Source organism: Yersinia kristensenii (genome assembly GCF_900460525.1).
GTDB lineage: Bacteria > Pseudomonadota > Gammaproteobacteria > Enterobacterales > Enterobacteriaceae > Yersinia > Yersinia kristensenii.
The window spans coordinates 3,916,370-4,147,055 of the sequence record NZ_UHIY01000001.1 but is presented as its reverse complement, the minus strand read 5'-3'; the positions used below and the strand labels follow the sequence as shown (position 1 = coordinate 4,147,055).

The window sequence follows — 230,686 nt, the reverse complement described above, 5'->3', positions numbered from 1 at the left end:
TTGCCCGCAATCGTCAAATCCACAACTGTTGGCTGGTTACCCACAGCCACGAGGAAAAGTAGAAACTATGTCGTTAATTAGCATGTCCGGTGCTTGGCTGTCGTTCAGCGATGCCCCTTTATTAGATAATACTGAATTGCATATTGAGCCAAACGAGCGTGTTTGTCTGGTGGGCCGTAATGGCGCGGGCAAATCTACCTTGTTGAAAATTCTGAGCAAAGAAATTGCATTGGATGATGGCCGGATCATTTATGAGCAGGATTTGATTGTCGCACGTTTGCAACAAGATCCCCCGCGCAATGTAGCCGGAACCGTGTTTGATTTTGTTGCAGAAGGCGTACAAGAACAAGCCGAGCATCTGAAAGCTTATCATGCCACCCTGCATCAGGTTGAACTTGACCCGAGCGAAAAAAACCTTAATCGCCTGGCAGCATTGCAGGAAATTCTGGACCATCAGGGGTTATGGCAATTAGACAGCCGTATTCAGGAAGTCTTGGTTCAGTTGGGTTTATCAGCCGATGCGGAGCTTTCATCTCTGTCGGGTGGTTGGTTGCGTAAAGCGGCATTAGGTCGCGCATTGGTGAGCTCACCAAAAGTGCTGCTGCTGGATGAACCGACCAACCATTTGGATATCGAAACCATTAACTGGCTGGAAGGCTTCCTGAAAGATTTCCAGGGCAGCATTGTATTTATTTCCCATGACCGTTCCTTTATTCGTGCGATGGCAACACGTATTGTCGATCTGGATCGCGGCAAATTGGTGTCATGGCCGGGTAATTACGAACTGTACCTTGCCAGCAAAGAAGAAGCACTGCGGGTTGAAGAGCTGCAAAATGCTGAATTTGACCGCAAATTAGCGCAAGAGGAAGTGTGGATTCGCCAAGGAATCAAAGCACGACGTACTCGTAATGAGGGGCGTGTTCGCGCCTTGAAAGCGCTGCGGATGGAGCGTTCAGAGCGTCGCGAAGTGATGGGCACCGCCAAGATGCAAGTGGAAGAAACGGTGCGTTCGGGCAAAATTGTCTTTGATCTGGAAAATGTTAACTATCAGGTTGATGGCAAAGTGCTGGTGAAAGATTTCACCGCGCAAGTACAGCGTGGCGACAAAATTGCGCTGGTGGGGCCGAATGGTTGTGGTAAAACCACCTTACTGAAACTGATGCTCGGTCAGCTTAAAGCCGACAGCGGTAAAGTACATTGCGGGACCAAATTGGAAGTGGCCTATTTTGACCAGCACCGCGCAGAGCTTGATCCCGAGCGCACGGTGATGGATAACCTGGCCGAAGGTAAGCAGGAAGTGATGGTCAATGGCCGTTCACGCCATGTTCTGGGCTATCTGCAAGACTTCTTGTTCCACCCGAAACGCGCCATGACCCCCGTGAAAGCTTTGTCTGGTGGTGAGCGTAATCGCCTGTTATTGGCTAAATTATTCCTGAAGCCAAGCAACTTGCTGATCCTCGATGAACCGACCAACGATCTGGATGTGGAAACACTGGAGTTGTTGGAAGAAATGGTCGATAGCTATCAAGGCACCGTATTGCTGGTCAGCCATGACCGTCAATTCGTGGATAACTCGGTAACAGAGTGCTGGATTTTTGAAGGCAATGGCCAAATCAGCAGCTTTGTGGGCGGTTATTATGATGCTCACCAGCAGCGCGCTGAGGCAAAACCTATTCGTCAAGTAGCGGCTAAAGTTGAAGAAACTAAAGCGGCTGCACCGGTGAAAAACAACGCCCCTGCGGCAAAACGTCCCGGTAAACTGAGCTACAACTTGCAGCGCGAGTTGGATCAGTTACCGCAGCAGCTAGAAAAACTGGAATGTGAAATCAGTGGGTTACAAGCCGAAGTCAGCCATGCAGATTTCTTCTCCCGTCCACATGCAGAGACACAACAGGTTTTGCAAGCATTAGCTGATGCCGAACAGGCACTAGAAGTGGCATTTAGTCGCTGGGAAGAGCTGGAAGCTCAGAAAAACGGCTAAAATGGTTTTTCGCCGTTCTGTCAGGTGATAAGTTATACGATAATATATCTATTGTTATATTAGTATCGTGACAATATAGCACTTGGCTATCCCCAATAGATTTCAAGGTGCAGGAAGGCGGCAAGCGAGAGAACCCCGATGAGCTTACTCAGGTAAGTGATTCGGGTGACGAGAACAGCCAACACACCTGCGCTTTGAAAGATGAAGGGGATACAGTTCAGCCGTGAGGGATTCGATATTGTGTTCTGTAATTCAGCCTGAGCACGGCGAGCACTCCGGGCAGACAGGGAATGTGATCCTGTGCCGGCAGTGCGACATGTCAGTGGCCTTACCTCCTCTGCCATACGGCACCAAAGCGGTATGTCCGCGCTGTAAAACCACACTGACTGCGCGGTGGGATGAGCCACGTAAGCGCCCGGTAGGTTATGCTATCAGCGCATTGTTTATGTTATTGCTGGCTAATATGTTTCCCTTCGTCAACATGCGTGTGGCGGGGATCACCAGCGAAATAACCTTGATCCAAATACCCAAAGTGATGGTGGCAGATAACTATGCCAGCATGGCAACGTTATTTATGGTTTTGGTTCAGTTAATACCGGCTTTCTGTATGGTGGCTATCATCCTGCTTTGCCTGCGAGTGCGTATGCCGCATCGTTGGAAGGCGCTGATGGCAAAAGCATTATTCCAATTTAAAACCTGGTGCATGGTGGAAATTTTCCTCGCCGGTGTACTGGTCAGTTTTGTCAAACTGATGGCCTATGGTGAAATTGGCATCGGCAGCAGCTTTGTCCCATATTGTTTATTCTGCTTGTTACAAGTGCGTGCTTTCCAATGTGTCGATCGCCATTGGATGTGGCAAGATATCGCCCCTGCACCGGTGTTACCTCACCCTCTTATTGCGGGCCGAACGGGTTTGCGCCAAGGCCTGCGCTCTTGTGCGTGCTGCACTGCCATTTTGCCGCAAGCTCAGGTGGAATGCCCGCGTTGCCATACTCATGGTTATATCCGCCGCCGCAATAGCTTACAGTGGACAATGGCATTATTAGTCACGTCTATCTTGTTGTATATTCCAGCTAACTTAATGCCCATTATGATCACCGAAAGTTTGGGGAACCAAATGAACTCCACCATCATGGCGGGGGTGATTTTCTTGTGGAGTGAAGGTTCTTATCCGGTGGCGATGGTGATTTTTATTGCCAGTATTATGGTGCCGTCATTGAAAATGCTGGCGATCGGCTGGTTATGTTGGGATGCAAAAGGCAAGGGTAATACCGACACTGAACGGATGCATTTTATTTATGAGATAGTGGAGTTTGTTGGCCGCTGGTCAATGATTGATGTCTTTGTTATCGCGGTGCTGTCGTCATTGGTGCGTATCGGGCAACTGATGAGTATTTATCCGGCGATTGGTGCGCTGCTATTTGCCATGGTGGTTATCCTGACCATGTTTGCTGCATTAACCTTCGATCCGCGTTTAACGTGGGATCGGATAAGTGAAACAACCCAAAAGGAGCCGCAAGGTGACGGACAATAATCCCAGCCAGGGTGTGGCAGAAATTGAAAAAATCAAACGGTGGTCCCCAGTGTGGATCATCCCCATTGTCACTGCGCTGATTGGTGCATGGATACTGTTTTATCATTTCAGCCATCAGGGGCCACAGGTGGTTATGACCACTTTGAATGCCGAGGGCATTGAAGCCGGTAAAACAAAAATAAAGAGCCGCAGTGTGGATGTTGGCATCGTTGAGCAGGTCACTCTGAGTGAAGATCTTAACCATGTTATCGTGCAGGCGCGGTTGAATTCCGGGATGAATACCTTGTTGCACAGTGACACGGTTTTCTGGGTGGTCAAACCGCAGATTGGGCGTGAAGGAGTTTCCGGTCTGGGAACTTTGCTTTCAGGGGCCTACATTGAGCTACAACCTGGTAGCAAAGGTAAGGCACTCAATGAGTTTACCTTGCTTGATTCCCCACCGCTGGCCTCACCGGATGCTAAAGGGATTCGTATCACACTCGATAGCGAACAAGCCGGGCAGTTGAATGCCGGTGATCCGGTCTTATTCCGTGGCTATCGTGTCGGGTCAGTGGAAACCAGCACCTTTGATGCCAAATCACGCCTGATGCGTTATCAGTTATTTATTGGCGCTCCTTATGACGGTCTGGTCACGACGAATGTCCGGTTCTGGAAAGACAGTGGTGTAGCGGTTGACCTCTCCTCACAGGGGATGCGGGTTGAAATGGCATCACTGGCGACTTTGTTCAGTGGCGGTGTTAGCTTCGATGTGCCAGATGGTGTGGATTTGGGTAAACCAATCACACAAGATAAGGCTGAGTTCAAACTGTTTGATAACCGCAGTAGCATCCAGAACTCGTTGTACACCGAACATGAAGATTTCTTGCTGTTCTTCTCTGACTCGGTGCGTGGTTTGCAGGCGGGAGCACCGGTTGAATTCCGCGGTATCCGTATCGGTACTGTCGGGGATGTTCCTTTCTTCGCCGAAGGGATGAGACAGCGCGTTGATAATGACTTCCGTATTCCGGTGCTCATCCGCATTGAGCCAGGCCGTTTCCGCGAGGATTTAGGCCCAGATGCCAATTTTGAGCAAGTATTGAAAACCGCCAAAGAACGTGGTCTGCGTGCCTCCTTGAAATCAGGCAACTTGTTGACCGGCGCACTGTTTGTCGATCTGGATTTCTATCCAGATGCCAAACCGTGGAAAGGGCCGCTGGAAGTGGCGGGCTATCCATTGTTGCCAACTGTCAGTGGTGGCTTGGCGCAAATTCAGCAAAAAGTGATGCAGACGTTAGATAAAATTAATAGCTTGCCGCTGGACCCAATGGTTAATGAAGTCACCAAAACATTGGCTGAAAGTCAGAAAACCATGCGTGAAACACAGAAAACTCTGGAAGCATTGACCGCGATCACCTCCAGTCCGGCGATGCAAGATCTGCCAAAAGATCTGCAAAAAACCTTGAATGAGTTGAATCGCAGTATGAAAGGTTTCCAGCCAGGCTCACCCGCCTACAATAAAATGGTGGGTGATATGCAGCGGTTAGATCAGGTCTTGCGTGAATTACAACCGGTATTGCGGACGCTGAATGAAAAGAGCAACGCACTGGTATTTGAAGCGGCAGGAAGTCAGGATCCTCAGCCTAAGAAGGCCAAAAAATGATGAAATGGATGGCAGTTATCGCAGCATTATTACTCAGTGCATGCAGCAGCACACCGAGCAAAACCTATTATCAGCTACCGGCTCTCAGCGCGCCCGCAACCGCCACTAGCAGTGTTGCATCACGGCAACTGTGGGTTGAACATGTGGGCGTCGCGGATTATCTGGCGGCGGCGGGTGTGGTGTATCAAACCAACGATGTACAGTATGTGATTGCCAGCAACAATCTTTGGGCCAGCCCATTGGACCAGCAATTGCAGCAAACTTTGGTCTCTAATCTGAGCAATGCGTTGCCGGGATGGTTGGTTTCTTCACAACCACTTGATAGCTCACAGGATGTCCTCAATGTCACCGTTACCGGGTTCCACGGCCGTTATGATGGCCGCGCTATCATCCGTGGCGTGTGGATACTCAAACATCAGGGACAACTGATTAAGCAGCCGTTCGATTTAGAGCTTAAACAGAGTGACGATGGTTATGATGCGCTGATCCGTACTTTGGCCGAGGGTTGGCAGCAAGAAGCTAAGACAATCGCGGCACAGTTACAAAATACTCAGTAATATTTTATCTTAAATTAATCTAACCCTCTTTCGGCAGTCATACTAATATGACTCTGAAAGAGGGTTTTTTATTTAAAATCAACAAGATAACATTCACCATTCCAAATCAATCACTTAGCTGATTCAACGTGTATAGTTCACAAATATGACATTGGCGTGAATTTTGCGCATTGCTTTTCTGTTTCCTAAGGTCTATCACTTAATTGTGGCTGAACATAAAGTAGCCACTGTTTTCTTTCCACCAGACCGAAATATGAGGGAAACGAGGCATGAAGAGACAGAAAAGAGATCGCTTGGAAAGGGCATTGTCACGAGGCTATCAAGCAGGTATTTCAGGGCGTTCAAGGGAAATTTGCCCTATCAAGCTTTAGACGCCAGATCGCATTGGTTAGGAGGTTGGCGACAAGCCATGGAGGACAGGGCTGTGACCGCTTAAGCGGCTCTCTGTCAGACTAAGGGATAACCCCCGTTATACGGGGGTTTTCATTTTAGCCTGCATACTTGGCGTTACAGCGCTGTAAGCGGCTCTTACTTAACTGATTATTCAGCCCAGCGTTTTAGCAGGATACTGGCATTCACACCACCAAAACCAAAGCCATTTGAAAGTGCATAGGTCATTTCATGAGGCTGTGCTTGACCCGCAACCACATTCAGCCCTTTAGCCGCTGGATCCAGATTGTCCAAATTCAATGTCGCAGGTACGATTTGATCTCGTAATGCCAATACGGTGAAGATAGTTTCCAACCCGCCAGCAGCGCCCAATAAGTGGCCAGTAGCTGATTTTGTTGAGGTTATCGCTAACGTATTACCCTCGCCAAACAAGTGCTTAATAGCATTGATTTCACCCAAATCACCCACCGGCGTTGAGGTCGCATGAGCATTGAGATGCTGAACTTGCGCAGGGGTTATTCCAGCCTGGCGTAATGCAATTTTCATTGCACGATATGCGCCGTCACCATCTTCCGCACCCGAGGTCATATGGTAGGCATCGGCACTGGTGCCGTAGCCGACAATCTCTGCTAATGGTTTTGCGCCCCGCGCCAGAGCATGTTCCAGCTCTTCAATCACCAGCAAACCGGCACCTTCACCCATCACAAAACCATCCCGGGCGCTGTCAAATGGCCGAGACGCTTTTTCGGGCGCATCATTAGAACCGGTTGATAATGCGCGCGCGGCCGCAAAACCCGCCAGGCTAACTTTATCAATCGCCGCCTCAGCACCCCCGCACAGAGCAATATCAGCTTCATCATTGCGGATCAACCGCACCGCATCGCCGATCGCCTGAACTCCCGCTGCACAGGCAGTGACTGGCGCACCAATCGGCCCTTTGAAATGATGTTTGATAGAGACATGACCGGCGGCCAGATTCACCAAGAATGAGGGCACGGTGAAAGGGGAGAGGCGCTTTGGCCCACGGTTATCCGTGGTGCGCACCGCATTGGCAATGGAGGGAAAACCGCCAATACCTGAACCAATGATGGTCGCGGTGCGCTCTTGTTTGTCTTCACTATCGGCTTGCCAGCCAGCATGGGCAATGGCTTCATCTGCCGCGGCCATAGCAAACTCAATAAAGCGATCCATTTTCTTTTGATCTTTTGGCGCAACTGCTTTATCAGGATCAAAGCCAGCTTCGGGATCGTCTGCAATTGTGGGGACTTGGCCACCAATCTTTGCCGATAAATCACCCACAATGTCATCAGGTAGAACACGGATACCTGATTGCCCTGCCAACAAACGCTGCCACACAGCATCGATACCACAGCCCAATGGGGAAACCACACCCATTCCTGTAATCACTACACGGCGCATATTCATTATTTTTCCTTTGGAGACTCAATTGAATGGGGGGAGTGCCTGGCATTGGCTGAATTTTTCTCACGCATTAATGCCAACCGTTTATTAATTATATCGCTCCTGACCGAACCTGCCGCGAGGGTGACATCCTCCGCACGGATAGGTCGACGAGTAGCATTGTCTAGCAATATGGGTTCGACAGGGGCACCGCTACGGCGATCGGCGAGTATGGCTGCGGGGCCATCCGGCGCAAAATGTTGATTACCCCAATGAAACAGAGCAGCTATCACCGGGAAAAAATCATTACCACGTTCAGTCAATATGTATTCATAGCGGGTGGGGCGAGAATGATAAAGCCGTTTCTCCAGGATGCCACTTTCCACCAAATACTTAAGACGGCGGGTGAGGATAGTGGGAGAAAGCTGCAAACTTTGCTGAAATTCATCAAACCGTGTTAACCCCTGAAAAGCATCACGGATGATCAGTATGCTCCACCATTCGCCCACCCGCTCGAGAGAACGTGCCACCGGGCAGGGCATATCTTGAAAGTGAGTTCTTTGCATATCACTCCACGGATGATTTTTGTGGGCATAGAGAGCTGTTGCCAAAGCGAAACGTTAGTCACTACATTTATTGTAGTAACTAATGTTAAAAAAAATGCCATTGGCATCATAATAATGGTGCAGGGGATTTATAGCCCCTGCACAGAAATATTAGAAAGCGGCAGTGTCTTTAAACAGGCCTACTTTCAAGTCGGTGGCGGTATAAATGACTTTGCCATCAACTAATACTTCACCATCAGCCACACCCATAATCAATTTACGCATAATAATGCGTTTAAAATTAATACGGTATGTCACTTTCTTAGCATCTGGCAGAACTTGCCCGGTGAATTTCACTTCACCGACACCGAGTGCGCGGCCTTTGCCTTCGCCACCCAACCAGCCAAGATAGAAACCAACCAATTGCCACATAGCATCAAGGCCCAGGCAACCAGGCATTACCGGGTCACCAATAAAGTGGCAACCGAAGAACCATAGGTCCGGATTAATATCCAGTTCCGCTTCCACATAACCTTTGTCATAGGTGCCGCCGTCTTCTGTCATTTTGACGACACGGTCCATCATTAACATATTGCCAGCTGGCAATGGTGGGCCGCCAGCGCCAAACAGCTCGCCACGGCCTGATGCTTCAAGGTCTTCTTTTGTATAGGATTCGCGTTTATCTACCATGTTCTCAGTAAGCCTTATTTTAATGAAGTGCGTACAATAGCGTACACCTGTACGCTGAACAAGTCCGATCAGCCCTGGTTAAACCAGTTCAGCCAGCGTAATGGCCATGGCCACCGGTGTCTGTCTTGCGGATTGACTTGTGAGATTCGCTCTTGAATTATACCCAATAAGCTAGGTTGTTGCTCATCGGCATAAACCACGCCGGTTAATAACGGCAATGCTTCTGCGGCGGTATCAACAGCCCATAAATGGAACTGACCTTTCTGTACAGCATCAATCACCGCTTGATTCAAGCATAAATGGCGGACATTAGTGGCAGGTAAAATAACACCTTGATTACCCGTTAGCCCGCGGCGTTGACAAGCTTCGAAGAAACCTTCGATTTTTTCATTCACACCACCAATAGGCTGCACATTACCAAATTGGTCAACAGAACCTGTGACGGCGATTTGCTGATTGATCGGTTGCTGTGAAAGGGCGCTGATCAGCGCGCAAAGCTCTGCCAGTGATGCACTGTCACCATCAACCTCGCCATAAGATTGCTCAAAAACAATCGAGGCAGAGAAAGGCAGTGGCTGATCAAGTTCCAGTTCTGAAATCAAAAACGCCTGCATAATCATCATGCCTTTAGCATGAATATTACCGCCTAACTCAGCTTTACGTTCCACATCAACAAATTCGCCATCACCTAAATGGACCACACAACTGATACGCGCTGGTTCGCCAAAGGCGTAAGGATGGCCTGGATATTCTAATACTGACAGGCCATTTATCTGGCCGACAACCTGGCCTTCGGTTTCAATCAGAATTTGCCCCAGCTCTATTTCATCTTGCATCCGTTCAGCGAGGTAACTATTACGCCAATCACGGGCATTCAGCGCAACTTCTAGCGCATTAGCTGTGATGGTGTCCTCTTCGGCATAGAGCGCGGCCTCTGCCAGTTGGCTCATGAGCCATTGCGGGCATAATGGCAAGCTTCCTTGGTCACCGCTGTAACGTACCGCCTGACGGAATAGCACCGGCCAGGCATCAGCAGATAACAAAGGCAACTGTTTTTGTTGCAAAAGCGAATTAATATAGCCGCACCATAACGTCATGCCATCAATATCGACCAGCGGGAGTTCGACTTCAAACTCGCCGTAAATAGCCAATTCGCCCAGTTCAGGTTCCATATCGTGGAAATCAGCCAAACCAAGACGATCGCCGACCAGAATCAAGCGTAGATCCAGTGGCATAGAGGGGATATGTACCGGCAGAGGACGGGTTTCATCAGGCGACAGCCAATCGAAGCGCTGCTGAACTATCATCTGTTTCAAGCGCAGCCACATCAAAGGTTGAGCTTGTAGTGCCCGTACCGACAAGATCAATACACCGCCATTAGCTTGATGCACTAAGCCGGGTTGTAGATTGATTTGATCTTTATGCCATCTGGCACAGCCAAATAGTTGTTCGGGTTCGACCCATTCTTGGTAGAGACAGCGCGAAACTGCCGCAAACGGCTCGTCACCGCGTTGAGCGGGTTGCCAGCTGACCTGGTGACCATGCACGAGATAGTCTCCGCCAAACAGGGCTGAAGCATCAGGCTGGAGCTCTTTAACAGCTTGAGCGATCAATGCCAGATACTCAGTACTTTCCTGTGCTTTGATCAGCATAAAACGCGGGCGTGACTGAGGATGACAGAATAACGTCATTCCATTTTCAAGCCGCGGTTGAATCGCCGAGAAAGAAACAGGCTCCAACTGGGAGGCTGTAGCAAATAACGCTTCATACGGCGTTGTGTTCGGCAGCAGCGACTGCCATTCAAGTCTGTTATTGGTCAAAGTGATAGATGCAATCGTCAAAAAGGGAAAGGGCGATTATACAAGAATAAAGCAGGCTGCATATACGTAGAGTAGCAGTTGATGGCAAGGAGTAAGATATCGGCAGCATTCCGTACAAAAAACAATCTAATCATGTGCTTTTAGTAGGGTGAAATTCTGCGTAAAACTGTTATGCTTGAGTTAAGTTACACGGTCACTGAAGAGCTCAGGATGAAATATCAGCAACTGGAAAATCTGGAAAGTGGTTGGAAATGGGCCTATTTAGTTAAAAAACACCGTGAAGGTGAGGCCATTACTCGCCACATAGAAAACAGTGCGGCTCAGGATGCTGTAGAGCAGTTGATGAAGCTGGAAAGTGAACCAGTGAAAGTATTGGAGTGGATTGATAGTCACATGAATGTGCAACTGGCTAACCGGATGAAGCAGACTATCCGTGCCCGACGTAAGCGACATTTTAATGCGGAGCATCAACATACCCGCAAAAAATCAATCGATCTGGAGTTTTTGGTGTGGCAACGTTTGGCTGCCTTGGCAAGACGTCGGGGCAATACTCTGTCAGAGACGGTTGTTCAGTTAATTGAAGATGCTGAGCGTAAAGAGAAGTATAAGAACCAGATGTCGTCTTTGAAACAGGACTTACAGGATATTCTCAGTAAAGACATGTGACCTGAGTGAATATAAATCAATCTTAGCGCCGCCCAAATTACAGCCATTAAGAAAACAGGATATGACTCGATTTTTCTTAATGCCATAATAAAAAAAACCCCGCAATGCGGGGTTTTTTACGAAAGCAGTAAACTTAAGCCTGTGGCTGAGTTACAACTTCTTTGTAGCCTTTAACTTCGATCTCTACGCGACGATCTGGTGCCAGGCACTCAATCAGAGCAGCACGTGGTTTCACGTTGTCACAGGTGTTACCTGTAACTGGGTTTGCTTGGCCTTCACCGCGAGCGGTGATTTTGTCAGCAGGGATACCTTTAGAAACCAGGTAATCACGCACGCTGTCAGCACGACGCTGAGACAGAGCTAAGTTAGGAGCTGGTTGACCGATACGGTCAGCGAAGCCCAGAACAACTACAGAACCGTCTTTAGGATCGATAGAGCTCAGCTGTGAATACAGTTGATCCAGTGCTTGCTGGCCTTCTGCTTTCAGCGTTGACTTGTTGAAAGCGAACAGCACGTCTGATTTCAGAGTGAAACGCTTGGTGTCAACAACTGGAGCTGGAGCTGGAGCTGGAGCAACTACTGGAGCTACTGCATCTTCCTGACCGAAACGGTAAGAAACACCTACGCTCAGCATGCCGTTGTCTGGACGAGCACCAACGGTAGCTTTATCACCGATGTTGCTAACCCATTGGTATTCCATACGGGTTGCCCAGTTCTTGGTCCATGCGTATTCAGCACCCAGAGCTACCAATGGAGAAACACCGGTGTCATGGTTGTTTAAACGTTCGCCAGAAGCTGCGTTAAACGCGCTGGAGTCTGCACGCCAAACCATACCACCCAGACGGGTGTACAGGTCCAGGTCCTGAGCAATTGGGTAGCTCAGTTTTGCAGCCAGTTGAACGCCTTGTGCTTTAAAGTCGCCGTTACGAACGTCGCCTTTGTAAGGCATACGGCCAAGCCAGTCGTATCCCATTTCAAAGCCCAGGTATTGGTTTGCTTGGTAACCCAAGAACGCACCAGCACCTAATTGGTCTTTATGAGTTGGACCGTCATTGCCTTGGTCGCCATAGATACCGCCAGTGCCAGTATTTTGATACTGAGACCAGCCCAGTTTACCACCGGTGTACCAGGTGTTATCTTTCGGTGCGGCTTGCGCTACTGTAGCGAAACCAGCCAGTGCCACTGCTAATGCGATAGCTGTCTTTTTCATTTTACGCCTCGTTATCATCCAAATAGGCAATGAGCTTTAAAAGCTAAGCCCTTGGTTAAAATTCTTCGTCAAGGTTTTAACGCTCCCGTTAATTACGCTGCCAGTATAATTTGGCGTTTTAGAGCAACCTTGGCGATGTAAAGTCTACAACGTGGCGAGAAAGTTACAAGTGTGATGTGATATTCTGACTGAAAAAAAACCGAAATTGTGCATAATCTTTAACGATTTAGCTGTAAAAAGGCTCTTTTTGTAGACGTTATTTTCTGCTGCAAGCCGCATTCTGACTCGCTTTATGTCGATTTCTCAGGAGTAAGCCCTAAATATTGTAATAATTCATGGGATAAATCCTAAATTTACTTAATGATACAAAGAAGAATGAATTTTTAACGTTGCGCACTGTCCTTGAGCGAGTTTTGTGTCATCTAAAGGACGCATAACAAACCCATAAGCATTCCCTAACTTTGCGGCCAAACGCAATCTAATGCGGTCATTTTCTGACAACTCGGGTAGCCAACCCAGAACGACACTGTAGTTTCCTGTTAACAACGCTTTTTCCATCGCATCAACAGTTGATAATGGATTGATTTGCCTCGCCTGAACGACCTTAGTTATTGGTAAACCCGATTGCTGTAACCATAAACGACTCAATTTCTGTTGTGGGGTTAGCCATAGGAGCCATCGAGATTGTTTACCAAGCTGTTGTAATAAAGGAAGCAATAATTGCGCTACCGCAGGCTGGTTTTCACTGTACACAAGTTCACTGATAAGGCCACTATCCGTTGGAGTATCAACCCGTTGCGGTATATCACGGGTAACAAGAGAATGATGATTAGCATTATAAGGTTTTAGTGATTGAGTACGCATAATGAACCTCGCCTGTAGTGTGCTGTATGTATATACAGTAGTCACTGTTTGTTCGAAGATCAACTAAATTTTTATTAGTTACTCCTAAAAAAAATACTTTTTAATTAAATGGTTAACGTAAGGTGTTCATTATTATTCAAAATAAAATCAAAATCATATAGACACATGCACCCATTCGCTACTACGGCTGTCCTGATATTTAGCTGTCATTATGGATGATTTATGCCCCAGTAAACGCTGCACAAACTCACTCCCTTTTTCTTCTGTATATAGTCTTGCTGAGAGGCTCCTTAGTTCATGGAAGCTAGGTGGGGCTTTATCCCATGATAATCCTGATAAATCCCTTGCACGAGCGAAACCTCTGGAAATTGCGGTGGTGGATAGTTGTAATTTGTTATGGGACGCGATGAGATTGTCACATCCTCCAAATTGTGATTTACATCGTATCAAGGTTTCATTAAATGAAATTCCCAGAGCATTAAGTGAGAGGTTTACATCAAGAGCTAATTTAGCCCCAGATTTTTGCTGTTCTACCCATAACATTCCATCACGAATATCGCTCCACTTCATTTTGCTGATATCACTAACCCGCTGGCCGGTTAAGAGTGCAATTTCCATGCTTAAGGGGATCCACGGTTGCAACTTTAATGAGCTTTTAAATATTTCTTTATAATCATCAAGCGAAAGCCGAGAGCGTTTAATTTCAGAACGAGGGTTTTTGGTGGCATCCACTGGATTTGATGATATATACCCTTCAGCAATAGCCTCCCTGAATATGTCTAATAGCAACATTCGTGTTTGTTTAGCCATTGCAGCTTTTCCTGCAACTATATATGGCGTTAACACCCCGGCTATGTCTTTTGTTGTAATACTATCGATAGGAACATTACGGATAGTTGAATGAAGAGTTCGTAGTTTGCATCGGTACTCTTTTAGTGTTTTTGGCTTTAGTCCTCGCGCATCAATAATTTTAGCGTAGTGATCAAGCCAATCGTGGAACAGCATAGCGGAGTCGCTAGATATTCTTTCTATCAGTCTTGCAGATACATTATCCATAAGCTGTAAATTTGCTTCGATAGCCTGGTTCACCGCATCACGCTTTATCCTGCCGAGTCCATACTCCTTACCCGTCCTTGGGTCTCGATAACTATAATATCCGTTATTCCTTACATATAGATTTGGTGGTAGATCACGCCGTTCGTGATTTCTATTACGTGCCATTCTGAATTCTTGTTATTAAATTATTGACTGGTTTATATTGCTGTTTGGGTAGTAGCTTTATGGCATTTTCTTGTACAAAATATTGGTGTCCATCAAAAATCGGAGGCGGCCATATCTGCCCGTTTCTAGCCCAGCGGCGTATTGTGTCCAAATTTCTGGGTTTAGGGAGTGTTCTGTTCCACTGTTCGAGTGTGAGCATTGTTTCTCCTTATCTGTAATCATCACGTGGTAGCAGGACAGCATCGTCTACGAATTAAACATATCGTATGAGATGTCATAGGCTACTTATTGAGTGTTTGATGTAGAAGTTTGGGAGGGATTTAAACGGGAATTCTTTCTTTATATTAATGTACCTACATATAGGCAATCGCCCAAACCACGCCAACACATGCAAATGCATCAGGCCAACTCATTACACATCCTCCTCCCGATAAACTTCCGAACATATCAGCACAGCATTTGGCCTGCGCACGTGAATAGCATTTATCACTTGTTGGCATTCAAATCGAGTAGGGTAGATATCATCAGTAACGGGGAGGGCATCACAGGCGTCAAATCCGCAAGCGCTAACAAATAGAGCGAATCCTATTAGCATTCATGAGTCTCCGGTTCAGGGACTGCGGCCAATATATCGGCCCATGACTGCTCAATGTTATTAGTTACATCGACAGCAAACTCTTTGCCACATTCAGGGCAATCAGCATTACAAAGGGTGTGCATTTGAAGTTTCATTTCTGGAGTTAAGCATGATGGCACTAGCTTCCAGTTTTTAGGTGTTATGACCATGTCCTCTGTTGGCCAGTCTTTCGGTATCTCCGGAGAGTTCAATTGTGGTCTGGTGTTGTAAGCGCTGAGTGAGACAACAAGCGGAAGATAATGACTACCTGTTTCGTGGTCATGGAAGCTTTCAGTCTCACCAGTTAGGGTTGGTTCTGGCCCAGTCCACCACGTCACAGGTTCAGCCTTCTTTACATCTAATGCGATTCGGGCTAGTGCTCGGATATCGGCGATATCATGACCGGAAATCATTTTTGCTCTGGCCAACTCTTCCAGTCTCTCTACAGTAAAACTATCTAACTCTTTCATGCCCTTTCTCCTCGACCTATAAACCACTCCAGTGCTTTGCAAATAAGTGAATTTTCGTGCCAGTCATCAATTAACCGACACCCATGTTTGTCGCGGAAAAATGTCGGGCCACAATATGGGTGCCAGTCCATGAAGACACAACTCCCATCATCAAGCCGCAGGCGGTAAAGTGGCGTGATTGTTATGATTCCGTTTGGGATTCGAATACATGCCATTCACTCTCTCCCTTGATTCGAATAGCTATTAATCGCTTTCTGTAGTCGCTCAAGGTTGACGTATTCAATAACCTTGTTGCTTTCGCAAGTATTAAGCCATTGAACCGCTTTGGCTGAGTCTGTGTGATAGGCGCACGTTTGGCCGTTCTCGAACTGCAATTCGTAGAGGTCGGCTACTGGTTTGAACTGCGTGCTTGCAGGTTGTGCTTCGGCCCATTCATATTTGGTATTTTCGGCTTCACGAGTTAATTCAGCGATCCGTTTCTCTGCGGCTTCCAGTGTCTCGCGCAGGTTATCAACATACGCAACCAGCGAACTACCAGGTGGGATCTGGCATTCCTCTACCAACTGAAAATAGATATCGGCAGCAGCACGAGTGTTACTATGCGTCGCGTTTCCCATTTCGCCTTCACGAAGCGCGTCGCGCTCCGCCCGTAAACGAGCGTTCTCATCCAGCAGCGTCTGATAGTTAATTTTGCTCATTGCTTTGACTCCTTTACAAAAATAATCCAGTGAGTTTTGTCATTCTTTCCGGTTCGTTGCCGGATAATGGGTTTTTCGTCTGTGAGAGTTAAAATCTGGTTAATTGGTATTTGGGTTTCGTTCCATTTAAAAATAAGCACACCGTGTGGCCGCAGTACACGAAATGCTTCTGTGAATCCGGCGCGAAGGTCGTCACGCCACGTTTCTTTATTTAAACTGCCGTACTTCTTTCTCATCCAGGCATTTTCACCAACACGTTCAAGATGTGGCGGGTCAAATACCACAACGGGAAATGATGCGTTGGCAAACGGTAATGTACGAAAATCAGCAATGACATCGGGGTTTATTACTAAGCTGCGTCCATCACACAGTTGATGTTTTTCAGCACGTATATCACTGAAAATTGCACGCGGATCATTCTTATTGAACCAAAACATGCGGCTGCCACAGCACATGTCCAAAACACTTTTATTCACTATTAACTCACCATTTACATAATCGCTCTTTACTCTGGCTATTAGCTCGTTGAGGTTATTCATCAGTGGTTACTCTTGAATCCTCTGTTTTGTGATTCCTGTCACATATAATAATCTTGATTTCATTGTTATTTCGATCGATTATTCTGCTTGTCATATCTCCCTCTTGTTTGTATGGGATATTCCTCTGTTTTTCGCTTGAGTTCCGCCACTAATGCATATTTCCCGGTTGTTGTTAGTGGCGGCTTTTAGATTCAGACTCAGGACAAATAACAGCGACTTCAAGCAATGATGCTCAATGTGGGGTATTTAAATCCTGCACCACGATTGCCAGCTATGGCTTTATCGCGATATATCCACGGCGGATCAGCGTAGATAAGTTGGTATTTCATTGTGAGATTGAAATGCCCCAGCTAACTGAGACAAATAGAGTAATGTAGCTATTTATTTAACAAGTTCAGGCACGAACTCTTTAACGAATTGAACAAATTCAGTTGCTGCATCGGTGACGTCTTTATGCAACTGCGGGTAAGCATAAAATGTGATTGGCATGAATTGCTTGATGATATAGGTACCCGGCTGTTGTACGGGTTGATACTTCTGGAAAAGGTTGTAGGTAAATCTATTCATTCCAAACCAATCCAGATAGCAGCGCCATTGAAGACTGTCAGTATAATTTTCGGGGTCGATAGAGGCTGTTAACTTGTGGTCATAAATGGTCATGTTATCTATGGCATCGACGACACCGACAAAAGTCACCTTTTCCCCACCGACTTCTGACTCCAGAGTTAGCTTATGTTCCCTTTGCTCTGGTAGTGCCAGCTCACCTTCCATTTGAGTGAAGTCAAATGTGAAATCATCAAGTTGTACTGTAGTTAATACACCTTCTGAAGCGTTCTCCAACACTTTATGAAAAGCGGAGCCTGCGATCATTGCTTCGGTTTGAGGCGTTATTCGGAGCAGGTAGTTGATGATTTCGTCTATTTCAGCATCGGGGTTAGCCTTCCAGCGACGGAAGGCTTCAAGGTTTGTGGCGGATATGCGTATCATGCGGCGGCCTTAACATACATATTGGCGGACTTGTCGAACTGGAAACCTTTACTTTTTGCCACTTCGTTTAGTATCCGCTTGTGTTCTACTGGTGCATCTTTGAACAGATTGACGGCATCATTAAAGTCTTGCGCGGTTTCCAATAACTCTAAGTCAGCGCGTATGCGGGCAATTTCTTCTTGTGCCTTTCTGATTTCCTCTTGTGCTTTTCTGACCTCTTCAGATTGTTTATTTAGCTCCTGTTTGATTTGGGAAAGTACTCCGGCGAAGAAATTGGGTTCATTGTCATAATGTGGCACTGTGATAACGTCCAACTGGGCAGGGTTTTTACCAAATCCTGACGAGCTGGGGTTAAAGTCCAGTACTCGTTTAGAGGTGTTACCGGCTCCTTCAATACGAATGCGCCCCATTACATCGGCAATTTTATAAATTTCACCCTTGGAACCACCCTGTATATCAAGGCGTTCGACAAGTTCGTCACCGACTTGCTTTTCCTCCATATGAGCAATGAGGATGATGTCTTTACCAAAGGAACGAAGGAGGTTCATCCAGTCAGAGAACCCCGCTTTCAGCGCACCAAAACCCTGTAGGGACAGTTGACCGCCATAGTTTTTAAATTTGGGATTCTGTTTAACAAGGTTTATTGCCATGCAATCAAGAGCGCGGCCAGCGGTATCAACAACGATAGTGCTATAAGGTGTCAGGTCTGTTTCGGATATTTGCTCTATCTCATTCCATGATGTTATCTGAACGCTGTCTTTACGGAATTGTGAGCGGTAAGCGCCTTTATCAAAGTCGAGTAATAAAGGCTTATCGGCGGTAAAAGACATTGATGTTTTACCTAATCCGGGCGGTGCGTAGATACAGGTGATAAGGTTTTTTACTTCGATGGGTTGAGATGCTTTTACTATTTTCAGTGCCATGATAACTCCTGACGAATTAATTTATGCTGCTGAGTCCTCGACTCTGTTAATGATGTTCATTGCAACTTGGAATTTAGCTGCCTGAAATAACACTGCGTGAATAGCCGTGTTCAGTAGTTCCGGAATATCAATTTTATTGTCAAAATAATCGAGTGACTCATCGAGAATGTCGTCACTAACAGGAATACGTTTGTTTTTAAATAGCGCTCTGATATCCGATAGTTTTATTAGGGAATCCCATTCATTACTGAGTTGAGCGGCTTCTTCTAAATCATCATCACTTAAATGATATTCAGTGAATTCTTTGAGTATTAACCATTGCGTAGTGTTCATGGTTTCCCCTCCTGACATAAGACACCTATTAGTTTCCCAATCCAGCTTTTCTGATGAAAACTGTCAGATGTTACACAATTAGAAGGGTGATGTTGGATATAAAGCAGATAGTTTTTTGAGGTAGCACCCATAGAGGTGCCACCCCTGATTGAAATAATCATGGGTGACTCCTGTTGCTATGAATTATTTATCAGTGAATGACAACTTCGACAGCGCTAATTGGGTTATTTTGTTTTTTATTCAGACATTCAGTGCAGTTACATTCCTCTTCATCAGCTAATACTTCCAGTATCGCAGCGGCAGCAGAGGCTTTCTCAGCATTCTTAAGTTGCTTTTCCAAGAATTCTTTATTGGCTATGGCTTGTTTGAAGAGAAAAAAGAATGCTTTTGTTCGAAGGGACGCATTACCCATATTTTCACCAATTGTTTTGGCGGTCATTTCTGATTCGTGACCAGAACAAGTCAAAGTGATTTCGATTTTCATTGTTGGATTTTGTTTTTTCATATGTAGAGTTCCTATATTTACAAATGAACTTAATAAAGCGCCTGTACAGACGCTTGATAAATTCACTTTAAAGAACTCCTTAGCCAGTCGATCCCTCTTCGGGGCTGGGAAGTGATTACGTCGCTCACTCCGTGGCGTAATACTTGTTGGTTTTTAGGTGTAGTAATCCCCTGTGCGAATTAATAAGAATTCACACATATTTAATTGGATAACTCACAGAGAAAGGCTCAGGGGGAAGTACTGTACAAATTTATTCCACTGTTAATTAATGGAATCCTGAACCTTTCTTTTTGAGTGCTCGTCTTTCTGAGCTGTCCGTATGTGCATTAGTAAAATAAGTAACGCATATAAAAACCCAATCACATACTGCTAGTGTTATTACCGCCACCGCTAGCTGGGCGGTGTTTGTGCTACGACAATTCGTCTCTAACCTCTCCGGCTGCCATCATTAGGTTCCATCCGTTAATGGATAATTTTTTATAAGCTGTCTCGAAGGAAAGCGCGTAGCGCTCCATGAGATATTTGATTTGTTGTTGCTTGCTCATCGGCTTGTGACCTCATTCATTACCAGCAAATCATCCAGCTATTCATACGCCGCTGGCGGCTACTTCGTGGGCGTCCTGCCTGTTTGCTGTTGATGAAAATGTAATATACCCACAAGTAATTTTCATGTAAATACCCCTAGATATATTTTGAGTGATTTTTTGTCAATTTATTGTTTTATAGAGTATTTCTTTTTAATGGTGCTTATGACAAATGCTGAAGACTATTGATCGGGAGAAGAGGGGTTAGTATTTGGAGCAAAGGCGGCTTAACGTGATTGGGGAAGGGAGAGGAGAATGTTGCGGGAATTGGGGCTGGAAAGATGAATAAATAACCCGGCGCATTTGGCCGGGAATTATCTTAGAGTCGATTGTATTTTATTGATTCGTGAATCAGTGCCTTACCCATCACATAAAATTGGTCTTGGGTATCTTCTGTTATATACCATTTCTCATAAGCGGGATTATCCGATAACACGGCCAGTTTGTTGCCCTGCATTTGTAGACGCTTAACGTGAAATGTTTTGCCGAATACAAAGGAGTAAACTCCATCAGTCAAAAAATGTCTTACTGATATGTCGACAAACAAACGATCACCTGCGACTAGAGTTGGAGCCATACTATCACCACTTACAGTCATTACTTTCACGTCTTCAGGTTTTCTGTTACCAAACAGGGATCTGGCATGTTCCGTAGTAAACTCAATGGCATAAAGCACATCAATGTAGTCGGAAAGCAGGTAGCTTCCTGGGCCTGCGCTGACTGTCAAATCTAGAACTTCCACACGGTAAACGTCATGGTTGATAGCAGGAATTTCGGCACAGTTCATTGATGCTGAACCTAGCCCATCCATCCAACCTCTTTCAATTTTTAGGGCATTTTCAATCTGACGGGCAGCTTGTTCCCCAATATTCCTTTTGTGCGTTTTGCCAACAGGATAAAGCATTCGTGAAACCACGGTCGGATCAAGGCCTGCTTTGTCAGCAAACTCTCTTTGTGTTTTGAAGCTGCTTACTAGCTCCTGAAGTTTCAGACGCCGCAGCTCGAATATATCAGGTATCTCAGTTTTCATTTCTTAATCTTACTGTGAATTACTAGGAGGTAAATAACTTTCATGTATTGAAATTGATATACTTTAGGGTATACTAATTTCCGAATGTAGGAGGCTGTATGGAAACACTAAGAGTGTACCTAAATGCCTTACCGACGGGTAAACAAAGAGAATTTGCAACCCAATGTGGAACCTCTCTTGAATACCTGCGTAAGGCGATAAGTAAAAAACAAAAGTTAGGAGCTGCACTGTCTGTTTTGATTGAAGTTTATTCTGGTGGCGCAGTTAACAGGAAAGCTCTTCATCCAGATGACTGGGAAAAAATCTGGCCTGAGTTGATAAGTGTCGAATCGCATAGTGACGAAGCTGCTTGAGTTCTGGGTAATGTTATGTACCCAGATTTCAGACATATCGATATGCCAACCGCGTTCTGTAAAGACGATGAGGCATGGATTAGAGAGCAACTGCTACAACTGCCCCCCTCGCTGAGGCGAAGAGTCGCAGTTAAGTATGCGGCTGTTTATCAAGAAACGTTTGATTCTGAGCCTGTTTCATTCAGACGTGAAAACAGGGCAAGACGAGAGGCGAACACAAGGCTTCGTCTGTTTGTGAAGAATCAGGGCAGAGCATTACAGGGGTATACCGTTCCACCGCCCCTGGCAGGAACACCACGTTCCTGAGGAACACGCTGATTGAAAGATATCAGGTGTCGGTGGAACACCTCCCAATGATACAGGGTTGTTATGTTTGTTAATTTTTATTTAACAATGCCTGAGAGGGGGGTTGGGGGGACGTGCCTGCGGGGTAGTGGGGTGCAACCCCGCTGGTAAAGCTCTACCAGACAACACAGATGGTTAAGTAGATCACTGTATAGGGGTATACCCAAAACACGCAGACATATAGACGTCTAAATATCCAGAATGCTAATTGTTTAACTGCTAATGGGAGAAATTATCATGTCACTCAAAGAGAACCTGATAGCTCTGGTACAAGGGGCATTCCTGCCAGACGAAATCGAAAACAAGATCACTTTCCTGTATCTCTTTGAATCAAAGATCCGAAATGCGGGCTATAGCCTGACACCGAATTATCCTGCACCGATGCCTGGGAGTCGCAGTGGTTTTGGTCGGGTCGATTATCTCATTACCTGTCAGGAGGGTGAGAAATGCGTGGTGGAGATTGATGGTAATGCTCCTCGTAAGCGTTCGATTCGGAAAGTGTGTGCTCTGGAGACTCGAGGAGTAAAGGGATTCATTCTGCTCCGTTCTGGCAGAGCTGTCAGGTTCAGCGCCTCCGGTGTTGATGTGGTATCGGCGACTAACGGCAAGTGAGAGAGGGAGTATGTTGAATATTACTCCAAATTTTGCGCAGGAACGGGCACTGAATATGCTCAGAAGCGGTTGGAAGGATAACCGCACGTTCATGGTGTACTCACCTACTGGAAGCGGTAAAACGGGATTATCTGCGTTTATCACCAAGGGTTTTATTGATCGCGGTATGCGGGTTTTATTTATTGCCCCGTTTACCATCCTGATTAACCAGACGTCACAGCGTTTCATTGAGTACGGGTTGCCGGAAGATGAGATCAGCTTCATCTGGCGTGATCACCCAAACCATGACCTGAGTCGCCTGATCCAGATTGCCAGTGCGGACACCCTTATTCGCAGGGATTTTCCCGATAACATCGACCTTATCATCATCGATGAGGCGCATATGAAGCGCAGAGCTATTCTGGAAGTGATTAGAGACTCAGAAATAAAAACCATTGGGTTGTCAGGAACGCCGTTTTCTGCGTGGCTGGGGCGCTATTACGAACGCTTAATCAAGCCAACCACCATTGGTGAATTAATCAAACGTGGTGACTTGAGTCACTACGAATTTTACGCGCCGACCAAACCAGATTTAACCGGGGTAAAAACGCAGGAGACAGTGGCTTACGGACGTGATTACAACGAGGCGCAGTTGGCTGAAATCATGAATGGTTCAGCGCTGGTCGGAGATATCGTTGATAACTGGTTACAGCACGGTAAAGACCTGCCAACGGTAGCTTTTTGTGTGAATGTGGCCCATGCCAATCATGTGACATTGCAGTTTCGTCAGGCGGGGATTAATGCCGAGGTGATGGTAGCCGAAACACCACATGATGAGCGTCAGTTGATGATCCGCCGTTTCGAGTCAGGGGCGACAAAAATCATTGTCAGTGTTGGTGTTCTGGTTGCTGGTTTTGATAGTGATGTTCGCTGCCTGATTTATGCCCGACCAACGAAAAGCGAGATCCGCTGGTTACAGGCAATTGGCCGTGGATTGAGGAAGGCGGAAGGCAAAGAGTCCTGCCTGATATTCGATCACAGTGGCACTGTTCATCGTCTCGGTTTTCCTGATGCAATTGAGTATGACGAACTCCCAGGCAAGAACGATGGCATGAAACCTTCGGCCAGTGCTCAGGCGAAAGAAAAGGCCGAAAAACTCCCGAAGGAGTGTCCTTCCTGCCATTTCATGAAACCTGCTGCTGTCTATGTTTGCCCCAAATGTGGGTTTAAGCCGCTGGCCGGTGAAGATGTTGATACGGATACAAACCGTGGACTGAACAAACTCAACAAGAAAGAGCGTGTATACACTCAGTCTCAAAAGCAGGCGTGGTGGTCACAGATTAAGTTTTATCAGCGTCAGCGTGAGGCGATGGGGAAACCTGTTTCGGATGGCTGGTGTGCTCATACCTACAAAGACAAGTTTGGTGTCTGGCCTCGTGGACTCAGTGATTTTCCAATGGAATTAACGCCAGAAGTGAGCAACTACATCAAACACAAACAGATAGCTTATGCCAAGTGGCGACAGAAACACGGCAAGATGAGTAACGCAGCATGAAGACACTGGAAGCCGCAAAAGGCCACTGGCCTAAAATTTTTGAATACTTCGGGTTGCCTCCTGTCACAGGGAAAAGACATTACAAGGGGGAGTGTCCGGTCTGTGGATGTCAGGGAAAATTCCGCATAGATGACCGAAACGGTGAAGGAACATGGATTTGCTGTTGTGGCAGTGGCAATGGGATGAAACTGTTAATCCGAACACAGAACAAGCCATTTAGTGAACTGTGTGCGGAAATAGACAAACTGATTGGCAATGATTACCGACATGTTTGTGTTCCCAATAATGATGAGAGACAAAATCAACGCCAGAAAGTGATTAACCGATATGTAAATCTTCCCCGTTTAAGAGGAACAACCGGAGAAGGGTACTTAAGAAATCGCGGAATTAATGTTTTACCGGCTGATGCCATTAAGTTTGACGATAATCAACTTCACGCCGGACGTGTTTATCAGACACTTTATTCATTGGCGACAGATTGCTACGGTGAATTATGTTATTTACACAGAACATTGTTGGACGGAGATAAAAAAGCACAACTGGGAAATATCAGTACTAAACGAATGAAGGCGTTACAACAGGAAAATTATTTGGAATATACGCGCTCGGTTGCAATACGGATGTTTCCGGTATCGTCCACGCTGGGAATAGCAGAAGGTATTGAAACTGCATTATCTGCTTATCAGATTTATGGTGTAAATACATGGGCGACAATTAACAGTGGTTTTATGAGTAAGTTTATTGTTCCCGCAGGCGTTAGACATTTAATTATTTTTGCAGATAAGGATAAGAGTTCAGCAACAGGGCAATATGCGGCCTTTTCCTGTGCTCATGCTAACCTGCTGGCAAAGAATGATTTGATTGATGTCACTATACGTTATCCCGACGAAGGGGATTTTAATGACGTCTTAATGAAAGGTGAGCTGGTACGAGAAGAGAATTTTATAAAAAAACGGCAGGCAGCTTAAATTTATTATTCCTTGCGATATAATATATCGGATTGATATATGGAAAAGATAGAGTTTTGTTTCCATGAAACCACACGGCTATCATTTTGGCAATTATTGAAAGAACTCGTCTCCACGAAGAAAAGATATCGGGTCGTCATTACCGAGTGGCGGGATAAAAGAAGTATAAGTCAAAATAGTCTTAGTCATTTGTGGTATTCAGAAATAAGCCATTACCTGAAAAAGAACGGGAATTCATTTGCCACGCCAGAATGGGTCAAGGACAGTATGAAGCATATGTTTCTCGGTTATGAAGAAAAGGAAATTATAGACCTTCGAACGGGGGAGGTGACGGTTATTTCTGTTTTGAAGAAAACCTCGAATTTAAATACGGGGGATATGCATTTCTATTTAAATCAGATTGAAGCCTGGGCATTTGGAATAGGTTGTCATTTGACTATTCCAGAGCGCTGTGAATATCAGAAACTCAAACAACAGCAGGTTGCGTAATGAAGCCCCGCAAACCCAAAAACTGCAAAATGTGCGGAAAGGAATTTACTCCGTTACGCCCGTTTCAACATGTTTGCGGAGGAAAGTGTGCCATTGCTTTTGTTCGTAAAAATGAGGCTGAGAAAAAGGCCAAAGAAAGAGCGGATAAGTTGAAAATCCGTCGCAGGAATGCCCGTCCCTTATCACATTGGATTGCGTTAACTCAGCGAGTGGTGAACGACTTGCGACGGGAAACCTGTTTAGCCAATGGTGATGGCTGTATTTCATGCGGGACTCACAACGCCAGTTCATGGCATGCGGGGCATTTCAGAACAACAGCATCAGCCAGTCATTTACGGTTCACCCACGACAATATCTGGCTTCAATGTTCCTCCTGTAACGTCTACAAATCAGGAAATATCGGACGTTATCGGCGCAATCTCGTTAGAAAAATTGGTGAGGAACGGGTTTTAGCATTAGAGAACGATAATCGAACCCACAGATGGACAGTTGAAGAGCTGGAACAGATAAGAAAACAGGCCAGAGCAGATTTGAGAGTTTTAAAAAAGAGCCAGATGGGTAAGGTGGCATAATGCGTGACATTCAAATGGTGTTGGAACGTTGGGGGGCATGGGCTGCGAGTGAAGGAGGGAATGTTTACTATTCGCCTATTGCTGCTGGATTTAAAGGGTTATTACCTTATACACGTAAATCACGCGCTTCATGTAGTGACGATGATGGATTGATCATCAGTTCTGCGATGAATGTTTTGAAAAAGAAAGACCCATACCTTTGTACTTTGCTTGAATGGCATTACATCAAGTGCATGCCGTTACGTGCGATGGCTGGGAAATTAGGAGTTTCGTTGAATCAGGTAGTGATCCGATTACAAAGGGCGGAAGGGTTTATTGCTGGTTGCTTGGCAGCGTTAGGTGTACCGTTGGAGATGGAACACTATATGTAGCGTGAGTCTGTAGCGATGAAATTGAGGTCTCCGGAAGGCTATTTGATGACATTATCGCATGGCTGGAACCAAAGGCCGCCTGATACCCTGAAGTAACACCGTTCTCACTTCATTCACCCACTGGATAGAACAGTTATATGTATTGTGAACAAAGCAAAAGTGGCTGTTGGAAGCAACGAAATTAAATAGGCGGGAAAAGCCAAGAGAAACAGGGATGGTGATATGGCCAACTCAAGTGATAAAGGATTTGAGGCAGCACCAGAGTCAAAACGTCAGTTCGGGCTATGGGCCGCCGAATTAATTATCAGGATGTAGAAATTTCGGGGATTTCAATGGATTCATCCCATAACCGTGTAAACTCTTGCTGATATTGTGTAATAACATCATCAACGCATCTGATTATAAGAATATTTTCCGCATTTCTCTTATGTGCCGCCGCACTGTAATTAAACGATCCGGTTTTAAGTGACTTATTATCCACAAGAAAGAATTTATTATGCATAATACTGTATTTTGCATTCATTTTTATGGGAATGTTATTTTCTTGTAAATAACGGGCCTTGGCACCATTCCCGTTAATTGAACCTTTATTCACCACCACTGAAACCGTCACGCCCCGTTCATGGGCTGCGATTAAAGCATCGACAACTGGTTGAGAGGTGAAACTGTAAGCGGCAAGATAAATAGATTCCTTAGCGGAAGCTAATTCTGCCAATATTAAATCCAGGGCATTTCCCCTTGGCGAGAAACCCACATCATAAGATACCGGACATTCTATAATATTGGTATCGCCCTCATCGGATGCCAGAGTCGGAGTGGTTATGAATAAGGCGCAAAAAAAGTAAGTATTGATTGATTTCATTGATATTCCTTATCAAATTAATATTAAGAATAAAAGTTACAGGTTTTTATAAATACTGATGATTCCCTCCCGTAATATATATTCTGAGAATTTATAACGCTCACTCGGTGTTAACTGTTTAAACGCATTAATCCAGATATCAAAGTGTTCCTGAATACTAATCCTCTCGAACAACTCACTGTGATGATAAATATAAGTGCTGACATTGTCAGGAAGACTGTCTATAAAATACTCGATGCCTTTTCCCTGAATACCCATTCTTTTTCTGGATATCCAGCCCTCTCGTTTTGCCTTTTTATGAATACCTTGTGTTGTTGTCGGAAGTAAAGGGTGAAATAACAATTCACTTGCTGAGAACCATTCTTTTTTCATCTTAATTACTGTTCAATTATTGATGTGGTCGGTCAGTGTGATAACTGATAGATTTTCTTATCGATATAATAAGAAACCAAAAGGGAGCAACCAGACAATGAAATATAGAGTCCTGCATAAATGACACTGTATGATATTAGAAAGTTGATAATGAGCGGTGTTAAACCACCAAATAGTGAAAGTGAAAGATTATATCCCATCCCAAGCGTTGTTGTATGACCTCGCGAAACGTCAAATAATACCGCCGCCAGATTACATAATATCATTGAAGCATTGAGTGTAATAATAAACTGTGCTGCCATCATAAACTCAATAGTCTTACTGTTTAATATAAAATAAAGCGGAACGGAAAAAATGACCAAAAATATAACGCCGAGTCTGAACACTTTCGATGGGGTTGCATATTTATCTGTTAACCAACCACAAACAACCAGTAAAAACAATAATAAGCCGGATGAGATAATAGGATAAATTCCCTTAATAAAATCCAGATGTAGCACCTCTCTCAATAGTGTTGTTGACATATTATGGACATAAAATATCACCGCCCCAGGAACAGTAAAGAGAAAAACATGCAGCATATTCATTTTGTGGACTTTTAACGCCCGAACGGGTTGCACTAACTGGACGGGTAATCTGGCCCTGAACCAAAAACTGATGGCTATATTGAAGACGCCAACGAGCAAAGGAACGCGCCAGCCAATGGACTGCATCATTTCAGGACTGAGATGGCTTTCAAGGAAATAAACAATCAGGAGAGAAGCCAGCACGCCGACAATGGAGCTGCAAACAATAAGTGCGCTGATCCTTGCACGCTGGTTATCCTGGGCATCACTAAAAAGATAGGTTATCAGTGTGGGGTATTCCCCTCCGTAGCTGAGTGCCAGTGTCATTTGTAATAACAACAGCGCAAGCGGTGTGTAGTGTCCCAAAAGCGACACGGGTAGAAGTGCCATCCCGAGTGTAGCAAGACCGGTGATAAAACTTGTAAGGATCAACGCCGGTTTTCGGCCCACCATATCAGCATAGCGCCCTATTACATAGCCGCCCAAAGGCCTGACGATGAAGCGTAAAGCAAATATTCCCCACACCATGATAATGCCTTGCGTATAGCCTTGTCGTTCAAGCTCTGCTGCAAGGTAAACTGATATTGCCCCAAATACAGCAATATCATAAAACTCCAGTGCATTACCTGCAACGGCCCCCACTCTGAATTTCCATTTCATTTTATTTCCTCAATAATTTCGATAGCATTGCCATCGGGATCATAGGTAAAAAAATACCGGTATGAACCTATTCTGGAGGTGATGATATTGCCACACTCAATCTCCTGATTTTTCAGGGTATGTAAAACCTCATCGATATTACTGACAATAAAAGCAACGTGTGTTATTCCCAGTATCTCAGTTGAGAATACTCTTTTTTTATTTAAATGATGGTTCTGTATATAATGAAAGACTTCAATAATGAAACCGGCCCTGTCATATAGATGATAAATCATGCATTCGTCATCACGATAGGATTTTCTTTTACGAAACCCCAAAATTTTATAAAATGTAAGTGTGTTATTTATATTCCCACAAGTTATGGATATGTGATGAATATATCTAGGCATGATAAAGTCACTCCATGAAGTTTAAGAGCATTGAAAAGTGCAGATAATGGCTGATTCTGGCAGTTCACTTTCTCTTTTATACGATGAATGCGTTGTTGCTCAACACTCAAAGAACACCCCTGAATGGCTGCGATCTCTTTTATTCTGCGATGTGATAATAAATGACGAATAGTTATCATCTCTTTCCGTGTAAAAACAATCTCACCAAAACGCATGTAAGGATGACTATTAAGTGCGTCTTCATGTTCATCTTCCATTTTGGGGTTCGGATAACTGATTTGCTCTCTGATAGGTAAAATTACGCTTTGCTGTTTTGGCGGTTTCCATAATTTTCTGGCAAAGTCAGAAATGACGGGCTTGTATTTTAAGATTGCCAGTGTTTCAGCAGTCGATAACTTACGATCTGCGTTAACTGACATTATTTCAAAAACAGAACCACTCTGTGTACATATATCAACTTTTGTTTCTTTCTTGCCACTTTTACTGAGTGTTTCACCATGGCATGATGAGTAATTACACCAATGTTGTATGCCGGGAATTATGCGTTCACTGATATGTAGGTCTAAATTATCATGCCAGTAAATCAAATGCCACTCGTAGTTGCTGGGTAAAGTTAGTATTATTTTTCTGTCTATATCTATAATAGAGTAATTAATATCCATGAAACTAAAATCAAAGCAGCTATTAAATACTCTTCGCATGGTTTTTATATTGCATTCCATTAATTCATTATTAACATCCATATTAAAACCTTAATAATTATATAAATATGATAAGAAGATGCGATATAACAAAGCAAGTATCATACATCTTTTTTAATACACAGACTCATTTTTGAATGCTTATTTGTGATAGCGATCTGTTTTACGCTATTTAATTATTAGATTCATAATATTAAATATTCTTATCATAAATAACATAGGGATTTGTATGATTCAGTATTCAAATGACTGGCATAAAGCCGATATCATTGCCGCAATACACAAGAAAGGTTCCTCTCTGGCAGAATTATCGAGATTAGCGGGGTTAAGTTCATCCACTCTGGCAAATGCTCTTACGCGCCCTTGGCCTAAAGGTGAGCGGATTATTGCTGAGTTTTTGGGTGTGGCCCCAATGGTTATATGGCCGTCACGATACCAAACAAGATCGAGCAAGAGGAATAAGACGGGTGGCTAGCGCACGAAAGAATTAGTATGCATTCATCAGTGACGGAAAAGAAAACGCTATAGTGGTTTTTTCCGCTGGTCGATGTCACCGTTATTCCTGACGATGATATCGTCAACCATCATAGTATGGCCGCACTGACGCTTACTGCAATGTCGAGGTTAATGACCGCCTGTTGCAAGGCTATATAATCATCCTTGGTTTCTGACAAAAACTGAATGTAAAAATGGTTGTGTTATAACAAAAGGGTAATTAATCTATTAAAAGTGCTTACAAAGTAATACCACTTATATCAACGAACCCGCCACTGTGCGGGTTTTTGCTTTTTAAGCACCGAACAATAACCTCTGAAGTAAAAAGAAACAAAATCTAACTTTTTGTTATTAATTGGATTGTTGAATATTTTTTACGGTTGAGTAATATTCCTGCCGCTGTAGTAATAGCTGTAAGGGGGTAGGACACTTACAGTATTGGTCATCGTTATTACTGCGGCCTCGGCTCTTTCTGTACTAACCAGCGTATGTGACTTACTTCTACCCGATCACAAACTTGGGCTTGTCGGTAAGAGCCACCAAGCGGTCATCGTATAATGGCTATTACCTCAGCCTTCCAAGCTGAAGATGCGGGTTCGAGCGAGTGATTTAAAGATTGAGTTATTTTTCAGGAGAGATGTTTGATTAAACAATTATTGACTGTGATGGTTTTGTCTATGGGAATGCTGTCGAACTACGCTAGTAGCGCTAAAACGATGATAGGTGTTCTACAATCGCCTGCTTCAGGTGTCGTTTGTGATGTATATGTTTGTGCTGATGCAAAAGGAATTTCTGTCGAATTAACAAGTCAGTATTTAGGTAAAATCAGGGGCGAACAGTTAACTTCTCTAGGCGATTTCGATTATTCTGCGTTTACTTTTGCTAATGGGATTTTTTGCGATACTAGAGAGAGGTTATGTCGTAAAGATCGGTATTTTGGACCGGATGGTAAACGTAGCGGTGCAGTAGACGAACAATATACTCAGTTATTGTTCGAACATAATACATTGCAGCGCAACTGATTTGAGATGTAGCTTATTAATTAGCGATGAAGGGATAGCCCGGAGCGTTTGGCGTGCTGAACAATTGCCATAGGTGCTGGGTTGTCCCATATCTTCTACCCAGTTGTTTTAAAAGGGGGAATCCGGCACCTATGTGAATTGTGATACAACAATCGCATGGGTCATTGCTAAGGGAAATCAGTACCTCAGGCAACGATAGTGATGGCCCAGCCGATTGTGGTGTCAGCGTAACTGCGCGGGTAATGCTGGAGATTTTCATCATGTCACCTGAGATTGGCCCGATGTCAGGTTAACCAGCGCCTGAACATCTTCGGGATAAGTATCGAGCACCACATCATATTTTTTCCGCTAGTTGGCGGTTTATACTCTGTAATGTATCGCCCCACTTTGGTGGGGCTTTTTTTTGCCACTCTTCTGTCTATTTTCATTTCGGATAAATCATGTACGAACCATTAACGCTGTCAGCGGGTGTGACTGCTGCTTCGGCGGGGGTGACTTTTGCGGCGATGTTCCCGGAGGCAACCCCTGCCGTGGTGGTTTGCTCCCTTGCTGGCGCGGCACTCTATGTGCTTTCCAGTCACCCACATCGTTTATGGAGGCAGGTGTTATTTGCACTGATTTCATTTATTGGCGGAATTTACTGTGCTGACACGGCATCAGAGATTATTGCCGCCTTGATTAATGCCGGACTGAATCAACTTAGTCCACCTGTCACCATTCGTGTAACGCCAGCCATTGGTGCTTTGGTGGCGTCCACTATCTGTGTCAGCGTCTTACTTCGGGTGATGTCTAAGTATCACATCAATTCCGACTCAAATGGGAAGGAGGAGGATTGATGGAATGGCAAACATGGATATTGGCCGCTAATGCTCTGGTCTGTCTGCTCATCGTTGTTCGTTTGATGTTCTATCAGAAAACAGGACGTTATCGCTTTTTCTATTCTGTGTTGGCTTATCTGGTGATATTGGCTGCGGGGTGGATAGTTATCCGTATCTGTTACGGCCAATATTCCGGTGCTGACCCGGCAGAGTTGCTCTTGAATTTGTCATTTTGTCTGGCGATATGGGGCGCAGGTGGAAATATTGCAAAGGTGACATATTGGCGGGAGGACGCATCTCATGACAAAAAATGACATCTTTGAAGCTATTCTCGGCAAAGAAGGGGAATACGTAAACCACCCCGACGATAAAGGCGGCCCGACTCGCTGGGGTATTACTCAAAAGGTGGCTCGTGCGCACGGTTATACGGGCGATATGCGTAATCTGCCAAGAGAAACAGCGCTGGCTATTCTTGAGGCTGATTACTGGACAGGGCCACGCTTTGACCAGATAGCAGAGTTATCATCAGACATTGCCACCGAGCTGTGTGATACCGGAGTGAACATGGGGCCATCAGTCCCCACACGAATGCTTCAGCGTTGGCTGAATGTGTTCAACCAGCGCGGAAAACTTTACCCTGATATGGATGTTGATGGCCGTATTGGTCCACGGACCTTAATCGCCCTGAAAGCATTTTTGCGTCACCGGGGCAAAGAAGGCGAGTCTGTTTTACTAAAAGGTTTGAACTGTACGCAGGGTGAGCGTTATCTGGAACTGGCCGAGAGTCGAGAGGCTAACGAATCGTTTGTTTATGGCTGGATGAAAGAGCGCGTAACGATTTAACTCATAGTGATAGATGAAAAGCAAAAACCCCAGCTGCGCGAACAGTCTGGGGTTTTCTATTTCTACACCTTGATGTAGCAAGAGAGAGCGAGAATTTTAGTGGTTCCGGAGAAAATCCTCGAGGGAAAGTATAAAAGATTCTTTTTGAGGTTGTCTATGAAAAATGGTCTGGAAATTGACGCTCCAGTAAGTGTCGAACTCATGCGGGCCGTCATTTTTGCAATCAAAGTCATGGCCGTTGGAGCTGTATCTGTGCCTGCAATGTATGGCATTGCCAGATTAATTCTGGCTGTACGCTGGTGGTGATATGAGCCGTCTCACTTTAGGTTTTGTCGTGATGTCAATGATGGGATTAATAGCCTTGGGTTGGACTACCGACCACTACCGCAGCAAATATCTACAGGCTGAAAGGCTTGCCAGTGAACGCCAGTCCACCATTGAGGATATGACAAAGCGCCAGCAAATAAATGCTGCTTTAGATGCCAAATATACGCAGGAACTCGCCGATGCAAAATCTCAGATTGAAGCTTTACGCGCTGATGTTGCCGCTGGTCGTCGGCGGTTGCGGCTCAACGCGCAATGTGTGTCCACCGCCAGTGCCCAAACCGACACCGCCAGCATGGATGATGCTGCCGCCCCCCGACTTACTGACGCCGCTCAGCGGGATTATCTCCGTCTCAGAGAGCGCATCGACATTGCCACAAAGCAAATAACGGGCTTGCAGGAGTACATCAATAAAGTGTGTCTCGGTAATTGAATTGCAACGTTGGGGCGTCTTTATGTACAGGATTGAGTCCCTAAAGTAACCAAGGCATAATTCTGTCGCTAACGTTTTGTGATTATTCATATTTGAGCATATACAGAATTTATGTTTGAAATGACTGATTTACCGCGTCCCGGCAAGCGATACCAAGATGAGCATGGCGCGCTTGTAACCATAACTGGTATTGAAGAAAATCGGGTTGTTTTCATGCGAGATGGGTATCCATATCCATGTATGCGACCGTTGAACAATTTTTTGAATAGATTCCAGAAAGTGTCGAATAGACAGAGCGAATAGTTCCCCCATTAGCCTCGCAATCGCGGGGCTTTTTTATGTCTGATTTTCCTGCACCATGCCCGGTGCTTATTAACCACAGAGCCTTACAGAAATGAGCTTCGGAGGAACACCGTATAAGCGGCGGCTTCTCTGTGGGCGGTGTTTCTGGGCGACGAGGCTCATTTTGATAAGGAGAACGTGATGATCTCAGCATTAACGTTTAGAAACCATGAGGTTATTCCCTTCAATAATGGCGATGGAAAAATCTGGTTTACCAGTGAGCAGTTGGCAAATCTGCTTGAGTATACCGATAGCAAGAAGGTGGCTAATTTATATAACCGTCACAAAGATGAATTTACTGAATGTATGTCTACAGTAGCCAAACTGAGGACCAGTAAAGAAAACAATGAGTTACAGTGTATTCAAATGAGGATTTTTTCAGTTCGTGGGGCGCATCTCATCGGCATGTTATCGAGAACTAAAGTAGCAAAAGCTTTACGTCGTTGGTTGCTTGATTTAGCAGATAAGGAACAGGAGCCAAATCTGGCCTATCTGGATTTACCCCAAATGAAGGATATGACAATTGAAGAGATGCAGAATCGGGTGACTGCGGCAAACAAATGGTCTCTTGAAAATTTTGGTCGAGCGGGTAGTCAGATGATGAATCTACGTCGTCGTCATTTGAAGAAAATACGAAAGGCAGAAAAAGCTCTGATGGAAATGTCGCAAATTCAAATACCAGACTTGGGTGAGTTTGCTGTGGGAGAGTCAGCATGAATCCAACTCAGTTCATCCATACAAATGTCAAAAATGAGCTGGTAAAGCAGGGATATGACGCCACTGTAGCGCTGATGGGGGCTGATATGGCGGTAGAGCATTACCGCCGTTGCTCTCAAGCCAGCAGAAAGGGAGCGATATTCGATGACTGTCTAAATATGGGTAAGGCATGGGCAGATAAGTATAAAAAGAGTGCCAAGTGATGGGCATTACAGGTGGTATTCACTGAGTGCCACCGATAATGCGCAGGCAAAGTCATTAACTGCTCCCGCCGCTCACCCTGAGCATGGTCGTTGATGGCTTTTATTTTGGGAAAGATGGGCGACCGCCGACAGTTCGCACCTGTTGGCGGTCATCATACCCATGTCACAGGTCATGAGTACAACCAAGGCCCACCCGCTCTCGAGAGCGGTGGCATCATATAAAACCTTGAATGCCATGACTAGTAGAAAAATAGAGATCACTTATCGGGATAAAAAGGCACTAAAAGCCTATGCGCAAAACGTCATCAAACACCCGGAAAAGCAAGTTGAGCAGATCGCTGACAGCATAAAAACGTTCGGTTGGACAAATCCGGTACTCATTGATGAGAACGACGAAATTATCGCCGGACATGGCCGTTTACTGGCGGCTGATAAGCTGGGGATTGAGCAGATCCCCTGTGTCATTCTGGAAGGATTATCCGAGGCAGAAAAACGCGTTTATCGTATTGCTGATAATAAAATTCCGCTGAATGGTTCCTGGGATCAGGACATGCTGGCGCTTGAGTTATCAGAGCTGCAAGATCTGGACATCGATCTGTCAGTTACCGGATTTAGCGATACTGAGCTGGAGGATTTACTAAGCGACGGTGTGGCAGAAATTCATGACGATGATGATCGCTACACGTCTAAAGTCGAAACACCGATTTATGAGCCATCTGAGACTCAGCCGCAAATATCCGAGCTGTATGACGAAGAAAAAACGCAGGCGTTGAAGCAAAACATCAAGGCTGCCCAGCTTCCAGATGATATTGAAAAATTTCTGATGAGTGCGGCAGAGCGTCACACGATCTTTAATTTTTCCAAAATTGCAGATTATTACGCTCACGCACCGGCAGATATTCAGGCGCTGTTTGAGCAATCGGCGTTGGTGATCATTGATTACCAGCAGGCCATTGAGCAGGGGCTTGTTCACATGACAAAGAGCATCGTTGATGCCGTATTTGAATGTGAGGAGGGCGATGATGCGTAATGATTTTTGCGTGTTTATTCTGACTCACGGACGCCCTGAAAAAGTCTATACGTGGAATCTGCTTGTCCGTTCTGGCTATACAGGTAAAACCTACATCGTGATTGATGATGAGGATAAAACCCGTCAGCAGTATATCGAGCGTTTTGGTGACAAGGTACTGGTGTTCTCAAAAGCAGAGATAGCGAGTCGATTTGATGAGGCGGATAACTTTGGTGACAGACGGTCAATTTTTTACGCCCGTAATGCCTGTTTTGAGCTGGCCGGGCAAGTTGGGTGCAAATACTTCATCCAGTTTGATGATGATTATGTTGCTTTCCAGCTTCGCGTTGATCGGGAGTTTAACCCCAGCTACAGGCTAATAAAGAATTTCGATGCAGTGCTTGAGGCTATGCTCGCGTTCTACGAAACCATCCCAGCCAAATCTATTGCAATGGCACAAGGTGGTGATTTTCTCGGTGATAGCCGAAAAAGTGGAAAACCTGCATGGATTAAGCGTAAAGCAATGAACAGCTTTATTTGCTCAACCGAGCGGCCATTCCGTTTTATGGGGCGCATTAATGAGGACGTAAACACGTACACCACGCTTGGACGGCGCGGTGAACTGTTTATGACCATTGGTGCAGTGCAATTGCTACAGAAACGGACGCAAAGCAACGCCGGTGGCATGACGGAGTTATATCTGGACTCTGGCACTTACGTTAAGAGTTTTTACTCGGTGATGTTTTCCCCCTCATGCGTGAAGATTTCCCTGATGGGTAGCACCCACAAACGTATCCACCATAAGGTGATTTGGGAGAACGCCGCCGTCAAAATAATTAGCGAAGTACATAAAAAGCGTGGGGGTGAAACATGTTCCCCACTCTGAAAGTTGAAGCGCTGGCGGCCCGTCGAATGACTGAACAACAAATTGCTGATGTGTTGGATATCGACCTGCAACAGATAGATCGTGAACAACTTCGATTATTTCGAGAGTCGATAAGAAAGGGGCGAGCCAAGGGGGAGGCAGAGTTACGCGATGCGTTGTACAAGCAAGCGAAAGCGGGTGATCGCTCGGCATACATTGAACTGATGAAGCGAGAAAAAAACACAAGGTAGCGACTAATGAGCAAACCGGAAGAAAGCGGCCTAGAACGCGATTACTGTTCCGGTCAGCTTTCTCTCCGAAAGTTGGCTGATAAGTATGGAATATCCGAAGGGGCGATAAGAAAGCGCGCCATAAAAAATGGCTGGGTACGCGCTCCCAAAAGCGGTACGCAGGTACGCAAAAATGGTACGCAAAAAAAATCGGTGCGTACCAACTCAAAGCAATCTCTGTTGCCTCAAGTTAATCAGGTACGCGGCAAGGCATTACCGTTGCCTCCGATTCAAAGTGAAGATCAGATATTAGATCCCGATGAGTTTGGATTAAACGACCAACAAGCTCTGTTTGTTCTTGAGTATGTGAGGACGAGAAGCCGTGTCGATGCTTATAGAAAAGCCGGCTACAAATGCGAAGGGAATACAGCTTATGCATCGGCAAGCCGACTGTATAGGAATGCTAAGGTTTCCCGTGCAATTCGCGCCATTAATGACCGGATGCGTAAACGCTTTACGGCTTGTCTCGAAGACCTTGTGGATCAGCTGGTGGCTATAGCTAATGCCGATCCTAACGAGTTGGTGCAGTACAGGCGCGTTAACTGTCGTTATTGTTGGGGAGAGAATCACCTGTATCAGTGGCGTGATATTGGTGAGTACGATAAAGCCGCAGCTAAGGCATCAGAAGAAGGGAAACAAGCCCCTGAATATGGCGGCATTGGATTTATGGATAATGCCGACCTCAATCCTGAATGTCCCAAATGCCAAGGCGAAGGGCGAGGGCAGATTTTTATTGCTGATACTCGCGATCTGGATGGCCCCGCAAGGTGGTTATATGCGGGCATTAAAGAGTCCAAGTTTGGCACAGAGGTTGTGACTGCTAATCAAGAAGCCGCTCGTCGTGATTTGATAAAACTGCTTGAGATTATGAAGAACACACCGCCTCCTGTTTCCGAGAAAGCCCCTGAAGTGAAGGATGTCAGTGCAGAACAGGCCGCGGAAACCTACAAAAATCTGATGGGGTAAAAGTCATAAAAATAGAGCTTTCGAGTCGATTTCTCTCTATGCATTTTTTACCCCGTTTTATGCATGTTTTATTCAGGCATTTTTAGCCACTTTTCATTGATAAATAACCGTTTAATGCCGATTCATTGATGAACGTTGTTTCGGTTGGGCGGGTAATCTCCCTTATGTTAAATAACGGCTATTTTTAGCTATTTTTCGTATGCCTTTACCATTCCCTTTTGACTTCAAAAAACCGGACTACACAGCCGTTTTTGAATGGCGAATAGAACGGTTACAGCGTATTCGCAAGGATCCAGAATGCCTCCCCGCGTTGCGGACGTTTTATCGCAGTAATCCGGCTCAGTTCATCATTGATTGGGGTATGACGACTGACCCGCGAAATATTGACTATGGCTTGCCAGTCACTATCCCGTTTTTGCTATTCCCGAAACAGGAAGAGTGGATCCACTGGATTATGGAGCGGCGAGAGAAGCTGGAAAACGGTCTAACAGAAAAAAGCCGTGAAATGGGACTGAGTTGGACATCTATAGGTTTGGCTTGTTCGCTTTGCCTATTCAACAAAGAAATGGTTATCGGTTTTGGTTCACGTAAAGAGGAATACGTGGACAGTACTGGCGATCCAAAGGCGCTTTTCTGGAAGGCGCGAAAATTTGTTGAAACGCTCCCCTCTGAGTTTCGTGGCTCTTGGAGTGAAAAAAAACACGCGCCTTATATGCGTGTGGAGTTCCCAGATACAGGTGCCGTCATTAAAGGGGAGGCTGGCGACAATATCGGGCGCGGTGACCGTACCACACTATATTTTGTCGATGAGTCCGCTTTCTTACAGCGTCCATTACTCATTGATGCTGCGTTATCTCAAACAACCCGTTGCCGTATCGATCTCTCATCCGTTAATGGTATGAACAACCCATTCGCGCAGAAACGACACGGTGGGAAAATTCCCGTATTTACTTTTCATTGGCGCAGCGATCCGCGTAAGGATGACGAGTGGTACCGCAAAGAGTGTGAAAAAATTGATAACCCTGTGGTGGTAGCTCAGGAGTTAGACCTGAATTATCAAGCATCTGCCGAAGGTATTCTGATCCCTTCCGAGTGGGTTCAAGCTGCCATTGATGCACATATTCACCTGGATATTCAGCCTAGCGGCGCAAGGTTGGGGGCGATGGATGTGGCGGACGAAGGGCGAGATAAAAACGGCTTTGCCATCCGGTATGGTTTTCTACTGCAAGACGTCAAAGAGTGGTCAGGAGAGGGAAGCGATATATATGCCTCTGTTGTAAAAGTTTTCGGCTATTGCGATGAGTACGGGCTCGATGAGTTTCGATTTGATGAGGACGGCTTAGGCGCTGGCGTGCGTGGCGATGCTCGCGTTATTAACGAGCTGCGGCAGTCTGAAAGACTTGGCCCCATTACGGCGACACCTTTTCGTGGTAGTGGCGCGGTATTCGACCCTGACGATGAGGCGGTGATAGGTGATAACGGTAAGCCTGCTCGATTGAATAAGGATTTTTTTGCTAATGCAAAAGCACAAGGCTGGTGGCATTTGAGGAAGCTATTTCGCAATACCTTCCGAGCCATGAAGGGGATGGATTATAACCCTGATGAAATAATTTCGATTAACAGCACTATGGAAAATAAAGACCGGTTAATTATGGAGCTATCACAACCGACATGGTCAAAAAACGCCGTTGGAAAAATCGTTATTGATAAACAGCCGGAAGGAACGAAATCACCAAACCTGGCTGATGCTGTAATGATCAACTATGCGCCTATGGATTCGTCTCTCGATATTTGGGCCAAACTGAGCGGAGCATAATATGTCCCGAAGAAAACGCCAGAATGGTGCAAAAAAGCCCGTAAGAACTGCTGATGGGTACAATAATTTCACGGCCAAGATTGGCTCTAATACCTCCAATATACAATCGGGGGGAACTTACATACCCGGCTACATCACTCGCAATAGAACGCTACTCGAGTTTGCTTATCGTTCATCATTTTTAGTCGGCGCTGCGGTAGATACTATTGCAGATGATATGACCCGCAAAGGGATCAATATTAGCTCGAAACTGGAACCCGGCCAGAAAGGCAAGGTAGATACGTTCTGGGATGATGCGGCTATCTGGGATGGATTAAACGACACTATCAAGTGGTCACGTCTTTATGGTGGTGCGGTACTGGCTGTGTTGATAGACGGACAGGACATGTCTACTCCGCTTAATGTCGAACGAATCAAGGTTGGACAGTTTAAGGGCGTGATTTGCTTTGACCGTTGGCAGCTCGAACCGAGTTATAGCAATCCCATCACGGAATATGGTCCTAATTTTGGTAAACCCCAATTTTATAGGGTTATCACTAATCAGAAGGGGATCCCAGCATGGAATATCCATCATTCCCGCCTGATCCGTATGGAAGGGGATTCGTTACCTTTTCAGCAATCCATAGCGGAAAATGGCTGGGGAATGTCGGTTGTAGAACGGATTTTTGAACGTATTCAAGCGTTCGATACCGCCACATCAGGAACAACACAGCTTATCCATAAGGCACATCTGCGTACCTATAGTATTGAAAAGCTGAGGAGTATTTTGGCTGCTGGGGGGGATTTAGAGAAAAGCTTAATGAAGCACCTGGACATGATTCGAGCGTTTCAGACCATCGAAGGCATGACCATCATGGACAAGAACGATGAGTTTCAGACGCATAGCTACTCATTTGCAGGTATAGCAGACGTTATTCTTCGTTTTGCTGAGCAAGTCTCCGGCGCGACAGGTATCCCGCTTGTTCGCCTATTTGGACAGTCCCCCGCAGGGTTCAATACGGGAGATGGTGACTTAGAAAATTACTATAGCCGCGTAAATACCTTACAAGAGCGCCGTCTACGTCGCCATATTCGCTGGCTGATGGATATTAGCTGGCGTTCGTTATTTGGTGAGACATTGCCGGAAGATTTTACTTTTGAGTTTAACAAGCTGTGGGAGGTGTCGGACGCCGATCGTTCGACGATGGCAAATAATGTGGCTACAGCGTTAAGTGCGCTGACCGATCGTCAGATAATGCCGTTACATGCAGCCATGAATGACTTACGTAATATCTCTGATGTGATCGGTATCGGTGGCTCTATTACTGATAAGGATATTGAGAATGCGAAGACTCAGTGGGCGGAGGTTGAATCTGAAACCGAGCCTCCGCCGCAAATCGGAGCGTCAGTATCAGAAAAGCCTACTGGCGATAGCAAACCAAATCGGGGAGATCGTCAATGGTACTTACGATGGTTCACAAAGTAGTGCCAATGCTACAGTAGAGATATTGATTGATTATTCGGCTTTGCTCAATAATTGGGCTGAAATGGTCGGCAAAAAAATGTTCGCACAGGTTGAACAGGAAGAGTGGCGACAGTGGTGTTCTGTTTCTAAGGAAATCTCTGAGGGCTTGCGGGATGTCGTCGGTAATACGCCAGTCGGTTATGTGGCGCAGGATATTGTTTATCGACAAGTCCAGCTCATGAAATCTCTTCCATTGGAAGCTGCTGAACGAGTTCATGATATTCAATCACGGGCAATTGAGGCCGTTATTAATGGCGAGCGTCCCGAACATCTCTACAGCATGATAATGCAATCCGGTGATGTGGTTGCCAGTCGTGCTCGCATGATTGCGCGTACCGAGATTGGGAGAGCAACAAGCGCACTGACTCAGGTACGTGCATTATCGGTAGGCTCTGAGGGATATTGGTGGCGTATTGAAGGCGCAGGAACACGACTATCACATCGTCGGATGAAAGATAAATTTGTGCGCTGGGATAACCCGCCAACACTGGACGGCATGACCGGACATGCTGGTTGTCTGCCTAATTGCAATTGTTGGTCAGAGGTACATATTCCTGAACCACGAAAATAACGGGTCGCTTCGGCGGCCTTTTTATTGCCCGCTATTCAGTGATAACCCATGAAATATTTCTATACAGCTCGTTTGGGGGAGACAAGATTTCAAACCGCAGATGGTGCGCTGCTATGCAAAGACGTACCGATAGCCCGAACGGGTATGCAAACTTATCTGCCTGAAGAGGTAAACCTTGAGGCGGGGCCTGATGGCCTCGTTCATGTTTATCGTTCAGAAGATGAGGTTTTTTCCCCTGAAACGATAGCCAGCTTCGAAGGCATGGCTGTCACGCTAAACCATCCAGAAGATGAAGACGGCAACATTGTTTTCGTCAATCCAGAAAATTTCTCAGAACTGGCTCACGGACATATTCAGAATGTCAGGCGTGGAACTGGCACGCAATCGGACTTGTTAATAGCAGACATGCTGATTAAGCGGCAGGAGGCTATTGACGCTGTAAATGCGGGGATGACGGAGGTCAGTTGTGGCTATGACGCTAAATACAAACAGATTTCTATTGGTAGGGGAAAACAGTATGCCATTACCGGCAATCACGTCGCTATTGTTGATAGAGGGCGTGCTGGTGGGCGTTGTGCAATCGGGGATTCAGCCCCAAAAAGTCAAAAGGAGAAGCCAGTCATGTCATGGCTTAAAAAGTTCGCTCAGGCGGTGAAAACTAAAGATGAGGATTCGTTAAACAAACTTATCGATGAAGCGCCGGATTTGCCTTCTGAGGGCATGGGGTCAATACCTGGTTCGACCATTAACATCAATATGCCCTCTCAGGCTACAGCACTACCCGCAGAAAACCGAACAACCGTTGATGATGATCCGAATGCGGGTAAGCCAGAGGGAACTGGTGATAGTGATATCCCAGAGTGGGCTCAAACGATTTTAGCCCGTCTGGATAAGCTGGAAGGTAAAACGGCGGATTCCAACCCTGAGGATGGAACACAAACAGGGGATGAGGATGCCGAAGAAGATAAGAAAGTGACGGGGGATGCTGCCTATAAGCGTGATTTGATTGCTGATGCCGAGATTATTTGTCCCGGTTTTCAACCAACGGGTGATAAGGGGCTAAAACGTCAGGTATTAAATCAAGCATTGCGTACTGACGATAGTTTAAAAGCGTTCGGTATTGTCGATTTTACGAAAGCACCTAAAGCCACTGTCGACGCGGTATTTACGGCTGCCGTGGCATTGAATAAGGCAAAAAACCACATCGCCCCTCGTACTTTTAGCGTTCGAACTACCGACAACGCCAGCACTAAACACATGTCTCCGGCAGAGCTGAATAAGCTGTACGCCGATCATTGGAAAAAACAGAAGTAAGGTAATTAATATGGCAGGTAATGCTTATTTAACCCGGATGCCGCTTGGTATTGCCGGAGCCATCACTCGTCCCCGTGATCTGACTGTTGAGCCAGTCACCTTAGACCATACCAAGCCGTTTAGGTCTTATGGATTGGTGGGTAAATACGATTCTGAAAAATTTGTTCCACTTGAGGATGGGGACACCCTCGACAAGGTGAAAGGGATTTTGGTTCGCCCATATCCGACGACTTCTCAGGCTGATTTGGTCTATCTCGGTGTTCAGGCTAATCAGATCGGTGACAACTTGAAACGAGGTTATCTCTGCGTGAAAGCCACCGCAGGTAATGCTGCAACTGTAAAAAAAGGTGATCCGGTTTATGTGCGTATTGCTGGTGGTACAGAAGCAAGTCCGGTCGGTTCTTTTGTGTTGGTTCAGGATGCCAATGCTGCCAATACGCCACAGTTGGTCAATGCCGAAGTTATGGGGGTTGGCGAAGCCGATGGACGTGTTGAGATCGCTTATAACATCTAAGGAATAACGAATGTTTACTGTAGATAAAGCAACCATTGACTCCACTGGCGTATTTCTTGTCGGTGAATTAGAGCGGATGGATCAGGAGTTAAACTTACCGTTAACCTCGGTTAAGTGGACTCGTGATATGCCATTGCGCAGTGATGTATCCATTGCTGATGAAATTTCATCATTCACTAACACCGATTTTGCCAGCGTGGGTGGGCCTAATCCGAACGGTAAAAACTGGTTGGGTAAGAAAGGTACTGCGGCACCAGGTATTGAACTGGATATTGTTCCAACTCGTAATAATCTCACTCCGTGGGCTCAGGAGGTGAGCTGGACGGTGTTGGAGCTGGCTTCGGCACAGCAGTTGGGGCGTCCTATTGATACTCAAAAATATGAGGGGATGAAGCTCAAGTGGAATATGGACACTGACGAACAGGTCTACATTGGGGATACCGAGTTGGGGGTCTCCGGGCTGCTTAATCTGCCGGATGTTGTGCCTGTAGCCGCAGCAGCGGCTTGGACGGCAACGACTGACCCCGACGTGATTGTTCAGGATATCAACCTGGTACTGACAGATGCATGGTTACGTTCCGGCTATGCGGTTTGTCCATCCAAAATTGGCCTTGCACCTGAATTATTCGGCCTGTTAGCAAGCAAGAAGGTGTCTTCTGCGGGGAATATTTCGGTACTTGAATATGTGAAGATTAACACTATCGCCTTTCAGGAGAACGGCGAACCGCTGGAAATCGTCTCCATGAAATGGGCGTCTAAGCGTGGTGCTGGTGGAGCCCATCGCATCATTGCGTATACACAGGACGAGAAATATGTTCGTTTCCCGATGGTTCCGCTGATGAATACACCGCTGGAGTATCGTGGATTGCAACAACTGACCGTGTATTACGGCAAATTGGGGCAGGTTGAAACGCCATACTCCAACACCATTGCCTATTTGGATATTCCGGCGAAGTAATGATTGTTATCGGGGGCAGATGTCCCCGTTCTTATTGGAGTAAATATGAAATATCTCGTTTCTCACGCTGCGATTTTACGTTTTCCCGATAACACCCAATTTGAATTATCTCCGGGTATTCATTCTTTCCCGCGGGAAGTTATCGAGCATTGGGCGTTCAGTGCTCATGCAAAGCCTGTTAGCGATGATGATATTAACGTCAGGACTCAGGCTGGGGATTTGGCTCAGCAGATTGAAACCTTGAAAGCGCAGATCGCGGAAAAAGACAAATACATAACGGAACTCAAAGCACAACTAAGCATTGTACCTTCAGCCTCTGTAGAGGCTGTTGTTTCGGGGCCTGAAAAGGTGAAATCTCATGGTAAAAAACAGCAAGCTACCAACAGTTGAGCAATTTCGTGCTGACTTTCCTGAGTTTGCTGATAATGCCCGATATCCCTCAGCTTCTATTCAGTTTTATTTAAATGCCGCTGATTCACTCTTAGACCAAGATAAAATGGGCGACAAATTCGTCTATCTGGCGGAGCTATTCACCGCCCATTACAGCGAGTTGAGAGGCAAAATTATGATTGGCGCCATCGCTGGGGGCGTCAATACCTCAACGGGAGGTGTTGTGTCGTCAAAGTCAGTTGATAAAGTCAGTGTTGGTTATGACAACAGCGGAATTATCAATCCTGATGCCGGTTTCTGGAACAAAACCGCCTATGGTCAGGAGTTTTACTGGTGGTGGTCAATGTTTGGTGCGGGTGGGCGTCAACTCTTATGAGTGGGGTGAAAATTCGAAGGGATAACGCCGAAAATATACTGGATGCCATTAGTCGGCTGAGCAAAACGGATGTGTTGGTTGGTATCCCCGCAGGTCCACAACGGGATGATGCACCTTTAACGAATGCTGAAATTGGTTATCTGCAATCAACGGGTGCCACGGTAAAAATAGGTACTCAGGTAGTGACTCTCCCCCCGCGCCCTTTTTTAGATATCGGAATTGAAGATTCGCAGGATACCACCACTGCTTATTTGAAAGCCGCTGCAGAGTTCACGATAGAAGGTAAAGCGGATAAGGCACTGCGTGAATTGGAGAAAGCGGGGCAGGTGGCGAGAGATGCCGCTAAGAGGGTAATCAGTGATGGGGATCGGCTCCAACCGCTGTCGGAGAAAACACTGGAACATCGTCGTACAAAAGGAATTGAAGGCGAAAAACCACTCTATGTTACCCATAAATTGATGGATTCCATTACTTATATCGTCAGGAGCAAGTAATGCCTTTTCTTGATGTGACTGATGTTCTGTCTGATCCGGATTTTTGCGATACATCGCTTATATGCTATCGCAACGTACAAATTCGGGATGAAGATAATTTTGTGACGAACAGGCCGCAAGAAATCTCTTTTTCTGGTGTTGTCACGGTTGATCGTGCTCTGGAAGCTAAACGGATGGCTGCCGGACAACACATCAGCGGCGCTATTCTGATTATTACCTCATTCAGGTTGACGCAGGGACAAAGTGGCCTGGATGCGGATGTGGTGATATATCAGGGGCGAAAATATCGCGTGACGTTTGTTGATCCTTACACTTCCTACGGTGTGGGATTTGTTCAAGCACATTGCGAGTTGATAGATTTCAATGGAGGCTCATTGTGTGAAGCATAACGCTTCGACTCACTCTGGTTTTCTTACACCGACAAGCACCTTCCTTGATTACGATCAGCAGTTAGAGCGCCAAATTAGCCGCTGGATACGCAGAGTTTCAGCTCTCCCTACCGAAATGGTATTTCCTCGCTGGACAGATCCGCAACCCAAGATCCCCTCGTTGGGGGCAACGTGGTGCGCCTTCGGTATTACGGAGATACAAGAGGACGCTTATCCCGCTTTTGTGGGGGCTGGTGACGATACTGAGGCGCAATGGCTACATGAAGTCATTACCGTCATTTGCTGCTTTTATGGCCCTGAGGGAGCAAGGACAGCCACTTTATTTAGAAGTGGGCTGTATGTTCCCCAAAATAACGCTGAACTTAATCATTTGGGGCTTACATTCAAAGAATGTGGTCGTCTTCTTTCGGCCCCTGAACTCATTAATAACCAATGGCAACGACGTTACGACCTGACGGTTTCTCTGTGTCGTAAAACCGTACGCGAATATGCCATTAAATCCCTTCTCGACGTGCCCACTAAATTCTTCGGAGATTGATTTATGTCACAGGGTTTACCTGTTTCAAACATCGTCAATGTTGCGGTGAGTATGGCTGTGCGTGCAGCTCAATCACGTAACTTTGGTTCACTTTTAATTGTTGGTTCAAGCACTGTTATTGATGTGTATGAGCGCTTACGTAGTTATTCCGATATTACGGGCGTTACGGCTGATTTTGGTGCGAATTCCCCCGAATATCAGGCGGCAGCGCTTTACTACTCTCAGTCACCTAAACCAACGGAGTTGTACATTGGCCGCTGGGTAAAAGAGAGTTCTGCGGGGTTATTACGTGGCGCTATCCTGACAAAAGAACAACAGGCATTGGAGCATTTTACGGTAGTGACAGATGGCTCCATGAAAATTGTGCTCGACGGTAAAGAAAAAACGCTATCGGGACTTAATTTCAGCCAAGAATCTAACCTGAATGGGGTTGCTGCTCGCGTGCAGGAAGGATTAAGTGGTTCGACGGTAACATGGGACAGCACCAACAGCCGTTTTATTGTGTCGTCAAAGACAACAGGAAGTACGTCAATGGTAGGTTATGCCTCTACTGCTAGCCGTGGTTCTGATATTTCAATGTTGCTGGGGCTGACAAAAGATGCAGGAGCGATCCCTGCATCCGGCATGGGTAGAGAATCGTTGGCTGAGTGTATTTCAACGTTGGCAAATTTTTCGACCAAATGGTATGGGCTGGTAGTGGCTGACGACAGTCTGGAAGATGCAGATATTTTATCTGTGGCCACATTTATTGAGGCAGACAGTACCTCACGTATATTTGGTGTGACAACGCAGAAAACCCATGTACTGGATGCGGGGAGTTCCGAAGATATTGCTTCAAAACTCAAGGCTGCAAAATATAGTCGCACATACATCCAATATTCTGGTGCCAACCCATATGCTGCGGCCTCTCTTATGGGACGTGCTTTCTCCGTTAACTTTAATGGTAATAACACTACTATCACATTGAAGTTTAAGCAGGAACCCAGTGTTACAGCTGAATACCTGACACAGGCACAAGCTAAAGCGCTACAAGCCAAAAACTGCAATGTGTTTGTCAATTACAACAATGATACCGCCATCATTCAGGAAGGCGTGATGTGTAACGGCGATTTCTTTGATGAACGCCATGGCCTTGACTGGTTACAAAATCACGTACAAACCAACCTCTATAACCTGTTGTATACCTCAAAAACCAAAATCCCACAGACCGATGGTGGTGTGACGCGTTTAATCAGCAATGTTGAGCAGTCTATGGAACAAGCTGTTACTAACGGTCTCATCGCACCCGGTGTGTGGAATGGCGGTGATATTGGTCAGTTGAGCACAGGTGACACACTCACCAAGGGGTATTACGTGTATGCGCCTCCAGTAGCGCAGCAGGCACAGTCAGACCGTGAAGCGCGTAAGGCACCGGTTATTCAGGTCGCCTGCAAACTTGCTGGTGCGGTTCATTATGCCGATGTGTTGATTGATGTCGTTCGTTAAGGAGGGGGGATAAATGGGCGCTTCTTATAGTTTTATGGATTTTACGGCTTCGATGTCGGGGCCGACTGGCATCATTGATTTAGGCTACGGATCTGGTAATGCGGAAGAAGGTGTTACGGTCACCATGATTGAGGCAAAAAACACCATGACTATTGGTGCCGATGGGGAAGTGATGCATAGCCTGCACGCCGGTAAACCTTGTACTGTGACGGTTAATTTATTGAAAACCTCACCAGTAAATAAAAAGTTATCGCTGGCCTATAACGCACAGAGTCAGTCATCGGCATTGTGGGGCAACAACGTTTTTGTGTTACGTAATACCGCCTCTGGCGACATGGTGACTATTCGCTCGGCAGCCTTTCAAAAACTCCCCGATTGGCAGAATGCGAAAGACGGTGGAACCGTCGCGTGGGTTTTTGATGGGGGTAAAGTAGATCAGATTTTAGGAGAGTTTTAAACGATGGAAATTGAAATTAAAGGCATCAAATATCGCATGGCGAAATTGAATGTATTTGATCAGCTAAAAGTTTCCCGAAAACTTCTGCCGATACTGGCAGGGGTGGTGTCAGATTTTCGTCAGTTGAAAGCCAGCATCGATGCAAAAGATACCGATGCCGCATTAGAGATGGCGCTACCTAAAATAGCTGATGCTGTTGCCAGCCTGAGTGATGAAGATACCAATGCGATTATATTTCCTTGTCTGAAAGTCGTCTCACGTGAACATGCCAATTCCTGGGTGCCTGTGATGACGCAGGATGTGATGGCGTTTGATGATATTGACCTGTTAACCATGTTGTCGCTGGTGGCGCGGGTGGTCGCCGATAGTTTGGGAAATTTTTTGCAAGAACTCCCTACCAGCGAGACGCCACCCCTATAACGGGGCCAGTACTTAATACGCTACCAACGGGCGAAGATTACCTTCTTCGTCCGGTTGAAGCTGGCCTGATTGCTTATCCCGCCTTGAACGATGGTTCTGTTGATTTAGCCGATATTGCACTCATGAATGATTACCTTGATATGAAAGCTGATAACCAATATCGGATCGAAAAATGGAGAGCAGACAATGACAGTTGATACAATTAAAGACTTTCTTGTCTCGCTTGGTTTTGAGATTGATGACGCCGGAAAAAACAAGTTTGATGCGGTATTGAAAGGCGTTACGGCTAATGTGATCCGCCTGGGGGCAAAAGTCGAAGGTGCAGCGCTTGCCGTGCTGGGGTTCACGACTCAAGCAGCGAGTGGTCTTGACCGCCTTTATTGGGCCTCCCAGCGTACTGGTGCCACGGCTACTGGCATCAAAGCACTAGGATATGCCGCAGCGCAAACGGGCATCAGTGCTGATGCTGCAATATCCTCACTTGAAAACCTTTCCCGGTTTATGCGCAATAACCCCGGCGCGGAAGGTTTTCTCAATAGATTAGGTATTCAGACGCGGGATGCCAAAGGTCAGATGCTGGATACCGCTGCTATCTTTACCGGCGTAGGTCAACGACTTAGCCAAATGCCGTATTACAGGGCGAACCTGTATGCGCAAATGCTCGGTATTGATGAAAATACGCTAATGGCAATGCGTCGAGGATTGAACGGCTTTGCGGCTGATTATCAGTCCATGATGCAGAAAACGGGTTTTAACGCAAACAGAGCTGCCGAGCAGTCCAGTAAATTTATGACGTCAATGAAGGGGTTGACGTCCTTAATGGGCATATTACGCGACAAAATAGGTTCAAATTTGGCGGGGGGGTTATCGGGATCAATCGACAGTTTAAAAAAGCGCATTCTGGATAATTTCCCCAAAATAGAAGATACGCTCACCAAAATCATAAAAGCGGTGCTGTGGTTGGCTAATGCGTTCACTCGCATGGCCTATCGCGCTATTCAGGCGGTGGGGCAGGTAATTGATTGGTGGAAAAATCTCAGTGATGGTGGTAAGCGGCTGATTGGTGTATTGGGTGGACTTTTAGTCGCCTGGAAAGTGCTAAATAGTGCCTTTATTAAGTCTCCAATTGGGTTAATTACGGCGCTCATCGTTTCTCTTGGTCTGTTGTACGACGACTACATGACGTGGAAAGAGGGCGGAAATAGTCTTATCGATTGGAGTAAGTGGGAACCCAACATCAAAAAGCTACAGGAGGCTATCCTGTGGATCAGGGATAAGTTCATTGTACTGAAGGATGCGGTAGGTGGATGGAAAAATGTGCTTATTGGTATAGGCATATTTATGGGCGGTACCTGGCTCAAGACGATGATGGGGCCACTGAATACCGTAGTTACAGCGCTTAAAGGGTTTCCCGCGATTTTTACTGGCGCAATGACGGCCTCTGGTCTCTATGTGGTTATTGCTTCAATTAATGAAGCGTATCAAAGAATGTTGGCGTTACGTGATGGACGTACTTATGGCGCTATAGCCAGCCATTCGGAAGAAATGACAGAACTGGAGAGGCTAAAACGCCGTAATTGGGCTGTTAATAATCCCGGCATTCCCTATCCAGAGGATGAGCAACAGCGTCAGTTAGAACCAGAGCAACATGCACAGGTTGCTAAAAAATATCGAAATAGCTCGTTATTGGACCAGATGAGCGGTGTGTTTTCCAATTTGGAAAAACTTTATAACCTGCCAATGGGATTGTTGCGTGGTGTGGCGATGACAGAATCAGCCGGTAACCCCAATGCCATATCAACGGCTGGGGCTAAAGGGTTGTTCCAGTTTATGGATGCTACTGCACGCGAGATGGGGCTGTTCGGAAATGATGTTTTTGACCCAATGAAAGCAGCTGTTGCCGCAGCCAAATACCTGAACCGACTTTTGAACGCAAATGGGGGAGATCTTGATAAGGCGTTGGCCTCTTACAATTGGGGGATAGGGAATGTTCAGAAGTACGGCATGGCGTTGATGCCACAGGAAACCCGCAATTATATTCCGAGGGTAAAACAGCATATGGCAGCTTCTCATCAAATCCAACAGCAAAATACCTACAATATTTATGGTGGAAATTCTGTTGAGATCGGGCAGGAAGTTGAGCGTCGCCAACTGGGGGTTAATGCCCAAATTATGAGGAACATGCAGGGGAGGAGTAGTTAGTGGATATCCTTTCTGCTCTATTCAGGCAGCAAAAACGGCGTATTAATTTGCTGGTTCCGAGCGTGGTGATCACTGAAAAACATCAGGATACGCTCGAAATAACCGAGCATCCGGTAGAAGTGGGTGCGGCGGTTTCTGATCATGCCTATAAGCGGCCCAGTGAAGTGATAATGGATTTGGGCTTTTCTGGTGGTGGCTCCCTGCTGGATTTTGCCGATACTACCAGCCTTGGTCTGAGTATGGGAAAAAGTCCGCAGGAGGTTTACCAGCAACTTCTCGATTTGCAGGAAAGTCGGCAGCCATTTGATGTAATCACGGGGAAACGAACTTATAAAAATATGCTGATAAAATCGCTGGAAGTCACCACGGATAAAACCAGTGAGAACGTGCTGATGTGTAGGTTGACATTGCGTGAGATGATTATCAGTAGTACTCAGGTCATTCATGTAGCAGATAAAGCCGATATGAAACAAGGTGTGAGTACGTCATCAGTACAAAATACGGGGACGAAATCGACTGTTCCCGTAAAGAACAGCTCGTTACTTTCTGATATCTGGAAAGGAGCCACATCATGGTATTAAGTGAAATTCCCCTGACAGCAGATAACCAAATATTCAGCATCCAACTTGGCGAGCAATCTTTGACATTGCGGCTTATTTATCGCGATGCGGCAGGGTGGGTGATGGATATTATGGACAGCCGCGGTGAAAATCTTGTTTTAGGGGTTCCACTGGTAGTGGGCGCAAATTTATTAGAACCCTACTCACATCTTGGGCTATCTGGTGGCCTGATGGTGGTTTCTGATGATGAAGCTCATGAATACCCAACTAAAACTAACCTCGGCTATGGCAGTCATCTCTATTTTGTTCAACCCTAGCCCCGATTTTCGGGGTTTTCTCTTTTAGGTTAAGTCATGAGTCAAAATTGGCGGCGGCATTTTGAGCTGCAACTTTTGGATGATAACGGTAGTGGAATTACGCTTTCAGATTTTCGCGTGACGTTTAACATCGACTGGTACAACAATAACGCCCAAAATCGAGTTGGGACGATTAAGATTTACAACCTGTCAGAAAATACTACCAATAAAATCATAGGGAAGGCATTTTCGAAGGTACGGGTTATTGCTGGCTATGATGGCATTGCTCCTATTGTTGACGAAAGCCAGGTCGGGTGGGGGCGGAATGTTGAGCCGGAGAATGTCGGGCAGATGGATGGGCAAAATTATGGGCTTATCTTTTCTGGTGATATCCGTTACTCCCTTACAGGGAAAGAAAATCCTGTTGATTCATATGTGATTATTCAGGCTGTTGATGGCGCTCAGGCAATGGTGTCAGCCATGTCCTGCCAGACATTATCAGCAGGTTATACGGTCGCAGACCTGAATAAGGCGCTAATGAAAGATTTTTCTGTTTATGGCATCACTGAAGGACACACTCCGAAAATGCCACCAACAGTATATCCACGTGGGCGTGTGGTATTTGGCATGACGCGAGATCTGATGGATAACGTCGCCAGGCAGTGTAATGCGAACTGGATGTTTGTTGATGGTAAGTGCGAAATAGTTTCCGATACCGAATATGCGCATGAGGCTATTGAGCTGAACAGTCGAACAGGTCTTATCGGCATGCCTCAGCAGACGATCGGTAACGGCGTTAATGTTCGTTGCCTGATAAATCCCAACATCCGTGTGAATGGATTGATTCATCTGAATCAAGGTTCGGTTTATCGAACTCAGCTAGGCAATAGCGATATTGCTATGTCGGGTGGTCGCATTACTGAGCAGGAGAGTAACGGCAATTTGACGCTGAACGGAACAACCGCACAGCCTGCCAGTATTGCCACTGATGGCGTTTATGTCGTAAAAGGGATTTTATATACTGGTGATACTCGCGGTCAGGCGTGGTACATGGATTTGATATGTGATGCACGAGGGGCTGCGGACGTACAATCAGCTACTGCACTTAATCGAGGTTGACCATGAAAATTGTCGTTTTGATCATTGCATCAGCTTTATCGTTTGGCGCATATGCTAACGGGTACATTGCGAAATGTGGTCCTTACTCAATGGTGGCAAAGGAGGGGCAGATGAATGTAATCAATGGTGAGCGAGTTACATCTCAAAAAATCACCTTCTTGGGTGATGATGGGATAAAAATAGACATGGGGTTGATGCCTGCTCGTGACGGTAATAATTATGGTTTTGAATATATTCACCGACCGAATAGTGAGAAGCGTTGGCTTAACGTTCAACTTCTCCAACACAGCATGGATGCACCGAAGTTGATTGGTTCGTTCCCATGCAAGAAGGTTGCGGGGTAGAACGAGGTTATATACTGGCGATACTCGTGGTACATGGATTTGATATGTGATGCACGAGGGGCGGAAGATCTTCATTCTAAACAGTATTTTGATAGGGTAAGTAGTTAATGAAATGCTTATGCAGCATTTCAGTGTGGCGGATGGAAGCTCACTGGTAATGATGATGGATGGGTTAGAGTCAATGGGCAAAAGGTCACTTCGCAAAAAGTTAAAGAGTTAGGTAAAAAAGGCGATGGGGCTAACACAGTGTGGAACATGGGCCTTATGCCTGCCCGTGATGGAAATAACTATGGCTTCGAGTTCATAAAGCGTAACGGTAAGGCATGGCTGAATGTCCAACTTCTGCAGCACAGCATGGATGCTCCACGAATTATTGGGTCATTTCCGTGTAAGAAAGTATCAGACTAACGTCAACTCGATCATTCAATAGCCCGCTTCAAGCGGGTTTTTTTTATGGGGCTTTTACAATGTCCATATCAAGTGAATCACGTAGTGGAGATCTTCCTCAGACTCTCGATACAGAGAGGAATATAACTAAAGACCAGCTCCGCGTCGCAATGCCAGCCATAATTCAATCATTTGACCCTGATACGGTAACTTGTGTTGCTCAGCCTGCTATTCGTTCGGTACAGGTTGATAACGATGGGAACACAAGTACCCGTTATTACCCTTTGCTCGTTGATGTTCCTGTTATATTTCCGCGTGGTGGGGGATGCACTCTTACCTTTCCTATTAAATCTGGTGATGAGTGCTTAGTTATTTTTTCTGATCGCTGCATTGATTTCTGGTGGCAGAACGGCGGTGTTCAGGAGCCGGTAGACTTTCGCCAGCATGATCTCTCTGACGCATTCGCCATCGTTGGACCACAGTCTCAGGCAAAAAAAATCAGCAACATTAGCACCAGTGCAGCACAGCTTCGCTCCGATGATGGGGGCGCATTTGTTGAGGTTGCGACCGACCATAACATCGCCGTAAAAACCTCCGGCAAACTGGTCGCCAGTGCGGAAGGGGGAACCGAAATTACATCACCCCAAATCGTGTTCAATGGCGCTGTTACCATCAATGGCCCACTAACACAGGGCACAGGTTCAGCTGGAGGTTCTGCAACCTTACTTGGCCCTGTCATAGTATCAAATGATGTAACCGCAGGCGGTAAGAGCCTGATGACACACACTCATCCTGATCCACATGGAGGGAATACAGGAGCGCCTAACTGATGAGATACCGCAGAGAAGATACTGACGGAGACTACACATTTGGGCAGGGGGATAGCAGTTTTCTTGTAAATTCACCTGAATGTGTAGCTCAGGCTGTTAAAACGCGGCTTTTGTTGTGGCGAGGTGAATGGTTTCTCGATAAAACAGAGGGAACACCTTACGTTCAATCTGTTTTAGGTAAACAGCCTTCCGGTGCTTATGAATTAGCTATTCGTGATCGAATAGAGGGTACTTTGGGCGTAAAGGAAATAACGGCCTTTGATGCCTATAAAGATGGGGATACACGTCGTGTAAGGTTTAACGTTACGTTGAATACAGTGTACGGAGAGGTGACTGTCAATGTATGAAGAAGTCATCGCTGGTATGTTGCCAGTGATTGATAGGAATGGAATAACCGCGCCAGATTTTCAAACTATTTTGGAACAGTGGAAGACAATATTTCGCGGGATTTATGGCGAAGATATTTATATTGAACCCGATAGTAAAGATGGTGTTTTGCTTTCTCTGATTGCCTATGCGATGCATGGATGCAATAACGCGGTAATTGGCGCTTATAACTCATTTAGCCCATCAACTGCGGTGGGTGAGGGGCTATCCAGAAACGTTAAGATAAACGGTATCTCACGCAAGCCTGGTAGTTATTCAACGGTAGATCTATTGCTATCAGGCCGGGTTGGAACAGTCATTAAAAATGGAGCTGTAAGAGATAAAGTTGGTAATGTCTGGCAGCTACCGGAGTCGGTGACGTTAGATTTACATGGTGAGGCTGTAGCAACTGCCGTATGCCAGACTAGTGGGGCGATCAGTGCTATGGCGGGAGATATTATCGAAATTGCCACACCAACGCTTGGGTGGCAAACAGTGACTAACCCGCAAGCAGCAGTGGTTGGGCGAAATGTTGAAAAAGATACAGAACTGCGGATACGGCAAGCACAATCTGTAGCTATGCCATCTCGAACCGTTATTGATGGGCTACGGGGCGCACTGGCTAATTTAAACGGCGTGACGCGCCAATGTGTTTACGATAATGACACGAACACTGTAAGTGATATAGGTATACCAGCATACAGTATTGCTTGTGTGGTGGAGGGCGGCGATTCTAAAGCGATTGCAGAGACAATCGCGTTAAAGAAAACACCTGGCATCCCGACTTATGGCACCACAATTGAAACGATTAAAGATGCATATGGTAATGAAAAGATTATTAAATTTTTTCGGCCAGAACAGATACCAATATTTGTAGAGATTAAAATTAAACCGCTGGCAGGGTACACAACTGATATAGGGAATTCTATTTCTTCATCCGTGAGTGAATACATTAATTCACTCTATATGGGGGATGATGTTTATTTATCTCGTTTATTTGTTCCTGCCAACTTAAGCAATTCATCTGGTGGTGAAACGTACAACGTTTTATCTATTGAAATTGGAACATCACAATCAGTATCAGTAGTTAATATTGATATTGCGTTTAATCAAGTGGCAACGTGTAAGCCTGAGAATGTGAAGGTAGTAACGGTGGTTTCATGACCAATCGGTATTCTGAATTAATCCCATCCAACCAGCGTAGCGCACCGAAATATCACTTAACCATTGAAACTATAACCGACGCTTTTAGCCGTGGTTTGGATGTGGCTAACTCGCTGATAACTATTTTTGATTTAGACAAGGCAGTAGGTAAGCAATTAGATATTATTGGTGAGTGGGTGGGGCGAAGTCGTAGAATTAAAGCCCCGATAGATGATTATTTTTTTACGCTAGATAGCCCCGCTTTAGGGTTTGATTATGGTTATTGGAAAAATAGGTATGACTCTGAATTTGGTTATTTAGATTTAGATGATGTTAGTTATCGTACGATATTGAGAGCAAAAATAGGTGCAAATAATTGGGATGGAACATGTGAGTCTTTACCTGGTATTTTAGATAGTATTTACCCAAATGGAGACTTTAATATTAGTTTTATTGATAATGGCGATATGTCAATGACCGTGACTGTTAAGGGAAAAAAAGTAGACAACATCACGAAAGAAATTATCAAACAAGGATACCTTTCAATAAAGCCTTTAGGAATAACAGTGAATTACGATATTATCGAGGGATAATATGCCTAAAAATGAATTTAAAGCATTTGCTATTGGTAAAAATGCCAATGTACTTACTCAAGCCGAATTCGATGAGTTGATTGCAGTTATAAATGGTTTTCAATCCGGTATTGCCAGAAGTGAACAACTTAATAAAGTTTGGCGACAATCATCTGTTATTTCTCACGTCGTTGCTGAGTTTATGGCTGAAAATTCAGGTGATGATATATTAGATGATGGTAATCTGGATAAACTTAAAGTATCTCTAGTTACAGCATTATTTAATAATGCGAAAGCACAATTGGATGAGCGTTATCTTAATATTATTAAAAATCTCTCCGATTTAAGTAATAAAGCTGAAGCACGAAGAAATCTTGATATATACAGTCGAGGAGAGGTAAACGAGACTTTTTTACAGAAAGAGCAAAATGGTGCGGATATCCCTGACAAACCACGCTTTGTTGATAATCTTGATTTGCGGGAGACCGTCAATCTGGCAGTGGGGGCATTACAAAAAAACCAGAATGGTGCTGATATTCCCGACCCAGCACTCTTTGTCAAAAACCTTCGTTTAGGAAAATTCCAGCAGGCAGCAGATGCTACGCGTATTTTTTCGCCTAATGATGATACCTATCTGAGAATTGATAACACTGGATGGTATTTTGCAAACAAAAATACAGGGAAAATTCCAGCCTCAATTGATGCTGGAGGAACGGGAGCGACAACAGCAGAAGAGGCAATTAAAAAACTTGGCATTGATGTATTATTGAGCGATAAACAAAAATTATCGCAAAATCTTACAGCGCTGTCGGCATTAGTTGCTTCAGCGAACAAATTGCCGTATTTCACAAGTAATAAAGCGGCGGGATTAGTTGACTTAACACAAGTCGGAAAGAACTTACTTTCATCAGAGAGTCTCACTGCACTGATAAGCTACCTTGGTTTTTCAGGTGATGCTAATCACATAAAATTTCCAACCGGACATATTATTCAGTGGGGAACATGGACGATCCCATCAAATAATGCAAGTGTAGTCATTACCCTGCCACATGCTTACTCAGAAGGAAACTACTGGTCTGGTGCGATATTTAATTCCGCCCAAGGGGCTTCCCCCGACAACGTATATGTACCTTCTGCTGTGCTGACAAGTATCAGAATTACTCACTATGGTGATAGTGCAGCTAGTGGCGCTAAGGCACTGTGGTTATCAATAGGAAAATAATATGCTTTATTCAGAATCCACTGTCGGTTTCTATGAAAACAATTGCGAATATGCGCCAGATGACACGGTGCGCGACACCCCCCGCCTTCAGAGCGGGGAAAGATAGTGAGGATGGCGTAGCCGTCCTTGGGGGGGCAGTGTGGATATACAGCGAACGCCGATGTAAACGGAGCTCGTAATATTTTTGCGGCGGGACATGACGTGCTTGCCTGTGTAGGGATGGTGCAGGTAGGCGGCCCGTTGAAACAGGAACCCACCGAAATGATTTAAGCGACAGCCTGAATGTAGCAGGAATCCATGTCCTTCAGGGTGTGGAGGATGTCAACAGCGGTAAAGGGAAATGAAAGATGAAGTGGAAGGGCTAACGGACTTAAAACAAGTGCGGGATTTTGTGGTAGGGGGAGGTAAGTGTCCTAAAAGCCCCACATTTGAGGGGCTAGCAGCCATCTAATTACAGGTCAAAATGGATATCTAACCCATTGATTTATATTGACCTGAAATGCCTTATTTTAGCATAAAAGGTAGTTCATTTTTTGTGCTAAAATATTTGTATGGTATTGATATATAAATTAAATTTTTAAATTGCGTTGTCTAAATTTTTACAAGACGCTTCGCATTATTGGGATGTAAATACATGAAAACTGATTTTGTGTTTGGCTCTGTTATCCATATTGCGTATTTTCTAATTAGTTGTTCCTCTTACACTTATTACAACTGGATAGGGACGTTGGATCGGATTTTTACTAAAGGAGTAGTGATGAAAAACATATCAGAGAATAAGATAATACAAGCACAGGATCGCTTTGATTTTTTAGGGGAAATTACAGCTCGCTCACAATTTGGCGGTTATGGGCTGTTAGCCAATGGCATTATGTTTTCAGTCGTTTCTGAGGGCGAACTGTATTTACGTGCGAATGACGCGGTTGAAAATTTATTCCGCGCCAGAGAAATGACTAATCTTGTTTATGCTAAACGGGGGCTGCCTGTTTTACTGCGTTATTATTGGGTGGATTCTCTCTTGTGGGATGATGACCTCGCACTACGTCATTTTGTAAAACAGGCCTATCAAGGGGCTAAGTCTGAAGTTTTAAGTAAGAAATGCCCGCCAGTTCGTTTGAAAGACTTACCTAATCTCAGTGCCAGCCTCGAACGATTATTATGGAAAGTCGGTATCAAGAGTGTGGCGGAGTTGAGGCTTGAGGGTGCTAAGCGCTGTTATTTGAAGTTGCGTACGTTAAGGTGTTCACTTGGCGTGAATGTTTTATTGGCTCTTGCTGGGGCGATCAGTGGTCATCACTATGCTGTGCTCCCCCTCATAATGCGCAGTGAACTTATTGAATGGTTTGAAATGCATATTCGCCCTGTCGGTGTTGCACAATATGAAACAGTATAAAGAAGGGCCATCGATAGAAACTGGCCTGGGGTTCAATTAGCCAGTGTGGCTGATACGTTTATTGAGCTCACTGAGTTCAGGTAATAGTTCAAGTAATAAGCCAATCTGTTGTAATACCAATTGATCTTTGCTCTCCGGCTCAGGATTACAGCTCTGTAGCCGGGTTGATAAGCCAGCTAACACTTGCGCCATTTTTATACTGTCGGGTTGTTCTTGCTCAAGTGTACCTTCAACATAACAAATAGCATCGTTGAGCAACCTCAGTGTGGTGGTATTAGTCAGCTTTTCACGATGAGCGCCCAGCGCCGATATATAACTCAGCATAGTGTGGTTGAGGCACAGTAAGCGAAATGCGGCTTCCTGAGTTTCTTTGTCGTTCTTGGGTTCTGCTGACATATTTGAAATGACAGAAGCCAATTCGGCATCGCAATTATGGGCATCACGGCGGGCGATACGATAAGGCAAGCTATTATCTTTACCTTGATAATATTGCACTAAGATAGCATCCAGATAACGGCAGTTCGCATTCAGTGTTCTACGAACCACGGCGGGAAGTTGGCGGAATTTCCAGTCTGGCCAGATAAAACTCACCGCGACCCAGGCAATGGCGCAACCGAGCAAGGTGTCAAACACGCGTGGCGCAGCAACCTCAAACCCTTCTCCGAGCAAGTTAAAACACAACAAAACCAGCAACGTAATGAACATCGTCGCGTGGGCATACTGAACATTGCGGAAAGCAAAAAACAGTACGCCGGTAATGACAATCAGGATTAACTGGCCCTCAATGGAGGGGACAAAATAAAGGATTGGCAGCCCGATAAGGATACCCGCCAAGGTGCCAATGATACGCAGTGCCAGGCGGCGCCTGGTGGCATTGTAGTTGGGTTGGCAGACAAACAGGCTGGTCAGTAAAATCCAATAACCGTGTCGCATGCCAGTCAGTTGAATAAAGGCATAACCCACGCAGAGTACCACTGACATGCGGACAGCATGGCGGAAAAGCGCAGATTGTGGGGTTAGATGGCGGCTGATACGCAACTTGATATCGCTCCATCCGGTGATGCGGTCGTCAGATAAGCGGCTTTCAGGTTGTGGCCCTTCAGCGAGCACTTGTTCTGATTCAATCCCTGCCAGTTGGGCATCAATGGCCCGCAGGTTTTTGAGCAAATGGGAAAGCGCTTTAACTTGCGGCACATTCTCTTTTTGGGCTAATTCTCTGGCGAGGGCGGCATCCAGGAAGGTAAACGCCCGTTCGAAACGTGGGTCATGCTGATATTTCTGTCTCATTAGAATTGATTGCGACAGTTGCACACAAGCTTGGGCTTGCATACTCAGCAGACGTTGAAAACGGAATAACACATCGCTGTAGCGGAATTTTTCTCGCAACACCTGATATTGCACATGGGATGAACTGGCACGTTCATGGATATCTTGAGCAACAAAATAATAGTGGAGGGTTCGTCGAGTTTCGCGCTGGCCACGATCACCTTTCAGCCGCGTAACAAGTGAGGTTTTGGCTTGATTCAACGTCGAGACTAATGTGCTATTGGCCATTGCAACATCAATAAGCGGCTGATTAACCTCAGATTCAATGTCTGGATCAAATAAATTAGCTTTCGCTTCCAGGTATTGAGCCAGGTGTTGATAACAGCGCGCCAAATTATCCTGTAACGGGCGGATAGGAAAGATAAGGTGCCCACATAAGGTCAGTACGTTATACCAGACGGCACCGAGTATCAGTAACAGAGGTTGCTGATACCAAATATGGTACATCGAAGTGCCCAACATGGTGTAGATAGCAATTAACAAGGCACCAAAGGCGATAGTGGCATAACGTTGGCCTAAGGCGCCCAGCAGGATAAAGCCACAGGTTGAAAAGGTCAGGCCAAGGGCAAAAAACCAAGGATAAGGAAATAACAGTTCAATAGAGGCTGAGGCGATAAAAAAGCAAATCAGTGTGATGAATAGATTGCGCAACCGCCCAGCCAGGCGGTCATCAAGATCAGTTAATGCTGCGGCTACGACACCGAGAGTTAGTGGAATTGTCAGTTTGGGCTGCTCAATCCACCAGGGAACCGCCGTTACACCTACCAACGCGATAAAGATACGAACATGATAAAGCAGGCTGCTATTGTAGATATAACGGCGTAAACCAGTGACGAAAGTGAGCACAAAAAACCTCTAAAAACAGAAAATTCAGCGTTGCTGATACTGGCGTTGAGCATTAGCCATTCTGGCCTGTTGCGCCATTTCGACAGAAACGACACGACGGCCTACTGGCCATAACGCGATAGCGGCAATCTTAAAATTGGCAATCCCGACGGGAATACCAATTATGGTGATACATTGTACAATTCCGGTTGCAATATGTGATAAACAGAGCCACCAACCAAATAAAATAAACCAGACGATATTCAGTAAAGAACCGCCAGCGGATAGCAAAGGATTACTTTTTTCTGGGTATAATTCATTGACATGGATCGCCTCATTGCCATAAGGGAGAAATGATAACTTAGTAATCTCCCAGCAAGAACGCGTTAATGGTAAGGTGAAAATCAGCATGACACTGACCACGGTGGCCAATAGCCAGCCCAATGTGGTGAAGAAACCACCTAAAACAAAATTAAGAATATTCAAAACAGTACGCATAGTGATTAATCTGCCTAGCTGAATAAAAAACCGCAATGCGGGCGAGTACTTACCGGCGTTAGCTATTATATCTGCATAGCGCCGGTTAGTTTCCTTTGTTAACTATCGGATACCTGTTGTTTAAACTCAATTATTTTATTTACACTCCATCATGTTATTTCAATTCACTTAATACGAGTAATGGCGCGCAGATATGGAACTTAAAGCGACATCTTTTGGCAAGCATCTGGCTCAGCACCCCTATAACCGGGTTCGCTTGCTAAATGCGGGCATCGAAGTATGCGGTGATAAACATCAATACCTGATTCCTTTCAACCAGTTGGTTAACATTCAATGTAAGCGCGGTATTGTCTGGGGCGAGATGGAGTTTGAATTGCCTAATCAGCAAGTTGTGCGTTTGCATGGCACCGAATGGCAGGAAACTCAACGTTTCTATCATCATTTACTGGGCATCTGGCAGCAATGGAGTGATGAGATGAGCCTGGTTTGTGTTGAGGTTTTGCATAAACAAGTTGAATTGATTAAGCGAATTGAGCAGCAGGATAAATGGTTTAAACGCAGTGAGTTAAGTCAGGTACAGGCGTCTATTCGTGAGGCTTTCACATCATTGCCGATACCGGTTCAGCGTTTAACCGAGTTTGACTCTTGCCGCGCTGATTATGAGCTTTGTTTGCGCTGGCTGGAGCAGGGTAACCGCAGTGTTGATCGGCGCAATCAGCAATGGACTCATCGCATGCTTGAAGAACATCAAGATTTCTTCCAGAGCGTAGAAACTTCTCCCCTCAATGAGTCGCAAAGCCGGGCGGTCGTCAACGGAGAGGATTCGGTACTAGTGCTGGCCGGTGCTGGCAGTGGCAAAACCTCGGTGCTGGTTGCGCGAGCGGGTTGGTTACTGCGCCGCAATGAAGCACTGCCGGAGCAAATTTTACTCCTCGCTTTTGGCCGTCAGGCTGCGGATGAAATGAATAGTCGCATCAAGCAACGGCTCGGTGTGGATGATATTCAAGCCAAAACTTTCCATGCACTTGCGTTGCAGATAATCCAGCAAGGTAGCCGTAAAATGCCGGTGATAAGTCAACTTGAATCTGACAGCCAAGCCAGGCGGTCGCTGTTGATCAAACATTGGCAGCAGCAGTGCAGTGAAAAAAAGGCGCAAGCTAAAGGGTGGCGAGAATGGCTAACGGATGAGTTGGAATGGGACGTCGATGATGGCGAGTTTTGGCGTGATTCGCGGCTTGCAGCCCGACTTGCTGGGCGGCTTGAACGTTGGTTAGGGTTAATGCGTATGCACGGCGGCAGTCAGGCCGAAATGATTGAGCAGGCTGATGAAGAAGTGCGAGATCTCTTCCAAAAACGTATACGGCTAATGGCGCCGTTACTGAAAGCATGGAAAACGGCGCTGAAAGAAGAGGGGGCGGTTGATTTCTCCGGGCTGATTCATCAAGCCGTCAACTTGTTGGAAAAAGGGCGCTTTGTCAGCCCGTGGAAACACATATTAGTCGATGAATTTCAGGATATTTCGCCACAGCGCGCCATGTTACTGACTGCTTTGCGTAAACAAAATAAGCAAACTTGTTTGTTTGCGGTTGGGGATGATTGGCAGGCTATTTACCGGTTCAGCGGGGCAGAACTTTCTCTCACAACCGCCTTTAGCCAGAATTTTGGTGCGGGCGCTGAGTGTGCATTGGATACCACCTATCGTTTTAATGACAGGATTGGTGAGGTTGCTAATCGGTTTATTCAGCAAAATCCCTATCAATTGAAAAAGCCACTGAATAGCTTGAGTAAAGGTAATAAAAAGTCAGTGACTATTTTGCCGAATGAACAGCTCGAATCGCTATTGGATAAGTTAAGTGGTTTTGTTAAGGATGATGAGCGCATTCTTATTTTGGCCCGCTACCACCATTTGCGCCCGGCAATTTTGCAAAAGGTAGCCACCCGCTGGCCGAAATTAACTATTGATTTTATGACGATTCATGCCAGTAAAGGTCAACAGGCAGATTATGTCATTATTGTTGGTTTACATGATGGGAGTGATGGTTTCCCGGCCGCAGCGCGCGAGTCAATTTTGGAAAATGTGTTGCTACCAGCCCCTGAAGATTTTCCTGATGCAGAAGAACGGCGTTTACTGTATGTCGCCATGACGCGAGCAAAGCATCAGGTTTGGCTACTGCAAGATACGACTAACCCCTCTATTTTTATTAATCAACTTAGTGAGTTAGGGGTATCAACTCAGCGCAAACCCTAGTTAATATGTGCAGTTTTTTGTTAAAAATAAAGCCCGTGGGATAATGGAATCAGTCCAGTTATCGCCCCGGGCCTAATGATTATTTCAGGCGTTGCTGTAAGTAGCGTTCATAATCCGGGATTGCAATGGTCACTTCACCACTAAATAAGGCGGAGCCAATCAAGAAGTCGGCAGTAGAGCGGTTGGTCGCAACCGGAATATTCCACACAGTTGCCAAACGTAGCAGGGCTTTGACATCCGGGTCATGTGGTACGGCATTGAGTGGGTCCCAGAAGAAAATCAAAATATCAATTTTCTTCTCAGATATCAGCGCTCCAACTTCCTGATCCCCCCCCATTGGGCCACTGAGCAAGCAGCGGACATCAATCCCCGTGGCTTTCTGTACCAAGTTGCCGGTGGTACCTGTTGCATAAAGTTCGTGCTGTGCTAAAAGATCTCTGTTCTCCATGACCCATTCGAGCAGAGATTTTTTGCAATGGTCGTGGGAAACCAGGGCAATGTGTTTACGTGCCGCAATAGTGCGGGTGGTGAGTTCCATCAAGTTTTCCTTCAATGTACCCGTCATACTTCAAGCTGCATGGGCGTTGGCTGTCTTCGCTCACCCCAATCACTTACTGGTGTAAGCTCTTGGGGATTTACTCAGTTGCCGCCTTCCTGCAACTCGAATTATTTTGGGTATGAGTGCCAGCGGTTTGTAGACAGATTACTGAAATGGCGATTTTGTGCATAGCGGTAACGCCAAGAAATGCGAGGGAACAAGCATAACCTGATGTTTAAGAACGGCCTTGGATCTACCACACTACTTTGTGGGTTGTTTTTTAGCCCAGAGTAAAAAGCGCTGTTGCGTTTCGGCATCGGCTTGTAGGAACCAATATTGCAGCATTTGTTCTGCCACATTCTCACCTTGTAAATTGGTTTTTTTCTGGACGGTATTCGTGCCTGCAACGGCGATTGTTGTTCCTGGCACAGCACTCACCGGGGAGGGCGGGATCTTAGCAAATGAGGGAACCGAAGCACTGAATTGCCCGACGTTATAGGTGGCCATTGCCGTTTCAAGGGTTGCAGCAGTATTAAGATTATCTTGATGCAATACATCGTGGCGCACTGACAGTGGTCGCCCGTTATCACCTATCAGCTGATATGCCGGGTTTTTAGAGAATTTACTGGCATCGCGTTCAGTCTCAATAGTGGGTAATTTTATCGCTACCGAGCTGGTGTTGCGGGTGTTAAATACCACCACTAACGGCGGGGAGGCATATAATATCTTTGGATCAGCTGGAAGAGGTTTTGCAACTTTGAACAAGATTTGATGCTGACCACTATTTAATTCCAAGCTATCAGCCCCTTTGAGCAAGGACCCTGACATATTTTTACCATCGACCACCAACAGGTCAATTTCCGGCGCGAGTTTTAAGGTCATGGCTATAGCGGAAGCATTACAGCAAACGGCCAAAATCCCTACGACCACCAGACCAACTTTCATGTGCTACTCCTGAGGGTGATATCCGTTTATATTGTCAGACACGCTAGATTATGTGTCAAAGTCTTTCTGGTTGCCCATATTTATTTACTTCCTGAAACAATCAGTATAACTATATTTATGTTATCTCAATGAATTTTAAAGGTTAGATAACTAATCTAACAGTAATTCCTGCTATACCCATTAAACCAAATCAATTAGACGGCGGTTATCATCATTATTTTGCATGATATACACTTAGTGTCACCTGACATGTGTGCATCCAGTTGGATACATATGGATTGAAATATTCTTTTAGCGCATCAGAGGAACTGAAAATGCACGATAAAGACATTGCTGACATTCTCCAACAGGTAAAGACAATTGCATTAGTGGGGGCAAGTGATAACCCTGCGCGGCCCAGTTACGGTGTTATGGCTTACTTGCTACAGCAGGGGTATCAGGTGACGCCTGTCAGCCCAAAACTGGCGGGGAAGACATTACTGGGTCAGCAGGGTTATGCTGAATTGGCTGACATTCCTTATCCTATTGATATGGTTGATGTATTTCGTAACACTGAAGCGGCATATTGTGTCGCGCAGGAAGCTATTGCTATCGGAGCCAAAGTGCTGTGGCTGCAAATTGGTGTCATTAATGAATTAGCAGCCACATTGGCGGCAGATGCTGGGCTAAAAGTTGTTATGGATCGCTGCCCTAAAATTGAAATCCCGCGATTAGGATTAGCAAAAGAGTAATATTTTTGCATGAATGAGTTAAATTTTGGGTATAAAAAACCCGGCCACCAGTGCCGGGTTTGATCAGTCTCAACACTCAGTTGCGCAGGCGCGGAGCCTGTAATTGATGGCGGATAGAAGCGGCCAATTCATCTAATGAAGGTTGCTCCGGGTGAGCATCCATATCTTCATAAGTGAGCTGTGCTTCAGCCAGATAAGTATGTACCGGTTGCCCCTCATCATCCTCAATAACCACGTGATACCAAGGTGATGAACGCAAATTATCATTATTTGCAACTTCATCAGGGGCTGGTGGCTCAAGAGAATATTCAGGATCGATATCAATGACTACACCCAAGTAGCCGTGTAGGCTGTGGCGAACCTGTTGCCCAATACCGAATTTGCTGGCGATCATGATAACCTCCGGAGAAACATTACGCTGCCATCTATATGAGGGCAGTGCAGGGCATTTCAAGTCACATTATCCGACACGCAAAGCCTTTTAGGTACAAACCCTCAGGATATGTTGCGATAACGGGATGGTCCGCGGCCTGACGGAACTGCTCTATAAATTGTATATCATGGCCAGCATCTAATGCAGCATCGGCTAAAATTTTCTGGAATAAATCTATTGGCATCAAGCCCGAGCAGGAGAAACTTAATAAGATACCGCCGGGGCGTAATAGCTGTATAGCTAACATATTAATGTCTTTATAACCCCGACAAGCGCTGGCCAGCTGACTTTTATTTTCCACAAATTTCGGTGGGTCCATGATGATCATGTCAAACTTTTCCCCTTGTGCGCGATAATTACGCAGCAATTGGAAGACATCATCGCGGATAAACTCGGCTTTGCTCAGGTCTAACTGGTTTAGTTCGACGTTTTGTTTGGCAATATCCAACACTGATTGTGAGGTATCAACACTGATCACTTGCTGGCAATTGCCCATCAGTGCCGCGACGGCAAAGGCCCCGGTATAAGAGAAGCAGTTTAGAACGCGGCGACCATCAGCATAATGACGCGCTGCAAGGCGGCTATCACGCTGATCTAAATAAAAGCCTGTCTTATGGCCTTGCTGAATATCAACCAGCAATTGCATACCGTGCTCAGTGATAGGTAACAGTGCCGGGGGCATTTCGCCACAGACTGTGCCCTGAGTCAGTGGTAAACCTTCTTTTTTGCGCACAGAAACATCGGAGCGGTCATAAATAGAGCATTCTGGGTAGCACTGCTGTAACGCGCTGACCAGTGCTGCGCGTTGATATTCAGCCCCCGCCGACAGCAATTGCAAGACCAGGAAGTTTTGGAAGCGGTCAATGGTGATACCCGGTAAGCCGTCGGATTCACCGGCAATCAGGCGGTAGCCATTTAAGCCATCGCGCTGGGCCAGATAGTCACGCCAGGTTTGTGCCCGTTGTAGACGGCGAACAAAAAATTCACTGTCGATAACTTCATCTTGTTGGAACGTCCAAACTCGCGCCACAATTTGTGATTCAGGAGAGTAGGCGGCGCGGGCCAGCCATTTACCCTGACTATCAAGAATATCGATGGTTTCACCGGAAACAGCATTGCCTTCAAGGCGTAGCACGGCCCCAGAGAAGATCCATGGATGGCGACGAAGCAAGGATTTTTCACGTCCTTTTGCAAGAAATAGGCGCATTGTAAGAGTCTTATTAAATCAAATAGTTGAAATTGATAAGTCATTATCAATCAAAATAAGGTGCTAATGATATAGCAATATCATGCTACTCACTACCACGGCGGCCTTGATATCTGGCGGCAATATCGCGTTCAACAGCGCGACTAAAAACTTTTTCACTACTATATTCATAGAGCTATAATAACTTTCTTTCTTCAAAGTAGGGACCGCATCATGACGAATAAGCAAACTGACGTAGCACTCACAGAAAAACAAAAAGAAGAAATTGACGAAATTGCGCTACAACGCGTTCAGGCAATGAACAGCGATGAGTTTCTGTGTAATAGCATTGACCAAAAAATTCACTCGATGGAAGAACAAGTTAAGTCCTATTTCCAATCGCGTTTTTCGTTCCACTTGAACCAAAAGAACTGCGATCAATAAAAGCTATTTGTTCACGGCCGCACAGGCAGCTTAGAAAGGCGTCCCCCTTGGCCCCAGCGAAGCGCAGGGATTCACTGCCGCACAGGCAGCTTGGAAAATATTTCACGATTATTGGCTAAAACGGGACAATTCGATTGGAAACGCAGTCCATGAGGGGGCGATATGGCAAAAGTATGCACCGCTGCTTATGTTTATGGTGTGGTTCAAGGTGTGGGATTTCGCTATAGCACGCAACGGCAAGCACTGGCGCTAGGAGTGGCCGGTTATGCCCGCAATTGTGACGATGGCAGTGTAGAAGTGGTGGCTTATGGTGAACAACAGGCGGTCGAGCAACTGATGGAGTGGATCAAACAGGGCGGGCCACGGGGCGCGCGTGTTGATCGCCTACTGACAGAGCCTCATCCGGCCACACCATTTGAGACATTTAACATTCGCTATTAGCCGCCTCACCCAGAATGTGGCCGTTGATTAAATACATTTCACCGGTTTTGGCAGCCCGGCAATTTTTGTCGCTTGTTTTGCAGGCCCCTTGGGGAATAAACGATAGAGATAGCGGCTATTACCTTTTTCTTCACCGTATTTCTGCGCCATGGCTTTTACCAGCATCCGGATGGCCGGTGACGTATTAAATTCCTGATAAAAAGCACGTACAAAACGCACCACTTCCCAGTGCGGCTCGGTGAGGATAATGCTCTCTTGTTCAGCCAGTATCGGGGCCAGAGCTTCGCTCCAGTCTGCGCTATTTTTCAGGTAACCTTGCGCGTCGGTATCAATCGTGCGGCCTTCAAACTCCAACATACAACCTCGGTGGTCCAATCAATGAAACGGCAGCTAATTTAGCAAATATTTGCCGCTATCCCAAAGAAGTCTGTGCTGCTGCTTGGTAAATCGGCCTCGGGGTAATAGATGCTGGGGGAGGTTGTACAGTGAATCATCATCATGATGATTAATTCATCATTCGATAATCAGATGGCGGCTTTTTGGGCGATTAAACACAAACAAGCTTTACAAGCGGCGGAGCTCTGTTTATAGTTCGGCTCGTTGCGGAGGGGTGGCCGAGTGGCTGAAGGCAACGGTCTTGAAAACCGTCGACGGGTAACCGTTCGAGAGTTCGAATCTCTCCTCCTCCGCCATCATTTCTCTGTTTCTCCTGCTTGTTATCCTTGCTTAACCCCTTGAAATACCTCAATTTTTAATCGGTCATATTTATTCTTTCTGATACAACAAAACGAGCAAAACCCGCCCCAAAATAGTGAACTATAACTTTTTCAAACCTCCTTTTTGTCCGTCACATCATCCGCAGTAGAAAAGGTTTAATGACATTTTGCCTTAATCCCAACTTGAACCCTTTTTTTAGCGTGTTTTTTAACGCATTGATTTTATATAGAAATCCCCAAGGCTTTTAATAAATCATTTTTTATCACCGCGCTTCAATGCACTTTTATTATCAGTAAGTTATCTGTATTGTTCTACTGTTCACTGCCGCACAGGCAGCTTAGAAAAATTATCGACAATTGGGATGAGCTAACCACGCGTTCACTGCCGCACAGGCAGCTTAGAAATCGGCGAGCTACAATCTGTAGCTGACTTCTTCGTTCACTGCCGCACAGGCAGCTTAGAAATTTTATTCTACCCATTCAACCGTGATAAACGGGTTCACTGCCGCACAGGCAGCTTAGAAATGATTTATAAGGCAAAAAATATCATTCATGGCGTTCACTGCCGCACAGGCAGCTTAGAAATCACCGCGCAAATCAACATCCACCTGACGAGCGTTCACTGCCGCACAGGCAGCTTAGAAATCCTCAGCATCACCACCAGCCGCCTATATGGCGTTCACTGCCGCACAGGCAGCTTAGAAAGCACCGTTTACAGCTGCCTTTCTTCAACTCATGTTCACTGCCGCACAGGCAGCTTAGAAATAACGGTGTGCATCGTGCCAGAGAGAAACAAAGTTCACTGCCGCACAGGCAGCTTAGAAAACCTTGTCGGTAACTTGCATCAGAGGCTGCTAGTTCACTGCCGCACAGGCAGCTTAGAAATGTCGTCCTGACTGGCGCGGCGAGTAATCCTGGTTCACTGCCGCACAGGCAGCTTAGAAAGAATATTAAAACGAGCAAACTTTAGGATAAAGGTTCACTGCCGCACAGGCAGCTTAGAAAAGAAATGATGCTCAGTGATTTACAACGCTGGTGTTTACTGCCGCACAGGCAGCTTAGAAAAGTTAAGACGAACTGCAATAGCGACGAGGAAGGTTCACTGCCGTACAGGCAGCATCAAGATTGAGAGCCCAAACACATTTTGTTACTTACAGTAGGCTTATTACTGTTTTCTATTACCGACTTTGCCGGTATTGGGTTAGTGTAAATAAATTAATCATATCAATATCGTGCGGACCTCTATCTTGGTAAGGCGCGCTCACTGACTGGCAAGATACAATTAACCCGTTAGAACGATTTGGGTGTTCTGTCTAAGGAGGTTGCTGGCGATGGACAATTCTATTCATTCCTCTGATCTAAAAACAATTCTGCACTCAAAGCGTTCAAATATTTATTATTTAGAATATTGTCGTGTATTAGTTAACGGCGGGCGGGTTGAATATGTCACTGATGAGGGGAAACAATCTCTTTATTGGAATATCCCCATCGCGAATACCACTGTCATCATGTTGGGGACGGGGACATCTGTGACTCAAGCCGCTATGCGTGAGTTTGCCCGCGCGGGTGTTTTAGTCGGGTTTTGTGGCGGTGGTGGCGCACCACTTTTTGCGGCGAATGAAGTTGAGGTCAATGTTTCGTGGCTAACGGCACAAAGTGAATACCGGCCAACCGAATATCTACAAGATTGGGTTAGCTTCTGGTTCGATGACACCAAAAGACTGGCAGCCGCGGTCGCTTTCCAGCGCATCAGGATAACCCAAATACAGCAACATTGGCTAAGCAGCCACATGCAACGCGAACCCCTTTTTCAAGTAAATCGTGACCAATTGCAAAGTATTCTTAACCGTTTCGAACAAAATTTAACTCACTGTCAGACCAGTAATGACCTAATGGCTCAAGAGGCTGTATTGACCAAAGCGCTGTATAAGTTAGCAGCCAATACAGCGAAGTATGGTGACTTTACCCGTGCAAAACGAGGTGGTGGGGTAGACCTTGCTAACCGTTTTCTTGATCATGGGAATTACCTCGCTTATGGCTTAGCCGCCACTGCAACCTGGGTAATTGGCTTACCTCATGGATTATCTGTTTTGCATGGCAAGACTCGGCGCGGCGGGTTAGTTTTTGATGTGGCAGATTTAATTAAAGATGCTTTGGTGCTCCCCCAAGCATTTATTGCGGCGATGCGTGGAGAGGAAGAGCAAGAATTTCGTCAGCGTTGTATTAGCGGGTTTCAAAGAACAGAAGCGCTGGATGTCATGATTGATGGCATAAAACAGACTGCAGCTCTTCTTAGCCAGGTATCACGATGAATATCTTATTAATATCCCAATGCAATAAACGAGCATTGGGAGAAACCCGGCGTATTTTGGACCAATTTGCGGAGCGCAAAGGTGACCGCACATGGCAAACCGCCATCACTGCTGAGGGTTTGAATACATTACGCAAATTACTGCGCAAAACAGCACGGCGTAATAGTGCGATCGCCTGTCATTGGATCAAAAGTAATAATCAAAGTGAGCTGTTGTGGATTGTCGGTAATTTAAGGCGCTTTAATATTCAAGGTTCGGTGCCGACGAATAGCACGCAACGGAATATTTTGCGCAGCCAGGATGAAAATAATTGGCACAGTGTGGAAAGTATTGCACTGCTGGCCGCGGTTGCCGGGTTATTTCATGATTTTGGCAAAGCCAATGTATTATTTCAAAAAGGTCTGCAAGGTAAAGGTAAAAGTTATCAGCCCTATCGGCATGAATGGGTGTCATTGCGGCTATTTCAGGCCTTTGTGGGGCAACAAAATGATATTCAATGGCTCACTGCACTGAGCCAAATTAATGCTGATGATGAACCCCGCGTAATAGCTCATCTGGTGAAAGATGGGATTGACCATTATAAGAATCCTTTTATGAGCTTACCACCGGTGGCCACGACAGTGGCCTGGCTGATTATCTCTCATCACCGAATACCGGTTTATCCCAAAAACAATAATTACGAGCGGCCGCCCAAAATAGAAGAAATGGACGATTGGTTGCATCAGCAATTTATGCCGGAATGGAATTCCACCAATATGGCCGATAATGAGTGGAGCGAGCAAGATAAACGGGATCAATGGCACTTCCCGCACGGCACCCCAATACAGAGTACCGAGTGGCGTAAAAAGGCGCAAAAATTTGCCCGTCGGGCTTTGCAGCAACCGGCATTGAATAATTATGGTCAGTTATCGCAACGATTTACCAGCCATATGGCGCGATTGGTATTAATGCTGGCCGACCATCATTACTCATCATTGCCGCCAACAATCGGCTGGCAAGATGAACGCTATCAGGCATTTGCCAATACTGACCGGCAAACCAAAGAAATGAAGCAACGGTTGGACGAGCATAATATGGGTGTCGGGCAAAATGCGCTGTTACTGGGCCGAAGTTTGCCCAATATCAGAAAAACCTTGCCGGCGATCACCCGCCATAAAGGATTTAAACAGCGCACCACACAAGAGCGGTTCCGCTGGCAAGACAAAGCCTATGATTTGGCAAGTATTTTGCGCGAGCGTTCGCAGCAGCAAGGTTTTTTCGGCATTAATATGGCCTCCACCGGTTGTGGTAAAACCTTTGCTAATGCACGGATTATGTATGGTTTAGCCGATGAAAAGCAGGGATGCCGCTTCTCCGTCGCTTTGGGGTTGCGCACCTTAACCTTACAAACCGGTGATGCATTGCGGGATAAACTCACACTGGAAACGGATGATTTGGCGGTATTGATTGGCTCACAATCGGTCACACAATTACATCAATTAAATCACGATAAAGACCGGCCACCCGGCACCGGCAGTGAGTCGGCTGATGCATTCTTTGCTGATCATCAGTATGTCAGTTATGACGGCAGTCTGGATGATGGGCGCTTGAGTGCCTGGCTGGGCAAGAGTGATAAATTAAACCGTCTGATTAGTGCGCCAGTGCTGGTTTGTACGATTGACCATTTGATCCCGGCCACGGAAAGCTTGCGCGGCGGCAAGCAGATAGCGCCGATGCTGCGTTTGCTCACTTCAGATTTGGTGTTGGATGAGCCGGATGACTTTGATCTCAACGACTTGCCCGCATTGTGTCGTTTGGTCAATTGGGCTGGCATGCTCGGTTCACGCGTGTTGCTCTCTTCGGCCACATTGCCGCCAGCATTGGTTCAGGCGCTCTTTGCTGCCTATGGGAAAGGACGGGCGGATTATCAGCAAGCTTGCGGGCAGCCCAATGCTCCGCTCAATATTTGTTGTGCCTGGTTTGATGAGAATGATGTCGCGCAGCAAGATATTCAGCAACCTAAGGATTTTACTGCCGCCCATGCAGATTTTGTGGCTCAGCGAGTCAAAAAACTCTTAGCCGCCCGTGCGTTACGTCGAGCCGAATTAATCCCGATTTCTGCGGCGAGCACCAAGAAAGCGACGGTGCTGGATAGCATGGCGGCGGTGATGCGCGATTCTATGTTGCGGTTACATCAACAGCATCATCAAACTCACCCTGAGGGCAAAACAGTGTCAGTTGGCGTGGTCAGGATGGCCAATATCAACCCGCTAGTGGCGATTGCCCTGCGCCTCTACGCCACGGCGGCACCAGAAAATGTCCGCATTCATTATTGCGTTTATCACAGCAAGCACCCGCTCGCGGTGCGCTCTGCTATTGAACAGCGGCTGGATGCTACCTTAACCCGCTATCAGCCAGATGCCCTCTGGCAAGTGGCTGAAATCAAACATGCATTACAGCATTACCCCGAGCAGCATCATCTGTTTGTGGTGCTCGCCACCTCGGTGGCTGAAGTGGGGCGCGACCACGATTATGACTGGGCGCTGGCCGAACCCAGCTCAATGCGCTCGTTAATTCAATTGGCGGGGCGGGTTCAGCGCCACCGGCAAATCGCGCCGCAAGTGGCGAATCTGCATGTTTTACAAAAGAATTATAAGGCGCTGATTAATATTGCCCCCAAAAAACCCGTCTATCTCCAGCCCGGTTTTGAAAGCAGCGACTACTTACTGAATAGCCATGATTTGGACAAGGTGCTGTTGCCCTCTCAGTATGAGGTGATAAATGCCGTTAGCCGGATTCAGGAGCGAGCCAAGCTGGATCATGCGAATAATTTTGTTGATTTAGAACATGTTAGCTTGAGAATGCTTTTACAGGGCAACCAAGATCCGAAGCCAAAATATTACGCCGCATTATGGTGGCGTAAACAGGCGACCTGGAGTGGGGAACAGCAACGGCGCACCCCTTTCCGGCAATCCGCTACTGATGAACCGCATAATCTGTGGCTGAGTGATGAAACAGACAAACCGCGCTTTAAACGGCTGGATAGTGACCAGATTGAATGGAAAGACAGTGACTGTTTTCGGGTGGTGGATCTGACTGTGGCGGCAGGAAATAGCCCATGGATAGATACGGATTGCTTGCGGATTTACCAACAACTGGCCGAGTTACTCAATAAGGAATTAAGTGAGGTCAGCCGACAGTTTGGTGAGGTTAGACTGCGCGCGAACAAAGACGATGGCGAAATGTGGCGTTATCATCCGTTATTAGGGGTATTTGGCGCACTCGATTAACATTTTAATGGATTACAGGCGAGGTGTTATGCAAGAAAATGGATTAGCGGCTTTTATTGTCTCCTATATTGAAGGCCGCAAGCAGCCCAAGCTTGAAGCTTTTGATAAGGAAGCAGAAAAAAGGCTGGCAGGGTTAACCGCAGCAGAAGATATCGCGCGGGTGCAGCAAGAAAACGCACTACAACGACAAGAGTTGGCGGCCCGCTATGAGACTCGCAGTTGGCTAACAGATGCCGCCAGCCGGGCCGGGCAAATCAGCTTAGTCACCCATGCATTGAAATACATCCACAGTGACGCCAGAGGCAGCAGTGTATTTAATCTGCCTGCGGCAGAAGATAATGCTGTTTATCTCTCTAGCGCCACCTTAGCGAAACCGGCCATCGATGCCGTGGGCAATGCCGCGGCGCTTGATGTCGCCAAATTGCTGCAAACCGAGCATAACGGCGATTCATTACTGGCCTGTCTGCATCGTGCTGATTATTCGCCCTTAGCCGAGTTAGCCGAAAATCCAGCGCAATTGACATTGTGGGTGGAGGGGTTCAAACAGGCGCTGGTGGATAAACAACTCACTTCGCACAAACTGGCAAAACAGCTTTATTTCCCGGTGGGGCCAAATCAATATCATCTGCTCAGCCCGCTGTTCTCCTCATCTTTAGCCCATGCTATGCATCAGCGCATCACTGACGCCCGTTTTGGTGATCAATCTAAAGAGGCCAAGGCTGCCTATAAAGCGAAAACATGGCATCCGCAACCCCGCGTAATGTATCTCGATACCGCAGTACAGAATATCGGCGGCACCAAACCACAAAATATCTCTTATCTGAACAGCGTCCGTGGCGGAAAAGTCTGGTTGTTACCCGCCGGTGCGCCACAGTGGCGCAGTAGCCGCAAACCGCCCACCAAACATAGCTCCATCTTCAATGATAATAGTGAATTTACCGCCCTGGCATACTCAACCGCACGGCAAATGCAGCAGTATCTACTGAGTGTTAAACCGCTGACGAATACCATGGGGATTCGCGCCTCTCGTCTGGCCTACAGTGATGAAATCATTGATATTTTATTTAATTATGTCGCTGAAGTGCAAAATCTTAAAATAGCCGCTGGCTGGAGTCAGGAGGACGGCTGCAACTTAAAACTTTCGCAACAGATTTGGCTTGACCCGGCATTTAAACAGCAGCGCGAGTTAGGCGACTGGAAAAAAGAGGTCGCCCAAGAGTTTGGCTACTGGCTTAATCGCCGACTAAAACACGATGAATTGGTGTTTGGCGAAGTAGAGCGGCGGGAGTGGGCCAGCTTGTTTAAGCAGCGGCTACGTGAGTTTGAGCAAGGCAGCCTGTCTGAACCAGAGAGTCTGGAGGCAGAGTCATGAGTTCACTGATTATTTTGCAGCAAGTGCGGGTGGAAAACGCCAATGCTATCGCGGGCTTAACCTATGGTTTTCCGGCAATAACCCATTTTTTGGGCTATAGCCACGCGCTGTCTCGTAAATTGCAAGCCAGCCATGGTTTAACCCTACAGGGCTGCGCGGTTATCTGCCATCAACAGCAAGTCCATGCCTACTCATCCGGCTATGATTATGTCTTCTCGCTGACTCGCAACCCACTGACTAAAGAGGCTAAAGTCGCCGCTTTCAATGAAGAGGGGCGCATGCATATGACGGTTTCCTTAGTGATTGAGTGTGAGGGAGTGATTGCCGATGGTGATGCTGGAGCTAAGGCGCTGGCAAAACATCTGGCGTTACTGTGTCTGAGCCAGCGGCTGGCGGGGGGCACTATCACCCACATCGGCCAAATAAAGGTGATTAATTACCCAGAAACTGAGACCGCGACCCGCAGATTATTGTGCCGGTTGCTGCCGGGCTTCGTGTTAGTTGATCGCTCCGAGCTGTTGGCGGAACATTTTAACCGATTAAAACAAAGCCAACCGCAGGCCGAGATGCTTGATGCCTGGCTGGATTTCTCGGCATTCAAAATGCAGGCGGTAGCTGCGCCGGGGGATAACTCACCAGAGCAGGGTGCGCCAGCTCAGTGGGACATTATCGCCAAGCCCGGAAAGGGCGGGTATTTGGTGCCTATTGTCACCGGTTATCGCGCTATTTCCCCTTTGTATGCACCCGGTGAGGTGGAAAAATCTCGTGACCCCGAAACCCCTTTTCGCTTTGCTGAATCAGTCTACGGCATTGGGGAATGGAGCGGATTGCACCGCATAAAAGATCTGCGCCACATACTCTGGCAATATCACCAGCAAGACGATCACTATCTCTGTCGCTGCGCGCTTCCCGCACCAGTTGATAACTATGCATTTAATGACGATGAAGAATTTTAAAGGGATCTAAAAATGGCTAAAGCAACGATTAAGACCGCTTCTGTTCTGGCATTTGAACGCAAATTATCTAATTCTGATGCCACGATGTTTGCCGGTCATTGGGAACAAAAAGACAGCTGGCAACCTATTGTTATTAAAGAGAAGTCTGTGAGGGGCACTATCTCCAACCGGCTGAAAAATGCCATAGCCAGTGATTCGGGCAAAGTGGATGCGGAGATTCAAAAAGCGAATTTGCAGCGGGTCGATATGGCCGCACTGCCTTTTGATGCCGACACCTTGAAAATGAGCTTCACTCTGCGGGTGCTGGGCAATCTCGCGACGCCGTCAGTCTGTAATGATCAGGAATATCAGGCGGAGTTGGCGAGTGTTATCAATGGTTATATCGCAGAGCAGGGCTTTGGTGTACTGGCGGCGCGTTATGCAGAGAACCTGGCGAATGGCCGTTTTTTATGGCGCAACCGGGTGGGTGCTGAACAAATTAAAGTGTGTGTGACCGGTAAAACAAAAAGCTGGCAGTTTGAAAGTGGTGATTTTAGTTTGCGCCAATTTATCCAGCCGAGTGGTGATCTGGCAGAATTGGCACAGGAAATCGAACAAGGTTTGGCGGGTAACGGTTTTACATTCCTGACCATTGATGCTTTCGTGCGCCTGGGCAACGGGCAGGAAGTCTACCCATCCCAAGAGTTGGTGCTGGACAGTAACAGTAAGAAAAGCAAAGTGTTATATCAGGTTGATGGCATCGCGGCATTGCATTCGCAAAAAATTGGTAATGCGCTGCGTACTATCGATGACTGGTATCCGGATGCGGTGGAATTAGAACTTGGGCCGATTGCGGTCGAACCTTATGGTTCAGTGACCAGCCGGGGTAAAGCTTATCGCCAGCCAAAACAGAAAATGGATTTTTACACGTTATTGGATAATTGGGTGACGAAGGGTAATGCCCCTGATGTCAGTCAACAACACTATGTGATGGCAATTTTAATCCGTGGTGGTGTCTTTGGTGAGAAAGCCGAATAAGGAGAGGGAATGGATCATTACCTTAATATACGCGTGCTTGCTGACCCCGAGTTTAGCACTCAGGCCTTATTGGAGGCCCTGTTTGCCAAATTACACCGGGCACTTGTCGCCACCGGTCATGGGCGCATCGGGGTGAGTTTTCCCAGTGCTGGGAAGACGTTGGGCAGCCAATTACGGCTACATGGCGGCTCTGGCGATTTAGTCGAATTGCAGTCTGCGGGCTGGCTGAAAGGTTTGCGGGATTATTGCGAATGCAGTGAAATTATTCCGATACCGACACGGGTTCAATATCGGGTCGTGCGCCGCGTGCAGGTAAAAAGTAATGCGCAGCGGCTACGCCGTCGTTCTGTCAGTAAAGGCTGGCTGACTGAGGAAGAGGCTCTATTACGGATCCCTGATAATCGCGAGCAGCACTGTCATTTACCTTTTTTACGCTTAAAAAGCCTATCCAGCGAGCAAAGCTTCTTGTTATTTATTGATCAAGGCGAGTTACAGCAAGCACCGGTTAGCGGAACCTTCAGTGCTTACGGTTTAAGTGCCATAGCCACTGTCCCTTGGTTTTAACCCTCTTTTTTCGGCCAACTCTAACTCATTGATTTTATATAGAGTTGGCCGAGAAGATTAAAAAAGCCTTTTTTATGATTTTGGTGGGTTATTTTATTATAATCATTGTGTTATTCGTGTTTCGTTACTGTTCACTGCCGCACAGGCAGCTTAGAAAATGACGAATGTGACCGGCGCACTCGTTTAATTGTTCACTGCCGCACAGGCAGCTTAGAAAATCTTCGCCAAGCCATTCAAGCTCTACAGATAGTTCACTGCCGCACAGGCAGCTTAGAAAAGACGGCAAAGCAAAATAATCAGCCAGCACTTGTTCACTGCCGCACAGGCAGCTTAGAAAAGTCAGCGGCAACCAACACTGGCGACCGGTCAGTTCACTGCCGCACAGGCAGCTTAGAAAAGTCAGCGGCAGAGGTGTCTGGATCGCAATCTGTTCACTGCCGCACAGGCAGCTTAGAAAGCCTACAACAGCCAGCCGGATAACATTGTTGTGTTCACTGCCGCACAGGCAGCTTAGAAATGGATGGTGTCGGTCTGCCGTACCAGCAGAAGGTTCACTGCCGCACAGGCAGCTTAGAAAAAGTAAACGCGAACCAATGGCGGCTAAATTATGTTCACTGCCGCACAGGCAGCTTAGAAAGTGAAAATAGCGATTACAACGTGCAAAAGACCGTTCACTGCCGTACAGGCAGTTTTAGAAATCTATCCGGCGTCTTATTTCTCCTTTTTCGTTGAATACCTCTAAAGAGGTATATGTTTGATTTTATGTAAAAATTGTTTGGTGCTGATTTTTTTTGAGCTGGTTCATAAAATTAAATACCCACACAAAGAATGTTTGATCTAAAACAAGCATTGTTACTACAACAAATCATTTACTGAAAATCCTCCTTACTATCTCCATAACCCCACTGGGCGAAATTTGTCATGGGTATCTCTGGGTGAGTGTTTGACATCCTGGTGCGGGTTTAAAAATAAAAAAATGACTGCCTGGTGCCAGCACCGGCGGCGTCCGGTATGGAAAAACACACTGGAGTATCTATTGTGAGCAAATTTATAAGACAAATGTCGGTAGGGATATTGGCGCTTTTGGTCATCGGAGGGGTGTTTTCTGTGTCGGCAGCACCTACGCCGCCGATTGAGGCCCGCAATGATAAGTTCGCGCAGCAGCATGTGGATCAATTCACCTCTTGGTTGAAAACCCAAGAAAGTGGGCCGCGAGAAGATGCTTTGGCTGAAGATCCCAATCTGGTGATTCTGTGGGCGGGTTATCCATTCGCCAAAGATTATAACAAACCGCGCGGCCATGCTTACGCTGTCACGGATGTGCGGGAAACCTTGCGCACAGCAGCCCCCAAAACTGCTGAAGATGGCCCATTGCCCATGGCGTGTTGGAGCTGTAAAAGCCCGGATGTCGCCCGCTTGATCAATGAACAAGGGGAAGAGGGCTATTTCAAAGGAACCTGGGCCAGAGGTGGCCCGGAAGTGGTCAATCAGTTGGGATGCGCCGATTGTCATGATACCGCCTCGGCCGATTTTGCAGCGGGCAAACCCGCATTGGTGCTATCACGTCCCTATATTGATCGCGCGCTGCAATCTATCAACAAACCTTTCGAACATGCCAGCCGCTTGGACCAACAATCTATGGTGTGCAGCCAGTGCCACGTGGAATATCACTTCGCCGGTAAAGACAAAGCGGTGAAACTCCCTTGGGATCAAGGGACTGACGTGGAGTCGATGGAGAAATATTATGACGAAATTGCTTTCTCTGATTGGGTTCACCCCCTGTCGAAAGCCCCACTGCTGAAAGCGCAACATCCTGAATACGAAACCTGGCGTGCAGGTATTCACGGTAAAAATAATGTCAGTTGCATTGATTGCCATATGCCGAAAATCCAAAATGCGGCGGGTAAAGTGTATACCGATCATCAAATCCGCAATCCCTTTGATAGCTTCGAAACCACCTGTGTTAACTGCCATACCCAAGATAAAAAAACCTTGCAAGATATTGTCGCCGAACGCAAAGCCAGCATTCAGGAGTTGAAACTGAATGTTGAGAAACAGCTGGTTCATGCGCATTACGAGGCGAAAGCAGCCTGGGATGCCGGGGCGACTGAGCAAGAAATGCAGCCGATTTTGCAGGATATTCGCCATGCGCAGTGGCGCTGGGATTACGCCATTGCTTCCCACGGTATACATATGCATGCACCGGATGTGGGGCTGCGGGTACTCGGCGGCGCGTTGAATAAAGCCGCAGACGCCCGCACCAAACTGGCGCGCTTGCTGGCCACCAAGGGGATCAGCCACGAAATTCCACTGCCGGATATCTCCACCAAACTCAATGCGCAGAAAGCGCTGGGGATGGACATGGATAAGCTAAACAGTGAGAAGCAGGAGTTCCTGCAACAAGTGGTGCCCGCCTGGGATGCAGAAGCCAAAAAAGCGGGCCGGTTGAGCCAGTAAAAGGCGTTCCGGTGGGGTAAAACACCTGCCGGAGCTATTCCAGAGACAAACTGGCTCCCACTTGGGGCCATAGCAAAGGTGGAATAACTATGCGCGTTTTACGTTCATTCTGTTCAGCGGTGTTGCTGGCAGTGTTGACCCTGTACACGCTGCCTACACTCGCCACAGCACCGGCCGAACCGTCGAAAGCCGCCGACTCGCGCCATGTGGTGGAGCCGCAGCGCAACCCGGATGCAGCTTGTGTCCAATGCCATAAAGAACAAAAAGATGAGTTGCACGGTAAACATGCCGGGGCCATCAACCCGAATACTCAATTGGCGGTAACTTGCACTAATTGCCATGGAAAAGCAGCGATATTGCACCGAAATGGCGTCAAAGATGTGATGCGTTTTGATAGCGATATGTTGAATGCCGATAAGGCGATGTTCAGTGTGTCACAACAAAACAGTGTGTGTATGAGTTGCCATCAGCCGGAAAAATTACGCGAAGCATTCTGGCCCCACGATGTGCATATGCTGAAACTTTCTTGCGCCAGTTGTCATCAGTTGCACCCGAAAACAGATCCAATGCATGGGCTGGATGATAAAGGGCGGGTCAAAATCTGTGTGGATTGCCATCGCCGTCAGCAGGAGCTGCTCCCTAAGGACGCGCCATGAAGACCAATCGTCGTCACTTTATCGTCAGTATGGGGGCGCTGATTTTTATGACCAGCTCATCTGGGCGGTCATTGGCGCTGAGCGCCACGATTGAGGGGGTTCGTTACGGGATGTTGCATGACGAAACCCGCTGCATTGGCTGCACCGCCTGTATGGATGCTTGCCGTGAAGTCAATCAGGTGCCTGCGGGGGTTTCGCGCTTAAGCATCATTCGCAGTCAGCCTATTGGCGAGTTCCCGGCAGTGAAATATCAGTTTTACCGCCACTCTTGCCAGCATTGTGATAAAGCGCCGTGTGTCGATGTTTGCCCCACTGGGGCTTCTTATCGCGATAAGGCGAGCGGAATTGTTGATGTCGATCCTGACCTTTGCGTTGGCTGCCAGTATTGCATTGCGGCGTGCCCGTATCGGGTTCGTTTCATTCATCCAGTGACGAAAACCGCCGACAAATGCGATTTTTGCCGCAAAACCAATCTTAAGCAGGGCAAACAACCGGCTTGTGTACTGTCGTGCCCAACTAAAGCCCTGGTTTTTGGCAATTTGGATGATGCTAACAGTGAATTGGTGAAGCTGTTACATCAGCGCACGGTTTATCGCGCCAAGTTACATCTGGGAACACAACCGAAACTTTATCGTGTTCCTTTCCAGTATGGGGAGATAACCGGATGAGTCCTGCACTGAATACGCCCTTTCATTTTGAGTCTTTAGTTTGGGATTGGCCGATTGCTATCTATTTGTTTTTAATCGGGGTTTCCGCTGGCATGGTGGTGGTGAGCTTGTTGGTTAAGCGGCGCATCTTGGGGGAGGATGCCGCGCAAAGTGGTTTGCTGAAGTCTACCGCGATTATCGCGCCACTGGCGGTTATCGCCGGTTTACTTATCTTGATCCTGCACCTGACCCGGCCCTGGACTTTCTGGAAGCTGATGTTTTTCTACAGCAGCAGCTCGGTGATGTCATTGGGCGTCATGTTATTTCAAATTTATATGCTGGTGTTATTGGTTTGGTTGGCGGTGATATTCCGTCACGGGATAACGGCATTTTTGCAGCCTTATCCTAAGTTGAGCTGGATTAGTGCGCTACTGAATAAACTGGCCCCCATTGAACGCAAGCTTGAGCCATTGATGATGTTTCTGGCGGTTGCGCTGGGAGCTTATACCGGCTTTTTGTTATCTGCATTGAAGAGTTACCCGCTGCTGAATAATCCGGTATTGCCGGTGTTATTCCTGTTTTCGGGCGTTTCTTCCGGTATTGCCGCCATGGTGCTGTGCTCGGTGGCTTTTTTCAAAGAGTCGCTCCATAGCCCGGCATTGGCTTTTGTTCATCGATTGGAAAAACCGGTGGTTTGGCTGGAGCTTTTTCTGCTGTTGGCTTTTTTTACCGGGCTATGGTTTGGCGGCGGGCAGAAAGAAGTGGCGGTGGCGGTCGCCCTCGGCAGCGGTTTCTGGGCGTTGATGTTCTGGTTCTGGGTGATTGGCTGCGGCATGGTGTTGCCATTGGCCCTAAACCGCTATTGTAGCCATAACCTGCGCCACCGGGTGTCATTCCTGCTGACCGTTTCCGGTTTAAGTTTGTTCGGCGTATTCGTTTTGCGCTTTTTCATTCTTTATGCCGGTCAGATGACTGTGGTGTGATGGAAAAATGGTGTGATGAGTAAGGTTAAGTGATGGATAAAATGCGATGACAGGGGAATTAGGGCTGCTTTCACTGCTAGCAGCGGCGTCACTGGCGCTATTGCTGGGTTGTGTGCCCTTTATGGCGTTGTATGGGCGGCGAATACCTTTGTTGATCTGGCTGCCGTCGCTCAGCTATGGCATCACCTTATTGATGACATTGGCGATGTTAGCGCTGGGCTGGTGCTTTGCCACCAACGATTTCTCTGTGCTGTATGTTGCCCAGCACGCCAATAGTCAGCTCCCGCTGTTTTATAAGATTGCGGCAATCTGGGGGGGGCACGAGGGCTCCATGCTGTTTCTCTTGTTTGCACTGAGCTTGTGGAGCAGCGCGCTGACACTCTTTCGCCGCCATTTTCCATTGCGATTCTTCGCCCGCTCATTGGGTGTGATGGGCTGGCTGCTAGTGACTTTTAGTGTGTTTATCCTCTTTTTCTCTAACCCCTTTGTGCGATTATTCCCCACATTAGTTGAGGGGCGCGATTTGAACCCGATGCTGCAAGATCTCGCGCTGATATTTCATCCTCCGCTGCTGTATCTGGGTTATAGCGGTTTTGCCATCAGTTTTGCTTTTGCGGTCGCGACATTGCTTGACGGCAAAAGTAGCCAAAATATAGCGCGTTACAGCCGCCCATGGGTACTGGCGGCTTGGGGTTTATTGAGCATCGGGATTTTACTTGGCGCGTGGTGGGCATACAGTGAATTGGGCTGGGGAGGCTGGTGGTTCTGGGACCCGGTAGAAAATGCGTCATTATTACCCTGGCTGACCAGCACCGCATTATTGCATGTTCTGGCTATCAGTGAGCGGCGCGGTTTGTATCATCAATGGGGCATTTTACTGTCATTGGTGACATTTCAACTCTGCTTATTAGGGACTTTTATCGTCCGCTCCGGCGTGTTGACCTCAGTTCATGCTTTTGCAGTTGATAGCGCCCGTGGCGAGGCCTTACTGGCACTATTTGGCGTGGTGACATTGGTTTCTTTGATGTTATTTGCACTGCGGGTGCGGGGTAATCATCACGCGGCTGATTTCACTCTATTTTCTTTGGAAACCTTGCTACTGGCGGCGCTTGTGTTACTCAGTATCGCGGCGATCACTGTGTTGATTGGTACCTTATATCCTTTGATTTTCAACGCATTAGACTTGGGATCGCTCTCTGTCGGCGCGCCTTATTTTAATCAAACACTGACGCCTTTCGTGTTGCTGTTGCTACTACTTATGGGGGCCGCGCCATTTGCTGATTGGCAGCAAAGCCGCAAAACTCCGCGTTGGCGTCTGGTGGTACCCGCCTTATTGGCTATCTCGGGGGCGCTATTTAGTTCGGGCTGGTTTCAATCACAATCGCAATGGCAGCCAGGCATGATGCCGGGCGTCACATTGGCCCTTTGGGCATTATTGGCACCTTTGTTTGCTTCCAAGATCCGTTGGCGTTCATGGCTGATTCATGGCGGTGTTGCCATCAGCTTGTTGGGCATGCTGTTTGCTTCATATCATTCGGTGGAGCTGGGTAGCCGCATGTCCCCTGGTCGCCAGGCAACATTGGCGGGCTATCAACTGACTTATCAGCAAACTGAATTACTGGTCGGCCCGAACTATACCAGTGAGCGGGCGCACATTATGGTGAGCCAGCATGGGCAACCCATCACCATGCTGTTACCTGAGCGGCGGCACTATACAGCGCGTGAAATGTTGATGATTGAGCCGGCAATAGCCAGTGGCCCTTTGGCCGATTTTTATGCCGTGTTAGGGGATAATCTGTCTGCCGGGGAGTATAGCGTGCGTTTATATCATAAGCCGATGGTCAGTTGGATTTGGGGCGGTGCTTTGATCATGGTGTTCGGCGGCGTGCTGACACTGTGGCGTAGGGCCAAACCTGCCAGTGATATTGCGGAGGACAAATGAAACAGCGGTGGCCTTGGTTGTGTGTCCCAATGCTGGCCTTTGTCTTGGGGATCGTGCTTTACAGTGGCCTAAATCGTGACCCGCATCATATTGAATTAGCAGAGAAAAATCTGCCAATTCCTGAGTTTTCATTATCGGAATTACAGCAACCGGAACAGACAATAACGCGGAGCCAACTGCTGGGGAAAGTGACCGTGATTAATGTATGGGCCAGTTGGTGCGCCAGTTGCAAACACGAACTGGCGCTATTGGGCCAAATCGCCGCTCGCTCGGATAAAGTGCAGTTCTATGGTTTGAATTACCGCGACGATCGTCAGGCAGCAGTGAATACACTCCACCGTTACACTAATCCTTATCAAAAGAATCTTTATGATCCACAAGGGATTTTAGCGCTGGCGATGGGCGTATATGGCACCCCCGAAACCTGGCTGATTGATGCTGATGGTGTTATTCGTCAGCGCTATGCGGGTGAAATGACACTAGAGATATGGCAGCAGCAGTTTATGCCATTACTGGCACAATGGGCTAAGGCGGAAACATCGTGAAAGCTCTCTTGCTATTGTTATCACTGGTTTTTTCGCCGTGGGCATTGGCCGATTTGGTGGATACCACCCACTTTAGTTCGCAGCAAAATCAACAACAGGCGCTGGCACTGGCAAAAGAGTTACGTTGCCCGCAATGTCAGAATCAAAACTTATTGGAGTCGACATCACCCATCGCGCAAGACTTGCGCCTGGAAGTCTACCGGCTGGTAGAGGAGGGCCACAGTTCTCAGGAAATTATGGCCCTAATGACACAGCGCTATGGTGATTTCGTGCTTTATCGTCCGCCAGTGCGCGGTGCAACATTGATACTGTGGTTTGGGCCGGGAGTGCTGTTGGTTTGTGTGTTAGGCGGATTAATGCTTCGCGTTCGAAACCGAGCGGCCTCAGGTTCGAGAGGGGAGCGCTGATGATATTGGCAGTCGGGATGGCGATATTATTACTCATGATTTTAAGCGGCATATGGTGGCCTTGGCTGAGACAATATGGCCGTTTGAGTTGGCACTGGCCGTTGGGATTGAGCTTGTTGCTCCCGACTCTTATTCTGTTGGGGTATCAGCAATTGGGCCACTATACTGCGGTACAGCAGGAAGTTTTACGCCAGCAAGAAGCGACGCGATTGAATAATATGTTGGATAAACAAAGCAGCGACCCCACATTATTTCTATTACAGCAGCGCATCCGGCAGTCACCTGATAACAGTGAACTCTGGTTTAGTTTGGCTCAATACTATTTGTATCAGAACGAGTTTGAGGACGCGCTGGTGGCATTGCAGCAGACCGAACGTTTGCAGGGAGCGAGTGCTTCTATAGATGCTGCCCGAGCGACTCTGTTTTATTATCAGTCAGGGCAAAAAATGACGGAGGATGTGGCCTATTGGCTACAGCAAGCCCTGGCAAAAGACCCGCTGCAATATACCGCGCTGATGCTGCAAGCCAATGATCACTTTATTCATGCACAGTATGCGCAAGCTATTGTCATCTGGCAGCAGTTACTCGAAAGCCCCCATCCCGACGTCGATCGTGCGGTGATTATCCGAGCCATTACCTTAGCTCGGGCACTGCAGTAAAGTCGTCATCCGATAAAACGCGGGTTTAGCTCAAATGATAGGCAAAAAAAACCCTTACCAATCTCATTTGGTAAGGGATGCCAATTCGGCCAACACCAGGGAAACATTATAACCGGTTACTTATCATACGATTAATTTAGGTTACTCAAATGACTTAAGTCAAGTTTATCAAAATTACATTAATATGTTTAATGTTTATATGTTTTTGAAGAATATTTTTTTACACACTTAGCGGCATTAATATACTTGAAAGTGTGCGGTGCCTTATATGCACAACAGGCAACAAGATAAATCGTGGATTGTGACGATAAAATCATCCGAGTAGGGCTGTCACACCGCAAAGTGATTTTGGGGTCTGGGATCAGTAAAAAGATCAAACGCAAAGCGTTTTGAGGGTTTTAATATAAAGAGTTTGAGGGTTTTGGTATCAAGATGCGCTATAGGTGTGGGGCAATAGCATTATCGTCATCTTTTTAGGGGAAAAGTGACATTAGACAGGATTTTTATACCAGAAATGGTTATAACGAAACAATGTTTCATTTCTTGCTTGAAAGGATGTTGACGTGGACCGGAGTCCTCCGCTTTTTACCCATAAAAAATTTGTTTTTCTTGTCGCGACATTTTGTTGTCTTCTTTGGGGCAGTGCCTATCCGGCGATAAAGAATGGCTATGCGCTGTTTCATATTGCACCGGATGATATTCCGAGCAAGATGGTGTTTGCGGGGTATCGTTTTTTATTGGCGGGAATAGTGTTGCTGTTGTTTGCTGTTGCCAGCGGTAAGGCAATTGGCCGTCTCAAAAAGAGCCAATATAAGCAAATTGCGCTATTGGGGCTAACACAGACAACATTACAGTATGTGTTTTTCTATATTGGTCTGGCTTACACCACGGGTGTCAAAGGCTCTATCATGAACGCGACAGGCACCTTTTTCAGTGTGCTGTTAGCGCATTATATTTATAAAAATGACCGCCTGACATTCAATAAAATCATTGGATGCGCTTTGGGTTTTGCTGGTGTCATGGTGGTGAATTTTGGTTCCGATTTAATGGACTTTAATTTCTCCTTGATGGGGGAGGGGTGTGTGGTGTTAGCGGCGTTTATTCTGTCTGCTGCCAGTATTTATGGTAAACGGATCTCACAAACCATGGACACCACCGTGATGACGGGGTATCAGTTGGCGATCGGCGGGTTAGTATTAACGCTGGGCGGTTATCTGTTTGGAGGCTATTTAAGTGATTTCGGTTGGCAGGCATTATTGTTGCTGGGTTATTTGGTGCTATTGTCGTCGGCCGCCTTTGCGTTGTGGAGCTTATTGCTGAAATATAATCGAGTCGGCATGGTGGCGCCATTCAATTTCCTTATCCCCGTTTCTGGCGCGGTTTTGTCCGCCATTTTCCTGAACGAAAGTATTTTGGAATGGAAGAATGCCATCGCCCTGGTATTGGTCTGTGTGGGGATTGTTTTGGTTAATAAAATTAAATCGGTTAGAACCTAACTGCGCTGGGGCATATTTGTGTGCTAACCGGATCAATAAAGCCCGGTTAGCACGACCGCAAGGATATTACCGCGAGTGACAACACTCCGAGACAATCAGGCTTTATCGGTGACTATCTTAACCCCGACCCGGCTCACTCGGTCAGATTCCATTTCGGCAATGGTCCACGTCAGACCATCCCATTCAATCTGATCACCAATAACCGGTTCACCACCAAAGAGATAGAGCACGAATTGGCCCAGTGTTTGTTGCTTATCAACACCCGGCTCCAGATTGAGACCATAAATCTGAGAAATATCATGAAGTTTCGCATCAGCATCAAGAATGAAATCGCCGAAGAAACGCTCATCCAACTGGATGCTGGGGGACTGACTAAACAGTTTCCCAAGTGCGGGTAAATCATGCTCTTGACCAATAACACACAAAATATCGCCCTCTTTCAGGCGGGTGCTGCCGGTGGGATGTAAGAGATCCTTGCCGCGGAACAGTGCGGCAATGCGCGTTCCCTCTGGCATTTTTAAATCACGCAGGGTAGCTCCGATACACCATTTATCACAGCTGAGCTGGTAAATGAATTGCTCCCACTGGTTATTTTTATCAATGTCTAAACCAATCCGTGCCACTGGCGCGAGAGCAGGAGGCACCACCAATTTTGTTTTACGCGCCGCGAATGACAAACTCGTACCTTGCAGCAGCAATGAAACCAGCACCACGAAAAAGGCGACATTAAAGAATAAATTCGCATTGGGTATACCCGCCATCATCGGGAATACGGCCAGAATGACCGGGACGGCACCGCGTAAACCAACCCACGAAATAAAGATGCGCTCGCGCAGATTAAAACTGGGGAAGGGCAGTAGGCCGATGAATACTGATAGCGGTCGGGCGAACAAAATCATCCACAATGAAAGAATTAATGCCGGAATAGCTATCGGCAACAACTCACTGGGGTTAAGCAGTAACCCTAAGACCAGGAACATGCCAATTTGGCTGAGCCATGCCAGCCCATCAAAGGTTTGTAAAATTCCCGAACGGTTGCGGATGGGACGATTGCCCAGTAGCAAGCCACAGAGATAGACCGCCAAAATACCACTGCCATTCAGCGCGGTGGCGAGTGAAAAGACTAGAATTCCGCCGCACACCGCCAGTAATGGATATAAACCACTGGGTAATTCTATCCGGTTGATGAGCAACAAGAGTAAACCGCCGCCACCCAGCCCGATGAAAATACCTAAACCAAATTGTTGGATTAAGTGAACTAAAAACATCCAGCTTAGGCTGGTTTCACCGGCTGAAATCATGGAAATCAGAGTAATGGTCAAAAAGACGGCCATGGGGTCGTTACTGCCCGATTCTATCTCAAGGGTGGCGCTAACACGTTCGTTGAGGCCTTTCCCGCCTAACAGTGAGAAGACCGCCGCCGCATCGGTTGACCCTATAATCGCCCCAATTAATAAGCCTTGAATGATATCTAAATCAAATAGCCAAGCAGCGGCCATACCCGTCAGGCCCGCAGTAATCAATACCCCGACCGTCGCCAATGAAAGGGCTGGCCACAATGCGACGCGGAATGATGATGCCCGGGTGCGCATACCGCCATCTAATAGAATGACGGCCAACGCCAGGTTGCTCACCAAATAGGCGGCAGGATAATTATCGAAAGCAATCCCGCCGATGCCGTCGGTGCCCGCCAACATACCAATAGCCAGAAAGATGACCAAAATGGGGATACCCAGGCGGGAAGAGAGTGAACTCAGTAAAATACTGGCTCCCACCAGCACTGCGCCAATCAAAAAAAGGCTGTTAATAGTGATGGCGTCCAATGTGGGAGATCTCCTGATATGAAAATAAATGGCGGGTGGGCAGGATTATTATACACAGATTTAAAGGAATCGATGGGAAGATATGACCTAATTCAATATGTTAAATAGAGGTATAGTCGCTGCATATAGGAAGTGATGGTGAGGTATAGCCAGATCGCTCACCTTTAATCGCCCAGTGGGGAATCAAGGGTGAGCGTTGGAGAATGAAATTAATCGCGTTTTAGTGTTGCTAACGATCTTTTTAGTGCTTCAATCGTCACTGATTTTTCCTGCTCAGGGAGATTATTGACAGAAAGTTGTGACAGTTCATTGACCAATACGCTGCGGTCTTTACCGGTGATCGCGCTATCCAAAGCACCGCTAAGGCGGCTTATCAAGGCAAACAAGGTGCTGAACTCGGTGACTGACGTAGTATCAGATGTGGGATTATTCTCAATAGATTCTTGCTTACTCATCACAATTCCTCTTTTTGTTGTCACTGCAAGTGAAACAAATCCTGATAAGGAACATACCCGTCATACTTTAAGCTGCATGTGCGTGGCTGCCTTCGTTCACCCCAGTCACTTACTTATGTAAGCTCCAGGGGATTTACTCAGTAGCCGCCTTCCTGCAACTCGAATTGTGTAGGGTATAACAGGATAATTGCTCTGAAAACAGAGCGCACAGTGAGGCATTTGCCATCCCGCATCTACATGATGGTCTCACAGTGTAGCGGTTTTATGACCAAAACGGTATGCAGTTAGGTAGATCACTTAGCAATAACTTTATTCCTTTGCCTAATACTCTGATTACGTCGTTTGCTGCTGCGCCTTGCCCGAAAACAAGAATTTTAGCAAAGGAATACGGCGATGGGCCTCATATAACATAAATGAAATCAAACACACAAAGAGCATTCCGAGTAAGAAGCCCAAACCATTGTTGTCAATTTTTGGGGTGACAAATGCACCATAAATCAAGGTCAATGGATGATGCACCAGATAAATGAAAAGAGAGGCATTAACCAGGTACGTGATGCGCGCAGAAGGATAATTGAGCAGCTGGTGCCCCAACGAGTAGACCACGTTGGTCATCGTCACGCCCATTAATGCTTTAATGATAAGATCCAGCTCAAAGGCAAAAAACTCAGCAGTATTAAAGTGTTGGTTTAAGTAGTAAGCACCAAACAACAGGAATGAGGCGGCTAGTGCACCAGGCGAAAAGGTGAGAAAAACCTGTTTGAGTGGGGGATAGATAAAGCTGTAAGCGCCCAGAAGAAAGAAAGGCAGATAAAACACGGTTTCCATCACAACGAAATTGAAGACGCTATTAAAGAGTATTTCAGGGTTTAGGATAAATATTATTCTGCGAATGACTGAATAAATGAACACGAATAAAAATAATGATAGTGAGATTTTTCCTATGTTATTCATTTCCTTTATCAAGGCAGGAATTGCGTGTTGTTTATTCTTCATTTTCTGGAACAGATAAAAACAAAGTGTGGTCAGTAAGGCAAGTGTTAACAAAAACCATAAGTGAGAAACAACTTCCCAAATAGCAATATTTATTTTTTGATAAATTGTAAATGAATGCCAATCTTGTAATTTATTGGTGTAATTCTTAAGCAAGAAAAACTGGGGTATTGTAATAAGCGGAATAGCAGTAATTAAAGGAATAACAACACGTTCCAGCCGGACTTGCAGCCAGCGCTGCCGCTCATAACGCTGATATAACATGAACGAAAAATAACCGGAAATAACAAAGAATACTTGCATGCGGAAGGCATGGATAAAATCATTCAATAGGGTAAATACCAATGATGGATGGCTACTATTCACCGCCCAATGATGACTGGAGTATATAAGTGAAAGATGAAAAGGAATGCCGAGTAACATCAAATAGGCGCGGATGGCGTCTAAAAAGTACTCCCGTTGGCTAGTGTTTTTTTTCATACTTATTCGCTGTTTGTTATCGGAGTTAGAATAACGTATCTGATTTTTCCCAGAATATTTTTATAGTAATTACTCATTGGTAACTATATGCGTTATCAATGGATCAGTACGACAAGAAACACTACTATAAGGGTTAATAGTTTTCCATAGCGTATTTTAGTCTAGCTTGCTAGGCTGGTGGCTTAGCCACTGGTTTAAACACTCGGCTGGCGGTGTAAGTCCGGATACAACATTAATCGGGGCTTATCAACGGCACCTGCTGGATAAACCGTCAATAATTTGGCTGTTATGATTTAGGGGGAGATGTGGGAGTTAATATTTTGTCGAACGTCAATAGAATGTCAAAAGGGTCACGCGCGCACAGCGTCAGATGGCTGGGGGTGGCTCTCTTGCTGTCATTATTCACTGCTCAGGCCATGGCTTTCTCGTTAGATGATGTGGCTAAGCAAGCACAGGCTCTGGCGGGTAAAAGTTTCGAAGCGCCGAAAAGTAATCTGCCATCGCAATTTCGTGAAATGAAGTTTGCCGACTACCAGCAAATTCAGTTTAACCATGATAAATCGTATTGGAACAAACTGGATACGCCATTTAAGTTAGAGTTTTATCATCAAGGTATGTATTTCGACACTCCGGTGCAAATTAATGAAGTCACTGCCACCAGTGTGAAACCCATCAATTATAGTCCGGACTACTTTAACTTTGGCTCGGTCAAGCATGACCCTGCATCAGTGAAGAATTTGGGTTTTGCCGGTTTTAAAGTGCTTTATCCTATCAATAAAGCGGATAAAAAAGACGAAATCGTCAGTATGCTCGGTGCCAGCTATTTCCGCGTCATTGGTAAAGGCCAGGTTTACGGCATTTCTGCGCGCGGGTTGGCAATAGATACCGCATTGGCTTCTGGCGAGGAGTTCCCGCGTTTTCGGGAGTTCTGGATTGAGCGACCAAAACCTAATGATAAACATTTAGTTATCTATGCATTGTTGGATTCACCGCGTGCAACCGGTGCCTATAAATTTGTTATTTATCCGGGCCGCGATACCACCATTGATGTGCAAGCTAAGGTTTTCCTGCGCGATAAAGTTGAGAAACTGGGCATTGCGCCATTAACCAGTATGTTCTTGTTTGGCCCAAGCCAGCCATCTGCGGTGTTGAACTATCGTCCGGCCTTGCATGATTCCAATGGTCTTTCTATTCATGCCGGTAATGGTGAATGGATCTGGCGACCGCTGAATAATCCAAAGCACTTGTCAGTCAGCACTTATACTATTGAAAATCCGAAAGGATTTGGTTTGCTGCAACGCGGCCGTGAATTCTCGCAGTATGAGGATTTAGACGATCGCTACGATTTACGCCCGAGTGCTTGGGTTGAACCCCGTGGTGATTGGGGCAAAGGTAAAGTGGAGCTGGTGGAAATCCCAACCGCGGATGAAACTAACGATAACATCGTGGCTTTCTGGACGCCGGATGTTTTACCGGATGCCAAGACTTCGCTCGATCTAAATTACCGCCTGCATTTCACCCGTGATGAAGACAAATTACATTCACCGGATGTGGGTTATGTGAAGCAAACTCTGCGCTCAACTGGGGATGTGAAACAGTCGAATCTGATCCGTGAGCCAGACGGTAGTGTCGCTTTCCTGGTTGATTTTATCGGGCCAGCCCTGAAATCGCAGGATGAAAATGCGCCACTGGCTTCGCAAGTCAGTATTGATGAAAACGGTGAATTGATCGAAAACAGTGTCCGTTACAATCCAGTGACTAAAGGCTGGCGTTTGACACTGCGGCTAAAAGTTAAGGATGCCAAGAAACCAATAGAAATGCGCGCTGCGCTGGTTAATGGTGACAAAACCCTGACGGAAACCTGGAGCTATCAGCTACCTGCCGATGAATAAGTCAAATCAATCTCCTGTACAGGATTATATTGCCAACTTGCCCCTGACTGCGCAGCAGCAAGGGGCGTTGCGCGATGTTTTACCCGAGGATGTGCTGCTGACCAGCACATCTGATGCGATACCTCGGGTTCATCAACAATTGGCTGCTGGCACTGCTGACAGTATGAAATTCAGTGAACAAGACAGTGCGTTGGCTTCGGTCAATGCGCGTTTGCAAGCAGCATGGCCGGATGCTCTGGCGGAGGGCAAACAACTGGCGCAAGACGAAGAAGGGCGCACAGTGATTCATGCTACGCCGCCCATCAAGCGCACCAGTATGGCACCGCAGGCTTGGCGCACCAATCCGGTCGGGCGTTTTTGGGATTCGCTACTGGGTCGCCACCCGGTGTCACGCGCCCAAACACATGAACAGGCACTCGCCGAGAAAAAATGGCGCAGCGTGGGGTCTCTACGCCGCTATATATTGCTGATACTGATTGTGCTGCAAACCACCATTGCTACCAGCTATATGAAGACCATTTTGCCTTATCAGGGCTGGGCGTTAATCGATCCGTTCGAAATTTGGCAGCAGAACTGGCAGGTTTCGGTGATGCAATTGCTGCCTTATTTACTGCAAACTGGCATCCTTATTTTGTTCGCCGTGTTGTTTTGCTGGGTCTCCGCCGGTTTCTGGACTGCGCTAATGGGGTTCCTGCAATTACTGATTGGTAAAGACAAATACAGCATTTCCTCCACCATTAAAGGGGATGAGGCGCTAAATCCAGCACACCGGACAGCGCTGATTATGCCCATTTGTAATGAGGACGTGGCGCGGGTGTTTGCGGGCTTGCGGGCCACCTATGAATCGGTAGCTGCCACCGGGCAACTTGAACACTTTGATATTTATGTGCTGAGTGACAGTTATGACCCCGATATCTGTGTGGCGGAGCAAAAAGCCTGGCTGGAATTGTGCCGTGATGTTGACGGGCATGGTCGCATTTTCTATCGCCGCCGTCGCCGTCGGGTGAAACGCAAAAGTGGCAATATTGATGACTTTTGCCGTCGTTGGGGCAGCCAGTATAGCTATATGGTGATATTGGATGCCGACAGCGTGATGAGCGGTGGCTGTTTGACTGGCTTGGTGCGGCTGATGGAAGCCAATCCAAATGCCGGGATCATTCAGTCTGCGCCGAAAGCCTCCGGTATGGACACGTTGTATGCTCGAATTCAGCAATTTGCCACCCGCGTTTATGGGCCGTTGTTCACTGCGGGGTTACATTATTGGCAACTGGGCGAATCCCATTATTGGGGCCATAACGCCATCATCAGGGTGAAGCCGTTTATTGAGCACTGCGCACTGGCGCCGTTGCCGGGTGAAGGCTCATTCGCCGGGGCTATCCTCTCCCATGACTTTGTGGAAGCGGCATTGATGCGCCGTGCCGGATGGGGCGTGTGGATTGCATATGATTTACCGGGCAGCTATGAAGAATTGCCACCGAACTTACTTGATGAGTTAAAGCGTGATCGCCGCTGGTGCCACGGTAACTTAATGAATTTTAGGTTATTTTTGGTTAAAGGTATGCATCCGGTGCATCGTGCGGTATTCCTTACCGGTGTGATGTCTTATTTGTCGGCCCCGTTATGGTTTATGTTCCTGGTATTGTGTACGGCTTTGCAAGCGGTGCATACCCTGATGGAGCCACAGTACTTCTTGCAACCGCGTCAACTGTTCCCGGTATGGCCTCAGTGGCGGCCGGAGTTGGCCATTGGGTTGTTCTCCACCACCTTGGTCTTGCTGTTCTTGCCTAAGTTACTCAGTATCATTCTGATCTGGGCTAAGGGGGCGAAAGAGTACGGCGGGGCACTCCGTTTGCTGTTGTCTATGCTGGCGGAAATGCTGTTCTCGGTGTTACTGGCCCCGGTGCGGATGCTATTCCATACCGTATTTGTGGTCAGTGCTTTCCTCGGTTGGTCGGTACAGTGGAATTCACCGCAACGCGATGATGATGCTACGCCCTGGAGTGAAGCTATGGTGCGCCACGGGCCACAACTGCTGCTCGGTGTGGTATGGGCAGGCGGCGTGGCTTGGTTGGATCTGCGTTTCTTATGGTGGTTATCGCCGATCGTTTTCTCGCTGATCCTGTCTCCGGTGGTGTCGGTGTTCTCCAGCCGGCGTACCTTGGGGCTGGCCAGTAAACGGGCGAAATTATTCCTGATCCCTGAGGAATATAATCCGCCACGGGAACTGGTCGCGACGGAAGAGTATCTGAAACTTAACCATCAGCGAGCGCTTAGTCATGGTTTCTTCCACGCGGTGATGAACCCATCGTATAACGCGTTAGTCAGCGCGATGGCAACGGCACGCCATCACACTCGTGCGATTATTGAGCAATATCGTCGTGAGCGGGTGACACAGGCTTTGGAAACCGGGCCGGAGAAATTGACCAAATTACAGCGCTTGGAGCTGCTCAGTGATCCGGTCATGATTTCACGTTTGCACCAGCAAGTTTGGCAGCAGCCAGAGCAGTACCAAATCTGGCGCGGCTATTATCGCCCACTGGCGCATAATATGAAGCCGTTACCCGCCGCGAAATAGCGCTAAAGTAAAATAAAAAACGGGCATATAAATTGCTCGTTTTTTTGTGTATATAAAAGCTTTCTGTGAAGACTAAAAGTCGATGGAATCCTATGTTTAAACTGACCCGCCGCTGGCCTCCCTTAACCCGTACTTTCATGCTCGGAGCCGGTATTTTGTTGTTATCGGGTTGCGGCAGTATTATCAGCCGCACGGTGCCGGGCCAGGGACAGGGGCATCAATATTACCCCGGTGTGCAATGGGATATGCGCGATAGTGCATGGAAATACATCACCGTGATCGACGTTCCCCTGTCAATGATTGTCGATACCTTTATGTTGCCTATCGATGCCCGTCATGGCCCTTATGAGTAACCTTAGGCGGTGGTGGCAAAAACCAGCAATTGATAATGTTGTTGCTGGCAAGTGAATTCACAGATCGGTGTCATATTTAACCCTTTTACATGAGCCGCCAGTGAGTGTGGGTTATCATGGTTAACAAAGGCGGCTCCGACATCAAAATCTTTGCAGGCATGGGCTTTAACGGCGGTAAATAGTTGGCTCAGCACACCTTTTCCCCGCCAACGGCTATCAATACACACTGGCCCATAAAGAAATACCCGCAATTCATTCAATGCTTTTCCGTGAAACTGTTGCTGGCTTATTGCTTCCAGCATGGCATCGACTACCGGCGGGCGAGGCTGCTGATGCGCGCGCGCCAGGCAGACAAAAGCCGCCACCTGTTCATCCTCAATGGCCACCAAAATGCCCAGACCTCGATTGATAGAATCCAGTTGTTTTTCATCCATCTGCGACACAATAAAACCCTGTTTACGCTGTTCCGGGCTTAAATTTTCTGGGGTATTTTGTGATTGCAACTGTAAGATGGCAGGGTAATCAGCAGGTTGGGCAGGTCTTATTTTCATTTTTAGTCTCAGCATTCAAATGTGTTATCAGGGGAGAGCCAGATGTCATCCAAACCTATGGATTTGCTCGCTACGGGCTTCGCACAGGAAACACCCGTATTGCCACAAATCTCGGTAATGCGAGTGGCCAGAGCCACAGATAATCTGATATTAATCAGCGAGATGTACTGTCACGGCTTAGGGTTCACCCCGTTGGGCAGTTTTACGGATCATCAAGGATTTGATGGTGCCATTCTGGGTCATCCACACCACGCTTACCATATAGAGTTTACTCATCACCGCGGCACGCGGGTAGGTTTTGCACCCACGCAGGATAATTTATTAGTATTTTATTTGCCGGATGAAACGCAGTGGGCGGCGCAGTGCCAGCAAATGTTGGCTGCTGGTTTTCGTGCTGTAGCGTCTTATAACCCTTATTGGGATGTCAGTGGTAAAACTTTCGAAGATACAGATGGTTATCGAGTGGTTTTACAGCAACGGGCATGGGAGCTGTAAGCTTATTTGAGTATAAAGAAACCCGCCATTAAGGCGGGTTCAGATTGTTTACAAAGTTGATAAGTGGGGAAATGTGCCGAATGGGTCGTAGTCGCGTAAGCGACCGGAGCGCCCATCGGTGCAGTCGCTCCGCGAGTCTCGGTGTAACAAAATGGGCTTTGGCTGACTAAAAAATCATCTGGCGGCGAGAATGGCTTTCGGTTCGAGGAAAGCCTCCAGCCCCCACACGCCCATTTCACGCCCGATGCCGGAGTGTTTGACACCACCAAACGGCGCTTTAGGTTCATGTTCGAGGGTGTTAATCAACACGCGGCCTGATTCTATCTGTTCCGCGACACGAGCCCCGCGTGCCTTATTGCCCGTGAGCACCAGCGCACTTAGCCCATATTGGGTGTCATTCGCGATAGCAATAGCTTCAGCTTCGTCGCGATAACTGATAATCGACAGCACCGGCCCAAAAATTTCCTCACGGGCGATGGTCATATCATTACGCACATCGGTAAACAGGGTGGGCTTCACACACCAGCCGCGCACCATGCCTTCCGGGCGACCGACGCCGCCACTCAGCACCCGAGCGCCTTCATCAATTCCGAGTTGGATATAATGCTGTACTCGCTCCCACTGTTTTTGACTCACCATCGGGCCAATGTCGGTGTGCTGATCGCGCGGATTGCCCGAATGTGTCTGCGAAACCACCTGAGCCAGCGCGGTTTCAAACTCGACCTTGCGCGATTCGGGCACCAGGATACGCGTCCCCGCGATACAGGCTTGGCCGCTATTGATAAAACCGGCGGCTATCGCCAAAGGGACGGCTTCTTCAATGTTGGCATCATCAAGAATAATCGTCGGCGATTTACCGCCCAATTCAAGTGTCACACGTTTAAAGCTTTCAGCGGCACTGCGCAAAATAGCTTTGCCGGTGGCAGTTGAGCCGGTGAATGAGATTTTTGCTACCTCGTTGCTGTTGCTCATTTCAGCACCGACCACTTCACCGCGCCCAGTGACGATATTAAACACTCCGGCAGGTAAACCGGCGGCGTGCAGCGCCTCGGTCACGATTTGTGTCTGGAGCGCACTCATTTCACTGGGTTTAATCACCGCAGTACAACCGGCAGAGAGGGCCGTGGCTAATTTACCGCAGATGAAGCCCGCATCGCTGTTCCAAGGGGTAATTAACCCGGCCACCCCCACTGGCGTCATTAAAACTCGCGCATTTCCGGCTTGTTTTTCAAACTCATAACTCTTGAGCTGCTCAATGGCGGATTCAATCGCCATGACCGGGAAGTCGGTCATCCAGCCGGAACGAGCAGCGGGAGCACCGTATTCTTCAATAATCGCTTCTGCCAAGTCATCTTTGCGCGCCGCGAGGGCATCGCGCATGCGCGTCAAAAGCGCAATACGCTCGGCTTTGCTGGTGCGGGAAAACGCCGGTAAAGCCGCTTTTGCGGCGGCGATGGCGTGTTTAGCATCCTCGGCATCGGCCAGACGAACCTGACCAATGACTTCTTCTGTCGCCGGGTTGTAAAGAGAGAACCACTCCTCGCCGTGCGGGGTGACAAATTGTCCGTTGATATAGATTTTATCAATGCGCTGCATGGTAATGCTCCGTTAGAGGAATAATCGGACTCAGTGTAGCGCCGTTGTATAATGCCGATAAGCCAGTGTATTCTGGATAGAGTGAACCGATTTTCAGGATAATCCATGCATCGATCCAGACTGGTTGAATTAGAAGTGGTAATGGCGGTCGTTCGCCGGGGCAGTTTTCGTGCGGCAGCAGAGGAGCTGGGGATATCTACCACCGCGGCCAGTAGCGCCATTGCTGGCCTCGAATCGCGCTTGCAGGCCCGCTTATTTAACCGCACCACGCGCAGTGTGGCGTTGACCGAAGCGGGGAAAAACTTTGTCGAGCGTATTGGCCCAGCCTTAATGGAAATCCGCCGCGCGACGGAGGAGGTCAATAGCAGCTCAGCCGAGCCCACCGGGATATTGCGCATTAATGCACCACCAGAAAGTGGGCCGCTATTTTTCGAGCGTATTGTGATCCCTTATCTGCAATGTTACCCCCAAATGCGGGTGGAAATTGCTGAACAGGCACGCTTGATAGACATTGTGGCAGAGGGGTTCGATGCGGGGATCAGGCTGGCTGAGTCGGTGCCGCAAGACATGATTTCTGTGCCGCTTACCTCAGATTTACGCCAGATTGCCGTCGCTTCACCGGACTATCTGGCGAAATACGGTACGCCCCAAACACCGGAAGCGCTTAAGCAGCATCAGGGGATTTGTATGCGATTTTCGAATGGCAGCATCTATCGTTGGGAGCTTGAACGGCGCGGAGAATATTACGAAGTCGATATTATCCCGCGGTTGGTGTTGCCCAGCATGCAAGCCAGATTAGAGGCAGTACGCGCTGGGCTAGGTATTGCGTTTATTAATGAATCACAAATTAAAGACGATTTAGCCAGTGGGTGCCTGATACCTATTTTAGCGGATTGGTGTCAGGCATTTAAGGGTTTGTGTCTCTATTATCCAGGGCATCGCTACGTTCCGGCTGGCTTAAAGGCCTTGGTGGCAACCATTCGTGCGCGCAAGCCATAAGGGCCAAGATCAAGCGGTTTGCTGGCCCTGAGTGTTGTTCATCAGGCGGCGAATTGGCACGATAAGCAATATCAATACCGCGGCACAGATAACCAAAGCAATTGAGCAACGCGCAAACAGGGTCGGCAGCATATCAAGCTGGTCAGCTTTAACGTGCCCACCAATCAAGCCCGCCGCCAGATTACCCAGTGAACTGGCGCAGAACCACAGCCCCATCACCTGACCGCGCATTCTGTCCGGTGCCAGTAAGGTCATGGTCGCCAGCCCGATAGGGCTAAGACACAATTCACCTAAAGTCAGCAGCAGGATACTCATCACCAGCCACAAGGGCGAAACACCCGCGCCGTTACTGCTGAGAACATGCTGTGCGGCATACATCATCACGGCGAAACCGGCGGCAGCACATAGAATACCAATCACGAATTTAGTGATACTGCTCGGCTGAATCTTTTTCTTCGCCAATGCTGGCCATGCCCAACTGAATACTGGCGCTAACAGAATGATAAACAGTGCATTTATTGACTGGAACCAGACGGTCGGGATCTCAAAACCCATCACCATGCGGTCAGTATAATCATTGGCAAACAGGTTAAATGAGGTCGGTTTTTGTTCAAAGGCAGACCAGAAGAACGCCGCTGACACCAACAGAATAAAGCACACCAACAAACGGGCACGATCTTGACGGCTCATTTTGGCAAAGGCAAACAGATAGACGAAATAGAGTGTTACCGAGGCGGCAATAACATACACCAGCAAGCTGGCAATCAACACCGGATTAATCGGGATAACACCCTGTGAAATAAGAGCAATAATCGCCACCACCACCAGCATAATGGCTGCAACCCATTTGCCCACACCCTGGCGTTGATTGGTCGGTTTATTCCAACTGGAGTCCAGCCCCACTTCTGCGTCATAGCGCTTCATCGCCGGTATGGCAAAGCCACGGAAGATCAGTAATGCCACCAGCATACCAATCCCACCGATACCAAAGCCCCAATGCCAACCATGGGTTCGTAGCAACCAGCCAGAAAGCAGCGGCGCAATAAACGACCCCATATTGATGCCCATATAGAACAGTGAGAAACCCCCGTCACGGCGGGCATCACCCGGTTTATAGAGGGTGCCGACCATCACTGAAATACAGGTTTTGAACAAGCCGGTACCGAGCACGATAAATGCCAGGCCGATAAAGAACAGGTCATTGCCGAAGAAAGCAGATAAGGCAATCGACAGATGGCCCAAGGCAATCAGAATCGAGCCGTACCATACCGCGCTGTTGGCCCAGCCAGTTATCCGCCAGCCAACCGCCGGGGAGGGCCGCCAGATACATGCTGCCAGCAAAAATCCCGACGATAGCCGAAGCTTGCTCACGGGGCAGGCCCATGCCGCCATCAAAAACGGTGGCCGCCATAAACAGAATTAAGAGAGGTCGAATACCGTAGAACGAAAAACGTTCCCACATTTCGGAAAGAAACAGTCCGCTGAGCGGGTAAGGATGCCCAAAGAATGTACGACCACCAGGGGTGTTAACAGAGGTTTGCATAAAGTCTTCCCATAGAATCGCTTTAAAATGAGCGAATAAACCCGTCATCGAATGTCGCCCATTACACTGTGGTCCGTGGTCAGGTTTAACACTCGTTACAGTAGAATTTAACGCAATAATAACGTCATTTTTTAATTACCACCGGGGGTTATATCGTATTTTTAGATGAAAAGTCGACATGCATTACAATTATCAATCAGTTTAAACCGAATATTATGGCTTTTTCCGCTATTTTTAGGTGCATTTGATGATGGGGTATGCTGAAAAAGTGCACAACCATAGGTATTTTGAATATGGTTTTTGAATCGCATTGATGGCGCTATTTTGCGTTAGTGATCTTGCTGTTGCTGAACTTCGCGCCGCTGTGCTTTTAAGGGCTGGCGTTGTAAACACCAATAAGAATAAAGGGCGTTAAACAGCACCACCACGGCGGTTACGCAGAAGACTGCCCGGAAACCATAGCTGGCGGAAACCGCTGCGCCGAGTAGTGGGCCGCTAACATTCCCCACATCACGGAATGATTGGTTATAGCTAAAAATCCTACCCGCAACTTGATTAGTACAGTTATAAATCAGCAAGGTTTGCACTGCGGGCAACAATGCGCCATCGGTCGCGCCCAATAAAAAACGTAAAATACCCAGTTGCATCGGCGTTTGAACAAAGGCCATCGGGATCAAAATCAGAATGGATAATGCCAGCATGGCGATCAAAATGCGCTCAGGCCCGATTTTATCCCCCAACTTACCTAAGCGCGGCGCACTTATTAGCGCAGCGACACCCGGCACCGAGGCAATCATGCCACTGACAAAGGCCAGATTATGGATATCTCCGGCCAGCTCGCGCACATACAGGGTTAAAATAGGTGCAATTGAGCCGGTCGCAATCTGGATAATCATGGTGGTAACAAACAAACTCAGGATTAACTTAGGGTTTTTCAGCGAGTTAAACACCTGTCGGCCATTCAGCATATCTTTTTTCAACACCGGCGCAAACTGCTCCCTGACATAAAGCCAGGTCATAGCAAAACAGGCGAATAACACTCCGGCAGTGATAAAGAATACGGGCCGCAAACCATAATTATCGGCCAATAACCCACCAATTAGCGGGCCGATTAAAGCACCGCTGACCCCACCGGTGGAGAGCGTGCCCAATGCCCAGCCGCTTTTGTTGCGCGGCACCTGTGTGGCAATCAGCGCATTGGCATTAGGAATAAAGCCCCCTAACAGCCCCAGTAGGGCGCGCAGAGCCAAAAATTGCCAAATATTCTGCGCCATGCCCATCAGTACCATCACAATCCCCATGCCGAGGGCAGATCGTAGTAGCATGATTTTCCGGCCTTTTCGGTCGGCAAGGCTGCCCCAGAAAGGCGCGGCAATGGCGGAAAACAGGAAAGTAATGCTGAACACCAAACCCGACCACATGTTCAATGACTGGTGACCGCTCACACCCAACTGTTCCACATACAGTGGCAAGAAGGGCATGATTAAACTAAAGGCCGCGCCGGTCAGAAAACAGCCTAACCAGGTGACAAATAAGTTTCTTTTCCAGTTAACAGGTTGGGGTACCGAAGTCATAAATTACCGATTAAACAAGGGATTGCTTCTTAATAAGCTGGGTGCTTTGCGTCTCTTTATTCGTCGATAGGGGCGTTTGAAAGGGCAACAAAACACAACAATAAAACAGTTAGCTTGGTAAGTATGCGCCTATGGCACATTGACATCAATGAGGTGAATGTTAGTTTTTATTAAAATGAAAAGAGGGTTTGAATTTTGGGGATATGCTTATGTGATTGGGTTATAACTGAGTGGAGTCGGTTTTAGCAGTCTGTTATAACTCATCGCCATGAACTAAAAAAGCCACCACACTGTGGGTGCAATGGCTTATTTATCACCGCAGAAAATGAGCGCTAGCTATCAGCGATAAGCTTCATTTTTTGTGACGGAATAACGGCCGCTACCCAACAGCATAATAGCCACGCCGCCGAGGAAATACATCGCTTCGTTTTCCAAACCCCATGCGCCCACTTGGGTCAGCGTGAAGAACTTACCGGTGCCGACCATCAATACCGCGACTAACAAGTTAACGGCATAAATGAAAGCAGCGGGGCGAGTAAATAAACCAAGAATAATCAGGATCGGGGTGACAATTTCGCCAATGTAAACGCCATAGGCGACAAAACCGGGGATGCCCTGTGCCTGTAAAGACGCGGCTATCCAACTGGTACCGTGCTGAATTTTTGCGACACCATGAAATAACATCAAAATACCAAACGTCAGGCGTAATAATAGTTTGCCGCCGTTCGGATGATCGGTTAACCGAGTGAACCAGAGATTGAGTGTTGCGAGCATATATATCCTTATTAAGAAAAATATTCCCGTCATACTTCAAGCTGCATGTGTGTTGGCTGCCTTTGCTCACCCCAGTCACTGACTTATGTAAGCTCCTGGGGATTGACTCAGTTGCCGCCTTCCTGCAACTCGAATTATTTAGGGTATAACCAGAAAATAACTCAGAGAAATTAATTCAGTATCGTCAGACTAATCCTATATTTCTATTGGATAATACTGACAGATTGTATCAAAAAAACTGATGTAAACTAATTCTCATTATCATTGGTTATATTATTTTGCTCTAAGCTAATTCTGTTTAACTCGGTTACTCATACAAAGAAGGTGCACCCTCTGGCCGGGTTTTAAAACGCCGATGTAGCCACATGTATTGATCAGTGGCGCGCACAATCTCTTTTTCGACCACTTTATTCATGAAGGCTGCGGCTTCAACTTCATTATCCAGCGGGAAATTATCCACCGCCGGCTGTAAAATCAGTTGATAACCTTTACCGTCAGGTAATCGACGTGGGGTGAAAGGAATGATTGCGGGTTTACCCATGCGCACCAGAAGATAAGTCCCAGTGGTGGTGGCAGCTTGCTCGACGGCAAACAAGGGCACGAACACACTGCTGCGCGGGCCATAGTCATGGTCGGGCGCATACCAGATAATTTCACCTTGCTTGAGGCTGCGAACCATCCCTTTGAGGTCTTTGCGATCAAGCATGGCTTTATTTGAGCGCATCCGACCCCAGGTCTGCATCCAATCCATGGCTTTATTATCATGTGGGCGGTAAACACCGATACCCGGATTGTAGATACCAAAAATACGCGCGCCCAGTTCGAGTGTCAGAAAATGCAAGCCAATCAACAACACCCCTTTACCCTCATCGCGCGCTTTTTGGATATGCTCCAGCCCGCTGACACTGCACCAGCGCTGAATACGCCAGTCCGGCCAAAACCATGCCATGCCGGTTTCAAATAACCCCATGCCGACGGATTCAAAATTCTTAACCAGCAGCTCATCCCGCTCATTTTTAGGCATATCAGGGAAGCACAGTTCCAGATTGCGCCGCGTTATTCGTTTGCGTCGAGCCAGAAAACGCATGGAAAAACGGCCCAGGGAGGTGCCCATGGAGTAGATGACCGGATAGGGAAGCAGTACCAAGAGGTAGAGAATACCGAGACCGAACCAAGTCAGCCAATAACGGGGGTGCAGTAGTGAGCGATTAAAAGAAGGAACTTGCATATCTGTTCTCAGCATTATTGTCATTCGTTCGGACAGCTAATTATTGACTATTGATGGTGCACATTGAGTTCATCAGAGAACCTCAATCGGCCCTGTACCAACCTGTTTATCTGCCATTTTAAGGTAGACTATTGTGGCATTTTTAGGGGCTGACAGGAAAAAAGACCGCACCAAAAAGCCATTTTTATGCCTTTTTGTTGAAGATATCATCAAATAAATCACCTATTTGATGGTTATATGAGCAAAATAAGTGAGTTATTTTGTCGGATTGAGCATGCTAACTAATTCAGCCAGGCTATTAGCGGCCATTTTTTCCATCACTTTGGCCCGATGCACTTCGACGGTTCGCACGGAAACACAGGCCACATCGGCAATATCGCGATTAATCAAACCTTGCATCACCCACTGAGCAATCATCTGTTCCCGAGGTGTCAGCGAGTCATAGCGCAGTTGTACCTGTCGGCGGGTAACCTGTTGTTCAGATTGTATTAAACCTTGCTGCAAGGCCGCGATTAAAGGGGCTGTTGCCACCGGCTTTTGCAGGAAATCAACCGCGCCTAATTTCATTTGTTCCACCGCTTGTGGCACTTCGCCATGTGCAGTGAGAAATATCACCGCCAGAGTGCTGTTTAACTGGCGCATCTGAGTATAAACCTGCGTGCCATCCAGCACTGGCATGCGGATATCAAGCAATAATACGCCGGGCTGATATAAGTTAGCTTGTGCCAAAAAGTCTGCGCCGTGATGCCACACTTTCACTTTATAGCCGAGGCTTTCCAGTAAAAAACGGCAGGCGTCAGTGACGGCAATATCGTCATCAACCAGATAAATCAGTGACAAAAGTAAGCTCCTTGTCTGGATTAAGTGGCAACATCAGGGTGACTTGTAGCCCCAGATTGCCATTGGTGGCTACCTGATTGCGTAAGGTGAGTTTTCCGCCCTGGCTGTTTATCAGCCGTTGGCAAATGACCAGGCCAAGGCCAAGACCCTCACTCTTCGTCGAGCGGAAAGGGGCAAAAGGGTGGCTCAGTTGCTCCGGAGTCAATCCCCCAGCGTCATCTTGTAATGTCAGTATCACCCAGCCAACTTGCTGATAGGCACTCAACCATAACTGACGTGCTCCGGCTTGCAAACTATTGGTTATCAGGTTGCATAATACCTGGTCCAGCAAGGTCGGGGGCAAGTGCAGCGCTATCTGTGGGTCAATCTCGGTGTGCAATTGGCAGGAGGGCTGGTGCTGTTCTGCCCCTAATAATTGCCACAGATGTTTGGTCAATTCGTGCAGCGGCGGGCCGGTGGTCGCCCTTTCCTGCGCCGGTAATTTCCCCGCCCACAGGCGCAAGTTAGCAATAGTATTCGCCCCGCGCTGAGCTTGCTGGCTGATTTGCTCCAGAATAGGCAGTAAGGGGTGGTCAGCTTGCTCCCGTTGCAGGCGAATGGCGCAGCCGTCAGCATAATGTTGAATGGCGGAAAGCGGTTGGTTTAATTCATGAGCAAAGCCCGATGCCATTTCCCCCAAAATACTCAGGCGCTGGGCTTGTTCCAGGGCACTTTCCTTGATTCTAAGTTGTTGATGTAATTGTTCTAATTGGCGGCTGCGGCGACGCACCAGAAAAGCCACCCAAATATGATTAGCACCGAGCAATAGCAGAATCAGCGCAATCGCGGCGATCAATAACCAGTGCTGTTGCGCCCAATCGATCATTTGTTGCCAAAAATAGGGCTGCTGCGGGTGCTGATTAATCGAGCGTAATAGGCTTTCTACCTGGCTGGTCGAAGACGGCGCGCCCCATTGTGGCGCCTTGCTGTCAGCGGGATTGAGCAAAATTCGCGTGACATTATCGGCTAACTCGTCCGGAACCTGTGAAAGTGCGGCAAATGACCAATTAGGGTACAGCTCGGTGCTGGTTAGGCAGGGGATAATGGAGTGTTTGGCCAGCAATGGCCGAAAGTCGCGGGCATGTACCAGCCCTTCGGCTTGCATATCTTCCAGCAAGCAGGTGGGGACGATAGCGGCAGAAATCGCGCGGTCGCGCAGCAGATAAATCAATGCATCTACCGGGAAACCGGAAAAATGTAACTTAAAATCTTGTTCAGGTTGCAGCCCTGTATCACGCAACGCTTTGTATCCTAATAAGTAACCGCCAAAGGCCTCTGGTGACACCGCGCCGACTCGTTTGCCCATCAGGCCTTGTGGCGAGCGAATATCACTGTCTGCACGCACCAGAATGACACTGCCAATCACATTGCGGCTAGTCCCCCCCGGCTCATGACTGGAGCGCAAAGACACCAACCAACGCAGAGGAAAATGGCTATCAATCTGCACATATTGCGCTGGATTGGTGAGCAGAAAATCAATCCGATTCTGTGCCACGGCATTTTTCATCGCATGTAAGTCCAGTGGCAATAACTGAAAATGCTGCCCCGGCAGTTGCTGATTCAAATTATCCACCAAGGGTTGCCAATGTGCTTGCGCCTGAGCATCACCCCGTAACGCCAACACGCCAATAGTCCAATCGCGGGCTTGGGCGGTAGAAACACACCAAAACAGCATTATCGCCAGCACTCTGAAATTCATGCATGTTCCTTTTTATGATCCCCGTCGCAGTGTGCAATTGTCCTGGATCAAGTCCTTAAAGGGAATGTGGAAAACCACAATAGGGCTTCTGCTCGTCGATTTCTACAATCCCTGTATCAAGAAGAGGGTGAGAAAAAATGGATCAAGGGAAAAGAGCATTTCTACAGCGATTGGGGGTGTTAACCGCCGGTGCCGCGCTGGTGCCATTAGCCGAGGCGGGTTGGCAGATGGAGCCGGTGCGCAAACAAGGTGATATCAAACGGCGCTATGCCATGTTGATTGATTTGCGCCGCTGCATTGGTTGCCAGGCCTGTACCGTCAGTTGTGCTATTGAGAACCAACTGCCGCAAGGCCAGTTCCGCACCACCGTCAATCAATATCAAATTGCGCTATCGGGGGCCGAAAGTGTCACTAACGTGTTGCTGCCCCGCCTGTGTAATCACTGCGATAACCCGCCGTGCGTACCGGTCTGCCCGGTGCAGGCCACTTATCAGCGGCAAGACGGCATTGTGGTTATCGACAATACCCGCTGCGTAGGTTGCGCCTATTGTGTACAGGCTTGCCCTTATGAAGCCCGGTTTATCAATCACAGCACCCAAACGGCGGATAAATGCACATTCTGTGTTCACCGCCTTGATGCCGGATTATTGCCCGCTTGTGTGGAGTCTTGTGTCGGTGGGGCGCGGGTTATTGGTGATTTACGCGATGGCAACAGCATTTTGCGCAAAATGCTGTTGGAGCATGCCACTGATATCAAAGTCTTGAAGCCGGAACAAGGGACGCACCCACAGGTATTTTACCTCGGATTAAACGAGGTATTTACTCAGCCATTACAAGGTCAGCCCGCACTCTGGCAGGAGGTTCATGCATGATGATCCGTGAAATTTTAGCTCGCCCGCAGGATATCGCCTGGCTACCTTGGGCGGTGCAGTATTTCTTCTTTATTGGCTTAGCGTGTGGCGCGGTGTTGTTTGCCGGTGGGCAGCGCATGTTCTCCCGCCGAGGATTGCTATCCGCGCAACAAAGCCAATTGGAATTTGCCGCACTGATGCTGGCGGTGACCGCCGTGGTCGTGGCCCCGCTGGCGCTGAATGCAGATCTCCATCAACCGGCCCGCGTCTGGCATTTTTATGCCTATTTTACCCCGTGGTCGTGGATGTCATGGGGTTCCATCTTCTTGCCGCTGTTTAGCCTGTTGGTGATGAGCTATTTTCTGGCACTGATTTACAGCCGCTTGAAAGCCAAACCTTTGCCACGGCTGCTGGCCGGTTTGGCGGGGCTTTGCGCACTTTCCGCCCTCAGTATTTTACTTTACACCGGGCGTGAGGTGTCAATATTACGCGCCCAACCGCTGTGGTTTAGCTTATGGCTGCCACTCTTTATCTTCCTGACCGCCGGTCAGGCCATCCCCTCGCTATTATCTGTGTGGCTGTGGCGAGAACCGCACTATCAGCGCCCACTGGCGCGCTGGCAGTTAATCAATTTAGTGCTGTTGGCGTTGGTCACCGCACTGTGGGCCAGTGGTGATAATGGTTCGGCACAAGCTCTGCGCGATTGGGCGGCACAAGCTCCAGTAACGGCGGCATTCCCGGTGGCGCTGTGGCTGCTGTTATTCGGGTTGGCCTTATTCAATGGCAAAAAAACATTATCCACCCCAGTGATAGCGGCACAGGTATTGATTGCCCTGACACTGTGCTGGTCAGTGCGCTGGTTGCTGCTGATGCAAACGCAAACATTACCTAAATACAATGTGTTAGCCAATCCGTACTCCTTGCCGTTGGGCAGTGAGGGGTTACTGGCAATTATGGGTACTTTCGGATTATGGATCGCAGTAATCATTGCGATCCGCGAAGGTCTCAGATGGCTTGAACAAAAAGTAACAAGTGCAAATCAAGTGGAAGGGGAAATACATCATGGCTAAGTCTACACGGCGTCAATGGTTAAAGGGCAGCTTAGCTTTGGGGGGCGTGGTGGCGTTTGGTGCCAGCTACCATGATGTTGCCCGCAAAACCCTGGCCGGATTGGTGGATGGGAGTGCGGGTAAACTGACTCTTGACCCCATCAGTGGCAATGCTTTAACGACGGAAGGGCGAGTCGGGCCGCAGTGGCAGGCCAATCCGCAACAGGCGGTTTCCATGACTCAGTGTTTTGGCTGCTGGACACTGTGCGGCTTGCGAGTGCGTGTCGATACCCAACAGAATAAGATCCTGCGTATTGCTGGTAATCCTTACCATCCCTTATCTCATGACCATCACTTCCCTTATCAGTTGCCGCTCAGTGAAGCACTGCAACGTCTGGGGGGCGAGCAAGGCATGGCGGGGCGCTCAACCGCCTGCGCCCGAGGGGCGACTCTGTTGGAGGGGGTCGATAGCCCTTATCGCATCACGGAGCCGATGAAGCGCGTGGGGCCTCGCGGCAGTGGTAAATGGCAGCGTATTAGCTTTGAACAGTTAGTTGCCGAGGTGACCGACGGCGGTGATTTATTCGGCGAGGGGCCAGTTGAGGGGCTGCGGGCTATTCGTGATTTGGTGACGCCGATTGATGCTAAACAACCCTCTCTTGGGCCAAAAGCCAATCAATTATTGGTGACTATTGCCGGTGATGATGGGCGTGATGCTTTTATTCAACGTTTTGCTAATCAATCATTTGGCACAAAAAATCTGGGCAGCCACGGCGCCTACTGTGGGCTGGCCTACCGCGCTGGCTCGGGGGCATTGATGGGGGATTTGGACAAAAATGCCCATGTGAAGCCGGATTGGGATAACGTCCGTTTTGCCTTATTTTTGGGAACCTCACCGGCGCAATCCGGTAACCCATTTAAGCGCCAGGGGCGACAGTTAGCCAATGCCCGCCAGCGCGATGATTTCAATTATGTGGTGGTCTCGCCCGCCTTACCGCTGACGACCACTCTCGCCAATCAGCATAACCGCTGGGTGCCGGTCTTGCCGGGGACTGACGCCGCACTGGCAATGGGAATGATCCGCTGGATTATTGAACAGGAGCGTTTTAATCACGATTATCTCGCCATTGCTGGCGAAATGGCGATGCAAGCCGCCGGAGAGCGCAGCTGGACCAATGCCAGCCATTTGGTTATCACCACAGAAAGCCATCCATTAGCTGGCCAATTTTTACGCGCCACTATGTTGAGTGGTGAACCGGTGTTGAGTGACGAACCGGTCGCTGAGGGAAAAGAAAGCCCGGTCTTGGTGCAAACCCCCGAGGGGGCATTACAGCCCGCCGCGCAGGTGCTACAGGCCGAATTGTTCGTCAGCCGGGAAGTCACTTTGCATGATGGGCAAAGTGTTCAGGTGCAGTCGAGCATGACATGCCTGCGCCAAGCAGCAGCGCGCTTCACACTGACCGAATACAGCCAGCAATGTGGCGTGCCAGAGGCGACCATTGTCGGATTAGCCAGGGAGTTCACCGCTTATCAGCGCCAGGCGGCGGTGATTTCTCATGGCGGGATGATGGGCGGCAATGGGTTTTACACCACCTGGGCGGTCATGATGTTGAATGCCATGATTGGTAATCTCAACCTTAAAGGTGGTGTTTCGGTCGGCGGCGGCAAGTTTGATGGTTTTGCTGATGGGCCGCGTTACCAATTAGCCACCTTTGCGGGCAGGGTTAAACCAAAAGGTTTACCGCTTTCACGTAGTAAGCAACCTTATGAAAAATCAGAGGAATATCAACAGAAAGTTCAGCAGGGGCAATCGGGTTACCCGGCCAGAGGCCCGTGGTATCCGTTTGTCGGTGGGCAATTGACCGAACAATTAGCCCCCGCATTGGCGGGCTACCCCTATCCGCTGAAAGCCTGGATAAGTCATATGACCAACCCGCTGTATGGGGTGGCGGGTTTGCGTAATCTGATTGAAGAGCGGCTACAAGACCCACGTCAGTTACCGCTATTTATTGCTATTGATGCTTTCATGAATGAAACCACGGCACTGGCGGATTATATTGTGCCGGATACCCATAACTTTGAGAGTTGGGGATTCAGTGCGCCATGGGCTGGGGTGTTAGTGAAAGCCAGTACCGCCCGTTGGCCGGTGGTGGAGTCACGCACTGCCCGTACCGCGCAAGGTGAGCCGGTGGCGATGGAAAGTTTCCTGATTGCTGTCGCTAAGGCTATGAAATTGCCGGGGTTTGGTGCCAATGCTATGCAGGACAGCGAGGGCAACAATTTGTCGCTGGACAGAGCAGAAGATTATTACTTGCGGGCTGCCGCCAATATTGCCTATGGGGGTGAAAAGCCATTGCCAGCCGCGGCGGATGATGAATTGCGCTTAACCGGCGTCGACCGCTTGTGGCCTGCTCTCCAGCACAGTTTGCAGCAGGATGAACAGCGGCGGGTGGCTTATTTGCTGGCTCGCGGTGGGCGATTTGCACCTTATGAGAAAAGCTGGAATGGCGATGCCACTGGGCCGCAATGGAAAAAACCACTGCAAATCTGGAATGAAAATGTGGCGAAACATCATCATGCTATTACCGGCGAGCGCTACAGCGGCTGCCCGACCTGGTATCCGCCGCGCCTGGCAGACGGTTCGGATGTGTTCGAGCATTATCCGGCAACTGACTGGCCATTGCGTTTGATGTCATTTAAATCTCATCTAATGAGCAGTTCAACAGCCATGATTGAGCGCTTACGGGCGGTCAAACCCACCAATTTGGTGGCGATCAATCCGCTGGATGCGCAGCGCAATGGGATTCAGCATGGTGATATTGTGCGGTTAATGACCCCAGGAGGGCAGATGGAAGTGCAAGTCAGCCTATTGGATGGCGTTATGCCGGGGGTTGTTGCTATTGAGCATGGTTATGGGCATCGCGAAATGGGGGCCCGAACTCACTCACTGGATGGTGTCGTGATGGCGTCAGACCCTCGAATAGGCCAGGGAACCAACCTGAATGATTTAGGTTTTACCGACCCCACCAGAGAAGTTCCCAACACCTGGCTGGATTGGGTGAGCGGCGCGGCGGTTCGGCAGGGGCTACCAGCCAAACTGGAGGTCATACGCTAATCCGCTATCAAAGTTGATTCAAAACCGAGGTCAATGACAAACCTCTTTTATCACATCGAGACTGGCGGGGCGGCTGCACCGATGGGCGCTCCGACGGTTCACGCACTTGTATTTGAAACTAACCGGGCCCCATCCGGCACCTTTCCCCGCAAATTAATTAAGTCAGCAGTCAAATCCCTCTCTATCTAAGAGGGATTTTTTATTTTTGCGTTATGATATTGCCAGTGTATCTATTGGTTAGTCATTTCAGTGGTGTGATTCATTATTATCGGAGAACCGTCGATGACAGTTGCAAAGCTCAGTGCGGGTTTATTGGTCGTCGGTGGCATATTGGGTTATCTCGGTGCTGATTGGCAGAGCAAACCGCTACTGATTGTTGCCGGAGTTACCTTGCTCTGCGGGGTTGTTTTTTCTGCTTTGACTGACCGCAATTGCCGCTAAAGATGTGACGTGGCCGGGTTTCAGGTATTATATGCGCCGCACGGGATAGCCGGTGCCGAAATATCAGTTCTGTTGCGCGATGATTTAGCGTGGTTAGCCGTCTAATGATTAACCTAACCCATTGAGCAATAATTAAATATTTATCAGTAACCTCTCTGAAAGACAGGAACGTACACCATGCCAGTGTTACATAACCGAATTTCTAATGAGGAACTTAAAGCGCGCATGTTGGCTGAAACCGAACCGCGCACCACAGTTTCTTTTTATAAATATTTCATGCTAGAAGATGCAAAAGCTTTCCGCGATAACCTCTATAGCCAATTTGTTAAACTCGGGGTGTTTGGCCGGGTTTATGTGGCAAAAGAGGGGATTAATGCCCAAATTAGCGTGCCTGCAAATCGTTATGATGAGTTTAAAGTCGCGCTATTTGCCGCTCATCCCGCGCTGAACCAAGTGCGGTTGAATGTCGCGCATGAAGATGACGGCAAGTCATTTTGGGTGCTGCGCATGAAAGTTCGCGAGCGCATTGTAGCTGACGGTATCGACGATGACAGTTTTGATCCCAGCAATGTTGGACATTATCTGAAGGCCGACCAGGTTAATCAGATGATTGATGATCCTGATACCTTGTTTGTCGATATGCGTAATCATTATGAATACGAAGTAGGCCATTTCGAAAACGCAATAGAGGTTCCTTCAGATACTTTCCGTGAACAACTGCCGATGGCGGTTGATATGCTGCAACATAATAAAGATAAGAATATTGTGATGTATTGCACCGGTGGGATTCGTTGCGAGAAAGCCAGCGCCTATATGCTGCATAATGGCTTTAAAAATGTTTATCACGTCGAAGGCGGGATTATCGAATATGCCCGCAAAGCAAAAGAACAAGGATTGCCGCTTAAATTTATCGGTAAAAACTTTGTTTTCGATGAGCGGATGGGCGAGCGAATATCTGAAGATGTCATTGCACATTGCCATCAGTGCGGTACGCCAAGTGATACACATACTAACTGCAAGAATGATGGTTGCCACTTACTGTTTATTCAATGCCCCGTTTGTGCAGCAAAATTTGAAGGTTGTTGCAGTCAGATTTGCCAGGAAGAACTGAAGTTACCACAGGAAGAGCAACGCGCTCGCCGGGCTGGGCGTGAAAACGGCATTAAGATTTTTAATAAGTCTAAAGGATTACTGCAAACAACCATGCATATTCCTATGCCAGAAAAGAGTGCTGATAAGTAATATTCGGTGCTATTAAAATAAGGCGTTGTCGGTTATTTTATCCGGTAGCGTCTTTTTTTTGCCATTTGTATCGTGGCGATTTCCATACAAGGATTGATAATGACAAAACCTGTGGTAAGTGGCCAAGGGTTACGGTTAGTTGCGATGTTGGCAATGCTGGTCGTGATTATGGCCGGTATCAAGGCGGCATCGCCTATTGTGGTTCCCTTTTTACTGGCGATATTTCTCGCTATTGTTTTAAACCCTTTGGTGAAATTGCTCGAGAAAATAAAGATCCCTCGGACATTGGCTATCATCTTACTGGTCACCATTATTGTTTTACTGATGGCATTACTCTTTAGCCGCTTAGGTTCTTCTTTAAATGAATTTGCCCGCTCATTGCCGCAATATCGTGGGATGATGCTGGAAAAGATGCGTGAACTGCAAGAGTTCGCCATGCGCTTTAATATCGAGTTTTCGGTGGATGACATTATGAAACATGTCGATCCCAGCATGGCCATGAACTTTGTTACCCGCCTGCTTAGCCACCTTTCCGGCGCGATGGCCAGCACGTTCTTGTTGTTAATGACGGTCGTTTTCATGTTATTTGAGGTCGAGCGCCTGCCTTATAAAATGCAGTTGATGTTTGATAATCCAGAACAAGGGAATGCTATCCTCCGCCGTGCACTGAATGGTGTAACCCATTATTTGGTGATTAAGACCATTATTAGTATTGCGACGGGGATTGTCATCTGGCTATTTTTGGCCGCGATGGGTGTTAGGTTTGCTTTCCTGTGGGGCTTATTGGCTTTTGTTCTCAATTATATTCCCAATATCGGGTCTGTATTGGCCGCTATTCCACCCATTGTTCAGGCTTTACTCTTTAACGGTTTTGCTGACGCTTTTGCTGTAACCGGCGGTTATATTCTCATTAATCTGATTGGCGGTAATATTATTGATCCGCGCATGATGGGCCGTGGTTTGGGGTTATCTACGCTGGTGGTATTCTTATCATTAATTTTCTGGGGATGGTTATTGGGGCCGATAGGTATGTTGCTGTCAGTTCCATTAACCATTATTGCCAAGATTGCGCTGGAGTTAACACCTGCCGGTTATAAGTTTGCGGTGTTATTGAGTGATGGTAAGCCAGCTAAAATTGAGTCGGATACACCCGTATCGTAACTGAACATCTGAGGGCCGCAGGTGATTTGATGCCTGTTGGCCCAGCGAAAAAAGGGAGAGACGAGTTAATAGAAAAAGAAATAAATATCCAGCGCCAACAATATTAACCACAAGCAGATATAGAGTATTAAATGTTCTCGTACATTGTTGATAACCATTGAGATTATTTTACTTAACATACTGACGGCCTGAGGTTAAAGTTATTAGCTATTATAGGTGATTTTAATTGGGTAAACAATCAGTTAGGGGTTAAATCCTTGCCTAAGGAAATAAAAGGATAAATAACTTATTTTAAGAAATGTGTATAAAATGGAGGGAATAGAAAAGGAGTTTATATTAAATTACATTTAGTAGAGTGTAACCGATATTTTTTAACAGAAAACTATGTCACGTTATTTTCTCGGTTACATTATTCATAATTTAAATATATATGTGTATTATATTTGGCTATATGTCGAGTGCCATTGGCTGATGTCGTCTCTAAATATAGGCCAAGTTCTAGTATAAATATTTAAACACATTATAGATAAAACACAGTTCCAAACGGTTTCTGACTTTTATTTTCTCAGTAATATGGCGCTTATGTGAGTAAACCGTACTATCGCTGATGTTTAATTTTCTGGCTATACGATAATTAGGCATTTCTGTCATCCAATAGCACATGACTTTATGTTCTTGTGGGCTGAACAATGATGCAGGACATGGTAGCAGTGGCTTACCTCCATCATGTGAAATACTTGATAAGCTTTGTAATAGTTCAGGCAAATGCTTTTTAGCCAGAATAGAAACGGAATCCGTTAGAGGAATAGGCGTTTCGCTAAAGGGATATGATGCATCCAGATAAATATACACTTTTGCCTGTTCACAACAACTAAGAAATTGTGCTAGTAATGGACAATGACCACCAAATCGACAATATTGTGTAAGATTAACAATTATTGTTTCAGGGTTAAAATCATGAATAGCGAGTGTGGCTTCTTCAACTGTAGGAACATCCATTAAATTAAGTGATGCGGAACTATTCAAATAGGTATTTACCCCAGAACGGGTATAAAAGCACTCGTCAATAATTAATATTTTCATGTGACATACATCCTTGTCTAACTGCAACCATACCTGACTGCATACTAGGATAAGGTAATCCTCTGACGACTAAGGCGTCAATTCGGCATTTACGATGCTTTGGGAAGGGTTTTATGAGTTGATGACTACTAATTACCAGGCTAATGTAGTTTTTATGCTAACGATTAAATATGAATTAATTGCCAATGACTTATTTTAAGTCTCAATAGTCATTGGCAAGAATTTAGTGAGTCAATTACGGATATAAGTCTATGAATCCGTGAATCGGGCCAGAGAAAATGCAGTAATATCAATAGGTGATGGTTTGTCTTGTGCAAAGAGTGCAGCGACCTCACCCAGCGCAGTGGCAAATTTAAACCCATGACCACTTAACCCCGTTACGACCATAATATTGGAGTTATCCGGTAAAGTATCGATGATGAAATCTTCATCAGGACTCATATCATAGCTGCATGCTGCCCCATGTAAACAAACGCCCACACCGGGTAAGAAGTTACGCAAAAAGCCAAAGACTTCTGTTCCATCTTCAGCATAACTGCCAAAGGGCTTGCGCTGTGCCGCTGATTCTATGGGCTGCCCACCATTATGTTTACCGAGTTTCAGCTCATCATTCTGTGAAGGGAATCCGTAGTAATGAATATTGTCCGGTGTTTCTACCGTGAATGCTGGGAAATGATTCCCTTCACTGTAGCGGCCATCGGCATGGTGCCAGGAAAAGACTTTGCGTATTGCGGCCACCGGCAATTGCGGTAGCAACTCTTTTACCCAAGTTCCCGCAGTAACAACCACTTTTTTGGCACTGTAGGTGCCGTCGATGGTCACAATATCTACGCCTTCGTCCAAAGCTTGAATCGCGGTCACTGGGCAGTTAAATAGAATGCCACAACCCGCGGCAGTGACGGTTTTGATCAGTGTTTTGATCGCCAATTCTGAACGGAGAAAACCTGAGTGTGGTTCGAACACACCAATATAATTATCCGGTACGGTAAACACCGGCCATTTCTCACGAATTTGCGCCGCATTTAGGATCTCAACCGGCAAATTAAATTGTTGAGCACTGTGTTGTGAGTTTTTCAGAAAGACGGAATCCTCTGGCCCCAGATTAAGGACTCCACAGGCCTGAAACAATTTCTCACCGGTTTGGTCAGAAAGTTGATCCCAAAGTGCTTGAGCACGTAATACTAATGGAACATATTTCTCGCCTTCACCATACGCATGGCGAATGATTCTGGTATCACCATGGTGGCTACCGGTTTGGTGAGGGGGCATTGCGCTATCAATCATCAGCACATTTAAACCGGCTTGCGAGGCGTAGTAACCTGCGGCTGAACCGACCGAGCCACTACCAATGACAATCAAATCATAATCCATATTATTCACCCTGCTGAATATCACCGCGAACCTTATTTAACGCCCGATCTTATTTAATATTGTTTGATTTGTAACGCAGTTTTATCCTGATAATGACCAGAGCGATTTAAATTAAAGGCTGCAAGTTGCGATAAAAATTAAAACGATAGTAATAGCACGGCACCCAAGAGAGTAAAAGAAATGTCCGCCATATTAGGGTGGGAGTGGTTAATAAAAAGGCACCGAGTGATATTCACCGGTGCCTTTTACGAGCTTTGAGAAATTAATTGCTGGTGATAATTAATGCTTACGGTGGTCCAAATCTTGGTAATCTGATGACTCAATTTTAGCAATACCTGCTTCTAATATATTTATTAATTGTCGCGCAACATCAGTCGTCAGCCAGAGTGTTCTATCAACTAGCGCATCTTCTGGCGGTTGATCCATGGAAGACAGGTAATGAAGGCGTATCATCATCGCGTCATATACATCTACAGTGCTGATATCCCAACCTACGAGCGGGTGAGTCTGGATAACTTCATCATTTCTGTCCATAAAGACCCCTTATATAGTAGTTACTGAACGGTAGTGACTAACGAGGATCAATGCGGCTCAATACTGAGTGAGCTTTTTCAGTATACGCAACCGTTGATGAGTTTGGTGATTATCTACAGATATTTACAAATTATTTATTTTCTGATGATTAATGAATCGAAAGTTAAAAATAAAAAATGTGAGATGGGAAGGGCATATATTCATTGATATAAAAAAGCCGAGGAGCGACTCCCCGGCAAAAACAGCATTTATCTACAATTTATCGCCGTCATTGACAGCCTATTGCAGTGGGTTACTCCGCGTCGAACCAGTCGTCCGCGCTTTCCCATATTTCTTGTAATATTTCAGATATGAGGTCTTTATCTGTTTTGGCTCCACCTAAAACAGAAAGATTATTCGCTCCGGCATAACGGACTTGTACAGCGGTGGTAGTATCTGGGAATTTAGTATTCAGCCGTTTACTCAATTCATTGGTGAGTGCTTCGATAGCACCTGCGGGTAACTGGTTTTTTTTATCAATACAGACTTCAACACGCATACTTGGCCCTCCGAATATTTATACTGTTTATTTATACAGTATAAATATTCGGGCCGCAACTGACTAAGAAAAAAATTTTTAGCTGTAGAAAAAAGTGCGCTCTACAGCCGATGTTATCAGGCTTTAACTGACCAATTGAGGGTCTGACCGGCAAGGAAAGGAATGATAGATTCGTTGCCCAATGTAATGTCCTCTGGTTGCTGGAAAGGTTTCCGAACCAACTCAACAAAATCTTCGTTAACCGGCAAGTCATAAAAGCGCGGACCATTCAAAGAGCAGAAGGCTTCCAAATGTTCCAATGCATTCATTTCTTCAAATACAGAGGCATAAGCCGGAAGCGCTGATGGGGCGTTGAAAACACCCGCACAGCCGCAAGATGATTCTTTCCGATGTTTGGTATGAGGAGCAGAGTCAGTACCAAGGAAGAAACGGTCTGAACCACTGGCCACGGCTTGCCGTAAGGCATCTTGATGAGTGCTCCGCTTTAGAATTGGCAAGCAGAACAGGTGAGGGCGGATCCCACCAACCAACATGTGATTGCGGTTGAACATCAAATGTTGAGGAGTGATGGTCGCACCAAGGAAACGATTGCCTGCCAGCACATAGTCGGCCGCATCTTTGGTGGTGATGTGCTCAAAGACAATTTTCAATTCTGGGAATTTACGGCGCACCGGTTCCAGAATCGTTTCAATAAAACGCGCTTCACGATCAAAAATATCCACAGCGGCATCGGTGACTTCACCGTGGATCAACAGTGGCATGCCAATCTTCTGCATTTGTTCAAACAGCGGATAAATCGCTGGAATATCAGAGACACCATGTGTTGAGTTGGTAGTGGCATTGGCCGGATATAACTTGGCTGCGGTAAATACGCCGTTCTCAAAGCCGTGGGTCAGTTCATTGACATCCAAGGTGTTGGTCAGATAGCACGTCATCAGTGGAGTGAATTTATGACCTGCAGGTATTGCCGCCAAAATACGTTCCCGATAGGCAATAGCACTGGCAACCGTGGTGATCGGTGGGGTCAAATTTGGCATGACGATGGCTCGGGCAAACACCTCGGAAGTATAGGGCAGCACGGTGCTGAGCATTTCGTCATCACGTAAGTGAATATGCCAGTCATCTGGGCGGCGAATTTTCAGGGTTTGAGGTTGTGCAGTCATTCAACGGGCTCCGCAGTCATGAGATATCGGGATTTTTTGTGCTGTTTCCGGCGGGGTGTAAGGATAAGCGGAAAGTGCTTAGGATGCATCTGATTGTTACGGTTAAGTTGAAAACAATATTTTTGGTCAGTTGAAAATAATGTAAAAAGGGACTCTTATAGGAGGCGTCAAGTCACAATGTCCCGCAATGCGAGTGATTGTTTTATCGCCAAGTACGCTAATTAAATATCAGATGGGAGAATAACCATGGAAGTCCGTGTCGTTGCCAGTTTAGTGGCGAAACCTGAATTTGTTGCTGAAGTTAAAGCGGCGGTTCATCAGGTTATCGATCCTAGCCGTGAGGAGAAGGGAAATCTGCAATATGATCTCCATGCCGAAAGCGGCCAAGAAGGTTCTTTTGTATTTTTCGAGCGCTGGGCATCCGATGATGCATTGGAAAAACATAATAAAACCGAGCATTTCAAAGCGTTTGTCAAAGCTATTGAAGGCAAGTTGGAAAGCCTTGAAATCAAGAAAGTGAAGCAAATCGCGTGATAATCTTTGCTCAATAAAAAACCCGCCAAATGGCGGGTTTTACACTATTAGGGCTGAAGGATATTGCTACTATTCAACCGATTGTGGCTTTGTTGCCGGTGCTGTTGCCTTAGTTGCTGCCGCATGACCACCCGCAGAACCTTTACCTGCAAAATCAAAGGCTGGACGTTCCCATTGGCCTTGAGTTGGTGATACTGGAACATAATCAGGTGCAGGTGCTTTGGTCATCGGCGCTGAAGCATAGTGCTTAAATAGCACGCCTTCTGGATGAGCAACAACCGGTTGTTGTGCTGCCGCAGCAACAGGAGCCTCTTCTGCTACCTTGACCTCTTCAACCACAGTTTCTTCTACTGTAGTTTCTTCAACCAAAGTTTCTGCCGCAATCGTTTCTGGCTCGGTTATTTTTTCAACAACCGCCTCTTCGACTACCGCTTCTTCAGCTATAGTTTCCACCACAGTCGCTTCTGATTCGATAGTTTCTTCAACCGCTGTTGCAGCAACTTCTTCAACCACCGGTTCAGCGGTCGGGATAGTTTCTGCTTCTGCCGCCATTTCAGTAACCTGAAGAGGTTCTTCAACCGCACGGATGTCAACAATGGCTTCTGCTGTTGCTGTTTCCGCAACGGTTGTTTCCACAACGACTGATTCCACAACGGCTGATTCTACAACAACCGGCGCACGGCCCGGTACGGCAGCAGCGGATGACGAAGAACCACCTGGCTTATGTTGTGGGGCTGGAGTCGGCACGACAGTTTCAGCTACGGCAGCAGCAACAGGCGCAGCAACAACAACTGGTGCAGCAACAACAGCGACTTGTTCTACTACAGCAGTAACTTCCTGCACGTACTCAACTGGCAATTGTTCTTCAATCGGGTTTGCCACAAAGGCGGGTTCAACTTGCTGGGCAACCGGATAACGCACCCACACTTTACCCGACGCCATTTCTGGTGAGGCGAAAGCCCCCGCCAGCGGCATAGCAGATTGAGTTGGATAGCGCTCATCACGATAGCGACGACGACGTTGACCGCTGACACGTAGGTGGCGAGGCGAGCGGCGAGAGCGACGTGGCATGCCATTTTCATTGTTGGTGGCATTGCGGTCATTCGTTGCATCATCATCAGCCTGAGGGCTAGTCTGCGTCAGTAATTTCACTTCTTCGTGCACCACGGGTGCAGCAATGTGAGCTACAGGGGCTGTGACCGGCGTTTCCAGAACATTCAGCTCATCATTCGCGGATTGAATACGGACTTTCTGATTCAATTGGCGGCGTTGACGGCGCTGCATCACCTGTTGACGTTCTTCTTGCTCCGGTTGCACTTCTTCTACCGCCGCGGCGATGACATCAATATCATCAACTTTAGCTTTAACGTCCTGTGGTACCTGACGTTTGTCATCCTGACGACGACGTTGGCGGTCACCGCGGCGCTGTGGCTGCTCTTCACGCTGTGCTTTATCCGCTTCAACAACTTCAGTTTGCGCGAGTGGCGCGGCTGTCTGTTGCGTTGGGCGCTTATTGCGGCGTTGATCTTCACGGCCCTCGCGATTGCTATTATCGCGGTTAGCATTGTCACGGCCACTATTATCACGGCTTGAATTATCACGGCTTGAATTATCGCGACCTTCACGTGGTGTGCGGTCACCGCGATCTTTACGGTTATTATTCTGGCGGCGAGGATTACGGCGATCATTGCGACGATTTTCGCTGGTTTCCGTTTTCTCAACTTCGACCGGTTTAATTTCTTCTGCCGATGTGCCGAATATATCTTTCAGGCCACTGAGTAGACGGCTGAAGAAACCAGGTTGTTCCACCGCCGCGTCCGTTTTCTGTGGTGCAACTGTTGGCTTAACAGTCGTAACAGCAGGGGCTGATTCTGGTGGAACTTCAGTTGGCAGAGAGAAAGTGGCCAACGCAGGTTGTTCCGGACGTTTACGCTCAATAGTGGCTTCTTCCAGCGGTTGCGCCATTTCTGCTTCATGCAGTTGTGGCAACAAATAGCTGAGAGTCGGGACTTCTTCACCTTTGCGTACACGAAGCACCGAATAATGCGGCGTTTGCATTTGATCGTTTGGCACGATCACTGCGCGTACACCACCTTGGCGTTTTTCGATTGCATTGACGGATTCACGTTTTTCGTTCAACAGATACGAAGCAATTTGTACCGGCACAATCGCGTGAACTTCATAAGTATTTTCTTTCAGCGCTTCTTCTTCAATCAAACGCAGAATAGAAAGTGACAGAGATTCGTTGTCACGCACAGTACCGGTGCCGCTACAACGTGGGCACACATGGTGGCTTGACTCACCCAGTGACGGGCTGAGGCGCTGGCGGGACATTTCCAATAAACCGAAGCGGGAGATGCGGCCAATCTGGATACGCGCACGGTCCTGACGAACAGCATCGCGTAAGCGGTTTTCCACTTCACGCTGGTGGCGCACCGGTGTCATATCGATAAAGTCGATGACAATCAGGCCACCCAGGTCACGTAAACGCAACTGGCGGGCGATTTCATCTGCGGCTTCAAGGTTGGTATTGAACGCCGTTTCTTCGATATCACCACCACGAGTCGCACGCGCGGAGTTGATATCAATCGCTGTCAGTGCTTCGGTGGTATCAATAACGATAGAGCCACCAGAAGGCAGACGCACTTCACGTTGGAATGCAGATTCAATCTGTGACTCAATTTGGTAGTGACTGAATAATGGGATTTCACCACTATACAATTTAATTTTGCTGCTGAAATCCGGGCGGCCGAGCGCGGCGATATGCTCTTTAGCCAGTTCGAGAACTTTAGGATTGTCGATCAGAATTTCGCCGATGTCCGGACGCAGATAATCACGGAAAGCACGGACAATCACGTTACTTTCTTGATGGATCAGGAACGGCGCAGGGCGACCTTCAGCGGCTTTTTTAATCGCATCCCAGTGTTTCAGACGGAATGATAAGTCCCATTGCAGCGCATCAGCAGATTTACCTACACCGGCAGTGCGAACAATCAGGCCCATGCCGTCAGGTAATTGCAGGGAGGATAGGGCTTCTTTCAGTTCAGTGCGGTCATCACCCTCGATACGGCGAGAAATACCCCCGGCCCGTGGGTTGTTTGGCATCAGAACTAAATAACTACCAGCCAGGCTGATGAAAGTCGTGAGTGCGGCACCTTTATTACCGCGTTCTTCTTTATCAACCTGAACAATAACTTCCTGGCCTTCGCGCAGCACATCTTTGATGTTTGGGCGGCCATGAGAGGAATAATTACTAGGGAAATATTCGCGAGAGATTTCTTTTAATGGGAGAAAACCATGCCGTTCAGCGCCGTAATCAACAAAAGCGGCTTCCAGGCTAGGTTCGATTCGGGTGATTTTACCTTTGTAAATATTCGCTTTTTTCTGTTCATGACCTGGGCTTTCAATATCCAAATCATACAGCCGCTGTCCATCTACGAGGGCAACACGCAACTCTTCTTGCTGAGTGGCGTTAATCAACATTCTTTTCATCTTTAACTTACTCGTTATTTTTACATTGTCATTAGAACTGCGGGCAAAATAACCTCATGGTCGGGTAAACCGATGACCCCGAGTCTTCTAGCAAAGCCGTCAACCTCACGGTTGTCGCCTGCATAGGGGCGCATTATTTCGGTAAGCCTGCGTTTCTTTCTGAAAAACAGCGCTTTTTATATAAAGGGTAGCTTCTGAATATAAGACAACAGAGCCTGACCCACTTGCCGACCAAGCTGCAACCCGCAGCCCGCTAATTGCTTGATTTCACATTACGTCTTACGCCATTGCTGCGTTTTTGCGTGATCAGGCAAAGTTTATTATTCCACAAGTCTCTTGGTCTAACGAGAATCAACGCAGAATTAAACACATTATTCCATTGCTGACACTGATATAGCAAGATGACTTTACCTGTCTAGGTAAAGATTCTTTTACTGTATTCACAGTGTTTGCGGCTATCGTTGTCTTATTAAACAATAAATGCACGCAAACGTTATCTTTAAATAGCCAGATTGACAGTTAAGCACAGAAAAAGGGGTGGCGCTAATTCCTCGGTGTATTTAGAATCGCGTCCCATGAAAACGAATAATCCAGTAGTACAATTAATCACCATTTCTGCCGACGAAGCCGGTCAGCGGATCGATAACTTTTTGCTCACTAAATTGAAAGGTGTGCCAAAGAGTATGATTTACCGCATCGTACGCAAAGGTGAGGTTCGTGTTAATAAAGGGCGCATTAAGCCAGAATATAAACTGGCTGACGGTGATGTGGTGCGCGTGCCGCCGGTACGGGTTGCTGAGCGTGAAGAAATTCAGGTATCAGCTAAACTTGATAAAGTTGCCGCGCTAGCTGATTGCATCCTATTTGAAGATGACTATCTATTAGTGCTGAACAAACCTTCCGGTACTGCTGTCCATGGCGGTAGCGGCTTAAGTTTCGGGGTGATTGAAGCATTACGTGCCCTGCGCCCTGAAGCGCGTTTCCTGGAATTGGTTCACCGTCTCGACCGAGATACTTCCGGTGTTTTATTAGTTGCCAAAAAACGTTCAGCTTTGCGTTCCTTACATGAGCAACTGCGCTTGAAAGGGATGCAGAAAGATTATTTGGCTTTGGTGCGCGGGCAATGGCAATCACATTGCAAAGCCGTGCAAGCACCTTTGTTGAAAAATATTATGCAAAGTGGCGAGCGCATGGTGAAAGTTAGTAGCGAAGGCAAACCATCAGAAACGCGCTTTAAAATAGAAGAGCGTTTTGAACATGCCACGCTGGTTAAAGCCAGCCCTATTACTGGCCGAACACACCAGATTCGTGTCCACGCGCTGCATGCTGGTCACCCAATCGCTTTTGATGATCGTTATGGTGACCGTGAATTTGATGGCCAATTACAGGGAACTGGGTTACATCGTTTATTCCTGCATGCCGCCGCCTTGCGTTTTGAACACCCCAATACCGGTGAAACCATGCGCATTGAAGCACCGTTGGATAATCAATTGCGGCATTGTCTTGCAGTATTACGCAAGAAGGCCGCTATTTAAAAACGGCGCGATCAGTTTTATAACCATTAGTTTTACAGTCATCAGTTTTACAGTAATGGATTTATCCCTTGCTCAATTAACATTTGGGTGAGGGCGATTAACGGCAGGCCGATGAGCGTATTTGGATCTCGGCCTGATAGTTTCTCAAATAAGGTGATGCCCAAACCTTCACTTTTAAAACTGCCCGCGCAATTCCACGGTTGTTCCCGTGCTAAATAACCTTCAATTTCTGCACTATTCAATGTGCGGAAATAAACATCAAAAGTTTCACAAAGACAGCTATGGCTATTAGTAGCGGTGTTTAGCAGCGCCAATCCGGTATAAAAAGTGACACATTGCCCACTGGCTTGGTGTAATTGTTTGACGGCATTGGCATGATTATGTGGTTTGCCGATGATCGCTCCATTGATAACACACACTTGATCAGAACCGATTATCAAGTGTTGTGGGTAATGCGTAGCCAGTGCTTGGGCTTTTGCTCGCGCCAAACGCTGCACTAATGCGCTTGCGGTTTCGCTTGGCAACGGGGTTTCATCGGTTTCTGGCGCGGCAGTAATAAAAGGCAATTGCAGCTTTTCCAGTAATGCGCGGCGGTATGACGAGGTTGAAGCAAGGACTAATTGCGGCATAATATTTTCCATAAACCGTGGCGTAATTGAATCAGACATTTTAAACTGTCTGCCGCTTCGGAAGCGAATATTGGTGAAAGGTACAGTAAAACGGCCTTTTTCTTTGACTCTATGTCGTTACAAAGTTAATATGCGCGCCCTATGCAAAAGGTAAAATTACCCCTGACCATTGATGCGGTTCGTACCGCTCAGAAGCGTTTAGATTACGCAGGTATCTATTCACCTGAGCAGGTTACACGAGTAGCCGACTCAGTGGTAAGTGTGGACAGCGATGTCGTGGCCTCATTATCGTTTAATATTGATAATCAGCGCCTGGCGGTTATTACAGGTCATGCGGACGTCGATGTAACATTGATGTGTCAGCGCTGTGGTGGCACGTTTGCACACCATGTTCATACAACGTATTGTTTTAGCCCGGTCGTCAATGATGAGCAGGCTGAGGCATTGCCGGAAGCGTACGAGCCGATTGAAGTCGACGAATTTGGCGAAGTTGATCTGCTGGCTATGATTGAAGACGAAATTATTCTTTCACTGCCTGTCGTTCCGGTACATGATTCTGAACACTGTGAAGTGTCCGAGGCGGACATGGTATTTGGTAAACTGCCTGCAGAGGCGGAGAAACCGAATCCATTTGCCGTATTAGCCAGTTTAAAGAAAGTAATTAAGGAGTAAGGTCAATGGCCGTACAACAGAACAAACCCACTCGTTCCAAACGTGGCATGCGCCGTTCACACGATGCACTGACCACTGCCACTCTGTCTGTGGACAAAACTTCCGGTGAAACTCACCTGCGTCACCACATCACAGCCGACGGTTTCTACCGCGGCCGCAAGGTTATCGGCTGAGTAGTACTTGCTAATCTTCTTTAGCAAGGCGATACCTTGACTTGTCTAACCCTAGCGTTAGATGCAATGGGTGGGGATTTCGGTCCCCACGTCACAGTGCCTGCTTCATTGCAGGCACTGGCCTCTAATCCAAAGTTAAAACTCCTGCTGGTCGGGAACCCCGACGCCATCACTCCGTTACTTGTTAATGCCGATCCTTTGTTGCTGGAGAGGTTACAGGTAATCTCCGCTGAGCATGTTATTGCCAGCGATGCTAAACCCTCACAAGCTATTCGTGCCAGTCGTGGTACCTCCATGCGTATAGCACTGGAGCTGGTCAAAAACGGTGATGCAGCAGCCTGTGTCAGTGCAGGGAATACCGGAGCGTTGATGGGGTTGGCGAAGATGTTGATTAAGCCACTGGATGGAATAGAGCGCCCGGCATTGATGACGGTTATCCCAAATCAGCAGCGCAGCAAGACGGTGGTCCTGGATTTAGGGGCCAATGTTGAATGTGATAGTACGATGCTGGTGCAATTTGCCGTCATGGGTTCGGTGATGGCAGAAGAAGTTGTTGGCATAAAAAACCCACGTGTTGCTTTGCTCAATATTGGCGAAGAAGAGACTAAAGGGTTAGATAATATCCGCGAAGCCGCCGCAGTATTAAAAAATACACCGGCGATCAACTATATTGGTTATCTGGAAGGCAATGATTTGCTGACAGGCAAGACTGATGTGATGGTTTGTGACGGCTTCGTGGGTAACGTCACTCTAAAGACCATGGAAGGTGTGATAAGAATGTTCTTGTCATTGCTCAAGTCATCGGGCGAGGGCAAAAAACAGTCCTGGTGGCTTAAACTTATTGGCCGTTGGCTGCAAAAACGTGTGGCTAAGCGGTTCGGTCATTTGAACCCCGACCAGTATAATGGCGCATGTCTGTTAGGATTACGGGGCATCGTAATCAAGAGCCATGGCGCGGCGAATCAACGTGCATTCGCAGTGGCTATCGAACAGGCTGTGCAGGCGGTGCAGCGGCAAGTCCCACAACGGATTGCCGCGCGCCTTGAAGCGGTTTTACCCAAGAGTGACTGATCGTACATGTATACTAAGATTCTCGGTACGGGGAGTTATCTGCCCGTACAAGTGCGCAGTAATGCTGATTTAGAAAAAATGGTGGATACCTCGGACGAGTGGATTGTCACCCGGACAGGTATTCGTGAACGGCGTATTGCTAACCTTGATGAAACTGTGGCGACAATGGGTTTCCAGGCGGCTGAAAAAGCGCTGGAGATGGCCGGTATTGCTAAAGACGATATTGGGTTGATTATCGTGGCTACCACCTCATCAAGCCATGCGTTCCCCAGCTCGGCCTGCCAAGTGCAGCAAATGCTAGGCATCAAAGATGCGGCTTCTTTTGATTTAGCTGCCGCCTGTGCTGGTTTTACCTATGCACTCAGTGTGGCTGATCAGTACGTGAAAAGTGGTGCTGTCAAACATGCTATCGTCATTGGTTCAGATGTGCTTTCGCGAGCACTGAATCCTGAAGACCGCGGCACGATTATTCTGTTTGGTGATGGTGCCGGGGCTGTTGTATTAGGTGCGTCTGAACAACCCGGCATTCTTTCTACCCATCTGCATGCCGATGGCAAGTATGGCGAATTATTGGCACTGCCGTATCAGGATCGCCAACAGCAAGACCAGCCCGCTTATGTCACGATGGCCGGTAATGAAGTGTTTAAAGTGGCGGTCACTGAACTGGCCCACATTGTGGACGAGACCTTGCAGGCCAATAACCTGGATCGCTCAGCGCTGGATTGGCTGGTGCCACATCAGGCTAATCTGCGTATTATCAGCGCGACGGCTAAAAAATTAGGCATGGGGATGGAGAAAGTGGTCATCACACTCGATCGTCATGGCAACACCTCGGCAGCATCCGTACCGGCGGCACTTGACGAAGCCGTGCGAGATGGGCGCATTCAACGTGGGCAGTTAGTGCTGCTAGAAGCGTTCGGCGGCGGCTTTACCTGGGGCTCTGCGCTGGTTCGTTTTTGATTTAACAGTATCTTTTTTGATTCAACAGGAAAGAAAATGTCGAAATTTGCAATGGTATTTCCAGGCCAGGGATCTCAATCCCTTGGTATGCTGGCCGATTTGGCCGCACAATTTCCGATAGTTGAAGAGACTTTCAGTGAGGCATCTTCAGTTCTGGGTTACGATCTCTGGCAGTTAGTACAGCAAGGCCCGGCTGAAGAATTGAATAAAACTTGGCAGACGCAGCCAGCATTGCTGACGGCATCTGTTGCTATCTGGCGTGTTTGGCAACATCAAGGCGGTAAACTGCCTACAATGATGGCAGGCCATAGCTTGGGTGAATATTCGGCTCTGGTGTGTGCTGGTGTGCTGGAGTTTAAACAGGCGGTTCGCCTGGTTGAATTACGTGGCAAGCTGATGCAGGAAGCGGTACCGGAAGGCACCGGTGCTATGTACGCGATTATTGGTTTGGATAATGAATCCATCGCCAAAGCCTGTGAAGAGTCGGCGCAAGGGCAGGTTGTCTCGCCAGTTAACTTTAACTCACCGGGTCAGGTGGTTATCGCTGGTAATAAAGATGCGGTAGAACGCGCAGGTGCGGCTTGTAAAGCGGCCGGTGCGAAACGCGCCTTGCCTTTGCCAGTGAGCGTGCCATCCCATTGCGCACTGATGAAACCTGCGGCAGATAAATTGGCCGTCGCACTGGAAGAAATTGAATTCCAGGCACCGTTATTCCCGGTGGTGAACAACGTCGATGTGAAAACTGAAGTGTCGCCAGAAGCCATTCGTAGCGCTCTGGTGCGTCAGTTATATAATCCGGTACGTTGGACTGAAAGTGTGGAATTTATGGCGTCAGAAGGCGTTGAGCTACTGTTAGAGGTTGGGCCGGGTAAAGTATTGACTGGTTTGACTAAGCGCATCGTGGATACTTTAGTTGCTGCACCGGTAAACGATGTTGCCACGCTGACCAGCGCGCTTGAAAACTAAGAAAAGAGGATAACATGAGCTTCGAAGGTAAAATTGCGCTAGTAACTGGCGCGAGCCGCGGTATTGGCCGTGCGATTGCAGAATTATTAGCTGAGCGTGGTGCCCGTGTTATTGGTACGGCGACCAGTGAGAAGGGCGCTGAAGCCATCAGTGCCTACTTGGGCGACCAAGGTAAAGGTTTAATGCTGAATGTCGTGGATCCCGCGTCAATCGAGTCAGTACTGGCAACGATTCGTGCGGAATTTGGCGAAGTCGACATTTTAGTGAATAATGCAGGTATTACGCGTGATAACCTGCTGATGCGTATGAAGGATGAAGAGTGGCAAGATATTATTGACACCGATCTAACTTCCGTGTTCCGCCTATCAAAAGCGGTAATGCGCGCTATGATGAAAAAGCGGTTTGGGCGTATCATCACCATCGGTTCTGTAGTTGGGACAATGGGCAATGCGGGGCAGGTTAACTACGCGGCAGCTAAAGCGGGTCTGATCGGTTTTAGCAAGTCTTTGGCGCGTGAGGTTGCTTCACGTGGCATTACTGTCAACGTTGTGGCACCTGGCTTTATTGAGACGGACATGACGACGGCGTTGACAGATGATCAACGCGCAGGCATTTTAGCCCAAGTACCAGCTAACCGGCTTGGGCAAGCTAAAGAAATTGCCAGCGCTGTTGCATTTTTAGCCTCTGACGAGGCCAGCTACATCTCTGGTGAAACGTTACATGTCAATGGCGGCATGTATATGATTTAAAAATCACGAAAGTATTTGCGTTATTTGAGGTAAAAACCGCAAAATAGCGTAAAATCGTGGTTTGACCAGCCGAGATTTAGTTGCATCTTTTTCAACATTTTATACACTACGAAAACCATCGCGAAAGCGAGTTTTGATAGGAAATTTAAGAGTATGAGCACTATCGAAGAACGCGTTAAGAAAATCATCGTTGAACAACTGGGTGTTAAAGAAGACGAAGTGAAGAACAGTGCTTCTTTCGTTGAAGATCTTGGCGCAGATTCTCTGGACACCGTTGAGCTGGTAATGGCTCTGGAAGAAGAATTCGACACTGAGATTCCAGACGAAGAAGCAGAGAAAATCACTACTGTTCAGGCAGCCATTGATTTTATCAACGCTAACCAGCAGTAAGCGAACATGCTTTAAATTTGGATAGTTAGGCGGTCATTCGACCGCCTAAGTTTTTTTTTGTCCTAGTGTAATTTTCCCTCCCTGGAGGACAACCGTGTCTAAGCGTCGAGTTGTTGTGACTGGACTGGGCATGTTGTCTCCTGTCGGTAACACAGTAGAATCCACATGGAACGCTGTTCTTGCCGGGCAGAGTGGCATCAGCCTGATCGACCATTTTGATACTACAGACTACGCAACGAAATTTGCTGGCTTAGTAAAAGAGTTTAATTGTGAAGATTACATTTCGCGTAAAGATGCACGCAAAATGGATGCTTTTATACAGTACGGTGTCGCGGCTGGTATGCAAGCTATGCGAGACTCCGGGCTTGAAGTGACAGAAGCCAATGCTCCTCGTATCGGTGCCGCAATTGGTTCCGGTATTGGTGGGTTGGGTCTGATTGAAGAGAACCACACCTCGTTGGTGAAGGGCGGGCCGCGTAAAATCAGCCCATTCTTCGTGCCTTCAACCATTGTTAACATGATTGCGGGCCACCTGACCATCATGTTCGGTATGCGCGGACCCAGCATTTCTATTGCGACGGCATGTACTTCTGGCGTGCATAACATCGGTCAAGCGGCCCGTATCATTGCTTACAATGATGCTGACGTTATGCTGGCGGGTGGGGCTGAAAAAGCCAGTACACCATTGGGTGTCGGTGGTTTTGGTGCTGCTCGTGCATTGTCTACTCGTAACGATAATCCACAAGCTGCCAGTCGCCCTTGGGATAAAGACCGTGATGGTTTCGTTCTGGGCGATGGTGCGGGCATGATGGTGCTGGAAGAGTACGAACACGCGAAAAAACGTGGTGCAAAAATCTATGCTGAAGTTGTTGGGTTTGGGATGAGCAGCGATGCTTACCATATGACCTCTCCACCGGAAGACGGTTCTGGTGCAGCTCTGGCAATGGTGAATGCGTTGCGTGATGCGGGTGTGACCCCCTCTCAAATCGGTTATATCAATGCCCACGGCACGTCAACTCCTGCTGGCGATAAAGCTGAAACGCAGGCAGTTAAGTCTGTATTTGGTGGAGACACCAGAGTGATGGTCAGTTCCACCAAATCCATGACTGGGCACTTGTTAGGCGCAGCCGGCGCCGTTGAGTCTATTTTTACGGTATTAGCGTTGCGTGATCAGGCTATTCCGGCAACCATTAACCTGGAGAACCCAGATGAAGGTTGTGATTTAGACTTTGTTCCGGGCGCAGCTCGCCAGGTAACCGATTTGGAGTACACTCTGTGTAACTCTTTCGGTTTCGGTGGTACTAACGGCTCTTTAGTGTTCCGCAAAGTTTAACTATTGTTGTTGACTTTCTGCGAGTAAAAAGACCCGGTTTCGGGTCTTTTTACTTATTCAAACGCGCCTTCCTCATAACATCCCGTCATAATAACTGTCTCAGTAAAAGATAAGTGCCCCCCTATTTAAAGAGAATCTGAATGTTCTGGATTAATGGTGTTGAACAAAATTTGATTTCAGCTTCAGACCGCGCTGTGCAGTTTGGTGATGGCTGTTTTACTACTGCCAGAGTCTCCGGTGGTCGGGTCGTGTGGCTCGATAAACACATACTCCGTTTGCAACAAGCGGTTGGGCGGCTATTAATGCCCACCGTAAATTGGAATGCATTGACCAAGGAAATAGTTGAGGCGGCAAATCATACTGAAGACGGTGTGCTGAAGGTGATTATCAGCCGGGGAAGCGGTGGTCGAGGTTACAGTGGCACGGCATGTCAGCATCCCACACGAATTATTTCTCTCAGTGATTATCCGGTTCATTACCTTAGTTGGCGTGAGCGGGGTATTTCTTTGGCACTCAGCCCGATATCGTTAGCCCGGAGCCCATTGTTGGCGGGTGTTAAGCACTTGAATCGCCTGGAACAAGTCTTGATCCGCGCGCATCTTGACCAGACAACGGCGGATGAAGCACTGGTGCTTGACACTGAAGGCATGCTGGTGGAATGCTGTGCGGCTAATTTATTCTGGCGCAAAGGGGATGATATATTTACCCCAGACCTGCGCCAATCGGGTGTAGATGGCATTATGCGCCAACAAATAATCACTTGTCTGGCCGCTCATGGCCGGCAAGTGGACATTGTGGCACAGCCGGTGAGTGTGTTGGCAGATGCCGATGAAATTATTGTGTGTAACGCATTGATGCCGATATTACCGGTAAACCGCGCCGAAGCGTGGGTTTATCACTCGCGTCAGTTGTTTGATTTCCTAAATCTTCATTGCTGCGAAATATAAGCTTTATGGGGATTTTGATTTTTGCACTAATGATACCTTTAATTTGAAGATGGCCGTCTGATGAAAATAAAAAGCACCAGAGCATTAATCCTTTTTGTCGCTATCTGTTTGGGATTGTTGCTGTTGGGTTACCAAAGAGTACAACATTTCGCCGATCAGCCTTTGGCTATCCAACAAGAAACCTTCTTTAAACTTCCTGCGGGTACCGGGCGAGTGGCGCTAGAGAATTTGCTGCAACGTGATGGCCTGATTAAAAACACTCGCTGGTTCCCATGGCTGTTGCGTAGTGAACCTGAGTTAGCCAAATTCAAGGCGGGGACTTATCGTTTTACTCCCGGAATGACGGTGCGCGACATGTTAGAATTGCTCGCCAGTGGTAAAGAAGCCCAGTTTACGGTGCGCTTTATCGAGGGTAAGCGGCTGCGTGATTGGATGGATGAATTACAACAATCAAAATATATAAAGCATGTATTGGATGGGAAGAGTGATGCTGAAATCGCATTATTGCTGGGGTTGAAAGACAGTGAGCACCCAGAAGGCTGGCTCTACCCAGATACCTATTCCTATACCGCCGGAACCACCGACTTGGCATTACTCAAACGTGCCCATGTAAAAATGGAAAAAACAGTCGATGAAATCTGGCAAGGTCGCGATAAGTCTTTGCCTTACAAAACTCCTGGCGACTTAGTCACTATGGCGTCAATCATCGAAAAAGAAACGGCGGTCAATGAGGAGCGGACCAAAGTAGCGTCGGTATTTATCAACCGTTTACGCATTGGTATGCGCCTGCAAACGGACCCGACCGTTATTTACGGCATGGGGAATAACTATAATGGCAACATTAGTCGTAAAGACTTAGATACCCCAACGCCTTATAATACCTATGTAATATCCGGTTTGCCGCCGACCCCGATTGCGATGCCAGGGCTGGCATCGCTCACGGCTGCCGCTCATCCGGCTAAAACTGCTTATCTCTATTTTGTGGCAGACGGCAAGGGCGGCCATACTTTTACTACCAATTTAGCCAGCCATAACCAAGCGGTGCGGGTGTATCGTCAATCGCTAAAGGATAAAAATGAACAGTAAATTTATCGTTATTGAGGGGCTTGAAGGGGCAGGGAAAACCACCGCCAGAGACACGGTGGTTGCCACGTTGCATGCCCAAGGGATTAACGATATTGTTTTCACCCGAGAGCCAGGGGGAACGCCGCTGGCAGAAAAGTTGCGTGACTTGATAAAGCAAGGTATTGACGGCGAAGTCCTGACGGATAAAGCCGAAGTGCTGATGTTGTATGCTGCCCGAGTGCAATTAGTTGAGAACGTGATTAAACCTGCACTGGCGCGCGGTAGTTGGGTGGTGGGGGATCGCCATGATTTGTCATCACAAGCTTATCAAGGCGGTGGGCGCGGAATTGATATCAATCTCATGACATCATTACGTGACACGGTATTGGGGGCATTTCGCCCTGACCTGACACTATATCTGGATCTGCCGCCGGTGGTGGGGCTGGCGCGGGCGCGGGCGCGTGGTGAGTTAGACCGCATTGAACAAGAGTCACTGGACTTTTTTGAACGCACTCGCGCACGCTATCTCGAGTTGGCCGCAGCAGATTCCAGCATCAAAACCATTGATGCATCTCAACCACTTGAGCAAGTCAGTGAATCAATTAGCCGGGTACTGAAACAATGGCTGACCCGCCGAGAAACAGCGCAATGAAATGGTACCCATGGCTCACCGCACCTTACCGTCAGTGGGTAGGGCAGCAGACTGCCGGGCGAGGCCATCATGCATTATTGCTGCATTCTTTGCCCGGAAATGGTGAGGAAGCGCTGATTTATGGCATCAGCCGTTGGTTGATGTGTCAGCAACGGCAAGGTGAGAAAAGCTGCGGCGAATGTCATAGCTGCCGCTTGATGTTGGCCGGTAATCACCCTGACTGGTATGTGCTGACGGCGGAGAAAGGTAAAAGCAGCATCGGGGTTGAGTTAGTGCGTCAACAGATTGAAAAACTTTATTCTCATGCACAACAAGGCGGGGCAAAAGTGGTGTGGCTACCCCATGCCGAGCAATTGACGGATGCGGCGGCAAATGCGCTACTGAAAACGCTGGAAGAGCCGCCAGAGAAAACCTATTTTCTGCTCGATTGTCATCAACCCGCCAGTTTGTTAGCCACATTGCGTAGCCGTTGCTTTTACTGGCACCTGCCCTGCCCGGATACCGCACTCAGCTTACAATGGCTGCAACGGCAGGTTCAAGCCGAGCCGGTTTCGATGCTGGCGGCACTTAAACTAAGCGAGGGTGCGCCGTTGGCGGCTGAGCGCTTGCTCCAACCCGAACACTGGGGCATCAGAGCTGCCTTGTGTGGCGCGCTGAGTAGCGCATCGAACAGTTCGGATTTACTGTCGCTATTACCGCAGCTTAATCATGAAGATGCCCCAGAGCGCTTGCAGTGGCTCTCCTCATTGGTGCTGGATGCTTTGAAGTGGCAGCAAGGTGCGGGTGAATTTGCGGTTAATCAGGACCAATTGCCGTTAGTACAGCAATTGGCACAGATGGCCACGACACCTATATTGCTCCATTCGGCTAAGATACTGGGCCATTGCCGCCATCAATTATTATCCGTGGTCGGTGTTAATCGTGAATTATTACTCACCGAGCTGTTGCTTAACTGGGAAACCGCCCTGACCACGGGGTTTATTCCACATCACTTTAATTGAGTTTAATATGTTGTTAATAGATTCTCATTGCCATCTTGATAGCCTTGATTACCAGACGTTGCACAGCAGTGTCGATGATGTATTAGCCAAAGCGAAGGCGCGAGATGTCGGTTTTGTGCTTGCCGTAGCCACTACATTACCGGGCTTCTCAGCCATGACCGCACTTATCGGCGAGAGAGAAAATGTGGCGTTTTCATGTGGCGTCCATCCACTGAATCTCGATGGCGGCTATGATTTTCAGCAGCTTGAGAGTTTGGCCGCGGCCGATAATGTGGTAGCTATGGGGGAGACTGGGCTGGATTACTTCTATCAGCAAGACAATATCCCGCTGCAACAAGCTTCGTTTCGTGAACACATTCGGATTGGGCGCAAATTAAATAAACCCGTGATTGTACATACCCGCGATGCGTGCGAAGACACACTCGCCATCTTGCGTGAAGAACAGGCGCAAGAGTGCGGCGGGGTTTTACACTGCTTTACCGAAGATAAAGCGACCGCAGCCACGTTATTGGACCTCGGTTTTTATATCTCTTTCTCGGGTATTCTCACTTTCCGCAATGCGGAGCAACTGCGTGATGTTGCACGCTATGTGCCGTTAGACCGGTTGCTAGTCGAAACCGATTCGCCATATTTGGCACCGGTTCCGCATCGGGGGAAAGAGAACCAACCGGCCTATGTCCGTGATGTTGCAGAGTATATGGCCGTTCTCAAAGGCGTCAGTCTCGAGTCCTTGGCTCAAGCCACCACAGATAACTTCTGCCGGTTATTTCATCTGGACTCGTCAATACTCCGCAGTAAAACGCGCTAATTTCCTTAATAATACTTTTTTTTAAGCTCGTAATTAATCCCCGAAACGAGTAATGTTCTCACCCGATTTATTGGGTGAGGGCAGCTACTATTGACATTTTTTTACAAAAAATGCGCTATCTGAAGCAAATTCAGCGCTTTCTTGAAAGAAACGTGACTGCCATCAAACATTAAGCAGGCTATTTATTTTACTCTTCGTAAAAATTAAAGGGGTGCTTTAGACACCCTGATTCGCAAAGGCTTACTCCCCCCTTTGTAATGCCAATAAACGCGAGAAAAAGCAGTAAAAGCACTATTACTCAGGAGCTCACTCAACTATGTTTAAGAACGCATTTGCAAACCTGCAAAAGGTCGGTAAATCGCTAATGCTACCGGTATCCGTATTACCCATTGCAGGTATTCTGCTGGGTGTCGGTTCCGCGAATTTTAGCTGGCTACCATCGGTAGTCTCTCACGTAATGGCAGAAGCGGGCGGTTCCGTTTTTGCTAACATGGCATTGATTTTTGCTATTGGCGTTGCGCTCGGCTTTACCAACAACGACGGTGTATCCGCGTTGGCGGCAGTTGTTGCATACGGCATCATGGTGAAAACCATGGCGGTGGTAGCACCGCTGGTCTTGCATCTGCCGGCAGAAGAAATTGCTGCTAAGCATTTAGCGGATACTGGGGTACTGGGCGGGATCATTGCAGGTGCGATAGCGGCCTACATGTTTAACCGTTTCTATCGTATTCAATTGCCTGAATATCTGGGCTTCTTTGCGGGCAAACGCTTCGTTCCGATTATCTCTGGTTTCACAGCGATTTTTGTGGGGGTGATTTTGTCCTTCGTATGGCCGCCAATCGGTACTGCTATCCAGACTTTCTCTCAGTGGGCAGCATATCAGAACTCCGTAGTTGCTTTTGGTATCTACGGCGTCGTTGAACGTGCATTGGTTCCATTCGGTCTACACCATATCTGGAACGTACCATTCCAAATGCAAATTGGTGAATACACCAACGCAGCGGGTCAGGTATTCCATGGTGATATTCCACGTTACATGGCGGGTGACCCAACTGCGGGTAAACTGTCTGGTGGCTTCCTGTTCAAAATGTACGGTCTACCCGCTGCAGCCATTGCTATTTGGCATTCAGCTAAGCCGGAAAACCGGGCGAAAGTGGGCGGGATTATGATCTCCGCAGCACTGACCTCGTTCCTGACGGGTATCACCGAGCCAATCGAATTCTCCTTCATGTTCGTGGCGCCAATCTTGTATGTTATCCATGCAATTCTGGCAGGTCTGGCTTTCCCAATCTGTATCCTGCTTGGGATGCGTGACGGTACCAGCTTCTCCCACGGTCTGATTGACTTCATTGTACTGAGTGGCAACAGCAGCCGTATCTGGTTGTTCCCGCTGGTAGGTATCTGCTACGGTCTGGTGTACTACACCATTTTCCGAGTGTTGATCGCTAAACTGAATTTGAAAACTCCGGGTCGTGAAGACACAACCACAGAGCAAACTGTACAGGGTGGCACTGAAATGTCAGCAGCACTGGTAGCAGCCTTTGGTGGTAAAGAAAATATCACTAACCTGGATGCATGTATCACACGTTTGCGTGTCAGTGTGGCGGATGTTTCCAAGGTTGACCAAGCGGGTCTGAAGAAATTGGGTGCTGCGGGTGTAGTGGTCGCAGGCTCAGGTGTTCAGGCTATCTTCGGGACAAAATCTGATAACCTGAAAACTGATATGGACGAATATATTCGTAACCATTAATTCAGGTATGGGGAGTATAAAAGGGAGGCGAAAGCCTCCCTTTTTTTGTGTTCAGAAAGGCTTTGCAGAGCGCATAGCTTATTGTTTCGAAAGGGTTACTTATGCGGTTTTGAATTTTTTGATGTGGAGTTTTTGTCCTGGAAAATCAATTACTAAGGCAAATTCGTTGAGGAAGTTATTGCCAATTAATCCATCGGTATCCATCTGGTTGAAGGCCCCGTCTAGCAGTACGGCATTAAAACCAATCTCTGTTGCACCGATTTCGTTAAGTTGAAAATCTGATGCTTCGCAGCCTTCATGATCCATCTCTTTCATGACTCTCTGGCAGGACAGGCTAACAAAAGGAGATTTAAGCCGTTCTTTAAAAAATACGGACACTGTTGCACCGGTATCCAAAAGCATATTGTATTCTTTATAATTTTTACGACTTTGATTTCGACACCTTCTGGTGTCAACTGCAGCGGCAGTGATATCCACCCATCAGTCATATTAATACCCAGTGTTTGAGTATTATCCGCGACAGACAGACGTTGTTTTTGGTAATCAATCAGCACCGCCTTACCTTTGAATAAATCTAGCCCGATCATCATTGAATGAGGGGGAATGCTATCAGGGCTGAACACAATGCCCTGAGGTGTGTTCACTGATATGCCTTTTACATTCTTAAATTCCATGCCATTGATCAAAAGTTTTGGGATGGAGAACTTCTCGTTAAGAAATTCAGCATTTTTGCTGAGATCAAATACTCGATCCGCCATGGCAATCATTGTTGGGCGGTGGGCAACAAAATTTCGGGTAATCTTCAATGCGCGTATCGCGTCATTAATTCGGGCTTCGTTGTCGATATCCAGGTCACTGGTTGCTTCGTCGAGAAATAATATTCGCGGGCGTTTATATAAAGCGCGGGCCAGAGAAACTCGTTGGCGCTGCCCATATCACCGACCTTGGTTTCATATTTCATCGGAATTGTGTTGCCAGCTAATCCTGTAATGCCAGTTAATGTGCCATCAATCGGAGACGTGATATACAATTCTCGTTAATCTTCTTTTCAATTAATAAATTAAGCATAACTCTACCCTCGCTTCCAGCGATTATTTTCATACTGGACAGTGGATGAGTATACAAAAGGGCCACCAATGGCAGCCCACTGGATGATTAAAAACTTCTTGACCAGTTCCCAAACGCTTTTATCCAGCCAGCACCGCCAGCGGTCTGTTCAAGAACATCCTCAGCCAAATGCTAAGGTTGGTTTTTTTTAGTGTCACTGACATCAATGACGGTTTTAGTTTCAATGATTTCTTTTTTCAAGCGAGACATAGTTTATTCCTCCATTGATTATGAATGCCAAGAAAACTCCTCTTGGCATGTTCATTAAGGAAAGTATTTTTACACTCGGCTTTATTTTTAAATTATGAAAATAAATTAACCATACAAATTTAATATTATGACTGAATGTAATTTTTGTCCTTTCACTTCCCTTGAAATAGAAGTATCACTTAATGAAACTTGTCGTCAAGAAATAACTTTTAATTTTATATTGGATTAATGGTTATAGGTAGGTAACATCATTAAATGATGGAGTTAATTCTATTCATTAGAGTTTCTCTGTACTGTTGCATGGAAATACAAATTAAATATTCATATGAAAATTAAACTTTATCCTCTATGTGATTAATGTTTATTTTGAATTTTTTTATATTAATTATATCTATTCCGGCTCCAGCCAGGTGGTCTGGAAATCAAACCAACCTAAATTATTCAAGTGCGCGCCTTGGGCTTGTTGCGGGGCTTTTAGGCGCATCCAATGGTGAAACAAAGGTTGCAACCACCCACTGCCGATAACCTCTCTGATCAATTGTTCGCTACCGAGGGATTGATTGCGCCAATTGTGTAGTGAAGTTTGCAACTTAGCATCATCACCGCCAGTCATGCATTGACGCAATAGCGGGGAGCCCAATAACCATGCGCCAACATTCCATTCTTCAGGAACTGCAAAGTTCACGGTGCCGAGCCATAAATCGACATTGGCCTCGCCCTTGGCCCAGGTGATGTAATCCAGCTCGATTGCAGCCAATTTAATCCCCTGAGCGGCCAGAATATGAGTCATTTCAGTCACCAACATTGAGTATTCTGGGTGCTGAGCATGATAAGCCAGAGTTAACACCGGGGCATCGTCTGATTGCACCGCGCTGTCAATGGGGAAAGGAGGGCACTCTTCTCCTGAGTCGATACCGTGAAACCAAGTGGGTAAGACACTGCTGGCGGGCACCCAGAACGGCCGAATGGGTTCAATCAGACGTTGGATAAGATGATAAGGATTGAGCGTTTTTCGCAACCAGCGGCGCTGTTTAATGCTGTGCCAGTGCGCTGAGCGGCTATCACACAGTAAAAAATACCCACCGCGTTCCAGAAACATCTCTTGCGTTGAGTCTGATGGTTTACCGGTCAGGCTGGCGGCAGACCCAGACACATAATCAATATCACTGATGCTGGAGCTCAGCCAAGTGGCACTTTGGATATTCGCTATACTCAGTTGCTCAGATAGCACTGCTGGTGTGTCAGAGGGAGAGCGGGCTAAATCTGGGAAGATAAGCACTTCAACTTCATCCAGTAGGCCACGAAAACCAAAATAGTGGTCAAAGGATTTCATCTGCAAGTGCCAGTCATCATTTTCAGCTACTCGGTAAGGCCCGGTTCCTATGGGGTGAGAAGCAAAATCCGGCTGCGCGGCATGGTTCTCTGGCAAAATTAGGGCGCTATGATGGGCCAGTAGCTGAGGAAGGCGAGGGTCTGGTTGATTAAGTTCAATTACCACACTGAGTGATCCGTGCTGACTGACTGTTTGAATATGCGAAAACAGCGGCAAAGTTGCACAGCGGGTTAACGAACTGACCACGTCACGGCTGGAAAGCTCTCGACCATCATGGAATTGCACCGCTGGACGTAAATAAAAACGCCAGCGTAATGGATCGAGCATTCGCCATTTGTGGGCTAAATCGGTTGTGACTTCGCCGTCCGCCTCATTTATCCGTGTTAGTCCGTTAAAAATTTGTCGCACTAAGTGCAACTCGGAGCGGCGTAAGGGGGTGCCGGGATAAAGATTTGACATAGTGCGGTAGTAGGGGATGCGCAGGGCTTGATAGTCATCGCGTATTCGATATCCTAACTTGGCCTGCAGCAGGGGGATAATCAGCTGTTTATCTTCTCTCAACAAGGCAATCGCTTCATTAAAACCACCGGAATCTAATAACTGTTCCGCTTTTTCAATTAAAAGCTGATGAGTGTTCCGCAATAGTTGCAAATGTGACCGGCGGCCACGGCCAGCCTCTGCCTGCCATATTAGCCAGCCCGCGTGTTGCATCTGAACCAGTAATGTTCGCATGTGGCGCTTGGTGCAGCTCAGTTTGTCCGCGAGTTCTTGCAGTGTAATCTCCACCGGTTGTACTCCAACCTGGTTCAGTAAGCGCAAATATTGCTGTTCAAGGCGGCGGCTGGTCATAAAAGAGGAACCTAATTGAGTCAAACTCAGCAGTTTTATATCTCATCTTTTTAGCCGATAATTTTCATGACAGCAACTGTTTGTGTCCTCGGCACTTTTTATCAGGCAGGGCCACAGACAAAGCACCATGATTATTTGAGGTAAGAAAATGACCCGCTACTTAAACAAAGACACCCAGGTGTGTATTTCTCTGGCCGCCAGACCCAGCAACTTTGGCACCCGTTTTCATAACTTTTTGTATGATGCTTTAGACCTCGATTATCTGTATAAGGCTTTTACCACCACTGATCTGGCCGCGGCGATTGGCGGTGTGCGGGCATTGGGCTTCCGGGGTTGTGCCATTTCAATGCCTTTTAAAGAGGCGGTTATCCCGATGGTTGACGAGATGGATACTTCTGCGTTAGCAATTAATTCAGTGAATACCTTGGTAAATACAAATGGTTATCTGAAAGCATATAACACCGACTATATTGCCATCGCGCAATTGTTACAGCGCTATCAAGTCCCGGCAAAAACCGTTTTTGCACTGCGGGGCAGTGGCGGAATGGCGAAAGCAGTGGCTTTTGCGCTAAAAAATGCGGGTTTTAAACAAGGGTTTATTATTGCGACTAATGAAAAAACTGGCCAGCAACTAGCTGAACAATCCGGTTACCCCTATCAGCCCGATATGCAGGCTATACAAGCGGATATGTTGATCAATGCCACGCCAGTGGGGATGCTGGGGGGTAAAGATGCCGATAGCATGGCGTTTACTGAAGCCGAGGTGGAGAGGGCGAAACTGATTTTTGATGTGGTGGCGATGCCAACAATTACCCCACTAATTAGTTATGCTAAAGCACAAGAAAAAACTATTATTACTGGTGCTGAAGTCTTTGCTATTCAGGCGGTTGAGCAATTTGTGTTGTATACAGGTATTCGCCCGGATCAAGCTTTGTTTGAAAAAGCAGCGGCTTATGCCCGCGCTCAATGATTGAGGTTGAAATCAATAGAAATTGTCGCTCATACTACGCATTCCCCGTTTTTATCACTTTCAAGGAAATGCGTTATGGCCGAAGAAACGATTTTCAGCAAAATTATTCGCCGCGAAATCCCTGCCGACGTGGTTTACCAGGATGAACTGGTGACCGCGTTTCGTGATATCGCCCCACAGGCTCCCACCCATATCTTAATCATTCCTAATATTCTTATCCCAACTGTGAATGATGTCACGGCAGAACACGAAGCAACATTGGGTCGAATGATCACTGTGGCTGCTAAACTTGCAGAGCAGGAAGGTATTGCTGAAGATGGATATCGTCTGATTATCAACTGCAACAAGCATGCTGGGCAGGTGGTTTACCATATCCACATGCATTTGGTCGGTGGCCGTGATTTGGGGTCGTTGCTGTCACATAAGTAACAGTATGATTTTTGAGTTTAATTGAGGTAAGCCTATGCGCCCTGTAAAGGCGTTTTTATTACCGCTGATAGTGTGCGCGTGTATAGCGACATTGCTGGGGTGCAGCAGCCCGAAAGGGATTGCGGTGAATAAGCAGCAAACCGTGGTAATGGATTCGTCAGTGCTGACGGCGGGTATTTTGGCTTCTCAACCAGCCATTTCAACATCTGATAATTATAATGTGGCGCGCTCGGTGATCACCAATAGCCAGAATAAACCGATAAAAATAAATTACCGCTTTTACTGGTATGATGCTCAGGGCTTGGATGTGCCGCCACTGGAAGCCCCACGGTCTATTATTATCACGCCAGATAATTCTGTGGATATTCAATCAGTTAATAATAATTTTAATGCGCGCAGTGCGCGTGTTTATCTCTTCTTATAGCCGTGTTATTTTTTATACCCAAAGTCATTGGAGTTGCAGGTATCCTGCGGCTGCAAGGAGAAAGGGATATTGGAGTGGGACAATGAAAAGGTATTTATCTGTGGCTCTGGCGGCACTGGTGCTGACGGGGTGTATCACTCAGCCGCCGGTTGAGCCAACCACGCCCCCCGTGACCATCGAACCCGTTACGCCCCCGGTGACTGAAACGCCGCCGCCGGTAGACACTGTGCCGCCACCGCCCAAAATGCAGCAGTCGATCAACTGGGCTGCCAGTGTAGAACCCTTGGTTGCCCAAATGGTCAACAGCAACGATGTAGCAAACGGCAGCATATTGTTACTCGATAGCGTCAAAAATAACACCAATGGCGCGTTACAAACGGCGAAAGCGACCTCGGCTTTGCATCAAGTGCTGTCATCAAATAAAAAGTTTGTATTGATCTCGCCGCAGCAATTAGCGGTTGCTAAGCAAACTTTAGGGTTATCAGAAGAAGATAGTCTCGGTTCGCGCAGTAAAGCTATTGGCCTGGCGCGTTATGTCAGTGCTCAATATGTGCTGTACAGTGACATCAGTGGCGATGTGAAGTCACCGACCATTGAAATGCAGCTGATGCAGGCACAAACCGGCGAAATCATCTGGTCAGGTAATGGCCCAGTTAATCGTTGATTCTTCTCTGTATGCGCTAATCGACAGCATAAAATCGGCGGCGGGTACCGCCGATGGTCTGATTAATGCAACCGATTTTATTAAGGCAGATTGGCACATTAGCCCAGTATCTGGCCTGACCGGTGAAAGTTGGCGGATTGTTCATCCGTCAAACACTCAGTCATCCAATACTCAGTCATCAAATATTGGCCCAAATATTGATTGGCTGGCGCGTGAGCAATCAGTCCAGAAAACTCAGTTAGGTGTAGATCGACGGCGCGAGCGTAAACTATTGCGACATGTCGCGGGTGGCCATTTAGCACCGGTGATTATTGCAGCAAATCAACATTGGTTAGTGGTCAATTGGCTTGAGGGTGACGTTGTCACTAGCGAGCAATTCATTGAATTATCAGCTAATGGTCAGTTGGCACAGCTATTAACCTGTTTGCATCATTTACCTCCCAGTGGCTATCGTCTGGATTTACGTGCTCAGCTTATCCGTTATGCCCGACAGATTGATGCCAAACGTCTCTCGCCCAGTTGGTTGCGGCTGCATCAGGATTTTTTACACCGGGCACAGCCCCAACCTGTGAAATTGGCTCCTCTGCATATGGATATTCACCCAGGCAATCTATTAGCAACATCAACCGGCCTCAAACTAATTGATTGGGAATATGCTGCTGATGGCGATATAGCCCTTGATATTGCTGCCTTATTTTGCGGCAATGATTGGTCCGCGCCGCAGCAACAGGCTTTTTTACAGCACTATTGCAGCAATAAACTGGGCTACCATGATATCGACCGCCTATCTCGCCAGGTACGGCGCTGGTTGCCATGGGTTGATTACCTGATGCTGATGTGGTTTGAGGTGCGTTGGCAGCAGACGGGGAACAGCGAGTTTTTGCAATGGGCCGTGCCGTTGCGTCAGCGTTTTAATTTGTCATTTTGATTTTATTTCCAACTCTTTACAGTTGATGAGGTTGTCGTGGGTCCAGTAATGTTAGACGTTGCCAGCTATGAGCTGGATGCAGAAGAACGTGAGATTTTAAAGCACCCGCTGGTGGGCGGTTTGATTTTATTCAGCCGCAATTTTCATGATGCCGAGCAATTACGTGAATTAGTCCGCCAGATAAGGGCGGCATCCCACGAACGTTTAGTGGTGGCGGTTGATCAGGAAGGGGGCCGGGTACAGCGTTTTCGTGATGGTTTTACCCGCCTGCCGGCAGCCCAGTCTTTTGCAGCAATGAATGATGCAGCCACGGCGGCGCAGTTGGCACAAGAGGCGGGTTGGCTGATGGCAGCCGAAATGATATCAATGGATATTGATATCAGCTTTGCCCCGGTGCTGGATATTGGCCATGTCAGCGCCGCCATCGGTGAGCGCTCATTCCACAGTGACCCGCAGCAAGCGCAGAATATGGCCGAGTGCTTTATTCGTGGAATGCACAGCGCAGGTATGAAAACGACCGGTAAGCACTTCCCCGGACATGGGGCGGTGGCGGCTGATTCACATAAAGAAACACCACGGGATAATCGCCCACTGGCAGAAATCCGCACACATGATATGGTTATATTTCGCGAACTTATCGCGCGGGGATTACTGGACGCCATCATGCCTGCTCATGTGATTTATACTGAAGCTGATGCGCGTCCTGCCAGTGGATCGGCCTATTGGCTCCAAAATATATTGCGCCAAGAGCTAGGGTTCGATGGCATCATTTTCTCTGATGACTTGTCGATGGAAGGCGCGGCTATTATGGGCAGCTATGCCGAGCGCGGACAAGCCTCTCTGGATGCTGGCTGCGATATGATTTTGGTGTGCAATAACCGTCAGGGCGCAGTGAGTGTGTTAGATAACCTGTCTCCAGTCAAAGCAGACCAACTCACTCGCTTGTATCATTCTGGGCAGTTTGACCGTCAGGCGTTGATCGCATCATCGCGTTGGCAGCAGGCGAATAAGGCATTAACAGCACTCAGCGAACGTTGGGATGCACATAAGAGTCTATTGGGCTAGGTGATATGCTCAATAAGCCGCGAGGATAAATATGATAATTTATTTACATGGTTTTGATTCCAACAGTCCCGGCAATCACGAAAAAGTCCTGCAATTACAATTCATTGATCCGGATGTGCGGTTTATCAGTTACAGCACTTTGCATCCTCGCCATGATATGCAGCATTTACTGAAAGAAGTGGATAAAGCTATTCAGCAGGGCGGAGATGCCAAGTCATTGATTTGTGGTGTGGGGTTAGGGGGCTTTTGGGCCGAACGTATTGGTTTCTTGTGTGGGATCCGCCAGGTTGCGTTTAATCCCAATCTTTATCCGCAAAACAATATGAACGGAAAAATTGATCGCCCGGAAGAGTATGTGGATATTGCCACTAAGTGTATCAGTGATTTTCGCGAGAAAAACCGCGACCGATGCCTGGTGGTGCTGTCGCGCAATGATGAAATACTCGATAGCCAAGTGACCGCCGGTGATTTACATCCTTATTATGAAATTGTCTGGGATGATAAACAAAGTCACAAGTTTAAAGATCTCTCTCCCCATCTTCAGCGGATCAAAGCATTTAAAACACTAGGTTAAGGATAGTGGTATAACCCGGCTTTTGTTAAAGATTAGTTAATTGTAAAAACCATTATTTTGTGCAATTTGGCTTGAAAAAAGTGCTTCGCTCACTTTTTTTAGGCCATTTTTATGGCTAAAAATCGCAAAATAGCGCTTTATCTCCCCTCCAAGAGAAAATTTATAAACTGTGACTAAGCGCTAACTATTTGAATTTTATTCCAGAAAAAATCCCTATGCTGACACTTTAATCAAAAAAAATTGATATATATCAATTTTGGTATGACCAAATAACCCTGCATGATATTCTGACGTTAGTTTATTGAATTAGCATCAGTGAACCCTATGTTATCTAAGGATATTATTCATTTACCCTTAGCTAACAATTGGTTCACATTTAGGGGGTCATTTTGACAACGCCGAAGAAAAAAATCGTTATTATTGGTGGTGGTGCTGGCGGTCTTGAGCTAGCAACCAGTCTGGGCCATAAACTGGGCCGCAGCAAAAAAGCCGAGATTGTGCTGGTTGACCGCAACCACAGCCATCTGTGGAAACCACTGCTGCATGAAGTCGCGACCGGTTCTCTGGATGATGGTGTTGATGCATTGAGCTACCTGGCTCATGCGCGTAACCATTACTTTAATTTCCAGTTGGGTTCGTTAACTGACATCAATCGTGAAACTAAAACCCTTAGTCTGGCTGAAATTTGCGATGAACACGGCGATGTGCTGGTGACCCAACGCGAATTAACCTATGACATTTTAGTGGTCGCGCTGGGCAGCACCTCGAATGATTTCGGGACTCCAGGTGTGAAAGATAACTGTATCTTCCTTGATAACCCGCATCAGGCGCATCGTTTCCATAATGAAATGCTCAACCTGTTCCTGAAGTATTCCGCGCAACCGGGTGAAAAAGGCAAAGTGAACATCGCGATTGTTGGCGGCGGGGCCACCGGTGTGGAACTGTCTGCTGAGCTGCACAATGCGGTCAAACAGCTGCATAGCTACGGTTTTGAGGGCCTGGATAATCAAGCACTGAATGTCACATTGGTGGAAGCGGGTGAACGTATTTTGCCGGCATTGCCTCCGCGTATTTCGGCTGCTGCACATCAGGAACTGATTAAACTTGGCGTTCGGGTATTGACCAAAACTATGGTTACCAGTGCGGATAAAAAGGGCCTGAATACTAAAGATGGCGAGTTTATTAATGCTGATCTGATGGTCTGGGCGGCAGGTATCAAAGCACCGGACTTTATGAAAGATATCGCCGGGTTGGAAACTAACCGTATTAATCAGTTAGTGGTGGAGCCGACACTGCAAACTACCCGTGATCCCAACATCTTTGCGATTGGTGACTGTGCTTCTTGTCCACAGCCCAGTGGTGGTTTTGTACCGCCGCGCGCGCAGTCAGCACATCAGATGGCCACCCGTTGCTATAGCAACATTTTGGCATTGCTTAATGAGCAACCCTTGAAACCATACATTTATAAAGACCATGGTTCACTGGTATCACTGTCCAAGTTTAGTACTGTCGGTAGTCTGATGGGTAACCTGATGCGCGGTTCTATGATGGTGGAAGGGCGTGTTGCCCGTATTGTTTACATCTCGCTGTATCGGATGCATCAAGTGGCATTGCATGGCTATACCAAAACTGGCCTGATGATGCTGGTGGGCGGGATTAACCGGGTGATACGCCCGCGCCTTAAACTCCACTAATTCTCCTTCGTCCTTGACGCTACAGGGTTGTTAGCTGCGCGCACGTACCCGAATCACTGACAAGGGTCAGCTTATCGGGGGGCTTTTTCTGGCAGCCTACCTGTAACGCCAATGGCTTTGGAGAATGTTTAGAGCTTTACATTTACCGCCGCCAGTTAATTATGGTGGCGGTTTCTGGTTGCTGATAAAGTCGAATGAAGGGGAATCGTGTCGTTGGGGTCGTTGCGACGTAAGTCGCCGGAGCGCCCCTAGGTGCGGTAAACCCTTCCTCACTGAGTGATAAGTGGAGTCGTCGTCCACTTCACCATTGTGCACGTTTTCCTAACACCATTCGCACGTAATGCTAAATTAACAGCATAAAACGCTGTAGTAATAAATCTATGTAGTCGGATTTATCCTAAACACATTCATTCACACCTATTATCTGGATGTTTCGTCCATTTATCTTATTGCTCGTCCAACGGACATTGTGCAGACTTCTCGATGTTTACAGACGGCGAGTCACGCACGCCGTCGTCTGCGTATAAGGGGGAACCCTCAATGCTGGACGGCATCAGGTTTTCTCTACTAATGTGGATCTCTGAGGCAAAAGCTGCGTGGGAACACTTTTAATTCGTTATTGACCTTCAGGAGGATTTCCTGTGAACAAATCAATGTTAGCAGGTGTGGGTATCGGTATTGCGGCTGCTCTGGGAATTGCCGCTGTCGCGAGTATGAATGTCTTCTCCGGCGCGCCGCAATATGCACAAGTTCTTGCTGCGACACCGATTAAAGAGACGATTAAAACGCCTCGTCAGGAATGCCGTAATGTGACAGTGACACACCGTAAGCCGGTGCAGGATGAGAATCAAATTGCCGGTTCAGTCTTGGGTGCAGTTGCTGGTGGGGTTCTGGGCCATCAGGTAGGTGGCGGTCGGGGTAAAGATATTGCGACGGTTGCGGGGGCGCTGGCAGGCGGATATGCCGGTAATCGCGTCCAAAGTAATATGCAGGATAGTGATACTTACACCACCACCCAACAACGTTGCCAAACTGTTTACGATAAGTCACAGAAAATGTTGGGATATGACGTAACCTACAAAATTGGTAATCAGCAGGGAAAAATTCGCATGGATCGTGATCCAGGCACGCAGATTCCAATCGATAAAAATGGTCAACTGATACTGAACGAACGAGCATAATACAAAATCTGTTGTCCAAGACCTTGTATCAAGAACCCGCGGTATAGTGTTAATTCTGATCGCTTAACGTGATTTTTAAGCGAGTGGCATTAACATTAGCGCGGGTTTCTCATCGTTGAAACCCGCGCTAATACATTGATATTAAGCCACTCTATGCTGAGAAAATGCTGCCAGCAGTTCACTGATAAACTTCAATCTCTGTGTCCGATCACTTAAATCCTGCATAAATTTCAGTTTAGTTGGCCCTTCCAGGCGGTATATTTGCGGTTGGCGTTGCAGCAAACCAATCAGATAAACCGGATCCACTTTGTTCTTATCACCAAATTCGATAAAACCACCGCGCTCATTACCTTCAATGCGCTTGATACCCAACTTCTGGGCCTGTTGGCGCAATTCTGCTGTATGTAACAGATAGCGGGCGGCATCGGGCAGTTTGCCAAAGCGGTCAATCAGCTCGACTTTCAATTCATCGAGTTCAGTTTCATTGCGAGCACTGGCGATACGCTTATAAAACGAAAGCCGGATATTCACATCAGGAATAAAGTCTTCCGGCAACAGCACCGGCATACGCATTTCAATTTCGGTCTGATTACTGGTCAAATCTTCCAGCGACGGTTCTCTGCCTTCTTTCAGCGCATCAACCGCGCTTTCCAGTAACTCCATATACAAAGAGAAACCGATGGTGGTCATCTGGCCACTTTGATCTTCGCCTAATAGCTCACCGGCACCACGAATCTCAAGGTCATGAGTTGCCAGGGCAAAACCAGCACCGAGATCTTCCAGTGACGCAATCGCCTCCAGCCGTTTTTTGGCATCGACGGTCATGGCTTTCGGATTCGGCGTGAGCAAGTAAGCATAGGCCTGATGGTGAGAGCGCCCAACACGGCCGCGCAATTGGTGCAATTGTGCCAGGCCAAAGTGATCAGCGCGTTCGATGATAATGGTATTGGCGCTCGGAATATCTATACCGGTTTCAATAATGGTGGTACAGACCAACACGTTAAAACGCTGATGATGGAAATCATTCATCACCCGCTCCAGATCCCGCTCACGCATCTGGCCGTGGCCGATGGCAATGCGTGCCTCCGGGACTAATTCAGCGAGTCGCTGGGTGGCTTTTTCAATATTTTCTACGTCGTTATACAGGTAATAAACCTGCCCACCACGGAGAATTTCGCGCAGAATCGCCTCGCGCACCACCAAGCTATCATACTCACGCACAAAGGTTTTTACCGCCAGACGGCGCGCGGGCGGGGTGGCAATAATGGATAAATCGCGCATGCCGCTCATTGCCATATTCAGTGTGCGCGGAATTGGCGTGGCGGTGAGGGTCAAAATGTCGACATCGGCGCGCATAGCTTTGATGCGCTCTTTATGACGCACACCGAAGCGGTGTTCTTCATCGACCACCAATAGGCCGAGGTCTTGCCAGCGCAGGTCACTTTGCAGCAATTTGTGGGTACCGATAACAATATCGACTTTCCCTTCAGCCGCTTGATCCAAAATCACTTGCTGCTCTTTGGCGCTGCGGAAGCGGGACATCATTTCAATCCGCACCGGCCAGGTCGCAAAGCGGTCGCGGAAGTTGTCAAAATGCTGTTGGGCTAGCAGGGTGGTCGGCACCAATACCGCCACTTGCTTATTATTCGCCACCGCCAGGAAAGCCGCTCGCATGGCCACTTCGGTTTTACCGAAGCCGACATCCCCACACACCAGGCGGTCCATGGCCAGCGGTCGGCACATATCACTGAGCACCGCATTGATGGCCTGTTCCTGATCCGGAGTGGTTTCGAACGGGAAGCTTTGACAAAACAGCTGATACTGTTCTTTATCCAACTTGAATTTAAAACCAGATTTAGCGGCGCGCTGTGCATAGATATCCAGCAGCTCGGCCGCCACATCACGCACTTTCTCGGCTGCTTTCTGCCGTGCGCGGCTCCAGGCCTCGCCACCTAATTTATGCAGCGGCGCATTATCATCTGCCCCACCGGAATAGCGGCTGATCAGATGCAATGATGAGACCGGCACATACAGTTTATCTTCACCGGCATAGGTCAATATCAAGTATTCAGCTTTAATACCGCCCGCTTCTAACGTGGTCAGGCCCAGATAGCGGCCAACACCGTGTTCCAGATGCACCACCGGCTGACCGGGGCGCAACTCTGCCAGATTGCGGATCAAGGTATCGGTGTTGATGGTGCGGCGATTATCTTGACGACGACGGCTCACGCGTTCGCCCAGTAAGTCGCTTTCACAAATCAGCGCTAATTGCTTATCGCTGTCGAGAAAGCCGCGCTCAGCGGCACCAATCATCAGATAATGGCCGGGTGCCGTAACCTGAGATAGCTCGGTTATCAGCGTCGGGCTGATTTTTATCCGCGCCAGCAAGTCTTGTAGGGTTTCACGTCGGCCCTCACTTTCCACCGAGAACACGACACTACCGCTGAAAGACTCAATAAAGCGCCGCAGATTATCCAACGGGGCTTTTTGCTGCGCCTGCACCGCTAAATCTGGCAGCGCTTGGTAATGTAAATTGGTATTGGCCGTTTTTGCCGGTAATGCTTCCGTTTTAAACTGAACCCGCGGCCACTCTTTTAGCGCACTGAAGAGTGAATCGACCCGCAACCATAAAGTTTCTGGGGCCAGCAAGGGGCGCATTGGGTCAACACGGCGGCTTTCATAGCGTTGGTTAACATCCAGCCAAAAGCGCTCCGCCGAGTTTTCCAAATCACCGGTATTGATCAATAAGGTATTTTCAGGCAAGTAACTAAAGAGTGTGGGCAATGGTTGGCTGAAGAACAGCGGTTGCCAGTATTCAATACCGGCAGGCCAGATACCTTTGCTCACTTGCTGGTAAATATGTTCTGCATCGCGGCGCACTTCAAACTGTTCCCGCCATTGGCTGCGGAATAATTCAATGGCGTTTTTATCTATCGGGAATTCATGAGCGGGTAGTAAATTTATTTGCTCAACTTCTGACAATGTGCGCTGTGAATCCACATCAAATACACGCAAACTGTCAATATCATCATCAAAAAAATCAATGCGATAGGGTTCTTCACTGCCCATCGGATACAAATCAAGCAAGGCCCCACGGGTAGCAAACTCACCGTGTTCCATGACTTGATCGACACTGCGATATCCTGCTTGCTCAAGCTGAGCGCGCAACTTATCCCGTGACAGATGCTGGCCTTTTTTCATCACCAACGCATGACCATGCAGGAATTCGTGCGGGCAAACTCGTTGCATCAACGTATTAATCGGGAGAATAATAACGCCGCGTTCCATGGTTGGAAGGTGATACAAACTCGAAAGGCGCGCCGAAATAATATCCTGATGAGGCGAAAAACTGTCGTAAGGCAGTGTTTCCCAGTCAGAAAGGGTGTTCACCGGACGGGGGGAAAATTGCTGAATCTCATCACGCAGTCGCAGCGCTGTTTGCATATCCGGGGTAATTAGCATTACCGGGCCATCATGGCGCTCAATGATTTCTGCGCACTCGACGGCGCAAGCGGAACCAGTCAACTGACCCAACTGGCGGGTGTCGCCACGGCGCGTCGGCAATGAATAACGATGTTGTTGGGACATAAGCAGTTAAACAGTCTCTTGGTATAGGGTTGGCCCGTGTTTTATTTCAACAGGACAGTTTCAGCACAACAGACGACAAATTATCTCGGAGGCTATCCTAGCACGTGAGAAGGCATAGCCACAGATTGGCGCTCTGATTTGGAATAAAAGCCGGAGATATAGGCGGTTAATGGTTCCATAAAGCGGTAGTACCCTTTATTATCCTCGATCACTTTGTTTTAGCAACAGGATCTAAACAGATTTCATGTATCAACCTGTCGCATTATTTATTGGCCTGCGTTATATGCGCGGGCGTGCATCTGACCGTTTTGGTCGGTTTGTTTCATGGCTTTCGACCATTGGCATCACTCTGGGAGTGATGGCATTGATCACAGTGCTATCTGTGATGAATGGTTTTGAGCGCGATTTGCAGAATAATATTTTGGGGCTGATGCCACAGGCGCTCATTAGCACGCCACAAGGTTCTCTCGACCCGAGTAAAATGCCTGCTTCATCACTGAAATCATTGACTGGCGTCACCGATGTCGTGCCATTGACCACTGCTGATGTGGTGTTGCAAAGTGCGCGCAATTTAGCCGCCGGAGTGATGCTGGGGGTTGACCCCAATCAGCATGAGCCTCTGAGTGATTACCTGGTTAATGTGCACCTGAAGGATTTACAGCCGGGGAGTTACAATATCATCCTCGGTGAAAAATTGGCCGGTCAATTAGGGGTTAAACGCGGTGAAACACTGCGTTTGATGGTGCCGAGTGCCAGCCAATTTACCCCGATGGGGCGTATTCCTAGCCAGCGCCTGTTTAACATTATTGGAACCTTCGCCGCTGACAGTGAGGTGGATGGCTACCAAATGTTGGTTAATCAGCAGGATGCATCACGGCTGATGCGCTATCCCGCGGGTAACATTACCGGTTGGCGTTTATTCCTTTCACAGCCGCTGGCCGTCGATAGCTTGAGCCAACAAACCTTACCGGAAGGAATGGTTTGGAAAGATTGGCGTGAGCGTAAAGGCGAGCTTTTCCAAGCTGTTCGGATGGAAAAAAACATGATGGGGTTATTACTTAGCCTGATTATTGCTGTCGCGGCCTTTAATATCATTACCTCGCTCGGCCTGTTAGTGATGGAAAAACAGGGCGAAGTGGCTATTTTACAAACCCAAGGATTAAGCCGCCGGCAAATTATGCTGGTATTTATGGTGCAGGGGGCTACCGCCGGGGTGATTGGTGCTTTACTCGGTGCCGGGCTGGGTATTTTACTTGCCAGTCAATTGAACACTATTATACCGGTGCTGGGTTTATTGATTGATGGTGCCAGCTTGCCGGTCGAGATTAACCCGGTTCAGGTAACCGTGATTGCTTTGTTGGCGATGGCGATTGCTTTGCTCTCCACGCTTTACCCTTCCTGGCGCGCTGCCGCCGCACAACCTGCCGAGGCTTTACGCTATGAGTAATCATCCTTTATTACAGTGTTTAAATCTGTGTAAACGCTATCAGGAAGGCCAACTGCATACCGATGTCTTGCGTAATGTATCGTTTACCATTGAAGCCGGTGAGCTGATGGCAATTGTTGGCAGTTCTGGTTCGGGTAAAAGTACTTTATTGCATTTGTTGGGCGGGCTGGATTCCCCCACTTCCGGCGAAGTGATTTATCAAGGGCGTTCACTGAATCAACTGTCTTCCACGGCGAAAGCGGAATTACGCAACCGTGAGTTAGGTTTTATCTATCAATTCCACCATTTGCTCCCTGATTTCACCGCATTGGAAAATGTGGCGATGCCCTTATTGATTGGCGGTGCGAAACCGAGTGAAGCGCAGGATAAAGCCCGCGCCATGTTGGCGGCGGTTGGGCTGGAAAAACGTAGCAAACATCGCCCGTCGGAGTTATCTGGTGGTGAACGCCAGCGGGTGGCGATTGCCCGTTCACTGGTCAATAACCCGTCGCTGGTGCTGGCCGATGAGCCGACCGGTAACCTTGACCAGCGGAATGCCGATAGCATCTTTAATTTGTTAGGTGAATTGAATGTTCGTCAAGGGACGGCATTTTTAGTCGTCACCCACGATTTGCAATTGGCCAAACGTATGAGTCGTCAGTTAGAAATGCGTGACGGCCAATTACAGCAGCACTTGACGTTGGTGGGGGCGCAATAGTGGCGATGGGAATGGGCGTTTCGCCACTTTCACTGTTAATCGGTTTGCGTTTTAGCCGTGGTCGCCGTCGCGGCGGCATGGTGTCACTGATTTCAGTCATCTCTACCTTGGGGATTGCTCTAGGCGTTGCGGTGCTGATCGTCGGCTTAAGTGCCATGAACGGCTTCGAACGTGAGCTAAAAAACCGTATTTTGGCGGTGGTACCTCATGGTGAAATTGCGGTCGTCAATCAGCCATTTAGCGGCTGGGCACAAACTTTACAGCGGATTGAAAAAGTACCCGGCATTGTGGCGGCGGCACCTTATATCAAATTCACCGGTTTGATTGAAAACGCCACCCAATTGCGCGCGGTAGAGGTCAAAGGGGTTGATCCTGAGAGCGAACAGCATCTCAGCGCGCTCCCCAGCTTTGTCCTTGACCATGCTTGGGATAATTTCAAGGCCGGTCAACAGCAGATTATTTTAGGTAAAGGTCTGGCCGATGCGCTGGGCGTGAAGCAGGGGTCATGGCTGACGGTGATGATCCCCAATAGCGACCCTGAGATGAAATTGCTGCAACCTAAGCGCATTCGCTTGCAGGTGGCGGGCGTTTTTCAATTGAGCGGACAACTGGATCATAGCCTGGCATTGGTACCTTTGACTGATGCACAGCAATATCTGGATATGGGTGACAGTGTCACTGGTATAGCCATCAAGGTGGATGATGTCTACAACGCCAACCAACTGGTGCGTAGCGCCGGTGAAGCTTCCAATGCTTATGTGTATATCAGTAGTTGGATTGGCACCTATGGTTATATGTATCGTGACATCCAAATGATCCGCACTATCATGTACTTAGCTATGGTGCTGGTGATTGGGGTAGCCAGTTTCAACATTGTCTCGACATTGGTCATGGCCGTTAAAGATAAAAGCAGCGATATTGCAGTTTTGCGCACATTAGGGGCTAAAGATGGCCTCATTCGTGCCATTTTTATGTGGTATGGCTTGCTGGCGGGGCTTATCGGCAGTGTTAGCGGGGCGGTGGTCGGGGTGATTGTTTCTTTGCAATTAACCAACATTATCCGGGGGCTAGAAAAGCTGGTCGGGCATCAATTTTTGTCGGGCGATATATACTTCATCGACTTTTTACCGTCAGAATTACACTGGTTTGATGTGGCCTGTGTGCTGGCAACCGCGTTGGTGTTGAGCTTAATTGCCAGTTGGTATCCGGCTCGTCGTGCCAGCCGTATTGATCCGGCGCGGGTGTTGAGCGGGCAATAAAAAAATCTAAAAATAAGTCAAACTAACAATAATTCTTCTGGACAATAATGGGTAAGGGGCAAGCTTATGTATTACGGTTTTGATATGGGTGGCACCAAAATTGAGTTAGGCGTTTTTGATGCTAACCTGCAACGAATCTGGCATAAGCGGGTTCCTACGCCGCGTGAAGATTATCGGCAACTCCTGCAAACATTGCAGGAGTTAACGTTGGAAGCTGATGAGTTTTGTGGGGTTAAAGGCAGTGTGGGTATTGGCATTCCCGGCTTGCCAAATGCTGATGATGGCACGGTGTTCACGGCGAATGTGCCAGCAGCAATGGGGCAATCCTTACAAAGTGACCTTTCCACGTTAATTGGGCGTGAAGTTCGAATTGATAATGATGCCAACTGCTTTGCACTGTCTGAAGCCTGGGATCCTGAATTCCGCCGCTATCCTACTGTCTTGGGCTTGATTCTCGGCACGGGGGTCGGCGGCGGTCTGATTGTGAATGGCAGTATTGTCAGTGGGCGCAATCATATCACCGGTGAATTTGGCCATTTCCGCTTGCCAGTCGATGCGCTGGATATTCTGGGCGCTGATATTCCACGGGTGCCTTGTGGTTGTGGCCATCACGGCTGTATTGAAAATTACATTTCAGGGCGTGGTTTTGAATGGATGTATAAACACTTCAATCAGCAATCTTTGCCCGCCACTGAAATTATTGCTAACTATAAAGTCGGTGAATCCAAAGCCGTGGCTCATGTTGAGCGATTTATGGATGTGCTGGCGGTATGTCTGGGCAATTTATTGACCATGCTAGATCCCCATCTGGTGGTGATTGGCGGAGGATTATCTAATTTCGAGCATATTTATCAAGAACTTCCCAAACGTTTACCGCAGCATTTACTGCGAGTAGCCCGCTTGCCGCGCATTGAAAAAGCGCGTTATGGTGATGCGGGCGGCGTTCGCGGCGCTGCGTTTCTGCATTTGTCTGAGCGTCAGCCAACAAATAATAAATAACAATATCCATAAAAGGTAAAAGTTATGCGCATTCGCCATCGGCTGTGTCGGTTTCGTAAGAATAAGCACTTGCGGCATCAACGTTTTCGCTCCCGTATTTTTCATCGAGACAGTGCTGCAACATCAGAAATGAAGAAGCCGTTTGTGGTGGTTCTGACAGGGGCAGGTATCTCGGCTGAGTCAGGCATTCGGACTTTCCGTGCGGCGGATGGTTTGTGGGAAGAGCATCAGGTGGAAGATGTTGCGACGCCGGAAGGGTATCGCCGTGACCCTGAATTGGTTCAAGCTTTTTATAATGCACGCCGTCGCCAGTTACAGCAGCCCGACATTGCGCCGAATGCTGCCCATCTTGCACTCGCTGATTTGGAAGCGGTGCTGGGTGATAATTTTGTGCTGGTCACTCAGAATATAGATAATTTGCATGAGAGGGCGGGTAGCAAGCGCGTGATTCATATGCACGGCGAGCTACTGAAAGTCCGCTGTACGCAATCTGGTCAAGTGCTGGACTGGCCAGGTGACCTCAGTGCGGACGAGCGCTGCCATTGTTGCCAATTCCCATCCCCCTTGCGCCCACATATTGTGTGGTTTGGTGAAATGCCGATGGAAATGGATGAAATCTATCAGGCGCTGGCTGAGGCTGATTTCTTTATTTCGATTGGCACTTCCGGGCATGTCTATCCGGCGGCCGGGTTTGTTCATGAATCAAGCTTGCACGGTGCTCATACTGTCGAGTTGAATCTGGAGCCTAGCCAAGTCGAGAGCCAATTTGATGAAAAACACTACGGTTTAGCCAGTAAAGTGGTTCCGGAATATGTGCGTGAATTTTTAACAACCCGTGGCGAGAATCGCGAAGGCGACTAATTACCCTGTTTAATTGAGAGCCGCAGCGTTGTTAGCGGCTCTCACTCACCCGAATCACTGACTTGAGTCAGCTCATCGGGATTTGCTCGTTGGCTGCCTAGCTGCAACTCCAATTACTTGGGTAATACCCTGCTTAATTGAGAGCCGCAGCGTTGTTCCTATATTGCTTTTTTATTCTGACTTAAGTTTGTCTAAAGCTGACCTGACGCAATATTTGATGGTGATCACTTCCCCATAATGATATTCACTATTATGAAGGTGGGAACCATGGACAAATTACTCGACCGCTTTTTCAACTATGTTTCTTTTGATACCCAAGCAAAAGCCAATGTAAAATCCGTGCCGAGCACTGAAGGGCAGCGCAAGCTGGCTCTGGCGTTGCAACAGGAGTTGCAGTCGCTGGGGTTTTCTCACGTTAGTTTGAGTGACCACGGCTGTGTGATGGCAACATTACCTGCAAATGTTACCTGGCCGGTCCCTACGGTTGGCTTTATTGCTCATCTTGACACTTCACCCGATTTCCCGGGGAAAAATATTAATCCACAGATTGTAGAAAACTACCGTGGTGGTGATATTGCTTTAGGGATAGGCGATGAAATTTTGTCCCCGGTAATGTTCCCCGTCTTGCATCAATTACTTGGGCATACATTGATTACCACTGACGGTAAAACCCTATTAGGTGCCGACGATAAAGCGGGCATTGCGGAAATTATCACCGCGATGGTGCGCTTAAAGCACAATAATGTTCCGCATGGAGATATCCGTATCGCATTCACGCCAGATGAAGAAGTGGGGAAAGGTGCGCGTTTCTTCAATGTGGATGAATTTGATGCCCAATGGGCTTATACCGTGGATGGCGGCGGTGTGGGTGAACTCGAGTTCGAAAATTTTAATGCGGCCTCGGTGACAATAAAAATTGTTGGTAATAATGTTCATCCGGGGAGTGCTAAAGGAGTGATGGTGAATGCACTGTCGCTGGCAACCCGTTTCCATCAGGAATTACCGGCGAATGAAACCCCTGAATGTACTGAAGGTTATGAGGGTTTTTATCATCTGCAAAGCATTAAAGGCACGGTTGAACGGGCAGAAATGCACTATATCGTGCGCGATTTTAACCGCGATGGATTTGAAGCGCGTAAGAAAAATATGGTGGATATCGCCAAGCGGGTCGGTAAAGGTTTACACCGTGACTGTTATATCGAAATTGTTATGGATGATAGCTATTACAATATGCGTGAGCATATTATTAAGCATCCACATATCATTGAGATAGCGCAACAGGCGATGCACGATTGCGATATCACGCCTATTATGAAGCCTATCCGTGGTGGCACTGACGGCGCCCAGTTATCTTTCTTGGGTTTACCTTGCCCCAATATTTTTACCGGCGGTTATAATTATCATGGTAAACATGAGTTTATAACACTGGAAGGAATGGAGAAAGCGGTGGCGGTTATCATGAGAATTGCTGAATTAACGGCCAAACGGGCTAAAGAGTCGTCAGTCTGACCGCCCGATTAAAAACGCCCCATTTATGGGGCATTTGTGCATAATAAGCCAAAAGTTAGTCGTTAAAATACCAATAACCGTTGTTCACCAGTGCGGTCAGCATGGCCAGGAAAGATGGATCTTCCAGCGCATCACCCAACTTCTGCGCATCAACACTGAAGTGTTGGCATAATGCATCGGCGGCTGATAAGTACGGTGTATTAATCAATTCACCATTAACAAAGCACTGATTACCAACACGCAGAACACGCAGACCAGTAAGGCGTTGTAACTCTTCGCCTTGTTGGAGTAATTCATAGACATCCCCCGCCTGATAAGGGGGTTCTGGTGGGGCGACATCCAGTTCATGGCGTGATTGAGAAATGAATTCGCCAAACCAGTTTTGGAACTCCTCCGGTTGCTGGACTAAATCGAGCATCATCTTGCGAAGTTTATCGACTTCTTGTGGCAGCACTTCGGCGGGATGTTCCCGTAATTGTAAGTCCGGATCACTGTAACGGTAACTGCCTAACTCGCGAGAAAGCACATAGTCAGCAAAGCCGCTGACCAGTTCACGGCCATTAGGCGCACGGAAACCGACTGAGTAATTCAACGCATTTTCAAGTGCATAGCCTTCATGAGGGAAGCCCGGTGGAATATAGAGAATATCACCTGGCTCCATTTCTTCATCAATAATGGCGTCGAATGGGCCAACTTGCAGCAAGTCAGGGTGAGGGCAATGCTGCTTCATTTCCGTTTTCTCACCGACTCGCCAGCGACGACGGCCCGTGCCTTGAATGATGAAAACGTCATATTGGTCAAAATGCGGGCCAACACCCCCACCAGGCACAGAGAAAGAAATCATTAAATCATCCATCCGCCAGTCAGAGAGCTTGCGGAATGGGCGCATTAAGGCCGCTGCGGGTTCATGCCAATGATCAACCGCCTGAACCAACAGTGACCAATTAGTTTCACCTAAATGATCAAAACTCTCAAATGGGCCATGGCTCACTTGCCAGCGACCCGCCTCATGGCTCACCAAGCGGCTGTCGACTTCATTCTCCATTGCTAAGCCAGCAAGCTCATCGGGCGAAAGAGGATCAATAAAGTTTGTAAAGCCACGTTTGAGAATGACGGGGCGTTTCTGCCAATAGCGTTGCAGAAAATCGGGCCAATCGAGATTGAGTTGGTAATCCATGTTTATTCCAGGATAGGGGGTGAACTTGCCTGTGATTATAACGGATGCCTGCCATTAGTATCAGGGGGGGTGGGCAAATTTTATTAATCAGCGTGATAATCATTTTGCTGGCCAAAGGTCACCATCATCCTTGCTCCACCTAAATGGCTTTCAGTGATGGTTATCTTACCTTGATACTGCTCAATAATTTCAGCGGCAACGGATAATCCAAGCCCTTGTCCTGGTCGTAAAGTATCTACACGTTGGCCGCGTTGGAAAATCAATTGTCGTTTACTTTCAGGAATGCCCGGCCCATCGTCGTCAATGACAATTGTGAGCTGTTTTTCTGAGTGTAGGGCGGTTATTTCGACAAACTCCAGGCAATATTTGCATGCGTTCTCCAAAACATTACCCATTACTTCCATAAAATCATTCCGTTCACCCAAGAAAGTGACTTCAGGCGAAATATCCAACGTCAATACCACGCCTTTGCGTTGATACACTTTATTCAGCGCACTGCACAAGCTATCGAGTAGGGCGGGAACAGAATGAATTTCACGAATCAATACGTTATGTTCAGAACGCATACTGGCTCGATGCAGGTAATAACCAATTTGCTGAGAGATGCGACTTATCTGCTCGAGCATAATAGGTTCAACCTCCTCAATAGTTGTCTGCTTACCGGTGCGTAAAGAGCGCAAGGTTGTTTGCAATACTGCCAGTGGCGTTTTGAGACTATGAGTCAGGTCTGAGAGTGTCGTGCGGTATTTGGTATAGCGCTGGCGTTCATTAGTCAGCAAGATATTAAGATTTCGCACCAAGCTTTGTAGTTCACGAGGCGGGTTCTCATCCAATTGTTCGCGCTCGCCTTTTTCTAACTGACTTATCTGGCTGACCAGCGCTTTAATCGGCCTTAAACTCCAATAGGCGGCTAGCCAAAGCAAGGGGACAACTAACAGTAAATTCGCCAGTAAGACATAGCTAAACCAGTTCCAAACCAAGTCTGAGCGCTGCAATTCCTGCGGGATGGTATCGACAACTACAATGGTGAGCTGTGGTAAGCGGGAGGTCGCGGGATAAGTATTAACGGATACAGAGTGAGTTAACGCGCTGCTGTCGGTATCGTCATATTTTTTGAGCTGGTCTTGTGCTTTCGGATTATCGCCTAGCATCATGCTACTGATATGTGTTCCGGTATCCAACTCATAAAATCCCGGCTTTTGTAACCAGCTTTTTTCGATATGAGACTCAAGTTCAGGCACATGCCGCTGACGCCACAGGATATTACCATCCTTATCATAAATCAGAACCAGAGTTGGGATGTTCAGCTCAAGCTCTGGCGGCACCGAAATGCTAAGCTTGTTATTTTGCCATTGGGCCAGACTGAAAAATAAGTTACTTTCGCCGCGATGTGCGCTGAACGTATTCTTATCAAAACTGACAATATAGCCGACGACGGCGACCATACCATAAGATAATGACAGCGCCAGAATGACGCCTGCTGTCGCCATAAGAAACCGTGCTCGGAGAGAGAAGGGTTTGTTATTTTTCCTGAGCATGATGTCTAGTTGGCGTCAAAACGGTATCCCTGACCACGGATGGTCGTAATCACTTCACCTTCATGTTTTGCCTGCATTTTTTTACGCAAACGCCCCATTAATACGTCAATAGTATGGCTTTCACGTAGCTCTGCATCAGGATAGAGTTGCAGCATTAATGTATCTTTGCTGACGACTTTTCCAGCATTACGAATAAGTGTCTCAATGATAGTGTATTCGAAAGCAGTCAGTTTAATCTGTTGCTGATTGACGCACAACTCTCGCCGTGAGAGGTCAATCTGGAACGGGGGGAATTCAATTACCTGAGAGGCTAAACCAATATTGCGCCGCATTAATGCCTGCATCCGCGCGATGACTTCCTCCAGATGAAAAGGTTTAGTCACGTAATCATCGGCACCGGCTTCCAGCACTGCAACTTTATCTTGCCAACTTTCCCGTGCAGTGAGCACTAGAATGGGCAAGTTTGTTTGATGGCTACGCCAGCGACGGATAAGGCTCAAGCCATCTTCACCCGGTAAACCGAGGTCAATAATGGCGATATCTGGGGCATGTTCCTGCAAGAAATAGTCTGCTTCTTTGGCGTCTTCTGCGGCGTCTACCTGATGGCCCATTTCACGCATTTGCACCGTAAGATGGTGGCGTAACAAAGCATTATCTTCGACAACTAAAACCCGCATACTACATTCCTCGATAAGACATTAATCGGGTAATCTAATATTACCCGACAAGTAAAAATTAAAACAGTGAGTTAGAAAGCGTAACGCAAACCAACTTGCATCGCCTGATCACTGACTTTCCAGTTATGGTAGGTATAACCCACTTCAGCCGCGAGGCTTTTTGTTAGAGCATAGTCTGCGGTTATCCGCGCTTCATGGAAAGCGCGGTCGTCATATCTAGCCATACGGTAGGCAACGTCCAGACCAATGTCTTGTGATAATTGACTTTTGATACCAATCTCACCGGTAGCGCTATTGTAAGTGTTGGTTTTTTCGCCGTTTTTGCTAGCGTCAAATACCATGGCGCGACGGCTGCCGCCGACTAAAGTATAAAAATCAATATTGGGTGAGAATGTCCAATGGTAGCCCAGGCCCAATACGGCCTCTGCCAGACCTCGATCACTATTGGCAATGCTGTTTATGCGGCCATCAATAAACAAGTCGTTATCAAAACCATAGCCGCCATTAAGATAAATGCCACCCATGTCACGGTCGCCGATCTGGCTGTAATGATTTTGATTAAATTGCTTATCAAAACGTTCATTGCTACTGATTGAACCATACTGCAGGCCACCAGCGACATAAGTGTAGTCAGCCGCCATTGCGGTAGCACAGGTACCCATCAGGGCGAAAGAAAGTAGTGTTTTCTTCAACATAATAATAGCTCCAGCGTGTGTAACGTCCTTTTTGACATCATCAGTATTATCAATGACAACGGCTAAACCGGGGTTAAACAGGGGCAGTTAGCGGGGAATAACAGCAAGTAGGTAATAACAATAAGGAGGAAGAACAAAATAGGTGGCGTTGATTCGCCACCTGTATTTTTGAGATTAAAGCATTACTTCAATTCATCCACCATCGTCGTGGCGCGGCCAATATAATTAGCTGGGGTCATGGCCTTCAACCGAGTTTTTTCCTCTTCCGGCAGGGCGAGACTGTCGATAAATGTTTGCATACCAGCAGCATCAACACGTTTTCCGCGGGTCAATTCCTTTAATTTTTCATATGGTTTTTCAATGCCATAACGACGCATGACGGTTTGGATAGGTTCAGCCAGCACTTCCCAGTTATGATCCAGCTCTTCCAACAGATGCGCTTCGTTGACTTCTAGCTTACTAATGCCTTTCATTGTCGCCTGATAGGCAATGACGGCGTAGCCCAGGCCGACACCCAAGTTACGCAGCACCGTGGAGTCTGTCAGGTCACGCTGCCAGCGCGAAACCGGAAGTTTGCTGGCTAAATGGCCTAATACCGCATTGGCCAGGCCCAGATTGCCCTCGGAGTTCTCGAAGTCAATTGGGTTCACTTTATGTGGCATGGTGCTTGAGCCAATTTCGCCCGCGATAGTTTTTTGCTTGAAGTGATTCAATGCAATATAACCCCAGATATCACGGTCAAAATCGATCAGAATGGTATTGAAACGTGCCACACAGTCGAAAAGTTCAGCAATGTAATCGTGCGGTTCGATTTGTGTGGTGTAGGGGTTCCAATTGATACCCAGCGAAGTGACAAAACTTTCACTAAACTGGTGCCAGTCAACTTCAGGGTAAGCAACAATGTGAGCATTATAGTTACCCACGGCGCCATTGATTTTACCTAAAATTTCGACTTGTGATAGTTGACGGAACTGGCGCTCCATACGGTAAGCCACGTTAGCTAGCTCTTTACCGATGGTAGAGGGTGTTGCCGGCTGGCCGTGAGTACGGGAAAGCAGTGGTAAATCACGATGTTGGTGAGCCAGCGCCTTAATCGAATCAATAAGCTGACGCCACATCGGCAACACCACATCCCGACGGGCGGTCTGCAGCATTAGAGCATGGGACAGGTTGTTGATATCTTCTGAAGTACAAGCAAAGTGGATGAATTCTGACACTGCATGTAGCGCTGGAACACTTTCTACTTTCTCTTTCAGAAAATATTCGACGGCTTTCACATCATGATTCGTAGTGCGTTCAATGGTTTTGATGCGTTGTGCATCCTGTTCATTGAAATCTTGCACTATCTTATCGAGGTAAGCGTTTGCGTCGGCGTCAAAAGCCGGGACTTCTTTGATTTCTGCACAGGCGGCCAATTTTTGCAGCCAACGTACTTCGACCTGCACACGGAATTTCAGCAAACCGAATTCGCTAAAGATTGGGCGCAGTGCGCTGACTTTATCGCCGTAGCGCCCATCAATAGGGGAAACGGCGGTCAGTGAGGATAATTCCATTGGTGGCAACTCCTGATAAAGAATGTCAATTATGAGCAAGAATACTCTGCGCCTGCTTAAACAGACGATTTCGCGAAAACATTAACTGCAAGCGGCTTCCGCCCACTTGTTGCCAAAGCACGGCTGAACGGATCCCCGCCAGCAGAGTGGCCCGAATTTTTGCCTGCACCAATGTGCTTTGTAAGATAGCGGGTGAGCCAATAACTTGAATGCGCGGGCCGAGAGGGCTGATAACATCGGTATAAATAGCTGCCAGCGAACTCATCATCGTTTCAGATTCGAGATCGAAATGCGCCAGTTGGCGATCAAGCTGGCTGATGCGGTCACCTAAGGTATTCATGGCCGATTTATTGGCATTGAGTTTTCTTTCGAGCACCATGAGGCTCAGGGTATAGCGGGTCAGTTCAGCCGCCGGCCCCTGCCGATTGGCGTTCAACACACTCTGTAGTGTTTCCAAACCCATTTTCAGGGATTGCTCATTACCGCCATACACCGCTAAAGTTGAAGGCGGATTGGTTTGCAGCAACCCACCCAGCATAATACTTAATGCATCATTATCGCATTGGCCTTCATGGGCCAATTGCTGAACCAAGCGAGCTGACTGGCAGATTCCTGCCAATGCCAACGTAATATCATAATAGTTTTTCGCCACGGTTACTCCTGTAAACGTTCTGGTTCACGTATGGGTTGAATTAGTTTGCGGCTGAACCCGTCAGTGGATAACGCTCTTCAATAATCCCGCCACCGAGGCAGACTTCACCTTGATAGAAAACCGCTGACTGACCGGGGGTTACAGCCGCCACGAGTTCATCAAACCGAACCTCAACACGCTCGTCATCCAAAGGTGTCACGGTGCAAGGAATGTCCTGTTGGCGATAACGGGTTTTCACCACACAGCGGAAAGCAGCTGTCACGGGTTCTCTATCCACCCAATGCAGTTGTTGGGCAATCAGGCCCACAGACATTAAACGCGGATGTTCGTGCCCCTGCGCTACCAGCAGGATGTTATTGGCAACATCTTTATCCACGACATACCATGGGTCATCGCCCCCCTCTTTGGTCCCGCCAATACCTAAACCTTTGCGTTGGCCCAGCGTGTGATACATCAAACCCTGATGTTCGCCCACATGTTGGCCGTCTACGGTCATGATTGGGCCGGGCTGAGCGGGCAGATAGCGGCCGAGGAAATCTCGGAATTTGCGCTCACCGATAAAGCAGATGCCGGTAGAGTCTTTTTTCTTGGCGGTGACCAGGTCAAGCTGTTCAGCAATGCGACGAACTTCGGGTTTTTCTAATTCCCCAACCGGGAACAGGCTCTGAGCAAGCTGTTCGTGACTTAACGTATAAAGGAAATAACTTTGGTCTTTATTGCCATCAAGGCCACGTAGCAAACGACTTTTACCCTCGACATCCTGACGACGCACATAGTGACCAGTAGCAATATAGTCCGCGCCTAAGTCTTCGGCGGCGAACTCCAGGAATGCTTTAAATTTGATTTCTTTATTACACAGAATATCGGGGTTAGGGGTACGCCCGGCTTTGTATTCTTCAAGGAACAATTCGAATACATTATCCCAGTATTCTGCGGCAAAATTGACGGTGTGCAACTCCATGCCCAATTTGTCGCATACTGCTTGAGCATCGGCCAGATCGGTCGCTGCAGAGCAATATTCTTCGCCATCATCCTCTTCCCAGTTCTTCATGAACAAGCCAGCAACTTGGTAGCCCTGTTGCTGGAGCAGATAGGCGGAAACGGAAGAATCGACACCGCCGGACATACCGACGATTACTTTTTTCTGGCTGTTATCTGACATGGGAGTCTCACTAACGTAAATACCTAAAGCCCCTGCGAAGGCGATGGTGGATGATATTATCCGACCTATTTCTCAGCGCGGGTGAGGCATTATAAAAACAAGCGCCGGATTTTATCACGTTGTTTGCTTCACTGCATGGTAGATCCTCAGCCTGAACAAAATTAGCTGAATAAATCAAATCTGCTGTTTATAGCGGCCAGTTAAATGGGCCAACCAGACTAAGCGAATAGCGTTCGGGTTGTTGGTAACAGCGGATACTCTCAGCAACCAGTGGCGAACGTAAATTATCTGATTGCAGTATTTCATCCGCAGTGAGCCAGTGGCAGCAGTCGATGTCGTCATCTTGAGGCGCTGTGGCTACGGGCTCCTTTAGCTCAATCACAAAAGCGAAGCGGAGAAACGGAGTTTTATCCGGCGCGATCCACTGATGCATACGCAGAAAAGAGTGTGGACTGGCGCGAATGCCGGTTTCTTCCCACAGTTCCCTTTCTGCTGCCTGTAGTAGGGTTTCATCGGCTTCTAAATGACCTGCCGGTTGATTCCATAACTTTTTGCCGTTGATAGTCTCCTCAACAACCAAAAATTTCCCTTGAGCATGCACGACACAAGCCACAGTCACATGGGGCTTAAACATGGTTTATCTCCTTCCATTCGCCGGGCTGTAGGTCGCCTAAGCTTAAATTTCCCATACTAAAACGTATCAGACGCAGGGTAGGGAAGCCAACATGGGCTGTCATCCTGCGGACTTGCCGGTTGCGACCCTCAAAAAGTGTAATCTTCAGCCAGCTTGTAGGGATAGTTTTGCGCTCTCGAATTGGCGGATTACGCGGCCATAACCACTCAGGTTCACTGACTAACTCGGCACCCGCAGGTAAAGTGGGGCCATCTTTTAAGGTCATCCCAGTTCTTAACTGGCTGAGTGTATCATCGCCCGGCACACCTTCGACTTGCACAAAATAGACTTTACCGGTTTTCTGGGCGGGTTGCGTGAGCCTGGCTTGCAATTTGCCATCATTGGTTAAGACCAACAAACCTTCGCTATCACGATCGAGTCGGCCCGCCGCATAAACATCACTAAAAGGGATAAATTCCTTCAAAGTTGAGCGCCCAGACTCATCAGTAAATTGCGGTAACACATCAAAAGGCTTGTTGAATAACAGGACGCGACGTGGAGCAATCGGCTTGACTTGTTTCGCCTGTGTCTTGGTGCTGAATCGGTTAACTTTGTGATTTTTAACAGAGAATTTATTCATGATTATTGCGATTCCGAATGATTAGCGCATTATACCTCAATCTGTTTCGGATTGGCGTGGAACGAATATTCAAGTAGTATTGACACGAATCTTACAAGGCATTAACAAAATTGCGCTGAAGGAGAGGTTGATGGAAAGCAAAGTAGTGGTTCCGGCAGAAGGTAATAAAATTACTGTCGATGCTCAGGGTAAACTGGTTGTTCCGCATAATCCGATCATTCCATTTATTGAAGGTGATGGCATTGGTGTTGATGTGACCCCAGCCATGATCAACGTGGTAGATGCTGCGGTTAAAAAAGCCTATAAAGGTGAGCGTAAAATCTCCTGGATGGAAATCTATACCGGTGAGAAATCAACTCATGTTTATGGTAAAGATGTTTGGCTACCAGAAGAAACATTGGATCTGATTCGTGAATATCGCGTTGCCATTAAAGGCCCATTAACCACGCCAGTGGGTGGTGGTATTCGTTCTCTGAACGTTGCTTTGCGCCAACAACTCGACTTGTATGTGTGCCTGCGCCCAGTGCGTTATTACGAGGGAACGCCAAGCCCGGTAAAACATCCTGAATTGACCAATATGGTGATTTTCCGCGAAAACGCGGAAGACATTTATGCGGGTATTGAATGGAAAGCGGGTTCACCAGAAGCTGAAAAAGTAATTAAGTTCCTGCGTGAAGAGATGGGTGTGAAGAAAATCCGTTTCCCTGAACAATGTGGTATTGGTGTGAAACCTTGTTCAGAAGAAGGGACTAAGCGCTTGGTTCGTGCAGCCATTGAGTACGCCATTACCAACGATCGCGAATCAGTCACTCTGGTTCATAAAGGCAACATTATGAAATTCACCGAAGGCGCATTTAAAGACTGGGGTTACCAGTTAGCGCGCGAGGAATTTGGTGGTGAGCTGATCGATGGCGGCCCGTGGGTTAAAATCAAGAATCCAAACAACGGCACAGACATCATTATTAAAGATGTTATCGCTGATGCATTCCTGCAACAAATTTTGCTGCGCCCAGCTGAGTATGATGTCATTGCCTGTATGAACCTAAACGGCGATTACATTTCTGATGCCTTGGCTGCACAGGTCGGCGGTATCGGTATTGCCCCTGGCGCTAACATTGGTGATGAATGCGCATTGTTTGAAGCTACTCACGGCACTGCACCTAAGTATGCTGGTCAGGATAAGGTGAACCCTGGTTCTATCATTCTGTCTGCAGAAATGATGCTGCGTCATATGGGTTGGTTCGAAGCCGCTGATTTGATTATCAAAGGCACCGAAGGCGCAATTCAAGCCAAGACAGTGACTTATGATTTCGAGCGCTTGATGGACGGCGCTAAACTGTTGAAATGTAGTGAATTTGGCGACGCCATTATTCAACACATGTAAGTTGTAAGTCATAACATTTAGCCAACATAATTGTAGTGATTATGTTGGCTTTTTGATCCTGTCTTTTTTGCTCTACGTGTAAAAATCATCCCGAAGATCTGAAAACTTCATGTTGCAAATATCGCTTTCACGTTGCTCTGTGATAAGCGCTAATGGCATTGCGTTTTTCATATAGCCGAAAGGAGGATTAATTACTGACAGTATGGAGTTGAATTTATCAAGGCTTAAACGTTCTCTTGAAATTCAGTGATATAGATTTTTAGTGGCTGAGGCGGGGTTATAACCCTGAAGGAACTTCAGCTGCATGTTGAGTTAGCCTCCCTGAATACATTTTTGTACTCATCTAAACTTCTCCCGATAAACTTCCGTATATATCAGTGTAGTGGCATAGTGAATTTGGCCACCTGAATAGAGGTGATATCATCACCTCATAGTCAAAACAGGTGACATTATGACCGGACGTAACAGACGCAATTTTAGCCCCGAGTTTCGCCTCGAGGCTGCCCAGCTTGTACTCGATCAGCATTACACCGTTGCCGCCGCTGCCACTGCGATGAATGTCGGCAAATCCACGATGGATAAATGGGTTCGACAACTGAAAGAAGAGCGAGCGGGAAAATCACCCATAGCTTCACCCATGACACCTGAGCAGATTGAGATACGTGAGTTGAAGAAAAGACTTCAACGCGTTGAAATGGAAAGGGATATATTAAAAAAGGCTACTGTAGATTCAATTGATCAATGCAACAACCATGTTAAAACATGCAGTTGCGGAGGATTATTGAATGAAACGTACATTTACAGCAGCAGAAAAAAGGTTTGTCTTCGACTCGTGGAAAAACGGAATTGGCTTCAGTGACATCGCTAAAATTCTGGATTCAAAGCCAGGAACAATTTTCACTATTCTGAGAGATACGGGAGGCATAAAGCCCTGTGAGCGCAAGCGGTCTTCATCACATTTAACATTGTCTGAGCGAGAAGAGATCCGTGTTGGACTGTCATCAAAAAAAAGCATCCGGGCAATTGCTAACTCACTTAATCGTTCGCCTTCAACGATATCAAGAGAGATCCTGCGTAATCGTGGCAGACGCTATTATAAGGCAGTAGACGCCAATAATCGGGCTAATCGTATGGCAAAAAGGCCTAAGCCGTGTCTGCTCGAATTAAACCTGGAGTTGAGGGCTCTTGTTTTAGAAAAACTGGAACTCAAATGGTCTCCTGAACAAATATCAGGATGGCTTAAAAAGTCGAAACCTCGCCAAAAAACGATGCAAATATCAGCTGAGACCATTTACAAGACTATCTATTTCCGAAGCCGGGCCGCATTAAATCACCTGTTAGCAAAGCATCTGCGTCGGGGGCATAGCCTTCGCCATGGCAAGCGGCATACCCGTAAGGGGGAGCGAGGGACGATTAATATCGTCAACGGTGTTTCTATTCATGAGCGTTCCAGACACATCGATAATAGACGTTCCGTTGGCCACTGGGAGGGCGATTTAGTCAGCGGGTCTAAAAATACTCATATAGCGACTCTTGTCGACAGAAAATCACGCTACACCATTATTCTGAAGCTAAAGGGAAAAGATGCTGCGTCAGTGACGCATGCGCTGACAGAAAAGTTTAATGAACTTCCCAATGAGCTGAGACGAACTTTGACCTGGGATCGGGGAATGGAGTTAGCAAAACATACAGAATTTACGGCCAGTACAGATATGCCAGTGTATTTCTGCGATCCCCAAAGCCCCTGGCAGCGAGGAACGAATGAAAATACTAACTCTCTTATCCGACAATACTTACCTAAAAAGACATGTCTTGCCCAACATTCTCAAGAGGTGCTCAATCAGATCGCCGATGAGCTCAATGATCGTCCGAGGAAAACATTAAAATTCAAAACACCAAAACAGATAATTGAAAAGAGTGTTGCGTTGACAGATTGAATCTACAACCGCGCTCTTGATGTCAGACTCCCTGAACAATTCTCATTAGTTGAGAAACTCAGGGCGCGGTTTCCTGTTGCCGTTGTGTGCAACGTATTTGGGGTTCATCGCAGCAGTTATAAATACTGGCGGCAGCCCAGGAAGCCTGATGCCACGAGAGTGGCATTACTGAGCCTTGTGCGTGAAGTTTATCGCGAAAGTAACGGTTCAGCAGGAGCGCGAAGCATTGCCGCAATGGTCACCACCAAAGGTATAAAACTGAGCCGCTGGCGGGCAACAAAGCTGATGAAAGCGCTCAATATTATCAGTTGTCAGCAACCTGGCCATCGTTATAAGAAGGCGTCTAAGGAACACATTGAGATCCCTAATTATCTGGATCGCCAGTTTGCTGTTACCGAGCCTAATCAGGCCTGGTGCGGTGATGTGACTTATATCTGGACGGGAAAACGCTGGGCTTATCTGGCTGTTGTACTCGATTTGTTTTCCCGTAAACCGGTTGGCTGGGCGATGTCATTTTTCCCTGATTCCGCACTGACAGGTAAAGCCCTGTCGATGGCCTGGGAGGCACGGGGAAAACCGGCTAATTTACTGTATCACTCGGATCAAGGCAGTCACTATACCAGCAGGAACTTCAGACAGTTACTGTGGAGATATCAGATAAAGCAAAGCCTGAGTCGCCGGGGAAATTGCTGGGATAACAGCCCAATGGAACGGTTCTTCAGAAGCCTGAAAACAGAGTGGGTACCGGATAATGGCTACGCGAATTTTAGCGAAGCCAGCACGGCAATAACGAATTACATCACAGGATATTACAGCCAGCTCAGACCTCATCAATATAATGGTGGTTTGACGCCGAATGAATCAGAACGATTGTTCTGGAAAAACTCTAAAGCTGTGGCCAGTTTTTGTTGACCACTACACAGCACAGCATTTGGTCTATGCACGTGAATAGCGTCTATCACCTTATTGTTATTCCAGTGTCCAGAATTGCTTGAACAACATGTGTTGAGTAAGTAGTTACTTCTGAAATCTTTATTTTCCCTCATTTATACAATTTATATCACGTTTAATGGTCTTGATTTTTCTATTATTCAGATCCTCCACGTAAATAGTAGGTACGTAGTATTCCTTAAGTCTTCAACTATTATTTCCTGCCACAAATGCAAGTTATCCTGTTGCAAGTGGCGGCTTTTTAGTTTCAGACTCAATGTAAATAACAGTGACTTCAGGCGGAAAATATCAATGTCGCTCATTGTGAGTGACTTAAGTCATACACCACGATTACCTGTTACGGCTTTATTGCGACATGTCCATGACGGATCTGCGTAGATAAGTGGTATCTCATGGTGGAGTTATATAAGGCTTTTGCAAAAATCACTATGTTGGCGAGTTTAGCAGGGGAATAGGGGAAACGAGTTCAAGTTATCACCACTGCTCAAAATGCCGGGCTTAATCGCCCGGTTGTTTATTGTGGATTCGTTAATTCTGCGATTGCAGATAATTCCTTGATTTCATATATAATTTTTTTATGAAAAAATCAATTTTATCTAAAATAACACTCGTTATATATGAAACTAATATGAGTAGAGACAGTATCAGTGGGGCATACCTGACTTAATAAATTATTTCTGGAGTATAGTAATAGCAAAAAAACGAATGTGTTAACCACATATACATAGAGTGTTTCCCAAGATTATTTATAATGTTGTGATGCATGGTTTTATTATATATATATATATTATTAGCATCACGAATAAAGGGGATGTGACAATTAGCCCATACATTTTGAATGTTACGAAAAAAAACATTATGCATAGAACTGAAAATGCATAAAAAAATAATTTATTTATATGTTTCATTATTTCCGTTATTAATTTATTTTCTTTCCCGAAAACATAGCCAGAAATAAACGGATATAGCCATATAAGGCACATAGATATACCGTAGTACCCCATGCGCTGGGAAAGATACCCTAAAGGTAATGATATCAGGGCGATGAAAATCAATGTAATGCTATTCAATCTTGATATTATGGGTAAAGCAAGAACATAGACTACATACAACTGTATAAACCACCATTCTCCGTTGTAATCAGATGATATCCCCATTATATTTTTAGCTAGCTTTATCGGTGAACTATCATTCTAGTTATTGTTTACAAATAAAAATCCTATCGGGATGAAAATAATAAAAACCAACCAATAACTGAAATATAATTTCTTTAATTTAGTAAGTGAATATTTGAAATTTATTTTATTTTTAAAGGAATATCCGTAGCCTGATATAAATAAAAACATAGCCACGCATACTTTACCAAATGAGGCTATGAAATTATCAATATCCCATCCAATAAAAGGGAGTGAATTAATAACATTCACATTCGTAGGTATGCGCTCAGGGAACGCGAATAGATGATGTGTGAGCATCAAAATTATAGCGATGCCTTTAATATAATTACTCTCATTCTTTGTAATAATCACGATTAAACCATTGATAAAAATGAATAGTTCATAGTTTCCCATACTTTTTTTTACTGTCAATCTTTCAAGCTATACCGGCATTGATTTTTTGATACGGAACAGGGAAATACTGTGTTGGCCTATCACTCCCAGCTTAATCGCCCGGTCTATTTCAATCGTATCCCAGGCTTTAGCTTATGAATTGAGTAACCGCGAATAATTGATGGCAATTTGATACCTTATGGAAATTTGGCAGAACCGAAAACTTTGCGGGTACCACGTGACGCAAAAGATGTATCCAGCAAAAGCGAGTAAGAGTGGCTAGCATACGAAAGAATTCAAAATTGAGGTTTTGACCATCCCAAACCACCAATTTTAAACTTGGTTTTTTTTCCGTTTTTTCACTGTAGGGGCTAAGAAAAAAACCAAGAAAAGGGTCTGGATGGATTACCTGACTCAAATAGTAAAAATGGAGGAAACGGTGGGTAGGGTGATTCAGGGGGAAATAATGGGGGAAGAGAGGGGAATGAAAATGGTTATGGAAGTGGCTGTCGTGATGATGATGCTGGATGAGAGCGTGGGAGAATAAACTGTCGAGGTGGCGCTAGCGGCCAAGACGGTTTTTCCTGTACGAGATCGGCCAGATAAACGTCGTCTCACTCCAGCAAATTATCCAAATAATGAATAGAGGTTGTGTTTGAAACTGTAAACAAAACGGCCTTTGTAATTATCTAATCAGTTCGTTGGCCGTCGCCAGCCGGATCATCACTAGCTGGTCTGGATTACCTTATCAGATGAGTGATGAGTTCTTGACCATTATTGTGTGTGTTACTGGACTGTTAGCCACCCTATTGGGTGAGATTTCCGCCTCCACAGGCCGCAACCACCGTACATAATTCCATTATGCCCTTCTCTTAATGTTGAACGTCTCGTATCCCCACCCGTATCGTATTGGGCAAGGGTTTACGACATGCTTTGCGAAAAGCGTGTTTTTTTGAGGTCTGCCCCCTCAAATTACATAATAAAAAGGCTGTTTTACCTCGCAAACCCTGCCGCAGTACATTCAGCTAATTCTGCCCCGTTATGGATAAATCAATGAATGAGCTGTGACCCGCCATAATAATATGAAGAAAATATTTGACTGGTCAGGTTAACTCTTTATCCTTTACGGCAAAGTTATTTTGCATATGTATTTCATTTCATCACCAGAACTTAAGAAACTATAAAAATTTTTTATTTTCTCTCTTAAAACAGAGGTTTATATTGTGACGAAGGATGTAGAAATCGTTAAAGCACGGCATCCGTTAGATAAGCAGCACATCAAACTGACTTATGTAACTCATTTTTACTGTAATCAGGGAAATATGGATTCCGTTGAGTCTTTGTTGAAGGAATATGAATCCTACCCTGATGACATTAAGGATGCGGTGGAGTTTGTCATTGTCGATGATTGCTCCCCCTTAGAGTATGAAGTAAAAGATTATGATTTGAATTTCACGTGGTTAAGAATAACCACTGATATCCAGTGGAACCAAGCGGGCTCCCGTAATCTGGGTGTAACTTACGCTAAATCCGATAAAATCATCATTACTGATTTAGACTGTTTGTTACCTGAAGATACCTTGCGTTATCTGGTTAATGCGCGTAACCCTGGGCGCTCACTGTATCGCATCTACCGTACAGATGAAAAAACCGGTAAAGCCTACCGCGGTCATCCCAATCTGTTCTTCATGTCCAGAGCTCGATTCTTCAGACTTTATGGTTATGACGAAGAGTTCGCTGGTCATTACGGTTCGGAAGATTACCGGTTTGTGAAGTTCCATAAAGACCATGGCACCACACCGCGCTATCTGCCGAAGCAATATCGCTGTATTGAACGTAATGTTGATAGGAAGAAAAGCTACCATTCTCTGGATCGTGATTTGACGCATAATGCGCCTATTGATGATCGCAAGAAGAATGAAATCTCCCTATTTGGGGCGGAATATGGTCATAGCAGAATATTCCTTAACTTTAATTGGGAAATCAAAAAAGTGCATTCGCGCCCACCAACAATACCTGAGCGTAAGGGCTGGTGGCGGCCATTATGGTGGTTCCGTTACCTGTTCCGTTCACTCGCGGCATAACGGCATTTATCTAAAATATTTCTCATAGCCAGTCAGTGTATGCTGATTGGCTATGTTATAGATGGGGCTGCGATACTGGGTACCAGTGTGTCACGCGGCTTCTCCCAGTTATTAATCTGAAGTGAGTGACTTATGATTTCTCCTGCTACCTTGCCCAGTTCACCGCCAGCGCATCGCTATGTTGGTATACTGTCTTGTGTAACTGCATTTTTGTTAGGTATTGGTTTACCCACTTCTAATTTTATAATGAACTTGTCGATGGTATTAGCTTTAATCTGTTTACTGCTGAACCGCGATACACGTTATGTAAAAGTTTTAGTAAAAAACCCACTGATTTGGTTACCTGCAATCATGTTTTTGCTGCTGGCAGTATCTTTGCTTTGGCAGCACAACCTATACGGTAAAGTGATGGTCGGTAAGTATTCCAAGCTGTTGTATATCTTGCCATTGGCGATGTTTTTTATCCTTTCTCGCTCACTTGCCCGTTATTTTGCTAAAGGTTTTTTGCTGGCTAATGCCGTTATCTTGGCCGCCAGTCTCTGGGTCGGTGTTCTTCATATGCCGTTGGGCCATATTGACCCCTTAAATCCGACAGTATTTAAGTTACAAATCACACATAACTTCTTTATGGCATTAGCCGCGGTGATATGGCTTTCTTTAGCATTCCGTAGCCATGGGCTTAAACGCGGGTGTTATGCGCTGCTGGTGTGTTTGGCGGTCTATAACATAGTGTTTATGGTGCAAGGCAGAACCGGCTATGTGGCATTAGTGGCTGCTTTCGGGGTATGGGGGCTACTGTCATTATCAACCCGTCAGCGTTTGGGGATGCTGGTGGGGGCATTTATCGTCGCAGCTATCGTGCTGGTGGTGCCAAACCGTGCAGTTGAACGGTTACATCAAGGTGTCACAGAGGTTCAAACCTGCCTGTCGGTCACTCACGAGGGGAATCAAAAATCTTGCGACAGTTCGATGGGGTTGCGTACGTCATTTATGCTTGAGTCTGTCAGGCTGATAGAGTCAGCGCCTATTTTAGGCCATGGTGCAGGGGGTTTTTGGCTCAGTTTTGCGCCAAACCAATATAGCATAAACCCGCACAATGAATATTTGATGCAAACTGTACAATCCGGAATAGTCGGTTTAGCCTTATTCCTCGGGTGGATGTGGTGTTATTTCCGTTCAGCCTGGCGTTTACCAACACACATTCGAAATGTGTTGGTAGCATTGCTCTGTGCTTATTTGGCCTGTCATCTGTTTAACTCCTTCTTACTGGATTCTTCAGAAGGGCATTTATTTATCATCCTGACGGCGATTGTGGCCAGTTATTCAGCACTACCCCCTAAAGAGCGGGAAGAAATAGAGCAAACAGAATAACGCCGTTTACGGAAAAAGGTGTGATAAATCTAGAGAGCAGGTGCCCACAGTGGCACCTGTTTTTTTATCTGCTTAGTTTAAGACTTCCGGCGGTGAGGTCACATTCAAGTGGTTGTATCCCTCTTGAAAACCAAACAATTCAAATAACTCATAAGCCGTTGAGTACATATGATAGGGCGAGAAAAAAAGCCAGGCAAAAAGTGATAATAAAATCATAATGACAACCAGCAGGATTTTATCAAGCAGCACTTTTCCTCCTTATATTATTTGAGCCAATAAGCTTGTCACATTGACCCATTATGTCAACTGTGCGCTGTCGCATAACGATAACGTAAAACCATATTAAACGCATGGGCAGGGTTAATGAATATTACGTGATATTCGTCACATAACTAATTTGTTAACGTTAACATCGGTGATTGGTATCACGAAATATATGAGAATTGTATCAATAGAAAAGATAAAGAGGAGCTGATATCAGTACGACTTTTTCGGCTATTACCATCACTAAGTGGATGCCCGCTCCAGTAGTGGGCAAGGCAACCGGTGTGTTAATCGTGATTCCCGTCTTTCAATTAAATGAAGAGCCGCTTCCCGACCAATATCATAATGAGGTAGTTGCACGGTGGTCAGTGGCGGCAGAAATAACTCTCCGATACCGACCATATTGTCATAACCCATCACTGCAACTTGCTGTGGGATGGTAATACCTTTCGCTAAAAGCACTTGGTAGGCCAGAAAAGCGATGCGGTCATTGCCACAAATAAGCACATCAAAATCAGGTTTTCCATCAGGGCAATGGCGGTTTAATAGGGAAATAACATCCTGATAATACTCATCTCCCGATGCTAAGTGGTACTGGCGTAACTGCTCCGGTGGCAGGGTAGATTCTTGCCATGCTTTTTCCACACCCGCTCGCCGAGCTTTACCTGCCAGCGAACTTTCGGGAAGATAGATACACAGTGGCCGCCGATAACCTCGGCGCAGCAGTAATTTCATAGCCTGATATTGACCATCAAAGTCATCAGGAATGTAGCTGGGAATGGTATGATTTTCGCTGACACAATTAGCCAGCACAATATTCTTATCCCGAAGACATTCAGGGACAGTGACTTGTTGTAGCCGCATTGAGGCAAAAATAATGCCATCGGGGCGCTGGGCCAGCAGTTGGTTGACCGCGCGCTCGCTATCTTCGTGTGAGGTTAGATTGACCAGAAAGCTATTCCAGCCAAATTCGCGTGCCGTCAACTCAATGGACAGTAATATCTCGACCGAAAACGGAGTGGTAGCGGTATCGCGCGCAAGCACGGCGAGAGTGGAGGTTTTGGTGGTGTTGCCCCGCATTTTTCGGGCAAAGAAATCAGGTACATAATTAAGCGCTTCAATGGCTTGCATCACACGCTGATAAGTTTCTGGCCGCAATTGTTCTGGGGTATTGATTGCCCGAGAAACAGTCATTAATGAAACTGATGCCAGATTTGCCACTTCTTTCAGCGAAACCATTACTTTCCTCAATGGATTATATTGCCGCTTTGATAGGTTGATGATGGTGATCTTACCATTATTGATTAACCGGAGCGGGGGGATTGGCGAGCGCTATCAATAAAAAGCCCTCATGAGTGAGGGCTAGAGGCTAACAGTTGGCTTTATCATCAGCCTCATCAATCAGACCGTTGGCTATCTTGCTCGCATCAAGATAACGGGAAGAACTTAAAATCCCATTAAGTGTTTCTCGAACACTGAACAAAAATTGATCATTATCTGACTCGTTAGCACATTCAACCATTAATGCGATAAGCAAAGCTTCATGGGCGATCAAATGATCTTCACCAGGTAAGTTTGCATCAGTGCCACCTTGCTGGGCGCGGACAGATGTTTGATTAAGTGATGACATAAAACTCCTTATTTAATAATTGAATAACCACCTACCCACTATAGCGGGGTTTCTATTTATTGCTATGACAGATGAATGTTCTGTCATAGCAGCCATAACAGATTATGTGGTGGTGGCAGTCAATTGCTCCATTTATCCGCGCTATTTCAACAGGATATTATGGATAAAGTCCCTTATTTTACCGGGCGATAAATACGCACCGCCGCAGTGAGACGCAGGGTACGGTGGGCTAACTCCTCTGCCGCCCCAGCATACTGCTCCACCATGGCGGAATTTTGATGAGTCATTTGGTCCAACTGACCGATCGATTGGCTAATTTGGCCAAGAGCTTGTGTCTGTTCATAGGTTGAGGTGCTAATTTCCCGGATTAAAGTGGAAACCTGACCGGCCTGTTGAACAATATTATCCATGGTAGCACCGGCATTTTGGACTAACTTACTCCCATCCCGAACCCGCTCCACACTCGTTTCAATGAGGTGCTTAATTTCTTTTGCCGCAGTGGAAGAACGTTGGGCCAAATGGCGAACTTCACTAGCCACTACGGCGAAGCCACGGCCTTGTTCGCCCGCCCTTGCTGCTTCAACTGCCGCATTGAGTGCCAAAATATTCGTTTGGAAAGCTATGCCTTCAATCACACTGATAATATCGACAATACGATGGCTGGAATCATTAATCGTGCCCATAGTATTAATCACCTGGTGCATTAACTCACTACCACGTTCCGCTGCATGGCTGCTCATCGTGGCTAATGATGTCGTCTCATTGGCGCTATTGGCGCTGTTTTGGACGGTTGCGACGAGTTGTTCAGTCGCACTGACAATATGTTGTAGATTGGCGGTAGCTTGTTCGGTCCGAACTTTTAACTCACGATTCCCTGCCGCAATTTCACTGCTGGCAGTATTAATACCATCAACCTGGCCACTAACGTCGTCAGTCAGAGAGCGGAGATTCAATCCCAACTGATTGACGCTACGCATTAAATAGCCAATTTCGTCAACACGATTCAGTTGCACATAATCACCGGCTTGCCCGGAAGAGACATCTTGTGCTTGCTGCAAAATCGCGGCAATCGGGCGGGCGACTTGGCGCTCCAACCAAAATGAGGTGATTAAGCTACTGAAAAGGGTGGCTATTCCTAGCCCCAGTAAGGGCAAACCGGTCACCCCCATCCCCATCGCCGCCAACGTCGGTAGCAGTGCGGCAGTCAATAATGCACCGCGCAAACGCCAACGTAAGGACAGAGTTTGAAATAATGAAAGAAAAGATAATACGCCAGTGCGGACAATCAGCCCGCGATACAATGCAATGCGGCGTTGCTTAGCTTTGCCAGAGTTAAAATCGGCATACAGTGCTTCAGCTTGTTTTACTTCTTCGCGGGTTGGCGCAATTCGCACTGAAATATAGCCGGTCAAACGGTTTTTATGGAGCAGAGGGGTGGCATTGGCGCGTACCCAGTAATAGTCACCATTTAGACGACGATTCTTGACTAATGATGACCAGGATAAACCCGCATTCAAAGTCCGCCACATATCAGCAAAGGCTGCGGGGGGCATATCCGGATGCCGCACCACATTGTGAGGTTGACCCAGCAAGTTTTGATATTCAAAGCCACTGGCACGCACAAAGGCAGCATTGGCATAGGTGATATTACCTTGAATATCAGTGGTAGACTGCAAGGTGGTATCGCGATCAATAGGATACTCCTGCCGGCTGACAGGTTTGTTCACTCGCATAATAACCTCAGTAAATGGGGGGCATTTATAACAATGGAATACAATAATTACTGAGAGTCATCGGCAGTCGCAGAGAAAACTTTATGCCTTTATTAATATAAAAACTCAATTCACTATAAAGGTGCTTTTTATTAGTCTTATTGCGCTTATTTAGTGCATTTTACTATTTATAAAAATATGAATTTTGCTTAATTCATTATTTAACCTTAATCTTAAGTTGGTTTATAAAATAACCATTTTGTAAAAATATATGATATAAAACAGTTTGTTATGTTATTTTTGATTGAGTTTTACAATGTTTAATTGGTGAGTTTTTTAAATGAGTGTTTGTTTGCTTTTCTATTTATCTGTAATTGAGATTAAATATGCATGGTTTTTACTTAAAAGTTACATAATGTGATGTTTGTTGGTGGTTTGATTTGCAATATTTGTTAATGATGAATATCACAATAATTATTTGTTACAGTTACCCGGCATATCAATCTGAATAATATTAATAGGGATAAAAATCCCCGCAGATGCAGAGATAGAAAAATTAAAGAGTGATAATGAATACGAAATCAACAATCAGTTAAAACTGAATGGCTCTTTTTTACTCTTTCTATTTTCATCAGAAAGTCATAGATAGGTGAGAGTCGGTTTGAGTCTTTACTAAAAATATCAACCGGTTACACAAAAATTGGGGCGGAAAAGTTTATTAAGCTGTCATCGTCGATGTTGTTAACTGCTCCAGAGGTTACAGTGCCAACATCAATTTTCCCCCATTCCGGGAGCTTGTGATGCTCCCGGATAATAGCGTCAAGAAAGGCTATAAACCGCGTTTTTCCATTAACAAAGCAAGGTCAATGAGGCGATTCGAAAAACCCCATTCGTTATCATACCAAGCCAGGATTTTGACCAGTTTGCCACCAATGACCAATGTTGAGAGGCCGTCAATAATAGATGACCGCGGATCGCCGCGATAATCACTCGATACCAGAGGTTCTTCGCTGTAGCCCAGAATACCCTTTAACGGGCCAGATTCGCTGGCTTGACGAAATGCAGCATTAATTTCTTCAACCGTCGCCTCACGTTTAAGGTTTACGGTTAAATCAACGATAGAGACCACCGGCACTGGAACGCGCAGGGAATAGCCGGTCATTTTACCGTCAAGTTCAGGGATGACCTTCCCGATCGCCTTAGCAGCACCGCTGGAATAAGGGACAATAGAAACAGCCGCCGCACGTGCTCCTCGTAAATCTTTTTCTGGCTGGTCATGCAGGGCTTGGCTGTTGGTATAAGCATGGGTGGTGTTCATAAGCCCATGTTCAATACCAAATACCTGATGTAAAACTTGTGCGGCAGGGGCAAGGCCGTTAGTTGTACAGCTACCGTTACTGACGACTTTGTGCTTGGCTGCATCATATTTGTCATCATTGACACCCATCACAATGGTAATGTCGTCGTTTTTAGCTGGAGCGGAAATAATGACACGCTTTGCTCCACCTTTGGTGATATGGACTTCTGCTTTGGCTTTTTCAGTAAAGAATCCTGTGGCTTCTATGACAATATCAACACCGACACTGCCCCACGGAATTGCTGCGGGATCTCTTTCCGAAAAGACGCGAATGGCATGTCCATTAACCAAAAGTTGGTTTTCATGCGCTTTAATATCGACATTTAACGTACCGGAGAGTGAATCATATTTAAGGAGATGAGCGAGAGTTTTGCTATCAGTGAGGTCATTAATGGCGACCACCTGAAAATCATGACGTCCCAATGCTGCACGAAGGACATTTCGCCCAATTCTGCCGAATCCGTTAATACCCACTTTAACCATGATAAAAACCCCTTTATTGACTGAATTGAATTAATACTAGCTCTCAGAAGGGGTGGCGTAAATGACAATAAAAGATCAATTTATGCCATTTTACGGCAATGGAAATGTTCACGATATTCTGTTGGCGTCAACTGTAAGTTGCGTTCAAAAACCCTGCGTAGATTTAGACCGCTGCCAAACCCAGTGGCCACCGCAATTTGCTCAATACTACTGGTTGTTTGTTCAAGGTGCTGTCTGGCAGCATTTAACCGGGCTTCTTCAACATACTTTGCTGGTGTAATACCGGTCTCTCGAGTGAATACTCGAGTAAAGTTACGTGGGCTCATGGCTGCTCGTTCTGCCAGATTTTCGACGGACAAATTACTGGTGAGATTATTCGGCAGCCATGTTTGAAGATCACGGATCACCCGATCATTGGCTTGATTCAGTAAATATCGACTAAACTGTATTTGTCCGCCAGGACGGCGCAGAAACATCACGAGGTCTTGCGCAATCTCTCTGGCGACATTAAATCCTTGGTCGTCTTCGACCAAAGCGAGAGTCAGATCAAAACCTGAACTGACCCCTCCAGACGTCCAGACCATGCCATCTTGAACATACAAAGGACCGCGTTCCACCATTATCTGTGGGTATTGCGCTTGCAGGGTATCAAGCAACCGCCAGTGTGTAGTGGCATGGCGCCCATCCAATAAACCGGCCTTGGCAAGCAGAAGTGCTCCCCCACAGATAGAAACTATTCGTTCGGCATGTGGGGCCGCCAGTTTAAGCCAACTGACAACATTGCTACTTTCATCTTCTGTCAGCCCTTTGCCAGTGACCATTATTGTGTTGCGGGAAAGTGTCGGGTCCAGATCGCAAAGCCGCTGGTCAGCCAGCAAGCTTAGACCTGAAATGCCGTTTACCACACGATGCGATTGTGTTGTGGCTACAGTGACCTGATAGGGTGGGTGAGGAGTATCCGCTGTTTGCAGGCGATTAGCATGCATAAGAATATCGGCGATCCCTATTGCTTCAAACAACATTCCCCCATCAGGGATGATAATCAAGAAAGAGTGCATGGCATTAATCGTTCGGTTAGCATGATATGCGACAAGTGTATCACCGGAGTGGACACGGTTGTAAATAGCGGACAGTGATAGGTTGATGCTTTATTTAGTTAAGGGGCAATGCTCCTTAACTAAAAATGACAGCTTTGTTGTTACAAATCTACTCCACATAATGACATTCACGTTTAAGTTTTACTTAAAATTCAAATGGTTATATTGGAATGGTCAGCTTCCCTTGTAAACGCTCCTAAATTTGATAACAAGAAGCAAAGATAACTTGCCATTAAGTGCTGTTTGTATATACAGTATTTAGCAATGAAAACAGACAGCAAAACACCCATCTGTTTTTTTAATTGGATGATTGGTGTGTAAGAAAAGAACGTTATTGAGATAAAAAATACAGGGAAACGGCGAAGAGTGATGGAGGACTTAGTCGGGGGAAGTCGATAATTTTTAATTATAATTAATAACTAAATAATTGCTTTATCATATATGTATCGCTCATTAATTCCTCTATTGTGAATCCCTTAATATCGTCTATCGCGAGTAAATTGTTTGTCTAATCAGAGGCGCAGCATCATAAAGCGCCAGTCCGTAGCTATCGGCCAATCCATAGCTATTGATATTGTATCTATAACAAGGATTAAAAATGAAATTAGAAACATTATCTATTCATGCCGGTTATTCACCAGATCCTACCACCAGAGCGGTTGCTGTTCCCATTTATCAGACTTCTTCTTTTGCTTTTGATGATACCCAGCATGGTGCTGATTTATTTGATTTAAAAGTCGCGGGCAATATTTACTCACGGATCATGAACCCCACCAATGATGTGTTGGAACAACGAGTTGCAGCGCTGGAAGGGGGGATTGCTGCCCTGGCAGTTGCATCCGGTATGGCCGCGATCACTTATGCTATCCAAACCCTTGCTGAGGCCGGGGATAATATTGTGTCAGTAGCGAAGTTGTATGGCGGGACTTACAACCTGCTGGCCCATACTTTGCCGCGTTATGGGATTGAGACTCGATTTGCCGATCATGATGATATTGAAGCATTAGAAGCATTGATTGATGACCGGACAAAAGCAGTTTTTTGTGAATCAATTGGTAATCCAGCGGGCAATATTGTTGATTTGAAAAAATTGGCTGATGCCGCCCACCGGCATGGGGTGCCACTGATTGTCGATAATACGGTCGCGACACCTATTCTCTGTCGGCCATTTGAGCATGGCGCGGATATTGTGGTGCATTCATTGACCAAATATATCGGCGGCCACGGCTCTAGCATTGGTGGCATTGTGGTGGATTCCGGCAAGTTCCCGTGGACACAATATCCGAAACGCTTTGCTCAATTGAATACGCCCGATCCTTCTTATCACGGCGTGACTTATACCGAGCAATTTGGTGCGGCTGCATATATTGGCCGTTGCCGAGTTGTACCGCTGAGAAATACTGGCGCGGCACTGTCGCCATTCAATGCATTCCTGATCTTACAAGGGCTAGAAACGCTGGCTTTGCGTATGGAACGTCATACTGAAAATGCGTTGAAAGTTGCTCATTATTTGCAGAATCACCCACAAGTTAGCTGGGTTAAATATGCCGGTTTACCTGACCATCCTGAACATGAGTTAGCCCAACGCTATTTTGGTGGTAAACCTGCTGCGATATTGTCATTTGGTGTGCATGGAGGGCAGGCGGCGGGGGGGCGATTTATCGATGCGCTAAATTTGATCGTGCGGTTGGTTAATATTGGTGATGCCAAATCATTGGCGTGCCATCCTGCCTCCACCACTCATCGTCAGCTCAATGATGAAGAGCTTATCAAGGCGGGTGTGCCACGAGATATGGTGAGATTGTCGATTGGCATTGAGCACATTGATGACATCCTCAATGACCTTGCCCAAGCATTGGATGCGGCTAAATCTTAAGATAAATGCAGAATGTGACCGGTAGCTCGAGAGGTACCGGTCAAAAGTCATAGCGGAAACAATTAAAGTGCAGTCAATGTTGCTGCAATCACTTTGGCATAGGGGGTAGTTGGGCGGCCAATAAGTTTGCTCAAGGTATGGCTATCATCAAAAAGCCCACCTTTAGCTGCACCTGCATCAGAATCTGCCAGCAGGCTGGCAAAACCGTCAGGTAAACCGGCTCCGAGCAGCGCTTGCTTGAAGTCAGTTTCATAAAGGTTTTTGTATACGACTGGTTTGCACGATTGGCGGGCAATTTCTGCTGTGAATTCGGCCAATGTATAACTGTCATCACCGGCTAATTCGTAAACTTTACCGGCTTGATTCTCTTGGGTCAGCACCACGGCGGCGCCCTCGGCATAGTCTTCACGCGCAGCAGAGGCGATATGACCATCACCTACCGCGCCGATGAATGCGCCATGAGCTAGAGCCGGAGCGATACTTGCAGCGTAGTTTTCGGTATACCAACCGTTGCGTAATAGCACTACAGGTAAACCTGACTCACGCAATAGTGCCTCTGTGGCGCGGTGTTCTTGCGCTAATCCGAGAATACTTTTATCGGCATGCAGCAAACTGGTATATGCCAACAATTTAACACCTGCTTTTTTGGCGGCATTGATTACCGCAGTATGTTGGGCAATACGTTGTCCCACTTCACTCGATGAGATTAACAGCAGTTTATCAACCCCTTCGAAAGCAGCTTCTAATGTCGCGGGTTGGCTATAATCCGCTTTATGTACCTGAACACCTAGCGCCGCTAAATCGCTGGCTTTCTCAGGGTTGCGTACGGCGGCAATAATTTCACTGGCTGGGACTTTTTTAAGTAATGCGTTGATAACAAGGCGGCCTAGTTGGCCGGTAGCTCCGGTTACTGCGATCATTATGACGCTCCAAATGTGATGTTATGCCTTTCGTACTTGAAATAGCTAGGGTTAACTAGATTCTCGCACCCAGAATCACTGGCCTGAGTCAGAGCCGCGCGGTTTATTCACTTGCGACCTATCTACAACACCAATGACTTTGGGCAAGTAGTCAGGTGACAGGCTGTTTTAAGGAACAAAAGAGAATATTCGCTAAAAAACCGCTCTTGAGATCATCATATGCAATATACTAACTTTAAGTAAGTACGCACAAAAAGGTTAGTATGAAAATAATAGAATCGCAAAATTTGCCGGGCACTATTTCATTTCCGGAACAAGTCCGGCGGGGAGAGTTGCTCAATGTTGATTGCCCATCAAGAGAGGTGCTCAAGCGAATCACTAGCCGTTGGGGCGTCTTGGTACTCATTGCTTTGAGTAATGAAACCCTGCGTTTTAGTGCTCTGAGAAGAAAAATTGGCGGCGTCAGTGAAAAAATGCTGGCGCAAACATTGCAAAACCTCGAAGAGGATGGGTTTGTTGATCGTATCGCGTATCCGGTTGTGCCACCGCATGTTGAATATAAGCTGACCCCACTGGGCAAAGAAGTTCAGGAGCAGGTCGAAGGGTTAGCTCTCTGGCTGGAGGAGAATTTTCACCGCATTATAGCGAAACGACAGCCACAGGCCGCATCATAATCTGCCGGTATTTAGCAGCAGCCATAGCATCGGCTCTGGCTGCTGGTATTTGATATCAATCCATTACAGCGTTTTTAATGCTTCAACTGACTCGATGGTCATAGAGGGGACAAACTCAGTCACACTATAATTGGCCACCGCAGTAAACGGATCTTCTGCTAATATTTTATCCAATTCTTCTCGGTCAATACTTTTCACCAAAATGATACCGCCAGTACGCGGGACTTTACGGCCAGAGGCAATAAAAACACCCTGTGCATAATACTTCTTTAACCAATCTTTATGGCTTTCAGTCAGAGCTTCAACCACGTCGATAGGCTGATGATAGGTTAGGCTGACAATAAACATGCAGAGTTCCTCCTGGGGCGTTATTAGTTAAAGATAAATGTCCATTCAATATAGCGTCTTGGCGCATGGCTGGCATGACAAAAATGATAAATTCACTAAGTTAGTTATTTAATAGCTAAATTTTGCATATTAAAAGCAATAATGATTATTTCATTTATTGTATGGTTCGGCGTTTACTCTTAATTCATTAGTTTGACTCAGTTTGCTCAATAATGTGGAGATGACAATGGCCAAGATTACTGCATGGTTTACCGGATTACCTTGGTGGCAGCCAGCATCTTTACCTGAGAGTGGCGCTGCTTTATCTCAGGCCGATGGAGCGCATTTACTGGAAACAATCAATGCGATTGGCGGGCTGTATGGTATTGAATTTATTCACCATTAAATACATTCTCTATTAAGTGTTGATATTATTTAGTATTGCATCATATAAAAATATTTTATAGAAAAGACAGATAACCTTCTGATTGAAAAATTAATTTATTACCAGGTAAATAGACATGAAACTGAATAAAACCTTATCCCTGAGTGGGATATTGAGCGCCTCACTATTGCTAAATGCAGCTTGGTCATTCAATGCATCCGCACAAAGTTTATTGGATAAAGCCAAAAGCCAACAACCGCTGATTGCCGGTATTGCCAATGAACAGCCGTACGGTTATATCGGCACTGATGGCAAGGCGACGGGTGCCAATGTGGAGGTGTTGCGCGCGGTACTAAAATCATTGGGAATAACCCAAATAGAAACACCGATTGTCGATTTTGGCGCATTAGTGCCAGGTTTAGCAGCAAAACGTTTTGATGTGATTGGAGCGGGCTTATTTATTAATCCGGCTCGCTGCAAAGTGATTGGTTTTTCTAATCCGGTCACACGATCCGGTGGGGCTTTTATCGTGAAAAAAGGTAACCCATTGAATTTGCATAGCCTAAAAGATGTCGCGGCTAATAATAAAGCCCGCCTTGGCACCCAAAATGGCACCAATCAAATTACTGAAGCTAAAGACAGCGGCATAGCAGCTGGCAATGTGGTGCTGTTTGACAAAGATAGCGAAGCACTGGCTGCATTGAAGGCCGGGCGTGTTGATGCTGTTTATTTTCCCGACGCTGAAATCCTCAGTTTGTTGAAGAAATCAAATGACCCAACAGTTGAACGTGCGTTGCCTTTCCAGCAAATCCCTGATGCACATGGCAACCCTAGCTACAATTATCACGCATTTGGTTTACCGCGTAATGATCCCGAGTTCATTCAGGCCTTTAATGCTGAGTTAGCGAAGTTACGGGCTTCCGGTGAGTTACTGAAAATCCTACAAAAATATGGCTATACCGAAAATGAGTTACCTCCGGTAGAGGTTCAAGCCAGTCAGATATGTGAGTCACAGGCTTAATTATTTATTTTTTGCAGCGATTTACAGGTTATTTATGTCAATACACTCATCGTATTCAAAGCATACCATTGGGCAAGCTGGGATCTTGAGTTGGGGGCAATTGTCTTTCGACCATCCAACCTTAGCTGGGCTTGAACTTCCTTATTTTGATATTGAGGCCCTACAACCGGGGCCAAAACTGGCCATTATTGCGGGTATGCATCCTAATGAAGTTTCGGCCATGGAAGCCGCTTTACGTTTAAAAGATTACTTTGCCACTCAACTCGTGCGCGGTTCTGTCACTATTCTGCCGGTACTTAATATGCCCGGCTTATATCTGCACTCTGAATTCGTTTGCCCCGAGGACAATAAAAATATCAACTTTCTTTCCCCCGGTGACCCGCAAGGAAGCTTCAGTGAAGTTCTCATTGATAGCGTATTGAATAGCTGGGCAAAAGATGCGGCGGTATTTATTGATTTACATGGCGGCGACCTGCGCGAAGAGGTGGCGAAATTTGTGATGTGCCAACAGATTGGAGATGTAGAGTTCGACTTGATAACTCGCTCGTTGGCCCATCAGTTTGATGCCGATGCCATTGTCGAGTTTGCCGTTGATCAAACCAATAATCGCGGACGGGCCACCAATGAATTGCCTTGGCTGGGACGGCATGCGGTGATGTCAGAGGGCGGGGCGAACGGCATTCTTGATGACGAAAATACGCAATTCCATTTCAATGGTGTCGCCAACATTGCTCGCCATCTCGGATTGACACAGGATCCGGTGCAAACCCGGACGCGCTTAAATATTGTCGTCAATAATTTTGACAAGATTGAAGCGCCGTTCAGCGGCCGACTGTATTTGGATATTGTGGCCGGCGAGCAGGTGACCAGTGGGCAGCGCCTTGGTGTGATTAAGAATTTATACGGCGAATGGATGGCTGATGTTATTGCACCTTTTTCCGGTTTGATATTGATGATAGTGAATCACAACATCATCAACCAGGGCGAGTGGCTGATAAGTCTGGCCCCATTGCCGCTTGGCTTACCGGAATAGATTATCCGTACACTGAGTTGAAATTATGGAATTGAGTCATCTGCCATTTGTTGCCGGTGAACTGGCCCGTGGGGCATGGGTCACTGTGCAAATAACCTTTTTATCTGCCACCTTGGCTTTGGTGCTCTCCTTTGTGTTTGCGTTATTACGCCTGTCACCCCTACGGCCAGTGCGAGTCATTACTGCGGCTAGCATCGAGTTTTTGCGCGGTACATCGGCATTGGTACAACTATTTTATCTGTTTTTTATCCTGCCACTATTCGGTATTAGCATTAGCCCGATGACCACGGCAGTGATTGGTTTGGGGCTTAACTTTTCCTCTTTTGGTGCGGAAATTGTGCGCGGTGCCATCGTCAATGTCAGTCAGGGGCAGCGCGATGCTTTGCGCGCCCTGGATTTCCCGCCATTGATGGCTTTCCGGCGCATTATTCTGCCACAAGCACTGCCTTTTATGCTGCCACCGCTCGGTAACTTGTTAGTGGAATTACTGAAATCGACGTCGGTCGTGTCCTTAATTACGCTGAGTGATCTGACCTTTGCGGGTGCATCTCTGATTACTACCTTGGGTGATCAGACGCTAATCTGGAGCATGGTTTTGCTGTGCTATTTCGCGATGGCCTGGCCGCTAACCCGGTTAGTGGCGCATTACGAGCGGCATCATACGCGTTATCGTCAAGTTGGGAGTCGCGGATGAGAGAAGAAATGGCTCTGATTTTGCCGAGGAGTAATGATGGATTTTGATTTCGCATTTGCCTGGTCAATCTTACCGGATTTGTTACCTGGATTATTGGTGACTCTCGAAGTGGTGGTGGCGGGCTTTTTGCTGGCGACTGTATTGGGGATGGTGGTTGCTGTGTTGCTGCAACTACAATCCCCCTTTATCACTCCTGTATGCCAGGCGTATGTGACATTTTTTCGCAATACGCCGCTACTGGTACAGCTCTATTTCCTTTTTTTTGCTTTGCCACTCAGTGGGTTAGCATTGCCGGCGATGGCCACGGGTATGGTGGGGATGGGGTTATATTATGGTGCTTATATTGCCGAAGCATTCCGTGGAGCAATCAATGGTGTGCCGCAAGGGCAGTGGGAAGCGGCACGGGCACTGGATTTCCCACCATTAACGCGCTGGACACGCATCATTTTTCCGCAGGCATTCAAGCCGATGTTACCCGTGCTGGGAAATTACTTGATAGGGATGTTTAAAGAAACGCCTTTACTGGCGGTTATCACTATTCCGGAGTTATTTCAGGCGGCGAAGCAGATTGCTGGCTTGACCTATCGGTATAACGAGCCCTACACGTTAATGGCATTACTGTTCCTGCTGATCAGTTTGCCGACATCACTCCTGTTTAGCTATCTGGAAAGGCGGCGCAGACATGCATAACTCATCCTTAACTCTCTCTTCTCCAGCGCAAATTATTTTATCGCAAGTGGTGAAAAACTATGGTGAAACGCGAGTCTTGGACAACCTTGATTTGTCGATTCCTATTGGACAAAAAGTGGCATTGATAGGCCCAAGCGGTTCAGGGAAATCAACTATCTTACGGCTGATTAAGGGGTTAGAAACTTTTTCTTCCGGCCAGATAAATATCGAGGGCAAACCGGTCAATGCTGGCGCCCAACCTTATTCGTTGTTTCGTCGTCGACCGCCGGTAAACCATGTAGTTGGCATGGTCTTTCAGCATTTTAATCTGTTCCCGCATTTGACCGTTGAGCAAAATATTACCGAAGCGCCATTGCGGGTGTTGAAAGTGGGTATCGAGGAGGCACGCGCGCGCGCTCATCACTATCTACAATTGGTTGGGTTAGCCCATAAAGCCAATGCTTGGCCTGCGACCTTGTCGGGTGGGCAACAGCAGCGAGTGGCGATAGCCCGGGCTTTGGCTATGCGCCCTAAAGTGATGTTATTTGATGAAGTGACTTCAGCACTGGATCCGGAACTGGTCAGTGAGGTATTGGGGGTTATCCGCCACATTGCTCATGAACAGCAAATGACTATGCTACTGGTGACTCATGAAATGCATTTTGCTCGGGATGTAGCAGACAGAGTGATTTTTATGGAACAGGGCAAAATTGTGGATGATGGTGTGCCGCAGGATATCTTGGTCACCCCACGGCATGCTCGTACTCGCCAGTTTCTTAACTTATTGAATGATCGCTGAGTGAGGTTTTTTTAAACCAGGATTGTACTCTGCCGGGTTTGGAGAACATCACCAAATTACCCAATAGGATAAGTAGTAAACCGATAATAGCATTCAGGTGCCAATAATAGCCTTCATAAAAGGTTGATAGGGTCAGTGCCACCAGCGGGAATAACAATGTGCTGTAAGCGGCACCACTGGCCCCAATGCGGCCAATCAAACTGAAGTATGCAGCAAAAGCAATGACCGAGCCAAAAATAGCCAAATAGAGCAATGAACCAAGGTAACTGGGCGTCAGTTCAATCGTGAAAGAGTGATGCTGAATTAGACTGAAAAGCCCCATTAATACAGCACCATAAGTCATGGCATAAGCATTGGTTGACAGAATATCCAACCCACGACGCTGGTGGCGGCTGCTTATCATATTACCCAGAGAGAAGCCGTAAGTGCCGAGCAAGCTTAGACCAATCCCTTTCAACAACTCCGGCGCTATCTGTGTGGCGGTGAGATCGTGCCAGAACAGCGCGACAATACCTGTCATGCCAAGAATACTGGCGGGGAATAGGTTGGGGCTGAGGCGTTGGCGGAAGAAAATCATGCCATTAATTGCATTAAACAGCACCGCCATGGAGAAAATAACGGATTCCAGGCCGCTGCTGATATAAGCCGCCGCATGATAAAAACAGTAGAAGTTAAAAGCAAAGACACAAAATCCCTGGGCGACACAAAATAAATGGTCACGTAGTGCAAGCTGGCGTAGTCGGCGCACCAGCAGTAAAAAAATCATCATGACACCGGCGGCCAATGCAAACCGATAAAATATAGAGACCGTAATAGCTACATCCCCTTGTTGTTGCAGAGTAATGGCAATCCAGGTTGTTCCCCAAATCAATACAACTAATAAATAAAGCAGTGCGTTCATGGCTATTTCTCATCACGTCTAAAACATCAGTATCTATCCTGTAGGTAAATGTGACTTTCAGTGGATTGCGGTAAGTTGCAAAATCTTGCGCATTTTTGAGATAAATAACTGGAAAATATGGTTTGCGGCGCAGCTTGTCATTAAACTGACTTCATCAGCTTTACCACAGGAAGTTAGTACGATGTTGGAACGCTACCAAGCCTTTGAAACGCTTAGAGAACATAAAGCTCGCCTGCATGATTGTGTGCAACTGGGTTCGGGGATTCAATTGGCGGCCTGGTCTAATAGCGATGATTGTATTACGCAAGAAAGCCCAGATCATCACACCCTGAGTTTGTATGTTGCAGATGGCTATGAGTGTTATCACAAAACGCGGGCAGGGTGGAAAAATGGCGGCGGGCCGGATCGTTTTTGTATTATGCCCAAAGGCAGCTTATCGAGCTGGGATGTCCGGGATGATTTGTCATTTGTACATTTGTATTGTACCGATAAACATCTACGCCAATTAGCCGAACAAATCTGGGAGCGTAGCCCCCAATCAATTCAAGTGGATGAGCGCATTTTCGCCGAAGATCCCCAAATAACGCTGCTATATCGCCAGTTTTTACTGAATTGTGATTGGCAAGAACAAGCCAATCATCTGGCGCTCAGCAGTGCCGCGACTTTACTGATGACCCATTTACTCAAAAATTATACTCAGTTGCAGTGGGCGATACCTACCATTCGTGGTGGTTTAGCCCCGGTAGTATTAAAACGAGTAAAGGAATACATCGGCGAGCATTTTGTGCAACCGCTGTTATTGTCAGACCTTGCTGAACAGGCAGGGCTGAGTGAGTTCCATTTCGCACGGATGTTCAAACAGAGTACCGGGCTGGCGCCTCACCAGTTTGTGTTGAAGGTTCGTTTGTCCCGCGCAGAACAATTATTAAAATACAGCATGATGCCGCTCATTCACATTGCTTTGGAGTGTGGTTTTAGCTCTGCCAGCCACTTCAGCAATTGTTTTAAAGCCGCTTATGGGGTAACACCCTCACTAATGCGACAACGGCAATTATAACGAGTGTGTATCTCTGAGTGATGCTACAGCGGGCAACTTAAATCACCTTCAGGGCAGTTGAGGAATGACTTCAAGTGTGTGGTGCGTTCTTCGGTTTTATGGGTCAAGCAAGCAGAAATAATCATCGGATGCACTGAACCCCCCTCGGTGGCTGATGACTGGAAAGTACAGTCCGCATCACGGTATTTTATCCAGGTTTGTTGCGCACTTTTCAATAACGCTCTTTGGCCGACAGATGTTTTGGCAAGCACTTCTTTATAAGTGCGATTAAGCTCGGTATCGGCTTTTTTATAATCTGAAGTTGCACACTGGTTCATATCTTGCTGTGTTACCGCGTTTTGACAATTAAGAGCCAAAGCTTGGCCGAGTGGTAATAGCAATAAAGATACCAACATAATCTTCTGTTTTAGCATGACGACTCCAAAATAATAACCGAAAGTAACAAATAGCCCCTACTCGTTAAGGCGGGGCCTTGAATAATATGACATTTTACTTCTTAGCCGCTGCCATAATATCTGTTTTTACAGCGGATACTTTTTTATCTGGCGACTTTTTACAGATATCAATGACTTTTGGGGTGTACACAGTATCGACTTCCTGAAAATCAACATTATCCCCTTTTTTATACTGTGTATCCTCATTCAGTATCCAGAAAGCTACCGGTGTCATGCTCTTTGGATTAAGATCCAGGAACTCTTTGCAGGTCATCTCTGTTGGGGTCGTGGAGGAGGCAAATACTGGGGTCATGGTGGTCAGTAGTAGTGTTGCAATGGCTATGTTAGGTAGTGATTTATAGAACATGATTATTTCCTCATGGGGCTATTAGCTTTAATAGAATGTTATTAGGACGAAAGAATAATATTTCTTCATCATTTAGCATGGTCTATAAAATTATATATTGCCAGATTTATGACTAATTTAATAACTTGATTTAAACTTAACCTTGTGATTAATAATGATGAAAATTTTGTTATGTTATTGATTTTTATAATAAGAGATGGATTTGTTTTGTTGTTTGTCTAATCTTGTTTTGTTATATATGGCGAGGATATTAATAATCTCATAATAATAAATCATTGCATTACTACATGTGGAGTAATAACAAGCAGATAAATAAAATCATATTATTTCGACAAGCATGGAGACGGTTTACTCAGCACCTTAGGTCAGATATTCACTGGGCTATTATCGTGTGTTATAATTAGTTATGTCATTGTTTATACTGAGAGCTAAGCTGGTTATTGTTTCATTTTCACTATTTAATAATAGGTGATTTATCTTTATGTCTATACTTTCTTTTTATCATAACTGTTTGGGTTCTCTTGCCAAAAAAGTATTTGGTAAGCATCCAGGTGAACCAGTGAAGAGGAAGAATGGGAAGAGTGAATTATCTAATCTTCAACTGGATGTATTACTGAATGCCGAAAAGCAAGTCGCCATTATTACAACCGACTTAGACAATTGCGTCACGATATATAATGTGGGCGCAGAGCGGATGTTTGGTTATTCTAAAGATGAAGTTATCGGCAAGCCTATTTCTGATATTTTACATATTCCCGAAAATGGCGAAGCTCAAGTTAAGCTGGATTATTTGTTGCTTAATCGCCGTGAAGCCAGTGAATGGTGTTATCAACGTAAGGATGGAGAACGTTTCTGGGGCGCGCTGAGTGTCCATGAAATAACATCTGAGAATGGCAATATTGTAGGTTATATCAGTGTGATTGCAGATGTATCGGAAAGAAAATCCTTACTGATAGAACTGGAAAAAAGCCAGAAAATGATGGATAAGTTAACTAAAAACTTGCCAGCGATGATCTATGCATACTATTTAAATTCTGATGGAGAATCTCATTTTAGTTATTGCAGCGAGGGGATCAGGCAAATATTTGATCTTGCGCCTGCCGATGTTCTGCATGTACCGCAAGAGAAAAATCCGTTATTTAGCCGTATTCATACCGATGATATGGAAATGTTAAAACAGGCCGTTATCACATCCCAGCAGAATTTATCCGTTTGGAGTTGTGATTTCCGTGTTGTGCTTCCAGGGAAAGGAACTCATTGGCTCCACGGTGAGTCTTTCCCCACACGGCAAGACGATGGCTCGGTTATCTGGTATGGATCGTTTTTTGATATTACAGAACTTAAACAGTCTGAATCGATCCTCAAAGCATTGTCACAAACCGATGTGTTGACTGGGGTGGCAAATCGCCGTCACTTTGATAACCTCTATCAGAATCTCTGGCAAAAGAATCACATAGAAGGTGGCAGCCTGTCGGTTTTGATGATTGATTTTGACAACTTTAAAAGCTTTAACGATTTGTATGGGCATGCCATGGGTGATGTTTGTCTTAAGTCTATTGTCGAAACATTGGCAAAGTCTATTCGCGGCGGTTCAGATATTCTGGCTCGTTATGGTGGGGAGGAGTTTATTGTCTTACTCGCGCCAAGTACTCTGGCAGATGCGACTGCGGTTGCCGAGCGTATGCGCCATTCGATTGAGGAACTGGACATTCCCCACGGAATGTCGCCCCATGGGTGCGTGACTATTAGTGTTGGTGTGGCCTCCGTGTCTGAACCGGGTGAACATCTGTCGGCGAAAGATTTGTCAGATGCCGCCGATAAAGCGCTATACCGAGCGAAAACCGCGGGGAAAAACCAGGTTAAAGCGGTAGAACTGAATTGATTAGTGACATGCCTATGAGGAAATGTGGGGCAGGAGGATATAACTGCCCCACAAATACACATTGCCGATATGATTATTACCGCTGTGAAAAAACGATATCTTGCTTAGTTTGTATGGTCTTGAGCTTCCCGCAGACGTTCTTCTTCTTCAGCGATAACCGCCTGAATTTCCTCTAGTACGCCTTCAACATCAACGGCTTGCGTGCTTTCCGCAAACTCGCCGGTCAATGGGGTTTCAGGATGCAACTTACCATCTTCATAAAGCGCCCACATCTCTTTGGCATATTTACGGTCAAGTAATTCAGGGGCGTATTGACCATAATAGTGCGTCATATTCGCCACGTCTCGTTCCAACATCGCTTTAGCATGATTATTAGCTGCAGCATTAACGGCTTGCGGCAAATCTATAATCACCGGGCCGTCTTTGTCGATTAAGACATTAAATTCTGACAAGTCGCCATGAACTAAGCCTGCGCACAGCATCCGAACCACATAGCGGATCATGATTGCATGGTCAATCAGGGCTTGTTCTTTGCTAAAGGGGACATCACTAAGGCGAGGGGCGGCGAGGCCGTCTTCATCGGTGACCAGTTCCATTAGCAGCACACCATCAAGACAAGCATAAGGTTGTGGCACGCGAACGCCCGCATTGGCTAGCAGATACAACGCATCGACCTCGGCGGTTTGCCAGGTTTCCTCTTGCTGCTTGCGACCAAATTTTGAGCCTTTTGCCATGGCTCGCGCATCGCGGCTGTTACGGACCTTACGACCTTCTTGATACTGAACCGCTTGTTTGAAGTTACGGTTCTCTGCTTCTTTGTAAACTTTAGCGCAACGGATATCCTGCCCACAACGGACAACATAGACATCAGCTTCTTTGCCACTTTTTAAACGACGGATGACTTCGTCAACCAAGCCGTCATCAACCAGCGGTTGGATTCGTTTTGGAATTTTCATGGCGTCCTTGTACCCTATTTAAGCCCGCGATGGAATGGTTTTGGCTGAATTTTCCTCCAGTTTATCATTCGAGCCCATCTGCGGGTGGGTTTTTACGGTGAATCAGGCTGCACTGAACTGTGCATTATGTAATTTGGCGTAAGCCCCTTTACGGGCAAGCAAGTCGTGGTGGTCACCTTGTTCAACAATACCTTCTTTATCGACCACAATAATGCGATCGGCGTTTTGAATCGTGGCTAAACGATGAGCGATTACTAAGGTAGTTCGCCCTTGTGATAACTCAGTCAATGCCAGCTGAATGGCTTGCTCTGTGGCTGTATCCAGTGCAGATGTCGCTTCATCCAGAATCAGAATCGGCGGGTTTTTCAAGAAGATACGCGCAATAGAAAGGCGTTGCTTCTGGCCACCCGATAATTTGACCCCGCGCTCACCCACCACAGTATCAAGGCCATCAGGCAGACTTTCAATCAGCTCATCCAAGCGAGCTTGTTGTGCTGCCGCCATAATTTCATCATCGCTGGCGTCCAGTTTGCCATAAGCAATATTCTCACGGATAGAGCCGCCGAATAAGAAGACATCTTGCTGAACAATACCAATATTATTGCGCAATGATTGCTGGGTCATATCACGGATATTGATCCCATCAATGGTGATTGCACCGCCATCAAGCTCATAGAAGCGGGGCAATAATGAACATAATGTGGTTTTCCCTGCACCAGAGGGGCCGACAAATGCCACAGTTTCACCTGCGCGGATTTGCAGGTTTAAGTCAGTAAAGATTTTGTTCTGCGCTGAATAACCGAAACTAACATTTTGGTAACAAATATCCCCCCGCAGGTGGCCCACAGGGCGTGCATTGGGCTGATCGACAATATCGGGCAATGTATCAATCAGTTGAGTGAATCGTTTAAATCCTGCGATTCCTTTCGGATAACTTTCCAGTACCGAGGTGATTTTTGCCACAGGGCGGAAAAAGACTTCAACTAACAACAGAAAACCGACAAAGCCGCCGTAACTAAGCTGGTCATTCACCACATACCAAGTGCCAACCACCATCACGATCAACTGCACCAGGCGGGTGCTGAGGTAGCTCATGGTCATACTGGTGGTCATAATACGGTAAGCCCGCAGTTTAGTGGTGCGGTAATCTTCATTATCTTTGGCGAATAATTTTTTCTCATGGGATTCGTTTGCGAAAGCTTTTACGACACGGATCCCCCCGATGCTTTCTTCAATGCGAGCATTAAAATTCCCCACCTGACCAAACAGCCGACGCCAGGTTTCCGTCATTTGTGCGCCATAACGGCTGACCAGATAGGTCATAAACGGCACAATAAAGATAGTGAGCATCGCCAGTGGCAGGTGAACGGAAGCCATCAGGATAAAAGCGCCAATAAAAGTCATCACCGCAATGAAAAGATCTTCTGGGCCGTGATGGGCAATTTCCCCAACCTCCTCAAGGTCTTTTGTGACGTGAGTGATGATATGGCCGGTCTTCATATTGTCGTAATAGCTAAAGGATAACTTTTGCAGATGGCTAAAGGCTTGGCGGCGCATATCGGTTTCGATACCGACACCGAGAGCATGTCCCCAATAGTTAACTATCGCCATGAGCGCGGTATTGAGGAGATAAATCATTAGCAGGCCCGTAGCAGCCCAGACTATCAACACCCAATCTTGATTAGGAAGTAACTTATCAATGAACAGTTTTACCGCCATTGGGAAGCTCAGTTCCAGCAACCCGGCCAAAATGGCACAGCCAAAATCCAGATAGAAAAGCCCTTTGTACGGGGTGTAATAAGAAAAGAAACGGCGGAGCATCAGGCATCCTTACAATTACAGAGGGAAATTACGACACAGAATAAGAAAAAGCGGTTTGTAGCATCATAAATCTAAATAATTCTTAATAACGTTTATTTTGCCAGTTATTGACCGATAATAAAATTCTTATCTGTGAGAATATGCCAGAAGCAAAGATAAAATCGAGTTGTGTTAGTGATTTCGTAGCGAGGAGTAATGACAATGAAGTTGACGATGACGGATACCCCAGCGGTTGAAGATGTGGCAGAAATTATGGCGGGGTTAAAGGCCTTTAACCGCAATTTTGTCGGTGATCATGGTCGAAAACCATTAGCTGTGTTTATCACGGGTGAGGATGGTGAAAAGTTAGGGGGGATTACCGCCTATACATTAGGTAATTACCTGAGTATAGAATTGTTGTGGGTATCAGATACATTACGTCATTCTGGGGCGGGCAGTAAATTGATGCTGGCTGTAGAACAGGAAGCGATACAAAGAGGGTGTAAATTCGCCCAGGTAGATACATTTAGTTTCCAGGCTCGGCCTTTCTATGAAAAACATGGCTATCAATTACAGATGGCGCTAGAAAATGTCGTGGATGAGTATCATCGCTATTATCTGACGAAAAGTCTGATTGGCTAAATTGTATTGAAATAGGGTTATATAGATAGATTTATATGGCAGTTCAACTGCCTATCTAATAAATGAGTACTTAAACAAGTTCAACAACCTAGACATGCACGATCCCCTTTCCTGATGGCGGCGTGCATTATTTATCTTGCTATACTCAAACTATAAATATTCAGTTTTTGACGGAAGCTCACACTTTCGCCGAATAGCATCTATAGGACTTAATCTTTTATTCAGTTAATCTGGTTTACAGGGGATTAACTAATGTAAAGGGACATAGATATGGCGGCTTCCGCAAATAAAAAACTGTCATTGTGGGCATTAACTTCGCTAGTCGTCGGTTCAATGATAGGTGCCGGTATTTTTTCTCTGCCCGCGACGTTTGGCCGTGCCACTGGGGGCTTCGGCGCACTCATCGCTTGGGTTATTGCCGGTGGGGGAATGCTGACACTGGCCTTTGTTTTCCAAACATTGGCGCAACGTAAACCCGATCTCGATTCGGGCGTTTATATTTATGCTAAAACGGGGTTTGGTGATTATGCTGGGTTTGCATCGGCCATTGGTTTTTGGGCTGGGGCATGTATTGGGAGTGTCTCTTATTTTGTGTTGATCAAATCAACACTGGGGGCATTCTTCCCGCTATTTGGTGACGGTAATACTTTATCCGCGATTTTAATTGCCTCATTAATTTTGTGGAGCTTCCATTTTATGGTGTTACGTGGCATCAAAGAAGCTGCGACTATTAATACCATTGCTACTTTTGCTAAAGTTATTCCGATATTTATTTTTATTATTGTTTTGGCATTTGCCTTTCATACCGATACTTTCGCATTAAATTTCTGGGGTACTCAACCTTTGGGGGCGGTGGGTGACCTCTCGCATCTGGACGATTATGGGTATGCTGGTCATGCGGCATTAGAAATCAGTGCGGGTTCTGAAACTTTATTTTCTCAAGTTCGTAGCACAATGCTGGTTACTGTATTTGTTTTTGTTGGTATTGAGGGGGCGAGTGTTTATTCCCGCTATGCCAAAGAAAGAAAACACGTCGGTATTGCGACCGTTTTAGGTTTTATTGGCGTTTTATGTTTGTTGGTGTTGGTCACTATGCTCTCTTATGGCGTGCTGCTGCGCCCTGACTTGGCTGCATTGCGTCAACCGTCAATGGCTGGAGTGTTAGAGCATATTGTGGGGCGATGGGGGGCCATATTTATCAGTATCGGATTGATTATTTCAGTCCTTGGGGCCTATTTATCATGGACTCTGCTGGCCGCCGAAGCTCTCTATAGCGCAGCCAAAAGCAATATTATGCCGAGTATCTTGGCAACTGAGAATAAACATGGGGTACCCTCGGCTGCGGTGTGGATGTCGAATATTTTTATCCAATTATTCTTAATTGTTACGCTTTTCACTGAGTATGCTTTTCAACTCGCACTTGAATTAACCAGTTCACTGGTTCTGATCCCCTATCTTCTGGTTGCAGCATATGGGTTGAAATTAGTCTGGACGCGCGAGACTTACTCTGTGGGCTCGAGGGACCATAAAAAAGATTTTATTGTTGCCTTAATTGCCACAGTATATGCCATATTGATGGTATATGCGGGGGGAGTGAAATACATATTATTGTCGGCAGTGATATATGGGCCAGGAACCCTATTATTTATTATTGCTAAACGCGAGCAGAAGAAATCAGTATTTTCCTCCCTTGAAAAGTGTTTTTTTGCCGTGGCGCTCATTGCTGCTGTCGCAGCGTTGTACAGTCTGGCGACAGGTATAATTACCGTGTGATAAGGTGACGATATTGAGTGATAATAGTCTGGAACCCTAAGACTTGACGATGACTTGCAATACATCACCTCTATTAATGTGTTTGGGTGATCGCCTTATTTTTACAATAGATGGGCTTGATCTATAACACAGACTACGACAGGATCGCGTTGAAAAAGCGGGCTATAAGGTCAGCATTAGCATGATTTTTGATAATATTATGCCCAATAAAACGCGATTTTTCTTATGCAGGGTCACGGCTGGTATGTTTTCACCAGTAGGTATTGCTTTGAAAAAACAACAAAATACTACCCAGAATAGTGATTATTCAACGGGAATTGGCGATGCGCAATTTGCGCTCGTGGTTTTACTGACAACATCATGTTTACTGATTGCAATAACGTTGATTGTGATCCTATGGCTCATTTGATGTGCTATAGAAATTAGGGGAATGTATGGAAAAGAGCTTGTTTGATGACAATAAAGTTATTGCATTGATTGGTTTACTGTTGGCGGCACTGATTGTGGTTAGCACGATGTTTGTGATGACTTACATGGCAGATCGCCAACGCAACGAAGTACAAACCATTGATGTGCAGAATTGCTACAAAAAAGACTGAAAAGGTATTCGCCGGATAGCGCTCATATGCATTCAGGCGAATAATTATAATGTGGCGACTACGCTAACTTTTGATGAATAGCATGCAAGGGCAAGGCGATATTGAGGTCAATATCGGGGTTTTGCCGAAAGTCATAGGGGGTTATGCCGTAACGTTTTCTGAACATGTAAGTAAAGTGCGATTGCGAACCAAAGCCAAAATCCAAAGCAATATCAAAAATGGTGCTGTCACTGCTGCGCAGTTGATAGACGGCACCTGCTAAGCGTCTTTCCCGAATGTATTTACCTAACGATACCCCGGTCACTTCTTTAAATATTTTCTGCATATGCCAAAGCGAGTAACCAGAGTACACGGCTAACTCTTCAAGGTAGATGACCCGCCCCAGATGGGTTTCGACCCATTTACTGAGGGCGCAGACTAACGCGAGATGATTTTCTTGTGACATTATTTAGTCTGTTTTTTCTGGTTGGGAGTAGTGCAGTATACACAAGTTGAATCTAACAACACAAAACACCAAATTGGCTTCGATTGTCGGAAATCTATCATAAAGACTTTTCAGCGTGTGTTTGCAAAAGAGCTGTCTAGTGCCATAGTAAATGGGGAGGAGAACTATTCCGAGGATAAAGGCTAAGTTTGGAAAAATAGAAATTAAAAGTGATGAGGTGATCGCATGTTGATAACAGTGATTATGACTCTGATAGCGGTTGTGGGTGTAACCGTTTTTCTAAAAATGCCAGTAATGGTTTTGCACAAAGGTAAAGGCGTAGGAGGTGATAAACTGTGAGACTAGGATTATTGTGATCAATATATGTAATAACATATCCCCGAACCAGGTGATTGATAACTATCAAACCTGGTTTTTTACGCCTCGTTTTTATCTTATAAACTCTTCATAGACTGATCCAATCCACTGAACTGTTTATATAGGCTATTTATTAGTCACAGAAAAGGCTTGGAATCCTTAGTGATAAATCGTTGGCATGACACGGTCGGCTAAAGAAATATACCCATGAGCGTGATATCCTCACACAATATTATTGTGAAGGAATTATTCATGTCTGAAATGTTCACTAATGATCAAGAGTTGGTTTCTGATCTGGTTGCTTGCCAATTGGTTATCAAACAAATTCTTGATGTGATTGATATTATTGCACCTACTGAAGTGCGGGATAAAATGTCCCATCAACTTAAATCGATTGATTTCTCTTCACATCCTGCCGGTACTGACCCGATCACTAAGCGTGCCATTGAGAAAGCTATTGCTTTGATTGATATGAAATTCACACAGAAATAACTCGGCATTCTTTGCGTTTTGGTCTGTGCTAAACGTACAGACCCTATCACTGTAGAGTGATAGGGCAGACGGGCGGGTTATTCAAAGACATTATTGCCAATTTTTTTCACCAGAGGGCAATTGCTGACGCCGATGATGCCATTTTCCCCGTTTATAAATTGAGCGGTTGAAATATTTCTGGCTGTTAGATATTGGCATTGTAAACCGATGCCTGCAGCGTTTTTCTCACTGCCAATTAGTACGCCATAGCCTGAAAAGAGCAAGCCTAAGTATATGATTGCTACTACTAAGAGAAGTCTGAATAAACTCATATGGTCACTTCCTGTAATTAGTTTTACTTATTATATAATAGATATGTTTAACAGTTTAACTTGTAATAATGAGTGTTTTAATAGTAAAAATCCTAAACTTTATTGATTTATAAAGCGAATCCATAAAATAGTCAGTAAAATGGGGTTCTAACACGGCACCAAACATAAGTTAATGACATCTTGGCTATAAATGGTTGATGTTTAGTACAGTATAATTTCAAAAAAATGTTAAATAAGGTGCCTGATTTGGACATTAAGAAACTTGTTGCAACGGTAGGGATCATTGCCGTTTGTTGCTTGTTTTATCTGTTAGCCCTTGATAGCTATTGTGACCAAGGGGGAACTTTCTCTACTGGTATTTGCACCATTACTTCGATTATTCCATGGTAAGAAGACCCTATTACTCAGATATATAATAACGAATGAAAACTATTTACATTGGTTATCTTTATTGGACGTTAATCGTTTGTCCAAATTGATCTTTGTTACGCGGAGAGTGATAAGATAGTCTCTTCGTCACGCATGTAATAGGGTAGTCAATGTTAGATACAAATATGGGTGCATTGGGTGTTATCCCCATCGCTTTTTCGCTGTTTACCGTCATTTTTTTCTTGATAGTTTGGTTCTTTTTGAGCCGTGCCAGCGTGCGAGCTAATGAACAAATCCGCTTGTTACAAGACATCGCCGAACAACAAAAACAGCAAACAGAATTACTAAAAGCGTTGCTAGCAAATGCAACCGGTGTCAGTGATTTTCAAAGTGACAGTGATATCATTTCTCCTCTCGATTTTAAGGGCGTTATTCCGGAGAGATAAACTTACCGACTCTGGCGCTGCTGTCCGGCAGTGTCAGAGTGATACTCATCTCTACCATCATGCTTCTTTTCGCTCACTTCCTCCGATATTCTGCTTTGGTGCCAGACCACTCTTTTATTGAACTAAAACAAACTGCGTTGATTGTCATAAATGTGTCTTAATTTCGCCGTAATGTAGCCTGAACTTAACAGGAGAACGGTGATTCGGATGATTAAATGGTGTGAAGAAAGTGACAGTGAAGTGAACAGAAGTATTGCGTTACTTAGCGGTGAAGATCCCGATAAGTGGTATCCCTATGGAGGCATTAAGGGTAAGGATTACTGCAAGAATCCTTCCGATGCCTGGCCTATCATCTATGCCAATAAAATTGGCCTCTACTCACCCGAAATTGATGATAATAATCAGTGGAATGCCAAAATCACCAATCCGCAAGGAGAATGGCAAGCCTATAGCCAAAGCCCGCTGCGCGCGGCGATGATCTGCTATTTACTCAGTCAGGACGTTTGATAATTCATCTCGATAATTTTCAGCAAAAGTGAATATCCCGTGAAATTCGTAGAACGGGAATGATAAACGGTAAAACGTTTTTTGACTGCTTTCGTGGAGCTGATGATGAAACGTATCATTAAAGGTGATTCAAATTTGTCACACTTGGTTATTGCGCATGCAGCGATTGACCACCATCAAAAATCTTATGGCGAGCGGCGTCAGGGCTGGCCTTCAACTTATCTTATCCGCTACAAAAATAATCGAGTTGCCGTTGAAGTGGTCACTCGGCGTCAGTCTTATGTGGCTACGTTAATGATTGGTGCCCGAAATTTGAGCAAGTTATGTGGCATATCGGGGTTACATCTCTGAGAGATACTCATAGTATCAGTAAATAATACATTCTACATATATAGAGCTAGTTGATTGATTTTTATCTTGTCGCCCACTTATGACCTTAATCCTTGCCGCCATCAGGTTTAAGTGTTAAAAAAACGCCGCAGATTCATTTACGAAAGGCGCTTTTTAACACAATGGTGAGTAAAAGTGCGGCAGAGGGCAGGATGGAACAGCAGTTGCAGGATTCAACATTAAAACGCGGTTTAAAAAACCGACATATTCAGCTGATTGCTCTGGGTGGAGCGATCGGCACTGGGCTATTTCTTGGAATAGCACAAACGATTAAGATGGCGGGTCCCTCAGTGATACTGGGCTATGCTATCGGCGGTTTTATTGCATTCCTTATTATGCGTCAGTTGGGTGAAATGGTTGTTGAGGAACCCGTAGCCGGTTCATTCAGTCATTTTGCCCACAAATATTGGGGCGATTTCGCCGGATTCTTATCGGGTTGGAACTACTGGGCGATGTTTATCTTGGTCGGTATGGCCGAATTGACCGCAGTAGGCATTTATATTCAATATTGGTGGCCAGATATCCCAACATGGGTTTCAGCCGCAATATTCTTTGTTCTGATTAATGCCATCAATCTTGTTAACGTGCGTATGTATGGCGAAACTGAGTTCTGGTTCGCTATCATCAAGGTTGCTGCCATCATTGGTATGATTTTCTTTGGAGCCTATCTGCTGGCTTCGGGATCGGGCGGGCCAAACGCTTCTGTGACTAACCTCTGGGCACAGGGCGGCTTTATGCCTCATGGCTTCAGTGGGTTGGTGATGGCGATGGCCATTATTATGTTTTCTTTCGGTGGGTTGGAAATGGTCGGCATCACTGCCGCAGAAGCCGAAGACCCACATCACAGTATCCCTAAAGCAACCAATCAGGTTGTCTACCGCATCCTTATTTTTTATATCGGCTCATTAACGGTGCTTTTATCTCTTTATCCATGGGGCAAAGTTGTGGAAGGGGGGAGCCCTTTTGTGATGATTTTCCATGCATTGGATAGTCATCTGGTGGCGACAATCCTGAATGTGGTGGTTTTGACTGCGGCATTATCGGTCTACAATAGCGGGGTTTACTGCAATAGCCGTATGTTATTTGGTTTGGCATCGCAGGGGAATGCGCCCAAATTGCTCACCAAGGTTAATCGGCGTGGTGTGCCAATCTTATCCATCGCGCTTTCAGCATTGGCGACCTCTGTCGGTGTAGTGATTAACTATGTTATGCCGGGAAAAGCGTTTGAATTATTGATGGCGCTGGTGGTATCTACCTTAGTTATCAACTGGGTTATGATTTGCCTGGCTCATTTGAAATTCCGAGCTGCTAAGGTGCGAGAGGGCGTCGAACCGCGTTTCAAAGCATTATGGTATCCCTATGGCAATTATCTGTGTTTGGTATTTTTGATGCTGATTCTGGTCATTATGTATTTTACTGATGGGATTCAGATCTCGGTGCTGATGATGCCCGCATGGATTGCACTATTGTGGTGCGGTTTCATGCTGACTCGCCGCAAAGGTAAGAGTCATCCCGCGACAATGACGCAGTCTGATTAGGCTGTGATATAGCGTTAAAATCGCCGGGCAGAAACAAGTTATGCCCGGCGATTATTTTCCCTCGTATTACTCATAGCGTTATTATCGTTTAAATTATCAGCAATAAATAAGATAGACAATGACAGCATTATAATGGATAGAGAGACCCTTATTTCTTTCTGGAATTACCCAATCTAATTGAGATTAATTCTTAACAACGCAATATAACCATTTTAAAAACAGGGTTAAATGCATTGAGAAATATATTCAATCAAAACTGCCAACGCATCCAAGTAAACAATACATTACCATTATTATAAGTACCGGGAATATAGGTGGTTTGTAGGGCGAATTTATTATATTCAATAGAGAGCAGCGGCAATGGTAATGGAATTGGAATGTAATAATATTCATGACGTGCAGTAACGCTGGCGGTAAAGCCTACTCCAAAACGCCAGCCGTCCATTGCCCCTGGAATCCACATCTTTTGATAGCCATAACCTATAATTGGCTCTACTTTATTGTGTGAGTCCATAAAGGCCATCGCATATACTGCGTGCCAGTTGTTATTCTCATCATAGCGATACTTACCATAGCCGATACCCCAAGGACGTTCATTGTATGACTCTATCTTGTCATCATCATAGGTCCAGCGGTTATGCCATGTATTTAGCGGGATATACAGCTCTTGGTCGGGTGAATCCCACGCGCGAGAGATATTGCGCATCAGCCGTTGCCACAGATTGTCGCCATCTACGGATGCTATGCTTTGTTGATCGAAAGAGGTATTGGCAGTGGGTGTTTTATCTTCTGCCAGAACCGCGTTAGCCTGGCCCAGCCATAGGCTACTAAGAAAGAGTATGTTAACAATATATTTATAATTCATGGTATAACTCTCTGATGCTGATAAGGTGAAATAAGATTTCCTTGCATCAGATAATCCTTAATACCTATCAAAATTAATCACTAATAAACGTTATTTAAATGTGTAAATGTTATAACCTAAAACTTAAACGGTTCTATAACGAAGAGGTAAAATAGCATTTTAAATGGTGGTCAGAGCCGTGTAAATGTAATTTACACAAACCAAGAAATATCTTAATTTATTCTATGACATAATTACCCACCAAGTTTAGTGATATTTCGCTGCCATAAATTGGTTAAGATGGTACGAGTTTTCATATATTTACCCATGATAATGAATGAGTTATTTTACTTATATAGTGATTTTTTGTTCATGTTTATAACTTATTACACTTAATGTACCATGATAATCAATTTTATTGATTATGGCTTTTTATACTTTCAATAATATATTTTTTATTGATTTTATTTTTTTAGAAATTTGATATTTTTCTCGTGTTTTTTAAGATCTCTCTTTCCTGATTTTTTAGGTCGCCAAATAAGATATTTATGTATTTTATTTACAAATGGTTTTTTGTCCATAATCTGAGGCTAAGTAAGGGGTTAGTCTCGTGACATAATGGATAATGATACTATGACGAGGTCAGAAAAGCGGAAAAATGGAAAGTGGGTATATTCAATTATTATATATTTAATAATAATAAATTTTATACTAATGCCGCTTCTGGTCTCTGGATAGGGATGGAAACCAAGGTTTTTTTCGTAAGAAGCATTATAAAAATAGTTAGCTAAAATGTTAAAAACCAGTAAGAAAGCGGGATAAGACAGTATACGAAAATAGAGCAGAAAATACGATGACCTTCAACAAATTTTAGCATATTCACGCACTCTTTATGAGCAAGCGTTTTAAATATGTGCGACAGGTTCACCCTTCATTAAAAATGGCTTGCCATCGAATACAGAGTATGTGATAACGCATATGGGTAAAACGAGGTACAGTTCTGTATATGTGTGGCATTTTCAGTAAAGAAGTTCTGAGTAAAGACGTTAGCGTTGAATACCGCTTCTCTGCCGATCCTTATCTTAGTGCCTCAAGCAGTAACGACTCTAGTTTGTCTATGTAAATGCCTACGGGCAAGTTAAACAATCCAAAGGAAATACTCAAGATGGCAAAGATCAAAGGTCAAGTTAAGTGGTTCAACGAGTCTAAAGGTTTCGGTTTCATCACTCCAGCTGACGGCAGCAAAGATGTGTTCGTACACTTCTCTGCAATCCAGGGTAATGGCTTCAAAACCCTGGCTGAAGGCCAGAACGTAGAGTTCGAAATCCAAGACGGTCAAAAAGGTCCGTCTGCAGTAAACGTTACTGCAATCTAATCAGCTCTTTTGCTGTTAAAAACCCGCCTTTGTGCGGGTTTTTTTGTTTCAGAAGCCGACTCAACCCAAGCTGTCAGCTAAGGCAAAATAATTAATCCCGAATACTGATTACGGCCTTTGATACCGGGATGGGTGGGGTCAATTGCCTGCTGTTGGCTGGTACGGCGGAAGCTGGTGTATTTGAAATGATGTTGAGCATCATCTCCGTCATGTGGTGCGGTAGTACAGATGGTACAACTGCCGACCCTATCAACTTGATGAATGCCCGCCCTGCGCAGCTGGTGCTCAGCAATAGCTGCTAAGTTAAGGTGGCGAAATCGAGGCGAAATAACATTTTCGGCCAGTGGTAATTCGCTAACAAACCGTTCCACCAGTTCTTCATTGACCTCATAACAGCAAGAGCGGGCGGCTGGCCCAATGGCAGCAACCCAATTCGCGGGATTATCATCGCGGGCAATGCGCTCAACCATCCTTAAGATAATGCCATCTAACAAACCGCGCCAACCGGCGTGAACCACTGCAATACCTTTTCCGTGCTGTTGACTGAAAATCACCGGTAAACAATCGGCCGTCAAAACGGTTAATAAAATGCCAGATTGAGTAGTGAAGAGCCCATCGGCTTCGCCACACTCTTGCCCTGGATGTGTGACATCGACAATCGCCGTGCCATGAACCTGTTTTTTGTTGGCTTGTGATGTTTTATAGGGCTGGAGGTTATCAGGTAATAGGGCCGATTTATTGCCAAAACCATGGCAAATAGTGGTAATTCGGCTAAGTTGTGGTGAAAAATCAGTCATAGGACTTACCTAAGGAAAAAAAAGATACTGTTCAGTGTAAGCCGTTTTTTAACTGATTGACCAGCCGCCTTTTCCTTTAAATCGCCGTTAGCGAATTGTTGCAAAATAATGCATCTTGTATCATTGTTTTGGCACCTATTGATGCAATGGATAGGGTTTAATGGCTGCTATAACTCATGCGACCATCCAGGATTGATCTCTGTGATTTCTAAACCAAAAAATGACTCTAGCAACTTTATTCGTTGGCGCTTTAGCTTGCTATGCGGCGGTATTTTACTTTCATTTTTTGGTTTGCTCGCCAGGGTTGCTTGGTTGCAAATTATTGAACCTGATCCGCTGGTAAAAGAAGAAGACATGCGCTCAGTGCGGGTGGTTACTACACCCAATACCCGCGGCATGATAACCGACAGAAACGGTCATCCTTTGGCGGTCAGTGTGCCGGTTGAGGCTATTTGGGCTGACCCCTCCACAGTGTTGGATAAAGGGGGGGTCAGTGTTTCAGCGCGTTGGCAGGCATTGGCTCAGGAACTCAACATGCCACTTGACCAACTCAACCACCGTATTCATCAAAACCCTGGCGCCCGTTTTATCTATCTTGCCCGGCAAGTGGAGCCAGATGTCGCTGAATATATTCAACGGCTGAAATTGCCCGGTATTGCCATAAAGGAGGAATCACGGCGTTTTTATCCTTCGGGAGATATTGCCGCGAATCTGGTGGGTTTCACCAATATTGATGATCAGGGCATTGAGGGGGTTGAAAAGAGTTTTAACTCACTCCTTAGTGGGACAGCCGGTAGCAGGGTAGTGCGGAAAGATCGCTTTGGCCGAGTAGTTGAGGATATTTCCTCGACCGATAGTCACCCCGGACAAAATGTTGAGCTCAGTATTGATGAGCGGCTACAAGCAGAAACATCCCACGCGCTGAGTAATGCCGTGATGTTCAATAAGGCAGATTCCGGCTCTGCCGTTGTTATTGATGTTAATACGGGTGAAATTTTGGCGATGGCCAACTATCCGACCTTTAACCCCAATAATCGGGCCGGCACCCCGGAAGAGAATTTTCGCAATCGGGCAATTAGCGATATTTTTGAACCCGGTTCGACAGTCAAACCTATGGTGGTTATGACGGCGTTACAACGTCACTTAGTTAAACCTGATGCGGTACTGGATACCCGTCCCTATATATTAAGTGGGCATCTAATCAAAGATGTGGCGCTATATCCTGCGCTGTCGCTGACCGGCGTGTTGCAGAAATCCAGTGATGTAGGGGTGTCGCGGTTGGCACTGGCGATGCCCGCTTCTGCATTGATGCAGACCTACACCGAGTTTGGTCTGGGCCAATCAACTCAGTTAGGGCTGACGGGGGAAAGTAGCGGGCTGATGCCGCATCGGCAGCGCTGGAGTGATTTAGACCGCGCGACTTTTTCGTTCGGCTACGGTTTAATGGTGACGCCGCTGCAACTGGCCAGAGTCTACGCCACTATTGGGAGCTTCGGCATTTATCGGCCATTATCGATTACTAAGGTTGATCCGCCGGTGTTGGGGAAGCGGGTATTCCCTGAAGTGCTGGTGCGACAAGTTGAACATATGATGGAAAGTGTGGCATTGCCCGGTGGTGGCGGGGTGAAAGCCGCGGTACGAGGATATCGGGTGGCGGTTAAAACCGGGACGGCCAAGAAGATTGGGCCAAATGGCCAATATATTGATAAATATGTGGCTTACACCGCCGGTGTAGCTCCCGCCAGCCAACCGCGCTTTGCTTTAGTGGTGGTGATTAACAACCCTCAGGGCGGTAAATACTATGGGGGCGCGGTGTCAGCCCCCGTGTTTAGCGATATTATGGGGCAAATTTTGCGAACCATGAATGTGGAACCGGATGCGATTCCCGTCAATATGATTCGGCATAGCTAGTCTCGGTTAATTCGCGGGGGTAAACCCTGACTTGCAACCCTATCAGCGCTTCTTTAGACTAATGCCGCGTCTGCCGGCATTTCTGGCGGTTATTAATCAGTTATCTGGGATTCAACCATGTCTTATCAGTGCCCCCTTTGTCATCAGGCCTTGCAGCAAAGCCCGCAACAGTGGCGTTGCAGCAATAATCACCAGTTTGATTGTGCCAAAGAGGGTTACGTCAATTTAATGCCGGTGCAGCATAAAGGCTCGAAGCAACCCGGTGATAGCCCAGAGATGATGCAGGCTCGGCGGGCCTTTCTGGATGCGGGTTATTACCAGCCCTTGCAGCAGCGGATCTGTGAAATTCTGGATAAGGCGCTCCCTCAGGATGCCACCATGCTGTTAGATATTGGGTGTGGCGAGGGTTATTACACCGCCGCAGTAGCAGACCGCTTAAATCGACAGCGGCAGATGTCTATTTTTGGGTTAGATGTCGCCAAAGTGGCGGTAAGATACGGTGCAAAACGTTATTCTCAGGTCAGCTTTTGTGTCGCATCCAGTCATCGGTTGCCTTTTGCTCATCAGGCGCTGGATGCGGTGTTGCGTATTTATGCCCCATGCAAAGCGACGGAGTTAGCTCGCACCGTGAAACCCGGTGGAGTTGTGGTGACGGTCACTCCTGGTCCGCGTCATCTCTATCAGCTAAAAGCACTGATTTATGCTCAAGTACAACTTCATGATGATACGCCCGAGCATTTAGACGGTTTTGATCTGGTCAGCAGTGAAAAATTGGCCTATGACATGAAGTTAACCGGTAAACAGAGCTTTAATTTATTGCAAATGACCCCTTTTGCTTGGCGCGCATCGATTGAGACCGGACAAGAACTTGCCGCACGGCAGTCCTTTGTCTGTGAAACAGATTTTGTTATCGCGATTCATCGCCGCCGCGAGGATCTCGATAGTGCGGTATTAAACTGTGACGAGAGAGAAATATAAGTCACTGCTCGTTATTTAATAATGTTCAAATATATGACGAGCGTGTCACTCCCCTGAGGGGAAATATTATCTTAATGAGATACTATAATAATTCCCTGGTGTGGGATTGATAATTAACTTAAGTCAAATTTATAGAGTATTATATTTATAATTAAGAGGTTTATTTTAGATCTAAGTTTCGCCAGGTTCTTCCACCTGATTCAGTCACCAAAATAGAGGGGATAAACCGTACCTGTTCGGCAACTTGTAGCGCTAAATCAGCAACTTCCTGCTTGTTCAATATACCACTCCCGTAATTGAAATCTCCTTCAGGTAATTTATAAACTTTCTCCCTACCGATATGGCAAGTAAACCCCGCATCAATCATTTTCTTATTAAGGGTCTCGTAATCGCCTTCCACAGCATTGTGCAAAACGACACTGACCGTAAAGTACGGCATAGCTATTTTTCCAATCAACCAGATGATGCTATTTATATATCATACTGTTGATAGCGATATTTTGACCGGGGTCTAATTGCTGGACATACAGCGAATATAACCTTGTTTGCATCATCAAAAGAGCAGGTGACGGCGAAGGTCACCTGTGAAAGAAAGCAAGTTACAGGGCAAGAGATAGGCGATTACGGCCGGAATGTTTTGCTGCGTAACAGGCGATATCGGCCTGACGCATAGCCTGTGCTGCCGTTTCTGTTTGCTGAGTCAATGATACGGCCCCCAAACTTGCAGTAAATGAATAAGATTGGCCGTGCCAATGGAATTGGATTGAAGCTATGTCGGCGACGACTTTTTCGAGTACGTCTGTAGCGGGCTTGTTGGGGCAATTTAACAGTACGATAGCAAATTCATCCCCGCCTAAACGCGCCACAATGTCATTGTCACGCACGGCTTGCTGCATAGTTTGAGCCACCATTCGGAGCACCATATCGCCAGCTTCGTGGCCAGCACTGTCATTAACATCCTTGAAATAGTCTAAATCGACATAACAGAGAATATGCTGTTCATCTTTGCCCAATTGAGTAATGGCCTGATTGAGCCGCTCTTCTAACCTGCGCCGATTAATCAAACCGGTCAGCATGTCATGATTGGCTTGATATTGCAGTTCTCTTTGCTCATGGCGCGCGCGGGTGACATCCTGGAAGACCACGACGGCACCGGTGAGTAGATTGTCACGATCGCGAATCGGTGAGATAGAACAGCGAATTTCCTGGCGTTCCCCCTGGCTCGACAACAGCTGACTGCCCTCGGGCAATAAGGTATGACGCCCTTGAGTTAGGCACTGATTAATGGCAACTAGTTGATTTTTATCCTGTAAAGGGGACCACAAAATAAAAATTTCTTCAATCGGTAAGCCGCAGGACTCATTCTGGCTTCGGCCCGTCATCTCTTCAGCTTTGGGATTCATTAATACAACGCGCCCCTCAGTATCGAGAGAGATAATTCCCTCCTGAATGGATGACAGCACACGATGCAGTTGCTCGCGCTCTTCATAGCGCGCAATTTCACTGGCGCGCAGAGCATCTTCGCGCTGTTTTCGCTCACTCATATCACGGATTATTTTGGCATAACCCAGTAGTTTGCCACTGTTGTCATGCACCACGGTGATGATGGTGACAGCCCAAAAACGCGTCATATCCTTACGAACCAGCCAGCCTTCGCGCTCCACCCGGCTGTTGGTGGCTGAGGTTTTCAGTAATCTTTCCGGTAACCCGGCGGCGATATCCTCAGGTAAAAAGAAGCACCCGAAATGCTGGCTAATTATTTCATTGCTAGCATAGCCAATATTACGTTCTGCGCCGTGGTTCCAGGTGGTTACCCGGCCCCAAGGGTCAAGCATTAAAATGGCATAATCTTCAACGGTATCGACCATCAGGCGAAAACGTTCTTCACTGATCCGCAATGCTTCTTCGCGCTGGCGTCGTTCGGTTAAGTCACGGACAATTTTAGTAAACCCCAGCAGTTTCCCATTGTCGTCATGCATCGGGTTAATGGCTACGCTGGCCCAATAGCGGATGCCATTTTTGCGCACGTGCCAGCCTTCTGTCTGGAAATTGCCCTCTGCAATAGCTTTCGCCAATGATTTCTCCGGCAAGCCAGCCGAAATATCCTCTGGAGTGAACAGCAGGGCAAAATGTTCGCCAATGATTTCATCACTGGTATAGCCTTCATTACGCTCTCCACCTTTATTCCAGGTCATAATACGCCCATTGGTATCTATCATGTAGATAGCGTAATCTTCGACTTCGCTGATCAGATGGCGAAACTGCTCTTCACTTTTACGCAACGCATTTTCCCGTTGCCATTTGTCGGTCAGATCGCGCGTAACCTGCACAAAACCCTGTAAATTATGGTCTGAATCGTGTAATGCGCTGAGGGTGATATGGCCCCAAAAGCGTTTACCATTCTTGCGAACTCGCCAGCCCTGATTCTCATAATGACCAAACTGATTGGTGTGGCGTAGGCCCTTTGCAGGCAACTCATTGGCTAAATCTTCCGGGGTGTAAAACAGTTCGAAAGATTGGCCAATGATCTCTTCGGTTTTATAACCGGTATTGCGTTCAGCACCATTGTTCCAAGTGAGGATATGTCCTTGGGCATCAATGATATATATGGCGTAGTCATCTACGGCTTCGATTAATAGCCGAAAAATATGATCATCAAATGATGCCGGATGCAAAGCCATGCCTGTATTCCTTGAATTTTTATTCGGTAGTCTGTCGCTGCACAGAATTCAACCCAGACGGTTTAATCTGTTATCGCGATAAATTTGATGCACTAGTTTATCGCTAACATTGGAAATTAGGTAATAAGATTTTTATTATTATTAATAAGTTAAAGGAATTCAAAAACCTAATTGTAGTAGTGCCTATTTCAGGAAGGCCACTGTTTGTGGGCCTTGTGGCGGTTTTTGCGAAGAGTGCTATAAAGTAGGCGATAGTAATTTACCTTATTAATAATAGGGATAAATCAGTATGTGAAATGTATAAATAAATGACTTAAGTAGGGAATACGGAATTAATTCTGCGCTATATAAATAAATTCTTAGAATAATTTCCCTTTAGTTTCTTTCCTCACGCTTCGGACAATAACGTTACCGGCAGAGATCATGTCGATTACATAACCTTTCTAATTCATTCACGACACAAAAAATAATCTGCGAGATATGCAGAAATGCTTGCATCAGTAGGTGTTATCCGGATAATCCTGAATCCTTATAATAAGCATTCTCATTAGTGGCTAATTTGTAAAAATCAGGGGCATTAACACGATGAATCACACCATGACCACTCGCGCGCATCAGAAACGGCTTGCACCGCGTCTTTTGTGCGTCATGATCGGTGCCGCATTAGGGACTTTATCTGCTTCCTCATGGGCGGCTACCGCAACCAATACGGCAGCTGAAAACGTCAAAAAAACCAGCACAATCACCGACGCTGCAAAAACCGATGAGAGCAAAAAAAATGACACCATCACTGTCGTCGGGACACAGGATACTTTCCGTGCTGGTGGTAATGATTTAATCCCAACTTATTTGGATGGCCAGGTCGCTAATGGGGGCCGCATCGGTTTCCTTGGGCAGCAAGATGCGCGCAATGTGCCTTTTAACGTCATTGGTTACACCTCTAAACTGGTTGAAGATCAACAAGCACGTACATTGGCCGATGTGGTCAGAAATGATGCTTCAGTACAAAATGTGCGCGGTTACGGCAATGCATCACAGAACTTCCGCATCCGTGGTTTTAACCTTGATGGCGATGATATCTCATTCGGCGGTTTGTTCGGCGTGTTACCGCGTCAGGTGATTGATACCAGCATGGTTGAGCGGGTTGAAGTGTTTAAAGGCCCGAACGTATTTGTGAACGGTATTTCACCTAGCGGCAGTGGTGTCGGTGGGATGATTAACCTGGAACCTAAACGTGCTGGTGAGACGCCATTGACCCGTGTCAGCCTGGATTATACTTCGGCTTCTAAAGTGGGCGGGGCGCTGGATGTCGGCCGCCGCTTTGGTGACAATGACCAATTCGGTGTGCGAGTCAACGCATTGCACCGCGAAGGTGAAACCGCCATTCATGATCAGAAAGAGCGGACTACCGCAGTCTCTACGGGTTTAGATTACCGTGGCGAACGCGCCCGTACCTCTTTAGATGTCGGCTATCAAAAACAGACTGTTCACGGTATGCGGACTGATGTCGCTCTCGGGAGTGCAACGGTGATCCCTGAGCCGCCTGCCGCGACCTTGAACTATGGTCAGCAGTGGGTATATACCGATATGGCCACCACCTTTGGTATGTTGCGCAGTGAATATGATTTAAGCCAGGATTGGACGGTATACGGTACCCTTGGTGCCAGCCACAATGACGAAACTGGGCAATATGGCTCACCTACACTGATTGATAATAATGGCAATGCCACCATCAGCCGTTTGTATGTGCCTTATGTTTCTGACTCTATTGCTGGTTTAGGCGGTATTCGTGGTCATTTCGAAACTGGCCCCGTCACGCATAAAATGAATATCGGTTATGCCGCCAACTATCGCACGGCTAAATCAGCCTGGAATATGTCAGACCCAGTCGACACCAATATTTATAACCCAGGGGTCATTCCATTCCCACCAACCACCATGGGTAGCGCCAGTCAGGATCCTCAGTTGAACAGCCAGGTTCGCGCTAGCAGCATCTCTGTGTCTGATACTTTATCTGCATTAGATGACAAAGTGCAGTTGATGTTGGGGCTGCGCCGTCAGGAAGTGGTTATCCGCAACTTTGATAGTGGTGTGCCAGACAGTAAAAACGTGCAAGATGCGATGAAAGTGACACCGGTATATGGCGTGTTGGTTAAGCCGTGGGAAAATGTTTCCCTGTATGCTAACCACATTGAAGCTTTGTCACCGGGTAAAGTTGCCCCTTGGTATACTGCTAATGCGGGTAATGTTACCGGTATTATTCATGCTAAACAGAATGAAGTGGGTGTGAAGTTTGATAACAAACGCTATGGCGGTACATTGGCTTTGTTTGAAATCACCCGGCCAGCTGGTGCCATTGATGCCACAACCAATATCTACACCTTGAGCGGTGAGCAGCGTAACCGTGGTGTGGAATTGAACGTGTTCGGTGAACCCGTCTTTGGTACGCGCCTGTTAGGGAGTGCAGTGTGGTTAGATCCAATATTGACTGAAGCGCAAAACAGCCAAAACAATGGCAATTATGCCGTGGGTGTGGCGCGTTATCAGTTAGTGTTTGGTGGTGAGTACGATATTAAGGCGGTAGAAGGATTAACGGCAACCGGAACTGTGACTCGTTCTGGCTCTCAGTATGCTAATCAGGAAAACACCTTGAAGCTAAAACCATGGACACGTCTGGATCTGGGCATGCGTTATACCATGCCGCTGAAAGAGACCAACCTGATTTGGCGTGCCAATCTTGAGAACGTGACCAACGAGCGTTATTGGGAATCGGTCGAAGATACCGGCACTTATATGTACCAGGGTAATCCGCGTGAGCTAAAACTGTCTGTTTCAATGGACTTCTAATCAGCGGTTGATGCCCGCCCGCTTAAGTGGCATTTAAACCATAAAAAACCCCGCTATTCTTTCCGAATGCGGGGTTTATTTTTGGGCGTTTTACTCTGGACGGCTTTATTTCACGAGAAAAATAAAATTGGCGGCTATCTATTATGCCGCGACGCGATACATATGCTCGTAAAGAATATTAAAGCCGATACCGATTAGCACGATACCGCCGATGATTTCAGCACGTTTACCCAGAAGTGGGCCAATATAACGGCCAATCAGCATCCCGAGCGTGGCCATAATCATGGTGGCTAACCCAATAGCCATGGCGGTATGAATAATATTGACTTGCAAGAATGCCAGACCAACACCAATTGCCATGGCATCAAGGCTGGTGGCAATTGCGGTCATGACTAAAACCCAAAAGCTGTGACTGCGCATTTTTTCGGTTTCTTCGACTTGCTGTTTTGCGCCTTCGAAAATCATCCGACAGCCCAGAATGAACAGCAGGCTAAAGGCAATCCAGTGGTCCCACTCCAGAATATATTGACTGGCGAACAGGCCAATGCACCAACCAATCAGCGGGGTAATAGCTTCTATCACACCAAAGATAAGACCGGTGCGTATCGCTTCTCTAAAACGGGGTTTATGTAGACTGGCACCTTTACCAATTGATGCAGCAAAGGCATCCATAGACATGGCAAAAGCAAGCACTAATGTTGCAGATAAATTCATAGGAATAGTCTCGGCCGGGCGGCTCCATATACACGTAACCCACCCCCAACCTAACGACGGAGCTACGTGTCTATGGTCTCGCCAACCTTACCTGGCTACCCGTACCACGTTTCTAATAACGAAACGAGTATGTTGATACGGGCGTTTCTGCTTATCAATATATCGGCTGACATATTGCACAAAAACCGGCTACTCCCCATGAACGGCGCAACCTTAACATATATATTCCAAAACAGACAACCCCAAAAATAATATGGCGACCCACTATTGTTGATAATGATTTTCATTATCGGATTTTTAGTGAGAATAGCTTATATAAGCATCAGTAATAGTGTGGGAATAAGCAGGGTAGGTGATTAGAGAAGGTGTTGGGAAATTAATCAGTTAACTGAATAATCAATAGATTCATTTCCCTGGTATAAGTTTTATGATTGATTTTCAAGGAAAAAATTATAAATTTTTTCTAAGTCATCTAATTGGTTAACCTGGATAAGTAATCTGCGTTGCTCTAGTTCAATCACCAAAATACCATCTTCAGATAAATTCATACTTTTTATTCGATGATATTCAATAAAAGCATTAGCGTAGAAGAATCCGGTATTTTTAAACAACAATTTTGGCCAGCGGATATAAGAGATATAAAAAGCGATTAATGCTAAACCCACTAATAAATAGGTGGTTAAAGGCTCGCCATTTGCCATCACATTATTGTAAACAAGAATGGCAATCAGCCCGACAAAAATTGCGCAGTCGATTTTGTTTTTACGTTTCAGGTGAATTTGTAGCCGGGTTTTGCCTTTCATCATATTCATGATGAATTCATCATAAATGGCATAAGCGAGTAGTAGGGCAATAAACGCAATTAGAATGATATCTGTAACCGACATGCAAGCACTCCCGAAATAAAAAACCGGAGGTTATCCCCCGGTTTTTGCTAAATCTAATCAGTAAATTATGGTGCCAGGAAGCCAATCCAGTAACCGAAGATACCGATGGCGAAGAAGCCCATAATAATCCACAGTGCGTTGACTTTACGGCGTAACAACCACATACAGCCAAAAGTTAACAGTAAAGGTACCAAACCAGGCATCAACTGATCCAGAATGGTTTGCACAGTAGTGACTGTGGTCTGGCCGTTCTGGTTGGTTATCTTGGACACTACCACCGGGATATTGACATGCGTCCATTTGTTAACCAAGGCCCCCATCACAAACAGGCCGAGGATAGACGCCCCTTCCGTCAGTTTTTGTAGTAGGCCACCGTCCATATCACTGACGATATTGACGCCTTTTTTGTAGCCGTAAGCAACACCGTAATAACGCGTCAGCAAACGTACCAGGTTAAACAGAACAAAGAACAGCAATGGGCCAAGTAAACTCCCGCTCATCGCGATACCGGCACCGAGAGCTGCCAATACCGGGCGCACAGTACCCCAGAATATCGGGTCACCCACACCGGCCAACGGCCCCATCAGACCGACTTTGATCCCGTTTATTGCCGCGTCGTCAATCTCAGCACCATTGGCTTTCTGCTCTTCCATCGCCAGCGTGACACCCAGAATCGGGGCAGCAACGAAAGGTTGGGTATTGAAGAACTCCAAATGGCGTTTGATTGCCTGCTTGCGCTCCTCTGAATTCTCTGGATACAGGCGACGAATTGCCGGTACCATTGAGAAACAGAAGCCCAGCGCCTGCATACGTTCGAAGTTCCATGACCCTTGGAAGAGGTTAGAGCGGATAAACACACCGCGGATATCGGCGGGCGTGAGTTTCTTTTCACCCGTAGTTGTTTTATCAACAATCGTTGTATCAACCATTTCTCTCACCTTTTCCTAGTCTAATTCGTTATCAAGATCGTTATTGGACGGGCCAGACTGTACAACCTGAGACTTGTTGTATTTCGGGCTGAGCTGGATATACAGCAGTGCCATAACCACGCCGATAACACCGAGAGCTACCAGGTTGAAGTTGGTGAAAGCGGCGGTCACGAAACCTAAATAGAAGAATGGCATCAGGTAGCCGGCACGCATCATGTTGATAACCATGGCGTAACCTACTACGACGATCATACCACCGGCGATGTTCAAGCCACTGGTAACCACATCAGGAATCGAACTGAGCAGCATCTGAACTTCAGATGTCCCAACAGACAGAGCAACGATCAAGGCAGGGATAGCGATACGCATCGCCTGCAAGAACAGGGCAGAAATGTGGATCCAGGTTATTGCGCGTAAGCTGCCACGTTCGGCTGCACCATCGGCGGCGTGCTGGAAGGCCACGGTAATGGTACGCACGATAATCGTTAATACCTGACCGGCGGCGGCCAACGGGATAGCCAGTGCAATACCAGCACCGATATCTTGACCACCAGCAATAACCAGGATGGTCGAAATAATTGACGCCAGCGCGGCATCAGGTGCTACAGCGGCCCCGATGTTCATCCAGCCGAGCGCGATCATTTCTAAGGTACCACCGATAATAATACCGGTTTTCATATCACCTAAAACCAAACCTACCAAAGTACAGGCGACGAGGGGGCGGTGAAATTGGAACTCATCCAGAATGGAACCCATCCCGGCGATACAGGCAACGATGAAAATCAGCACAATCTGAAGAGTTGTGATCTCCATTGTACTTCTCCTATGACCAAAAAATCTGAGTAAAGATAGCCAAGTTCCGAAACTGAACAGGGCATAACCTTGCTGCGTAGTTTTAGTAATGCTATTTATTAAGTTTGTTAATTAAATCCATCATTTTTAGCCGGCTATCCGAAGAAACTTTCCGGACTTCCAGTTCAATACCGCGAGCATTTAATTTATTAAAAGCTTCAATATCTTTTTCATCAACGGAGACGGCGTTATTCACTTGGGTTTTACCCTGACGGAATGCCATGCCACCGATATTGACTGACTTAATATCCACGCCACCCTCAACCATACGCACGACATCCGTTGGGTTGGTAAATAACAGCATGACTCGGTCTTTGGCATATTTCGGGTTGTTATAAACGCGGATAGCTTTTTCAACATCAACTACGTGTGCGGTTACGCCGGGAGGAGCAACCTGTTTGAGCAAAGTACTACGCATTTTGTCAGCAGCGACTTCGTCACTGACAACAATAATGCGACTTACGTTGGTTTCTTTGGTCCAGCGCGTTGCGACCTGACCATGAATTAAGCGGTCATCGATACGTGCCAAGCCGATTTTCATATGATCATTCGGACCTAAAGCGACGGCCGGGGCCTTGGCTTTTGGTGCAGGAGCTATTTGTTGCGTCTCGGGCTTATCACTCTTAATTTCAGGCGCTTTTAGTGCTTTCACGCCCTCACGACCGGTTTCTACCGCAACTGCAACCAGTTCAGCAAATGATGGATTATCATCACGGGCCATAAAGGTTTCAGCGAGCATCGGAATGTTAACCCCGGTGACGACCTCATAATTCTCTTTATCAATAGCAATTCGACTGGCGGCGTTAAACGGGCTACCACCCCAGGTATCAACTAGGAATAAGACACCTTTACTGGTATCAAGCCCGGTCAATTTACCGTTGTATTTCTCAATCAACGTTTCGGCATTCTCACCTGGGACGAAATCGATATAAGCGACATTACTTTGCTCGCCTAAAATCATTTCAGCTGTTTTCAGCAGTTGTTCTGCTGCAGCCCCATGTGTGCCAATGATAATAGCTATACTCACTCGCTACCCCCTCTGTTAACTCAGAATTGAGTTCTCGCACGTAACAGAAAACCAGTAATCACCAACTACACTTCAGTACACATTGAATCTATTATGATAGTCACAATATCAGCGTACTGCTGACGATTTATTCGTAACCACAATGAATCGATTCAGGTACATATCTAAAGGTGTTGGATGTGATTTATTTTAGTCAGTGAAAAAATAAATTATGTGACGTTGCTCAGTTATTGAGACATGTTATGAATGATTTCGCTTGTTTGGATAATTAATAGACAATCATATCAGTGATATTGATAGGTTATCCGCTAACGCATTCATCACTGCATGGTCGTTGTGTTCAATATTTGTGCGATTTGTGTGAGTTTTGCCTGATAATCAATTTTGGGTAGGGCACAAATTTTAGCCATGAAAATAAGCATGTTGATGGCTAAACATCGCTTAATGTGCCGAGATTGGGTTTTATCGTGTGTCAGGGCCTAAATCCGACTATGCTGATAAAAAGATTCCTGATAAAGTTAACGGCTCTATTAATTGTCAGGAGTTAAGGGCCTCAGCTCTCCCTATGGACTGTCACCGAAGTTACTGTTTCTCTAGCGTTAACGCCCAACCAGTGGGTTTAAATCTGGTTATCCAATCACGCACATTTGCTGCGTATAATTTCAGCCAATCTTTCAGTGTATCTATACTGACAACCGTACTGCGGCGTTTTGCTGCGTCTGTTGCTGGTCGTACATCATCTAAATCGTGTTCTTATTATCGGAGTCTGACATGGAATTTCTAATGGACCCCTCAATCTGGGCAGGGTTATTGACGTTGGTGGTACTGGAAATTGTTCTGGGTATTGATAACCTGGTATTTATTGCCATTCTGGCCGACAAACTACCGCCTAAACAAAGAGATAAAGCTCGAATTATCGGGTTGTCTCTTGCATTAATTATGCGTTTGGGGCTGCTGTCGGTTATTTCCTGGATGGTCACGCTGACCACGCCACTGTTTAGTGTTGGCAGCTTTAACTTTTCCGGACGAGATCTGATTTTGCTGGTGGGGGGGCTGTTCTTGCTATTTAAAGCTACCACCGAGCTACATGAACGGCTGGAGGGTAACCAGCACGATGACAGTGCGAGCCGTGGATATGCCAGCTTCTGGGCGGTGGTTGCACAGATTGTGGTGCTGGATGCGGTCTTCTCGCTCGATGCAGTGATTACTGCCGTGGGGATGGTTAACGACTTGGCCATCATGATGACGGCGGTCGTGATCGCCATGGGCGTGATGCTGCTGGCATCGAAAACACTGACGCGATTTGTTAATGCACACCCGACGGTCGTGGTGCTGTGTCTGAGCTTCTTGTTAATGATTGGCTTGAGCCTGATTGCGGAAGGTTTTGGTTTCCATATTCCGAAAGGCTATCTGTACGCCGCCATCGGCTTCTCTATCCTGATTGAGTTGTTTAACCAGATTGCGCGCCGTAATTTCATTAAGCATGAGTCCCGCTTGCCACGGCGCCAGCGCACGGCGGAGGCGATTATCCGTTTGATGGGCGGTCGTCAGCAAGAGCCGCAACATGGTGATGCGCAGTTACCCTTGCCAGCCGAGGCCTTTGCTGAAGAAGAGCGCTATATGATTAGCGGCGTACTGACATTGGCCTCCCGATCATTGCGCAGTGTGATGACTCCGCGCACGGAAATTTCTTGGGTAGATTGTAATCGTTCACAAGCCGAAATCCGTGAGCAATTATTGGACACGCCGCACAGCTTGTTCCCAGTTTGCCGTGATTCATTGGATGAAATAATTGGTGTGGTTCGTGCTAAAGATTTGTTAGTGGCAATTGAACGCGGGGAATCTATCTGTGAGTTTGCTGCGGAGACACCACCAATAGTCGTGCCTGATACCATGGACGTGATTAATTTGTTGGGCGTATTGCGCAAAGCAAAAGGGCGCTTAGTGGTAGTCAATGACGAATTTGGTGTGGTGCAAGGGCTGGTCACTCCACTGGACGTGCTGGAAGCCATTGCGGGTGAATTCCCTGATGAAGATGAAACGCCAGATATTATTGCCGATGGGGATGGTTGGTTAGTGAAAGGGGGGGCAGATTTGCACTCTCTGGAGCAGGCGCTGGATTGTCAGGAGTTGGTCAGCCCGACGGCTGATTATGCTTCATTAGCAGGTATGCTGCTGTCTCACTCCGGCCATATGCCAACCGCGGGGGATGTGGTTGAACTGCATAACCTGCGCTTTGAGATTATCGAAGTCTCAGATTACCGTATTGAATTAGTGCGTATCACCAAGCTGAGTAACGAATTGGAAGAGTAACACTCTGACAACTAAAAGAGTTTCAGCTAATGCGGGTCATCTTAAGGTGACCCGCATTTTTTAATGGGTACCCCAATACCTGTTGAGACGTTCAATTTTATATTCCACAATATTTATTTTTAAATAATAAAAACTGAAAAATAATATTCATCACAATATTAATTATCAATGTATATTTAATTTTTTCATTTATTAGCCTTACAATATCAATAAAACTAATGACAATATCAATGAGGAAAGAAATGATTTAAATCAATGTGTTGAGTTTATTTATCATGCTAAGTGAAAGGCGGTAATATTTATTTAAAATAATGGCGCCAGATTAATAAATATATCCTATGCTTAAATTCACTTAAGAATCCACTTAAGTTAGTCAATACATGAAATAGTTGCTTTGGTATTTATATCGAATCTGCGGTAGATATTAAAACAGTTTTAAGTATCGGTTTATTCTTTTTTTAAAATAAAAAATGTCTTCTCTGCTTTTGATACCGCACAACCTATATTTTTACCATTCTGCTAGTGGAGGATCTATGAAAAAGATAGTTTTTGTTTTGGTGTTAATGCTGTCTTCATTTGGTACATTCGCTCAAGAGACAGCGTCAAGGCAACTGAGTGATGCATTATCGACGCCTATCGCCGCTGAGGTAAACAAAAATGCGTGCGATGCTAGTTCCCCAGCCCCTCAAGAAGATATTGATTGGTCTGTGTGTTGTGAGATATGTTGCATTCCCGCATGTTTTGGTTGCTAGGCATAACAGTCATTATTCATCTTTTACTGTGCACAAGGGGAGCGCGGGCTCCCCTTGTGCAGATGATTTTCAAGGCAATAAATTAATTACATTGCACTTTAATGGCTAAACCACCACGGGAAGTTTCGCGGTATTTAGCGTTCATATCTTTCCCAGTCTCAAACATGGTTTCGATCACTTTATCCAGTGAGACACGTGGTTCGCTGGTACGGCGCATGGCCATTCGTGCAGAGTTAATTGCTTTTACCGAGGCAATCGCATTACGCTCAATACACGGCACTTGCACCTGACCCGCAACCGGGTCACAGGTCAGGCCCAGATTATGTTCCATACCAATTTCCGCGGCGATACACACTTGCACCGGGCTTGCACCCAGTAACTCGGCCAGACCCGCCGCCGCCATGGAACAGGCAACGCCCACTTCACCCTGACAGCCCACTTCAGCGCCAGAAATCGACGCATTCATCTTATACAAGATCCCGACAGCACCGGATGACAGGAAATAGCGGATAAAGATTTCAGGGGTAACCGGCTCGATAAAGTGGTCGTAATAGGCCAATACCGCTGGCACGATGCCACAGGCGCCGTTAGTTGGCGCAGTGACCACGCGGCCGCCGGCGGCATTTTCTTCGTTAACTGCCAGTGCGAACATATTGACCCAGTCAATGACATTCATTGGATCGCTGGACAGTTTATCGGAGGAAACTAACAGACGGCGTAATGCTGAGGCGCGGCGCGGCACCCGCAGCGGGCCAGGTAGAACCCCTTCGGTGTTCAGGCCGCGATCAATACAGGCACGCATGGTTTGCCAAATCGCCGTAAAGTAGGATTCAATCTCTTCTTTACTGTGCATCGCCAGCTCATTCTGCATGACCATGCCGGAGATAGACATACCGGTTTGCTCGCAGTTTGCCAGGATTTCCTCTGCGGAGTTGAATGGATAAGGCACGCTGACGGCATTAACCGCGGCTTTGCCGAAATGCTCTTCATCAACAATAAAACCGCCGCCGATGGAATAG

Annotated in this window: 230 protein-coding genes, 1 tRNA gene, 12 pseudogenes, 2 CRISPR repeat arrays and 1 riboswitch (2 of these 246 cut by a window edge); of the genes and pseudogenes, 154 read left to right on the top strand and 89 right to left on the bottom strand. The window is 46.6% G+C overall.

All coding sequences use genetic code 11. From position 1 onward, the window contains the following. The 6 genes and pseudogenes from rlmKL to rmf all read left to right on the top strand — a co-directional run. Positions 1-62, top strand: partial view of a bifunctional 23S rRNA (guanine(2069)-N(7))-methyltransferase RlmK/23S rRNA (guanine(2445)-N(2))-methyltransferase RlmL gene (rlmKL, locus tag DX162_RS19295; RefSeq protein ID WP_004391120.1) — the end only. Its footprint begins 2,059 nt before the window's first position; the window shows 62 of its 2,121 coding nt (coding positions 2,060-2,121); the start codon falls outside the window, past its left edge; its stop codon occupies positions 60-62. A gap of 5 nt (positions 63-67) precedes the next feature. Continuing rightward, positions 68-1,981, top strand: coding sequence for an ABC transporter ATP-binding protein (locus DX162_RS19290; RefSeq protein WP_032820057.1), 1,914 nt, complete (start codon positions 68-70; stop codon positions 1,979-1,981). Positions 1,982-2,219: 238 nt separating this feature from the next. Then, positions 2,220-3,515, top strand: a complete 1,296-nt coding sequence (gene pqiA, locus DX162_RS19285) for a membrane integrity-associated transporter subunit PqiA (RefSeq protein ID WP_071777638.1) — start codon at positions 2,220-2,222, stop codon at positions 3,513-3,515. Continuing rightward, the gene (gene pqiB / locus DX162_RS19280) at positions 3,502-5,154 is read left to right on the top strand and encodes an intermembrane transport protein PqiB (RefSeq protein WP_032820059.1); all 1,653 of its coding nucleotides are present in this window, start codon (positions 3,502-3,504) and stop codon (positions 5,152-5,154) included. The genes pqiA and pqiB overlap by 14 nt, the downstream gene beginning before the upstream one ends. Continuing rightward, positions 5,151-5,711, top strand: a complete 561-nt coding sequence (gene pqiC / locus DX162_RS19275) for a membrane integrity-associated transporter subunit PqiC (RefSeq protein WP_032820061.1) — start codon at positions 5,151-5,153, stop codon at positions 5,709-5,711. The genes pqiB and pqiC overlap by 4 nt, the downstream gene beginning before the upstream one ends. Positions 5,712-5,980: 269 nt before the next feature. After that, positions 5,981-6,147 (top strand): annotated as a pseudogene (rmf, locus tag DX162_RS19270) (ribosome modulation factor). Between the two features lie 104 nt (positions 6,148-6,251). Here the strand turns inward: rmf and fabF (DX162_RS19265) are convergent. The 4 genes from fabF (DX162_RS19265) to DX162_RS19250 all read right to left on the bottom strand — a co-directional run bounded on the left by fabF (DX162_RS19265) (position 6,252) and on the right by DX162_RS19250 (position 10,557). Then, positions 6,252-7,526, bottom strand: coding sequence for a beta-ketoacyl-ACP synthase II (gene fabF, locus DX162_RS19265; RefSeq protein WP_004391125.1), 1,275 nt, complete (start codon positions 7,524-7,526; stop codon positions 6,252-6,254). Then, positions 7,526-8,068: a winged helix-turn-helix transcriptional regulator gene (locus tag DX162_RS19260; protein WP_032820063.1), complete on the bottom strand. Its 543-nt coding sequence runs from the start codon at positions 8,066-8,068 to the stop codon at positions 7,526-7,528. Before DX162_RS19260 ends, fabF (DX162_RS19265) begins: the two co-directional genes overlap by 1 nt. Positions 8,069-8,218: 150 nt before the next feature. Then, a complete protein-coding gene (gene fabA / locus DX162_RS19255; protein ID WP_004391126.1) occupies positions 8,219-8,737 on the bottom strand; it encodes a bifunctional 3-hydroxydecanoyl-ACP dehydratase/trans-2-decenoyl-ACP isomerase in 519 nt (172 codons plus the stop codon). Positions 8,738-8,805: 68 nt separating this feature from the next. Then, complete coding sequence (locus DX162_RS19250) at positions 8,806-10,557, bottom strand: AAA family ATPase (RefSeq protein ID WP_004391127.1); 1,752 nt, start codon at positions 10,555-10,557, stop codon at positions 8,806-8,808. Positions 10,558-10,767: 210 nt separating this feature from the next. Here DX162_RS19250 and matP point away from each other — a divergent pair, with 210 nt between their 5' ends. Beyond that, a complete protein-coding gene (gene matP / locus DX162_RS19245; RefSeq protein ID WP_032820065.1) occupies positions 10,768-11,223 on the top strand; it encodes a macrodomain Ter protein MatP in 456 nt (151 codons plus the stop codon). Between the two features lie 133 nt (positions 11,224-11,356). Here the strand turns inward: matP and ompA are convergent, their stop codons facing one another. The 14 genes and pseudogenes from ompA to DX162_RS19170 all read right to left on the bottom strand — a co-directional run bounded on the left by ompA (position 11,357) and on the right by DX162_RS19170 (position 21,203). Then, positions 11,357-12,433 (bottom strand): porin OmpA, encoded by a 1,077-nt coding sequence (gene ompA / locus DX162_RS19240; protein WP_004391129.1) that lies wholly within the window; start codon positions 12,431-12,433, stop codon positions 11,357-11,359. 357 nt (positions 12,434-12,790) lie between these two features. After that, positions 12,791-13,297, bottom strand: coding sequence for an SOS-induced cell division inhibitor SulA (gene sulA, locus DX162_RS19235; protein ID WP_004391130.1), 507 nt, complete (start codon positions 13,295-13,297; stop codon positions 12,791-12,793). Between the two features lie 153 nt (positions 13,298-13,450). After that, entirely contained in the window at positions 13,451-14,518 is a 1,068-nt protein-coding gene (locus DX162_RS19230) for a site-specific integrase (protein ID WP_004393613.1), read from the bottom strand. Further along, positions 14,508-14,717: an excisionase gene (locus DX162_RS22960; protein ID WP_032821299.1), complete on the bottom strand. Its 210-nt coding sequence runs from the start codon at positions 14,715-14,717 to the stop codon at positions 14,508-14,510. The genes DX162_RS19230 and DX162_RS22960 overlap by 11 nt, the downstream gene beginning before the upstream one ends. 213 nt (positions 14,718-14,930) lie before the next feature. Beyond that, positions 14,931-15,113, bottom strand: a complete 183-nt coding sequence (locus DX162_RS19220) for a hypothetical protein (protein ID WP_032821300.1) — start codon at positions 15,111-15,113, stop codon at positions 14,931-14,933. Further along, positions 15,107-15,604 (bottom strand): hypothetical protein, encoded by a 498-nt coding sequence (locus DX162_RS19215; RefSeq protein ID WP_004393614.1) that lies wholly within the window; start codon positions 15,602-15,604, stop codon positions 15,107-15,109. The genes DX162_RS19220 and DX162_RS19215 overlap by 7 nt, the downstream gene beginning before the upstream one ends. A gap of 215 nt (positions 15,605-15,819) precedes the next feature. Beyond that, a pseudogene (locus DX162_RS22955) lies at positions 15,820-16,263 on the bottom strand (hypothetical protein); the annotation flags it as partial. Between the two features lie 35 nt (positions 16,264-16,298). Beyond that, the gene (locus DX162_RS19200) at positions 16,299-16,757 is read right to left on the bottom strand and encodes a class I SAM-dependent methyltransferase (RefSeq protein ID WP_032821306.1); all 459 of its coding nucleotides are present in this window, start codon (positions 16,755-16,757) and stop codon (positions 16,299-16,301) included. A gap of 308 nt (positions 16,758-17,065) precedes the next feature. Beyond that, positions 17,066-17,170, bottom strand: a pseudogene (locus DX162_RS22695) (MT-A70 family methyltransferase); the annotation flags it as partial. A 52-nt stretch (positions 17,171-17,222) separates the two neighbouring features. Continuing rightward, positions 17,223-17,828: a hypothetical protein gene (locus DX162_RS19190; RefSeq protein ID WP_032821302.1), complete on the bottom strand. Its 606-nt coding sequence runs from the start codon at positions 17,826-17,828 to the stop codon at positions 17,223-17,225. Then, the gene (locus tag DX162_RS19185) at positions 17,825-18,751 is read right to left on the bottom strand and encodes an ATP-binding protein (RefSeq protein WP_004393618.1); all 927 of its coding nucleotides are present in this window, start codon (positions 18,749-18,751) and stop codon (positions 17,825-17,827) included. Before DX162_RS19185 ends, DX162_RS19190 begins: the two co-directional genes overlap by 4 nt. 21 nt (positions 18,752-18,772) lie before the next feature. Beyond that, positions 18,773-19,084: a hypothetical protein gene (locus DX162_RS19180; protein ID WP_032821304.1), complete on the bottom strand. Its 312-nt coding sequence runs from the start codon at positions 19,082-19,084 to the stop codon at positions 18,773-18,775. A gap of 190 nt (positions 19,085-19,274) precedes the next feature. After that, the gene (locus DX162_RS19175) at positions 19,275-19,589 is read right to left on the bottom strand and encodes a hypothetical protein (protein ID WP_098080884.1); all 315 of its coding nucleotides are present in this window, start codon (positions 19,587-19,589) and stop codon (positions 19,275-19,277) included. Between the two features lie 903 nt (positions 19,590-20,492). Continuing rightward, positions 20,493-21,203: a S24 family peptidase gene (locus tag DX162_RS19170; RefSeq protein ID WP_004393654.1), complete on the bottom strand. Its 711-nt coding sequence runs from the start codon at positions 21,201-21,203 to the stop codon at positions 20,493-20,495. 98 nt (positions 21,204-21,301) lie between these two features. On the opposite strand from DX162_RS19170, the gene DX162_RS19165 reads away from it, so the two are divergent. The 8 genes from DX162_RS19165 to DX162_RS19130 all read left to right on the top strand — a co-directional run bounded on the left by DX162_RS19165 (position 21,302) and on the right by DX162_RS19130 (position 26,447). After that, a complete protein-coding gene (locus DX162_RS19165) occupies positions 21,302-21,556 on the top strand; it encodes a helix-turn-helix domain-containing protein (protein ID WP_032821332.1) in 255 nt (84 codons plus the stop codon). A gap of 15 nt (positions 21,557-21,571) precedes the next feature. Further along, complete coding sequence (locus DX162_RS22690; protein WP_098080881.1) at positions 21,572-21,862, top strand: hypothetical protein; 291 nt, start codon at positions 21,572-21,574, stop codon at positions 21,860-21,862. A 276-nt stretch (positions 21,863-22,138) separates the two neighbouring features. Continuing rightward, entirely contained in the window at positions 22,139-22,513 is a 375-nt protein-coding gene (locus DX162_RS19155; RefSeq protein WP_032821335.1) for a hypothetical protein, read from the top strand. Between the two features lie 10 nt (positions 22,514-22,523). Continuing rightward, positions 22,524-24,047, top strand: coding sequence for a DEAD/DEAH box helicase (locus DX162_RS19150; RefSeq protein WP_098080879.1), 1,524 nt, complete (start codon positions 22,524-22,526; stop codon positions 24,045-24,047). Beyond that, entirely contained in the window at positions 24,044-25,015 is a 972-nt protein-coding gene (locus tag DX162_RS19145; protein ID WP_098080876.1) for a toprim domain-containing protein, read from the top strand. The genes DX162_RS19150 and DX162_RS19145 overlap by 4 nt, the downstream gene beginning before the upstream one ends. A gap of 39 nt (positions 25,016-25,054) precedes the next feature. Further along, positions 25,055-25,504 carry a YbcN family protein gene (locus DX162_RS19140; RefSeq protein ID WP_098080851.1) on the top strand — a complete coding sequence of 150 codons (450 nt, stop codon included), beginning with the start codon at positions 25,055-25,057 and terminating at the stop codon, positions 25,502-25,504. Beyond that, positions 25,504-26,076, top strand: coding sequence for a recombination protein NinG (locus DX162_RS19135; protein WP_098080874.1), 573 nt, complete (start codon positions 25,504-25,506; stop codon positions 26,074-26,076). Before DX162_RS19140 ends, DX162_RS19135 begins: the two co-directional genes overlap by 1 nt. Further along, positions 26,076-26,447 (top strand): antiterminator Q family protein, encoded by a 372-nt coding sequence (locus tag DX162_RS19130; RefSeq protein ID WP_004393620.1) that lies wholly within the window; start codon positions 26,076-26,078, stop codon positions 26,445-26,447. Before DX162_RS19135 ends, DX162_RS19130 begins: the two co-directional genes overlap by 1 nt. 304 nt (positions 26,448-26,751) lie before the next feature. Here the strand turns inward: DX162_RS19130 and DX162_RS19125 are convergent, their stop codons facing one another. Genes DX162_RS19125 through DX162_RS19105 form a run of 5 tightly spaced genes read right to left on the bottom strand, consistent with a single transcriptional unit; the run spans position 26,752 to position 30,039 of the window. Then, complete coding sequence (locus tag DX162_RS19125; RefSeq protein WP_004393621.1) at positions 26,752-27,309, bottom strand: phospholipase D family nuclease; 558 nt, start codon at positions 27,307-27,309, stop codon at positions 26,752-26,754. Between the two features lie 36 nt (positions 27,310-27,345). Further along, the gene (locus DX162_RS19120) at positions 27,346-27,681 is read right to left on the bottom strand and encodes a DNA-binding protein (RefSeq protein ID WP_032821307.1); all 336 of its coding nucleotides are present in this window, start codon (positions 27,679-27,681) and stop codon (positions 27,346-27,348) included. 32 nt (positions 27,682-27,713) lie between these two features. Beyond that, positions 27,714-28,907, bottom strand: a complete 1,194-nt coding sequence (locus tag DX162_RS19115) for an MFS transporter (protein WP_032821309.1) — start codon at positions 28,905-28,907, stop codon at positions 27,714-27,716. Continuing rightward, entirely contained in the window at positions 28,904-29,296 is a 393-nt protein-coding gene (locus DX162_RS19110; RefSeq protein ID WP_098080871.1) for a VOC family protein, read from the bottom strand. The genes DX162_RS19115 and DX162_RS19110 overlap by 4 nt, the downstream gene beginning before the upstream one ends. Beyond that, positions 29,266-30,039: a hypothetical protein gene (locus tag DX162_RS19105; RefSeq protein WP_004393625.1), complete on the bottom strand. Its 774-nt coding sequence runs from the start codon at positions 30,037-30,039 to the stop codon at positions 29,266-29,268. The genes DX162_RS19110 and DX162_RS19105 overlap by 31 nt, the downstream gene beginning before the upstream one ends. Positions 30,040-30,226: 187 nt before the next feature. Here DX162_RS19105 and DX162_RS19100 point away from each other — a divergent pair, with 187 nt between their 5' ends. The 43 genes and pseudogenes from DX162_RS19100 (at position 30,227) to DX162_RS18890 (ending at position 59,984) form a co-directional block, all read left to right on the top strand. Then, on the top strand, positions 30,227-30,472 hold the full coding sequence (locus DX162_RS19100; RefSeq protein WP_032821310.1) for a helix-turn-helix domain-containing protein: 246 nt from the start codon (positions 30,227-30,229) through the stop codon (positions 30,470-30,472). A 59-nt stretch (positions 30,473-30,531) separates the two neighbouring features. Then, positions 30,532-30,606: pseudogene (locus DX162_RS19095) on the top strand (hypothetical protein); the annotation flags it as partial. A 563-nt stretch (positions 30,607-31,169) separates the two neighbouring features. Beyond that, a complete protein-coding gene (locus DX162_RS19090) occupies positions 31,170-31,514 on the top strand; it encodes a YcgJ family protein (RefSeq protein ID WP_373368410.1) in 345 nt (114 codons plus the stop codon). Positions 31,515-31,954: 440 nt separating this feature from the next. Then, positions 31,955-32,350: a putative holin gene (locus tag DX162_RS19085; RefSeq protein ID WP_004393629.1), complete on the top strand. Its 396-nt coding sequence runs from the start codon at positions 31,955-31,957 to the stop codon at positions 32,348-32,350. After that, positions 32,350-32,646 carry a phage holin family protein gene (locus tag DX162_RS19080; protein WP_032821311.1) on the top strand — a complete coding sequence of 99 codons (297 nt, stop codon included), beginning with the start codon at positions 32,350-32,352 and terminating at the stop codon, positions 32,644-32,646. Before DX162_RS19085 ends, DX162_RS19080 begins: the two co-directional genes overlap by 1 nt. After that, a complete protein-coding gene (locus DX162_RS19075) occupies positions 32,633-33,175 on the top strand; it encodes a glycoside hydrolase family 108 protein (RefSeq protein ID WP_032821312.1) in 543 nt (180 codons plus the stop codon). The genes DX162_RS19080 and DX162_RS19075 overlap by 14 nt, the downstream gene beginning before the upstream one ends. Positions 33,176-33,331: 156 nt before the next feature. Next, the gene (locus tag DX162_RS22375; protein WP_004393631.1) at positions 33,332-33,481 is read left to right on the top strand and encodes a hypothetical protein; all 150 of its coding nucleotides are present in this window, start codon (positions 33,332-33,334) and stop codon (positions 33,479-33,481) included. A gap of 1 nt (position 33,482) precedes the next feature. Then, the gene (locus DX162_RS22790) at positions 33,483-33,932 is read left to right on the top strand and encodes a lysis protein (RefSeq protein ID WP_004393632.1); all 450 of its coding nucleotides are present in this window, start codon (positions 33,483-33,485) and stop codon (positions 33,930-33,932) included. 111 nt (positions 33,933-34,043) lie between these two features. After that, entirely contained in the window at positions 34,044-34,235 is a 192-nt protein-coding gene (locus tag DX162_RS19060; RefSeq protein ID WP_071777732.1) for a DUF4222 domain-containing protein, read from the top strand. A gap of 180 nt (positions 34,236-34,415) precedes the next feature. Beyond that, positions 34,416-34,991 carry a BRO-N domain-containing protein gene (locus DX162_RS19055; protein WP_032821313.1) on the top strand — a complete coding sequence of 192 codons (576 nt, stop codon included), beginning with the start codon at positions 34,416-34,418 and terminating at the stop codon, positions 34,989-34,991. Continuing rightward, positions 34,988-35,194 carry a hypothetical protein gene (locus tag DX162_RS19050; protein WP_032821314.1) on the top strand — a complete coding sequence of 69 codons (207 nt, stop codon included), beginning with the start codon at positions 34,988-34,990 and terminating at the stop codon, positions 35,192-35,194. The genes DX162_RS19055 and DX162_RS19050 overlap by 4 nt, the downstream gene beginning before the upstream one ends. A gap of 235 nt (positions 35,195-35,429) precedes the next feature. Next, a complete protein-coding gene (locus DX162_RS19045; RefSeq protein ID WP_098081245.1) occupies positions 35,430-36,224 on the top strand; it encodes a ParB/Srx family N-terminal domain-containing protein in 795 nt (264 codons plus the stop codon). After that, the gene (locus tag DX162_RS19040) at positions 36,217-37,089 is read left to right on the top strand and encodes a GREB1-related protein (RefSeq protein WP_098080868.1); all 873 of its coding nucleotides are present in this window, start codon (positions 36,217-36,219) and stop codon (positions 37,087-37,089) included. Before DX162_RS19045 ends, DX162_RS19040 begins: the two co-directional genes overlap by 8 nt. Next, positions 37,074-37,319 carry a hypothetical protein gene (locus DX162_RS19035; protein ID WP_004393441.1) on the top strand — a complete coding sequence of 82 codons (246 nt, stop codon included), beginning with the start codon at positions 37,074-37,076 and terminating at the stop codon, positions 37,317-37,319. The genes DX162_RS19040 and DX162_RS19035 overlap by 16 nt, the downstream gene beginning before the upstream one ends. A gap of 6 nt (positions 37,320-37,325) precedes the next feature. Next, the gene (locus DX162_RS19030; protein WP_004393442.1) at positions 37,326-38,324 is read left to right on the top strand and encodes a terminase small subunit; all 999 of its coding nucleotides are present in this window, start codon (positions 37,326-37,328) and stop codon (positions 38,322-38,324) included. Positions 38,325-38,523: 199 nt separating this feature from the next. After that, on the top strand, positions 38,524-40,140 hold the full coding sequence (locus DX162_RS19025) for a hypothetical protein (RefSeq protein WP_032821206.1): 1,617 nt from the start codon (positions 38,524-38,526) through the stop codon (positions 40,138-40,140). A 1-nt stretch (position 40,141) separates the two neighbouring features. Further along, the gene (locus tag DX162_RS19020) at positions 40,142-41,605 is read left to right on the top strand and encodes a DUF1073 domain-containing protein (protein ID WP_098080864.1); all 1,464 of its coding nucleotides are present in this window, start codon (positions 40,142-40,144) and stop codon (positions 41,603-41,605) included. A gap of 61 nt (positions 41,606-41,666) precedes the next feature. Next, a complete protein-coding gene (locus DX162_RS19015; RefSeq protein WP_032821222.1) occupies positions 41,667-42,215 on the top strand; it encodes a phage head morphogenesis protein in 549 nt (182 codons plus the stop codon). Positions 42,216-42,263: 48 nt separating this feature from the next. After that, positions 42,264-43,529 carry a DUF2213 domain-containing protein gene (locus tag DX162_RS19010; RefSeq protein WP_032821207.1) on the top strand — a complete coding sequence of 422 codons (1,266 nt, stop codon included), beginning with the start codon at positions 42,264-42,266 and terminating at the stop codon, positions 43,527-43,529. Positions 43,530-43,539: 10 nt separating this feature from the next. Next, positions 43,540-44,043: a structural cement protein Gp24 gene (locus DX162_RS19005; protein ID WP_004393448.1), complete on the top strand. Its 504-nt coding sequence runs from the start codon at positions 43,540-43,542 to the stop codon at positions 44,041-44,043. A 10-nt stretch (positions 44,044-44,053) separates the two neighbouring features. Further along, complete coding sequence (locus DX162_RS19000; RefSeq protein WP_004393449.1) at positions 44,054-45,001, top strand: DUF2184 domain-containing protein; 948 nt, start codon at positions 44,054-44,056, stop codon at positions 44,999-45,001. Between the two features lie 45 nt (positions 45,002-45,046). Next, entirely contained in the window at positions 45,047-45,391 is a 345-nt protein-coding gene (locus DX162_RS18995; protein ID WP_004393450.1) for an STY1053 family phage-associated protein, read from the top strand. Then, the gene (locus tag DX162_RS18990) at positions 45,360-45,767 is read left to right on the top strand and encodes a DUF4054 domain-containing protein (RefSeq protein WP_032821208.1); all 408 of its coding nucleotides are present in this window, start codon (positions 45,360-45,362) and stop codon (positions 45,765-45,767) included. Before DX162_RS18995 ends, DX162_RS18990 begins: the two co-directional genes overlap by 32 nt. Beyond that, positions 45,764-46,261 carry a hypothetical protein gene (locus DX162_RS18985; protein WP_032821210.1) on the top strand — a complete coding sequence of 166 codons (498 nt, stop codon included), beginning with the start codon at positions 45,764-45,766 and terminating at the stop codon, positions 46,259-46,261. The genes DX162_RS18990 and DX162_RS18985 overlap by 4 nt, the downstream gene beginning before the upstream one ends. Continuing rightward, positions 46,261-46,650 carry a hypothetical protein gene (locus tag DX162_RS18980; protein ID WP_032821211.1) on the top strand — a complete coding sequence of 130 codons (390 nt, stop codon included), beginning with the start codon at positions 46,261-46,263 and terminating at the stop codon, positions 46,648-46,650. The genes DX162_RS18985 and DX162_RS18980 overlap by 1 nt, the downstream gene beginning before the upstream one ends. Next, entirely contained in the window at positions 46,640-47,188 is a 549-nt protein-coding gene (locus DX162_RS18975) for a phage neck terminator protein (RefSeq protein ID WP_227744183.1), read from the top strand. The genes DX162_RS18980 and DX162_RS18975 overlap by 11 nt, the downstream gene beginning before the upstream one ends. A 3-nt stretch (positions 47,189-47,191) precedes the next feature. After that, complete coding sequence (locus DX162_RS18970) at positions 47,192-48,673, top strand: DUF3383 domain-containing protein (RefSeq protein ID WP_004393454.1); 1,482 nt, start codon at positions 47,192-47,194, stop codon at positions 48,671-48,673. Between the two features lie 13 nt (positions 48,674-48,686). Next, positions 48,687-49,130, top strand: coding sequence for a phage structural protein (locus DX162_RS18965; RefSeq protein ID WP_032821213.1), 444 nt, complete (start codon positions 48,687-48,689; stop codon positions 49,128-49,130). 3 nt (positions 49,131-49,133) lie between these two features. Then, positions 49,134-49,550, top strand: a complete 417-nt coding sequence (locus tag DX162_RS18960; RefSeq protein WP_004393456.1) for a phage tail assembly chaperone — start codon at positions 49,134-49,136, stop codon at positions 49,548-49,550. A 65-nt stretch (positions 49,551-49,615) separates the two neighbouring features. Continuing rightward, positions 49,616-49,747, top strand: a complete 132-nt coding sequence (locus DX162_RS18955) for a DUF6889 family protein (RefSeq protein ID WP_227744207.1) — start codon at positions 49,616-49,618, stop codon at positions 49,745-49,747. Beyond that, complete coding sequence (locus tag DX162_RS18950; RefSeq protein WP_004393457.1) at positions 49,737-51,752, top strand: transglycosylase SLT domain-containing protein; 2,016 nt, start codon at positions 49,737-49,739, stop codon at positions 51,750-51,752. Before DX162_RS18955 ends, DX162_RS18950 begins: the two co-directional genes overlap by 11 nt. Beyond that, positions 51,752-52,333, top strand: a complete 582-nt coding sequence (locus tag DX162_RS18945; protein WP_032821215.1) for a phage baseplate protein — start codon at positions 51,752-51,754, stop codon at positions 52,331-52,333. The genes DX162_RS18950 and DX162_RS18945 overlap by 1 nt, the downstream gene beginning before the upstream one ends. Continuing rightward, positions 52,324-52,629 (top strand): phage baseplate plug family protein, encoded by a 306-nt coding sequence (locus tag DX162_RS18940; RefSeq protein WP_032821216.1) that lies wholly within the window; start codon positions 52,324-52,326, stop codon positions 52,627-52,629. The genes DX162_RS18945 and DX162_RS18940 overlap by 10 nt, the downstream gene beginning before the upstream one ends. Positions 52,630-52,665: 36 nt before the next feature. Beyond that, positions 52,666-53,727, top strand: a complete 1,062-nt coding sequence (locus tag DX162_RS18935; RefSeq protein ID WP_004393460.1) for a baseplate hub protein — start codon at positions 52,666-52,668, stop codon at positions 53,725-53,727. 2 nt (positions 53,728-53,729) lie between these two features. Next, positions 53,730-54,071, top strand: coding sequence for a hypothetical protein (locus DX162_RS18930; protein WP_032821217.1), 342 nt, complete (start codon positions 53,730-53,732; stop codon positions 54,069-54,071). A 114-nt stretch (positions 54,072-54,185) separates the two neighbouring features. Further along, a pseudogene (locus tag DX162_RS22675) lies at positions 54,186-54,479 on the top strand (hypothetical protein); the annotation flags it as partial. Positions 54,480-54,538: 59 nt separating this feature from the next. After that, entirely contained in the window at positions 54,539-55,288 is a 750-nt protein-coding gene (locus tag DX162_RS18920; RefSeq protein WP_004393462.1) for a Gp138 family membrane-puncturing spike protein, read from the top strand. Next, a complete protein-coding gene (locus tag DX162_RS18915) occupies positions 55,288-55,635 on the top strand; it encodes a contractile injection system sheath initiator (protein WP_032821218.1) in 348 nt (115 codons plus the stop codon). Before DX162_RS18920 ends, DX162_RS18915 begins: the two co-directional genes overlap by 1 nt. Beyond that, on the top strand, positions 55,628-56,818 hold the full coding sequence (locus DX162_RS18910) for a baseplate J/gp47 family protein (RefSeq protein ID WP_004393463.1): 1,191 nt from the start codon (positions 55,628-55,630) through the stop codon (positions 56,816-56,818). Before DX162_RS18915 ends, DX162_RS18910 begins: the two co-directional genes overlap by 8 nt. Continuing rightward, complete coding sequence (locus tag DX162_RS18905; protein WP_032821220.1) at positions 56,815-57,390, top strand: DUF2612 domain-containing protein; 576 nt, start codon at positions 56,815-56,817, stop codon at positions 57,388-57,390. Before DX162_RS18910 ends, DX162_RS18905 begins: the two co-directional genes overlap by 4 nt. Position 57,391: 1 nt before the next feature. Next, positions 57,392-58,591 carry a gp53-like domain-containing protein gene (locus tag DX162_RS22420; protein WP_004393465.1) on the top strand — a complete coding sequence of 400 codons (1,200 nt, stop codon included), beginning with the start codon at positions 57,392-57,394 and terminating at the stop codon, positions 58,589-58,591. 138 nt (positions 58,592-58,729) lie between these two features. Next, positions 58,730-58,861, top strand: a pseudogene (locus DX162_RS18895) (RNA-guided endonuclease InsQ/TnpB family protein); the annotation flags it as partial. Positions 58,862-59,348: 487 nt separating this feature from the next. Continuing rightward, the gene (locus DX162_RS18890) at positions 59,349-59,984 is read left to right on the top strand and encodes a TfoX/Sxy family DNA transformation protein (RefSeq protein ID WP_032819480.1); all 636 of its coding nucleotides are present in this window, start codon (positions 59,349-59,351) and stop codon (positions 59,982-59,984) included. A 36-nt stretch (positions 59,985-60,020) separates the two neighbouring features. Here the strand turns inward: DX162_RS18890 and yccS are convergent, their stop codons facing one another. Then, positions 60,021-62,156: a YccS family putative transporter gene (yccS, locus tag DX162_RS18885; protein ID WP_004389617.1), complete on the bottom strand. Its 2,136-nt coding sequence runs from the start codon at positions 62,154-62,156 to the stop codon at positions 60,021-60,023. 24 nt (positions 62,157-62,180) lie between these two features. Further along, positions 62,181-62,633: a YccF domain-containing protein gene (locus DX162_RS18880; RefSeq protein WP_004389618.1), complete on the bottom strand. Its 453-nt coding sequence runs from the start codon at positions 62,631-62,633 to the stop codon at positions 62,181-62,183. A gap of 193 nt (positions 62,634-62,826) precedes the next feature. Here DX162_RS18880 and helD point away from each other — a divergent pair, with 193 nt between their 5' ends. Continuing rightward, positions 62,827-64,881 carry a DNA helicase IV gene (helD, locus tag DX162_RS18875; RefSeq protein ID WP_004389619.1) on the top strand — a complete coding sequence of 685 codons (2,055 nt, stop codon included), beginning with the start codon at positions 62,827-62,829 and terminating at the stop codon, positions 64,879-64,881. A 79-nt stretch (positions 64,882-64,960) separates the two neighbouring features. On the opposite strand, the gene DX162_RS18870 is transcribed toward helD, so the two are convergent. Together DX162_RS18870 and DX162_RS18865 are read right to left on the bottom strand one after the other, a co-directional pair. Further along, positions 64,961-65,419, bottom strand: coding sequence for a methylglyoxal synthase (locus DX162_RS18870; protein WP_004389620.1), 459 nt, complete (start codon positions 65,417-65,419; stop codon positions 64,961-64,963). A 261-nt stretch (positions 65,420-65,680) separates the two neighbouring features. Further along, positions 65,681-66,364 (bottom strand): DUF2057 family protein, encoded by a 684-nt coding sequence (locus DX162_RS18865; protein ID WP_004389621.1) that lies wholly within the window; start codon positions 66,362-66,364, stop codon positions 65,681-65,683. Positions 66,365-66,678: 314 nt separating this feature from the next. On the opposite strand from DX162_RS18865, the gene DX162_RS18860 reads away from it, so the two are divergent. Then, positions 66,679-67,095, top strand: coding sequence for a CoA-binding protein (locus tag DX162_RS18860; protein ID WP_032819482.1), 417 nt, complete (start codon positions 66,679-66,681; stop codon positions 67,093-67,095). 76 nt (positions 67,096-67,171) lie between these two features. On the opposite strand, the gene hspQ is transcribed toward DX162_RS18860, so the two are convergent. Continuing rightward, complete coding sequence (hspQ, locus tag DX162_RS18855; RefSeq protein ID WP_004389624.1) at positions 67,172-67,489, bottom strand: heat shock protein HspQ; 318 nt, start codon at positions 67,487-67,489, stop codon at positions 67,172-67,174. A gap of 61 nt (positions 67,490-67,550) precedes the next feature. Next, positions 67,551-68,735 (bottom strand): 23S rRNA (cytosine(1962)-C(5))-methyltransferase RlmI, encoded by a 1,185-nt coding sequence (rlmI, locus tag DX162_RS18850; protein ID WP_004389626.1) that lies wholly within the window; start codon positions 68,733-68,735, stop codon positions 67,551-67,553. Positions 68,736-68,948: 213 nt separating this feature from the next. Here rlmI and DX162_RS18845 point away from each other — a divergent pair, with 213 nt between their 5' ends. After that, the gene (locus tag DX162_RS18845) at positions 68,949-69,158 is read left to right on the top strand and encodes a hypothetical protein (RefSeq protein WP_004389628.1); all 210 of its coding nucleotides are present in this window, start codon (positions 68,949-68,951) and stop codon (positions 69,156-69,158) included. 162 nt (positions 69,159-69,320) lie between these two features. Then, positions 69,321-69,599, top strand: coding sequence for an acylphosphatase (gene yccX, locus DX162_RS18840; RefSeq protein WP_004389629.1), 279 nt, complete (start codon positions 69,321-69,323; stop codon positions 69,597-69,599). 27 nt (positions 69,600-69,626) lie between these two features. Here yccX and tusE read toward each other — a convergent pair whose 3' ends face one another. Continuing rightward, positions 69,627-69,956 (bottom strand): sulfurtransferase TusE, encoded by a 330-nt coding sequence (tusE, locus tag DX162_RS18835; RefSeq protein WP_004389630.1) that lies wholly within the window; start codon positions 69,954-69,956, stop codon positions 69,627-69,629. Positions 69,957-70,203: 247 nt separating this feature from the next. On the opposite strand from tusE, the gene DX162_RS18830 reads away from it, so the two are divergent. The 16 genes from DX162_RS18830 (at position 70,204) to DX162_RS18755 (ending at position 89,597) form a co-directional block, all read left to right on the top strand. Continuing rightward, positions 70,204-70,291 (top strand) — tRNA-Ser (locus DX162_RS18830). A 341-nt stretch (positions 70,292-70,632) separates the two neighbouring features. Continuing rightward, positions 70,633-71,440: direct repeats of the CRISPR family, unit length 28 nt; unit sequence GTTCACTGCCGCACAGGCAGCTTAGAAA. A 206-nt stretch (positions 71,441-71,646) separates the two neighbouring features. After that, complete coding sequence (gene cas1f / locus DX162_RS18825) at positions 71,647-72,627, top strand: type I-F CRISPR-associated endonuclease Cas1f (RefSeq protein ID WP_032819483.1); 981 nt, start codon at positions 71,647-71,649, stop codon at positions 72,625-72,627. Then, complete coding sequence (gene cas3f / locus DX162_RS18820) at positions 72,624-75,896, top strand: type I-F CRISPR-associated helicase Cas3f (protein WP_032819484.1); 3,273 nt, start codon at positions 72,624-72,626, stop codon at positions 75,894-75,896. Before cas1f ends, cas3f begins: the two co-directional genes overlap by 4 nt. A gap of 28 nt (positions 75,897-75,924) precedes the next feature. Then, positions 75,925-77,268 carry a type I-F CRISPR-associated protein Csy1 gene (gene csy1, locus DX162_RS18815; RefSeq protein ID WP_004389634.1) on the top strand — a complete coding sequence of 448 codons (1,344 nt, stop codon included), beginning with the start codon at positions 75,925-75,927 and terminating at the stop codon, positions 77,266-77,268. After that, positions 77,265-78,224 (top strand): type I-F CRISPR-associated protein Csy2, encoded by a 960-nt coding sequence (gene csy2 / locus DX162_RS18810; protein WP_032819485.1) that lies wholly within the window; start codon positions 77,265-77,267, stop codon positions 78,222-78,224. The genes csy1 and csy2 overlap by 4 nt, the downstream gene beginning before the upstream one ends. A 12-nt stretch (positions 78,225-78,236) precedes the next feature. Next, the gene (gene csy3, locus DX162_RS18805) at positions 78,237-79,241 is read left to right on the top strand and encodes a type I-F CRISPR-associated protein Csy3 (RefSeq protein ID WP_004389637.1); all 1,005 of its coding nucleotides are present in this window, start codon (positions 78,237-78,239) and stop codon (positions 79,239-79,241) included. 9 nt (positions 79,242-79,250) lie between these two features. Continuing rightward, positions 79,251-79,805, top strand: a complete 555-nt coding sequence (gene cas6f, locus DX162_RS18800) for a type I-F CRISPR-associated endoribonuclease Cas6/Csy4 (protein ID WP_032819486.1) — start codon at positions 79,251-79,253, stop codon at positions 79,803-79,805. A 129-nt stretch (positions 79,806-79,934) separates the two neighbouring features. After that, positions 79,935-80,502: direct repeats of the CRISPR family, unit length 28 nt; unit sequence GTTCACTGCCGCACAGGCAGCTTAGAAA. Between the two features lie 362 nt (positions 80,503-80,864). Beyond that, positions 80,865-82,262 carry an ammonia-forming nitrite reductase cytochrome c552 subunit gene (gene nrfA, locus DX162_RS18795; protein WP_050413794.1) on the top strand — a complete coding sequence of 466 codons (1,398 nt, stop codon included), beginning with the start codon at positions 80,865-80,867 and terminating at the stop codon, positions 82,260-82,262. 89 nt (positions 82,263-82,351) lie between these two features. Next, the gene (gene nrfB / locus DX162_RS18790; RefSeq protein WP_004389641.1) at positions 82,352-82,918 is read left to right on the top strand and encodes a cytochrome c nitrite reductase pentaheme subunit; all 567 of its coding nucleotides are present in this window, start codon (positions 82,352-82,354) and stop codon (positions 82,916-82,918) included. Then, a complete protein-coding gene (gene nrfC, locus DX162_RS18785) occupies positions 82,915-83,586 on the top strand; it encodes a cytochrome c nitrite reductase Fe-S protein (RefSeq protein WP_032819487.1) in 672 nt (223 codons plus the stop codon). The genes nrfB and nrfC overlap by 4 nt, the downstream gene beginning before the upstream one ends. Next, positions 83,583-84,548, top strand: coding sequence for a cytochrome c nitrite reductase subunit NrfD (gene nrfD / locus DX162_RS18780; RefSeq protein WP_032819488.1), 966 nt, complete (start codon positions 83,583-83,585; stop codon positions 84,546-84,548). Before nrfC ends, nrfD begins: the two co-directional genes overlap by 4 nt. Positions 84,549-84,594: 46 nt before the next feature. Next, positions 84,595-86,490: a heme lyase CcmF/NrfE family subunit gene (locus DX162_RS18775; protein ID WP_115155886.1), complete on the top strand. Its 1,896-nt coding sequence runs from the start codon at positions 84,595-84,597 to the stop codon at positions 86,488-86,490. Next, positions 86,487-87,035, top strand: a complete 549-nt coding sequence (locus DX162_RS18770; protein ID WP_032819489.1) for a DsbE family thiol:disulfide interchange protein — start codon at positions 86,487-86,489, stop codon at positions 87,033-87,035. The genes DX162_RS18775 and DX162_RS18770 overlap by 4 nt, the downstream gene beginning before the upstream one ends. Further along, positions 87,032-87,442, top strand: a complete 411-nt coding sequence (gene nrfF, locus DX162_RS18765) for a heme lyase NrfEFG subunit NrfF (RefSeq protein WP_032819491.1) — start codon at positions 87,032-87,034, stop codon at positions 87,440-87,442. Before DX162_RS18770 ends, nrfF begins: the two co-directional genes overlap by 4 nt. After that, on the top strand, positions 87,442-88,101 hold the full coding sequence (locus tag DX162_RS18760; RefSeq protein ID WP_004389647.1) for a TPR domain-containing protein: 660 nt from the start codon (positions 87,442-87,444) through the stop codon (positions 88,099-88,101). Before nrfF ends, DX162_RS18760 begins: the two co-directional genes overlap by 1 nt. A gap of 563 nt (positions 88,102-88,664) precedes the next feature. Next, a complete protein-coding gene (locus tag DX162_RS18755) occupies positions 88,665-89,597 on the top strand; it encodes a DMT family transporter (protein ID WP_004389648.1) in 933 nt (310 codons plus the stop codon). A 95-nt stretch (positions 89,598-89,692) separates the two neighbouring features. Here the strand turns inward: DX162_RS18755 and DX162_RS18750 are convergent, their stop codons facing one another. The 3 genes from DX162_RS18750 to mdoC form a co-directional block, all read right to left on the bottom strand. Then, complete coding sequence (locus tag DX162_RS18750) at positions 89,693-91,420, bottom strand: potassium/proton antiporter (RefSeq protein WP_004389649.1); 1,728 nt, start codon at positions 91,418-91,420, stop codon at positions 89,693-89,695. A 209-nt stretch (positions 91,421-91,629) separates the two neighbouring features. Next, on the bottom strand, positions 91,630-91,875 hold the full coding sequence (locus DX162_RS18745) for a hypothetical protein (RefSeq protein WP_032819492.1): 246 nt from the start codon (positions 91,873-91,875) through the stop codon (positions 91,630-91,632). Positions 91,876-92,208: 333 nt separating this feature from the next. Continuing rightward, positions 92,209-93,348, bottom strand: coding sequence for a glucans biosynthesis protein MdoC (gene mdoC / locus DX162_RS18740; RefSeq protein WP_032819493.1), 1,140 nt, complete (start codon positions 93,346-93,348; stop codon positions 92,209-92,211). A gap of 338 nt (positions 93,349-93,686) precedes the next feature. Between mdoC and DX162_RS18735 the strand changes: the two genes are divergently transcribed. The 3 genes from DX162_RS18735 to DX162_RS18725 all read left to right on the top strand — a co-directional run bounded on the left by DX162_RS18735 (position 93,687) and on the right by DX162_RS18725 (position 98,168). Next, the gene (locus DX162_RS18735) at positions 93,687-95,240 is read left to right on the top strand and encodes a glucan biosynthesis protein G (protein ID WP_032819494.1); all 1,554 of its coding nucleotides are present in this window, start codon (positions 93,687-93,689) and stop codon (positions 95,238-95,240) included. Further along, complete coding sequence (mdoH, locus tag DX162_RS18730) at positions 95,233-97,815, top strand: glucans biosynthesis glucosyltransferase MdoH (protein ID WP_050413795.1); 2,583 nt, start codon at positions 95,233-95,235, stop codon at positions 97,813-97,815. The genes DX162_RS18735 and mdoH overlap by 8 nt, the downstream gene beginning before the upstream one ends. A gap of 92 nt (positions 97,816-97,907) precedes the next feature. Then, entirely contained in the window at positions 97,908-98,168 is a 261-nt protein-coding gene (locus DX162_RS18725) for a YceK/YidQ family lipoprotein (RefSeq protein WP_004389659.1), read from the top strand. Between the two features lie 2 nt (positions 98,169-98,170). Here the strand turns inward: DX162_RS18725 and DX162_RS18720 are convergent, their stop codons facing one another. After that, entirely contained in the window at positions 98,171-98,719 is a 549-nt protein-coding gene (locus DX162_RS18720; RefSeq protein ID WP_004389660.1) for a GNAT family N-acetyltransferase, read from the bottom strand. A 42-nt stretch (positions 98,720-98,761) separates the two neighbouring features. Here DX162_RS18720 and DX162_RS18715 point away from each other — a divergent pair, with 42 nt between their 5' ends. Continuing rightward, on the top strand, positions 98,762-99,214 hold the full coding sequence (locus DX162_RS18715) for a VOC family protein (RefSeq protein ID WP_032819495.1): 453 nt from the start codon (positions 98,762-98,764) through the stop codon (positions 99,212-99,214). Between the two features lie 174 nt (positions 99,215-99,388). On the opposite strand, the gene DX162_RS18710 is transcribed toward DX162_RS18715, so the two are convergent. Then, the gene (locus DX162_RS18710) at positions 99,389-100,810 is read right to left on the bottom strand and encodes an aldehyde dehydrogenase family protein (RefSeq protein ID WP_004389662.1); all 1,422 of its coding nucleotides are present in this window, start codon (positions 100,808-100,810) and stop codon (positions 99,389-99,391) included. A gap of 105 nt (positions 100,811-100,915) precedes the next feature. On the opposite strand from DX162_RS18710, the gene DX162_RS18705 reads away from it, so the two are divergent. Continuing rightward, on the top strand, positions 100,916-101,809 hold the full coding sequence (locus tag DX162_RS18705) for a LysR family transcriptional regulator (protein WP_032819496.1): 894 nt from the start codon (positions 100,916-100,918) through the stop codon (positions 101,807-101,809). A gap of 9 nt (positions 101,810-101,818) precedes the next feature. Here DX162_RS18705 and DX162_RS18700 read toward each other — a convergent pair. From DX162_RS18700 to ttrS, 6 genes and pseudogenes are all read right to left on the bottom strand, one after another. Next, positions 101,819-103,352, bottom strand: a pseudogene (locus tag DX162_RS18700) (peptide MFS transporter). 329 nt (positions 103,353-103,681) lie between these two features. Continuing rightward, entirely contained in the window at positions 103,682-104,926 is a 1,245-nt protein-coding gene (gene mdtG / locus DX162_RS18695) for a multidrug efflux MFS transporter MdtG (protein WP_004389668.1), read from the bottom strand. Positions 104,927-105,265: 339 nt separating this feature from the next. After that, entirely contained in the window at positions 105,266-105,700 is a 435-nt protein-coding gene (locus DX162_RS18690) for a DoxX family protein (RefSeq protein ID WP_004389672.1), read from the bottom strand. A 307-nt stretch (positions 105,701-106,007) separates the two neighbouring features. After that, entirely contained in the window at positions 106,008-106,928 is a 921-nt protein-coding gene (locus DX162_RS18685; RefSeq protein ID WP_032819497.1) for a Kdo(2)-lipid IV(A) acyltransferase, read from the bottom strand. Positions 106,929-107,183: 255 nt separating this feature from the next. Then, the gene (gene ttrR, locus DX162_RS18680) at positions 107,184-107,768 is read right to left on the bottom strand and encodes a tetrathionate respiration response regulator TtrR (RefSeq protein WP_032819498.1); all 585 of its coding nucleotides are present in this window, start codon (positions 107,766-107,768) and stop codon (positions 107,184-107,186) included. Beyond that, on the bottom strand, positions 107,746-109,506 hold the full coding sequence (gene ttrS, locus DX162_RS18675; RefSeq protein WP_004389681.1) for a tetrathionate respiration histidine kinase TtrS: 1,761 nt from the start codon (positions 109,504-109,506) through the stop codon (positions 107,746-107,748). Before ttrS ends, ttrR begins: the two co-directional genes overlap by 23 nt. 137 nt (positions 109,507-109,643) lie before the next feature. On the opposite strand from ttrS, the gene ttrB reads away from it, so the two are divergent. From ttrB to DX162_RS18650, 6 genes are all read left to right on the top strand, one after another. Continuing rightward, positions 109,644-110,378, top strand: a complete 735-nt coding sequence (gene ttrB, locus DX162_RS18670) for a tetrathionate reductase subunit TtrB (RefSeq protein ID WP_032819499.1) — start codon at positions 109,644-109,646, stop codon at positions 110,376-110,378. Further along, the gene (ttrC, locus tag DX162_RS18665) at positions 110,378-111,427 is read left to right on the top strand and encodes a tetrathionate reductase subunit TtrC (protein WP_004389682.1); all 1,050 of its coding nucleotides are present in this window, start codon (positions 110,378-110,380) and stop codon (positions 111,425-111,427) included. The genes ttrB and ttrC overlap by 1 nt, the downstream gene beginning before the upstream one ends. Beyond that, positions 111,420-114,521, top strand: a complete 3,102-nt coding sequence (gene ttrA / locus DX162_RS18660) for a tetrathionate reductase subunit TtrA (RefSeq protein WP_032819501.1) — start codon at positions 111,420-111,422, stop codon at positions 114,519-114,521. Before ttrC ends, ttrA begins: the two co-directional genes overlap by 8 nt. Positions 114,522-114,803: 282 nt before the next feature. Then, a complete protein-coding gene (locus tag DX162_RS22365) occupies positions 114,804-114,962 on the top strand; it encodes a hypothetical protein (RefSeq protein WP_004389684.1) in 159 nt (52 codons plus the stop codon). A gap of 177 nt (positions 114,963-115,139) precedes the next feature. Beyond that, the gene (gene trhO, locus DX162_RS18655; RefSeq protein WP_004389685.1) at positions 115,140-116,204 is read left to right on the top strand and encodes an oxygen-dependent tRNA uridine(34) hydroxylase TrhO; all 1,065 of its coding nucleotides are present in this window, start codon (positions 115,140-115,142) and stop codon (positions 116,202-116,204) included. A gap of 99 nt (positions 116,205-116,303) precedes the next feature. Further along, positions 116,304-117,365, top strand: a complete 1,062-nt coding sequence (locus DX162_RS18650; protein WP_049556099.1) for an AI-2E family transporter — start codon at positions 116,304-116,306, stop codon at positions 117,363-117,365. Positions 117,366-117,430: 65 nt separating this feature from the next. On the opposite strand, the gene DX162_RS18645 is transcribed toward DX162_RS18650, so the two are convergent. The 6 genes from DX162_RS18645 to pyrC all read right to left on the bottom strand — a co-directional run bounded on the left by DX162_RS18645 (position 117,431) and on the right by pyrC (position 122,054). Further along, positions 117,431-117,523 (bottom strand): DUF2770 family protein, encoded by a 93-nt coding sequence (locus DX162_RS18645; protein WP_227744204.1) that lies wholly within the window; start codon positions 117,521-117,523, stop codon positions 117,431-117,433. Positions 117,524-117,863: 340 nt separating this feature from the next. Beyond that, positions 117,864-118,448: a LuxR C-terminal-related transcriptional regulator gene (locus DX162_RS18640; protein ID WP_004389688.1), complete on the bottom strand. Its 585-nt coding sequence runs from the start codon at positions 118,446-118,448 to the stop codon at positions 117,864-117,866. A 249-nt stretch (positions 118,449-118,697) separates the two neighbouring features. After that, on the bottom strand, positions 118,698-119,819 hold the full coding sequence (gene solA, locus DX162_RS18635) for an N-methyl-L-tryptophan oxidase (protein ID WP_004389689.1): 1,122 nt from the start codon (positions 119,817-119,819) through the stop codon (positions 118,698-118,700). Positions 119,820-120,098: 279 nt separating this feature from the next. Next, the gene (gene bssS, locus DX162_RS18630; protein ID WP_032819502.1) at positions 120,099-120,353 is read right to left on the bottom strand and encodes a biofilm formation regulator BssS; all 255 of its coding nucleotides are present in this window, start codon (positions 120,351-120,353) and stop codon (positions 120,099-120,101) included. A gap of 292 nt (positions 120,354-120,645) precedes the next feature. Next, the gene (gene dinI / locus DX162_RS18625) at positions 120,646-120,891 is read right to left on the bottom strand and encodes a DNA damage-inducible protein I (RefSeq protein WP_004389691.1); all 246 of its coding nucleotides are present in this window, start codon (positions 120,889-120,891) and stop codon (positions 120,646-120,648) included. Between the two features lie 116 nt (positions 120,892-121,007). After that, positions 121,008-122,054 carry a dihydroorotase gene (gene pyrC, locus DX162_RS18620; protein ID WP_004389692.1) on the bottom strand — a complete coding sequence of 349 codons (1,047 nt, stop codon included), beginning with the start codon at positions 122,052-122,054 and terminating at the stop codon, positions 121,008-121,010. Between the two features lie 246 nt (positions 122,055-122,300). On the opposite strand from pyrC, the gene DX162_RS18615 reads away from it, so the two are divergent. Continuing rightward, positions 122,301-122,588: a putative quinol monooxygenase gene (locus tag DX162_RS18615; RefSeq protein WP_004389693.1), complete on the top strand. Its 288-nt coding sequence runs from the start codon at positions 122,301-122,303 to the stop codon at positions 122,586-122,588. 69 nt (positions 122,589-122,657) lie between these two features. Here DX162_RS18615 and rne read toward each other — a convergent pair whose 3' ends face one another. Then, a complete protein-coding gene (gene rne, locus DX162_RS18610) occupies positions 122,658-126,080 on the bottom strand; it encodes a ribonuclease E (protein ID WP_032819503.1) in 3,423 nt (1,140 codons plus the stop codon). A gap of 575 nt (positions 126,081-126,655) precedes the next feature. On the opposite strand from rne, the gene rluC reads away from it, so the two are divergent. After that, positions 126,656-127,615, top strand: a complete 960-nt coding sequence (gene rluC, locus DX162_RS18600) for a 23S rRNA pseudouridine(955/2504/2580) synthase RluC (RefSeq protein WP_004389695.1) — start codon at positions 126,656-126,658, stop codon at positions 127,613-127,615. Positions 127,616-127,662: 47 nt separating this feature from the next. Here rluC and DX162_RS18595 read toward each other — a convergent pair whose 3' ends face one another. Further along, positions 127,663-128,244: a Maf family protein gene (locus tag DX162_RS18595; RefSeq protein ID WP_032819504.1), complete on the bottom strand. Its 582-nt coding sequence runs from the start codon at positions 128,242-128,244 to the stop codon at positions 127,663-127,665. Positions 128,245-128,385: 141 nt separating this feature from the next. Between DX162_RS18595 and yceD the strand changes: the two genes are divergently transcribed. From yceD to ptsG, 14 genes are all read left to right on the top strand, one after another. After that, entirely contained in the window at positions 128,386-128,916 is a 531-nt protein-coding gene (gene yceD / locus DX162_RS18590) for a 23S rRNA accumulation protein YceD (protein ID WP_004389698.1), read from the top strand. Positions 128,917-128,921: 5 nt separating this feature from the next. Then, on the top strand, positions 128,922-129,089 hold the full coding sequence (gene rpmF, locus DX162_RS18585; protein ID WP_002210931.1) for a 50S ribosomal protein L32: 168 nt from the start codon (positions 128,922-128,924) through the stop codon (positions 129,087-129,089). A gap of 36 nt (positions 129,090-129,125) precedes the next feature. Further along, the gene (gene plsX / locus DX162_RS18580; RefSeq protein ID WP_071777587.1) at positions 129,126-130,160 is read left to right on the top strand and encodes a phosphate acyltransferase PlsX; all 1,035 of its coding nucleotides are present in this window, start codon (positions 129,126-129,128) and stop codon (positions 130,158-130,160) included. A 6-nt stretch (positions 130,161-130,166) separates the two neighbouring features. After that, positions 130,167-131,120: a beta-ketoacyl-ACP synthase III gene (locus DX162_RS18575; RefSeq protein WP_032819507.1), complete on the top strand. Its 954-nt coding sequence runs from the start codon at positions 130,167-130,169 to the stop codon at positions 131,118-131,120. A gap of 36 nt (positions 131,121-131,156) precedes the next feature. Continuing rightward, entirely contained in the window at positions 131,157-132,086 is a 930-nt protein-coding gene (fabD, locus tag DX162_RS18570) for an ACP S-malonyltransferase (protein WP_032819508.1), read from the top strand. 14 nt (positions 132,087-132,100) lie between these two features. Beyond that, a complete protein-coding gene (gene fabG / locus DX162_RS18565) occupies positions 132,101-132,835 on the top strand; it encodes a 3-oxoacyl-ACP reductase FabG (RefSeq protein WP_004389704.1) in 735 nt (244 codons plus the stop codon). A 153-nt stretch (positions 132,836-132,988) separates the two neighbouring features. Further along, complete coding sequence (gene acpP / locus DX162_RS18560; protein ID WP_002220787.1) at positions 132,989-133,225, top strand: acyl carrier protein; 237 nt, start codon at positions 132,989-132,991, stop codon at positions 133,223-133,225. 94 nt (positions 133,226-133,319) lie between these two features. Next, positions 133,320-134,558: a beta-ketoacyl-ACP synthase II gene (gene fabF, locus DX162_RS18555; RefSeq protein WP_032819510.1), complete on the top strand. Its 1,239-nt coding sequence runs from the start codon at positions 133,320-133,322 to the stop codon at positions 134,556-134,558. A 140-nt stretch (positions 134,559-134,698) separates the two neighbouring features. Then, positions 134,699-135,505 (top strand): aminodeoxychorismate lyase, encoded by an 807-nt coding sequence (gene pabC / locus DX162_RS18550; protein ID WP_004389747.1) that lies wholly within the window; start codon positions 134,699-134,701, stop codon positions 135,503-135,505. Positions 135,506-135,565: 60 nt separating this feature from the next. Further along, entirely contained in the window at positions 135,566-136,591 is a 1,026-nt protein-coding gene (gene mltG / locus DX162_RS18545) for an endolytic transglycosylase MltG (RefSeq protein WP_004389748.1), read from the top strand. Further along, positions 136,581-137,222, top strand: a complete 642-nt coding sequence (tmk, locus tag DX162_RS18540) for a dTMP kinase (protein WP_032819511.1) — start codon at positions 136,581-136,583, stop codon at positions 137,220-137,222. Before mltG ends, tmk begins: the two co-directional genes overlap by 11 nt. Continuing rightward, positions 137,219-138,223, top strand: coding sequence for a DNA polymerase III subunit delta' (gene holB, locus DX162_RS18535; protein ID WP_032819512.1), 1,005 nt, complete (start codon positions 137,219-137,221; stop codon positions 138,221-138,223). Before tmk ends, holB begins: the two co-directional genes overlap by 4 nt. 7 nt (positions 138,224-138,230) lie before the next feature. Beyond that, complete coding sequence (locus DX162_RS18530; RefSeq protein WP_004389751.1) at positions 138,231-139,031, top strand: metal-dependent hydrolase; 801 nt, start codon at positions 138,231-138,233, stop codon at positions 139,029-139,031. Between the two features lie 316 nt (positions 139,032-139,347). After that, the gene (gene ptsG / locus DX162_RS18525; RefSeq protein WP_004389752.1) at positions 139,348-140,781 is read left to right on the top strand and encodes a PTS glucose transporter subunit IIBC; all 1,434 of its coding nucleotides are present in this window, start codon (positions 139,348-139,350) and stop codon (positions 140,779-140,781) included. A gap of 99 nt (positions 140,782-140,880) precedes the next feature. On the opposite strand, the gene DX162_RS22670 is transcribed toward ptsG, so the two are convergent. The 4 genes and pseudogenes from DX162_RS22670 to DX162_RS18505 all read right to left on the bottom strand — a co-directional run bounded on the left by DX162_RS22670 (position 140,881) and on the right by DX162_RS18505 (position 144,280). After that, the gene (locus tag DX162_RS22670) at positions 140,881-141,096 is read right to left on the bottom strand and encodes a hypothetical protein (protein ID WP_169311106.1); all 216 of its coding nucleotides are present in this window, start codon (positions 141,094-141,096) and stop codon (positions 140,881-140,883) included. A 392-nt stretch (positions 141,097-141,488) separates the two neighbouring features. Continuing rightward, positions 141,489-141,754, bottom strand: a pseudogene (locus tag DX162_RS22660) (ATP-binding cassette domain-containing protein); the annotation flags it as partial. A gap of 182 nt (positions 141,755-141,936) precedes the next feature. Then, positions 141,937-142,098 (bottom strand): annotated as a pseudogene (xyeA, locus tag DX162_RS18510) (XyeA family cyclophane-containing RiPP triceptide). A gap of 391 nt (positions 142,099-142,489) precedes the next feature. Next, a complete protein-coding gene (locus DX162_RS18505) occupies positions 142,490-144,280 on the bottom strand; it encodes an SgrR family transcriptional regulator (RefSeq protein WP_004389757.1) in 1,791 nt (596 codons plus the stop codon). 148 nt (positions 144,281-144,428) lie between these two features. Between DX162_RS18505 and DX162_RS18500 the strand changes: the two genes are divergently transcribed. From DX162_RS18500 to DX162_RS18460, 9 genes are all read left to right on the top strand, one after another. Continuing rightward, a complete protein-coding gene (locus DX162_RS18500) occupies positions 144,429-145,250 on the top strand; it encodes a shikimate 5-dehydrogenase (protein ID WP_004389759.1) in 822 nt (273 codons plus the stop codon). A gap of 75 nt (positions 145,251-145,325) precedes the next feature. Next, positions 145,326-145,679 (top strand): purine nucleoside phosphoramidase, encoded by a 354-nt coding sequence (gene hinT, locus DX162_RS18495; RefSeq protein WP_004389760.1) that lies wholly within the window; start codon positions 145,326-145,328, stop codon positions 145,677-145,679. Between the two features lie 34 nt (positions 145,680-145,713). Beyond that, positions 145,714-146,103, top strand: a complete 390-nt coding sequence (locus DX162_RS18490; RefSeq protein WP_004389764.1) for a YcfL family putative periplasmic lipoprotein — start codon at positions 145,714-145,716, stop codon at positions 146,101-146,103. 82 nt (positions 146,104-146,185) lie between these two features. Beyond that, positions 146,186-146,767, top strand: coding sequence for a penicillin-binding protein activator LpoB (gene lpoB, locus DX162_RS18485; RefSeq protein ID WP_032819513.1), 582 nt, complete (start codon positions 146,186-146,188; stop codon positions 146,765-146,767). After that, positions 146,748-147,695: a thiamine kinase gene (gene thiK / locus DX162_RS18480; RefSeq protein WP_080548255.1), complete on the top strand. Its 948-nt coding sequence runs from the start codon at positions 146,748-146,750 to the stop codon at positions 147,693-147,695. Before lpoB ends, thiK begins: the two co-directional genes overlap by 20 nt. Before the next feature lie 36 nt (positions 147,696-147,731). Next, on the top strand, positions 147,732-148,760 hold the full coding sequence (nagZ, locus tag DX162_RS18475) for a beta-N-acetylhexosaminidase (RefSeq protein WP_032819515.1): 1,029 nt from the start codon (positions 147,732-147,734) through the stop codon (positions 148,758-148,760). A 31-nt stretch (positions 148,761-148,791) separates the two neighbouring features. Then, positions 148,792-149,334 carry an alpha/beta hydrolase YcfP gene (gene ycfP / locus DX162_RS18470; RefSeq protein ID WP_004389776.1) on the top strand — a complete coding sequence of 181 codons (543 nt, stop codon included), beginning with the start codon at positions 148,792-148,794 and terminating at the stop codon, positions 149,332-149,334. 389 nt (positions 149,335-149,723) lie between these two features. After that, positions 149,724-151,028, top strand: a complete 1,305-nt coding sequence (locus DX162_RS18465) for an NAD(P)/FAD-dependent oxidoreductase (RefSeq protein ID WP_004389777.1) — start codon at positions 149,724-149,726, stop codon at positions 151,026-151,028. 641 nt (positions 151,029-151,669) lie between these two features. After that, on the top strand, positions 151,670-152,209 hold the full coding sequence (locus tag DX162_RS18460; protein ID WP_032819516.1) for a glycine zipper 2TM domain-containing protein: 540 nt from the start codon (positions 151,670-151,672) through the stop codon (positions 152,207-152,209). Positions 152,210-152,350: 141 nt separating this feature from the next. Here the strand turns inward: DX162_RS18460 and mfd are convergent, their stop codons facing one another. Continuing rightward, a complete protein-coding gene (mfd, locus tag DX162_RS18455) occupies positions 152,351-155,797 on the bottom strand; it encodes a transcription-repair coupling factor (protein ID WP_115155885.1) in 3,447 nt (1,148 codons plus the stop codon). A 244-nt stretch (positions 155,798-156,041) separates the two neighbouring features. Between mfd and lolC the strand changes: the two genes are divergently transcribed. From lolC to pepT, 6 genes are all read left to right on the top strand, one after another. Further along, a complete protein-coding gene (gene lolC / locus DX162_RS18450) occupies positions 156,042-157,244 on the top strand; it encodes a lipoprotein-releasing ABC transporter permease subunit LolC (RefSeq protein ID WP_004389783.1) in 1,203 nt (400 codons plus the stop codon). Further along, positions 157,237-157,941: a lipoprotein-releasing ABC transporter ATP-binding protein LolD gene (lolD, locus tag DX162_RS18445; RefSeq protein WP_032819517.1), complete on the top strand. Its 705-nt coding sequence runs from the start codon at positions 157,237-157,239 to the stop codon at positions 157,939-157,941. Before lolC ends, lolD begins: the two co-directional genes overlap by 8 nt. An 11-nt stretch (positions 157,942-157,952) precedes the next feature. Next, positions 157,953-159,200, top strand: coding sequence for a lipoprotein-releasing ABC transporter permease subunit LolE (gene lolE, locus DX162_RS18440; RefSeq protein WP_032819518.1), 1,248 nt, complete (start codon positions 157,953-157,955; stop codon positions 159,198-159,200). 66 nt (positions 159,201-159,266) lie between these two features. Continuing rightward, complete coding sequence (gene nagK, locus DX162_RS18435; protein WP_004389785.1) at positions 159,267-160,199, top strand: N-acetylglucosamine kinase; 933 nt, start codon at positions 159,267-159,269, stop codon at positions 160,197-160,199. Positions 160,200-160,223: 24 nt separating this feature from the next. Then, positions 160,224-161,060 carry a Sir2 family NAD+-dependent deacetylase gene (cobB, locus tag DX162_RS18430; RefSeq protein ID WP_032819519.1) on the top strand — a complete coding sequence of 279 codons (837 nt, stop codon included), beginning with the start codon at positions 160,224-160,226 and terminating at the stop codon, positions 161,058-161,060. A gap of 267 nt (positions 161,061-161,327) precedes the next feature. Next, a complete protein-coding gene (gene pepT, locus DX162_RS18425) occupies positions 161,328-162,569 on the top strand; it encodes a peptidase T (protein ID WP_032819520.1) in 1,242 nt (413 codons plus the stop codon). Positions 162,570-162,624: 55 nt separating this feature from the next. Here pepT and DX162_RS18420 read toward each other — a convergent pair whose 3' ends face one another. The 9 genes from DX162_RS18420 to rluE form a co-directional block, all read right to left on the bottom strand. Continuing rightward, complete coding sequence (locus DX162_RS18420) at positions 162,625-163,746, bottom strand: ribosomal protein uL16 3-hydroxylase (RefSeq protein WP_004389788.1); 1,122 nt, start codon at positions 163,744-163,746, stop codon at positions 162,625-162,627. An 83-nt stretch (positions 163,747-163,829) separates the two neighbouring features. Beyond that, positions 163,830-165,284, bottom strand: coding sequence for a two-component system sensor histidine kinase PhoQ (gene phoQ / locus DX162_RS18415; protein ID WP_032819521.1), 1,455 nt, complete (start codon positions 165,282-165,284; stop codon positions 163,830-163,832). A gap of 5 nt (positions 165,285-165,289) precedes the next feature. Next, positions 165,290-165,961, bottom strand: coding sequence for a two-component system response regulator PhoP (gene phoP / locus DX162_RS18410; protein ID WP_004389792.1), 672 nt, complete (start codon positions 165,959-165,961; stop codon positions 165,290-165,292). Positions 165,962-166,032: 71 nt separating this feature from the next. Further along, positions 166,033-166,656, bottom strand: coding sequence for a YPO1635 family putative outer membrane beta-barrel protein (locus DX162_RS18405; protein WP_004389794.1), 624 nt, complete (start codon positions 166,654-166,656; stop codon positions 166,033-166,035). Positions 166,657-166,838: 182 nt separating this feature from the next. After that, positions 166,839-168,209 carry an adenylosuccinate lyase gene (gene purB, locus DX162_RS18400; RefSeq protein WP_004389795.1) on the bottom strand — a complete coding sequence of 457 codons (1,371 nt, stop codon included), beginning with the start codon at positions 168,207-168,209 and terminating at the stop codon, positions 166,839-166,841. 25 nt (positions 168,210-168,234) lie between these two features. Then, on the bottom strand, positions 168,235-168,861 hold the full coding sequence (gene hflD, locus DX162_RS18395) for a high frequency lysogenization protein HflD (protein ID WP_004389796.1): 627 nt from the start codon (positions 168,859-168,861) through the stop codon (positions 168,235-168,237). Positions 168,862-168,901: 40 nt separating this feature from the next. After that, the gene (mnmA, locus tag DX162_RS18390) at positions 168,902-170,023 is read right to left on the bottom strand and encodes a tRNA 2-thiouridine(34) synthase MnmA (protein WP_004389797.1); all 1,122 of its coding nucleotides are present in this window, start codon (positions 170,021-170,023) and stop codon (positions 168,902-168,904) included. 187 nt (positions 170,024-170,210) lie between these two features. Then, the gene (locus tag DX162_RS18385) at positions 170,211-170,657 is read right to left on the bottom strand and encodes an NUDIX hydrolase (RefSeq protein WP_032819522.1); all 447 of its coding nucleotides are present in this window, start codon (positions 170,655-170,657) and stop codon (positions 170,211-170,213) included. Next, positions 170,650-171,276: a 23S rRNA pseudouridine(2457) synthase RluE gene (gene rluE, locus DX162_RS18380; RefSeq protein WP_004389799.1), complete on the bottom strand. Its 627-nt coding sequence runs from the start codon at positions 171,274-171,276 to the stop codon at positions 170,650-170,652. Before rluE ends, DX162_RS18385 begins: the two co-directional genes overlap by 8 nt. A 130-nt stretch (positions 171,277-171,406) precedes the next feature. Here rluE and icd point away from each other — a divergent pair, with 130 nt between their 5' ends. From icd to DX162_RS18360, 4 genes and pseudogenes are all read left to right on the top strand, one after another. Beyond that, complete coding sequence (gene icd / locus DX162_RS18375; protein WP_004389800.1) at positions 171,407-172,660, top strand: NADP-dependent isocitrate dehydrogenase; 1,254 nt, start codon at positions 171,407-171,409, stop codon at positions 172,658-172,660. A gap of 414 nt (positions 172,661-173,074) precedes the next feature. Further along, positions 173,075-173,378, top strand: a pseudogene (locus DX162_RS18370) (transposase); the annotation flags it as partial. 67 nt (positions 173,379-173,445) lie between these two features. After that, the gene (locus DX162_RS18365; RefSeq protein ID WP_004389801.1) at positions 173,446-174,597 is read left to right on the top strand and encodes an IS30-like element ISYkr1 family transposase; all 1,152 of its coding nucleotides are present in this window, start codon (positions 173,446-173,448) and stop codon (positions 174,595-174,597) included. Positions 174,598-174,609: 12 nt separating this feature from the next. Continuing rightward, positions 174,610-175,509, top strand: a pseudogene (locus DX162_RS18360) (IS3 family transposase); the annotation flags it as partial. A gap of 1,232 nt (positions 175,510-176,741) precedes the next feature. Here DX162_RS18360 and DX162_RS22950 read toward each other — a convergent pair. After that, positions 176,742-176,996, bottom strand: a pseudogene (locus DX162_RS22950) (acyltransferase family protein); the annotation flags it as partial. Positions 176,997-177,498: 502 nt separating this feature from the next. On the opposite strand from DX162_RS22950, the gene DX162_RS22655 reads away from it, so the two are divergent. The 3 genes from DX162_RS22655 to DX162_RS18340 all read left to right on the top strand — a co-directional run bounded on the left by DX162_RS22655 (position 177,499) and on the right by DX162_RS18340 (position 180,553). Beyond that, positions 177,499-177,645 carry a hypothetical protein gene (locus tag DX162_RS22655; protein WP_004389805.1) on the top strand — a complete coding sequence of 49 codons (147 nt, stop codon included), beginning with the start codon at positions 177,499-177,501 and terminating at the stop codon, positions 177,643-177,645. 676 nt (positions 177,646-178,321) lie between these two features. Then, entirely contained in the window at positions 178,322-179,182 is an 861-nt protein-coding gene (locus tag DX162_RS18345) for a glycosyltransferase family A protein (protein WP_004389809.1), read from the top strand. 150 nt (positions 179,183-179,332) lie between these two features. Then, positions 179,333-180,553 carry an O-antigen ligase family protein gene (locus DX162_RS18340; protein ID WP_080548260.1) on the top strand — a complete coding sequence of 407 codons (1,221 nt, stop codon included), beginning with the start codon at positions 179,333-179,335 and terminating at the stop codon, positions 180,551-180,553. Between the two features lie 72 nt (positions 180,554-180,625). On the opposite strand, the gene DX162_RS22360 is transcribed toward DX162_RS18340, so the two are convergent. From DX162_RS22360 to DX162_RS18315, 6 genes are all read right to left on the bottom strand, one after another. Then, the gene (locus DX162_RS22360; RefSeq protein ID WP_004389812.1) at positions 180,626-180,802 is read right to left on the bottom strand and encodes a hypothetical protein; all 177 of its coding nucleotides are present in this window, start codon (positions 180,800-180,802) and stop codon (positions 180,626-180,628) included. A 258-nt stretch (positions 180,803-181,060) separates the two neighbouring features. Further along, complete coding sequence (locus DX162_RS18335) at positions 181,061-182,056, bottom strand: LacI family DNA-binding transcriptional regulator (RefSeq protein ID WP_004389814.1); 996 nt, start codon at positions 182,054-182,056, stop codon at positions 181,061-181,063. A 130-nt stretch (positions 182,057-182,186) separates the two neighbouring features. Further along, on the bottom strand, positions 182,187-182,447 hold the full coding sequence (locus tag DX162_RS18330) for a hypothetical protein (protein WP_004389815.1): 261 nt from the start codon (positions 182,445-182,447) through the stop codon (positions 182,187-182,189). 173 nt (positions 182,448-182,620) lie between these two features. Next, entirely contained in the window at positions 182,621-184,180 is a 1,560-nt protein-coding gene (locus DX162_RS18325; protein WP_032819524.1) for a methyl-accepting chemotaxis protein, read from the bottom strand. Between the two features lie 808 nt (positions 184,181-184,988). Continuing rightward, positions 184,989-185,999: a type I glyceraldehyde-3-phosphate dehydrogenase gene (gap, locus tag DX162_RS18320; RefSeq protein ID WP_004389818.1), complete on the bottom strand. Its 1,011-nt coding sequence runs from the start codon at positions 185,997-185,999 to the stop codon at positions 184,989-184,991. A gap of 80 nt (positions 186,000-186,079) precedes the next feature. After that, positions 186,080-187,057: a GlxA family transcriptional regulator gene (locus DX162_RS18315; protein ID WP_004389822.1), complete on the bottom strand. Its 978-nt coding sequence runs from the start codon at positions 187,055-187,057 to the stop codon at positions 186,080-186,082. Between the two features lie 637 nt (positions 187,058-187,694). Here DX162_RS18315 and DX162_RS18310 point away from each other — a divergent pair. Further along, positions 187,695-188,972 (top strand): bifunctional O-acetylhomoserine aminocarboxypropyltransferase/cysteine synthase, encoded by a 1,278-nt coding sequence (locus tag DX162_RS18310; RefSeq protein WP_049562818.1) that lies wholly within the window; start codon positions 187,695-187,697, stop codon positions 188,970-188,972. A 62-nt stretch (positions 188,973-189,034) separates the two neighbouring features. Here the strand turns inward: DX162_RS18310 and DX162_RS18305 are convergent, their stop codons facing one another. After that, complete coding sequence (locus tag DX162_RS18305) at positions 189,035-189,892, bottom strand: SDR family oxidoreductase (RefSeq protein WP_004389830.1); 858 nt, start codon at positions 189,890-189,892, stop codon at positions 189,035-189,037. A gap of 263 nt (positions 189,893-190,155) precedes the next feature. On the opposite strand from DX162_RS18305, the gene DX162_RS18300 reads away from it, so the two are divergent. Then, positions 190,156-190,566, top strand: coding sequence for a winged helix-turn-helix transcriptional regulator (locus DX162_RS18300; protein WP_004389831.1), 411 nt, complete (start codon positions 190,156-190,158; stop codon positions 190,564-190,566). 63 nt (positions 190,567-190,629) lie between these two features. Here DX162_RS18300 and DX162_RS18295 read toward each other — a convergent pair whose 3' ends face one another. Then, entirely contained in the window at positions 190,630-190,914 is a 285-nt protein-coding gene (locus DX162_RS18295) for a YciI family protein (RefSeq protein ID WP_004389833.1), read from the bottom strand. 226 nt (positions 190,915-191,140) lie between these two features. Here DX162_RS18295 and DX162_RS22355 point away from each other — a divergent pair, with 226 nt between their 5' ends. From DX162_RS22355 to DX162_RS18270, 6 genes are all read left to right on the top strand, one after another. Next, entirely contained in the window at positions 191,141-191,299 is a 159-nt protein-coding gene (locus DX162_RS22355) for a hypothetical protein (RefSeq protein ID WP_004389834.1), read from the top strand. 115 nt (positions 191,300-191,414) lie between these two features. After that, a complete protein-coding gene (ehuB, locus tag DX162_RS18290; protein ID WP_004389835.1) occupies positions 191,415-192,299 on the top strand; it encodes an ectoine/hydroxyectoine ABC transporter substrate-binding protein EhuB in 885 nt (294 codons plus the stop codon). A 34-nt stretch (positions 192,300-192,333) separates the two neighbouring features. Next, positions 192,334-193,332 (top strand): succinylglutamate desuccinylase/aspartoacylase family protein, encoded by a 999-nt coding sequence (locus tag DX162_RS18285; RefSeq protein ID WP_227744181.1) that lies wholly within the window; start codon positions 192,334-192,336, stop codon positions 193,330-193,332. Positions 193,333-193,357: 25 nt separating this feature from the next. After that, positions 193,358-194,026 carry an ectoine/hydroxyectoine ABC transporter permease subunit EhuC gene (gene ehuC, locus DX162_RS18280; RefSeq protein ID WP_004389837.1) on the top strand — a complete coding sequence of 223 codons (669 nt, stop codon included), beginning with the start codon at positions 193,358-193,360 and terminating at the stop codon, positions 194,024-194,026. 36 nt (positions 194,027-194,062) lie between these two features. After that, a complete protein-coding gene (gene ehuD, locus DX162_RS18275) occupies positions 194,063-194,716 on the top strand; it encodes an ectoine/hydroxyectoine ABC transporter permease subunit EhuD (RefSeq protein ID WP_004389838.1) in 654 nt (217 codons plus the stop codon). Beyond that, a complete protein-coding gene (locus DX162_RS18270) occupies positions 194,709-195,494 on the top strand; it encodes an amino acid ABC transporter ATP-binding protein (protein WP_032819525.1) in 786 nt (261 codons plus the stop codon). The genes ehuD and DX162_RS18270 overlap by 8 nt, the downstream gene beginning before the upstream one ends. On the opposite strand, the gene DX162_RS18265 is transcribed toward DX162_RS18270, so the two are convergent. After that, a complete protein-coding gene (locus tag DX162_RS18265; RefSeq protein WP_004389840.1) occupies positions 195,472-196,395 on the bottom strand; it encodes a DMT family transporter in 924 nt (307 codons plus the stop codon). The two genes, DX162_RS18270 and DX162_RS18265, sit on opposite strands and share 23 nt — an antisense overlap. A gap of 181 nt (positions 196,396-196,576) precedes the next feature. Here DX162_RS18265 and DX162_RS18260 point away from each other — a divergent pair, with 181 nt between their 5' ends. Beyond that, positions 196,577-197,452: a helix-turn-helix domain-containing protein gene (locus DX162_RS18260; protein WP_032819526.1), complete on the top strand. Its 876-nt coding sequence runs from the start codon at positions 196,577-196,579 to the stop codon at positions 197,450-197,452. 23 nt (positions 197,453-197,475) lie between these two features. On the opposite strand, the gene DX162_RS18255 is transcribed toward DX162_RS18260, so the two are convergent. Then, positions 197,476-197,865 carry a lysozyme inhibitor LprI family protein gene (locus DX162_RS18255; RefSeq protein ID WP_004389843.1) on the bottom strand — a complete coding sequence of 130 codons (390 nt, stop codon included), beginning with the start codon at positions 197,863-197,865 and terminating at the stop codon, positions 197,476-197,478. A 76-nt stretch (positions 197,866-197,941) separates the two neighbouring features. Continuing rightward, positions 197,942-198,253: an acid-activated periplasmic chaperone HdeB gene (gene hdeB / locus DX162_RS18250; protein WP_032819527.1), complete on the bottom strand. Its 312-nt coding sequence runs from the start codon at positions 198,251-198,253 to the stop codon at positions 197,942-197,944. Positions 198,254-198,734: 481 nt separating this feature from the next. Between hdeB and DX162_RS18245 the strand changes: the two genes are divergently transcribed. Then, positions 198,735-200,135 carry a sensor domain-containing diguanylate cyclase gene (locus tag DX162_RS18245; RefSeq protein WP_172460437.1) on the top strand — a complete coding sequence of 467 codons (1,401 nt, stop codon included), beginning with the start codon at positions 198,735-198,737 and terminating at the stop codon, positions 200,133-200,135. Between the two features lie 104 nt (positions 200,136-200,239). On the opposite strand, the gene DX162_RS18240 is transcribed toward DX162_RS18245, so the two are convergent. After that, a complete protein-coding gene (locus DX162_RS18240; RefSeq protein ID WP_004389851.1) occupies positions 200,240-201,091 on the bottom strand; it encodes a PA4780 family RIO1-like protein kinase in 852 nt (283 codons plus the stop codon). Between the two features lie 102 nt (positions 201,092-201,193). After that, the gene (locus DX162_RS18235; protein WP_004389854.1) at positions 201,194-202,912 is read right to left on the bottom strand and encodes an ABC transporter ATP-binding protein; all 1,719 of its coding nucleotides are present in this window, start codon (positions 202,910-202,912) and stop codon (positions 201,194-201,196) included. Positions 202,913-203,113: 201 nt separating this feature from the next. On the opposite strand from DX162_RS18235, the gene DX162_RS18230 reads away from it, so the two are divergent. The 4 genes from DX162_RS18230 to DX162_RS18215 all read left to right on the top strand — a co-directional run bounded on the left by DX162_RS18230 (position 203,114) and on the right by DX162_RS18215 (position 205,905). After that, on the top strand, positions 203,114-203,533 hold the full coding sequence (locus tag DX162_RS18230) for a GNAT family N-acetyltransferase (RefSeq protein WP_004389857.1): 420 nt from the start codon (positions 203,114-203,116) through the stop codon (positions 203,531-203,533). A 270-nt stretch (positions 203,534-203,803) separates the two neighbouring features. After that, positions 203,804-205,306, top strand: a complete 1,503-nt coding sequence (locus DX162_RS18225) for an amino acid permease (RefSeq protein WP_004389859.1) — start codon at positions 203,804-203,806, stop codon at positions 205,304-205,306. Positions 205,307-205,487: 181 nt separating this feature from the next. After that, on the top strand, positions 205,488-205,715 hold the full coding sequence (locus DX162_RS18220; protein WP_032819529.1) for a hypothetical protein: 228 nt from the start codon (positions 205,488-205,490) through the stop codon (positions 205,713-205,715). 25 nt (positions 205,716-205,740) lie between these two features. Next, on the top strand, positions 205,741-205,905 hold the full coding sequence (locus DX162_RS18215; protein ID WP_004389861.1) for a hypothetical protein: 165 nt from the start codon (positions 205,741-205,743) through the stop codon (positions 205,903-205,905). A 58-nt stretch (positions 205,906-205,963) separates the two neighbouring features. Here DX162_RS18215 and DX162_RS18210 read toward each other — a convergent pair whose 3' ends face one another. After that, positions 205,964-206,350, bottom strand: a complete 387-nt coding sequence (locus DX162_RS18210; protein WP_004389862.1) for a helix-turn-helix domain-containing protein — start codon at positions 206,348-206,350, stop codon at positions 205,964-205,966. Positions 206,351-206,959: 609 nt separating this feature from the next. On the opposite strand from DX162_RS18210, the gene DX162_RS18205 reads away from it, so the two are divergent. Next, the gene (locus DX162_RS18205) at positions 206,960-207,199 is read left to right on the top strand and encodes a DUF2766 family protein (RefSeq protein ID WP_004389865.1); all 240 of its coding nucleotides are present in this window, start codon (positions 206,960-206,962) and stop codon (positions 207,197-207,199) included. A gap of 77 nt (positions 207,200-207,276) precedes the next feature. Here the strand turns inward: DX162_RS18205 and DX162_RS18200 are convergent, their stop codons facing one another. Next, entirely contained in the window at positions 207,277-207,510 is a 234-nt protein-coding gene (locus DX162_RS18200; RefSeq protein WP_032819531.1) for a YobH family protein, read from the bottom strand. Between the two features lie 246 nt (positions 207,511-207,756). On the opposite strand from DX162_RS18200, the gene mgrB reads away from it, so the two are divergent. The 5 genes from mgrB to DX162_RS18175 all read left to right on the top strand — a co-directional run bounded on the left by mgrB (position 207,757) and on the right by DX162_RS18175 (position 210,760). After that, complete coding sequence (gene mgrB / locus DX162_RS18195; protein WP_071777590.1) at positions 207,757-207,900, top strand: PhoP/PhoQ regulatory lipoprotein MgrB; 144 nt, start codon at positions 207,757-207,759, stop codon at positions 207,898-207,900. Positions 207,901-208,049: 149 nt separating this feature from the next. After that, complete coding sequence (locus DX162_RS18190) at positions 208,050-208,325, top strand: YebO family protein (RefSeq protein WP_032819533.1); 276 nt, start codon at positions 208,050-208,052, stop codon at positions 208,323-208,325. 207 nt (positions 208,326-208,532) lie between these two features. Beyond that, the gene (locus tag DX162_RS18185) at positions 208,533-208,832 is read left to right on the top strand and encodes a phage protein NinX family protein (RefSeq protein ID WP_004389880.1); all 300 of its coding nucleotides are present in this window, start codon (positions 208,533-208,535) and stop codon (positions 208,830-208,832) included. Positions 208,833-208,937: 105 nt separating this feature from the next. After that, positions 208,938-209,183: a DUF4060 family protein gene (locus DX162_RS18180; protein WP_032819535.1), complete on the top strand. Its 246-nt coding sequence runs from the start codon at positions 208,938-208,940 to the stop codon at positions 209,181-209,183. Between the two features lie 191 nt (positions 209,184-209,374). Beyond that, positions 209,375-210,760, top strand: coding sequence for an amino acid permease (locus DX162_RS18175; protein WP_032819536.1), 1,386 nt, complete (start codon positions 209,375-209,377; stop codon positions 210,758-210,760). Positions 210,761-211,010: 250 nt separating this feature from the next. Here the strand turns inward: DX162_RS18175 and pagP are convergent, their stop codons facing one another. Further along, positions 211,011-211,625 carry a lipid IV(A) palmitoyltransferase PagP gene (gene pagP / locus DX162_RS18170; RefSeq protein WP_004389885.1) on the bottom strand — a complete coding sequence of 205 codons (615 nt, stop codon included), beginning with the start codon at positions 211,623-211,625 and terminating at the stop codon, positions 211,011-211,013. A 985-nt stretch (positions 211,626-212,610) separates the two neighbouring features. Between pagP and DX162_RS18165 the strand changes: the two genes are divergently transcribed. Next, positions 212,611-212,727, top strand: coding sequence for a DUF2627 domain-containing protein (locus DX162_RS18165; RefSeq protein ID WP_002211058.1), 117 nt, complete (start codon positions 212,611-212,613; stop codon positions 212,725-212,727). A gap of 42 nt (positions 212,728-212,769) precedes the next feature. Further along, positions 212,770-212,979: a transcription antiterminator/RNA stability regulator CspE gene (cspE, locus tag DX162_RS18160; RefSeq protein ID WP_002221949.1), complete on the top strand. Its 210-nt coding sequence runs from the start codon at positions 212,770-212,772 to the stop codon at positions 212,977-212,979. 77 nt (positions 212,980-213,056) lie between these two features. Here cspE and pgeF read toward each other — a convergent pair whose 3' ends face one another. Beyond that, the gene (gene pgeF / locus DX162_RS18155; protein ID WP_004389890.1) at positions 213,057-213,776 is read right to left on the bottom strand and encodes a peptidoglycan editing factor PgeF; all 720 of its coding nucleotides are present in this window, start codon (positions 213,774-213,776) and stop codon (positions 213,057-213,059) included. Positions 213,777-213,977: 201 nt separating this feature from the next. On the opposite strand from pgeF, the gene ftsI reads away from it, so the two are divergent. Together ftsI and rlmA are read left to right on the top strand one after the other, a co-directional pair. Next, the gene (gene ftsI, locus DX162_RS18150) at positions 213,978-215,687 is read left to right on the top strand and encodes a peptidoglycan glycosyltransferase FtsI (protein WP_032819537.1); all 1,710 of its coding nucleotides are present in this window, start codon (positions 213,978-213,980) and stop codon (positions 215,685-215,687) included. Between the two features lie 117 nt (positions 215,688-215,804). Continuing rightward, a complete protein-coding gene (gene rlmA, locus DX162_RS18145; RefSeq protein ID WP_004389895.1) occupies positions 215,805-216,665 on the top strand; it encodes a 23S rRNA (guanine(745)-N(1))-methyltransferase in 861 nt (286 codons plus the stop codon). 160 nt (positions 216,666-216,825) lie between these two features. Here rlmA and DX162_RS18140 read toward each other — a convergent pair whose 3' ends face one another. After that, on the bottom strand, positions 216,826-217,104 hold the full coding sequence (locus tag DX162_RS18140; RefSeq protein WP_032819538.1) for a hypothetical protein: 279 nt from the start codon (positions 217,102-217,104) through the stop codon (positions 216,826-216,828). Between the two features lie 160 nt (positions 217,105-217,264). Then, positions 217,265-219,346 (bottom strand): PAS domain S-box protein, encoded by a 2,082-nt coding sequence (locus tag DX162_RS18135; protein WP_004389897.1) that lies wholly within the window; start codon positions 219,344-219,346, stop codon positions 217,265-217,267. Positions 219,347-219,931: 585 nt separating this feature from the next. Here DX162_RS18135 and DX162_RS18125 point away from each other — a divergent pair. Beyond that, a complete protein-coding gene (locus tag DX162_RS18125) occupies positions 219,932-222,193 on the top strand; it encodes a TonB-dependent receptor (protein ID WP_004389898.1) in 2,262 nt (753 codons plus the stop codon). Between the two features lie 141 nt (positions 222,194-222,334). Here DX162_RS18125 and mntP read toward each other — a convergent pair whose 3' ends face one another. The 5 genes from mntP to manX all read right to left on the bottom strand — a co-directional run bounded on the left by mntP (position 222,335) and on the right by manX (position 226,602). Continuing rightward, positions 222,335-222,907, bottom strand: a complete 573-nt coding sequence (mntP, locus tag DX162_RS18120) for a manganese efflux pump MntP (RefSeq protein WP_004389899.1) — start codon at positions 222,905-222,907, stop codon at positions 222,335-222,337. A gap of 10 nt (positions 222,908-222,917) precedes the next feature. Continuing rightward, a riboswitch (yybP-ykoY riboswitch) is annotated at positions 222,918-223,117 on the bottom strand. A gap of 215 nt (positions 223,118-223,332) precedes the next feature. Beyond that, entirely contained in the window at positions 223,333-223,794 is a 462-nt protein-coding gene (locus DX162_RS18115; protein ID WP_004389900.1) for a DUF986 family protein, read from the bottom strand. A gap of 65 nt (positions 223,795-223,859) precedes the next feature. Continuing rightward, positions 223,860-224,723, bottom strand: coding sequence for a PTS mannose transporter subunit IID (locus DX162_RS18110; RefSeq protein WP_115155884.1), 864 nt, complete (start codon positions 224,721-224,723; stop codon positions 223,860-223,862). A gap of 15 nt (positions 224,724-224,738) precedes the next feature. Continuing rightward, positions 224,739-225,536 carry a PTS mannose/fructose/sorbose transporter subunit IIC gene (locus DX162_RS18105; RefSeq protein ID WP_004701713.1) on the bottom strand — a complete coding sequence of 266 codons (798 nt, stop codon included), beginning with the start codon at positions 225,534-225,536 and terminating at the stop codon, positions 224,739-224,741. Between the two features lie 91 nt (positions 225,537-225,627). Beyond that, positions 225,628-226,602, bottom strand: coding sequence for a PTS mannose transporter subunit IIAB (manX, locus tag DX162_RS18100; protein ID WP_004389904.1), 975 nt, complete (start codon positions 226,600-226,602; stop codon positions 225,628-225,630). A 771-nt stretch (positions 226,603-227,373) separates the two neighbouring features. On the opposite strand from manX, the gene DX162_RS18095 reads away from it, so the two are divergent. Both DX162_RS18095 and DX162_RS18090 read left to right on the top strand, forming a co-directional pair. Then, a complete protein-coding gene (locus DX162_RS18095) occupies positions 227,374-228,915 on the top strand; it encodes a TerC family protein (protein WP_032819540.1) in 1,542 nt (513 codons plus the stop codon). Positions 228,916-229,385: 470 nt separating this feature from the next. Continuing rightward, a complete protein-coding gene (locus DX162_RS18090; protein ID WP_321572388.1) occupies positions 229,386-229,667 on the top strand; it encodes an ST-I family heat-stable enterotoxin in 282 nt (93 codons plus the stop codon). Positions 229,668-229,749: 82 nt separating this feature from the next. On the opposite strand, the gene DX162_RS18085 is transcribed toward DX162_RS18090, so the two are convergent. Next, positions 229,750-230,686, bottom strand: the 3' portion of a protein-coding gene (locus tag DX162_RS18085; protein WP_004389906.1) for an L-serine ammonia-lyase. The gene runs 428 nt beyond the window's last position; the window shows 937 of its 1,365 coding nt (coding positions 429-1,365); the start codon falls outside the window, past its right edge; it ends in the stop codon at positions 229,750-229,752.

Excerpts from the sequence above, each read along its gene's own strand:
- DX162_RS18915 (WP_032821218.1), top strand. The coding sequence starts at position 55,288 with ATGAGATACCGCAGAGAAGATACTGACGGAGACTACACATTTGGGCAG.
- DX162_RS18910 (WP_004393463.1), top strand. The coding sequence starts at position 55,628 with ATGTATGAAGAAGTCATCGCTGGTATGTTGCCAGTGATTGATAGGAAT.
- DX162_RS18505 (WP_004389757.1), bottom strand. The coding sequence starts at position 144,280 with ATGACCAGCCGCCGCCTTGAACAGCAATATTTGCGCTTACTGAACCAG.
- DX162_RS19260 (WP_032820063.1), bottom strand. The coding sequence starts at position 8,068 with ATGCAAAGAACTCACTTTCAAGATATGCCCTGCCCGGTGGCACGTTCT.
- DX162_RS18745 (WP_032819492.1), bottom strand. The coding sequence starts at position 91,875 with ATGAGTAAGCAAGAATCTATTGAGAATAATCCCACATCTGATACTACG.
- DX162_RS19075 (WP_032821312.1), top strand. The coding sequence starts at position 32,633 with ATGACAAAAAATGACATCTTTGAAGCTATTCTCGGCAAAGAAGGGGAA.
- DX162_RS18310 (WP_049562818.1), top strand. The coding sequence starts at position 187,695 with ATGAAATTAGAAACATTATCTATTCATGCCGGTTATTCACCAGATCCT.
- DX162_RS18930 (WP_032821217.1), top strand. The coding sequence starts at position 53,730 with ATGAAAATTGTCGTTTTGATCATTGCATCAGCTTTATCGTTTGGCGCA.
- ycfP (WP_004389776.1), top strand. The coding sequence starts at position 148,792 with ATGATAATTTATTTACATGGTTTTGATTCCAACAGTCCCGGCAATCAC.
- mdoH (WP_050413795.1), top strand. The coding sequence starts at position 95,233 with ATGAATAAGTCAAATCAATCTCCTGTACAGGATTATATTGCCAACTTG.
- solA (WP_004389689.1), bottom strand. The coding sequence starts at position 119,819 with ATGGATTATGATTTGATTGTCATTGGTAGTGGCTCGGTCGGTTCAGCC.
- mdoC (WP_032819493.1), bottom strand. The coding sequence starts at position 93,348 with ATGAAAAAAAACACTAGCCAACGGGAGTACTTTTTAGACGCCATCCGC.
- DX162_RS18905 (WP_032821220.1), top strand. The coding sequence starts at position 56,815 with ATGACCAATCGGTATTCTGAATTAATCCCATCCAACCAGCGTAGCGCA.
- DX162_RS19045 (WP_098081245.1), top strand. The coding sequence starts at position 35,430 with ATGACTAGTAGAAAAATAGAGATCACTTATCGGGATAAAAAGGCACTA.
- hdeB (WP_032819527.1), bottom strand. The coding sequence starts at position 198,253 with ATGTTCTATAAATCACTACCTAACATAGCCATTGCAACACTACTACTG.
- ttrC (WP_004389682.1), top strand. The coding sequence starts at position 110,378 with ATGATCCGTGAAATTTTAGCTCGCCCGCAGGATATCGCCTGGCTACCT.
- tusE (WP_004389630.1), bottom strand. The coding sequence starts at position 69,956 with ATGTTGGAGTTTGAAGGCCGCACGATTGATACCGACGCGCAAGGTTAC.
- ompA (WP_004391129.1), bottom strand. The coding sequence starts at position 12,433 with ATGAAAAAGACAGCTATCGCATTAGCAGTGGCACTGGCTGGTTTCGCT.
- DX162_RS19175 (WP_098080884.1), bottom strand. The coding sequence starts at position 19,589 with ATGAAAAAACAAAATCCAACAATGAAAATCGAAATCACTTTGACTTGT.
- DX162_RS18725 (WP_004389659.1), top strand. The coding sequence starts at position 97,908 with ATGTTTAAACTGACCCGCCGCTGGCCTCCCTTAACCCGTACTTTCATG.
- DX162_RS18640 (WP_004389688.1), bottom strand. The coding sequence starts at position 118,448 with ATGAAAATATTAATTATTGACGAGTGCTTTTATACCCGTTCTGGGGTA.
- lolD (WP_032819517.1), top strand. The coding sequence starts at position 157,237 with ATGAGTAATCATCCTTTATTACAGTGTTTAAATCTGTGTAAACGCTAT.
- fabG (WP_004389704.1), top strand. The coding sequence starts at position 132,101 with ATGAGCTTCGAAGGTAAAATTGCGCTAGTAACTGGCGCGAGCCGCGGT.
- DX162_RS18365 (WP_004389801.1), top strand. The coding sequence starts at position 173,446 with ATGAAACGTACATTTACAGCAGCAGAAAAAAGGTTTGTCTTCGACTCG.
- DX162_RS18715 (WP_032819495.1), top strand. The coding sequence starts at position 98,762 with ATGTCATCCAAACCTATGGATTTGCTCGCTACGGGCTTCGCACAGGAA.
- DX162_RS18330 (WP_004389815.1), bottom strand. The coding sequence starts at position 182,447 with ATGTCATCACTTAATCAAACATCTGTCCGCGCCCAGCAAGGTGGCACT.
- icd (WP_004389800.1), top strand. The coding sequence starts at position 171,407 with ATGGAAAGCAAAGTAGTGGTTCCGGCAGAAGGTAATAAAATTACTGTC.
- nrfA (WP_050413794.1), top strand. The coding sequence starts at position 80,865 with ATGTCGGTAGGGATATTGGCGCTTTTGGTCATCGGAGGGGTGTTTTCT.
- helD (WP_004389619.1), top strand. The coding sequence starts at position 62,827 with ATGGAACTTAAAGCGACATCTTTTGGCAAGCATCTGGCTCAGCACCCC.
- DX162_RS18180 (WP_032819535.1), top strand. The coding sequence starts at position 208,938 with ATGAAACGTATCATTAAAGGTGATTCAAATTTGTCACACTTGGTTATT.
- DX162_RS18645 (WP_227744204.1), bottom strand. The coding sequence starts at position 117,523 with ATGGTTATCAACAATGTACGAGAACATTTAATACTCTATATCTGCTTG.
- DX162_RS19170 (WP_004393654.1), bottom strand. The coding sequence starts at position 21,203 with ATGAAAACTGAGATACCTGATATATTCGAGCTGCGGCGTCTGAAACTT.
- DX162_RS19020 (WP_098080864.1), top strand. The coding sequence starts at position 40,142 with ATGTCCCGAAGAAAACGCCAGAATGGTGCAAAAAAGCCCGTAAGAACT.
- DX162_RS18215 (WP_004389861.1), top strand. The coding sequence starts at position 205,741 with ATGGAAAAGAGCTTGTTTGATGACAATAAAGTTATTGCATTGATTGGT.
- DX162_RS18405 (WP_004389794.1), bottom strand. The coding sequence starts at position 166,656 with ATGTTGAAGAAAACACTACTTTCTTTCGCCCTGATGGGTACCTGTGCT.
- DX162_RS19155 (WP_032821335.1), top strand. The coding sequence starts at position 22,139 with ATGTCACTCAAAGAGAACCTGATAGCTCTGGTACAAGGGGCATTCCTG.
- pqiC (WP_032820061.1), top strand. The coding sequence starts at position 5,151 with ATGATGAAATGGATGGCAGTTATCGCAGCATTATTACTCAGTGCATGC.
- DX162_RS18240 (WP_004389851.1), bottom strand. The coding sequence starts at position 201,091 with ATGAAAATTCCAAAACGAATCCAACCGCTGGTTGATGACGGCTTGGTT.
- mntP (WP_004389899.1), bottom strand. The coding sequence starts at position 222,907 with ATGAATTTATCTGCAACATTAGTGCTTGCTTTTGCCATGTCTATGGAT.
- cas1f (WP_032819483.1), top strand. The coding sequence starts at position 71,647 with ATGGACAATTCTATTCATTCCTCTGATCTAAAAACAATTCTGCACTCA.
- ehuC (WP_004389837.1), top strand. The coding sequence starts at position 193,358 with ATGGAATTGAGTCATCTGCCATTTGTTGCCGGTGAACTGGCCCGTGGG.
- DX162_RS18760 (WP_004389647.1), top strand. The coding sequence starts at position 87,442 with ATGATATTGGCAGTCGGGATGGCGATATTATTACTCATGATTTTAAGC.
- DX162_RS18210 (WP_004389862.1), bottom strand. The coding sequence starts at position 206,350 with ATGTCACAAGAAAATCATCTCGCGTTAGTCTGCGCCCTCAGTAAATGG.
- lpoB (WP_032819513.1), top strand. The coding sequence starts at position 146,186 with ATGAAAAGGTATTTATCTGTGGCTCTGGCGGCACTGGTGCTGACGGGG.
- cobB (WP_032819519.1), top strand. The coding sequence starts at position 160,224 with ATGCGCATTCGCCATCGGCTGTGTCGGTTTCGTAAGAATAAGCACTTG.
- DX162_RS19085 (WP_004393629.1), top strand. The coding sequence starts at position 31,955 with ATGTACGAACCATTAACGCTGTCAGCGGGTGTGACTGCTGCTTCGGCG.
- DX162_RS18105 (WP_004701713.1), bottom strand. The coding sequence starts at position 225,536 with ATGGAGATCACAACTCTTCAGATTGTGCTGATTTTCATCGTTGCCTGT.
- ttrB (WP_032819499.1), top strand. The coding sequence starts at position 109,644 with ATGGATCAAGGGAAAAGAGCATTTCTACAGCGATTGGGGGTGTTAACC.
- DX162_RS18775 (WP_115155886.1), top strand. The coding sequence starts at position 84,595 with ATGACAGGGGAATTAGGGCTGCTTTCACTGCTAGCAGCGGCGTCACTG.
- DX162_RS18260 (WP_032819526.1), top strand. The coding sequence starts at position 196,577 with ATGTTGGAACGCTACCAAGCCTTTGAAACGCTTAGAGAACATAAAGCT.
- DX162_RS19140 (WP_098080851.1), top strand. The coding sequence starts at position 25,055 with ATGGAAAAGATAGAGTTTTGTTTCCATGAAACCACACGGCTATCATTT.
- fabD (WP_032819508.1), top strand. The coding sequence starts at position 131,157 with ATGTCGAAATTTGCAATGGTATTTCCAGGCCAGGGATCTCAATCCCTT.
- DX162_RS18920 (WP_004393462.1), top strand. The coding sequence starts at position 54,539 with ATGTCCATATCAAGTGAATCACGTAGTGGAGATCTTCCTCAGACTCTC.
- yccX (WP_004389629.1), top strand. The coding sequence starts at position 69,321 with ATGGCAAAAGTATGCACCGCTGCTTATGTTTATGGTGTGGTTCAAGGT.
- bssS (WP_032819502.1), bottom strand. The coding sequence starts at position 120,353 with ATGGACAGAAATGATGAAGTTATCCAGACTCACCCGCTCGTAGGTTGG.
- DX162_RS19030 (WP_004393442.1), top strand. The coding sequence starts at position 37,326 with ATGAGCAAACCGGAAGAAAGCGGCCTAGAACGCGATTACTGTTCCGGT.
- matP (WP_032820065.1), top strand. The coding sequence starts at position 10,768 with ATGAAATATCAGCAACTGGAAAATCTGGAAAGTGGTTGGAAATGGGCC.
- DX162_RS19025 (WP_032821206.1), top strand. The coding sequence starts at position 38,524 with ATGCCTTTACCATTCCCTTTTGACTTCAAAAAACCGGACTACACAGCC.
- rluE (WP_004389799.1), bottom strand. The coding sequence starts at position 171,276 with ATGAATAAATTCTCTGTTAAAAATCACAAAGTTAACCGATTCAGCACC.
- mnmA (WP_004389797.1), bottom strand. The coding sequence starts at position 170,023 with ATGTCAGATAACAGCCAGAAAAAAGTAATCGTCGGTATGTCCGGCGGT.
- csy1 (WP_004389634.1), top strand. The coding sequence starts at position 75,925 with ATGCAAGAAAATGGATTAGCGGCTTTTATTGTCTCCTATATTGAAGGC.
- DX162_RS19120 (WP_032821307.1), bottom strand. The coding sequence starts at position 27,681 with ATGAAAAAAGAATGGTTCTCAGCAAGTGAATTGTTATTTCACCCTTTA.
- ttrS (WP_004389681.1), bottom strand. The coding sequence starts at position 109,506 with ATGAATTTCAGAGTGCTGGCGATAATGCTGTTTTGGTGTGTTTCTACC.
- DX162_RS18970 (WP_004393454.1), top strand. The coding sequence starts at position 47,192 with ATGTCACAGGGTTTACCTGTTTCAAACATCGTCAATGTTGCGGTGAGT.
- DX162_RS19200 (WP_032821306.1), bottom strand. The coding sequence starts at position 16,757 with ATGTGCTGTGGCAGCCGCATGTTTTGGTTCAATAAGAATGATCCGCGT.
- phoQ (WP_032819521.1), bottom strand. The coding sequence starts at position 165,284 with ATGCTCAGGAAAAATAACAAACCCTTCTCTCTCCGAGCACGGTTTCTT.
- rne (WP_032819503.1), bottom strand. The coding sequence starts at position 126,080 with ATGAAAAGAATGTTGATTAACGCCACTCAGCAAGAAGAGTTGCGTGTT.
- DX162_RS19150 (WP_098080879.1), top strand. The coding sequence starts at position 22,524 with ATGTTGAATATTACTCCAAATTTTGCGCAGGAACGGGCACTGAATATG.
- DX162_RS18220 (WP_032819529.1), top strand. The coding sequence starts at position 205,488 with ATGATTTTTGATAATATTATGCCCAATAAAACGCGATTTTTCTTATGC.
- ehuD (WP_004389838.1), top strand. The coding sequence starts at position 194,063 with ATGGATTTTGATTTCGCATTTGCCTGGTCAATCTTACCGGATTTGTTA.
- DX162_RS18265 (WP_004389840.1), bottom strand. The coding sequence starts at position 196,395 with ATGAACGCACTGCTTTATTTATTAGTTGTATTGATTTGGGGAACAACC.
- DX162_RS18315 (WP_004389822.1), bottom strand. The coding sequence starts at position 187,057 with ATGCACTCTTTCTTGATTATCATCCCTGATGGGGGAATGTTGTTTGAA.
- DX162_RS18710 (WP_004389662.1), bottom strand. The coding sequence starts at position 100,810 with ATGCAGCGCATTGATAAAATCTATATCAACGGACAATTTGTCACCCCG.
- DX162_RS19100 (WP_032821310.1), top strand. The coding sequence starts at position 30,227 with ATGATTCAGTATTCAAATGACTGGCATAAAGCCGATATCATTGCCGCA.
- DX162_RS18305 (WP_004389830.1), bottom strand. The coding sequence starts at position 189,892 with ATGATCGCAGTAACCGGAGCTACCGGCCAACTAGGCCGCCTTGTTATC.
- DX162_RS18575 (WP_032819507.1), top strand. The coding sequence starts at position 130,167 with ATGTATACTAAGATTCTCGGTACGGGGAGTTATCTGCCCGTACAAGTG.
- DX162_RS18595 (WP_032819504.1), bottom strand. The coding sequence starts at position 128,244 with ATGCCGCAATTAGTCCTTGCTTCAACCTCGTCATACCGCCGCGCATTA.
- DX162_RS19050 (WP_032821314.1), top strand. The coding sequence starts at position 34,988 with ATGAATCCAACTCAGTTCATCCATACAAATGTCAAAAATGAGCTGGTA.
- DX162_RS18720 (WP_004389660.1), bottom strand. The coding sequence starts at position 98,719 with ATGAAAATAAGACCTGCCCAACCTGCTGATTACCCTGCCATCTTACAG.
- DX162_RS19180 (WP_032821304.1), bottom strand. The coding sequence starts at position 19,084 with ATGAACACTACGCAATGGTTAATACTCAAAGAATTCACTGAATATCAT.
- DX162_RS19230 (WP_004393613.1), bottom strand. The coding sequence starts at position 14,518 with ATGGCACGTAATAGAAATCACGAACGGCGTGATCTACCACCAAATCTA.
- DX162_RS18295 (WP_004389833.1), bottom strand. The coding sequence starts at position 190,914 with ATGTTTATTGTCAGCCTAACCTATCATCAGCCTATCGACGTGGTTGAA.
- DX162_RS18940 (WP_032821216.1), top strand. The coding sequence starts at position 52,324 with ATGGTATTAAGTGAAATTCCCCTGACAGCAGATAACCAAATATTCAGC.
- DX162_RS18205 (WP_004389865.1), top strand. The coding sequence starts at position 206,960 with ATGTCTGAAATGTTCACTAATGATCAAGAGTTGGTTTCTGATCTGGTT.
- DX162_RS18705 (WP_032819496.1), top strand. The coding sequence starts at position 100,916 with ATGCATCGATCCAGACTGGTTGAATTAGAAGTGGTAATGGCGGTCGTT.
- rluC (WP_004389695.1), top strand. The coding sequence starts at position 126,656 with ATGAAAACGAATAATCCAGTAGTACAATTAATCACCATTTCTGCCGAC.
- DX162_RS18185 (WP_004389880.1), top strand. The coding sequence starts at position 208,533 with ATGATTAAATGGTGTGAAGAAAGTGACAGTGAAGTGAACAGAAGTATT.
- DX162_RS18165 (WP_002211058.1), top strand. The coding sequence starts at position 212,611 with ATGTGTGGCATTTTCAGTAAAGAAGTTCTGAGTAAAGACGTTAGCGTT.
- DX162_RS19130 (WP_004393620.1), top strand. The coding sequence starts at position 26,076 with ATGCGTGACATTCAAATGGTGTTGGAACGTTGGGGGGCATGGGCTGCG.
- DX162_RS19165 (WP_032821332.1), top strand. The coding sequence starts at position 21,302 with ATGGAAACACTAAGAGTGTACCTAAATGCCTTACCGACGGGTAAACAA.
- DX162_RS19220 (WP_032821300.1), bottom strand. The coding sequence starts at position 15,113 with ATGCTAATAGGATTCGCTCTATTTGTTAGCGCTTGCGGATTTGACGCC.
- tmk (WP_032819511.1), top strand. The coding sequence starts at position 136,581 with ATGAACAGTAAATTTATCGTTATTGAGGGGCTTGAAGGGGCAGGGAAA.
- DX162_RS18115 (WP_004389900.1), bottom strand. The coding sequence starts at position 223,794 with ATGTCGGTTACAGATATCATTCTAATTGCGTTTATTGCCCTACTACTC.
- DX162_RS19015 (WP_032821222.1), top strand. The coding sequence starts at position 41,667 with ATGGTCGGCAAAAAAATGTTCGCACAGGTTGAACAGGAAGAGTGGCGA.
- trhO (WP_004389685.1), top strand. The coding sequence starts at position 115,140 with ATGCCAGTGTTACATAACCGAATTTCTAATGAGGAACTTAAAGCGCGC.
- DX162_RS18845 (WP_004389628.1), top strand. The coding sequence starts at position 68,949 with ATGACGAATAAGCAAACTGACGTAGCACTCACAGAAAAACAAAAAGAA.
- purB (WP_004389795.1), bottom strand. The coding sequence starts at position 168,209 with ATGGAATTATCCTCACTGACCGCCGTTTCCCCTATTGATGGGCGCTAC.
- pyrC (WP_004389692.1), bottom strand. The coding sequence starts at position 122,054 with ATGACTGCACAACCTCAAACCCTGAAAATTCGCCGCCCAGATGACTGG.
- DX162_RS18090 (WP_321572388.1), top strand. The coding sequence starts at position 229,386 with ATGTCTTCTCTGCTTTTGATACCGCACAACCTATATTTTTACCATTCT.
- lolC (WP_004389783.1), top strand. The coding sequence starts at position 156,042 with ATGTATCAACCTGTCGCATTATTTATTGGCCTGCGTTATATGCGCGGG.
- DX162_RS18325 (WP_032819524.1), bottom strand. The coding sequence starts at position 184,180 with ATGCGAGTGAACAAACCTGTCAGCCGGCAGGAGTATCCTATTGATCGC.
- DX162_RS19060 (WP_071777732.1), top strand. The coding sequence starts at position 34,044 with ATGTTTGAAATGACTGATTTACCGCGTCCCGGCAAGCGATACCAAGAT.
- pabC (WP_004389747.1), top strand. The coding sequence starts at position 134,699 with ATGTTCTGGATTAATGGTGTTGAACAAAATTTGATTTCAGCTTCAGAC.
- DX162_RS18685 (WP_032819497.1), bottom strand. The coding sequence starts at position 106,928 with ATGCAAGTTCCTTCTTTTAATCGCTCACTACTGCACCCCCGTTATTGG.
- DX162_RS18950 (WP_004393457.1), top strand. The coding sequence starts at position 49,737 with ATGACAGTTGATACAATTAAAGACTTTCTTGTCTCGCTTGGTTTTGAG.
- DX162_RS18125 (WP_004389898.1), top strand. The coding sequence starts at position 219,932 with ATGAATCACACCATGACCACTCGCGCGCATCAGAAACGGCTTGCACCG.
- dinI (WP_004389691.1), bottom strand. The coding sequence starts at position 120,891 with ATGCGTGTTGAAGTCTGTATTGATAAAAAAAACCAGTTACCCGCAGGT.
- DX162_RS18960 (WP_004393456.1), top strand. The coding sequence starts at position 49,134 with ATGGAAATTGAAATTAAAGGCATCAAATATCGCATGGCGAAATTGAAT.
- DX162_RS19135 (WP_098080874.1), top strand. The coding sequence starts at position 25,504 with ATGAAGCCCCGCAAACCCAAAAACTGCAAAATGTGCGGAAAGGAATTT.
- DX162_RS22355 (WP_004389834.1), top strand. The coding sequence starts at position 191,141 with ATGGCCAAGATTACTGCATGGTTTACCGGATTACCTTGGTGGCAGCCA.
- DX162_RS19125 (WP_004393621.1), bottom strand. The coding sequence starts at position 27,309 with ATGAAATCAATCAATACTTACTTTTTTTGCGCCTTATTCATAACCACT.
- DX162_RS18385 (WP_032819522.1), bottom strand. The coding sequence starts at position 170,657 with ATGTTTAAGCCCCATGTGACTGTGGCTTGTGTCGTGCATGCTCAAGGG.
- DX162_RS18870 (WP_004389620.1), bottom strand. The coding sequence starts at position 65,419 with ATGGAACTCACCACCCGCACTATTGCGGCACGTAAACACATTGCCCTG.
- DX162_RS19040 (WP_098080868.1), top strand. The coding sequence starts at position 36,217 with ATGCGTAATGATTTTTGCGTGTTTATTCTGACTCACGGACGCCCTGAA.
- DX162_RS22365 (WP_004389684.1), top strand. The coding sequence starts at position 114,804 with ATGACAGTTGCAAAGCTCAGTGCGGGTTTATTGGTCGTCGGTGGCATA.
- DX162_RS18865 (WP_004389621.1), bottom strand. The coding sequence starts at position 66,364 with ATGAAAGTTGGTCTGGTGGTCGTAGGGATTTTGGCCGTTTGCTGTAAT.
- hspQ (WP_004389624.1), bottom strand. The coding sequence starts at position 67,489 with ATGATCGCCAGCAAATTCGGTATTGGGCAACAGGTTCGCCACAGCCTA.
- DX162_RS19000 (WP_004393449.1), top strand. The coding sequence starts at position 44,054 with ATGTTTACTGTAGATAAAGCAACCATTGACTCCACTGGCGTATTTCTT.
- rpmF (WP_002210931.1), top strand. The coding sequence starts at position 128,922 with ATGGCCGTACAACAGAACAAACCCACTCGTTCCAAACGTGGCATGCGC.
- DX162_RS18935 (WP_004393460.1), top strand. The coding sequence starts at position 52,666 with ATGAGTCAAAATTGGCGGCGGCATTTTGAGCTGCAACTTTTGGATGAT.
- gap (WP_004389818.1), bottom strand. The coding sequence starts at position 185,999 with ATGGTTAAAGTGGGTATTAACGGATTCGGCAGAATTGGGCGAAATGTC.
- DX162_RS19185 (WP_004393618.1), bottom strand. The coding sequence starts at position 18,751 with ATGGCACTGAAAATAGTAAAAGCATCTCAACCCATCGAAGTAAAAAAC.
- DX162_RS18735 (WP_032819494.1), top strand. The coding sequence starts at position 93,687 with ATGTCAAAAGGGTCACGCGCGCACAGCGTCAGATGGCTGGGGGTGGCT.
- DX162_RS19215 (WP_004393614.1), bottom strand. The coding sequence starts at position 15,604 with ATGAAAGAGTTAGATAGTTTTACTGTAGAGAGACTGGAAGAGTTGGCC.
- DX162_RS19145 (WP_098080876.1), top strand. The coding sequence starts at position 24,044 with ATGAAGACACTGGAAGCCGCAAAAGGCCACTGGCCTAAAATTTTTGAA.
- cas3f (WP_032819484.1), top strand. The coding sequence starts at position 72,624 with ATGAATATCTTATTAATATCCCAATGCAATAAACGAGCATTGGGAGAA.
- pgeF (WP_004389890.1), bottom strand. The coding sequence starts at position 213,776 with ATGACTGATTTTTCACCACAACTTAGCCGAATTACCACTATTTGCCAT.
- acpP (WP_002220787.1), top strand. The coding sequence starts at position 132,989 with ATGAGCACTATCGAAGAACGCGTTAAGAAAATCATCGTTGAACAACTG.
- DX162_RS18690 (WP_004389672.1), bottom strand. The coding sequence starts at position 105,700 with ATGCTCGCAACACTCAATCTCTGGTTCACTCGGTTAACCGATCATCCG.
- nrfB (WP_004389641.1), top strand. The coding sequence starts at position 82,352 with ATGCGCGTTTTACGTTCATTCTGTTCAGCGGTGTTGCTGGCAGTGTTG.
- DX162_RS19290 (WP_032820057.1), top strand. The coding sequence starts at position 68 with ATGTCGTTAATTAGCATGTCCGGTGCTTGGCTGTCGTTCAGCGATGCC.
- DX162_RS18110 (WP_115155884.1), bottom strand. The coding sequence starts at position 224,723 with ATGGTTGATACAACGATTGTTGATAAAACAACTACGGGTGAAAAGAAA.
- cspE (WP_002221949.1), top strand. The coding sequence starts at position 212,770 with ATGGCAAAGATCAAAGGTCAAGTTAAGTGGTTCAACGAGTCTAAAGGT.
- cas6f (WP_032819486.1), top strand. The coding sequence starts at position 79,251 with ATGGATCATTACCTTAATATACGCGTGCTTGCTGACCCCGAGTTTAGC.
- holB (WP_032819512.1), top strand. The coding sequence starts at position 137,219 with ATGAAATGGTACCCATGGCTCACCGCACCTTACCGTCAGTGGGTAGGG.
- DX162_RS18245 (WP_172460437.1), top strand. The coding sequence starts at position 198,735 with ATGTCTATACTTTCTTTTTATCATAACTGTTTGGGTTCTCTTGCCAAA.
- DX162_RS18990 (WP_032821208.1), top strand. The coding sequence starts at position 45,360 with ATGGTAAAAAACAGCAAGCTACCAACAGTTGAGCAATTTCGTGCTGAC.
- DX162_RS19115 (WP_032821309.1), bottom strand. The coding sequence starts at position 28,907 with ATGAAATGGAAATTCAGAGTGGGGGCCGTTGCAGGTAATGCACTGGAG.
- DX162_RS19010 (WP_032821207.1), top strand. The coding sequence starts at position 42,264 with ATGAAATATTTCTATACAGCTCGTTTGGGGGAGACAAGATTTCAAACC.
- DX162_RS18770 (WP_032819489.1), top strand. The coding sequence starts at position 86,487 with ATGAAACAGCGGTGGCCTTGGTTGTGTGTCCCAATGCTGGCCTTTGTC.
- DX162_RS19105 (WP_004393625.1), bottom strand. The coding sequence starts at position 30,039 with ATGGATGTTAATAATGAATTAATGGAATGCAATATAAAAACCATGCGA.
- DX162_RS18200 (WP_032819531.1), bottom strand. The coding sequence starts at position 207,510 with ATGAGTTTATTCAGACTTCTCTTAGTAGTAGCAATCATATACTTAGGC.
- nagK (WP_004389785.1), top strand. The coding sequence starts at position 159,267 with ATGTATTACGGTTTTGATATGGGTGGCACCAAAATTGAGTTAGGCGTT.
- DX162_RS18175 (WP_032819536.1), top strand. The coding sequence starts at position 209,375 with ATGGAACAGCAGTTGCAGGATTCAACATTAAAACGCGGTTTAAAAAAC.
- DX162_RS19035 (WP_004393441.1), top strand. The coding sequence starts at position 37,074 with ATGTTCCCCACTCTGAAAGTTGAAGCGCTGGCGGCCCGTCGAATGACT.
- fabA (WP_004391126.1), bottom strand. The coding sequence starts at position 8,737 with ATGGTAGATAAACGCGAATCCTATACAAAAGAAGACCTTGAAGCATCA.
- DX162_RS18860 (WP_032819482.1), top strand. The coding sequence starts at position 66,679 with ATGCACGATAAAGACATTGCTGACATTCTCCAACAGGTAAAGACAATT.
- mdtG (WP_004389668.1), bottom strand. The coding sequence starts at position 104,926 with ATGACTTCGGTACCCCAACCTGTTAACTGGAAAAGAAACTTATTTGTC.
- DX162_RS19190 (WP_032821302.1), bottom strand. The coding sequence starts at position 17,828 with ATGATACGCATATCCGCCACAAACCTTGAAGCCTTCCGTCGCTGGAAG.
- DX162_RS18285 (WP_227744181.1), top strand. The coding sequence starts at position 192,334 with ATGTCAATACACTCATCGTATTCAAAGCATACCATTGGGCAAGCTGGG.
- DX162_RS18530 (WP_004389751.1), top strand. The coding sequence starts at position 138,231 with ATGTTGTTAATAGATTCTCATTGCCATCTTGATAGCCTTGATTACCAG.
- rlmA (WP_004389895.1), top strand. The coding sequence starts at position 215,805 with ATGTCTTATCAGTGCCCCCTTTGTCATCAGGCCTTGCAGCAAAGCCCG.
- DX162_RS18095 (WP_032819540.1), top strand. The coding sequence starts at position 227,374 with ATGGAATTTCTAATGGACCCCTCAATCTGGGCAGGGTTATTGACGTTG.
- DX162_RS18500 (WP_004389759.1), top strand. The coding sequence starts at position 144,429 with ATGACCCGCTACTTAAACAAAGACACCCAGGTGTGTATTTCTCTGGCC.
- DX162_RS18255 (WP_004389843.1), bottom strand. The coding sequence starts at position 197,865 with ATGCTAAAACAGAAGATTATGTTGGTATCTTTATTGCTATTACCACTC.
- yceD (WP_004389698.1), top strand. The coding sequence starts at position 128,386 with ATGCAAAAGGTAAAATTACCCCTGACCATTGATGCGGTTCGTACCGCT.
- mltG (WP_004389748.1), top strand. The coding sequence starts at position 135,566 with ATGAAAATAAAAAGCACCAGAGCATTAATCCTTTTTGTCGCTATCTGT.
- DX162_RS18300 (WP_004389831.1), top strand. The coding sequence starts at position 190,156 with ATGAAAATAATAGAATCGCAAAATTTGCCGGGCACTATTTCATTTCCG.
- DX162_RS19090 (WP_373368410.1), top strand. The coding sequence starts at position 31,170 with ATGGGAATGCTGTCGAACTACGCTAGTAGCGCTAAAACGATGATAGGT.
- DX162_RS19080 (WP_032821311.1), top strand. The coding sequence starts at position 32,350 with ATGGAATGGCAAACATGGATATTGGCCGCTAATGCTCTGGTCTGTCTG.
- DX162_RS22420 (WP_004393465.1), top strand. The coding sequence starts at position 57,392 with ATGCCTAAAAATGAATTTAAAGCATTTGCTATTGGTAAAAATGCCAAT.
- DX162_RS22790 (WP_004393632.1), top strand. The coding sequence starts at position 33,483 with ATGAGCCGTCTCACTTTAGGTTTTGTCGTGATGTCAATGATGGGATTA.
- DX162_RS18420 (WP_004389788.1), bottom strand. The coding sequence starts at position 163,746 with ATGGATTACCAACTCAATCTCGATTGGCCCGATTTTCTGCAACGCTAT.
- DX162_RS18650 (WP_049556099.1), top strand. The coding sequence starts at position 116,304 with ATGACAAAACCTGTGGTAAGTGGCCAAGGGTTACGGTTAGTTGCGATG.
- DX162_RS18235 (WP_004389854.1), bottom strand. The coding sequence starts at position 202,912 with ATGCTCCGCCGTTTCTTTTCTTATTACACCCCGTACAAAGGGCTTTTC.
- nrfD (WP_032819488.1), top strand. The coding sequence starts at position 83,583 with ATGAGTCCTGCACTGAATACGCCCTTTCATTTTGAGTCTTTAGTTTGG.
- sulA (WP_004391130.1), bottom strand. The coding sequence starts at position 13,297 with ATGCGTACTCAATCACTAAAACCTTATAATGCTAATCATCATTCTCTT.
- DX162_RS19110 (WP_098080871.1), bottom strand. The coding sequence starts at position 29,296 with ATGCCTAGATATATTCATCACATATCCATAACTTGTGGGAATATAAAT.
- DX162_RS22655 (WP_004389805.1), top strand. The coding sequence starts at position 177,499 with ATGGATTACCTGACTCAAATAGTAAAAATGGAGGAAACGGTGGGTAGG.
- DX162_RS18490 (WP_004389764.1), top strand. The coding sequence starts at position 145,714 with ATGCGCCCTGTAAAGGCGTTTTTATTACCGCTGATAGTGTGCGCGTGT.
- DX162_RS19055 (WP_032821313.1), top strand. The coding sequence starts at position 34,416 with ATGATCTCAGCATTAACGTTTAGAAACCATGAGGTTATTCCCTTCAAT.
- pagP (WP_004389885.1), bottom strand. The coding sequence starts at position 211,625 with ATGAATTATAAATATATTGTTAACATACTCTTTCTTAGTAGCCTATGG.
- hinT (WP_004389760.1), top strand. The coding sequence starts at position 145,326 with ATGGCCGAAGAAACGATTTTCAGCAAAATTATTCGCCGCGAAATCCCT.
- DX162_RS18880 (WP_004389618.1), bottom strand. The coding sequence starts at position 62,633 with ATGCGTACTGTTTTGAATATTCTTAATTTTGTTTTAGGTGGTTTCTTC.
- DX162_RS18615 (WP_004389693.1), top strand. The coding sequence starts at position 122,301 with ATGGAAGTCCGTGTCGTTGCCAGTTTAGTGGCGAAACCTGAATTTGTT.
- DX162_RS18270 (WP_032819525.1), top strand. The coding sequence starts at position 194,709 with ATGCATAACTCATCCTTAACTCTCTCTTCTCCAGCGCAAATTATTTTA.
- DX162_RS22690 (WP_098080881.1), top strand. The coding sequence starts at position 21,572 with ATGTACCCAGATTTCAGACATATCGATATGCCAACCGCGTTCTGTAAA.
- lolE (WP_032819518.1), top strand. The coding sequence starts at position 157,953 with ATGGGCGTTTCGCCACTTTCACTGTTAATCGGTTTGCGTTTTAGCCGT.
- ehuB (WP_004389835.1), top strand. The coding sequence starts at position 191,415 with ATGAAACTGAATAAAACCTTATCCCTGAGTGGGATATTGAGCGCCTCA.
- mfd (WP_115155885.1), bottom strand. The coding sequence starts at position 155,797 with ATGTCCCAACAACATCGTTATTCATTGCCGACGCGCCGTGGCGACACC.
- DX162_RS22670 (WP_169311106.1), bottom strand. The coding sequence starts at position 141,096 with ATGAAAGAGATGGATCATGAAGGCTGCGAAGCATCAGATTTTCAACTT.
- DX162_RS18965 (WP_032821213.1), top strand. The coding sequence starts at position 48,687 with ATGGGCGCTTCTTATAGTTTTATGGATTTTACGGCTTCGATGTCGGGG.
- nrfC (WP_032819487.1), top strand. The coding sequence starts at position 82,915 with ATGAAGACCAATCGTCGTCACTTTATCGTCAGTATGGGGGCGCTGATT.
- DX162_RS18995 (WP_004393450.1), top strand. The coding sequence starts at position 45,047 with ATGAAATATCTCGTTTCTCACGCTGCGATTTTACGTTTTCCCGATAAC.
- DX162_RS18230 (WP_004389857.1), top strand. The coding sequence starts at position 203,114 with ATGAAGTTGACGATGACGGATACCCCAGCGGTTGAAGATGTGGCAGAA.
- DX162_RS18890 (WP_032819480.1), top strand. The coding sequence starts at position 59,349 with ATGAAAAACATATCAGAGAATAAGATAATACAAGCACAGGATCGCTTT.
- DX162_RS18140 (WP_032819538.1), bottom strand. The coding sequence starts at position 217,104 with ATGCCGTACTTTACGGTCAGTGTCGTTTTGCACAATGCTGTGGAAGGC.
- ttrA (WP_032819501.1), top strand. The coding sequence starts at position 111,420 with ATGGCTAAGTCTACACGGCGTCAATGGTTAAAGGGCAGCTTAGCTTTG.
- DX162_RS18985 (WP_032821210.1), top strand. The coding sequence starts at position 45,764 with ATGAGTGGGGTGAAAATTCGAAGGGATAACGCCGAAAATATACTGGAT.
- fabF (WP_004391125.1), bottom strand. The coding sequence starts at position 7,526 with ATGAATATGCGCCGTGTAGTGATTACAGGAATGGGTGTGGTTTCCCCA.
- DX162_RS18225 (WP_004389859.1), top strand. The coding sequence starts at position 203,804 with ATGGCGGCTTCCGCAAATAAAAAACTGTCATTGTGGGCATTAACTTCG.
- DX162_RS18190 (WP_032819533.1), top strand. The coding sequence starts at position 208,050 with ATGTTAGATACAAATATGGGTGCATTGGGTGTTATCCCCATCGCTTTT.
- csy3 (WP_004389637.1), top strand. The coding sequence starts at position 78,237 with ATGGCTAAAGCAACGATTAAGACCGCTTCTGTTCTGGCATTTGAACGC.
- DX162_RS22375 (WP_004393631.1), top strand. The coding sequence starts at position 33,332 with ATGAAAAATGGTCTGGAAATTGACGCTCCAGTAAGTGTCGAACTCATG.
- ptsG (WP_004389752.1), top strand. The coding sequence starts at position 139,348 with ATGTTTAAGAACGCATTTGCAAACCTGCAAAAGGTCGGTAAATCGCTA.
- rlmI (WP_004389626.1), bottom strand. The coding sequence starts at position 68,735 with ATGCGCCTATTTCTTGCAAAAGGACGTGAAAAATCCTTGCTTCGTCGC.
- pepT (WP_032819520.1), top strand. The coding sequence starts at position 161,328 with ATGGACAAATTACTCGACCGCTTTTTCAACTATGTTTCTTTTGATACC.
- DX162_RS22960 (WP_032821299.1), bottom strand. The coding sequence starts at position 14,717 with ATGCTCACACTCGAACAGTGGAACAGAACACTCCCTAAACCCAGAAAT.
- phoP (WP_004389792.1), bottom strand. The coding sequence starts at position 165,961 with ATGCGGGTTTTAGTTGTCGAAGATAATGCTTTGTTACGCCACCATCTT.
- DX162_RS18135 (WP_004389897.1), bottom strand. The coding sequence starts at position 219,346 with ATGGCTTTGCATCCGGCATCATTTGATGATCATATTTTTCGGCTATTA.
- DX162_RS18980 (WP_032821211.1), top strand. The coding sequence starts at position 46,261 with ATGCCTTTTCTTGATGTGACTGATGTTCTGTCTGATCCGGATTTTTGC.
- csy2 (WP_032819485.1), top strand. The coding sequence starts at position 77,265 with ATGAGTTCACTGATTATTTTGCAGCAAGTGCGGGTGGAAAACGCCAAT.
- thiK (WP_080548255.1), top strand. The coding sequence starts at position 146,748 with ATGGCCCAGTTAATCGTTGATTCTTCTCTGTATGCGCTAATCGACAGC.
- DX162_RS18335 (WP_004389814.1), bottom strand. The coding sequence starts at position 182,056 with ATGGTTTCGCTGAAAGAAGTGGCAAATCTGGCATCAGTTTCATTAATG.
- DX162_RS19005 (WP_004393448.1), top strand. The coding sequence starts at position 43,540 with ATGGCAGGTAATGCTTATTTAACCCGGATGCCGCTTGGTATTGCCGGA.